This window comes from Bacillus sp. FF-1 (assembly GCF_028548245.1).
Lineage (GTDB): Bacteria > Bacillota > Bacilli > Bacillales > Bacillaceae_G > Bacillus_A > Bacillus_A paranthracis.
The window spans coordinates 1-188,050 of record NZ_JAQQGG010000010.1; the positions used below are offsets into that span (position 1 = coordinate 1).

199 protein-coding genes, 5 pseudogenes, 1 riboswitch and 1 other annotated feature are annotated in these 188,050 nt (G+C 34.6%); of the genes and pseudogenes, 141 read left to right on the forward strand and 63 right to left on the reverse strand.

Annotated features, from left to right (window positions below):
* Both PQF83_RS24425 and PQF83_RS24430 read right to left on the reverse strand, forming a co-directional pair.
* Positions 1-845: DUF3900 domain-containing protein (locus PQF83_RS24425; RefSeq protein WP_272792348.1), on the reverse strand; the 845-nt coding region annotated here is incomplete at its 3' end.
* Positions 846-962: 117 nt separating this feature from the next.
* Entirely contained in the window at positions 963-1,304 is a 342-nt protein-coding gene (locus tag PQF83_RS24430; protein WP_001997954.1) for a hypothetical protein, read from the reverse strand.
* A gap of 361 nt (positions 1,305-1,665) precedes the next feature.
* Between PQF83_RS24430 and PQF83_RS24435 the strand changes: the two genes are divergently transcribed.
* Together PQF83_RS24435 and PQF83_RS24440 are read left to right on the forward strand one after the other, a co-directional pair.
* Positions 1,666-2,577: a VanW family protein gene (locus tag PQF83_RS24435; protein WP_000488988.1), complete on the forward strand. Its 912-nt coding sequence runs from the start codon at positions 1,666-1,668 to the stop codon at positions 2,575-2,577.
* Between the two features lie 189 nt (positions 2,578-2,766).
* The gene (locus tag PQF83_RS24440) at positions 2,767-3,675 is read left to right on the forward strand and encodes a VOC family protein (protein ID WP_000249869.1); all 909 of its coding nucleotides are present in this window, start codon (positions 2,767-2,769) and stop codon (positions 3,673-3,675) included.
* Between the two features lie 21 nt (positions 3,676-3,696).
* On the opposite strand, the gene PQF83_RS24445 is transcribed toward PQF83_RS24440, so the two are convergent.
* Positions 3,697-4,614: a hypothetical protein gene (locus PQF83_RS24445; protein WP_000749785.1), complete on the reverse strand. Its 918-nt coding sequence runs from the start codon at positions 4,612-4,614 to the stop codon at positions 3,697-3,699.
* Positions 4,611-5,129: a GNAT family N-acetyltransferase gene (locus PQF83_RS24450; RefSeq protein ID WP_001103100.1), complete on the reverse strand. Its 519-nt coding sequence runs from the start codon at positions 5,127-5,129 to the stop codon at positions 4,611-4,613. Before PQF83_RS24450 ends, PQF83_RS24445 begins: the two co-directional genes overlap by 4 nt.
* 292 nt (positions 5,130-5,421) lie before the next feature.
* On the opposite strand from PQF83_RS24450, the gene PQF83_RS24455 reads away from it, so the two are divergent.
* The 4 genes and pseudogenes from PQF83_RS24455 to PQF83_RS24475 form a co-directional block, all read left to right on the forward strand.
* Positions 5,422-6,099: an MgtC/SapB family protein gene (locus PQF83_RS24455; RefSeq protein WP_000115697.1), complete on the forward strand. Its 678-nt coding sequence runs from the start codon at positions 5,422-5,424 to the stop codon at positions 6,097-6,099.
* 203 nt (positions 6,100-6,302) lie between these two features.
* A complete protein-coding gene (gene colA / locus PQF83_RS24460; RefSeq protein ID WP_000679537.1) occupies positions 6,303-9,218 on the forward strand; it encodes a collagenase ColA in 2,916 nt (971 codons plus the stop codon).
* Positions 9,219-9,758: 540 nt separating this feature from the next.
* A complete protein-coding gene (locus PQF83_RS24470; protein WP_000717602.1) occupies positions 9,759-10,061 on the forward strand; it encodes a hypothetical protein in 303 nt (100 codons plus the stop codon).
* Between the two features lie 44 nt (positions 10,062-10,105).
* A pseudogene (locus PQF83_RS24475) lies at positions 10,106-10,481 on the forward strand (Tn3 family transposase); the annotation flags it as partial.
* A 93-nt stretch (positions 10,482-10,574) separates the two neighbouring features.
* On the opposite strand, the gene PQF83_RS24480 reads toward PQF83_RS24475, so the two are convergent.
* Positions 10,575-11,078, reverse strand: a complete 504-nt coding sequence (locus PQF83_RS24480; RefSeq protein WP_000636234.1) for a GNAT family N-acetyltransferase — start codon at positions 11,076-11,078, stop codon at positions 10,575-10,577.
* Between the two features lie 257 nt (positions 11,079-11,335).
* Here PQF83_RS24480 and PQF83_RS24485 point away from each other — a divergent pair, with 257 nt between their 5' ends.
* From PQF83_RS24485 to PQF83_RS24510, 6 genes are all read left to right on the forward strand, one after another.
* Positions 11,336-11,734 carry a DUF2871 family protein gene (locus tag PQF83_RS24485; protein ID WP_000737903.1) on the forward strand — a complete coding sequence of 133 codons (399 nt, stop codon included), beginning with the start codon at positions 11,336-11,338 and terminating at the stop codon, positions 11,732-11,734.
* A 169-nt stretch (positions 11,735-11,903) separates the two neighbouring features.
* A complete protein-coding gene (locus tag PQF83_RS24490) occupies positions 11,904-13,295 on the forward strand; it encodes an FAD-binding oxidoreductase (RefSeq protein WP_000406949.1) in 1,392 nt (463 codons plus the stop codon).
* 4 nt (positions 13,296-13,299) lie between these two features.
* A complete protein-coding gene (locus tag PQF83_RS24495; RefSeq protein ID WP_000865822.1) occupies positions 13,300-14,268 on the forward strand; it encodes a bile acid:sodium symporter family protein in 969 nt (322 codons plus the stop codon).
* Between the two features lie 12 nt (positions 14,269-14,280).
* A complete protein-coding gene (locus PQF83_RS24500; RefSeq protein WP_001172036.1) occupies positions 14,281-14,628 on the forward strand; it encodes a DUF4260 domain-containing protein in 348 nt (115 codons plus the stop codon).
* Between the two features lie 23 nt (positions 14,629-14,651).
* On the forward strand, positions 14,652-15,179 hold the full coding sequence (locus tag PQF83_RS24505) for a GrpB family protein (protein ID WP_000813606.1): 528 nt from the start codon (positions 14,652-14,654) through the stop codon (positions 15,177-15,179).
* Between the two features lie 134 nt (positions 15,180-15,313).
* Positions 15,314-15,919 (forward strand): FMN-binding negative transcriptional regulator, encoded by a 606-nt coding sequence (locus tag PQF83_RS24510; protein WP_000275789.1) that lies wholly within the window; start codon positions 15,314-15,316, stop codon positions 15,917-15,919.
* A 348-nt stretch (positions 15,920-16,267) separates the two neighbouring features.
* On the opposite strand, the gene PQF83_RS24515 is transcribed toward PQF83_RS24510, so the two are convergent.
* From PQF83_RS24515 to PQF83_RS24535, 5 genes are all read right to left on the reverse strand, one after another.
* Positions 16,268-16,456: a Phr family secreted Rap phosphatase inhibitor gene (locus PQF83_RS24515; protein ID WP_000592020.1), complete on the reverse strand. Its 189-nt coding sequence runs from the start codon at positions 16,454-16,456 to the stop codon at positions 16,268-16,270.
* Positions 16,453-17,547 (reverse strand): Rap family tetratricopeptide repeat protein, encoded by a 1,095-nt coding sequence (locus tag PQF83_RS24520; protein ID WP_001102715.1) that lies wholly within the window; start codon positions 17,545-17,547, stop codon positions 16,453-16,455. Before PQF83_RS24520 ends, PQF83_RS24515 begins: the two co-directional genes overlap by 4 nt.
* A gap of 256 nt (positions 17,548-17,803) precedes the next feature.
* Positions 17,804-19,270 (reverse strand): protein adenylyltransferase SelO, encoded by a 1,467-nt coding sequence (locus tag PQF83_RS24525; protein ID WP_000164892.1) that lies wholly within the window; start codon positions 19,268-19,270, stop codon positions 17,804-17,806.
* 179 nt (positions 19,271-19,449) lie between these two features.
* Positions 19,450-20,448, reverse strand: coding sequence for an NADP-dependent oxidoreductase (locus PQF83_RS24530; protein ID WP_000646405.1), 999 nt, complete (start codon positions 20,446-20,448; stop codon positions 19,450-19,452).
* A gap of 109 nt (positions 20,449-20,557) precedes the next feature.
* Positions 20,558-20,953 (reverse strand): ArsR/SmtB family transcription factor, encoded by a 396-nt coding sequence (locus PQF83_RS24535; RefSeq protein WP_001041183.1) that lies wholly within the window; start codon positions 20,951-20,953, stop codon positions 20,558-20,560.
* Positions 20,954-21,428: 475 nt separating this feature from the next.
* Here PQF83_RS24535 and PQF83_RS24540 point away from each other — a divergent pair, with 475 nt between their 5' ends.
* The 4 genes and pseudogenes from PQF83_RS24540 to PQF83_RS24555 all read left to right on the forward strand — a co-directional run bounded on the left by PQF83_RS24540 (position 21,429) and on the right by PQF83_RS24555 (position 25,996).
* Positions 21,429-23,048 carry an FAD-dependent oxidoreductase gene (locus tag PQF83_RS24540; RefSeq protein ID WP_000422614.1) on the forward strand — a complete coding sequence of 540 codons (1,620 nt, stop codon included), beginning with the start codon at positions 21,429-21,431 and terminating at the stop codon, positions 23,046-23,048.
* 217 nt (positions 23,049-23,265) lie between these two features.
* Positions 23,266-23,742 (forward strand): annotated as a pseudogene (locus PQF83_RS24545) (type VII secretion protein); the annotation flags it as partial.
* Positions 23,730-24,521 carry a hypothetical protein gene (locus PQF83_RS24550; RefSeq protein WP_048519807.1) on the forward strand — a complete coding sequence of 264 codons (792 nt, stop codon included), beginning with the start codon at positions 23,730-23,732 and terminating at the stop codon, positions 24,519-24,521. The pseudogene PQF83_RS24545 and the gene PQF83_RS24550, both read left to right, overlap by 13 nt.
* 530 nt (positions 24,522-25,051) lie before the next feature.
* A complete protein-coding gene (locus PQF83_RS24555; RefSeq protein ID WP_001226327.1) occupies positions 25,052-25,996 on the forward strand; it encodes a glycerophosphodiester phosphodiesterase in 945 nt (314 codons plus the stop codon).
* A 43-nt stretch (positions 25,997-26,039) separates the two neighbouring features.
* Here PQF83_RS24555 and PQF83_RS24560 read toward each other — a convergent pair whose 3' ends face one another.
* From PQF83_RS24560 to PQF83_RS24570, 3 genes are all read right to left on the reverse strand, one after another.
* Positions 26,040-26,717 carry a YdcF family protein gene (locus PQF83_RS24560; RefSeq protein WP_000236536.1) on the reverse strand — a complete coding sequence of 226 codons (678 nt, stop codon included), beginning with the start codon at positions 26,715-26,717 and terminating at the stop codon, positions 26,040-26,042.
* A 93-nt stretch (positions 26,718-26,810) separates the two neighbouring features.
* Entirely contained in the window at positions 26,811-27,320 is a 510-nt protein-coding gene (locus PQF83_RS24565; RefSeq protein WP_000544601.1) for a DUF3916 domain-containing protein, read from the reverse strand.
* On the reverse strand, positions 27,313-28,164 hold the full coding sequence (locus PQF83_RS24570) for a LysR family transcriptional regulator (protein WP_000351704.1): 852 nt from the start codon (positions 28,162-28,164) through the stop codon (positions 27,313-27,315). The genes PQF83_RS24565 and PQF83_RS24570 overlap by 8 nt, the downstream gene beginning before the upstream one ends.
* Before the next feature lie 106 nt (positions 28,165-28,270).
* Between PQF83_RS24570 and PQF83_RS24575 the strand changes: the two genes are divergently transcribed.
* A complete protein-coding gene (locus PQF83_RS24575; RefSeq protein ID WP_000904352.1) occupies positions 28,271-29,491 on the forward strand; it encodes an MFS transporter in 1,221 nt (406 codons plus the stop codon).
* 99 nt (positions 29,492-29,590) lie between these two features.
* Here PQF83_RS24575 and PQF83_RS28530 read toward each other — a convergent pair.
* Positions 29,591-29,800: pseudogene (locus PQF83_RS28530) on the reverse strand (hypothetical protein).
* 258 nt (positions 29,801-30,058) lie between these two features.
* Between PQF83_RS28530 and PQF83_RS24580 the strand changes: the two are divergent.
* Positions 30,059-31,192, forward strand: a complete 1,134-nt coding sequence (locus tag PQF83_RS24580; RefSeq protein WP_000915219.1) for a serine hydrolase domain-containing protein — start codon at positions 30,059-30,061, stop codon at positions 31,190-31,192.
* Between the two features lie 35 nt (positions 31,193-31,227).
* On the opposite strand, the gene pepF is transcribed toward PQF83_RS24580, so the two are convergent.
* The gene (gene pepF, locus PQF83_RS24585; RefSeq protein ID WP_000137575.1) at positions 31,228-33,015 is read right to left on the reverse strand and encodes an oligoendopeptidase F; all 1,788 of its coding nucleotides are present in this window, start codon (positions 33,013-33,015) and stop codon (positions 31,228-31,230) included.
* Between the two features lie 116 nt (positions 33,016-33,131).
* Complete coding sequence (locus PQF83_RS24590; protein ID WP_000129177.1) at positions 33,132-33,923, reverse strand: arylamine N-acetyltransferase family protein; 792 nt, start codon at positions 33,921-33,923, stop codon at positions 33,132-33,134.
* Between the two features lie 535 nt (positions 33,924-34,458).
* Between PQF83_RS24590 and PQF83_RS24595 the strand changes: the two genes are divergently transcribed.
* From PQF83_RS24595 to PQF83_RS24610, 4 genes are all read left to right on the forward strand, one after another.
* On the forward strand, positions 34,459-36,360 hold the full coding sequence (locus PQF83_RS24595; protein WP_001095174.1) for an endonuclease MutS2: 1,902 nt from the start codon (positions 34,459-34,461) through the stop codon (positions 36,358-36,360).
* Between the two features lie 6 nt (positions 36,361-36,366).
* Positions 36,367-36,891 (forward strand): GNAT family N-acetyltransferase, encoded by a 525-nt coding sequence (locus tag PQF83_RS24600; protein ID WP_000256495.1) that lies wholly within the window; start codon positions 36,367-36,369, stop codon positions 36,889-36,891.
* Positions 36,892-37,053: 162 nt separating this feature from the next.
* The gene (locus PQF83_RS24605) at positions 37,054-37,758 is read left to right on the forward strand and encodes a histidine phosphatase family protein (protein WP_000797124.1); all 705 of its coding nucleotides are present in this window, start codon (positions 37,054-37,056) and stop codon (positions 37,756-37,758) included.
* Between the two features lie 277 nt (positions 37,759-38,035).
* The gene (locus tag PQF83_RS24610; protein WP_000369196.1) at positions 38,036-38,818 is read left to right on the forward strand and encodes a putative protein N(5)-glutamine methyltransferase; all 783 of its coding nucleotides are present in this window, start codon (positions 38,036-38,038) and stop codon (positions 38,816-38,818) included.
* A 221-nt stretch (positions 38,819-39,039) separates the two neighbouring features.
* On the opposite strand, the gene PQF83_RS24615 is transcribed toward PQF83_RS24610, so the two are convergent.
* Positions 39,040-40,005: a quinone oxidoreductase family protein gene (locus tag PQF83_RS24615; protein WP_000645256.1), complete on the reverse strand. Its 966-nt coding sequence runs from the start codon at positions 40,003-40,005 to the stop codon at positions 39,040-39,042.
* Between the two features lie 122 nt (positions 40,006-40,127).
* Here PQF83_RS24615 and PQF83_RS24620 point away from each other — a divergent pair, with 122 nt between their 5' ends.
* From PQF83_RS24620 to PQF83_RS24635, 4 genes are all read left to right on the forward strand, one after another.
* Positions 40,128-41,021, forward strand: a complete 894-nt coding sequence (locus PQF83_RS24620) for a LysR family transcriptional regulator (RefSeq protein WP_000403862.1) — start codon at positions 40,128-40,130, stop codon at positions 41,019-41,021.
* Positions 41,022-41,312: 291 nt separating this feature from the next.
* Positions 41,313-41,825 carry a YjfA family protein gene (locus PQF83_RS24625; protein WP_000473749.1) on the forward strand — a complete coding sequence of 171 codons (513 nt, stop codon included), beginning with the start codon at positions 41,313-41,315 and terminating at the stop codon, positions 41,823-41,825.
* Between the two features lie 17 nt (positions 41,826-41,842).
* Entirely contained in the window at positions 41,843-42,319 is a 477-nt protein-coding gene (locus tag PQF83_RS24630) for a DUF2690 domain-containing protein (RefSeq protein WP_000421718.1), read from the forward strand.
* Between the two features lie 264 nt (positions 42,320-42,583).
* Positions 42,584-43,345: a CPBP family intramembrane glutamic endopeptidase gene (locus PQF83_RS24635; RefSeq protein WP_000063844.1), complete on the forward strand. Its 762-nt coding sequence runs from the start codon at positions 42,584-42,586 to the stop codon at positions 43,343-43,345.
* A gap of 215 nt (positions 43,346-43,560) precedes the next feature.
* On the opposite strand, the gene PQF83_RS24640 is transcribed toward PQF83_RS24635, so the two are convergent.
* Positions 43,561-44,049: a DinB family protein gene (locus PQF83_RS24640; RefSeq protein WP_000902398.1), complete on the reverse strand. Its 489-nt coding sequence runs from the start codon at positions 44,047-44,049 to the stop codon at positions 43,561-43,563.
* A gap of 171 nt (positions 44,050-44,220) precedes the next feature.
* Here PQF83_RS24640 and PQF83_RS24645 point away from each other — a divergent pair, with 171 nt between their 5' ends.
* Both PQF83_RS24645 and PQF83_RS24650 read left to right on the forward strand, forming a co-directional pair.
* Positions 44,221-44,697, forward strand: a complete 477-nt coding sequence (locus tag PQF83_RS24645) for a DinB family protein (RefSeq protein WP_001997933.1) — start codon at positions 44,221-44,223, stop codon at positions 44,695-44,697.
* A gap of 208 nt (positions 44,698-44,905) precedes the next feature.
* Positions 44,906-45,943, forward strand: coding sequence for a DUF4003 domain-containing protein (locus PQF83_RS24650; protein WP_061184754.1), 1,038 nt, complete (start codon positions 44,906-44,908; stop codon positions 45,941-45,943).
* A gap of 114 nt (positions 45,944-46,057) precedes the next feature.
* Here the strand turns inward: PQF83_RS24650 and PQF83_RS24655 are convergent, their stop codons facing one another.
* Positions 46,058-46,822 carry a DUF817 domain-containing protein gene (locus tag PQF83_RS24655; RefSeq protein ID WP_000965757.1) on the reverse strand — a complete coding sequence of 255 codons (765 nt, stop codon included), beginning with the start codon at positions 46,820-46,822 and terminating at the stop codon, positions 46,058-46,060.
* 276 nt (positions 46,823-47,098) lie between these two features.
* On the opposite strand from PQF83_RS24655, the gene PQF83_RS24660 reads away from it, so the two are divergent.
* The 5 genes and pseudogenes from PQF83_RS24660 to PQF83_RS24680 all read left to right on the forward strand — a co-directional run bounded on the left by PQF83_RS24660 (position 47,099) and on the right by PQF83_RS24680 (position 50,758).
* Complete coding sequence (locus tag PQF83_RS24660) at positions 47,099-48,133, forward strand: FecCD family ABC transporter permease (RefSeq protein WP_000902672.1); 1,035 nt, start codon at positions 47,099-47,101, stop codon at positions 48,131-48,133.
* A complete protein-coding gene (locus tag PQF83_RS24665) occupies positions 48,134-49,150 on the forward strand; it encodes a FecCD family ABC transporter permease (RefSeq protein ID WP_000722683.1) in 1,017 nt (338 codons plus the stop codon).
* 21 nt (positions 49,151-49,171) lie between these two features.
* Entirely contained in the window at positions 49,172-50,080 is a 909-nt protein-coding gene (locus tag PQF83_RS24670) for an iron-hydroxamate ABC transporter substrate-binding protein (protein WP_000728196.1), read from the forward strand.
* Between the two features lie 261 nt (positions 50,081-50,341).
* Positions 50,342-50,431: pseudogene (locus PQF83_RS24675) on the forward strand (GNAT family N-acetyltransferase); the annotation flags it as partial.
* A gap of 99 nt (positions 50,432-50,530) precedes the next feature.
* Positions 50,531-50,758, forward strand: a complete 228-nt coding sequence (locus tag PQF83_RS24680; protein WP_001047302.1) for a hypothetical protein — start codon at positions 50,531-50,533, stop codon at positions 50,756-50,758.
* A 131-nt stretch (positions 50,759-50,889) separates the two neighbouring features.
* Here the strand turns inward: PQF83_RS24680 and PQF83_RS24685 are convergent, their stop codons facing one another.
* A complete protein-coding gene (locus tag PQF83_RS24685) occupies positions 50,890-52,215 on the reverse strand; it encodes an ArsB/NhaD family transporter (RefSeq protein WP_000438015.1) in 1,326 nt (441 codons plus the stop codon).
* Positions 52,216-52,935: 720 nt separating this feature from the next.
* On the opposite strand from PQF83_RS24685, the gene PQF83_RS24690 reads away from it, so the two are divergent.
* The 4 genes from PQF83_RS24690 to PQF83_RS24705 all read left to right on the forward strand — a co-directional run bounded on the left by PQF83_RS24690 (position 52,936) and on the right by PQF83_RS24705 (position 55,787).
* Positions 52,936-53,286, forward strand: a complete 351-nt coding sequence (locus PQF83_RS24690) for a YojF family protein (RefSeq protein WP_000407043.1) — start codon at positions 52,936-52,938, stop codon at positions 53,284-53,286.
* A 15-nt stretch (positions 53,287-53,301) separates the two neighbouring features.
* Positions 53,302-53,964 (forward strand): bacillithiol biosynthesis deacetylase BshB2, encoded by a 663-nt coding sequence (gene bshB2 / locus PQF83_RS24695; RefSeq protein ID WP_000439477.1) that lies wholly within the window; start codon positions 53,302-53,304, stop codon positions 53,962-53,964.
* Between the two features lie 999 nt (positions 53,965-54,963).
* Positions 54,964-55,242, forward strand: coding sequence for a hypothetical protein (locus PQF83_RS24700; protein WP_000865011.1), 279 nt, complete (start codon positions 54,964-54,966; stop codon positions 55,240-55,242).
* Positions 55,243-55,562: 320 nt separating this feature from the next.
* A complete protein-coding gene (locus tag PQF83_RS24705) occupies positions 55,563-55,787 on the forward strand; it encodes a hemolysin XhlA family protein (protein WP_000390460.1) in 225 nt (74 codons plus the stop codon).
* A gap of 43 nt (positions 55,788-55,830) precedes the next feature.
* Here the strand turns inward: PQF83_RS24705 and PQF83_RS24710 are convergent, their stop codons facing one another.
* Positions 55,831-56,397 (reverse strand): DUF5823 family protein, encoded by a 567-nt coding sequence (locus PQF83_RS24710; protein WP_000570016.1) that lies wholly within the window; start codon positions 56,395-56,397, stop codon positions 55,831-55,833.
* A 366-nt stretch (positions 56,398-56,763) separates the two neighbouring features.
* On the opposite strand from PQF83_RS24710, the gene PQF83_RS24715 reads away from it, so the two are divergent.
* Together PQF83_RS24715 and PQF83_RS24720 are read left to right on the forward strand one after the other, a co-directional pair.
* On the forward strand, positions 56,764-57,963 hold the full coding sequence (locus PQF83_RS24715; RefSeq protein ID WP_000757983.1) for a multidrug effflux MFS transporter: 1,200 nt from the start codon (positions 56,764-56,766) through the stop codon (positions 57,961-57,963).
* Between the two features lie 573 nt (positions 57,964-58,536).
* Positions 58,537-59,928, forward strand: coding sequence for an amino acid permease (locus PQF83_RS24720; protein ID WP_001284419.1), 1,392 nt, complete (start codon positions 58,537-58,539; stop codon positions 59,926-59,928).
* 48 nt (positions 59,929-59,976) lie between these two features.
* Here PQF83_RS24720 and PQF83_RS24725 read toward each other — a convergent pair whose 3' ends face one another.
* Positions 59,977-60,996: a zinc-binding alcohol dehydrogenase family protein gene (locus PQF83_RS24725; protein WP_000643770.1), complete on the reverse strand. Its 1,020-nt coding sequence runs from the start codon at positions 60,994-60,996 to the stop codon at positions 59,977-59,979.
* 316 nt (positions 60,997-61,312) lie between these two features.
* Between PQF83_RS24725 and PQF83_RS24730 the strand changes: the two genes are divergently transcribed.
* The 4 genes and pseudogenes from PQF83_RS24730 to PQF83_RS24745 form a co-directional block, all read left to right on the forward strand.
* Positions 61,313-61,642, forward strand: a complete 330-nt coding sequence (locus PQF83_RS24730) for a PadR family transcriptional regulator (RefSeq protein ID WP_001102641.1) — start codon at positions 61,313-61,315, stop codon at positions 61,640-61,642.
* Entirely contained in the window at positions 61,629-62,192 is a 564-nt protein-coding gene (locus PQF83_RS24735; RefSeq protein ID WP_000164536.1) for an HAAS signaling domain-containing protein, read from the forward strand. Before PQF83_RS24730 ends, PQF83_RS24735 begins: the two co-directional genes overlap by 14 nt.
* Positions 62,182-63,045, forward strand: a complete 864-nt coding sequence (locus tag PQF83_RS24740) for a DUF4097 family beta strand repeat-containing protein (protein ID WP_000608740.1) — start codon at positions 62,182-62,184, stop codon at positions 63,043-63,045. Before PQF83_RS24735 ends, PQF83_RS24740 begins: the two co-directional genes overlap by 11 nt.
* A 5-nt stretch (positions 63,046-63,050) precedes the next feature.
* Positions 63,051-63,376, forward strand: a pseudogene (locus PQF83_RS24745) (MBL fold metallo-hydrolase); the annotation flags it as partial.
* Between the two features lie 40 nt (positions 63,377-63,416).
* Here PQF83_RS24745 and PQF83_RS24750 read toward each other — a convergent pair.
* From PQF83_RS24750 to PQF83_RS24760, 3 genes are all read right to left on the reverse strand, one after another.
* Entirely contained in the window at positions 63,417-63,911 is a 495-nt protein-coding gene (locus PQF83_RS24750) for a hypothetical protein (protein ID WP_033671913.1), read from the reverse strand.
* Positions 63,912-64,000: 89 nt separating this feature from the next.
* On the reverse strand, positions 64,001-64,465 hold the full coding sequence (locus tag PQF83_RS24755; RefSeq protein WP_000967627.1) for a DMT family transporter: 465 nt from the start codon (positions 64,463-64,465) through the stop codon (positions 64,001-64,003).
* Between the two features lie 13 nt (positions 64,466-64,478).
* Positions 64,479-64,925 (reverse strand): DMT family transporter, encoded by a 447-nt coding sequence (locus tag PQF83_RS24760; RefSeq protein WP_001997926.1) that lies wholly within the window; start codon positions 64,923-64,925, stop codon positions 64,479-64,481.
* Between the two features lie 109 nt (positions 64,926-65,034).
* On the opposite strand from PQF83_RS24760, the gene yeiL reads away from it, so the two are divergent.
* The 4 genes from yeiL to PQF83_RS24780 all read left to right on the forward strand — a co-directional run bounded on the left by yeiL (position 65,035) and on the right by PQF83_RS24780 (position 68,177).
* Positions 65,035-65,727: a transcriptional regulator YeiL gene (yeiL, locus tag PQF83_RS24765; protein WP_000717649.1), complete on the forward strand. Its 693-nt coding sequence runs from the start codon at positions 65,035-65,037 to the stop codon at positions 65,725-65,727.
* Between the two features lie 21 nt (positions 65,728-65,748).
* Positions 65,749-66,480 carry a metallophosphoesterase family protein gene (locus PQF83_RS24770; RefSeq protein ID WP_000684267.1) on the forward strand — a complete coding sequence of 244 codons (732 nt, stop codon included), beginning with the start codon at positions 65,749-65,751 and terminating at the stop codon, positions 66,478-66,480.
* Positions 66,481-66,619: 139 nt separating this feature from the next.
* Positions 66,620-67,663 carry a flavin-containing monooxygenase gene (locus PQF83_RS24775; RefSeq protein WP_000653885.1) on the forward strand — a complete coding sequence of 348 codons (1,044 nt, stop codon included), beginning with the start codon at positions 66,620-66,622 and terminating at the stop codon, positions 67,661-67,663.
* 265 nt (positions 67,664-67,928) lie between these two features.
* Entirely contained in the window at positions 67,929-68,177 is a 249-nt protein-coding gene (locus PQF83_RS24780; protein ID WP_000666946.1) for a hypothetical protein, read from the forward strand.
* Positions 68,178-68,213: 36 nt separating this feature from the next.
* Here PQF83_RS24780 and PQF83_RS24785 read toward each other — a convergent pair whose 3' ends face one another.
* Together PQF83_RS24785 and PQF83_RS24790 are read right to left on the reverse strand one after the other, a co-directional pair.
* Positions 68,214-69,251, reverse strand: coding sequence for a serine hydrolase domain-containing protein (locus tag PQF83_RS24785; RefSeq protein ID WP_000769750.1), 1,038 nt, complete (start codon positions 69,249-69,251; stop codon positions 68,214-68,216).
* Positions 69,252-69,361: 110 nt separating this feature from the next.
* Positions 69,362-69,556 (reverse strand): hypothetical protein, encoded by a 195-nt coding sequence (locus tag PQF83_RS24790; protein WP_000819249.1) that lies wholly within the window; start codon positions 69,554-69,556, stop codon positions 69,362-69,364.
* 132 nt (positions 69,557-69,688) lie between these two features.
* On the opposite strand from PQF83_RS24790, the gene PQF83_RS24795 reads away from it, so the two are divergent.
* Positions 69,689-69,970 carry a hypothetical protein gene (locus PQF83_RS24795; RefSeq protein WP_000397700.1) on the forward strand — a complete coding sequence of 94 codons (282 nt, stop codon included), beginning with the start codon at positions 69,689-69,691 and terminating at the stop codon, positions 69,968-69,970.
* 28 nt (positions 69,971-69,998) lie between these two features.
* Here the strand turns inward: PQF83_RS24795 and PQF83_RS24800 are convergent, their stop codons facing one another.
* Positions 69,999-70,289, reverse strand: a complete 291-nt coding sequence (locus PQF83_RS24800) for a DUF3784 domain-containing protein (protein WP_000171761.1) — start codon at positions 70,287-70,289, stop codon at positions 69,999-70,001.
* A gap of 111 nt (positions 70,290-70,400) precedes the next feature.
* Here PQF83_RS24800 and PQF83_RS24805 point away from each other — a divergent pair, with 111 nt between their 5' ends.
* Together PQF83_RS24805 and bla2 are read left to right on the forward strand one after the other, a co-directional pair.
* Positions 70,401-70,682, forward strand: a complete 282-nt coding sequence (locus PQF83_RS24805; RefSeq protein WP_001028126.1) for a MazG nucleotide pyrophosphohydrolase domain-containing protein — start codon at positions 70,401-70,403, stop codon at positions 70,680-70,682.
* 145 nt (positions 70,683-70,827) lie between these two features.
* Complete coding sequence (gene bla2, locus PQF83_RS24810) at positions 70,828-71,598, forward strand: BcII family subclass B1 metallo-beta-lactamase (protein ID WP_000799225.1); 771 nt, start codon at positions 70,828-70,830, stop codon at positions 71,596-71,598.
* Positions 71,599-72,180: 582 nt separating this feature from the next.
* Here bla2 and PQF83_RS24815 read toward each other — a convergent pair.
* On the reverse strand, positions 72,181-73,233 hold the full coding sequence (locus PQF83_RS24815; RefSeq protein WP_025991628.1) for a hypothetical protein: 1,053 nt from the start codon (positions 73,231-73,233) through the stop codon (positions 72,181-72,183).
* 242 nt (positions 73,234-73,475) lie between these two features.
* Here PQF83_RS24815 and hcp point away from each other — a divergent pair, with 242 nt between their 5' ends.
* The 5 genes from hcp (at position 73,476) to PQF83_RS24840 (ending at position 77,590) form a co-directional block, all read left to right on the forward strand.
* Positions 73,476-74,762, forward strand: coding sequence for a hydroxylamine reductase (gene hcp, locus PQF83_RS24820; RefSeq protein WP_002163570.1), 1,287 nt, complete (start codon positions 73,476-73,478; stop codon positions 74,760-74,762).
* 423 nt (positions 74,763-75,185) lie between these two features.
* Complete coding sequence (locus PQF83_RS24825; protein WP_000429483.1) at positions 75,186-75,506, forward strand: PadR family transcriptional regulator; 321 nt, start codon at positions 75,186-75,188, stop codon at positions 75,504-75,506.
* Between the two features lie 75 nt (positions 75,507-75,581).
* On the forward strand, positions 75,582-75,923 hold the full coding sequence (locus PQF83_RS24830; RefSeq protein WP_000889650.1) for a DUF1048 domain-containing protein: 342 nt from the start codon (positions 75,582-75,584) through the stop codon (positions 75,921-75,923).
* Between the two features lie 155 nt (positions 75,924-76,078).
* Positions 76,079-76,840, forward strand: coding sequence for an ABC transporter ATP-binding protein (locus PQF83_RS24835; RefSeq protein WP_000063322.1), 762 nt, complete (start codon positions 76,079-76,081; stop codon positions 76,838-76,840).
* Positions 76,841-77,590, forward strand: a complete 750-nt coding sequence (locus tag PQF83_RS24840) for an ABC transporter permease (RefSeq protein ID WP_000837820.1) — start codon at positions 76,841-76,843, stop codon at positions 77,588-77,590. It begins immediately after the preceding gene.
* Positions 77,591-77,733: 143 nt separating this feature from the next.
* Here the strand turns inward: PQF83_RS24840 and PQF83_RS24845 are convergent, their stop codons facing one another.
* The gene (locus PQF83_RS24845; RefSeq protein ID WP_000755050.1) at positions 77,734-78,696 is read right to left on the reverse strand and encodes a helix-turn-helix transcriptional regulator; all 963 of its coding nucleotides are present in this window, start codon (positions 78,694-78,696) and stop codon (positions 77,734-77,736) included.
* A gap of 110 nt (positions 78,697-78,806) precedes the next feature.
* Here PQF83_RS24845 and PQF83_RS24850 point away from each other — a divergent pair, with 110 nt between their 5' ends.
* Together PQF83_RS24850 and PQF83_RS24855 are read left to right on the forward strand one after the other, a co-directional pair.
* A complete protein-coding gene (locus PQF83_RS24850) occupies positions 78,807-79,286 on the forward strand; it encodes a GyrI-like domain-containing protein (protein WP_000801047.1) in 480 nt (159 codons plus the stop codon).
* 16 nt (positions 79,287-79,302) lie between these two features.
* Entirely contained in the window at positions 79,303-79,782 is a 480-nt protein-coding gene (locus PQF83_RS24855) for a hypothetical protein (protein ID WP_025991629.1), read from the forward strand.
* A gap of 369 nt (positions 79,783-80,151) precedes the next feature.
* On the opposite strand, the gene PQF83_RS24860 is transcribed toward PQF83_RS24855, so the two are convergent.
* Entirely contained in the window at positions 80,152-80,742 is a 591-nt protein-coding gene (locus PQF83_RS24860; RefSeq protein WP_000169674.1) for a TetR/AcrR family transcriptional regulator, read from the reverse strand.
* 615 nt (positions 80,743-81,357) lie between these two features.
* Between PQF83_RS24860 and PQF83_RS24865 the strand changes: the two genes are divergently transcribed.
* From PQF83_RS24865 to PQF83_RS24900, 8 genes are all read left to right on the forward strand, one after another.
* Positions 81,358-82,008 carry a CPBP family glutamic-type intramembrane protease gene (locus PQF83_RS24865; protein WP_000008257.1) on the forward strand — a complete coding sequence of 217 codons (651 nt, stop codon included), beginning with the start codon at positions 81,358-81,360 and terminating at the stop codon, positions 82,006-82,008.
* 63 nt (positions 82,009-82,071) lie between these two features.
* Entirely contained in the window at positions 82,072-82,383 is a 312-nt protein-coding gene (locus PQF83_RS24870) for a YbjQ family protein (RefSeq protein WP_000637502.1), read from the forward strand.
* Positions 82,384-82,719: 336 nt separating this feature from the next.
* Positions 82,720-83,481 (forward strand): glycosyltransferase, encoded by a 762-nt coding sequence (locus tag PQF83_RS24875; RefSeq protein ID WP_000136100.1) that lies wholly within the window; start codon positions 82,720-82,722, stop codon positions 83,479-83,481.
* A gap of 554 nt (positions 83,482-84,035) precedes the next feature.
* A complete protein-coding gene (sigI, locus tag PQF83_RS24880; RefSeq protein ID WP_000950302.1) occupies positions 84,036-84,758 on the forward strand; it encodes an RNA polymerase sigma factor SigI in 723 nt (240 codons plus the stop codon).
* The gene (gene rsgI / locus PQF83_RS24885) at positions 84,748-86,118 is read left to right on the forward strand and encodes an anti-sigma-I factor RsgI (protein WP_000981257.1); all 1,371 of its coding nucleotides are present in this window, start codon (positions 84,748-84,750) and stop codon (positions 86,116-86,118) included. Before sigI ends, rsgI begins: the two co-directional genes overlap by 11 nt.
* Positions 86,119-86,295: 177 nt before the next feature.
* The gene (locus PQF83_RS24890; RefSeq protein WP_000414327.1) at positions 86,296-89,643 is read left to right on the forward strand and encodes a glycosyltransferase; all 3,348 of its coding nucleotides are present in this window, start codon (positions 86,296-86,298) and stop codon (positions 89,641-89,643) included.
* Between the two features lie 229 nt (positions 89,644-89,872).
* On the forward strand, positions 89,873-90,148 hold the full coding sequence (locus PQF83_RS24895; protein ID WP_000662957.1) for an ArsR/SmtB family transcription factor: 276 nt from the start codon (positions 89,873-89,875) through the stop codon (positions 90,146-90,148).
* A gap of 305 nt (positions 90,149-90,453) precedes the next feature.
* The gene (locus tag PQF83_RS24900) at positions 90,454-91,254 is read left to right on the forward strand and encodes a hypothetical protein (protein WP_000418469.1); all 801 of its coding nucleotides are present in this window, start codon (positions 90,454-90,456) and stop codon (positions 91,252-91,254) included.
* A 193-nt stretch (positions 91,255-91,447) separates the two neighbouring features.
* Here the strand turns inward: PQF83_RS24900 and PQF83_RS24905 are convergent, their stop codons facing one another.
* A complete protein-coding gene (locus PQF83_RS24905; protein ID WP_001072984.1) occupies positions 91,448-91,771 on the reverse strand; it encodes a winged helix-turn-helix transcriptional regulator in 324 nt (107 codons plus the stop codon).
* Between the two features lie 124 nt (positions 91,772-91,895).
* Between PQF83_RS24905 and PQF83_RS24910 the strand changes: the two genes are divergently transcribed.
* From PQF83_RS24910 to PQF83_RS24940, 7 genes are all read left to right on the forward strand, one after another.
* A complete protein-coding gene (locus PQF83_RS24910; protein ID WP_002163573.1) occupies positions 91,896-92,429 on the forward strand; it encodes an NAD(P)H-dependent oxidoreductase in 534 nt (177 codons plus the stop codon).
* A 143-nt stretch (positions 92,430-92,572) separates the two neighbouring features.
* A complete protein-coding gene (locus PQF83_RS24915) occupies positions 92,573-94,066 on the forward strand; it encodes a class I adenylate-forming enzyme family protein (RefSeq protein WP_080015036.1) in 1,494 nt (497 codons plus the stop codon).
* 166 nt (positions 94,067-94,232) lie between these two features.
* Positions 94,233-94,781 (forward strand): GNAT family N-acetyltransferase, encoded by a 549-nt coding sequence (locus PQF83_RS24920; RefSeq protein ID WP_000985516.1) that lies wholly within the window; start codon positions 94,233-94,235, stop codon positions 94,779-94,781.
* 181 nt (positions 94,782-94,962) lie between these two features.
* Positions 94,963-95,526: a GNAT family N-acetyltransferase gene (locus tag PQF83_RS24925; RefSeq protein ID WP_000775364.1), complete on the forward strand. Its 564-nt coding sequence runs from the start codon at positions 94,963-94,965 to the stop codon at positions 95,524-95,526.
* Positions 95,523-96,227, forward strand: a complete 705-nt coding sequence (locus PQF83_RS24930; protein WP_001264490.1) for an SDR family NAD(P)-dependent oxidoreductase — start codon at positions 95,523-95,525, stop codon at positions 96,225-96,227. The genes PQF83_RS24925 and PQF83_RS24930 overlap by 4 nt, the downstream gene beginning before the upstream one ends.
* Positions 96,224-97,000, forward strand: coding sequence for a GNAT family N-acetyltransferase (locus tag PQF83_RS24935; RefSeq protein WP_000638674.1), 777 nt, complete (start codon positions 96,224-96,226; stop codon positions 96,998-97,000). The genes PQF83_RS24930 and PQF83_RS24935 overlap by 4 nt, the downstream gene beginning before the upstream one ends.
* Before the next feature lie 11 nt (positions 97,001-97,011).
* On the forward strand, positions 97,012-97,911 hold the full coding sequence (locus tag PQF83_RS24940; RefSeq protein WP_000849351.1) for a PhzF family phenazine biosynthesis protein: 900 nt from the start codon (positions 97,012-97,014) through the stop codon (positions 97,909-97,911).
* Positions 97,912-98,090: 179 nt separating this feature from the next.
* Here PQF83_RS24940 and PQF83_RS24945 read toward each other — a convergent pair whose 3' ends face one another.
* Positions 98,091-98,300, reverse strand: a complete 210-nt coding sequence (locus tag PQF83_RS24945) for a hypothetical protein (protein WP_000801653.1) — start codon at positions 98,298-98,300, stop codon at positions 98,091-98,093.
* Positions 98,301-98,475: 175 nt separating this feature from the next.
* On the opposite strand from PQF83_RS24945, the gene PQF83_RS24950 reads away from it, so the two are divergent.
* Genes PQF83_RS24950 through PQF83_RS24965 form a run of 4 tightly spaced genes read left to right on the forward strand, consistent with a single transcriptional unit; the run spans position 98,476 to position 101,345 of the window.
* The gene (locus PQF83_RS24950) at positions 98,476-99,324 is read left to right on the forward strand and encodes an aminoglycoside phosphotransferase (RefSeq protein ID WP_000355401.1); all 849 of its coding nucleotides are present in this window, start codon (positions 98,476-98,478) and stop codon (positions 99,322-99,324) included.
* 27 nt (positions 99,325-99,351) lie between these two features.
* The gene (locus PQF83_RS24955) at positions 99,352-99,909 is read left to right on the forward strand and encodes a DUF7010 family protein (protein WP_001102937.1); all 558 of its coding nucleotides are present in this window, start codon (positions 99,352-99,354) and stop codon (positions 99,907-99,909) included.
* A gap of 25 nt (positions 99,910-99,934) precedes the next feature.
* Positions 99,935-100,762, forward strand: coding sequence for an MBL fold metallo-hydrolase (locus tag PQF83_RS24960; RefSeq protein WP_001992904.1), 828 nt, complete (start codon positions 99,935-99,937; stop codon positions 100,760-100,762).
* Positions 100,763-100,778: 16 nt separating this feature from the next.
* Positions 100,779-101,345 carry an SGNH/GDSL hydrolase family protein gene (locus tag PQF83_RS24965; RefSeq protein WP_000855219.1) on the forward strand — a complete coding sequence of 189 codons (567 nt, stop codon included), beginning with the start codon at positions 100,779-100,781 and terminating at the stop codon, positions 101,343-101,345.
* 44 nt (positions 101,346-101,389) lie between these two features.
* Here the strand turns inward: PQF83_RS24965 and PQF83_RS24970 are convergent, their stop codons facing one another.
* Complete coding sequence (locus PQF83_RS24970) at positions 101,390-101,806, reverse strand: SRPBCC family protein (RefSeq protein ID WP_000951517.1); 417 nt, start codon at positions 101,804-101,806, stop codon at positions 101,390-101,392.
* Positions 101,807-101,884: 78 nt separating this feature from the next.
* Positions 101,885-102,895, reverse strand: a complete 1,011-nt coding sequence (locus PQF83_RS24975; RefSeq protein WP_000040533.1) for an aldo/keto reductase — start codon at positions 102,893-102,895, stop codon at positions 101,885-101,887.
* 412 nt (positions 102,896-103,307) lie between these two features.
* On the opposite strand from PQF83_RS24975, the gene PQF83_RS24980 reads away from it, so the two are divergent.
* The 5 genes from PQF83_RS24980 (at position 103,308) to PQF83_RS25000 (ending at position 107,706) form a co-directional block, all read left to right on the forward strand.
* On the forward strand, positions 103,308-103,649 hold the full coding sequence (locus PQF83_RS24980) for a winged helix-turn-helix transcriptional regulator (RefSeq protein WP_000860840.1): 342 nt from the start codon (positions 103,308-103,310) through the stop codon (positions 103,647-103,649).
* 189 nt (positions 103,650-103,838) lie between these two features.
* The gene (locus PQF83_RS24985; protein ID WP_000816333.1) at positions 103,839-104,165 is read left to right on the forward strand and encodes a winged helix-turn-helix transcriptional regulator; all 327 of its coding nucleotides are present in this window, start codon (positions 103,839-103,841) and stop codon (positions 104,163-104,165) included.
* Positions 104,166-104,484: 319 nt separating this feature from the next.
* Positions 104,485-105,657 carry a cyclopropane-fatty-acyl-phospholipid synthase gene (locus PQF83_RS24990; protein WP_048519800.1) on the forward strand — a complete coding sequence of 391 codons (1,173 nt, stop codon included), beginning with the start codon at positions 104,485-104,487 and terminating at the stop codon, positions 105,655-105,657.
* 217 nt (positions 105,658-105,874) lie between these two features.
* Positions 105,875-106,936, forward strand: a complete 1,062-nt coding sequence (locus PQF83_RS24995) for an oxidoreductase (RefSeq protein WP_000176612.1) — start codon at positions 105,875-105,877, stop codon at positions 106,934-106,936.
* 32 nt (positions 106,937-106,968) lie between these two features.
* Positions 106,969-107,706, forward strand: a complete 738-nt coding sequence (locus PQF83_RS25000; RefSeq protein WP_000146299.1) for a GntR family transcriptional regulator — start codon at positions 106,969-106,971, stop codon at positions 107,704-107,706.
* Between the two features lie 64 nt (positions 107,707-107,770).
* On the opposite strand, the gene PQF83_RS25005 is transcribed toward PQF83_RS25000, so the two are convergent.
* Positions 107,771-108,115 carry a winged helix-turn-helix transcriptional regulator gene (locus PQF83_RS25005; protein WP_000860831.1) on the reverse strand — a complete coding sequence of 115 codons (345 nt, stop codon included), beginning with the start codon at positions 108,113-108,115 and terminating at the stop codon, positions 107,771-107,773.
* A 600-nt stretch (positions 108,116-108,715) separates the two neighbouring features.
* On the opposite strand from PQF83_RS25005, the gene spxA reads away from it, so the two are divergent.
* The 16 genes from spxA to PQF83_RS25085 all read left to right on the forward strand — a co-directional run bounded on the left by spxA (position 108,716) and on the right by PQF83_RS25085 (position 122,153).
* On the forward strand, positions 108,716-109,111 hold the full coding sequence (gene spxA, locus PQF83_RS25010; protein WP_000261180.1) for a transcriptional regulator SpxA: 396 nt from the start codon (positions 108,716-108,718) through the stop codon (positions 109,109-109,111).
* Between the two features lie 47 nt (positions 109,112-109,158).
* A complete protein-coding gene (locus PQF83_RS25015) occupies positions 109,159-109,293 on the forward strand; it encodes a BA3454 family stress response protein (protein ID WP_000573535.1) in 135 nt (44 codons plus the stop codon).
* A 109-nt stretch (positions 109,294-109,402) separates the two neighbouring features.
* Positions 109,403-109,537 (forward strand): BA3454 family stress response protein, encoded by a 135-nt coding sequence (locus PQF83_RS25020; RefSeq protein ID WP_000573531.1) that lies wholly within the window; start codon positions 109,403-109,405, stop codon positions 109,535-109,537.
* Positions 109,538-109,700: 163 nt separating this feature from the next.
* On the forward strand, positions 109,701-110,114 hold the full coding sequence (gene saiR, locus PQF83_RS25025; RefSeq protein ID WP_000093217.1) for an Rrf2-family transcriptional regulator SaiR: 414 nt from the start codon (positions 109,701-109,703) through the stop codon (positions 110,112-110,114).
* Between the two features lie 116 nt (positions 110,115-110,230).
* The gene (locus PQF83_RS25030) at positions 110,231-110,566 is read left to right on the forward strand and encodes an IDEAL domain-containing protein (RefSeq protein ID WP_000987468.1); all 336 of its coding nucleotides are present in this window, start codon (positions 110,231-110,233) and stop codon (positions 110,564-110,566) included.
* 1,149 nt (positions 110,567-111,715) lie between these two features.
* Positions 111,716-113,035, forward strand: a complete 1,320-nt coding sequence (locus PQF83_RS25035; protein ID WP_001014180.1) for an aromatic amino acid transport family protein — start codon at positions 111,716-111,718, stop codon at positions 113,033-113,035.
* Positions 113,036-113,453: 418 nt separating this feature from the next.
* Entirely contained in the window at positions 113,454-113,969 is a 516-nt protein-coding gene (locus PQF83_RS25040) for a heme-degrading domain-containing protein (RefSeq protein ID WP_139120477.1), read from the forward strand.
* Positions 113,970-114,015: 46 nt separating this feature from the next.
* Positions 114,016-114,489 carry a tautomerase family protein gene (locus PQF83_RS25045; RefSeq protein WP_001128303.1) on the forward strand — a complete coding sequence of 158 codons (474 nt, stop codon included), beginning with the start codon at positions 114,016-114,018 and terminating at the stop codon, positions 114,487-114,489.
* A 579-nt stretch (positions 114,490-115,068) separates the two neighbouring features.
* The gene (locus PQF83_RS25050; RefSeq protein WP_001089895.1) at positions 115,069-116,283 is read left to right on the forward strand and encodes an MFS transporter; all 1,215 of its coding nucleotides are present in this window, start codon (positions 115,069-115,071) and stop codon (positions 116,281-116,283) included.
* Positions 116,284-116,299: 16 nt separating this feature from the next.
* Positions 116,300-117,139 (forward strand): aldo/keto reductase, encoded by an 840-nt coding sequence (locus tag PQF83_RS25055; RefSeq protein WP_000793586.1) that lies wholly within the window; start codon positions 116,300-116,302, stop codon positions 117,137-117,139.
* A gap of 426 nt (positions 117,140-117,565) precedes the next feature.
* Entirely contained in the window at positions 117,566-118,639 is a 1,074-nt protein-coding gene (locus PQF83_RS25060; RefSeq protein WP_000410428.1) for a WD40/YVTN/BNR-like repeat-containing protein, read from the forward strand.
* A 364-nt stretch (positions 118,640-119,003) separates the two neighbouring features.
* A complete protein-coding gene (locus PQF83_RS25065) occupies positions 119,004-119,603 on the forward strand; it encodes a nitroreductase family protein (RefSeq protein ID WP_000158932.1) in 600 nt (199 codons plus the stop codon).
* Between the two features lie 241 nt (positions 119,604-119,844).
* Complete coding sequence (locus PQF83_RS25070) at positions 119,845-120,702, forward strand: RhaT/GlcU family sugar-proton symporter (RefSeq protein ID WP_000353541.1); 858 nt, start codon at positions 119,845-119,847, stop codon at positions 120,700-120,702.
* A 16-nt stretch (positions 120,703-120,718) separates the two neighbouring features.
* On the forward strand, positions 120,719-121,504 hold the full coding sequence (gdh, locus tag PQF83_RS25075; protein ID WP_000287793.1) for a glucose 1-dehydrogenase: 786 nt from the start codon (positions 120,719-120,721) through the stop codon (positions 121,502-121,504).
* A gap of 226 nt (positions 121,505-121,730) precedes the next feature.
* Complete coding sequence (locus tag PQF83_RS25080; RefSeq protein WP_000407000.1) at positions 121,731-121,952, forward strand: hypothetical protein; 222 nt, start codon at positions 121,731-121,733, stop codon at positions 121,950-121,952.
* Between the two features lie 66 nt (positions 121,953-122,018).
* A complete protein-coding gene (locus tag PQF83_RS25085) occupies positions 122,019-122,153 on the forward strand; it encodes a hypothetical protein (RefSeq protein ID WP_002163576.1) in 135 nt (44 codons plus the stop codon).
* A gap of 691 nt (positions 122,154-122,844) precedes the next feature.
* On the opposite strand, the gene gdh (PQF83_RS25090) is transcribed toward PQF83_RS25085, so the two are convergent.
* The gene (gene gdh, locus PQF83_RS25090; protein WP_000287802.1) at positions 122,845-123,630 is read right to left on the reverse strand and encodes a glucose 1-dehydrogenase; all 786 of its coding nucleotides are present in this window, start codon (positions 123,628-123,630) and stop codon (positions 122,845-122,847) included.
* A 16-nt stretch (positions 123,631-123,646) separates the two neighbouring features.
* On the reverse strand, positions 123,647-124,504 hold the full coding sequence (locus PQF83_RS25095) for a GRP family sugar transporter (protein WP_000353538.1): 858 nt from the start codon (positions 124,502-124,504) through the stop codon (positions 123,647-123,649).
* Positions 124,505-124,914: 410 nt separating this feature from the next.
* Here PQF83_RS25095 and PQF83_RS25100 point away from each other — a divergent pair, with 410 nt between their 5' ends.
* Positions 124,915-126,369, forward strand: a complete 1,455-nt coding sequence (locus PQF83_RS25100) for a GMC oxidoreductase (protein ID WP_001190592.1) — start codon at positions 124,915-124,917, stop codon at positions 126,367-126,369.
* Positions 126,370-126,715: 346 nt separating this feature from the next.
* Here PQF83_RS25100 and PQF83_RS25105 read toward each other — a convergent pair whose 3' ends face one another.
* Positions 126,716-127,351, reverse strand: coding sequence for an FMN-dependent NADH-azoreductase (locus PQF83_RS25105; protein WP_000002013.1), 636 nt, complete (start codon positions 127,349-127,351; stop codon positions 126,716-126,718).
* 175 nt (positions 127,352-127,526) lie between these two features.
* Positions 127,527-127,844, reverse strand: a complete 318-nt coding sequence (locus PQF83_RS25110) for a winged helix-turn-helix transcriptional regulator (protein ID WP_001064754.1) — start codon at positions 127,842-127,844, stop codon at positions 127,527-127,529.
* Positions 127,845-128,573: 729 nt separating this feature from the next.
* Here PQF83_RS25110 and PQF83_RS25115 point away from each other — a divergent pair.
* The gene (locus PQF83_RS25115) at positions 128,574-129,368 is read left to right on the forward strand and encodes an SDR family NAD(P)-dependent oxidoreductase (RefSeq protein WP_000551090.1); all 795 of its coding nucleotides are present in this window, start codon (positions 128,574-128,576) and stop codon (positions 129,366-129,368) included.
* Positions 129,369-129,622: 254 nt separating this feature from the next.
* Here PQF83_RS25115 and PQF83_RS25120 read toward each other — a convergent pair whose 3' ends face one another.
* Positions 129,623-130,618 (reverse strand): zinc-dependent alcohol dehydrogenase family protein, encoded by a 996-nt coding sequence (locus PQF83_RS25120; RefSeq protein WP_000647245.1) that lies wholly within the window; start codon positions 130,616-130,618, stop codon positions 129,623-129,625.
* A gap of 105 nt (positions 130,619-130,723) precedes the next feature.
* On the opposite strand from PQF83_RS25120, the gene PQF83_RS25125 reads away from it, so the two are divergent.
* The 11 genes from PQF83_RS25125 (at position 130,724) to PQF83_RS25175 (ending at position 143,683) form a co-directional block, all read left to right on the forward strand.
* A complete protein-coding gene (locus tag PQF83_RS25125; protein WP_000833784.1) occupies positions 130,724-130,903 on the forward strand; it encodes a hypothetical protein in 180 nt (59 codons plus the stop codon).
* A gap of 134 nt (positions 130,904-131,037) precedes the next feature.
* Positions 131,038-131,991 carry an LLM class oxidoreductase gene (locus tag PQF83_RS25130; RefSeq protein ID WP_000410338.1) on the forward strand — a complete coding sequence of 318 codons (954 nt, stop codon included), beginning with the start codon at positions 131,038-131,040 and terminating at the stop codon, positions 131,989-131,991.
* A 13-nt stretch (positions 131,992-132,004) separates the two neighbouring features.
* Complete coding sequence (locus PQF83_RS25135) at positions 132,005-132,958, forward strand: NADP-dependent oxidoreductase (protein WP_000643795.1); 954 nt, start codon at positions 132,005-132,007, stop codon at positions 132,956-132,958.
* 89 nt (positions 132,959-133,047) lie between these two features.
* The gene (locus tag PQF83_RS25140; protein WP_000377935.1) at positions 133,048-133,596 is read left to right on the forward strand and encodes a glucose-6-phosphate 1-dehydrogenase; all 549 of its coding nucleotides are present in this window, start codon (positions 133,048-133,050) and stop codon (positions 133,594-133,596) included.
* 350 nt (positions 133,597-133,946) lie between these two features.
* On the forward strand, positions 133,947-135,431 hold the full coding sequence (zwf, locus tag PQF83_RS25145; RefSeq protein ID WP_000445343.1) for a glucose-6-phosphate dehydrogenase: 1,485 nt from the start codon (positions 133,947-133,949) through the stop codon (positions 135,429-135,431).
* A gap of 39 nt (positions 135,432-135,470) precedes the next feature.
* Positions 135,471-137,465 (forward strand): transketolase, encoded by a 1,995-nt coding sequence (gene tkt / locus PQF83_RS25150; protein ID WP_000193022.1) that lies wholly within the window; start codon positions 135,471-135,473, stop codon positions 137,463-137,465.
* A gap of 104 nt (positions 137,466-137,569) precedes the next feature.
* Complete coding sequence (gene gnd / locus PQF83_RS25155; RefSeq protein WP_001195905.1) at positions 137,570-138,463, forward strand: phosphogluconate dehydrogenase (NAD(+)-dependent, decarboxylating); 894 nt, start codon at positions 137,570-137,572, stop codon at positions 138,461-138,463.
* A 51-nt stretch (positions 138,464-138,514) separates the two neighbouring features.
* A complete protein-coding gene (gene fsa, locus PQF83_RS25160; RefSeq protein ID WP_000667676.1) occupies positions 138,515-139,183 on the forward strand; it encodes a fructose-6-phosphate aldolase in 669 nt (222 codons plus the stop codon).
* Positions 139,184-139,572: 389 nt separating this feature from the next.
* A complete protein-coding gene (gene gntP / locus PQF83_RS25165; protein ID WP_001057620.1) occupies positions 139,573-140,898 on the forward strand; it encodes a gluconate permease GntP in 1,326 nt (441 codons plus the stop codon).
* A 55-nt stretch (positions 140,899-140,953) separates the two neighbouring features.
* Positions 140,954-142,495 carry a gluconokinase gene (gene gntK / locus PQF83_RS25170; RefSeq protein WP_000254936.1) on the forward strand — a complete coding sequence of 514 codons (1,542 nt, stop codon included), beginning with the start codon at positions 140,954-140,956 and terminating at the stop codon, positions 142,493-142,495.
* Between the two features lie 126 nt (positions 142,496-142,621).
* Positions 142,622-143,683 (forward strand): lactonase family protein, encoded by a 1,062-nt coding sequence (locus PQF83_RS25175; protein WP_002163578.1) that lies wholly within the window; start codon positions 142,622-142,624, stop codon positions 143,681-143,683.
* Positions 143,684-143,865: 182 nt separating this feature from the next.
* On the opposite strand, the gene PQF83_RS25180 is transcribed toward PQF83_RS25175, so the two are convergent.
* Positions 143,866-144,042, reverse strand: a complete 177-nt coding sequence (locus PQF83_RS25180) for a DUF1272 domain-containing protein (protein ID WP_001207874.1) — start codon at positions 144,040-144,042, stop codon at positions 143,866-143,868.
* Between the two features lie 195 nt (positions 144,043-144,237).
* On the opposite strand from PQF83_RS25180, the gene PQF83_RS25185 reads away from it, so the two are divergent.
* Both PQF83_RS25185 and PQF83_RS25190 read left to right on the forward strand, forming a co-directional pair.
* Positions 144,238-145,059 (forward strand): pentapeptide repeat-containing protein, encoded by an 822-nt coding sequence (locus tag PQF83_RS25185; RefSeq protein WP_000181440.1) that lies wholly within the window; start codon positions 144,238-144,240, stop codon positions 145,057-145,059.
* Between the two features lie 244 nt (positions 145,060-145,303).
* Complete coding sequence (locus tag PQF83_RS25190; RefSeq protein WP_001128364.1) at positions 145,304-146,107, forward strand: hypothetical protein; 804 nt, start codon at positions 145,304-145,306, stop codon at positions 146,105-146,107.
* A gap of 208 nt (positions 146,108-146,315) precedes the next feature.
* Here the strand turns inward: PQF83_RS25190 and PQF83_RS25195 are convergent, their stop codons facing one another.
* Positions 146,316-147,200 (reverse strand): DMT family transporter, encoded by an 885-nt coding sequence (locus tag PQF83_RS25195; protein ID WP_000814741.1) that lies wholly within the window; start codon positions 147,198-147,200, stop codon positions 146,316-146,318.
* A 202-nt stretch (positions 147,201-147,402) separates the two neighbouring features.
* Between PQF83_RS25195 and PQF83_RS25200 the strand changes: the two genes are divergently transcribed.
* Positions 147,403-147,753: an SH3 domain-containing protein gene (locus tag PQF83_RS25200; protein ID WP_000875286.1), complete on the forward strand. Its 351-nt coding sequence runs from the start codon at positions 147,403-147,405 to the stop codon at positions 147,751-147,753.
* A gap of 63 nt (positions 147,754-147,816) precedes the next feature.
* On the forward strand, positions 147,817-148,614 hold the full coding sequence (locus PQF83_RS25205) for a glycosyltransferase family 2 protein (protein ID WP_000797328.1): 798 nt from the start codon (positions 147,817-147,819) through the stop codon (positions 148,612-148,614).
* Here the strand turns inward: PQF83_RS25205 and PQF83_RS25210 are convergent.
* From PQF83_RS25210 to PQF83_RS25230, 5 genes are all read right to left on the reverse strand, one after another.
* Positions 148,583-149,506, reverse strand: coding sequence for an NAD-dependent epimerase/dehydratase family protein (locus PQF83_RS25210; protein WP_000723107.1), 924 nt, complete (start codon positions 149,504-149,506; stop codon positions 148,583-148,585). The two genes, PQF83_RS25205 and PQF83_RS25210, sit on opposite strands and share 32 nt — an antisense overlap.
* Positions 149,503-150,726 (reverse strand): class I SAM-dependent methyltransferase, encoded by a 1,224-nt coding sequence (locus tag PQF83_RS25215; protein WP_000435753.1) that lies wholly within the window; start codon positions 150,724-150,726, stop codon positions 149,503-149,505. Before PQF83_RS25215 ends, PQF83_RS25210 begins: the two co-directional genes overlap by 4 nt.
* 12 nt (positions 150,727-150,738) lie before the next feature.
* On the reverse strand, positions 150,739-151,794 hold the full coding sequence (gene rfbG / locus PQF83_RS25220; RefSeq protein ID WP_000168685.1) for a CDP-glucose 4,6-dehydratase: 1,056 nt from the start codon (positions 151,792-151,794) through the stop codon (positions 150,739-150,741).
* Between the two features lies 1 nt (position 151,795).
* Entirely contained in the window at positions 151,796-152,563 is a 768-nt protein-coding gene (rfbF, locus tag PQF83_RS25225) for a glucose-1-phosphate cytidylyltransferase (protein WP_000648797.1), read from the reverse strand.
* 114 nt (positions 152,564-152,677) lie between these two features.
* Entirely contained in the window at positions 152,678-153,472 is a 795-nt protein-coding gene (locus tag PQF83_RS25230; RefSeq protein ID WP_002163580.1) for a glycosyltransferase family 2 protein, read from the reverse strand.
* A gap of 276 nt (positions 153,473-153,748) precedes the next feature.
* Here PQF83_RS25230 and PQF83_RS25235 point away from each other — a divergent pair, with 276 nt between their 5' ends.
* The 4 genes from PQF83_RS25235 to PQF83_RS25250 all read left to right on the forward strand — a co-directional run bounded on the left by PQF83_RS25235 (position 153,749) and on the right by PQF83_RS25250 (position 156,817).
* Positions 153,749-154,156: a MerR family transcriptional regulator gene (locus PQF83_RS25235; RefSeq protein ID WP_000285640.1), complete on the forward strand. Its 408-nt coding sequence runs from the start codon at positions 153,749-153,751 to the stop codon at positions 154,154-154,156.
* Positions 154,157-154,275: 119 nt separating this feature from the next.
* On the forward strand, positions 154,276-155,604 hold the full coding sequence (locus PQF83_RS25240) for a hemolysin family protein (protein ID WP_000402268.1): 1,329 nt from the start codon (positions 154,276-154,278) through the stop codon (positions 155,602-155,604).
* 52 nt (positions 155,605-155,656) lie between these two features.
* Complete coding sequence (locus PQF83_RS25245) at positions 155,657-156,070, forward strand: ATP synthase subunit I (protein ID WP_000616837.1); 414 nt, start codon at positions 155,657-155,659, stop codon at positions 156,068-156,070.
* A 198-nt stretch (positions 156,071-156,268) separates the two neighbouring features.
* Entirely contained in the window at positions 156,269-156,817 is a 549-nt protein-coding gene (locus PQF83_RS25250) for a DUF2179 domain-containing protein (protein WP_000938434.1), read from the forward strand.
* Positions 156,818-156,914: 97 nt separating this feature from the next.
* Here PQF83_RS25250 and PQF83_RS25255 read toward each other — a convergent pair whose 3' ends face one another.
* The 3 genes from PQF83_RS25255 to PQF83_RS25265 form a co-directional block, all read right to left on the reverse strand.
* Positions 156,915-157,154, reverse strand: a complete 240-nt coding sequence (locus PQF83_RS25255; RefSeq protein WP_000747691.1) for a DUF3923 family protein — start codon at positions 157,152-157,154, stop codon at positions 156,915-156,917.
* Positions 157,155-157,230: 76 nt separating this feature from the next.
* Complete coding sequence (locus PQF83_RS25260; RefSeq protein WP_000823782.1) at positions 157,231-157,608, reverse strand: hypothetical protein; 378 nt, start codon at positions 157,606-157,608, stop codon at positions 157,231-157,233.
* A gap of 153 nt (positions 157,609-157,761) precedes the next feature.
* Complete coding sequence (locus PQF83_RS25265) at positions 157,762-158,961, reverse strand: MDR family MFS transporter (protein WP_000839112.1); 1,200 nt, start codon at positions 158,959-158,961, stop codon at positions 157,762-157,764.
* Positions 158,962-159,073: 112 nt separating this feature from the next.
* On the opposite strand from PQF83_RS25265, the gene PQF83_RS25270 reads away from it, so the two are divergent.
* Entirely contained in the window at positions 159,074-159,616 is a 543-nt protein-coding gene (locus PQF83_RS25270; RefSeq protein WP_000081061.1) for a CGNR zinc finger domain-containing protein, read from the forward strand.
* Positions 159,617-159,657: 41 nt separating this feature from the next.
* Positions 159,658-160,413, forward strand: a complete 756-nt coding sequence (locus PQF83_RS25275) for a class I SAM-dependent methyltransferase (protein WP_000679172.1) — start codon at positions 159,658-159,660, stop codon at positions 160,411-160,413.
* 55 nt (positions 160,414-160,468) lie between these two features.
* Here the strand turns inward: PQF83_RS25275 and PQF83_RS25280 are convergent, their stop codons facing one another.
* Positions 160,469-160,612, reverse strand: a complete 144-nt coding sequence (locus PQF83_RS25280) for a hypothetical protein (RefSeq protein WP_000945244.1) — start codon at positions 160,610-160,612, stop codon at positions 160,469-160,471.
* A 97-nt stretch (positions 160,613-160,709) separates the two neighbouring features.
* A riboswitch (cyclic di-AMP (ydaO/yuaA leader) is annotated at positions 160,710-160,851 on the reverse strand.
* Between the two features lie 38 nt (positions 160,852-160,889).
* Positions 160,890-161,351, reverse strand: coding sequence for a GNAT family N-acetyltransferase (locus PQF83_RS25285; RefSeq protein ID WP_000615109.1), 462 nt, complete (start codon positions 161,349-161,351; stop codon positions 160,890-160,892).
* A 137-nt stretch (positions 161,352-161,488) separates the two neighbouring features.
* On the opposite strand from PQF83_RS25285, the gene PQF83_RS25290 reads away from it, so the two are divergent.
* Both PQF83_RS25290 and PQF83_RS25295 read left to right on the forward strand, forming a co-directional pair.
* Positions 161,489-161,737 (forward strand): GlsB/YeaQ/YmgE family stress response membrane protein, encoded by a 249-nt coding sequence (locus PQF83_RS25290; RefSeq protein ID WP_000539718.1) that lies wholly within the window; start codon positions 161,489-161,491, stop codon positions 161,735-161,737.
* Between the two features lie 63 nt (positions 161,738-161,800).
* Positions 161,801-162,922: an AI-2E family transporter gene (locus PQF83_RS25295; protein WP_000416970.1), complete on the forward strand. Its 1,122-nt coding sequence runs from the start codon at positions 161,801-161,803 to the stop codon at positions 162,920-162,922.
* A gap of 29 nt (positions 162,923-162,951) precedes the next feature.
* Here the strand turns inward: PQF83_RS25295 and PQF83_RS25300 are convergent, their stop codons facing one another.
* Positions 162,952-164,109 (reverse strand): 1-deoxy-D-xylulose-5-phosphate reductoisomerase, encoded by a 1,158-nt coding sequence (locus PQF83_RS25300; RefSeq protein WP_000241812.1) that lies wholly within the window; start codon positions 164,107-164,109, stop codon positions 162,952-162,954.
* A gap of 137 nt (positions 164,110-164,246) precedes the next feature.
* Positions 164,247-164,452 (forward strand) — a binding site (T-box leader).
* A 5-nt stretch (positions 164,453-164,457) separates the two neighbouring features.
* Here PQF83_RS25300 and PQF83_RS25305 point away from each other — a divergent pair.
* The 4 genes from PQF83_RS25305 (at position 164,458) to PQF83_RS25320 (ending at position 168,076) form a co-directional block, all read left to right on the forward strand.
* Positions 164,458-165,495 carry a tryptophan--tRNA ligase gene (locus tag PQF83_RS25305; protein WP_130777042.1) on the forward strand — a complete coding sequence of 346 codons (1,038 nt, stop codon included), beginning with the start codon at positions 164,458-164,460 and terminating at the stop codon, positions 165,493-165,495.
* A 210-nt stretch (positions 165,496-165,705) separates the two neighbouring features.
* Positions 165,706-166,269 (forward strand): maltose acetyltransferase domain-containing protein, encoded by a 564-nt coding sequence (locus PQF83_RS25310; RefSeq protein WP_000845609.1) that lies wholly within the window; start codon positions 165,706-165,708, stop codon positions 166,267-166,269.
* Between the two features lie 336 nt (positions 166,270-166,605).
* On the forward strand, positions 166,606-167,634 hold the full coding sequence (locus PQF83_RS25315) for an ROK family transcriptional regulator (protein ID WP_000003021.1): 1,029 nt from the start codon (positions 166,606-166,608) through the stop codon (positions 167,632-167,634).
* Positions 167,635-167,695: 61 nt separating this feature from the next.
* Positions 167,696-168,076, forward strand: a complete 381-nt coding sequence (locus tag PQF83_RS25320; protein WP_000687553.1) for a VOC family protein — start codon at positions 167,696-167,698, stop codon at positions 168,074-168,076.
* 98 nt (positions 168,077-168,174) lie between these two features.
* On the opposite strand, the gene PQF83_RS25325 is transcribed toward PQF83_RS25320, so the two are convergent.
* Together PQF83_RS25325 and PQF83_RS25330 are read right to left on the reverse strand one after the other, a co-directional pair.
* Positions 168,175-168,636, reverse strand: a complete 462-nt coding sequence (locus PQF83_RS25325) for an NUDIX hydrolase (protein WP_000540476.1) — start codon at positions 168,634-168,636, stop codon at positions 168,175-168,177.
* Between the two features lie 17 nt (positions 168,637-168,653).
* Positions 168,654-169,493, reverse strand: coding sequence for a DUF2785 domain-containing protein (locus PQF83_RS25330; protein WP_000355461.1), 840 nt, complete (start codon positions 169,491-169,493; stop codon positions 168,654-168,656).
* 123 nt (positions 169,494-169,616) lie between these two features.
* Between PQF83_RS25330 and PQF83_RS25335 the strand changes: the two genes are divergently transcribed.
* The 5 genes from PQF83_RS25335 (at position 169,617) to PQF83_RS25355 (ending at position 174,465) form a co-directional block, all read left to right on the forward strand.
* On the forward strand, positions 169,617-170,339 hold the full coding sequence (locus PQF83_RS25335; RefSeq protein WP_000207381.1) for a hypothetical protein: 723 nt from the start codon (positions 169,617-169,619) through the stop codon (positions 170,337-170,339).
* Between the two features lie 179 nt (positions 170,340-170,518).
* A complete protein-coding gene (locus PQF83_RS25340; RefSeq protein WP_000531484.1) occupies positions 170,519-171,541 on the forward strand; it encodes a tyrosine-protein phosphatase in 1,023 nt (340 codons plus the stop codon).
* 89 nt (positions 171,542-171,630) lie between these two features.
* Entirely contained in the window at positions 171,631-172,575 is a 945-nt protein-coding gene (locus PQF83_RS25345; RefSeq protein WP_033670767.1) for a phosphotransferase family protein, read from the forward strand.
* A 44-nt stretch (positions 172,576-172,619) separates the two neighbouring features.
* A complete protein-coding gene (locus tag PQF83_RS25350; protein ID WP_000875920.1) occupies positions 172,620-173,330 on the forward strand; it encodes a YjjG family noncanonical pyrimidine nucleotidase in 711 nt (236 codons plus the stop codon).
* 172 nt (positions 173,331-173,502) lie between these two features.
* Positions 173,503-174,465 (forward strand): tubby C-terminal domain-like protein, encoded by a 963-nt coding sequence (locus PQF83_RS25355; protein WP_000955097.1) that lies wholly within the window; start codon positions 173,503-173,505, stop codon positions 174,463-174,465.
* A 54-nt stretch (positions 174,466-174,519) separates the two neighbouring features.
* Here the strand turns inward: PQF83_RS25355 and PQF83_RS25360 are convergent, their stop codons facing one another.
* The gene (locus PQF83_RS25360; RefSeq protein ID WP_000896297.1) at positions 174,520-174,723 is read right to left on the reverse strand and encodes a helix-turn-helix transcriptional regulator; all 204 of its coding nucleotides are present in this window, start codon (positions 174,721-174,723) and stop codon (positions 174,520-174,522) included.
* A complete protein-coding gene (locus PQF83_RS25365) occupies positions 174,711-175,070 on the reverse strand; it encodes a DUF3796 domain-containing protein (protein ID WP_000859221.1) in 360 nt (119 codons plus the stop codon). The genes PQF83_RS25360 and PQF83_RS25365 overlap by 13 nt, the downstream gene beginning before the upstream one ends.
* A gap of 179 nt (positions 175,071-175,249) precedes the next feature.
* Here PQF83_RS25365 and PQF83_RS25370 point away from each other — a divergent pair, with 179 nt between their 5' ends.
* From PQF83_RS25370 to PQF83_RS25395, 6 genes are all read left to right on the forward strand, one after another.
* Positions 175,250-175,444: a hypothetical protein gene (locus PQF83_RS25370; protein ID WP_000935861.1), complete on the forward strand. Its 195-nt coding sequence runs from the start codon at positions 175,250-175,252 to the stop codon at positions 175,442-175,444.
* An 87-nt stretch (positions 175,445-175,531) separates the two neighbouring features.
* Positions 175,532-176,257 carry an ABC transporter ATP-binding protein gene (locus tag PQF83_RS25375; protein ID WP_000570055.1) on the forward strand — a complete coding sequence of 242 codons (726 nt, stop codon included), beginning with the start codon at positions 175,532-175,534 and terminating at the stop codon, positions 176,255-176,257.
* Positions 176,250-177,908, forward strand: coding sequence for a putative ABC transporter permease subunit (locus tag PQF83_RS25380; protein WP_000036879.1), 1,659 nt, complete (start codon positions 176,250-176,252; stop codon positions 177,906-177,908). The genes PQF83_RS25375 and PQF83_RS25380 overlap by 8 nt, the downstream gene beginning before the upstream one ends.
* A 56-nt stretch (positions 177,909-177,964) precedes the next feature.
* Positions 177,965-178,723 (forward strand): SDR family oxidoreductase, encoded by a 759-nt coding sequence (locus PQF83_RS25385; RefSeq protein ID WP_000716980.1) that lies wholly within the window; start codon positions 177,965-177,967, stop codon positions 178,721-178,723.
* Between the two features lie 337 nt (positions 178,724-179,060).
* Positions 179,061-179,771, forward strand: a complete 711-nt coding sequence (locus PQF83_RS25390) for a hypothetical protein (RefSeq protein ID WP_000782554.1) — start codon at positions 179,061-179,063, stop codon at positions 179,769-179,771.
* 81 nt (positions 179,772-179,852) lie between these two features.
* Positions 179,853-180,923, forward strand: a complete 1,071-nt coding sequence (locus PQF83_RS25395; protein ID WP_080014987.1) for a pyruvate kinase — start codon at positions 179,853-179,855, stop codon at positions 180,921-180,923.
* A gap of 46 nt (positions 180,924-180,969) precedes the next feature.
* Here PQF83_RS25395 and PQF83_RS25400 read toward each other — a convergent pair whose 3' ends face one another.
* The gene (locus PQF83_RS25400) at positions 180,970-181,251 is read right to left on the reverse strand and encodes a DUF1292 domain-containing protein (RefSeq protein WP_001997837.1); all 282 of its coding nucleotides are present in this window, start codon (positions 181,249-181,251) and stop codon (positions 180,970-180,972) included.
* A gap of 147 nt (positions 181,252-181,398) precedes the next feature.
* Positions 181,399-182,082: an NAD(P)H-dependent oxidoreductase gene (locus PQF83_RS25405; RefSeq protein WP_000185729.1), complete on the reverse strand. Its 684-nt coding sequence runs from the start codon at positions 182,080-182,082 to the stop codon at positions 181,399-181,401.
* Positions 182,083-182,210: 128 nt separating this feature from the next.
* Between PQF83_RS25405 and PQF83_RS25410 the strand changes: the two genes are divergently transcribed.
* On the forward strand, positions 182,211-182,600 hold the full coding sequence (locus PQF83_RS25410; protein ID WP_000340663.1) for a winged helix-turn-helix transcriptional regulator: 390 nt from the start codon (positions 182,211-182,213) through the stop codon (positions 182,598-182,600).
* A gap of 49 nt (positions 182,601-182,649) precedes the next feature.
* Here the strand turns inward: PQF83_RS25410 and PQF83_RS25415 are convergent, their stop codons facing one another.
* A complete protein-coding gene (locus PQF83_RS25415) occupies positions 182,650-183,249 on the reverse strand; it encodes a hypothetical protein (RefSeq protein ID WP_000914260.1) in 600 nt (199 codons plus the stop codon).
* A 256-nt stretch (positions 183,250-183,505) separates the two neighbouring features.
* Positions 183,506-183,817 carry a hypothetical protein gene (locus PQF83_RS25420; protein ID WP_000860721.1) on the reverse strand — a complete coding sequence of 104 codons (312 nt, stop codon included), beginning with the start codon at positions 183,815-183,817 and terminating at the stop codon, positions 183,506-183,508.
* Positions 183,818-184,164: 347 nt separating this feature from the next.
* Between PQF83_RS25420 and PQF83_RS25425 the strand changes: the two genes are divergently transcribed.
* Positions 184,165-184,473 (forward strand): hypothetical protein, encoded by a 309-nt coding sequence (locus tag PQF83_RS25425; RefSeq protein WP_002163583.1) that lies wholly within the window; start codon positions 184,165-184,167, stop codon positions 184,471-184,473.
* Positions 184,474-184,718: 245 nt separating this feature from the next.
* On the opposite strand, the gene PQF83_RS25430 is transcribed toward PQF83_RS25425, so the two are convergent.
* A complete protein-coding gene (locus PQF83_RS25430; protein WP_002163584.1) occupies positions 184,719-186,032 on the reverse strand; it encodes a histidine--tRNA ligase in 1,314 nt (437 codons plus the stop codon).
* 337 nt (positions 186,033-186,369) lie between these two features.
* On the opposite strand from PQF83_RS25430, the gene ybaK reads away from it, so the two are divergent.
* Both ybaK and PQF83_RS25440 read left to right on the forward strand, forming a co-directional pair.
* Positions 186,370-186,846 (forward strand): Cys-tRNA(Pro) deacylase, encoded by a 477-nt coding sequence (ybaK, locus tag PQF83_RS25435; protein WP_000710876.1) that lies wholly within the window; start codon positions 186,370-186,372, stop codon positions 186,844-186,846.
* 560 nt (positions 186,847-187,406) lie between these two features.
* Positions 187,407-187,901, forward strand: coding sequence for a DUF2716 domain-containing protein (locus PQF83_RS25440; protein WP_000758862.1), 495 nt, complete (start codon positions 187,407-187,409; stop codon positions 187,899-187,901).
* The last annotated feature ends 149 nt before the right edge of the window (positions 187,902-188,050 follow it).

Sequence of the window (188,050 nt, forward strand, 5' to 3'; positions counted from 1 at the left end):
GCATGCTCGACGATTTGAGCGGTAGCTTCCATTACTTCTTCGGTTGAAAATTGTTCCATAATTTCGCGTTTCGGACTGGCAGCCCATACTTCCATTGCTTGGTCGAATTGTTCGCGTTCTTCCGTACCTTCTTCAAATACATCTTCAATTTGGTCATATACCATGTCCATTACTTGTGTTTTCATAATTTCAGGCATAGAGCGTTCGTATTCGACGAATTTTAAGAAGTCTTCAAAGTAACGGGCGTGTGATGCTTGGTGAATCTTTAGCTCGCCCACTTCGACCATACCTTCTTCGGGCATGTACGGATATTGGATAGATTTCATATTTTTTGTTGTGATGGCCATTTCAACGTTACGAATTAGTGTGGATTCATCGGAAATGGAAGCGACTTTCGGCTCGAAGTCACATTTCATAACGAAAACGAATGGATCATCAAAGTATTTGCGTAGTTTAGCTTGCGCAATTAAAAATACACCACCGCGTACAGCACTTGTGTCAAGATATGTATAAACGAGAGGTTCGCTCATATCTTTGAAGTTTTCCTTCGTTTCTGCAAAGCGGATGCGATTAAATAAGTTGTAATGAGGATTTGAATCAAGTTCGTGCCCTTCTTCTACAATAAAGCGACCGATCTTTGTCGGAGCTTGCTCTGTTTTCGCATGACGTTCTACTTTTCTCTTTGAAATTTTTAATAATTCTCCATTCAAAAATTCTTTTAAGGAGCTATCTTCATACTCTTCAGCGTCTAATGTTTGAAAATGTTTGTAGCGTTTATCAACAGCTTCACCTTTTCCTTCTACTTGTACAACATAAAAGGAAAGATAATTTATTTCAAAATCCATATTTATCACCTTGTTTCATTTCATTAACTCTTATCAGTATAGAGATGGAAAAAACTTTCGTCAATTTATATAAGGAAGGGGAAGCCCCCTTCCTTCATATATTTTTTATTTCTGAAATTAAAATCCGTCTTCTAATGCTGAAAATGGAATGTTCAGTCTGTTTTCTACTGTACGTAAACGTTGGTTTAAGCGGTTTAATCTACGTGTATGACGTTCAACCGTGTTTTCTAATTGACGTACTCTTTGTTCAAGCTCATTTACTCGTCTTTCTAATTGACGGTTTCCAGCACCAGGAAAAGAGATTGGAAGTTGGAATTGTCGAGTTTGATCATATGGATTAACTTGTTCTACTGGATCTATATATTGTTGGTATTGTGCTTGTAAATCATATTGAGGTTGATAACCAGTTTGGTTATATGGATCGTATGGATTGTAGGGGTACATAAAAACATCCTCCATTTCTTTAAAATAGGTTAATTCACCATAATGTATGTGTAAAAGCGGAGTGTGGCACGGCAAATACCTATTTATGTTCACAGGATGTTTTTTATAAATACGAATATGGAGTTTTACATTTGTATTTCGTTCGTTTTATGGTATATACTGGATAATAGGGAGAGGTTACGTAAAGGTTACAATTCTATCAAACTCAAACTTTTATGTAAATATATATAGACATTTGGAAAAGAAAAGAGTAATTTATATAGAGTAAAAAATAACTTGTAACAATTTATAAATATATTGTAAAATGATTGTAACAAAACATACATAAAAATGAAATAATACATAAAAGTAGTATTGGGGAAAAGGGGAGAGTATATTGTTCCGTAAAGTAAAGGGTATATTAGTTGGGGTTTTATGTGTAGCTGTAGTGAGTGGCTGTGGTACAAAAGTAAGTGATGTTGCATTAGTAAGTGATATTGGTGGCCACACGGTAGAGGCTAAAGCAGAAGTACAGGATTCTATTAGTTTAGTAGATGGGCGTACAGGTACGGAAGTAAAAAAGTTAGATTTGTCGAGTCTAGGTTATTTTGAAGATGAAGCGAAATTTAAAAAATCAGTTGAGAAGGTTGCTAGGGAAGTTGGGAAAAATGTTGACAAAAAGATGGTCCCTTCACGTCTAGGATCTGATGGAAGTTGGCAAGAAGGGAAACCTTCTTATGAATTAATGGAAAAAGAATTAGTAGATAAATTATTAAACGTAGGTATGTGGGATTCTTCCTATCAATTACCTATTGTTGAGAAGAAGCCTACTGCAACATTAAGTGATGCGCAAGGAAGTGGTACGGTAATTGGTAGATATGAAACGAATTTAGGTGGCTCAACAGGTGGCCGTATTGAAAATATTCGTTTGTCAGCAGCGAGCATAAATGGAGTTGTATTAGCAAAAGGAGACCGTTTCTCTTTCAATGCATTAATTGGTGATACAACGCCAGATAAAGGATATCAATTAGGAAAAGAAATTGTAGATGGTAAATTAGTAGATGGATATGGCGGTGGTGTTTGTCAAACATCATCAACATTATACAATGCGGCAGATCAAGCTGGTTTGAAAATGGTAGAGAGAACAACACATTCTAAAACGGTAGGTTACGTTCCACAAGGAAGAGATGCTACAATTGCATATCCATACTTAGACTTAGTGTTTGAAAATACGAATGATGCACCTGTGAAGCTTTATATGGGCATTCAGGGCGGAAAGTTAGTTGCTGAAGTACATAAAATGCGATAAGAATTAGAACAGACTATTTTTGTAAAGTCACCTTTTCTGAAAGTTAGAAGAGGTGACTTTTTATTATGAACATAAAAATAAGTGTAAATTCTGACTTTTCTTATTTACATAGGATGATTTTAGTTGTATCCTTCATAGTAACGGTTATATGTAATGGAAGAATATTGGGATAAGGAGATGGAGTTATTTATGGTACAGATTCATCCGAAAACACGTATTGGTCATGTTGAATTTAAGGTGATAGATTTAGAACGTCAAATTTCCTTTTATGAGAATGTTGTAGGCTTAGAAGTAATTAAGCAAGAGGGGAATAAAGCATATTTATCTGGAAAAGGTGGAAAGAATACATTACTTGTTCTTGAAAAGTTAGAGGACGGGGTACTGCAAGAGCCGCGTACGACTGGTATATATCATGTAGCCTTTTTGGTTCCGACTCGTGAGGCTTTTGCGTCGGCATTATTTGGTGTGATTCGTAATAAGAATGTAATTGATAGTCCGGCTGAGCAAGAGGGACGTTATACATATTCAAATGAAATTTTACCAATTTCAAGGTTTAATAGCGCAAGCGATCATACGTATAGCGAAGCGTTTTATTTACAAGACTTAGAGGGAAATGGTATTGAAATATATGCGGATCGTCCGCGCGATCAGTGGGGAGAAGGGCCAGGAGGAAGTACGCCGCTAGATTTAAAAGAACTAGCAACACTTGTTGATTATGAATTTGATGGATTACCTGCTAATACTGTTGTGGGGCACGTACATTTACGAATAGCTGATGTAGAGAAGTCACACGAGTTTTATGTAGAGACAGTAGGGTTTGAAGTGCAACAACGCGAAGATGACTGCTTATTCATTTCTGCAGGAGGATATCATCACCATATCGGTGCAAATACGTGGAACGGAGTAAATAATCCGCACCCACCGGCATATGCAACTGGATTAAAAGTGTATACGATAGTACTGCCGCATAAAGAAGCGTTAGATGAAGTGAAAGAAAGATTAATAGAAAAACAACATAGAATAAATGAGATTTTAAATGGATTTACTGTAGTAGACCCGAGTGGTATTACAGTACAGTTTGAAATAGAAACAGCATAAAAGAAGTCGGAAGGTGTATAATTACCTTCCGATTTCTTTTTGATACGTAATCCAGGTAGCACAAGGATTGAAAGGGAAAGATTTTAATATCTCCATTGCATATATACTTGTTGAATCGAATTCACCTTGAAAGAAAGAATAACCGTGTGTATTTGCATACATAGCTTGTTTGAAAATGAGAAGTTTCAGTAAGGATACATTTTCTGTATTGTGAGTCCCGCACCATCCTAGTTCTACTGTATTATCCTTTTCTGATGTATGGAGGAAAGAGTATGCCATAATTTGATGCTCTTCATCTATAATGAGAAAGCTCCCATTTAGTAGTACGTCATCAGCTAAAATCATCTCTTGCCAAGTTTGTAGTGGGAATGAGGTAACGGGATTTGCTAGGTGGGTTTGCTCATAATTTTCTTTTACTAAGTAGGCTAGTTTTTCTAATAAATTATTATTTGATACGATGTTCGATAAAGTTTGTATATGATAATTTGAATTAGGGACTATCTCGATAGAAACTATTTTTTGTAAGTCTAATATCGGCATATATGTTCTTCGGATTTCCGTAAAATTATGTTCTTCAAAAAATGCTTTTAAATGAGCTGATGTTTCCCATATAGAGGTTTGTAATGGGAGTTTAAAGTTTTCTCGCTTTTGAATCTCGTTTAATAAAAATTCTTCAATGTGTAGCTCTGCATAGAAAGGATTCGTATATATTCGAAAGTATGTGCAGTATGGATGGAAGTTACTGCCCCAGGTGAAAAAGATGCCTACTACATCTTTTTTATAGTAGGCAACATACGCACATTTTGTTTTATTATCTCGTAATAAGTGAAATACGTACGATTCTTCATTGTATAAATCAATAAGTTGTTTTACTTGTAGCTCATTACTTCTACTATACTTCTCTATAACAAGGTTATTTTCATTGGAGGACTTCTTCATAGCTCAATCCAAAATCTTCTTACTACATTCCCATCTTCCTCAATGAAATCATCATCACGAACCCCGCCGTTATGTAAAATTGTTTTTTCTGAAGCAGTATTTACTGCATCGCAAACGACAAGTGCTCTCGTGATGTTTAATTTCTTAGTTTTTTCTAGGGATAATTCTAATAACTTCGTAGCATAACCTTTTCTTCTTTCAGAAGGGCGAATACCATAACCGATATGACCGCCAGCGTTAAATAAATGTTCGGTTAAACTATGACGTATATTAACAGCTCCTACAATTCTATTATTATCTGTAACGAGCCAATACGTAGAGTCTGGTACCCAAGATTGGGGAATGTTTATTCCGTTATGCGCATCGTGTAGTTCTTGCACCATAGCTGGGAAGTTAGAAGGGTCCTTTGTAATAACCCACGGAATCATCGTTTCACCGCTATCTTTCCATTCGTTATAAAAATCTAAGTATTCTTCTTGTAAATCGATAGTAGGTGTAAGTAAAGAGACGTTCATTGTTAATAAGCTCCTTTATTTATGTAGTATGTATAAAAAAATTACGACACAAAATGAAAGCGTTTTCTTAATTTTCTCAACCTCATTTCATGTTATCCACCTTTGTTTTTTCAAGAAAATGATTGGATGTTTAAAATTAGAAGTTATTTATTTTATGTTAATATTTAAAATATTAACATAAAACGGCCTAGGTATTAAGTGTATTTTAGTAAAATTCCTTCATATCGATAAATGGATGTGTGTGATAATTTTTATTTTATCTATCTATAATGAATGAAAGGGGGAAGAGCTCGTGAGTGTAAATATTGATTTCATTATACGAATCGGTGTTGCTGGTTTGTTAGGAGCAATAATCGGTATTGAAAGGGAAATTCGATCAAAAGAAGCGGGCTTAAAAACACATTTCCTAGTAGCGGTAGGAAGTGCTTTAATAATGGTCGTTTCGAAATATGCTTTTTCAGATATTATGAATGAAGATCATATGGCACTAGATCCGAGTCGTATTGCAGCGCAAGTTGTTAGTGGAGTAGGTTTTTTAGGTGCAGGTACAATTATTATTCAAAAGCAGGCGGTGAAAGGATTAACGACAGCAGCTGGTTTATGGGCTACAGCAGGAATTGGATTAGCAATTGGTGCTGGTATGTATGTAGTAGGAATTGGAGCGACGATTCTTGTTTTAATTGGTTTAGAGATTGTAAGTCGTATTTTTAAGGTGCAATTTTTATTTCCGCAAAATATAATGGTGCAAATGTGTATAAATAAACGTGAAGCAGTACAACAAATATTAGAAACACTTCATATGAAAGGCATTCCAATACTTTCATATGAAGTGGAAGCTTCACAGCAAGGGATAGAAATTGTTTATAAGGTAGGGATGCAACTGAAAAACATATCGTCAGAAGAAAAGAATGAGTTTATTCAGCATATGCAAACATTACCAGAAGTTACATTCATAAAGTTAAAATCATAGTTTTGAAAACGAGGATAGATGTAGCGGGAATTTCGCTATTATCTATCTTTTTTTGATATAAAACGCACATAAAGTCAAGTGTTAATTTTGCATGGTATGGATACATGTGTGAACGTTACCTTATTTTTTCTCAATACAGTATAAAAAGTAAAAATAGTAAAATAATGGTGCTGTACACTAAAAAATGTAAGGTAGGGGAGAGCATGAAAGGCTATTCAAAAAAAGTGTTAGTAGGGGTAAGTTTTGCTAGTTTCATGTTAGGGAGTTTTCAAGGGGACGCATTGGCAGAAGGTACAAAGGGAGAGCAAGTTTCATATCGGAATGTGCTCAAAATGGAGCCGATTGGTTTACAATTACCAGTGCAAGAATTAGCTCATTCATCAAAAGTGCTGGAAAATAAGTCTTTTGAGAAAAGGCTACAATTTGCTGATTTGTCACAAAGACCGCCTGAAGTGAAAAAGGAAAGTAAGCAATTAGCTGTAGCGAAAACGTATACAATTGCTGAATTAAATCAATTGAGCAATCAGCAGTTAGTGGACTTACTTGTAACAATTGATTGGGAGCAAATTACTGGGCTATTTCAGTTTAATAAGGATAGTCTTGCATTCTATCAAAATGATAGTAGAATGCAGGTAATTATTGATAAATTGAACCAGCAAGGACAAGCTTATACGAAAGATGATTCAAAAGGGATTGAGACTTTAGTAGAGGTGTTACGATCTGGTTTTTATTTAGGATTTTATCATACAGAATTAAGTAAACTAAATGAGCGAAGCTATCATGATAAATGCTTACCTGCACTAAAAACGATTGCGAATAACCCGAATTTTAAACTCGGTACGTTAGAACAAAATAGAGTTGTCTCATCATATGGAAAATTAATTGGAAATGCTTCAAGTGATGTGGAAACGATCACATCAGCTGCAAAGATTTTTAAACAATATAATGATAATTTTTCTACATTGGTAGATAATCTTTCAGCTGGAAATGCGATTTACGATATTATGCAAGGTGTTGATTACGATATTCAATCGTATTTGTACGATACGAGAAAAGCACCGAAAGATACAATATGGTATCAAAAAATTGATAGCTATATTAATGAATTAAGTCGTTTTGCCTTAATTGGAACGGTGACAGCGAAAAATGGTTGGTTAATTAATAATGGTATTTATTATACAGGTAGACTTGGTACGTTCCATAGTACAGAAACGAAAGGATTACAAGTTGTAACAGATGCCATGAAAATCTATCCGTATTTAGGTGAGCAATATTTCGTAGCTGCTGAGCAAATTGCGACGAATTATGGCGGGAAAGATGCGAATGGTAAAGTGGTTGATCTAGATCAAATAAGAGAAGATGGTAAGAAAAAATATTTACCGAAAACGTATACGTTCGATGATGGAGCAATTGTGTTAAAAGCTGGAGATAAGGTGACTGAGGAAAAAGTAAAACGTCTATATTGGGCGGCAAAAGAAGTGAAGGCACAATTCCATCGTACGGTTGAAAGTGACCAGCCGTTAGAAAAAGGCAATCCTGATGATGTATTAACGATGGTTATTTATAATAGCCCAGCTGAATATCAATTTAACCGTCAATTATACGGGTATGAAACGAATAACGGCGGTCTTTATATAGAAGGAACAGGTACGTTCTTTACTTATGAACGTACGCCAGAAGAAAGCATTTATAGTTTGGAAGAATTGTTCCGACATGAGTTCACGCATTATTTACAAGGTAGATATGAAGTGCCAGGACTTTGGGGACAAGGGAAGATGTATGAGAATGAGAGATTATCTTGGTTTGAAGAAGGGAATGCGGAGTTTTTTGCAGGTGCAACGAGAACAGATAATGTTGTACCGAGAAAGAGTATTATAGGAGGCATATCTTCAAATCCAGCAGAACGTTATACAGCAGAGAGAACGTTAAACGCAAAATATGGAACGTGGGATTTCTATAATTATTCCTTCGCTTTACAATCGTACATGTACAATAAGAGATATGATATGTTTGACAAAATTCATGATCTTATTAGGAAAAATGATGTAACAGCATATGATGCATACCGCTCTGCTTTAAGTAAAGATGCGAATTTAAATAAAGAGTATCAAGACTATATGCAAATGTTAGTAGATAACCGTGAGAAATATAATGTTCCATTAGTATCAGATGATTATTTAGCGACGCACGCACCGAAACCAGTTTCAGATATTGCAGCAGAAATTACAGCAGAAGCAAAATTAAGTAATGTATCAGTTAAGAAAAACAAATCACAGTTCTTTCATACATTTACACTACAAGGAACATATACAGGTACGACTGCAAAAGGAGAATATGAAGACTGGAAGACAATTACACAAAACGTAAATGATACGTTAAAACGTTTAAGTGCGAAAGAATGGACAGGCTATAAAACAGTAACAGCTTATTTCGTAAATTACCGTGTGAATGCAGCAGGACAATTTGAGTATGATGTTGTATTCCATGGGATTAATACAGAAGAAGGTGCTGTGAATAAAGCGCCAGTTGCGGTTATAAACGGCCCATATAGCGGAAATGTAAATGCAGCAATTTCGTTTAAAAGCGATGGATCGAAAGATGAAGATGGAAAAATTGTTGCTTATAAATGGGAGTTTGGTGATGGTACTGTAAGTAATGAACAAAATCCGACTCATGTATACACAAAAGAAGGAACATATACGGCAAAATTAACAGTAACAGATGACAAAGGATTAAAGAATACTGCTACAACGAATGTAACGGTTCAAAAGAAAGAAGATAATAGTGTAGAAAAAGAGCCGAATAACTCATTCCAGACAGCAAATAAACTGCAATTCAATCAAGTTTTACGTGCTAGTTTAGGAAACGGTGATACGAGTGATTACTTTGAAATAAATGTGGAAACGGCGAAAAACCTGCAAATTAATGTAACGAAGGAAAATAATATTGGAGTAAACTGGGTTCTTTATTCGGAAGCAGATTTAAATAATTACGTTACGTATGCCCAGCAAGAAGGAAATAAGTTAGTAGGAAGTTACTACACGTATCCAGGGAAATATTATTTACATGTGTATCAGTATGGCGGGGGAACAGGGAATTATACGGTAGAAGTGAAATAGTAAAAAGGTCGCCGTAAGTGGCGACCTTTTTGTTGCGTGTTATACAAAAAAATTTACAAAAGCTTGATAGGCACTACCAAGAGAAAATAACGTAGCTACCATATGTGCAGTCCATTTAGGCATATTTAATTTCAATACGGTATTGTACAAGATTCCATATAAGGGGTTCTGCCGACGAAACGCGGAAATTATACGCTAAGCATAAGTTTACCAATAAAATAAAAAACAAAGTCTGTAAAATTATGTAAAATAATGATATGATTTAATTGAATATAAAGAAAAAGGAAACCGATACAGCTTGTGCGTATGCAGTGCATTTTGGTCTAGGTCGCAGTCTTTTAATGTGCTCGAACTACAGGAGGAGTAAGCATATTCCCGATGGATCCATTTCTGCACTTCCATTATTTAGGGAAACCCCTGGTATCCAAGACTAAATTTTACCCATACATCATTTTTTGATGTAGCTCTTGAAGATAAAAACTATTTAATTTTCAAGGAACAGTTATTAACTTAAAACTTATTATACTAGGAGGGTGTATCATGAAAAAAATATGCTTTGTATTAATTGTCGACGCTGGTATAAATTATGGTTCAATATTTTCTCTACCATTTTTAAGGAATCACGATGATTTGAAGGAATATTTTTCTGAGTATTATGATGTTTCGATTAATTATATTAGGGATAAAAACTCAGTTGACTATTTGGTAGTTCCCAAACCGTGTCCACCTTTTGATAATGAAAATAATCTTCCAATAATTGAAGTACCAGCAAACTTATTTATGGAAAAGGATTTTGAAAAAATAAAGACTTATATAGACAATTATTTTTCTAATAACTCATAAAGAAAATAAAAGTATAAAAAGAAGTCCGATAAAAAACGAGTGGTGAAGATTCAATGAATAAGGCACAAGCAACATTAGTAAATTACCAGCACCAACTAGATTTAGCTTCTTATTGGGGAGATGGTACCACTTCGTCTTCAGATGGGATGGGCATGCAAATGGAGGTTTCATCTTTACATGCAGACGCAAATCCACAGTACGGAACAGGTAAAGGTGCTACCATTAAAGTCCGATTAGTGAAGGCTAATAATCAGTGGGAGATGAAGAAAACCCCCACTAATTAAAGTTTCACTTTATCGCTTTATGAGTGATCAATTCTCTAGCTTTCATACAAAAGTGATTAATCCGAATGCTAGGGATGCCGTTCATGTCATTGATGGTTTACTACATCACGAAACAGATTTACATATTGAAGAGCATTCTATTGGATCATTACGCCTCTTAGAACATAAATAAAACCCTTGATTTTCTGCTTAGCGTAGATAGATCAAGGGTTTTTCTTTCAAAATCTTTTTACGCGTTATAGCCGAATAATTTTAAATCTTCCCCTGAGTTCGAAATGATCTCTTCGAACTTCAATCCTACTTTTTCTAAAAGCTTTCCTGACTGGATGTTATCAGTAGTAGTAATGGCTACAATTCGTTTCAGACCTAGTTTTTGTACTCCGTATTCGATTACAGCAGAAGCTGACTCGTAGCCATATCCTTTCGAACGGAATTTCTCTAAAAAGGCAAAGCCGATATCAACATCTTCTAATGAATCTCTTTTAATAAGGCCACACATACCGAGCGGAGTGAGATCTTCTTTTCGTTCTACTAAGTAAAGGCCGAAGCCCATTTTATTATACATATCAACGGGTCCGTTTAAGATGTATTTTTTTGCATCTTCTAAGTTTTTAATCCTTTTATCACCGATATACTGAATCCATGCAGGATCGTTTACTAACTCGAGAATAAATGGAGCATCTTTTAGATGAAACCAGCGAAGAACGAGTCGTTCCGTTTCAAGAACTATCACAATCTACTGCACCACCTTTAACATTTATAATCATTAGTATGGATTGTGTAATACAAAATCGCAACATATTTTACAAGAGTCCGGATTGTTCACATAAAGTTCGTTTGTTTTGCATAAAGGGATATTTTATAATTAGAATTGATTGTAAAGAGTGAGATGCTTATACAATGACTCCTAGGTGACTAGGAGTTTTTACTATATAACTATCATTATTACTAAATATGACACACTACACATTCTACTCAAGGAGGTACATAATGAAGAAATTATATAATGCATCGTTTACGTATTTGATTATCGGTTTATTATCAGGGATTTTCGCTAGGGAGTATGGAAAGTATAAAGGGATTGTAGGATCTACTTTGTTAAATCTTTTACATACACATACACTTGTACTCGGCTTTTTCTTCTTTTTAATTGCTTTAGGATTAGCAAAAGTATTCGCGTTTCATGAAGCGAAAAGTTTTAATAAGTGGTTTGTTGTACATAATATCGCATTAATATTAATGTTAGGTTCATTGGCAGCAAGAGGGCTTCTTCAGTTAAATGGAGCGGACTTTAAAGGGTTAACTTATATTGTTGGGTTTTCTCATTCGCTGATGGCATTTACTTTAATTTGGTTTATGTTGTTAATAAAGAAGTCATTTAAAATATAGTTTTATAGAAAAGAACTTGCAGTAATTGTTGCAAGTTCTTTTTTTATTCGAAAGTAAGAAATGAATTTCGTATATGTAAAACTTGAATTATTTAATTTTTCGGATTATTATGTATAAAATAGTTAACATATTTTGTAATTCAAATTTATAGAAAGTAGGAGAGTGTAAGATGGAAATAACGGTAGAGCGTTTAGTAAATGAATTAAAGGGTGTACTTCCCGAAGATCGAGTAGTAATCAATACAACAGTAAGAGAGTTACATAGTAAAGATGAATCTTATCATGCTAGTAGTTTACCTGATGTAGTAGTTTTTCCGAAAACGACCGAAGAGGTTAGCACGATAATGAAAATAGCGAGTGAGCACGGGACACCCGTCGTTCCGTTTGGGGTAGGTTCTAGTTTAGAAGGACATGTAATTCCTTATGAAAAAGGAATTACGGTTGATTTTTCATTAATGAACAAAATTCTTGAAATAAGAGAGAAAGATTTTCTGGTGAAAGTACAGCCAGGAGTGACTCGTTCTCAGCTCAATAAAGAATTGAAGAAATACGGATTGTTTTTTAGTGTGGATCCAGGAGCAGATGCAACGTTAGGGGGAATGGCTGCTACAAATGCAAGCGGAACGACAGCGGTTAAGTATGGAGTAATGCGTGATCAAGTTCGTGATTTAGAAGTCGTTCTTGCAGATGGAGAAGTAATACATACTGGGAATTTAGCTGCGAAGTCGTCATCAGGTTACCATTTAAATGGTGTTTTCGTAGGATCAGAAGGTACGCTTGGATGCTTTACAGAGTTAACATTAAAAGTATACGGCATACCAGAGCATGTTATGGCTGCAAGAGCATCGTTTCCAACTATAAATGATGCAGTAGAAGCTGTTATTAACATATTGCAAGCGGGTATTCCGATTGCGAGAATTGAACTCGTTGATGAACTATCTATGAAACAAGTCAATCATTATAGTGAAACAAGTTACAGAGAAGAACCTACATTGTTTTTAGAGTTTCACGGTAATGAAGCAGGGTTAAAGCAAGATGTTGAGTTTACGAAAGAAATTGTTTTTGATCATAAATGTAAAGAAGTTGTTTTTGAAACGGAAACTGCAGCGAGAAATAAATTATGGGATGCACGGCATAACCTAGCATACGCTTACGTTCATAGCTATCCTGGTAAAAAGCTTATGAGTACAGACGTATGTGTACCAATTTCAGAATTGGCTGGGGCAATTCAACATGCGAAAGATACATTAGATAAGGTTGGGCTTGTTGGTGGTATTCTTGGTCATGTAGGAGACGGGAATTTCCACGTGCTCTTAATGGTCGATCCAAACGATAAAGAAGAAGTGGAAAAAGCAGATGAAATAAATGAAAGTATCGTTCTATATGCTCTTAAACGAGGAGGAACATGTACAGGGGAACATGGCGTTGGTATTGGAAAACGGAAGTATCAGGAAGAAGAACATGGGGCGGCATTACTCGTAATGGAAAAAATAAAGAAAGCTCTTGATCCGCAAAATATTTTGAATCCGAATAAAGTTTTTCAGTTAAAGGATAGGGGATGATGGGGTGAAAGTACTAGAAGCGATAAGTAATATAGCTGGAAAGTATTTTGCATTTTGGGTTATTTGTATTGCAGCTATTGCATATTTTATTCCTGCTCCATTTCTCGGGTTAACTAGTTACATAACGATTTTACTCGGGGTTGTTATGTTTGGGATGGGATTAACATTGAAGGCTGTTGATTTTAAAATTATTGCTACAAAACCATTGCCAGTTATTATCGGTGTATGTGCTCAGTTTATTATTATGCCACTTGTCGCATACGTACTAGCCTACGTTATGAATCTGCCAGCCGAATTAGCAGCTGGATTAGTGTTGCTCGGTTCAGTACCGGGTGGCACCGCATCAAATGTTATGGTTTATTTAGCAAAAGGGAACTTAGCGTTGTCTATTGCAATGACGTCATTATCAACGTTACTAGCACCAATTGCTACACCTCTTATTTTATTATTACTTGCAGGGCAATGGATGCCGGTTAATCCTATGTCTATGTTTCTTTCTATCGTACAAGTTATTATCATACCTATTATTTTAGGATTAGTAGTGAAGAAGTTTTTCCCGAAAACTGTTACGAAAGGAATGACTGTTATTCCTTTCATATCAGTTTTAGCAATTATCATTATTGTTTCAGCGGTAGTTTCAGCAAATGTAAGTAGTATTACTTCTTCAGGCCTTCTTATCTTTATTGCCGTTATGCTCCATAATGCTTTCGGTTTTTTACTCGGATATATAACAGCATTCATACTTAGACTAGACGAAGGGACAAGAAGAGCTATTTCAATAGAAGTAGGAATGCAAAATTCAGGTTTAGGTGTTGCGCTAGCAACAGCACATTTTGGACCAGCTGCCGCCCTCCCAAGTGTGTTAGCAGCAGTATGGCATAACATTGCAGGACCGATTTTAGCAACCATCTGGTCAAAAAATGCAAAGGATACTTTCAGTGATGAAACTTTATCGGTAAATATAGAAAAATAGGAATGATAAAGAATGCAAAAACGTATTGTACATTTTGAAGGGCTAGTTGTTTTCATAGCTGCGATTTATGCGTATTCATTATATGAATTTAGTTGGATAATATTTTTTCTGTTCCTTTTAGCTCCGGATTTATCAATGTTAGCGTATGGTATAAATAATCATGTTGGGGCTAACATTTATAATTTATTTCACACATATATCATATCGATATTAATTGTTATCATAGGTGCTTATTTTAAGATAGATATAGTTATTATGATAGGCCTAATATGGACAGCACATATTGGAATGGATCGAATGTTTGGATATGGATTGAAATATGAGACGGATTTTAAGGATACTCATATTCAGAGGTTATAGTTGCTTTTGAGGAGAGGGATACTTTGAAACAGAGAATTACTATCGAAGAGTATAACATCAAATGGGAAAGTGAATTTAATAAGTTACAAACTCTCATTAACGATGTAATGGAAGACAGTATTTTATCCATTGAACATGTTGGGAGTACATCTATTAAAGGACTTGCAGCAAAACCAATATTAGATATTGATATCATAATAGAAGATTATGGGTTTTTTCCTAAAGTAGTAACAAAGCTTGAAGCGATAGGATACTATCATCAGGCAGAATGGAGCTACAAAGGGAGAGAGGCGTTTGGCAGAAAGGACGCTTTCGTTCCGTGGGACGGAGAAAGTACAGATTGGATGGAACATCATTTGTATGTGTGTGATAAAGAAAGTGAAGAGCTAAGGAGACATATAGCGTTTCGGGATTATCTTCGTGAACATGAAGGTGTTGCTGTTGAATATGGACGTTTAAAGAAAGAATTAGTAAGAGAATCGAAAAATAGAGCGGGTTATAGTGAAGGTAAGACGGCATTTATTACAAATATATTAGAAAAGATAAACTAAGGCGGCATGGAATACATGCTGCCTATTCTTTTGAAATAGAACGCTGCCATTATAAAACAAATACAAACTGGCCCTGTTGAATGCTACGATACTTAAATATAATGAGAAATAAAAGATCGGAAAAGAGGGAACTTATGTATATACCAAAATATTTCGCAATACAAGATGAAGAAATGAAGTATGAAATAATGGAACAAAATAGCTTTGCAACGTTATTTTCCCAACATAACGGGGAACCATATGCGACGCATTTACCGTTGTTATTAAATAGGGAGACCCTTATTTTACATGGTCACTTCGCACGTCCGAATGAACAGTGGAAAGATATTGGGACTCAGCAAGTACTCGCTATATTTCAAGGGCCACATAGTTACATTTCACCGTCATGGTATGAAACAAACAATGCGGTGCCAACATGGAATTACGTTGCGGTGCATGTATATGGTGAATTAGAAATTGTTGAAGATGAACAGGAATTAATAGACTCTCTTCAAGAGTTAGTACATAAGTATGAAGATCCGGAGAGCACCTACTCACTTAATGATGTAGATCCGAATTATATGGGAGGATTGAGGAAGGGAATAGTTGGGTTCAAAATAAAGATAAATAAAATAGAAGGAAAAGCGAAGTTAAGTCAAAATCATTCTGTGGAAAGAAGAAAATTAGTTGTGGAGAAACTTGAGAAAGTTGGTAGTGAGGGGAGTAAGGGGATTGCGGAATTGATGAAAGAAACAAAATGAGTTTGGTAAAATAAAGGTGATTTACTAATTTTGTAGAAATATATTTTACTTGCAAGAAAAATGCCTCCGTAGCTCTAGAAGGGAAGAGCGCCGGAAAACATGTCGCACCGGGTCGCAAGGCGAAGGTTTCAGAAGCACCGAAAAGAAAATAAGCTGAGACAGGTGGAATTCCTGTCGGTGAAATTCCGTAGGGAAGCGTGTTCCCCTTAGCCTATGCTAACGAAAGGAGTGCGGGTTCGAATCCCGTCGGAGGCATATGGAAACCTCTATATGAAGAAACATTTGATTACATTAACTCTAAATAAGCGCATTTAAAAAAGACCCTCTTAAATGAAGGTCTTTCGTTTTTTAAAGTGTTTTTTCAGCTGTTGTTGAGTTATAGTCTTTACCTACGTCAACGGATTGAACAAGGTCAGGCCTTTGTGGTGCAGGGAGATCGGCGTGACTTGCTTGATATGTAAAAGCACTATTTATCCCAATAGAAATAATACCAATAACAGACAGTCCTAGAACGACAGAACTAATTTTTTTAATCATTTTAGAGCTCCTTTCTCAAACGTTTTTTCTTTTGCTTGTAACGCTTTATGAAAATACTCACTCGCTTTCACATGATTATTTTCATCATAAAATTTAGTTGCTAATTTCTCTGAATATTCTTGAGTGTAGTTATATAAAGATTCTTTGTCGAAATACGTAATTCCTTCAAGAATAATCTTTTCTAGATCTTCAGTTGTCTCATTATTGTTAAGGGAATTTAAAATTTTAAAATGAAGTATATATTCAATATTGTTTAGTTCTGTACAAACTCCCAATCCTTTTTTTATAAATTCTTCAGCAATGTTTATTTCACCAAGTTTATAATGCTCTCTGGCTTGTAAAAAGAGTGCTTTAAAGTGTGTAGGCACTTTTGTTGTTACCTCTGATAAATGTCGAATCGCTAGAGAAGACAGGTTTTGACTTGCATAGAGCCAACCTAGATTATTGCGAACGCTTAATACTAAATCCTTTTCGTTTAGTTTTTGTAAAATTGAAAGAGCAGAATTGAATTTTTCCTCTGCTTGTTCATATTGTTTTAGAAATACACATGAGGAACCTATTATATTGTCGCAAAGTGCTAACTTTATCTCAAATCCATTTTCAGTCATGAAAATATTTCTGGCTTTTGTTGCTTGCTGAATTGCATCAATCGGTTTATAAAAATGTTGATTAAAGATAGCGAATCGGTAATTATATTCAGCTTCCTCTAGTTTATCTGAAACATTAACTAATAGCTTTTCAGCATTTTCATAATGTTCACTTGCTAAATTATAATTTGTTGTTAAAGTAGCATGAATCGCTTTAAATAAATGATAGTAGTAAGAAAGTTGGTGATTAGGTGAAATCGCGTAAGAATCTATTTTATTGAAACTGTCTTTTGTGATGCTTAAACCATCAGTTAAAACTTTGAAACGAAAATCTAGTAGAGAATAGTATAATGCTAAGTTTTCATCTTCTTCAAAGTTTAGTTCTTTTTCCTCAATTTCATGCTTTAAGTTTGTTGCCTGGGACACATCTTGTTTTAGCATAGCTAAATACCAATCATTAAATAATTTTGTAATTTGTTCATTACCTTGTAGTTGAACGTTCATGAAATCCCCTCGCTTTTTGAATATTCTTATAAAATATAGTATCAAAAATAACAATATTTAGAAATACGATTTTTATTTCTCAATATTTGTTTAACAAACTTTTCAGTAAGCCGATTGGAATAGTGTTAATTTGTTTTGGAGTAAAGAAAAGGTGTCGGGGGAGGGGGCATTTTAAATTTCTAGTTGAGAGGTGAAAATATAAAAAAGGGTGCGTTCACACAATTTGTATGAACACACCTTTTTACATATTAAACAATCAAGTCCCACAAAAAGTACGATAAGGACGATTCGTCGGCGCAGGTGGAACGCAGTATTCTTCTTGATCTGTAGAATATGCATAAGGATTTGCTAGAGCTTCAAGAAGTTTTTCCATTACGCTATAGTCGCCATTTGTGACAGCGGCTTCTAGTGCTTCTTCTACGCGATGGTTTCTTGGGATGATTGATGGGTTATTATTTTTCATCATTTCGTAGGCATTTTCTTTCGATTCATCTTGTTTTTCTAATCGAGATTGCCACAGTTTGTACCATTCTTTAAATTCAGGGCTATCGAATAGAGGGGTATTTTCTAACGTATTAAGAGTTAATGAACGGAATGTATTTGTGTAATCCGCTTTAAATTTCTCCATCATTTTTAAAAGTTGCTCAATAAGTGATTGATCTTGTTCTTCGTTGCTAAATAGTCCTAATTTCTTTTTCATTCCAAGGAACCACTGGTTTTCATACTGTACGCTAAATTTTGAAATTTCGTCTTGAGCAATCTTTAATGCTTCTTCTTCATCTTCGTGTAGGATTGGTATTAAGGATTCAGCTAGTCGCGCGAGATCCCATGCGGCCATATATGGTTGATTTCCATATGCGTAGCGACCTTGTGTATCAATAGAGCTAAATACAGTTCCTTGGTCGTAATTGTCCATAAATGCACAAGGGCCGTAATCAATCGTTTCACCGCTAATCGTTATATTGTCAGTGTTCATTACGCCGTGAATAAATCCAACAAGTTGCCATTTTGCGATAAGACTTGCTTGTCTTTTAATGACCTCTTGTAGCAATGCAGTATATCGGTTTTCATGATCTTCAATTTCTGGATAATGCCTTTTTATTGTATAGTCAGCTAGTGATTGAAGATCCTCGATAGAACCGCGAGCTGCAGCATATTGAAATGTGCCGACGCGTATATGGCTGCTTGCTACTCTAGTTAAAATAGCTCCAGGTAACTTTGTTTCACGATATGTTGGTTCGCCTGTTGTGACAACTGCTAAACTGCGGGTAGTTGGAATATCAAGTGCATACATTGCTTCGCTAATAATATATTCACGTAGCATTGGACCGAGTGCAGCACGACCATCACCGCGGCGTGAATACGGAGTAGGACCAGAACCTTTCAGTTGAATGTCAAAACGTTTACCTGAAGGAGTCATTTGTTCACCAATTAAAAGAGCACGACCGTCGCCTAACATATTAAAATGTCCGAATTGATGACCGGCATATGCTTGTGCTAATGGACGAGCTCCTTCTGGGAGTGCATTACCAGCGAAAATAGCGATTTCGGCTTCCTTCTTCAATTCTTCAGGATTAAAGCCAAGAGATATCGCAAGTGAATGGTTTAGCTTAACTAACTCCGGTGAACTTACGGGAGTAGGGGGGATTTCTGTATAAAATGATTGTGGTAAAGTCGTATAACTATGGTCTAAATTCCAACCAGCTTCATTATTTTTAGTCATTTTATCTCCTCCTTGTTTATTTTTTTTATTATGTATTTGTACGTATGTATTCTTTGTAAAATTAGCTAAAAGTATAATATGATATTTCCCCTTGCAATCTATTGTAAGGACTTCACTGCACTATGTCTATTTAACAGTAAATATAAAAACTCCATTTGAAGAAAATGGAGTCTTTATTATTATTTCATTTTTACAATTATTTTTCCTTTTGCTCTTCCGGCCTCTGAATATTCCATTGCTTTTTGCGCATCTTCAAAAGGGAAAACTCGATCGATTACAGGTTTGATTTTTCCGGCTTCAATATAGTTTGCGATAGTACGTAATTGATCTCCGCTTGGCTTCATAAATAAAAATGAATATTGAGCATTATGCTTTTTTTCAAGTGCAGTAAGTTTTTTACTTGCTAATGAAAATAAGAATGTTTTAAAAAATCCAGAACCAAATTCTTTACCGAAACGAGCGTTTGGCATTCCTGAAACGGAAACAATGTTGCCGCCGCTTTTTATAATATTGAATGATTTTTCAAGTGTTGTACCACCAATGGTATCAAATACTGCATCATAATCTTTTAGTATTTCTTCAAATTTTTCTGTTTTGTAATTAATAATTTGATCTGCTCCAAGAGACTTTACTAAATCGGAACCAGCTTCACTAGCAGTTGTTGTAACGGTAGCGCCCATTATTTTTGCTAACTGAATTGCGAAAGTACCAACACCACCAGATCCAGCGTGAATTAAAATCTTTTGATCTTTTTGTAATTGCATAATGTCATGTAATGCTTGATAGGATGTTAAGCCAACAAGTGGAATTGAAGCAGCTTCTTCAAAACTTAAATTTTTCGGTTTTAAAGCTATGTCATCTTCATGAATGGCTATATACTCCGCAAAAGTACCAATCTTATTTTTTCTTGGACGTGCATATATTTCATCGCCGACTTTAAAACGAGTTACTTTTGAGCCAACCTTTATGATGACACCAGCAAAGTCATTCCCAAGGATTAGGGGCATTTCATATTTAAGTAACACCTTTACTTTTCCATCGCGTATTTTAAAATCAATTGGGTTAATACTAGCTGCATGAATTTCTGCGAGCACTTCATGCTCATTTATTTCAGGAATAGGTACCTCGGCCATACGCATTGGGACTTTTCCGTACTTATCAATTATCATCGCTTTCATTTCTTATACCTCCAAATTTCAATAAAGTGAAACTTTAATCAGTGGGGGGTTCTTCATCCCCCACTGATTATTAGTTGAACCAATCGGACTTTTATGGGCAGTTGATCCCCTATCTAAATTCTTTGCTTTCGCTGAATTCTGAGGTGGGGGTCTTACTGCCCGTTAAAGTGGGATAAAAGTTGTGCAATAGCTTTTCGATATCTAATACAAGATTTTTTAATAAACTTAATTTTGTACGTATATCAATATAATAAAAGTTTTTTGTACCTTCTTTTCGCATTAAAATAATACCGGCTTCTCGTAAAATTCTAAGGTGATGTGATACCGCTGGTCGAGAAAGGTGTGTTTGTTTCGTAATTTCACCTACACGTAATCCTGTTTGACATTCCGTTTCCATGAGAACTAACAAAATAGCTTGACGTGTTTCATCGCCAATTGCTAATAATACTTTTTGAGAATCAATAAAATCTTTTTTTATAACATTTAATTGTTCTTGTTTATTCATTTCAATTACTTTACCTCCTGCTAATGAGTCGAAAGGTTTAAGATGATGGACCATTACTTCGATACGGTAATGCTACATGATTGTTGTATGAGCTGCAATATTGGGAAAGAAAATCGAGACGAATGAAATTTTATGAGTTGAAAATGGTAGGAGATAGAAAAGGCTTAATAATACGTTGTTTACAGATGAGGATGGTTAAGTCATTGCACAAAAAATTAAGCGGTCGTAACCCTATATAATTTATTGGGTTACGACCGCTTATCATGTTTTTATTATTTTGAAGTGAGTTGTTTCGTTTTACTCTTTCATACATGCATAATTCAAGCAGATTATAGATGTATGAAAAAGTAAAAGTAATTTGGGGCGTAATCTATCTATATGATAATTTAAAATGAAATATAAGTCTATATCTTTGTTGTTTTTTTGATTATATTTATGTCACTGAGCTCAGAACAATGATGTGGAGGATAAGTATATGGAATTGAATTATGTACCAGTTTTAATTGTTGGAGGGGGATTATCAGGATTAGCGTCTGCGTTATTCCTTGCAAAACATAATATTGAATACTTGCTTATTGAAAGGCATCCGTCTACTGCCATTCATCCGAAAGCAGGTGGAATCACTTTTCGTACGATGGAGTTATTTCGAGAATTAGGTTTAGAACAAAGAATTAGATCAGCGGGTAAAACATTAGAAAATTGCCGAGGAAGAATAGCTGTTCATACAATAGCTGAGGCGAATCAGGAAGAATTCGCACAATTGAGGGTGACTCAGTATGGAAACGATGAAAAATTACTTCGAAAAGTAAAAGAGATTAGTCCATCAAAACAAACTGCTTGTTATCAAATTGCTTTAGAAGAGATGATGTTACAAGAAGCGAGAACATTAGGCGGAGAATTATCTTTTTATCATGAATTGGTTTCTTATGAACAAAATGAGCAAGGAGTAATCGCAACGATTCGAAATCGTGAAACGGAAAAAGAGAGCGTTGTTCATTGTGACTACGTAATTGCAGCGGATGGAGCGAAAAGTAAAATACGTGAGCAGCTAGGGATTAGTACCGAGGGCCGTGGAACAATTGGTGGTTATTATATGAATATTTATTTTGAAGCGGATTTAAGTGAATTTATACAAGGAGATGCATTTGGTTTTACTATGGTACTTCATCCTGAAGTTCTTGGTGCGCTTATTCCAGTTGATAACGAAAGAAGATGGATTTACCATGTATCCTACGATCCATTAAAAGGAGAGCAACCAGAAGATTTCACTATAGAACGTTGTAAACAAATTATTCAAACCGCAATAGGAAGTACAAATGTTGAGTCAGAAATAGTAAGTGTTTTACCGTGGGAGGCGACTGAAAGTACTGCTACAAAATTTCAAGATAATCGCATTTTTTTAGTTGGTGATTCTGCACATATTATGCCGCCAACAGGAGGGTTTGGTTCCAATACAGGAATACAAGACGCACACAATCTAGCCTGGAAATTAGCGGCTGTTATAAAAGGAAAGGCAAAACCAAAATTGTTAGAAACATATCATGAAGAGAGATATCCTGTTGCAAAATTAACGACAGATTATGCGAGTAGTTTACTGTTTCGTGCTGCGAATAGAGAAGAAGGTATTTTAAATAATATGGACGGTTTAGCTGTTACAGTTGGATATCAGTATTGTTCAGAAGCGATTATAGATGACTCAGTCACTCCACATAGAATGGATAGCGTAGAGTTGAACGGGAGACCTGGAACGCGAGCGCCACACTTTTGGGGGATGTATAAAGGGAAAGAAGCTTCTATATTAGACTTATTTGGTAACAATTTTGTATTACTTACTGGAGTAGACAATAGCTCTTGGGCTGAAGCTGTATTTGATGTTTCATCTAAATTAGGAATAAATATTAAACTGTATCGAGTAGGTGGAAGTGGAGACTTTATTGCTCAAGAAAATGTTTTTCGTGAATTATATAGGATAGAGAATGGAGGAGCTGTATTAATTAGACCAGATGGCTTTATAGGATGGCGTTTGGCAAAAGCAGTGGTAAATCCAGATGTAATGCTGGAAGAGGTAATGGGTAATTTATTATGTGATTTTTAAGTAACTACGGAAGTATTGTCTTATATAGGACGATACTTCTATTTTTTTAGCTTACAAAATAAAGATTGTGTAGTGAAGAGACATTACTATTATAAAAATATATGTAAATTAATTCCCTTTATTTTTTGTTGTTAGAATTTTTTTAGTTTTTAGTTATAAGTGTTGGCAATTACTAGATTGAATCATTTTTTTATTGTATTATATTTCCTAGAGGTTACAGACTACATTACCTTTAGCCGAAGTAAAGCAAATAAATGATGTAAAAAGACATGTTTTATCACCAAAAGAATTTTTTAAAGGTTCATTGAAATTAAAAACAAATGCTTTAGGTTATGCAGCTGTAGGATGGGATGTAATTAATGATACAAAGGAAAATATTGAAAATAAAGCGTCAAAAACTAAGCTAGCTGGTGATATTATTGGTGATGCAGCAATTGGGGTTGGTTCTACTGCTGCTGCTAGTGCATTAACTGGTGCTGCAATAGGTACAGTAATTGGGGGACCAATTGGAACTGTAGTTGGGGCCGGAATTGGCTTTGGTGTTTTTATCGGGATAAGTTGGTTAACAGATGGAATCAAATTTAACAAAGGTGATTGGAATCATGATGGCAAACAGGATTCGGTAAAAGATAGAGTTAAATCAGGAATTGGAAATGTATTAGATAAAATTTTTAAATTTTTATGGGGTGTATAATGGACAAATATAATGGCAACAGCATAGATGATTGTATGCGGATATTAATACCATTTGATATAAGAAATATTGTAGGGGCCTTTGTGTGGGTTATCATGAATTTTATGCTACTCATCATTTTATTCATATTTCCACCGTACAATATATACTCTTACGTAGCTTTACCATTTTATGTGATATGTAATCTATGGGGAATTTGGGTTTCTATTCATAAGCCTCGGCAGCCTCAATTGCAACATTTATTATATTCTGGATTTGTTGCGTTAAGTATTTCATTTTGTAGTTTTATAGCTGTGCAAAAGTTAGCTTACGAATTCGTAGAAATAGAATCTCCTTTATTTTTTATTCTATCGCTTATTGCATATAGTTTAATTGTTTATAAATCTGAATTATTCTGGATTAAATATTTTACAGCTCGCTTAAGGGGGATCACTGATCAAGATGTGAAAATCTCTAAAATTGTATATTTTTCGGGTTTAGGTTATATGATTGGTCAAGTTAGTATTGGAATTTTGAGCCAAAAAGCTATGACGATTGTGCTAATCGTTATTTTTTCATTTATTTCAGTTGTTTTCCTAGCGCTAAGTACACATTTGTATTTTTACTTTGATTTCAAAAAACAAGGTATTACTTCGCGACATTTAAAAGAATTATATTTTCAAAAGAAGCCTAAACTGTCAAGGAAGGAAAGGAGACAATCCGTGGCTGCTTTGGGACATGTAAATATACCACATTCTCAAAAGAAACCTAAACTTGCAAGAAAGGATATACGAAATTAAGAATTTGTAATTAAGTAAAGCCTAGATTTACGTAAATATCATGTCAAATGACAATAGAATTTTATCTTGTATGAATTGAAATTAAAGAAGTTAGATAGGAATCGGGCTGTTCGGAAAAATTCGATGTGTTCAAATACTAATTAGTATAAGATAGATATATAACTTATACTGATTAAAGCTTTACCGTACTGAAAAAATAATATTCACAAATATTAATAGGTTTGGTATGATTAATTTCGACAAGTTAATTGAGGCCGGAGATATTTGAGATAAGCCATAAATTTATTTAAGGATACAGAAGTGTCCTCTAAATAATTTATGGCTTTTTTTATTGATGAAATGTAATCAATAGGAAGTTACATGTGAATAGGGGGATATGGAAAATAAATAGTATAGTAATAACATAGGGGAATTATATTTGTAAGATTGGAATTTTAATATAAACTTATAAAAATGATGAAAGTATATCTTCTATTTCGTGTAAATCTCATTAACTTGTTGAAATTTGTAACGTAGGAAGGGTTAGAAGGATGAGAAAAATTATTAGCGTTTTAGTTATCTTCTTTATGACGGGAAGTATCTTTGCTGGGGGAGCTGTTCATGCGAAAGCAGAAGGAAAGCATGAGTGGAATAAGAATAAGTTTTTAAATATTGCACATCGCGGAGCAAGTGGACATGCACCTGAGCATACTTTTGCTTCTTATGATTTAGTGAAAAAAATGAAAGCGGATTATTTGGAGTTAGATATTCAATTAACTAAGGACGGCCAGTTGATTGCAATGCATGATACGGCAGTTGATCGCACGACAAATGGTACAGGTGAAGTACGAGATAAAACATTAAGTGAAATAAAGAGTTTAGATGCAGGATCGTGGTTCAATAAAGCGTATCCAGAAAAGGCTAAGCAAGAGTACGTTGGTCAAAAAGTTCCGACTCTTGAAGAAATTTTCCAAAAGTACGGAAGAAGCATGAAGTATTACATTGAAACAAAATCACCAGATGTGTATCCAGGAATGGAAGAGAAATTATTAGCTTTATTAGAAAAATATAATTTAATAGGTCAAAACATGTCTTCTAGCCGTGTGATGATTCAATCATTTAGTAAAGATAGTTTAACAAAGATTCATAGTATGAATGAAAATATTCCGTTAGTTCAACTGCTTTGGTATTATCCAAATGAAAACAATGAGATTGTTGAATGGTCTGCTATTACACATGAACCGAAACGTGTAACGAATGAAGATTTTCAAGAAATTAAAAAGTATGCAGTTGGTATTGGACCAAACTTACGTAATGATAACGGAGAATTAATTATTGATGAGTCATATATGAAAATAGCTAGAAATAATGGACTGCTAATTCATCCTTATACAATTAATGAGAAACCAGATATGAGATTGTTAATAAAATGGGGTGCTACAGGAATGTTTACAAATTATCCTGATCGATTACATAGTGTGTTAAAAGAAAAATAAATAGGAGAAAAGGTATACCGACATTTTGGTATACCTTTTTTTATTATGCTAGATTATAGTAATAGGATACATATTCTTCTAAACCTTCAACCTCATTTTCAGGTGGCTCAATGCCGCCCTTTCTACCGTAGCAAATATTTCTCAAGTATTCTCCAAAAATCATAGAGCGACTTTTTTCATTTTCCATCCAATTATATCTATTAATGATAAACTCACCATCGAAACTTGTATCAAATGTATATGGGATACACGTAATAGTTTTAGGTAAATGTTTTTTTAATACTCGATATTGCCGACCAGCGCCTAAACTTTTGCAAACAAATAGTAGCTGATTAATCTTTGTAAAATCAAAAATCTTTTTCGCTTCCATTACATTAGCGATAGAATGGAGGGAGTTTTTCTCGAATAGGATAGCATCTTTTGGTACGCCATGTTCAAGTAATTTATTTACAATTACTTCTGCATCTGACAAATCCCCGTAATTCCAGCTCGGATGTTTCATGCCATGTAAACTAGTACCACCTGTAACGATAATTTTATTTCCTAAACCTTGTCGATAAGCTTCTAGAGGAGCTTGCCAATTGCCAGGGTGTGAACCGCCGAAAACGAATATTGCATCACATTTTTGTGGTGTTATTTCTTTTAGAAAAGTGATTTCTGTAATTTGATCGATTTGTTTTTTCGTAAGAGTAGGGACATCAGGATATTTAGGTATTACCATTTGAAAACCTCCTATATAATAAAATGACAAATTCATCATATAGCGATTTTAATAAGTGGAAAAAAGGAAGCTTTTCATTTGAAAGTACCCCTTTTAAGATAACTCTCCAATAAACCAAATCTCTTTTTTATCGATTGTATCTTCATCATAAATGACTTCTTGAAAGTGAAACAGTTGGGCAGTAGGGCGAATTGAAATCCCCCATGTTTCCCAAAAATTAATTTCATTTGAAAGAGGGACCCAATTTTGAAATTCACTATTTCTATTAAAGAAATTATGAAAGTACCTTTCATTTTTAAATATAATAATTTGCGAATTCCACAAACTTTCTATAGAAATGAAAACAACAACTCGATATGTATGTGTATCATTCGGTTTTATTTTTATTAAATGATTCACTCGATCTATGAAGGTTTGTATACATAATCGTTTTACTTTTCTAGGTGTTTTATGAGACTCGATAAAAGCTTGAGAAACTGGTAAAGGCATATACCAATATTCATCGTTATAGAAAGTAGAAGGGAATATTTTTGTATGTTCCTCAATGCGTTTAATCATAGTGTTTGTTTTTCGTTTCATCCCACGTATTTTCTTTTCATGCATTGTGAGTCATCTCCATAAATTTTTGTAATGCAGCTGAGCGAAATATGTCTTTTCTAGTAATGAAAGTAGTAGGAACCTTTTTGAAGCTATTTGGTAAAGGGTTGAATGATACGTCATGTTCATGTCCCTTTAAAATTGATTTCATCATAATCGCTACGCCTATATTTGATTTTACACATGCAAGTATCGCTTCGATTGTTCCGAATTCTAATACTCGTTTAGGCGAGATGTCTTCTTCTTGAAGCCAGTCTTCTAATAAACTTCTATAATAGCACCCGTGACTAAAAGCGAGTAAATTCATATCTTCTATGTCTGTAAGAGAGGATAAAGGTTTTTTACTAATGAGAACCAATTCTTCTTCATGAAATACAGTTGTATGGAGTTTATTATGCTGAGTAGAGCCAGCTATAAACGCTCCGTCTAGTTTTCGCTCTAATACAAGCTTAATTAGTTGTTCAGTCGTATTTGTTTCCAAAATCAATTCGACTTCTGGGTACCTCTCATAGTAGGCCGTTAATATAGAGGGAAGCCTTACCGCAGTTGTAGATTCTGTACACCCAATTTTTAAAGTACCTTTAGGATCAGTTCCATTACTTTGAACCGCTTTTATAGATTGATCCATTAAGTGGATAATTTGTTTGGCGTACGTTAATAAAATCTCACCGTTAGAAGTTAAAGTTACACCTTTTCCGTTTCTGTAAAATAAAGGAACACCTAATTCATTTTCTAGTTGTTTCATACGCATCGTTACGCCTGATTGCACATAGTTCAAATTTTTCGCTGCGTGAGAAATATTATTTTCCTTCGCGACTTCGTAAAATACAGTTAAATCTTTTATGTCCACGTATCATCCCTCCGAAAAGGTATCAATTTTTTTGATGGATTATATGATGAATCTTTATTTTATATGATATCAGAACTTTCATACAATGGAAGGGGGAGGGATTATTATGTTGATTGAAGAAAGGGTGAATAGTACTTATAAATGGGTTATGTTAATTGTTGCGACGATTGCTCAAACAACAGCGACACTTATAACGTATGGTGTCGGGGTTTTCGCTTTATTTTGGAAAGAAGAATATGCACTTACGAATACGGAGAGTGGATTATTAGTAAGTGTTGTAAATGTTGGACCGTTATTTTGTATGCTTTTTGTCGGTCGGCTACTTGATCAATATAATGAAAAAATATTAATTTCTATCAGTTCATTTTTGCTAGGGAGTTTGCTTTTACTGACTAATATAGTAAATGGATTTAATGGGTTATTATTTGTACTTTTATTAACAGGAATGTTTTATAGTGTTTCCCAGCCAGGAGGAAGTAAAGTGATTTTAAAATGGTTCCGAAAAGAAAATCGCGGATTAGCGATGGGAATAAGGCAAGCGGGTATACCGATTGGTGGCGCGTTAGCGGGAGTGTTAATCCCGTTTCTTACAGTACAATATAATATGACTTACGCGATCAATAGTATCGCATGCATTTGTATAATTGGAGGGCTATTATTTTTTATGTTTTACAAAGAGCCATATGTTCAGGAGGAAGCGAGGAAAGGACATAATAACATTTCCTTTTGGATGGAGCTAAAAGTAGTGATATGCAAAAAAGAGTTGTATCCAATTTATATAACGGGTATTTGCATGATTTCATTACAAATGGTGTTAGTTGGACACTTCATGAAATTTTTAGCAGGGGAACAATCGATTACATCTATTGTAGCCGGAACAGTATTTTCAGTTATGTTCTTTTCTGGAATGATTGGTCGTATTGCATTAGCAGCTATTAGTGATGTGTTGTATAAGGGGAATCGGCGTATACCTTTATTTATAGCTGTCTGCGCTTCTATCGGCTTGATTTTATTGTTAGTAATGAATATACATACAATAATGAGTGGAGTCTTGTATAGTGTAAGTGCATTGTTAGGATTCTTTTCAATTGGATGGTTTAGTCTTTTTATAGCCGAAGTTGCTGAATTGGCAAGTGAAGAATCTGTAGGAATAACAGTGAGTGTAGCACTTACATTAAATCAAATTGCTATTATTGTTGCACCTGTTTTATTTGGTTATATTGTGGATGAGAAAGGGTATGCGTATGCGTGGTTATGTATAGTAGTATTGTTAAGTATCTCGGCAGTCAGTTTATATAGAAAAAACAAGAAAATAAAAGAAAGTTAGCAATGTAAATTTTTTATGAAGAAAATATAAAGAAATGCCGAGTGAGCGACATTTCTTTTTTTATTTGTTGTATAATCAAAGTATAAATGAGATTCATTTTCAATGAAGTTCATTGCCTGTAATTTTAGCTATAATGATTTGTTTTTCTTTATCGTTATTTACATGATTTATTTTGTTTGAAAATTTTTAGTATCATTTCCTTTTAAAGTTGTAATCTATTTTACTTAATATTAAATTATAACTATATTCCATTGTAGGATAATGAAACGTCATATCATCTAAACGATTGTTTCTATCTGTGTTTTTCATCTTAACAACTCCGTTTCTTATCTTGTGTAACAAATGTTACATAAGATGTTGAAATTATAGTAGGGTGCATCCGATTGTATGGTGGAAATTTTGCGAGAAAGAAATACAATAGAGAGTAGCCGAAAACTGAATATGAGAAAAAGGAATCTAGTTCATTTAGGTGAATAATAGGTAGTATTATAAAAAATTTAAAAATTAATAGATATAGAATAGAATGGATGCGCGTTAAGTGAAACTATATAAAAGAGGGTTCCTATTATGCTAAAGAAATGGTTAATCGTTTTCTTTGTTTTTGCTATTTTTTGTGGGAGTGTCGTTGCACTAATACATGCAAATAAAGGTAAGAAATATGATATAAAGGCATTTTCTAATTTAAATAGTAAGCAAAAGGACGATATGCAAGAAGTTGATGCAACTGAGAAAAAACGCTATGAAGCTGTAGCTGGAAAACTAGATCAATATTTAAAAGATAAAGGATTTAATGGGAGCGTTCTTGTAGCTAGTAAAGATCATGTGATTTTACGAAAAGGTTATGGATATGCGAATGTGAAAGATAAAGTAGTAACAACGCCAAGAACGAAATATCGTATTGGTTCTATTACGAAAACGGTCGTTGCAATATCTATTATGCAGCTAAAAGAAAAAGGGAAATTAAATATTGAAGACAATGTAAATAAGTATATCCCATCGTTTCCAGCAGATAAAAACATTACGTTACGAAATCTATTAACACACACATCTGGCTTGCCAGATCAAGGACAAGGTAGGGTGGATGCAGGGTCACGTTTAAAGTTAGTAACGTGGATTGGAGCGCAAAAATTGCAATTTCCTGCAGGGACAGGCTGGAAATATACAGACTATAATTATATGGTGCTTGCATATATTGTAGAAAAAATTACGAATAAACCGCTCGCTGAATACGTGAAAGAAAATATTTTTACTTCTGCTGGTATGTATGAATCTGGAATGGGGGCCACTCTCCCAGAAGATATTTTTTTAGCAGAAGGTTATACGAGAAAAGATAATGAATTAATAGCTGCCCCCCGCTTAAAAATGAACTGGTTGTATGGGTGTGGTGAAATGTATACAACTGTTGAAGATATGAAAAGATTAGATGAGGCAATAATGGATGGAAAGCTGTTATCTAAACAAAGTGTATTAGATATGTTTACTGCATCACCTGCAAGAAAATATGGATTTAGTTTCTATACGTATCCAGATTATTATCATAACCACGGGGTATTAGCAGGCTGGAATACTTTTAATAATTTTAACTGGGATAAAAAAACATTCGTCATATTGTTCTCTAACGTTCAAAATGGTATGAATGATACATTTAATCAAGAGTTTAGGAAAATGGCGAATGATTTGATAGAAGGAAACGGAGCATGAAAGAGAAAGAGCCTCTAGCGAGAGGCTCTTCTTTTTTATAAAGTTGAAAACTCTTCAACAAGTTCACTAAAACGATTTAATGCACTTTCAATCGGTTCTGGCGTAGTTAAATCAACGCCAGCTTTTTTCAGTAGATTTAATGGATAATCTGAACTTCCACCTTTAAGGAATTCGAGATAGTTTTTCTGTGCATTTGGATCGCCGCTTAATAATTTATCAGCAATTTGGATTGCAGAAGCGAATCCAGTTGCGTATTTGTATACGTAAAATGGACGGTAGAAATGCGGTATTCTAGCCCATCCGTATTTTACTTCTTCGTCAAATACGAGGGAGTCGCCATTATATTCTCTAAACAAGTTTTCGTAAACCTCGCTAAAGGTTTGGGCATTTAATGGTTTACCTTGCTGTGCCATTTCATGCGTGATTTTTTCAAATTCAGCGAACATGATTTGTGTAAAGAAAGTGCCTTTAAATTTCTCAATGAAATGGTTTACTAAATGGTTACGCACGTTAGCATCTTTTGCTTCTTTTAATAAATGATGAATTAATAGCACTTCATTTACTGTAGAAGCGACTTCTGCGACGAAAATAGTATAGTGTGCAGAAATTCTTGGTTGATATCCGTGTGAGTAGTGCGTATGCATGCCATGCCCACATTCGTGAGTAAGGGTGAAAAGGCTATTTAAATCATCGTGATGATTTAAAAGAATGAATGGATGAACGCCGTATACACCAAAGTTATAAGCACCGGAACGTTTTCCTGGCGTTTCTCTTACGTCAATATAACGTTTATCTTTAAAGCTTTTTAATGTTTCAATATATTCTTCACCTAAAGGAGCTAGTGATTCAATCATGATGTCAAACGCGTTATCGTATGGAATATCTTGTTTTACACCTTTTACTAAGTCGACACTTAAGTCATATTGTCTTAGTTCATCGACATTTAATTTCTCTTTTCGAAGTTCATTATATGTATGTAAAGATTGAATGTTTTTTTTCGTCGTTTCAATTAAATTTTCATATACTTCTTTCGGAACCATGTCGCCAAATAATGATTTCTCTAACGCTGATGGATATTTTCTTAGCTTAGAAACAGTAACATTATTTTTAATAGCTGCAGATAAAGTAGAAGCGATAGAATTCTTTAATTGAACGTATGGTTTGTAATAAGCTTTATAGGCTTCTTTACGTTTTTCGCGGTTCTCATCTTCTATTAACTTTGCATACATTCCTCGTGTTAAAGTAACTTTTTCTCCATCATTAGTAGTCACTTCACCAAATAGTATATCTGCATTATTTAGCATGCCATATGTATGTTGCGGAGAGGAGAGTGCTTCGCCCATTTGTGATAAAATCTCTTCTTGGTCCTTATTCAATACGTGTTTTTTATAACGGTATAATTCAAATAAATCTTCTTTATAATATTGTAAGCCTTCAGCTTCTTCTATGTAAGTGTGTAATGTGTTTTCATCTACGCTAAGTAAGAATGGGGAAAAGAAAGATTTAGCCGCACTTACTTTCACGTGTAATTGTGATACTTTATCGACAAGAGATTGGGCGTCAGTATCGCGTGTATCAAGATCAGATTGTAATCGTGCATAAGCGAATAGTAAAGATATGATGCTAGAAATTTCTTCACTCTTTGTTAAATAGGCTAATAAACTATTGCCATCGTGAATATTTCCATTAAACTCTTGTAGTTCTTTCGTTAATACTTCAATTTTATGAAAATCACTTTCCCAATCTTCAATGGTATCGTAAATATCCGTTAAATCCCATTTTTCTTTATCATCTACTTGTAGTCGATCTTTAAGTTCTGTCATAATCATTTCCTTTCTAAATATGTAGTTATATTTCTATATAACTATGAAATACAACAAATTGCAAAAAATCCCTGCTGAAAATTAAAAAGCCTTGCTAAAAGGCAAGGCTAAACAAATTATAATGTAATTCCGAATTTTGAATGTAAAAGGTTTTTATATTGCCCATCTGTAACTTTTTCTTTCATTTTTTTACCGTTTTTCGCTATTGTTAGACTATCCTTCGTTAAAGAAGCATGCCCATCTTCAGTTAGTTTTACAATAAGAGGTACTTTGTTAAATGGTGAGCACTCATGTTCAACGATAATTTTTTGTGCTGCATTTGCTTTTTCTTCATCCACTTCTTCTATATAAAATGCATAGCCTAACGTCCAATCATCAGTAGAAGATTGATCCAAAAACTCATTGTTTTTACGCATCTCTAACATGTAGTTTCCTTTTTCGGTCATTTCTTTACGAATACGATAATCTCCTGTAACGGAGTGAATGACTTCACCTGAGAAAGGAACAGGTGCAAGTGGTAAGTATGATCCGAATCCAACTTCAATTAAATAAAGCTCATTATGATGTGTTAAAACGGTTGCGATATGGCCAGAATCAACAGCCCATATAGAATTTGCAGCGTTATACACTGTTCCTGAAACGAGATGAACATCGAATCCAGCGTCTTTAAGGAAGTGATACATAGTAGGATTGAGTTCATAACAAAGACCACCACGATTGTTTACTAAAATTTTTTCTTTTAGATTTTCTTTTGATATTTCCTTAAAATTCTTTTCGAGAACATTTAAGTTTTCAAATGGGACAGTTTGTGCCATCGCGTACATAATGTTAGGTAAATCTTCAAATGAAACTTTGTCTTTTTCTTCTATATGTAATCGTGCGAAAAATTGTTTTTGAAAGTCTGTCATAGAAACCCCTCCGTTAAACGATTTATATATATTGTATCTAATATCGCAAGAGGAAACATCTGCATATGTGCGTACGACTAAAGTATGACACCTTTACTTCTTGCTATACATATAGTATGATGATTTCAGTAAATTAGATTTCAATGACCATAATATAAAATAATGAGAGGTGCTTTTTGTGAGTGCGGTAGGTACTAAATAGGAAAAATTGAATGAAATAAATCGGATAAGAACAGGGGATTTTTATGTATACCATACCCCTAATTTTGTCATGGATTTATTTCGATACCTATGAAGATACCTACAATACTTTATAAAGCGTGTAATAAGGGGATTGCCATCCGTTTTTTATGGTTTATTTCCCCATATGTTATTACTCATGCCTTGTAAATGTAAAAGCTGCGGTATCCCCGCAGCTTTTTTGTGTATATTTTTAATGTTAAAAATGGTAATTGAATAATGTAGAACTCATTGGAATCTAATGAGTAGGTATCTTCATTTATGATAGAAATCAATCATAGTGAGGAGAAACAAAATGAATACGATGACTTTTGAAAAGTTACAATATAACGAATTAAAGGATATAGTGAAATCTTATTGTGTAAGTGGATTAGGAAAAGAATTAATAAATAAATTAGAGCCGAGTGCAAGTATAAAAGTAGTAAGGAATCGATTGAATGAAACAACCGAAGCGCGAGCTATATTAGATGCAGAAGGGCATGTTCCTTTTTTCGGTATTTCAAATATTGCTAGTACAATTCAAAAATTAGAAAAAGGAATGATTTTAGATCCAGAAGAGTTAGTAAGTGTTTCAGACTTTTTACGCGGATGTAGAAAGATTAAAAAGTTTATGTTAGATAAAGAATTTTTTGCGCCAGTATTAGCTTCTTATGCAAATTCAATGACTGAATTTAAAAGTATTGAAGAGGAAATTAATTTTTCAATAAAAGGTAATAGTATTGATTCTGCCGCTAGTAAAGAGTTAAAACGAATTCGAAATAATATGGATTCGGTAGATGGGAAAATAAAAGAACGTTTAACGAAGTTTTTAAATAGCAGTGCAAATAAGAAGTATATTCAGGAGTTCTTTATTAGTAAAAAAGATGATCGTTATACGATTCCGATTAAATCTTCTTATAAAAATCAAGTTGCCGGAAGTATTGTTGAAGCGTCGGCTAAAGGTTCTACTGTATTTATAGAACCGCATACGGTTACAAAGTTAAATGCGGAACTGGCAAGTTTGAAAGCAGAAGAAGCGATGGAAGAATATCAAATTTTAGCGACTTTATCAGGAATGGTAGTAGAAAATATATATCATATAAAAATTAATATGGAATTAATTAGTCAGTATGATATGGTGTTTGCGAAAGCGAAGTTTAGTAAATCGATTGATGGAATAGAGCCGAAGTTAAATGATCATGGCTACGTTCATTTAGTAAATTGTAAGCATCCGCTTTTAAGTGGAAAAGTAGTACCATTAAACTTTGAAATCGGTCAAAACTATCGTAGTTTAATTATTACAGGGCCGAATGCGGGCGGGAAGACAATTGTGTTAAAGACGATTGGATTGTTAACATTAGCGACAATGTCAGGTTTGCATATTGCCGGAGATAAAGAAACAGAAATTGCTATTTTCGAAAATGTATTTGTAGATATTGGTGATAATCAAAGTATCGAAAATGCACTAAGTACATTTTCATCACATATGAAAAATTTATCTGAGATTATGAGGATGTCAAATAATAATACGTTGCTATTATTTGATGAAATAGGAAGCGGGACTGAACCGAATGAAGGAGCAGCACTTGCAATTTCTATTTTAGAGGAGTTTTATCTTGCAGGATGTATTACAGTTGCGAGTACGCATTACGGTGAAATTAAACGCTTCTCAGAAATGCACGATGATTTCATGAACGCAGCCATGCAATTTAATAGTGAGACGCTAGAACCGCTTTATAAATTAGTGATCGGTAAATCAGGTGAAAGTAATGCACTTTGGATTGCAAATAAAATGAACGTAAGAGAACGTGTACTGAAAAGAGCGAAAGAGTACATGGAAAATAAAGAATATACTTTAGAAAAAGTGAATGAAAGTAAAATTAGAAAGCCGAAATTCCTGCAAGAAAAAAGAGAAAATCATTACGAGTATAAAATTGGCGACCGTGTAAATTTATTGGATCATGATGATTTTGGTATCATCTATAAGGAAAAAGATAACTTCTATAATGTCGTTGTATATTATAACGGTGAATTCATTGAAGTGAATGTAAAACGTATTACTTTAGAGGTATCAGCAAAAGAATTATATCCAGAGGGATACGATTTAAATACGCTATTTGTCGATTATAAAGAAAGAAAAATGCAACATGATATTGAGCGGGGATCGAAAAAAGCACTTCGTAAAATTCAAAAAGAAATGAGAAAGAATAGAGGGTAATCCAGAGTGGTAACGATTAGACAAGAACGACAAACCGATTATAGAAAAACGGAAGAAGTTGTACAACAAGCATTTTTAAATGAAGAATTTAGTGATAAAAAGGAACATGAACTTGTAAAACGTATTAGAGAGTGTGACGCATTTATTCCAGAGTTATCAATCGTTGCAGTAGATGAAGAAATAGTCGGTCATATTATGTTATCTAAAATTACGATAGAACAAGATGGAGCTTCTGTAGATTCATTAGCGCTTGCACCAGTATCAGTTGCTACGGGATATCAGAAAAAAGGAATTGGTGGAAAGCTTATAGTAGCTGCGTTAGAAAAAGCGAAAGAACTTGGATACGGATCAGTTGTAGTATTAGGACATCCAGAGTACTATCCGAAATTTGGTTTTAAGAAAGCCAGTGAGTGGAATATAAAAGCACCATTTGAAGTGCCTGAAGAAGTGTTTATGGTAATGGAATTAACAGAGAATGCTCTTGAAAGTGTAGAAGGAGTTGTACAGTATTCGAGTGCATTTGCTGAGTAGGAGTATCGGTTAAGAAATATAATCATAAAAGACGCTATCTTTTGGTATGGATATACAGAAAGGTAGCGTTTTTTATTAAGCGAAGCTACTTACATATATTTTGCTCAATGAATAATTGAGGTGTTAAAATTGAGATAGAAATGTAAAGGGAGAGAAAAAAGAATGAAGAATCGAGAAACAGATAGCAACGTAGTTACGTTATATGTTACAAGACATGGTAAAACAATATTAAATACGAACCATCGCGCGCAAGGTTGGGCAGACTCTCCGTTAGTAGAAAAAGGTGTGGAAGTTGCCTCTAATTTAGGAACGGGATTAAAAGATATTCATTTTACAAGTGCGTATAGTAGTGATAGCGGCCGCGCGATTGAAACTGCTAATTTAGTATTAAAATATAGTGAGCAATCAAAATTGAAACTTGAGCAAAGAAAAAAATTACGAGAATTAAATTTTGGTATTTTTGAAGGTGAAAAACTTGATAATATGTGGGATGCGGTTGGAAAAGCTGCAGGCGTTGCATCACCAGAAGAACTTATGAAGTTTTCTATTCAAGAAGTTATTGATCTTATTAGAGCAGCAGATCCTACGAAACAGGCGGAAGATTGGGAATTATTTTCTACTCGTATAAAAGCAGAGATAGATAATATTAGTGAAGAAGTAGCTAAAGATGGCGGCGGTAACGTTTTAGTTGTTGTTCATGGGCTGTTGATTACTACCTTAATAGAAATGCTAGACAGTAGTAAAACAAAACTTGGAGTGGAAAATGCTAGTGTGACGAAGATTTTATATCAAGATGGAACATATACAGTCGAGTCAGTTGGAGATATGAGCTATGTTGCAAAAGGGAAAGAAAGTGTGGAAATATAATCCTATCTCAAATAGATATAAGAAAAGGGAGTTAGTAAAATCTAGCTTCCTTTTTATTTTTTAGTGCATCATTTGAAATATTGTATCTTTATATTATGATTTTGTTTTTAATGTGTAGAATGTTTCTTTGTTCAACAATTGGGTCATTTAATTGAATAAGGGCGTATTTTTTTGAATAGGACCACTTTGTTAAAAAGGATACATACAATTTTTAGCGAATACAGGGTTATAAATAAGAAAAGTGGTGAGGTAAATAGGAAAAGAATGTAATTCCTTTTTGGACAATAAAACAGAAAAATGTATAATTAACAGGCTTCAGAGCGCGGGGTGTGTTTTCGCAGAAGAAGAGACCAGGTTACTTATTTCAGTAGCCCAAACTCCAGAGGACCTCAAGAGAATGGTGGAAATGCGAGCCGATGGTTTACCACTTGAATATGTTGTTGGATACGCAAAATTTTGTGGGTTGCGGATAGAAGTGGACCGAGGTGTTTTCGTACCTCGTCAACGTACCGAGTTTCTTGTTCACCAAGCAGAAGCGCTGTCATGTTTTGGTGATATTGTCGTTGATCTCTGTTGTGGTTCAGGTGCTGTCGGTGCAGCTCTAGCGGCAGCTTTAGGAAGAGTTGAATTATATTGTGTTGATATTGACCCTATTGCGGTACGATGTGCAAGCCGCAATGTAACGAGTTTCGGTGGCCATGTTTTTGAAGGTGATTTGTATAAATCGTTGCCTCATTCACTTAAAGGCAACGTGAAGACCATACTTGCAAACGCACCTTATGTTCCTACTGATGCAATAAAACTGCTCCCACAGGAAGCTCGCCTATATGAACCAAAGGTGGCGCTTGATGGGGGAGAGGATGGACTTGACATTCAGCGAAGAGTAGCGAAAGAAGCATTTCTCTGGCTAGCACCTGGAGGTCATCTTTTAATAGAGACGAGCGAAATGCAGGCAAATCAGACCTTTGAAATCTTTGCTGGTGCTGGGCTTACCACGAAAGTGGCTCGAGATGAGGAATTAGATGCTACTGTTGTTATAGGTTCGAAAGCTAGTTTTTAATTTAAATGGGTATGTATAGCCTTATTCATAAATAAAATGATAATTTCCTAGCGATATACAAATAAAAAACATATGCTTTTAATTGAGAAAAGAGATCGAAAATTATCCGAGCGATTTGAAGAAGAAAGGACATAACGTATTAGTTATGTCCTTTCATTTATCAACTTTTTTTACTATAGGTTTTCATAAAACTTAACCTAGATTCCTTTTCATTTTGTGAATTATGGAATCAATAAAATCTTCCCTGTACTTTTTCTGCTCTCTAATAATTTATGAGCACGGGCACCGTCTTGTAAAGAGAATGTAGTAGGACTTGCAATGTTTAATTTTCCAGTAGCGATCCAATCAAATAATTGAGTAGAGCGTTTTTTTCGTTCTTCAAAAGTAGTAAGCACGTTCCAAAGGTCTCCGCCAGTTAAAGTTTTTGAAGTATCCATAAGCATACGCGGATCAACGGGAGCAGGATTACCGCCAGCCATTCCGAAAAATACAACAGTACCACCAACTTTAGTAGCGTTAAAACTTTCCTCAAGTGTAGAGCCTACTGATTCATATACAACATTTACCCCGGTACCATTTGTTATTTCAAGTACTTTCGTAGCCCATGATTCCGTATATAAAAATATATGATTGGCACCAGCTAATGTGGCTACTTTTCCTTTTTCGTTTGATGAAGTTAGGCCGATTACTTTTCCGCCTAGCAGTTTAATCATTTGAATAAGAAGTTGCCCAACACCGCCAGCTGCAGCGTGCACTAAAGCTATATCACTTTGTTTTATTTGATAGCTATCTTTCGTTAAATAATGTGCTGTTAAGCCTTGTAATAAGACAGAAGCGGCTGTTTCAAAAGAAATTGAATCTGGAAGCGGGATTGCTTTTTCTGATGGAACGGCAACTAATTCTGCATTTGCAAATGGAACATCAGCAAATGCAATACGGTCTCCAGGATTGATATTTGTAACGTTAGCTCCTACCTCTTCAACAATACCAGCCCCTTCATAACCTAATATATAAGGTGGATTGCCAGCAAGATGATAATCACCGCGGCGTCTGTAAATATCAGCAAAGTTTAATCCAATTGCTTTTGTACGGAGAAGAATTTCATTTGGATTTATGATTGGATCATGTATTTCTTTATATTGTAGTACATCTGGACTTCCAAACTGTTCGAAACAAAGTGCTTTCATATGGAATACCTCCATTATATTGTTTGTCGATGCTCTTTATCATACAATACAAATATCAATAGACAAAGAGGATTATTTCGATGAAATCAATCGGGAATTCCGATTGAAAAGAGGGATGATAAATGGAGATAAAACAATTAATTACCTTTAAAATCGCCGCGGACACTTTGAACTTTACCCAAACTGCGAAGAAATTAAACTTTGCTCAATCAAGCGTAACGGCGCAAATTAAAACGTTAGAAACTGAGCTAGGTACGCCGTTATTTGAAAGATTAGGGAAACGTCTTTTCTTAACCGAAGCAGGAAGAAAGTTTCAACTATACGCGGACAAGATAATCGCACTTAGTAACGAAGCGAAGACGGCTGTGAAAGATGATGAAGAAATAGCTGGTACGTTAACGATTGGTGCGCAAGAAAGCCAATGTACATATAGACTTCCTTCTATATTAAAGAGATTTAAAGCACAATTTCCTCAAATAAAACTTATATTTAAACCCGCACATTCCAATAAAGATGCGAAGGAACAATTGATGGAAGGAAAAGTCGATCTTGCATTTATTTTGGATGAATGTAAAACAGAAGATGCTTTACATGTTGAGCCGCTTATGAAAGAAGAATTAAAAGTAGTAGCTGCTCCAGGGCATCATTTACTCCAGCAAACTTCTGTTTCGATAAAAGATTTAGAGACGGAAACACTTTTATTAACAGAACTAGGGTGCTCATATCGGACTTTATTTGAGGAGTTATTTCGTGCGAAAGATATATATCCAGCAAATAAGATTGAGTTTGTTAGTGTAGAGGCAATAAAACAATGTGTTATTGCAGATTTAGGTATAGCCGTTTTACCGGCGATAGTAGTAGAAAAAGATATACGAGAGGGGACGATAAAAGAGTTACATCTAGAAAATACTATCAATCCAATTTTCACACAAATTGCTTGGCATAAAGATAAATGGATGACAGTGTCACTGCAGCAATTTATTGATGTGACGAGGGAGTTTTTTATAACGGATTAAGTGGAGAAATATTTATTTTCTATAAAAGAAGAAATGGTAATTTTGTATTGAGAATCGATGCTTGCATGAAACGAGTATCGGTTCTTTATGTTTTAAATAAAGGATGTTTTCAAATGTGTATTTCTCAACTTTTTTTCTTACAAGGGTAAGTAAATTTCTTCGTATATTCCAATAATCGTAAGGGAATTTACAACTTTTATTCGTTTCTGTAAGATGCCTCTAGGCAGCATGAAAGGAGGGGCGTACATAGGGGATAGATATACGTACTTATTTTGAGGGGGGAGATTTACAATGTTTAAAAAGTTAATGAAAGTATGTGTGTTAAGTGTAGCGAGTGTAGGGGTATTATTTAGTTTTCAAGGAAGTACATTTGCAGCTACCGATCTGAGTAGTTATTATGACGGGAAAAATCCAGCAACAACGAAAGTATACGGGGGAAGTACAACGTGTGATGCAGATGGATTTAATGCAAAGTCTACAGCGGTATACGAAGGTAGTAAAAAAGTAGGGACAGTGTATTTACGTTACAGTAATAAATGTCATGCAGCTTGGGCTAAGTTTGTTTTAGATCAACCAGCACCAGCTGTTTCAGGAGGAGTGTATGCGTACGCTGTTGTGAATAAATACAAAAATGGTGTGTTTCAAAAATCAGTCACTTCCAATCAAGGAAATGGCACAATTAAAACTGGTCAAACGAGTACTTATACAGGAATGGTATTTGATTTAACTGCTGATTTCGGATACACAGCAGATGCTGAAGCAGTTACGTTTAATAACGGTTACGGGAAAACAGCACGTTATTAATAAAGGAGTGAAATTATATGGAGCTATTAAAAAAGGTGAGTGCATGTTTATTGTTATCTTTACTCGTTGTAACTAGTATGTTTAGTACGACTAATAGCGATAAAGCATACGCAGAAGACCACTCATATGATGGGAAAAGTCCTTATTATAATAGCTGTGATCAATCCGCAGTAACGAAAGAGAAGAAGTGGATTGATTCAAATTCTTATGTGGAATTAAAATTTAGCACGACGTGTAAAACAGCATGGGCAAAAGTTACTGTAACTCGCCTGGCAGTTTATAATAACGAAGCTGATGCAAGAATTGTTAGAAAAACAGATGGAAAGGCATATACTTGCGGAAGTGCTGGAGGAAATGGTGTTGTAAATAAAGGGCAAACATCATGCTATACACCAATGGTATATGATTTAGATCCAAGAAAGGCACAAGCACAAGGGAAACATGCTATACCAAATAGTGATGCTTATAATTATGCCGAGACTATTTGGTATTGATGAGGATATGGAGATTGTAAGGTAGAATATTTTAAGAGCATGTTTTGATTGGTTTTCAAAACATGCTCTTTTTGTTCGTTTATTCAGTGGTAACGAATAGCAAGACCCTAACGTCGAGCCTTGATTGGAGTGAAGCGGATAGCGGGATATTTCGTAAAGGTCTAATTCAGTATGGATATTCCTTTCGGGTATTGGGATAATTTAACATAACTTATTTTCATCCTCCGAAATTTATGCTCTAATTAAAACAAGGGAGGCAAGTAGATGAGTAATGATATTAAACGATATGTAATTTGTACTTTTATAGGTACATGGACACTTTGGGGGTTATTAATTAACTTAATAAAATTAAACATTACGACATTGGGTACACCGCTTGCAATGATATTATTTGTTTTCGGTGGGATCATGCCGGCAATCATTGCGATTAGTTTAAAGAAAAAATATGGATCACAAGAGGAGTTTAGAAGTTTCATTAAAAATATTGTAAATCCTAAACATCACTTTGCATGGTATATTCTAATCATTATTCTAGCTTTTATTAGCTGTTATCTTCCAACGATATTTGGTGGAGCAACGATGCAAAAACCATTATACGTAGCATTGATTAGTTTTCCAATAATGATTGTTGGTGGTGGTCTTGAAGAAATTGGATGGAGAGGATTCTTACAACCTGCCCTTCAGAAAAGGTTTTCGGAATTATTTAGTACGATTATTGTGAGCGTTATATGGGCTATTTGGCACTGGCCGTTATGGTTTATTCCGGGCACGAATCAAACTCAAAGGGATTTTATAGCTTTTATAATTACGACAATTGCCATATCGTTCTTATTAACTACAATTTTTAACGCAACTAAAAGTATTTTTATGTGTCTAATTTTCCATGCGCTTCTTAATTCTTTTTGGAGTGTGTACGTGCCAAATGATAAAGTGTTACCGGCATTTTCAACTTTTGTTTTCGGAATTTTCGTGTTTATTTTGTATAAAGTCGTAATGAAAAGAAAGAACCTCCTATTGATTAAGTAACTCAAATATTAGAAGGAAAAATAGTAATATATTTTTTAATGGATATTAAACTAATCAATAAGAACACGACACAAACATAATTAAAATATAATACAAGTTTGTGCCGCAAGAAAATTTGCAAAACAATTAACAACATCAAAAAAATGAAAAGCCTTTCCGTTTACATAAACAATGTTAATGACAGTTATAGTAATTCATTTGTTGGAACAATCGAATTAACTAAGATCTGTGTCAGGAGGATTGTATCCAAGGTGACGAGCCATAGATACAATTTGTCCTTTATGGTGAAACTCATGCGTCTCCGTATGAGTTAAAAGCCATAGCGGAGTTGTACTCCAAGGCTCTTTTTGCCACTTTACTTCATTTGCAATATTTTCGAGCCATCGGTCATTGTATTCATCTAAAAAGCGTTGTACGGTCGCATCTACTAACTTAAATCTAGTACGAACTTTTTCCACATCTGCATGCTCAATTTCGTAATCGCTAGCAAATGAAAAGTCTGCTCGCTTTTGTTTAAATGCGAATGATCCAAGCCAGTATCGGTAGCAATCGGCTACATGAATATGTGTCTTTATAATGCTACCGCTCCCGAAATTCGGAATAGTGCTATGTAATTTTTTTAGTGGGATTTCTTCCAAAAACGAAAATAGAGTTTCTCTTGTAGAGCTAATAAGATTATATTGTTGTTTTAAAATATGTAACATGCAAGTACACTCCTCTTTTATTTACATAGTAAGTAATTCTATATTTACGAGGAGTGAACCTTTTTATTATTTTTAATAAGCATATTAGATGTATTTCTTATTTGTTTCTGATAGATTAAACAAGGTGAAACTTTAATAAGTTGAACATTCTTAGTTCATAATAAATGGTACATGAAGAAGGGGAACGATAAAATGAATAGACTAGTTGGCTTAAAACAATTTGAAATAACGCGCGGTGCGTTACTTACATTTATGGAGACGCTAGATGATAAAACTGCAGATACGCAGCCGAAGGGTTTTAACAATACAATTCGCTGGCATATCGGTCATGTGTTAACGGCAGCAGAAGTTTTCATGTTTGGAAAAGAATTTAAACAATTACCAACGGAATATCCAGGTATGTTTGGATATGGATCAAGACCATCTAAATGGACAACAGCAGGACCATCGTTAGAAGTGTTAACGGTTCAATTAAAAGAACAAGCAAAACGTATTAAAGAAATTCCAGCAGAAGCATTTGAAAATAAACTGCCAGAGCCGTTCCTAGGACTAGAAACAGTTGGTGAGCTTTACGGTATGATGCTTTATCATGAAGCAGATCATATTGGTCAGATGAAGGCGATGGAACGTATTATTAAAGCTCTTTAGTCTTAATTGCATATAACGAGCAATACAGGTGTAATGTTAAATAATATATACAAAAAAGGTAGATAAATTATTATCTACCTTTTTTGTATAACTTCTTGAAGGATTAGGGATTATCATCGTGATGCTGATGAAGAAGGGAGAAAAACAATATATAAGGATAAAAAAATATTATTTTTATGATGGATTATTAATTATAGTATTCCTAAATATGGAATATGCGTATAATAATAGAGAGGAACTAGAAATAGGGGTGAATACTATGATTACATTAGAACAAAAGCTAGAGCAATATATACATACATATTCACAGTTAAAGGGAGAACTAAAATGGAAAACGAGTGATTCTCGAACAGGAATGATGATTGCTGCTATGTATGCAAGTAGTGATAAATTGCTTGATCTCGGACGTTTTTTAGAAATTAGTAGTTATATTAAGAATGAGGTAGGGATGTTTTCATACTTAAAGTCTTATCATCGCTTTGTAGTGGCCGCAACATTAGATATTCACTTTACAGATTATAAGAAAGCTTTTCGAGAGTTTTTAGACTTATATGAACAATTGGTCGCTGGTGGCTTTAGTCGCAGTATATTTACTTATCTTGCAGCAGCTGTGCTTTTAACAGAAGATAATGAGCATCATGGCACGCACATTCAGCGTTCAATGCAAGTATATAAACGTATGAAAGAGGATCATCTTTTCCTAACAGGTACAAATGATTATCCGCTCTCCGTTTTATTAGCAGGACAATCAGAGCATGTAGAAACACTTATGGACCGAGTGGAGCGTCTTTATCAGAAACTAGCAAAAGCTGGCTTGCGCAAAGGGAATGACCTCCAATTTCTAAGCCATATTCTTTCACTAAAGAAGGATGTCAGGGAAGAAATATTAGTTGCAACATGCACAAACATATGGAATTTGTTAAAGCAAGAAAAGGTAAAAGTGAAACAGATGCATTACCCAGCAATCGGGCTATTAGCGTTACTTGAGGATGGAGAAAAAGAGATTCATTCTATTAAAGCGTTGATTGAAAAATTGCAGGGAGAGAAATTATTCCGTTGGCATACAGATACGAATATTCTTATTGCTATTCAACTGTTCGTAAGTCAGAAAGGTGAGGAAAGTAAAGCTACCAACACAGGTTTACAAACAATGATAGAAGTCCTCATCCAAGCACAACAGGCAGCTATAATGGCAACGATTGCCGCTTCATCTGTAGCAACATCTTCAGCTAGTAGTAGTTCATAATGTGTAACTGTTTATGCTGTTGTAAATTATAACTCCTTTAATAAGGACGGTTTAAAAATAGTTAGCCCATCACCCCCTAATGAGTGATGGGCTAACTATTTTATATAATCAGTATTATCTTTTCAACTGCTTCAAATGTTTGAGTTGTGTAACAATCATAATGCTAATGACAACGAGTAAAAACCATGAGCTGATTTTACTTAAGTGAACGAGATTCCAAGCTTCCCGTTGGTTTGGATATTGCCATGCACCGAAAAATGTTGCGATGTTTTCTGCAATCCAAATAAAGAATCCGATAAGAAAAAAGGCGAGAACGAGCGGCATTTTATATGTAACGCCTCGTAATGAAAATTCCACAAATGTTCGAAAGAAAACGATGAATAGAAGTAACGTTAAGAACCATCTAAAATCGTATAGAAAATGATGTGTGAAAAAATTGAAGTAAATCATTGCTCCTAGAGGTATTACAAAAATAGCTTTCGGCCAATGATACATTTGTAAATGTAGTCTTCTCCACGCTTGGCATATGTAACTTGCAACACTTGCATACATAAAGCCGCTGTAAAGTGGAACTCCAAAAACCTTTGAATATGCCTCTTCCGGATAACTCCATGAACCGAAATGAACTTTATATATTTCTAGTAAAAGGCCGATGAGGTGGAAGACAGTAATTACTTTTAATTCGTCTTTCGTCTCAAGGCCAGTCTTGTACATAACCCACTGCATAAGAAGGCATACGATGAGTATGAAATCGTAGCGGTATAACCCTGGGATCGAAACGATTTTTGAAAGGGCTAGTGTTAAGAAAATAACGACTGGGAATAAGCAGGATAATGCTTGTTCATAGGTAAAATAGAGTAGTTGTTTTATATATAACATTGCATCACCTTAGATATTTTTATTTGAAAACTCAAAATAATGATTAAGTATACTACACTTTTAAAAATAAGCTAGTAGGTCTATTTTGCGTGTATTTGTAAGTTTTGGAAGGGAATTGTAATAAGTATTTTAATATTTAGCGAAGTGAAAAAATAGTTTGCTATTTAAAAAAAGTGGCGATATAATATCTAAATGAAAATGATAATTATTATCAATAATAATTACAAATAAAAAATAATTATAAAAAACAACTGAATATAAAGGATGAAATGAAACATGTTACATAAGCCTGCTGTATATGCTGGCAATAATCGCTGGCTACATATTAAGTTCATATGTTTCATGAGCTTAACAATTTTATTTTTAATCGGCTCTATATTTTTAGCTGTTGCATTTGGTGCAAAGGATATCCATTTACAAACCGTATGGACAGCGGTTTTTGATTATAATCCGAAATTAACACAGCACCAAATTATTTATGAATTAAGACTCCCAAGGGTAATTGGTGCAGCAGTTGTAGGAGCGGCTTTTGCAGTGGCTGGAGCTGTTATGCAAGGAGTAACACGAAATCCTTTAGCGGATGCAGGTGTGCTGGGTATAAATGCAGGTGCGATGTTTGTAGTAGCACTTAGTTTTGCCTTTTTCCCGCATATGCCGTATTCCTATTTAATGATTGTCTCCTTTATTGGAGCAGTCTTAAGTACAGTGCTCATTTTTATTATCGGATCAGCAACATCAGGCGGATTAACACCGATGAGATTAACGATCGCTGGGGCTGTTATGGCTGCGCTTTTACATTCGTTAAGTTCAGGTGTTGCGATTTATTATGACTTAAGTCAAGATTTAGCTTTTTGGTACGCTGGTGGTGTTGCAGGGGTTAAGTGGGAACACTTGAAATTTTTAGTTCCCATTATTCTCATAACAATTGTTTTTGCGACAATTTTAGGGCGGTCTATTTCACTCATATCAATGGGGGATGATGTCGCTACGAATTTAGGTGTGAAAACGAATCGAACGAGGATACTTGGAATGATTATAGTAGTTATTCTAGCAGGTGTTTCTGTTTCAGCTGTTGGCTCTATTGGATTTGTAGGACTAGTTATCCCGCATATTGCTAGAAAATTAGTTGGTGTGAATTATCGACTCATTATTCCTATGTCAGCATTTTTAGGAGCCATGTTATTAGTTGTAGCTGACTTAGGGGCAAGAACAGTAAATCCTCCTAAAGAACTTGCAATAGGAATTATGGTGGCTCTTGTTGGAGTTCCGTTCTTCCTCTATATAGCACGTAAAGTTGGGAGGGAGTTGTAAGTGAAGAAGATTTTAAACACAGATAAAACGAGAGCCGTTACTGTAACTACAATATTCGGTTGTATTAGTATCGCTGTCATTTTGCTTAGCTTAAATACGGGGACACTTAGCATTGCACCGCTCAAAGTAATTCAAACGCTTTTCGGTCATGGTGATTTTGAGAGTGCAACCGTGCTATACGATTATCGTATGCCAAGAATTATAATCACAATGTTAGCTGGTATTGGCCTTGGGATTTCCGGTGCGATTTTGCAAGGGTTATCAAGGAATGCGTTGGCCGATCCTGGTATTCTTGGACTGCATTCAGGTGCATCTTTCGGGCTAATTATATTCGTTACTTTCTTTCATTCTATTAATGAGAATGCATCGATTTTAATACCGTTATTTACATTTGGTGGAGGAGTATTAGCTGCATTTCTTATTATTTTACTTGCGAGTGATCGTTCGAAAGGTTTACTTCCCATTAGACTTATTCTCGTTGGTATTGCTGTTTCAGCTGGCTTTAGTGCAATTTCGTTATTTTTCTCTCTCAAGTTAAATGATGAGACGTATACATTCGCTTCTAGATGGCTAGTTGGTAACGTGTGGGGAAGGGATTGGATTCATGTCCTAGCATTATTACCTTGGATTTTCATACTTACCCCGTATGCATGGTTAAAATCTAAAACGTTAAATGCATTGTCACTAGGTGATAGTGTGGCAGCGGGACTTGGTGTTTCTGTTCAAAAAGAACGGTTACTACTTTTAGCTACAGCGGTTGGATTATCTTGCGGGAGTGTATCGATGGCAGGAGGGATTGGTTTTATCGGTTTAGTTGCTCCGCATATCGCCAGAAAGTTAGTAGGTACTACCTATCAACATTTCCTTCCACTGGCTGGTATTATCGGAATGATTATTTTAGTACTAGCAGATACGATAGGTCGTTCTATATTTGAGCCAAATTCTATTCCAGCTGGTGTAGTAGTGGCCGCATTAGGAGCACCGTATTTTCTTTATTTACTTACAAAAACAAAATAAATACTTCAAAGAGGAGAACATATGAAAAAGAAACTTACTATTTTATTTAGCATCATGTGTATTTTAGTATTAGCAGCATGTGGTCAAACGAAATCTAATGAAGAGGCAACGAAAAAAACGGAAAAAAGTAATGACCCAAAAATTGCTTCAATGTCTATTCATTTAACAAATAATTTACTTGCATTAGGAATTACACCAGTAGGTTCTGTAATTGGTGGAGATTTAAAAGATTTCTTACCACACGCAAAAGAACAACTGAAAGATACGAAGAAACTGGGTGTTGTAACTGATCCGAATATGGAAGCATTACTTCAATTAAAGCCTACTGACATTTATGTGGATGAAAAATACGCGGGTAAAGATGTAGCGAAATACGAAAAAATTGCAAAAACGCATACTTTCAATTTAGATGAAGGTACGTGGAGAGACCATTTAAAACAAGTTGGTAAACTTGTAAACCGTGAGAAAGAAGCGGATCAATATATTCAAGATTACGAAGAGCAATCAAAACGAGTAAAAGGTTTAATAGATAAAGAGCTAGGTAATAACGAAAAAGTAATGGCAATTCGCGTTACTGCCAAAGAATTACGTGTATTTAGTACGAAAAGACCGATGGGACCAATTTTATTCCAAGACTTAGGATTACAACCTGCAAATGGTGTAGAGAAAATCGATGGAAACCGTCCTTTCGAAGTCATTTCACAAGAAGTATTACCTGACTTTGATGCAGATGCTATTTTCGTTGTTGTAAACAGAGACGATAAAGCAAAAGCTGCATTTAAACAACTTCAAGAAACACCAATCTGGAAAGACTTAAAAGCAGTTAAAGGCAAGCACGTATACATTATCAATGACCAACCATGGCTTGACTATTCTGCTTTAGGAAACAAAATGGCAATGGATGAAGCGGAGAAAATGTTTACGAAATAATATAGTTTTGCTATTAGGGAAGGCCCTCTAAATTTGGAGGGCTTTTTATTATTGTTAGAATAAACGAAAAATTATACAATGAAGTTAATTTCGTGTAGAGGAGATGTACCAATGTCAGCGCTTATTGTAAGTATCCCGTTTATAAAGCAGTTTATGGAACAAGGGGATAAATAGGCTAAAATAAGTATCCCCGTTATTAAAAAAGGGGGAGTTTGAAATGACGATGAATTTTATCAACATAAAACGATTAAATTAACAGCTATGAGAGAAGCAGTTCAAAGAGATGGGAAGTGTTTTGACCGTATGATTATGGGGATATTGCGGGATGAATGGATAGAGCTACAAGGTTAGAAAGTATATTCGAAATTATATATGTAGTATGCAGGAGATATAATAATAATTGGCGAATTTTTACAGTGTACTGATTGCATTGATAAGGAGCTATGTGAGATGAATTTAGAAAAAGCAAAACCAGTAAATGAAGAGGTCGCTGAATTAAAGGAGTTAATTAAAGAATTGCACGGAAGTGTACATCAATTGCAAAGCGAAGTGCAGCAACTAAGGCACGAAAGACCAGTTGTTGAAGTGAGAAAAGGTGTTCAACTATCACCAGCAATCGTTGGACAAATTGGTGGTATGATTTTAGGTGGATTAGCAATTATCGGTATATTTTGGTGAACGAAAAAAGGTATGCAGTTTAGCGCTGCATACCTTTTTTCGTTGTCGTTATTTGTCGGTAAGTCGATATTCTCTGTCGAATCGTCGATATACTTAGAAAATCGTTGATATAATTTCATGCAATACAACTTTTACATTAAATAACGTAAATATATATAAGCATGTGATAATAGTAATGCAATGATTGTTAACGGCAAACCAATTTTTAAGAAGTCCATATAAGAGAAAGCATGTCCTTCACGTTTAGCGATACCAGCAACGACTACGTTTGCTGATGCTCCGATTAACGTTCCGTTTCCTCCTAAGCAAGCTCCAAGTGATAATGCCCACCATAGTACTTCGATTTGCGGAGAATCGACAGATAGTCCGAGCCCTGTAGCTAAATCTTGAATAAGTGGGATCATCGTTGCGACAAATGGGATATTGTCAATTGTCGCAGATGCGATCCCTGATACCCATAAAATAAGTATAGCGGCAAAACCGATATCACCATTCGTTACGTCGAGTACTTCTTTTGCGAGTGAAGAAATAAGTCCGATATCAATTAACCCGCCAACGAGAACAAATAGTCCAGCGAAGAAGAAAATAGTTACCCATTCAACGTGGGCAAATACATCTTCAATATCGTGTTCTTTTACTCCAATTAGCATAAGAAGTGTAGCGCCTGTCATCGCGACAACCGCAGCGTCTACATGAATAACAGAATGAAGGATAAACCCTAAAATAGTTAGTCCCAAAATCGTGATCGATTTTAAAAGGAGGCTTTGATCTTTAATATAATCTTTTTCGTTTAATACCATAAGTTTTTCGATTTGCTCAGTTGTTGTTTTTAGTTTATTGCGATACATAAAGTAAATAATGCCAAGTGTCACGATAGAAATAATAATTACGATAGGAGCTAAGTTAAGTAAAAAGGCATTAAAGTCTAAATGCTTATTTGCTGATCCAATCATAATATTAGGTGGGTCACCGATTAATGTTGCTGTTCCGCCTATATTTGAAAATAATACTTCTGAAATCAAATAAGGAACAGGATTTACTTTTAAAATACGTGTAATAGATAGTGTAACAGGTACGATTAATAAGACAGTCGTTACATTGTCCAAAAATGCAGATCCGACAGCAGTTAATAGGGATAGCAATAATAAAATGCGGATTGGTTTTCCGCCAGCTGCCTTCGCTGCTTTAATGGCCACAAATTCAAAGACGCCTGATTGACTCGTAATATGTACGAGAATCATCATCCCAATTAAAAGGGTGATTGTTTCCCATTGAATATGTGATGTGAAAGCGGTATGTAAATCTACAATTCCAAAAATAATCATAATAGCAGCACCGAATAGTGCAATTACAGCACGATTCAATTTCTCAGAAATAATAAATCCGTACGTGACTAAAAATACGGCAATTGCAAAATAATATTGCCAATTTGCTACTTCATGTGCTGATTGTTCCAATCATGTCACCTTCTTTAAAGTATGTATTTAATTGTCAAAATGTATCTCGCTGTATTCATACGGGATAAAATATATTGTAGCAAATTCAAAAAAGAAAGAAAACTATTTAACAAAGTGAAGGAAAAAATGATGATTTTACAGATTTTCCGAATAGGAAAGCCCACTACGGTGCGATAGTACCCCCTTTAGGGGTGGATGATAGTGAGGTCAAATGCGATGTACAGATACAATATCGAAAGTATGTTCTGTACATCAAGTATTTGAAATGGTATAATTTTCATAACAGACAAGTAAAAGTCTCTAAAATAATCTTGTTCTCTGAAAACAGAATACATATGAGGTTGGAATAACAAATTCTTCTACTCCGTAAAATGTATTGAGTCGTCAAGTACAAGACGCTAAAACACATTTGAGAACTCACAATCTGACTCGTTTGGTAATAGAACGAGTGCCGTATCTGCTAGATGCACTGGATACGGAGTGGTGATGGCACACCGCAATCTTGCACGTCAGCGATACTAGAAATAGACGTCGCCTTTGGTAGCAAGAATCCCATTGACGTTAGTCAGCTTGCGGCTTTAGCCGTGGGAGTGTCAAATATGATATAAAAAAATGAAGAAACACAGTGCAAATTATTAGGAAAAGTGGGCGTTGTCCTCTAATATAGAGATAGCAATTTACATTATTTTTGCGTAAAATGGTTTAAAGAGGTGAATTCCGATGGAAATAGTAAAAGATAGTTCTCTTATTCAAAATGAAATTGAACGTTTTGTAAATAAAGATGTATATATTCATTTAGAAACGACGAACGGAGCGTACGCGTCACACTTTAATGAAAAGATGATGACAGTTGGAGCATTCATTCGAAATGCAATGATTCGCTTTGAGCGCGGGAAAATAACTGGAACAAACCCATACCGAGTTGGTTTAAAGATGGATCACGGCTGGGTATATGCAGAAGGTATTACGCACTGGGAAGTAGACGATAAAGAGCGTTTATTACTTGCAGGGCACGATAACCAAGGCCGCTTAGCAGTAGCGCTTGAGTTAAGCTTAACGCCATTTAAGTAAGAAGGAGGGAAACTTATGGAGAGACATGTACTTGTTGTATTTCCGCATCCAGATGATGAAGCATTTGCGGCGGGAGGAACAATTCGCTTATTAACAGATCAAGGAGTACCTGTAACGTATGCGTGCGGTACGCTAGGACAAATGGGACGTAACATGGGTAAGAACGTATTTGCTAACCGTGAAACGATTCCAAATATCCGTAAAAAAGAATTGAAAGATGCATGTGAAGCGATGGGGATTCAAGACTTAAGAATGCTTGGTTTCCATGATAAAACGTTAGAATTTGAAGATGTTGATTTCGTAGCAGATAAAATTGAAGCGATCATTCAAGAAGTAAATCCATCTCGAATTATTACATTTTATCCAGAGCACGGCGTACATCCAGATCATGATGCATTTGGCCGCGCTGTCGTTCGCGCCGTATCACGTATGTCAAAAGAAGAACGTCCAGTTATTCATGCGGTTGCGATTACGAAAAATCGCGAAGCTGTACTAGGTGAGCCGGATGTTGTAAATAATATTAGTGAAGTATTCGAGCATAAATTAGCTGCACTAGGTGCGCACCGTTCGCAAACAGAAGCAATGCTTGAAGAAACGCATGTAAAAATCAAAAACAAAGATGCAGCAACATTAAAATGGCTGCAACTGGAACAATTTTGGACTTATAAATGGGAGTAGACTAGAAGGGTATCTTCTAGTAGCTCTTACATAGAAAAAGCACCGTCATTTGTGACGGTGCTTTTTTGTGCTATTAACAATATTAGCATCATCCCTTTCTAAAGATAGGACAGCTTTAGCTACTTTCTTACTAGAATGAGGATGTTATAAGAAAGTTTGTTGCTTTTATCATTATTTGGAATCTGTATTATTACATAAAGTTCGAGTGGAGAAGAGAGTATACTTTTTGTATGGTGTAATAAAGATATAGCCCGCCTACAGAAATAGGCAGGCTATTTTTTATAAAGAAAAGACAACTTAAGGCTAGAGCCCTTGTTAAGAAATAGGGTGAAAACAAGATTTTTTAACGAGAGATAAGGTCGTTCAACAGATAAAGATATCGTATTTGAAACACGTGATTATTCGTGGGTTAAGTTATATTTTTGATAAAAAATCTTTAAAAAGCATTACAATTCCTAGAAGAGATAAGACTTCAATCGAAAACCAAAATACACTTTTTTGAGGTTTTTTAAATTCCATTATTATGGAGAAAAATAAAAAGATAGCAATGAGAAAAAAAATTAAGAGACGAAGTATATCAAACATCAATAGCACTCCTAATAGTTAATTTGTTTCACTATATAGTTATTTCCAATATTACAGAATTTAAGAAGCGACTAATTAATATTAAAGCAAAAAGTTCTCAGAATTCATGAATTAAAAATGAAAAAATTTGAGCCACTGAAAACAGGGGGATTATATATTAATTAGTTTAGCGATTGAAAGAGTAATTTTTTAATCTTGTAAATGTCTGGTTAGTTCAACTAAACAATTAGTGGGGGATAGATACCCCTCTTAATGATTAGAATTTCACTTTTTTTGTTTTCTTTTTTATATAAAGCCTTAGAACTGGAATTTAGTAATGGTTTATAAGAAACATATATTTTGAATTGTTTAATAGAATAATATATATTTATATAGATTTAATGATTTTAGTTTGCTAAAAATGGGGAAATCGATATGAAGGTTAAATTTGCTGTAATAAAAGATGAAAACTTTGACTGTAGTTTATTAAAAACAAAATTACTGAAAACTTTTAAAGAAGTAGATTGTGAAGCAGATATTGTAAAGGTTGAGGATGGAATTTTTGAAAACAATGATATACAAACACATCTATCAGAAATAACCATTCATGTTACTGGAAAAAATATTGGGTATAGGTCTGTTTCCGCCAGTATATTTATTGTTCTAGAGAGTTTATCAATGGAACTATTTCGTATTACTATTAGTATACATTAAGCAGCTAACAAAGTAGACTCTTCATAAAATCATACTGACTATATTGAGTTAGTAAACATGAAAATGGTGATGAAAACAATAGAAATTATCTTAGGTGCTCTCGTATGCTGGAGAGCACCTTGTTTGCTGTTACATAAACAAGGGATTCCTTTTCTATATTTAATTTATCCTAACGCTAATTTTAATATAGAAGAATGGAAACATAATTAGATTGTGCAAATAATTTGGTGCGCACATATATGGAATGTATTCACCGGTAAGAGGGTTGTCTCATAATATATATAGATTTTTCTATTAAGATGAACAGAGGGTGTGAATATATGGAAGATGTTTATGCTAAAATTGACAGTCTCAAGGCCGACCAAAAAGAAATTATGAGAGACATTCGTGCTTTAGAAACGCGTACTACTATTAATGAGAAAGACATAGCAACAATTAATAAGCAATTAGAAAAAATAAGTACAAACACAACTTGGATTTTGCGAATTATTATTAGTACGATAATAATGTCAGTTTTAGGATTGATATTAAAAGGGATGATTTAAAAGAAAGAGGGGAGCTCCCTCTTTCTTTTATATAAATGAGAAACTATACATTTTCCGTTTCTTTTTCATCTGCATACTTATCCTCTAAGGAAATTAATAGAGGGATGGATACAGTTACTAGAATGATTAAAGTAGTTATAAAAGATTTAGAAAGAGAAAATGAACCTTCAATTAAAGGTGATAAAAACTTGAACGAAAGTATACTTGTTAGTAAGGAAATTACTAAGAAGCTAAAAAGAGATATATTTTTATTCTTTATAGATGTCTCTATAAAGTCTTTAACGCAGGTTATTAAGACAAATATAGTTAATATGATAAGAGAAACAAAATAATGTGTTACATTCGTCATACTAATAGTAGGGTCGTCTATTATGTAAGCAAGTAACTTAGATACTAACATGCCTCCAAACAATAAAATAATAAAAGCGAGTAATCCTTCCAATATATAAGTGCTGAAATTATCTTTCTTGTTAAAAAGCTTATAGTTCAGAGTAGATTGGGTTATTTGAATTAGGAATAGGCTAATAATCCATACATAATATACAATTGGTAATTCTCCTGAGAATAGAGAGATTAGGAAGTTTAATAGTGTCCTTAAAATTTCAATCATTACGAAAGTCCTCCTGTTTGTAAGCTTGGCGAAATTAGAAATATGCTAGTCTATCGTTTAATAATTAAATCTATTGATTCAAACTATTTCTAATTATTCCATAAAAAGGTTGTTGATTCAAGGTATCTCTTTAATAAATCTGCCAAGGCCGAATAATAGAAAAAGAAACGCAATATGTAATATAATTGAAAAAGTGTATTTAAAAAATCAATGTTAATATTACCCTCCTATAAGTATTAACATACGTAATTGAGGTGTTTTCTTTGTTGTTTTATGAGCGAATTTCTATCATGGCCCCTCCTGTTCCGTAGCTAAGGAAAGTCTTTTTATTTCTGAGATTTTCAAAGTTATAGGAGGGTATGAAAAATGAAAAAAGTCTCAGTACCATCACTTTTGTTAATGATTATTCTTGTCGCATTTCCGCAAATTAGTGAAACGATCTACACACCGTCTTTACCGGACATTTCAAAGGCGTTACATGTAAGTAATAATGAGGTACAGTTAACGCTTAGTGTGTATTTTGCTGGATTTGCTTTAGGTGTATTTTTTATTGGATGGCTATCAGATATAATTGGTCGTCGCCCAGCAATGTTATTTGGAATTGTCGTATATGGCGTTGGGAGTTTCTTATGCTTTATTGCAAATTCCATTGAAGTTTTATTAGTAAGTCGTTTTATTCAAGCGTTTGGAGCAAGTGCAGGATCAGTTGTGACACAAACGATTCTACGTGAAAGTGTAGAGGGGCATAAGCGCCACGTTATGTTTGCTCAAATTTCAGCAGTTATTGCTTTTACACCAGCGATAGGACCGTTAATTGGTGGCTTTCTTGATCAAATGTTTGGATTTAAAATCGTATTTTTAAGTTTAGTAGTTATGAGTGTCGGTATCTTTCTGTATACGTTTGTTTCTCTTCCAGAAACAAAAACGAACTCAGTGACAAATAAAATAAATGTCTTTTCAGTATTGAAAAGATTAATTACAAATCCGAAAGTAGTAACATATGGGCTATTAATTGGGGGAGCAAATGGTGTTTTATTTAGCTATTATGCAGAAGCACCGTTTATCTTTATTGAATACTTTCAATTATCGCCTAGTATGTATGGATTTTTAGGGATTGTTGTTGCTTCTGCTTCTATTATTGGAGCGAAAGTTTCAAAACGATTGCTTGCCACGTATAAACCAGAGAAAATTATATATATCGGTTGTCTCGTAATGACAGGAGGAGCTATCCTTTTATCTGTTATTACGTTTGTTGGACCAAATCCGAATGCAATATATATGGTTGTATTTTTAGTAGCGATGTTTATATTGCTATTAGGAATCGGAGTAGCGCTACCTAACTGTTTAAGTTTAGCATTAGTAGATTTTCAAGATGTTATTGGTACAGCAGGTGCATTGTTTAGCTTAGGGTACTATGTAATTGTAACGATGACAATTTGGGGAATGAGTCAGTTGCATACGGGCTCGTTACTAGTGATGCCACTTTATTTTCTAGCTATAGTCGTTATCATGACAGTGTTTACTAAAGTGTTTATTTTAGGTAAACAAACTTCAAAAACGATTTAAATATGTAATGGTAAAAGGGTCTCATTAAAAATGAGACTCTTTTATATTTTATCCCGCTGTTTTGAGGCAGTAAGATTCCTGCCTCAAAATTAGATTAAAAAAGTTAGTAGTTTATTAATATATTAAATTTCTGGTTGGTATATGAATTGGACGCGTGGGAAATTACGTTATCAACTATAACAATTGAAGTACATGAGATGTGAAACCGAGGGAAAAATGCTCTCCTCGGTTATTTATATTGTAATAATATACATACCGGAATCATATTGAATAGATGTATTTTATTGTTAATTAAGTTAAAATTTAAACGTAATCATGCATATTAATTTATTGAAAAAATAATTGAATTTTTCAGATTAATGAATTAATATAAGGTAAGTAATTTTAAGATTTATAGAATATTGGAAGATGAAAGGTTTTGAGAATTTTATTAGGAGCACAAAACGATTTTAGGATAGCTTTAAAGCTAGTGTAAAATGACGTTTGCTTCATCATTTTCAGGGCCGAAAGGAATTAGGGGAAAGCATCTTGTTTTAAAATGCGGCTATGAATCATCTAAGAGGGGGAAGTGAAGTGGCAAATAAAGAATTGAAAAGAGGTTTAGAAGCACGTCATATTCAAATGATTGCTTTAGGCGGAACAATTGGTGTTGGTTTGTTTATGGGTTCAGCCAGCACGATTAAATGGACAGGTCCGTCAGTTATGCTTGCGTATGCAATTGCAGGTATTTTTATCTTCTTCATCATGCGTGCCATGGGAGAAATGTTGTATATGGAGCCAAGTACAGGATCATTTGCAACGTTCGGTCATAAGTATATTCACCCGTTAGCTGGTTACATGACAGCGTGGAGTAACTGGTTCCAGTGGGTTATCGTTGGGATGTCAGAGATTATCGCGGTGGGGGCGTATATGCAATATTGGTTCCCGGATTTACCAGCTTGGATACCAGGTGTAATCGCAATGGTTATTCTTGGCGCAGCTAACTTAATTTCTGTTAAGTCATTTGGTGAATTTGAATTTTGGTTTGCGATGATTAAGATCGTTACGATTCTATTAATGATTATTGCGGGATTTGGACTTATTTTCTTTGGAATTGGTAACGGTGGAGAAGCGATTGGCATATCGAATCTTTGGTCAAATGGCGGTTTCTTTACAGGTGGTTTTTCTGGATTCTTCTTTGCATTATCACTTGTAGTTGGAGCGTATCAAGGTGTGGAATTAATCGGTATTACTGCTGGTGAAGCGAAGGATCCGAAGAAGACACTTACAAGAGCGATTCAAAGTACAATTTGGCGTATTTTAATTTTCTACATCGGTGCGATTTTCGTTATTGTAACTGTGTATCCGTGGGATCAATTAAGTACAATTGGAAGTCCGTTCGTAGCAACTTTTGCGAAAGTTGGTATTACGGCAGCTGCGGGACTTATTAACTTCGTTGTTATCACAGCAGCAATGTCTGGTTGTAATAGTGGTATTTATAGTGCTGGTCGTATGCTATATACGTTAGGTGTAAATGGACAAGCACCGAAATATTTCACGAAACTTTCTGGAAATGGTGTACCTTTATTCGGTACAGTTGGCGTAATTATCGGTTTAGCGGTCGGTGTAGTTCTAAGTTATATTGCACCAAAAAACTTATTCGTATATGTATATAGTGCGAGTGTACTTCCTGGTATGGTACCATGGTTTGTCATTTTAATTAGCCAAATTAATTTTAGAAAAGAAAAGGGAGCAGAGATGAAAGATCATCCGTTCAAAATGCCGTTTGCTCCTGTTACAAACTATTTAACAATTGCCTTTTTAATTATGGTATTAATCGGAATGTGGTTTAACGATGATACGCGCATTTCACTAGTTGTAGGTATTATTTTCTTAGCTATCGTTACAATTAGTTTCTATGCTTTCGGAATAGGGAAGCGAACTCCGTTAGACGTTCAAAATGATCAAGAGATTTCAAGTAAATAAAGATAGTAAAAAGTCCGATTTCTTATTTGGAAATCGGACTTTTTGTTATTAAAACTTTTCTAAAACGATCTTCCCAATTGTACTTCCGCTTTCAAGCAGGGCATGTGCTTTTTTTACATTTTGAGCGTTAATTGGTGTGAATGTTTCATTTAAAGTAGTCTTTAAAATGCCTTCATCTAGTAGTTCGCTTACTTTATTTAATAGTTCGTGTTGCGTAATCATGTCTCCAGTTTCATACATCGCTTTTGTAAACATAAATTCCCAAACGAGTGTAGCACTTTTACTTTTTAAAATGCCCATCTCAAGAGGGTGTTCATTTTCTACGATAGAGCAAATTTTTCCTTGTGGTTTAATGAGGTCACATATTGCTTGCCAATGTTGATCTGTATTGTTTAGGCAGAAAATATAATCTACATCTTTTAGCCCAAACTCTAATATTTGTTCTTGTAAAGGTTGGTGATGGTTAATGATATAATCGGCACCGAATTTTTCAACCCAGTGTATCGTTTCATTGCGGGATGCAGTTGTGATAACATTTAGTCCGGCCCATTTCGCAAGTTGAATGGCAATTGAACCTACACCACCAGCACCGCCTATAATTAAAATGTTTTTAAAGGAGTTCGTATCTTTCTTATTATAATCAATACCTAAACGTTCGAATAAACCTTCCCAAGCTGTAATAGCTGTTAACGGAAGTGCTGCAGATTCAGCATCACTTAACGTTCTTGGTTTTTTACCAACAATTCTTTCATCAACTAGGTGGTATTCACTATAGGTACCTTGTCTCGTAATACTTCCAGCGTAAAACACTTCGTCGCCTTCTTTAAATAACGTACAACTTTCGCCAGTTTGTACAACAACACCACTCGCATCCCAGCCAAGTATTTTCGCTACTTCTTCTTTTTTATCTTTCGGAGAGCGAACTTTTGTATCAACTGGATTAACGGAAATAGCGTTAATTTTAACGAGTATATCTCTTCCTGTAGCAACAGGTTTTTCAACTTCCATATCAATTAAACTGTTTTCTTCTTCAATAGGTAAGTATTCATGTAAACCAATTGCTTTCATTTGTATTCCCTCCATTAAAGTAAGAGTCATTTACTCTTTTATTTTTATTATAGTAGGTGGAGTGTCATTATGTAAAAAAGTTAAGTCCCTTCTATTTTGTAAAAGGCCTGTTTCAGCATCATGTAGTACCGTGTAACTGGAGAGGATCCGCCATCGTTTTGATTTTATAGGCGTTGGATGAAAGTTATACTTATTTTTCCAGTGTACCTTGCAATGAACAATACCAAGTGTTATATTATACTTGTGGTTACTTATTATAAAACAGTACTGAATAATAAATAGTAGTGAACATCAATTAGAATAGGGTGAATGAATATTGAATGTACAATTTAAAAAAGGAGTTTTAGAACTTTGTGTTCTTGTCTTACTTGATAAGCAAGACCGTTATGGGTATGAATTAGTTCGAAGTATTTCCAATCGAATTGAAATATCAGAAGGGTCTGTTTATCCTCTACTGCGTAGATTAACTAAAGAAGAATATTTTACAACGTATTTACAGGAGTCTTCAGAAGGTCCTTCAAGGAAGTATTATACGCTGACGGATAAAGGTAGAACGTATTTGTACCAACTTTTGAGGGAATGGAATGAGTTCTCACAAGGTGTCAATCAATTAATAAAAGAAGGTGTAAGTAATGACGAAAAATGAATTTTTACAACAATTAAATGCATCTCTAAAAAGATTATCTGAAAAAGAGCGTGCAGATATTTTAAAAGATTATGAAGAACATTTTACTTTCGGATTAGAGGAAGGGAAAAGTGAAGAAGAAATTGTAGCTTCATTAGGTTCTCCAGCTCAAATCGCCAAAGAGTTATTAGCAGATTATCATATTGAGAAAGTAACAACAAGTGCAACAACAGGAAATGTTTTTCGTGCAATTTGGGCAGTAATTGGATTAGGTTTTTTCAATTTGTTAATCGTACTTGCACCTGCAATTACATTAGCGGCATTGATTTTTTCAGGTTGGGTTCTAGGTATCTCATTTTTAGGTGCACCATTACTTGTTTTAGTTGATACGATTATACATCCAAATACATTCTTGTTATTTAATCTTTTCGTTTCTTTAGCACTTTGTGGACTTGGATATTTCATTGTTATTGCTATGTTATTTTTAACGAAGTTAGCAACGAAAGGATTTGTTCGTTATTTAAAGTTCAATATAGCACTAGTAAAAGGTGGTTTGAAGCATGATAAATAAGAAGCGTTTCTCAATCATTGCAGGTATTATTTTCATTATTGGTATTATTGGAAGTTTATTCACTTATCGTTCAATTGCTGGGGTACCAATTTCAGAAGAAAAGGTCATTAATAATAATGTGTCAAGCGTCATTATCGATACGAATAATGTTCGTGTTAACATCAACCCTACAACAGGTAGTAACGTGAAAGTAAAATTAGATGGTGAGGTTAATCCAAAAGTAAAAAGAACATTAGCTACGGATGAGAAAGATTCAACGCTTCTTATTTCTTATAAAGAAAAACAACAGAGTTGGTTCAACTTTAATATTTCTGAAGTGTTGGCGCCATTAACATTAAATGTGTATCTACCTGAAAAACAATATGAATCATTAAAAGTTTCCAATAATAATGGCTATGTTTCTGCTAAAAAACTAAACACAACAAATTTTAATATCAATACAAGCAATGGACGTGTTGAATTAAGAGAAATCAATTCGCCAAAAATTATTGCGGAAACAAACAATGGAATTATGGATTTCAAAGATGTATTGGCACAAAATATTCATGTGAAATCGAACAACGGACGAATAATGCTAGACCATGTTGAAGGTGAAATAGAGGGGCAAACTAAAAATGGAAGTCTTACTCTGAAAACGAATGAACTGGATCGAAATCTCAATTTTACGACTCACAATGGAAAAATTAATATTGAAACGGAAAAAGAACCAACTAATGTTCAATTTAATGTTGCTGTTGATAATGGTAGAGCGAATATCCTTGATAAATATAATGGAAATACCGTTATTGGAAAAGGAGAAAATGTAATTAAATTAAATACACATAACGGAAATATTACAGTGGAAAAACAATAGCATATCTGCCAAATTTAAACTGCAAAATTATTGAAGGTGATTATGAAGTGGTACCTGGTGTTCGGTTATTGTATACACCAGGACATTCTCCAGGACATCAGTCATTATTAATTGAGACGGAAAAAACGGTCCTGTACTATTAACGATTGATGCATCTTATACGAAAGAGAATTTTGAAGATGAAGTGCCGTTTGCGGGATTTGATTCGGAATTAGCTTTATCTTCAATTAAACGTTTAAAAGAAGTTGTGACAAAAGAGAAACCAATTATTTTCTTTGGACATGATATAGAACAGGAAAAGGGTTGTAAAGTGTTTCCTGAATATGTATAGTGCAAAAAGTCATGAGCTTACGTGCTCATGACTTTTTCGTTTAAATAATTTTTTTGAATAAGTTATAAACCTTTTTTGAGCTATCTTCATTTAATTGATAGTACTTGAGGTTTACATCATCAGGAGTATCTTGCTGAGCAATGATCACTTCGTTACTGTGATGATCAACTACCCATATGAAATATTTTTTATAAGTTCCATCCTCAAAGGTAATCCACATATCACAATCTATTAAATCTGATCCTTCTTCATCTAATGTTAATTTTCCTTTTTTTGCGGTATCCATACTATTAATAAACGTTTTTAATTCATCTGTTTTTGTGAGGAAGATATCCTTTTTTGTTTTAATGGATTCGACATGTATATCTTTTATTTCCTGTTTTCCTAAGAAGACAGGGGGCTCATTTGAATCCCTTTGCGTTGAAATAATAGTAGCTTTTTTCTTTGGCTTATTTTCTGTATAGAAGTCTTGAATAGATTTTCCAGAGTTTACAAACCATATAATCCCACAAATAATCAATGTGCTACAAAGCAGTAAAATAATTTTCTTAATAGAATATTCTCCTCTCTATTACTTCGTATGAAGAGCTTTTCTATTAATATATGATAGGTAAGCGTAAAGTATTATAGTTGAACGTGGCTATTCTTAACAGTTTTAAGAGGGCGATCAACGAGTAAATTGTAAGTAAGCCCAATTAATACGAAAACACCTCCGATAATCTTTCCAGTTGAGAGTTCATTTGTTAGGAAGAAATCAATGATAGTTCCTGCAAATAATTGTCCGATAAAGATAAGTAACGTTAAATAGAATGCTGATATTTTAGGGGTAATATAGTTGGATAATGAAATGACAATAACACCTACTAATCCGCCTAAATATACAGCGATAGGAATGGACTGTAACGTATGCATTGGAATGTACAATGAATCTGAACTGAACATTAAAAATAATATAGAGAAAAATAATCCAGTAATATAATTAAAAAAAGTGCCTTCCCAATTTCCAATTTCTTTTGCTAAATTCGCGTTAATAATTCTAGCAACGACGATAGAAACACCAGCTAAAATAGCGATCGTAACATATAACATTTTCTTGCCCCCATTAATAAATTGTCATGATTATAATTCCAGAAGAGATGAAACATAATCCAATTAGTTTTTTCTTTTCAAACTTTGCAACTTTCATTCCTAATAAGCCGAAATGATCAATAACGATGGAAGCAATGGATTGACCGAGTAAACTTAATGCAATCGTAATAGAGGCACCAAGGACGGAGAAGCTTATATTGTTAAAAAGAACAGTGAATACTCCAATCGCTCCAGCGCTATATAAAAAAAATGGAATGCTTTTATCAAAATGGATTTTATGTTTGTTTATGATTAAAACGAAAATAACTGCAATTAAACCGACAAGGTGAATGACGATACTTGCTGTATACTTGCCAATTAACTCAGATAAAATCCCATTCAATGGAAGCATAACGGCGATGAGCACACCAATAAAGACAGAAAGAAAGTTATACAATGTAATATCCCCTTTGTATTTCATATTTGTAATGACTGTATCATGCTAAAATTGTGTATTACTATGACATATGTCATAGTGGAAGGAGAAAATTTTGATTACAATGAGGAGTAGTTGTAAAGGCGGGGGAACTATGAAGAAAATATGTAATTCTATTAAATTAGCAGAGTATATGAAACAAAATAATATTGACTCATTTTTTAGTAATGATATGAAACCATATATGGAACTTATATTTTTTAAGAAGAATGAGTTTATTTGTAGAGAAAATGAAGAGATAGATTATTTATTTTTCTTCGTTGAAGGAAAAGCGAAAGCGTTTAATACATTAAGTAACGGGAAATCTGTATTATTATGCTTTTATGATAGCTTGCAGCTGTTAGGAGATGTAGAGTTAATTCATTCTCAAAAGACAACTTCAAACGTACAAGTGATGGCAGATTCATATTGTGTTGGTTTGCCTTTAGGGAAAGTGAGAAATCAACTATTTCATGATGCGAAATTTTTACGATGTATTTGCGGATCGTTAGCGCATAAGTTAAATCGGCTTTCAAAAAATAGTACCATTAATTTACTATATCCTCTTGAAAATAGACTTGCGAGTTACATGTTAGCAGCAGGAGAACGGGCAGTACAGCACGGAAATAGAATTGTATTTAGTGGGAATTTAACGGAAACAGCGGAATTGTTAGGAACGAGTTATCGGCATCTATTACGTACATTAAATATTTTTTGTGATAAAGAGATTATAAAGAAAAACAATGGATGCTTTGAAGTAGTGAATGTGGATGTTTTGAGAGAATTGGCGGCAGATGTTTATAAATAATATAGTAAAGTGGGGATTTAGATGAAAATAGCAATCATTTCAGATGTTCATGGAAATAGTCACGCTTTACAAGCAGTATTAAAAGATTTGGAACGTCGCAAGGTCGAAATGATAATAAATTTAGGAGATAGTGTGTATGGGCCGTTAGATCCTTTAGGGACCATTGAAATATTAATGAAGAACGAGATGGTACATATTAAGGGAAACTGTGATCGCATGCTTTGGGAACCTATACAAGAGCAGTCGGCTACACTAACTTTTGTCCAAAATCAATTAACAAAAAATCATATAGATTGGTTACAACAACATCCGTCACAATTTATTATAGAAGATATGTTATGTTGTCATGGTACGCCAATTTCAGATGAAGTGTATTTGTTAGAAGAGATGAATGAAAATGGTGCGATATTAAAGAATGAAAAAAATATAATGGATCAACTCCAAAATATTGAGCAAAAAATAATAGTATGCGGTCATACGCACATTCCTAGAGTTGTATATTTAGCAAACGAAAAAATCGTTATAAATCCGGGGAGTGTAGGACTTCCAGCATACAAAGATGAGTTACCTGTTATGCATAAAATGGAATCAGGAACTCCGCATGCAAAATATGTAGTGATAGAAGAGGTTTTGGGAGAATGGATAATTGAACAAATTTCAGTTCCTTATAATTGGGAAGAAGCTGCTGGATTAGCTGTTCAACAGGAAAGATATGACTGGGCACAAGCGCTAAAGACTGGGAAGGTAGAATGAAGGGGTAGTTTACTTGATGGTAAACTGCTCTTTTTATTTTGAGTACATATTGAATTATATAAAAATAAAATGTTATGATTATGGAAACGTATGAATATATGAACAATTATTCATATATTTAAGAAGAGGAGGGATTAGAATGAAAGATCTAATTATTATTGGAGCGGGTCAAGCTGGATTAACAATGGGATATTACTTGAAACAAGAAGGGTATAATTTTTTATTACTTGAGGCAGGAAACCGAGTTGGTGATTCATGGAGAAATCGATATGATTCTTTACAGCTTTTTACTCCGCGGCCTTACAGTAGTTTACCAGGTATGGCGTTAATAGATGAAAAAAATGAATTTCCATATAAAGATGAAATTGCAACGTATTTAGAAGAATATGCAAGACATTTTCAATTACCGATCCAATTGCAAACTAAAGTTTTTAAAATAAAGAAAGAAAGAGATATATTCGAATTACATACCCCTACAGAAATTTTACAAACGAAAAAAGTTATTATCGCAACAGGTGGTTTTCAGCAACCGTTTATTCCCTCAGTTTCAGCAAATCTATCATCACATGTTTTTCAAATACATTCATCACAATATAAATCACCATCACAAATTCCTAAGGAGAAAGTACTCGTAGTAGGTGGCGGGAATTCAGGAATACAAATTGCAGTAGAACTGGCAAAAACTCATGAAGTTACACTGTCTATTAGTCATCCTTTAACGTATTTACCGTTACATCTTTTTAGAAAAAGTATTTTCAATTGGTTAGAAAAATTGGGTTTATTGTACGCCGAAGTAAATACAAAGAGGGGGGAATGGTTTCAAAAGAGAAAGGATCCCATTTTTGGATTTGAAGGTAAGGAACTCATTCGTAATGGATCAATACAACTACAAGAAAAAGTAGTAAGTGCATCAGAAAATAACATTATGTTTCAGAACGGTGAAACATATAGTGCAGAAAGCATTATATGGTCAACAGGCTTTATTCAGAACTATAACTGGATTGAAATAGAAAAGGCAGTGGATGAGAATGGATTGCCTAATCATGTAAAAGGAATAAGTCCAGTAAGAGGATTATATTATATCGGCTTGCCATGGCAGTCTCAAAGAGGTTCTGCACTTATTTGTGGTGTAGGAAAGGATGCGGCGTATTTACTTTCTGAAATCAAAAAAATAGATCAGTAGCAGCGACTACTGATCATCCATATGTACATGAATTAGGAGAGGTCAAACATTTATTGACTTTATTATAATTGATTTTCATAAGAATAAAAACTGAAAATTCTAATTTCGTGTTGAGAAAGTTTTTTGTATCGAAATATATAAAAGAATAGGGGGTTTTTAGTAAAAAGAAATATGATATTTATATTTTAATAAATTATGATATAGTTTATAAAGAGTAGATTACATAAAATGTTATTTTATTACATATAAAGTAAGGGGGATGGCTGTGAAGTTTGATGATCAACGCCTACTAGGAGTACGATTAGGTTCTGTACTTGTAACAGAAGAAAATCAATATTTAGTAATAAAGAAAAAAGATCATTATGCACTTTTAAATATACATAATTTAGAATGCACACATGTTGAAGTGCAGCTAGAACATATTGAAGAAATGTTGCAGGAAGATTTCCAAGAAAGTATAACGGAGATTATCGCACCAGAACATATAAAAATTGTTGCGAAAAATGTTATATAAGAAAGAAGCTGAAAGGAACAGCTTCTTTCTTTTTCATTATAAGGATAACGTTTTTAAAATCTCACCAATAATCCCTTCCATTTGATGAACACCTAAGTCAGTGTTCGTCATAATAACAGCACCATTACCCCGGTATGGATAACAAACCATCATACATTGAAATCCCACGCCCCATCCGAGTGAATATATTTGTAAGTCTTCATTTGAATCATCCAGAAAAACACCTAGTCCCGTCCATTTTGAGCAACCTTGAGGAGAAATCATATCTTGTACTGTTTTTTGAGAAAGTTTTAGTTTACCCTTTCCTTGTAAGGAATGAATGATTTCAATAACTAAAGCTGATAAGTCAGTTGGTGTTGTCCAAATACCTGAAGAAGCTGCGAATGGATAAAATGGATACTTCTCATTTGTAACGGTGCCATCTTTATTATGTCCGCAAGCAAAAGCATCGGTTTTATCTATGTCTTCAGGAGAGAAGATTGTACTATTTTCCATTTGCAGTGGTTGAAATATATATTCTTCTAGTAAAAGGTTGAATGGCTTTCCAGTTATATCTTCAAGTAGTATTTCGATTATACAAAAGTTTGCATCCGAGTAGTGAAATTCGCTTTCTGGTTTATAAGTTACTTCTATAGGTACGGAGCAATATGGTGTTTTACCGGCAAGGAGTTTAGACATGCTTGGTTGCCCATGTGCAAGTGTATAATGTTCAAAACTATTAGGTGGGTCAATGATTCCAGATTGGTGACTTAACAAGTTTCGCAATGTGACTTTTTTCTGTGAAGTAAATAGATTAGTAGAGATGTTCCAAGATGTGAGTCTATCATTTACGTCTTCATCTAAATGTACGATTTTCTGATCGGATAATGTTAGTACGAGAATTGTGGTGATAAATTTGCTAATAGAACAAGAATTGAATATGGAATCTGTAGTAACAGTTCTAGTTGTTCCAGATTCAAGTGTTCCGAAAGCAGCTGTTTCATTTAGCTTGCCGTTGTGTATAACAGCAAGACTTAAACCTACAATGGAATATTGGTTCATTTTCTCGTATATATTGTTACTTTTTAATTTCATAGTGACTCCTTTCGTCGAAAAAGACAGAATGTTAGTTCTATTATACAGTAGTAAATAGAGAGAATGAGAGAAAAAGAAACACTTCATCGATCAAAGATGAAGTGTTTTAGTTAATTCGAAGTGAATGTTTTAAAAAATTTATCGCGGTACATGTACATAAGCCATGAGGCTGTAATTAATGAAATAATGATTTGTTTGTTTTGAATTGGTGCCTTGAAAACAAGCCAGCCAACGATATCAAATAATAAATGTAGTGCAATTGAAAGAACTACAAATTGTAGTAACGTCTTAAAAAATCTTTTCATAAAGTGTCCCCCTGAAATAAAAGGTTTATCAACAGTGTTGTATATTACTATTATACATTAAATGTGTTTCGTGGTAAAATTTACATAAGTTAGTGAAATAAAACAAATGAAAGCTAGTGAGGAGGGATAGTCATGGAATTTTGGATGATCATACCGATAGCGATCTTTGGGTTTATTTATATCGTTGAAAAGTTAAATAAAATTGAAAAGAAAACGGATGCGCGTTTAAAGCGAATGGAAGATAGGTTACAGCTAATTACGAAAGAAATGGGAATTGTAGATAGAGAACCGGAAATTAATAAAGAGTTGCGGCAGCTTATGGAAGAAGGAAAAACAGTTACAGCAGTTAAGAGAGTAAGAGAAGCTTTTGGTTTTTCTTTACTAGAAGCGAAGCAATATGTTGATAAATTATAAGAAGATCATCCGTGTGGGTGATCTTTTTTCACTGCACCATGCGTGTATTTACATAAGCAGCGATTATAAAGTGTCCAATTATAATGATAGGAAATAAGATTTTTACATTAGGAGTAAGGAAGACGCTACCAATTGTGGCAATAACACCAGCAGTTAAATTATAAAGACCAACTATTTTTGATAACTTATCTTTTTCTGGTACACGGCGTTCATTGAATCCTGATAAGAGCCAAGTGTATTGTTTTACTCCGATGAAATAAGCTAGTGCAAATGAAATGATTGCTAGTATGAATAATGATGGGGAAGCGAAGAGAGTCATTGAGAACACCTCCGTTAAAGGGCTATAAATCAATTATAGTATGAATGTTATAATTTAACAAAATATAAGTGTAATAGAAAATGGAGTATGTATCATGAAGGGGGATTAAGTATGAATATTGTGGAATTCCAGAGATATGTATCAAATTTCAGTGAAGAAAAAGGATTTCAAGATACAACAATTGAAGAGCGTACAATGTATACAATGGCGGAATTAGGGGAATTAGCGGAAGTTATATTAAAGCGCGATAAAATACAAGATGCAAAAAGAGAAATCGGTTTAGAAATGTTTGATGTCATTTGGAATATATGTGATTTAGCAAACAAGTTAGAAATTGATTTGGAGAAGGCATTTGAAGAAAAAATGATGATTAATAAAAAACGTGAATGGTAAAAGGGAAGTTAAAAAGCGTACAAAATTTTGTGCGCTTTTTATTAATGGTATGAAAAAAATATGTAAGAAAAGATGGAACAAACACTGAAGATGAATTGTCTATTATAGGTAATAACTATTTTGTTTGAAAGAAAGGGTGGAGAAAATGAAAAATACATTATTAAAATTAGGGGTATGTGTTAGTTTACTAGGAATAACTCCATTTGTTAGTACAATTTCTTCTGTACAAGCAGAACGAACGGTAGAGCATAAAGTAATAAAAAATGAGGCAGGAACTATTTCGATTTCTCAGTTAAACAAAAATGTATGGGTTCATACGGAGTTAGGTTATTTTAGCGGAGAAGCAGTTCCTTCGAACGGTTTAGTCCTCAATACTTCTAAAGGGTTAGTACTTGTTGATTCTTCTTGGGATGATAAGTTAACGAAGGAATTAATAGAGATGGTAGAAAAGAAATTTAAGAAGCGCGTAACAGATGTCATTATTACACATGCACACGCTGATCGAATTGGTGGAATGAAAACATTGAAAGAAAGAGGCATTAAAGCGCATAGTACAGCGTTAACTGCGGAATTAGCAAAGAAAAATGGATATGAAGAACCACTTGGAGACTTACAAAGCGTTACAAATTTGAAGTTTGGAAATATGAAAGTAGAAACATTTTATCCAGGGAAGGGACATACAGAAGATAATATTGTTGTTTGGTTGCCACAATATCAAATTTTAGCTGGAGGCTGTTTAGTTAAGTCTGCGTCCTCGAAAGATTTAGGAAATGTTGCTGATGCTTATGTAAATGAATGGTCCACATCGATTGAAAATGTGCTGAAGCGATATGGAAATATAAATTTAGTAGTGCCTGGTCATGGAGAAGTAGGGGATAGAGGATTACTTTTACATACATTGGATTTGTTGAAATAAAAAAAGCGAGGAGAAACAATTTTCTCCTCGCTTTCTTCTAACTATATTTAAATGCGAAGTCCGCATACGTTACTGAGATTTTAATTCCAAGTATACAAATACCAGTACCGTCATAATTGCGATAACAACGTAAGTAGCATCAAGCATAATAAGTGTTTTTAAAGTTTCAGTCATCCTCATTCACCCCTGGTATAAAAAATATAACATAATCTCTTATCAATTAAATCAGAGATTATAAAGATAACAATGTACATGAAATTTATTAAGTAGATTCTATATAAATATATCATATAAATAATGTAAACGATGTTAAGATAGTGTAAATGTATTGTAAAGAAAGGGGTGACTCATCAGTCTATAAATTTATTTATCCCGCTTTAATGGGCAGTAAGACCCCCACCTCAAAATTCAGCGAAAGCAAAGAAGTTAGGTGGGGGATCAACTGCCCATAAAAGTCCGATTGGTTCAACTAATAATTAGTGGGGGATGCCCCCCCACTGATTAAAGTTTCACTTTATTTGTAAATACTATGTATCTCTCGTGTGCCGGATAGAACGCAGTTATAATATGTGAAAAATAGATTCATTTTGATAAATCAATCACGATGCTAGATGTTACTACATTTTCCTCTATTACTTCTACCTGTACTTGTTCATCGTTTCTCCAATTGATATTGAAGTTGTCTGTCGTATACATTTCCTTAAGAGTGACCTCTTTATATTTTTCTAAAATGCTACCTCTTTTCCCATAATAGATTCTTACAGTTGAGCTGGGACTTGGTCCTTTTGATTTTATTGTTTCTCTAAGCTCGATAATATTTATGAGATTTGGAGATTCACTTTTTTGAAAGGTAAAGGAACTGACCACTTTTTGTACCTTCTTAAAAACAGGACCATTGGATTTATTTGATATGTTAAATTCCACAACTTCAGGTACGGATTCTTTTCCTCGTAGTGTTATCGTTGCTTCATAATCGTTTTTCCAATCTACGAAAACGTTTGAGGAATCGAGGCGTTCTCCCTCATTTGCAATACTTATGTCAAAATGTTCCCATAAGCCGTATTTAATTCTGACAGGAGAGGAACCATGAGAAGAGTCTGAATCTATTTTCACTACTTTAATCGTATTTTTATTATTTGGAGAATGACTTTTTTCTAGTGTAATGTCCTGTAAATACAAAATGTAAGACAAACAGCCTACTACTAAAATAATTGGAATTACAATACGTAAGGCAGTAATTGGACGACCTCGTGTCCTTTTTTTCTGAGTGCTTTTACTATTTTGTTCAAGGTCTTTTTCAATACTCGTTGGAGCTATTACTTTTGGTGGGCGAATAAGCCACCAAACGAAAGCTATAAGTAGTAAGAAAAGAGGTATTCCTTGAATAAAGAAAAATCCTTTCCAAAAATCAAGTGCAGTACTATATGGAGAATCCGTTGCCATCCCACCTATAAAAAGTGCCATTGGGCTTACAAGTATATTTATCCCTAAAGCGATCAATATGAATGAAAGATTTTTATTTCTAATTTTTCGTGACCCAGCCATAATAAACAGAAATACTGCAATACCGAGTATAAGAAACAGTGTTCCGTAGTAAACCATCATATTATCCCTCCATAACTTTAATTGTACCATCAGTAAGGAAAATTTTGTGAAATGTTAGGTGGATATGATATTTGTATTCCTTAAAAGTGTACCGATATATGATGCAAATAAATCATGTGCAAGTATGAATGCCAGGATATAGTAAAAATATTATGTCAACAATATGAACTGTCACAAATCTTTATATATTATTGTGATTGATATCACATCACTTTTTTTCAATGGATATTATGCTTAGGGTGTAATGAATGATTGGGAGAGGGTGGGATGATATGTTTTGTTATCAATGTGAGCAAACCCCAACAGGCGGATGTAAAGTAATGGGTGTTTGTGGCAAGAATGAAACGATTGCGAGTTTACAAGATACGATTGTTTTTGGGTTAAAAGGAATTGCGGCTTATCGTACGCATGCTGCTCAGCTAGGGTATACGGATGCTTTTGTAGATGCTACGACGCAAGAAGCACTGTACATGACATTAACAAATTCTAATTTTAATGAACAAGAACATATTGATATGGCTATGAAAGTTGGGAAATCAGCTTTACGAGTAATGGAGTTGTTAGATGAGGCACATACGAATCACTTTGGTGTGCCAGAGCCTGTTCAAATTACACAAAACCATGTAGAGGGTAAAGCTATTGTAGTTACAGGCCATAATTTATTTGCATTAGAAGAACTATTAAAGCAAACGGAAGGAAAAGGAATTAATATTTATACGCATTCTGAAATGCTACCAGCGCACGGTTATCCGCAGCTGAAAAAATATAAGCATTTAAAAGGGAACATTGGTAAGGCATGGTATGATCAAAGACGTCTTTTCGAAAAATTTACAGGCGCCATATTAGCGACAACGAATTGTGTTATGCCAATTAAAGGATCATACTCTGATCGATTCTTTTCGTATGATATTGCAGGTTTAGAGGGCGTAGAAAAAATTGAAAATGATGATTTTGCACCATTGATTCAAAAAGCGCTAGAACTTCCAGAAGTACATATGGAATCGGATGAACAGTTAGTAACAGGGTTCCATCATCATACAGTATTATCATTAGCCCCAGAAATTATTGAGGCAGTACAAGAAGGAAAGATTAAGCGTTTCTTTGTTATTGCAGGTTGTGATGCTCCAGGAAAAGGCGGAGAATATTATCGTGAATTAGCAACGTCACTTCCGCCTGAAACAGTGATTTTAACGACTTCTTGCGGAAAGTTCCGCTTCAATGATGTGGATTACGGCGTTGTACCTGGTACCGAGATTCCGCGCTACATCGACTTAGGACAATGTAATAATTCCATTTCTACAGTGAAAATAGCGGCTGCTTTAGCTGATGCTTTCCAATGCGAAGTGAATGAATTGCCAATAAGCATTGTCTTATCTTGGTTTGAACAAAAAGCGGTTGCTATTTTGCTTGGGCTATTTAGTCTTGGAATTCAAGATATTCGCATCGGTCCAAAGGCGCCTGAATTTATTTCAGCTGGCGTGCTCGATGTATTACAAGAAACATTCGGTTTGAAATTAATTACAAATGCAGCAGAAGATATGGATATGATGTTATCGTAACAAGAGGATGATTGGTCTTATTCAGAAGAAGAGCTAGCTTATAGCGCCCCAAAACAATAATATAGAATTATTGTTTTGGGGTATTTTCTTTTCTTAGCGGGGTGGGTAGTAGTTGATTTTAGAAAAATATAAAAATCGAGTTGACATTTACAACTACTCAGTCATACAATGTAGTTGTAATAGGTGATACTGAGTAGTGTTGTTTCTTAAAAAACTTTTCACTAAATAATAGGTAATAGCGGATTTTAGAAGAAATTTGAAAATCAGTTGACATGTACCGCTACTTAGTCATACAATGTAGTTGTAATAAGTAATACTGAATAGTGTAGTTTTACTCAAAAGCTATTCAGTAAAAATTCGCCTTAGTACTCTGTAATACTGAATATAAGTCAGACAGAATAGGGGGTAAAGGAGGATCAGAACATGGAAAATTTAACTGAAATGTTGAAAGGTTCACTGGAAGGGTGTGTGCTGGAAATCATTAGTCGCCGTGAAACGTATGGTTATGAGATTACTCGCCACCTGAATGATCTTGGGTTTACAGAAGTCGTGGAAGGAACAGTCTATACTATCCTCGTACGATTAGAGAAGAAAAAGCTTGTGAATATTGAAAAGAAACCATCAGATATGGGACCGCCTCGTAAGTTTTATTCATTAAATGAAGCTGGACGTCAGGAACTTGAATTGTTTTGGAAAAAATGGGATTTTGTATCGTCAAAAATTAACGTCTTGAAGTCAAACTAGCCTCATAATATAAAATGTTTCGGCTCATATTTGGAGAGTTTCTGGTTCTGCTTTATAAAAAAGGAGGAAAATAAGATGTTGGAAATATTCAAAAAATTAATTGGTGATAAAAAAGAGTATAGAATGATGATGGCACGTGTTGCAGCACTGCCAGAAGACTATCAGTTTGTGTTTAAGAAAATTCAAAACTACATGTGGAATTTTTCGACCGGAAACGGGATGGATATGCTGCACATTCAGTACGAATTAATCGATTTGTTTGAAGCTGGTGCAGCGGAAGGGAGACAAGTGCTAGATATTACTGGGGAAGATGTGGCATCTTTTGCTGACGAACTAGTGGCAAACGCTAAAACGTATGTTTCTAAGTATCGTGAAGATTTGAATGAAAGTATTATGAAGAAATTGAGAAAAAAATAAATGCAACAAGTAATACCGACTGATTAGCTGGTCATAAATGTGAATTAACGCCATCGCTATTCAGTTATATTTTTAAACCACTACTAAGTAATACAGATTATCAGTGGTACTAAATAGAGGGTGCAGGTAATTTAATTTTATAAGGGGGAAAAAGTATGAGTAATGCAGCGATTTCTGTAAAAGGGTTAAAAAAAGCTTTTAGAGATAAAGAAGTCTTAAAGGGAGTGGATTTTGAGGTGCAGCGTGGAGAAATTTTCGCGCTGCTAGGCTCAAATGGAGCGGGAAAGACGACAACGGTTAACATCCTTTCGACGCTACTGAAACAAGATAGCGGTGAAGGAAGTATTTGCGGATTTGATATTAAGCGCCAACCAGATCATGTTCGTCAAAGTATCAGTTTGACAGGACAATTTGCAGCTTTAGACGGCATGCTTACCGGGAGGGAAAACTTAATCATGATTGCCAAGTTACGTGGTGTTTCCAATCCTGCTCAAGTTGCTGACGATTTGCTTGATAGATTTAGCCTGACAGATGCGGCCAATCAAAGGGCAGATCAGTATTCAGGCGGGATGAAGCGCCGGCTTGATATCGCGATGAGTTTGATCGGGGCGCCAGCAGTTATTTTTCTTGACGAACCAACGACTGGGCTTGATCCTGAAGTGCGCATTGAAGTGTGGGATACAGTTAAAGAGCTTGCTGGTGGAGGAACAACTATCTTACTAACAACCCAGTATTTAGAGGAAGCAGAACAATTAGCTGACCGTATCGCTATTTTACATGGTGGAAAAATTATTACGACAGGTACTCTTACTGAACTGAAAGAGATGTTCCCGCCAGCAAAAGTGGAGTATATCGAGAAGCAGCCTACATTGGAAGAAATATTCCTTGCGATCATTGGCAAAAAGGAGGAGATGTAAATGAAAAGCAAAACAGGGGTATTACTTGGGCGCTTAATGCGCAATATTATGCGTAGTCCAGATACAATTATTACGGTAGCGATTACACCGATTATGATGATGCTATTGTTTGTATACGTATTTGGTGGGGCTATACAAACAGGAACAGATAACTACGTCAATTATTTATTGCCAGGAATTTTGCTAATGGCTATCGCATCTGGTGTCGCTTACACTTCTGTACGATTATTTACGGATATAAAGAGTGGGCTTATGGCACGTTTCATTACGATGCCTATTAAGCGCTCATCGATATTGTGGGCTCACGTTTTAACCTCTCTTGTTGCGAATGTACTTACTATCTTAGTTGTTATTCTTGTTGCGCTCTTAATGGGTTTCCGTTCCAGTGCGAATATTCTAGATTGGCTTGGAGTAGCTGGGATACTAGGGATGTTTACGTTAGCGCTAACATGGTTGGCTATCATTCCAGGGCTGAAAGCGAAGTCTATGGAAGGGGCGACAGCATATTCGTACCCACTCGTTTTTCTTCCATTTATTAGTTCGGCCTTCGTACCTACCGAAACGATGCCGAAAATTGTTCGTGCATTTGCTGAAAACCAGCCTGTAACTTCAATCGTGAATGCGATTCGTGCTCTTTTATATGAAGGATCTGTTGGAAGCGATATTTGGATTGCGCTCGCTTGGTGCGTAGGGATCATGATCATCTCTTACTTTTTCGCTAGTAAAGCATTTAAACGTCAGTTAGGGTAAGTGAAATAAATCGTCCGAAATAATATATATCTTTGAAAAAGCACGGAAAGATTTTCCGTGCTTTTATTATTTGTTGTGCTCTCGCTGTAGTAAATAAAATGATATTAAAAAAGGATATCTACCCAGTGACAATGGCTCACTGCTTATGGAGTGTAAAAGCACAATTGCTTTTGTAAATTCTCTAGTATTTCTTCAGGCATTTCCCTAATTGTAATATCTTTCCCTAGGAAAAGTAGCCAATTTACTATTTCCGTTACTTCATCCGAATTGTTAACATTGATAAATGTTTTTAAAATGGCTGTGGATTGGTAAGGATTTGTATAAGATATTGAAATTTTGAAAGGGTGGTATTTTTTGAATTGGGCAATTGCTTTTGGACCAAGTTCAAGTATAAGGTTAATCACTTCATCCTTCTTACTTAGTTTTTCTAAAATCTTTTTCTTATTTAGCTTTTTTTTCGTCGTGTATGGTTCGATATGGATGAGATGATCGACAGGAAACATTCTCTTCTTTTCTTCTTTTAAGTCAAAACCTTCAATGATCCATTGACTTTTTTCTTGATACAGGTGTAATAGATAAATGGAATAAGACTTGATTTCTTTCTCTTCTTTAATGGAAATCAATAAATGTCTATCCAAAAGAAGGAGTTGGATGAGTTTTTCTAACATAGGGTGAGGGAGGTCAGAAAGCTCAAGTAGATCAGGGTTATATGGGTTAGTCCCTTCAAACAGCAAGAGTTGATTTAAAAGAACGATATCATCTTGCTGGGTTTCTGAGATGAGTCCTAACAGTTTTTCGGCTAAAGATTGACGACTTTTTAAATAGGGAAGTTGTTGATTTCTTGTAGCCATAAAGGCAATAAAAAGAGCTTTCACTTCGTTATCAGTAAAGCGAACAACGGGCAGGATAGAGTTATGCATAACAAAATATCCCCCAGTCCTCCCAACTTCAGCAACAAGTGGCATGCCCATAGCTTCTATTTCTCTAATGTCCCTAATAGCTGTCGATCGAGAGATGTTAAATTCTCGTATGATTTCTGAAATTGTAAAGTGGGAGCGATTGTTGATATACCGCATAATTGTATTAATCCGTTCAACTTTTTTCATTTGGTTCTCCTAAACAGTATCATTTTTTGACATGATTTAAAGTTATTATAAACTCATCAGATGAAAAGATAAATCATTTGATTCATTTTAAAAGAAGGAAGGTTTTGAATATGAAAAATTATACGATTGAAGAAAAAGATAGCTTTATTGTGTTAGGTATTGGAACTGAAATTAAGAGTGAATATACAGATTTTGTTGGAATAAAAAAAGAAAAGGAAGACTTTTGGTCGGCTGTTAAAGAAGATGGAAGGTTGGATACTTTAAAAGCTCTAGCTACAAATGATTACATTTTTTCTGTGAGCGAAGCGGTGAATAACAAGATGATGTATTATGCGGGCGTCATGACAGAAGCACAAATAGAAGAAGAATCTAGAGTGATTCAGTTTCCTAAGGGAGAATACTTAGTAGTAAAAGGGGAAGACAAAACAGCTGAAGAGCTAAGTAATAAGCTTACTGGTATCGCCTTCGGTCAGGCTTTACGAGAAGCAACAGATTTTGCTTATGTTGGTGGACCAAATACGACGGTTGAGATGGGGAAAAGAAACGGTTTAGTGTTTGGTGAAATGTGGATTCCGGTTGTTAGGAAGTAAATAGTTAAAAGGAGAGATGAAATTGTCCTGTATCGTTGATTTTAAAAATGTAACTACAGTTGGTTTAGAGTCTTCACCTATAGTAGAAGCCCTAGCTGGTTTACGTGCTCATGAAGCCCGTTACTTTATGAATAAATACAAGCATGAATTTATAGTTGTACCAGCTAGTGCAAGCCAGAAGACTCTTGATTATGTGAACCGCATTTTGAAGGAAGAACGTGATATTGAATTTGCGGCGAAACCTTTAGAAACATCGTATTTTCAAGTGGAAAATATTAAGTTTGCATACGTCTTTTATGAAGATGGTCTTGTGATTAACGTCATGTATACATTGGATAACCCGAAGAAGAGGGCTGTTGGATTTAAGCTTTCTGATGGAATGGAGGTACCAACAGAATTGGCAGAGAAATTTAAGTTTGCTAGGCAGAAGTCTAAATTAGCTGGAACAATTCGGGGTTCGTTTTTTGTAATTAAAGGAGAATATAGTGTAAGTTGAAGAATCCAGTCGTTTGTAGTATTTTAAAATGCACGATTATGGAATATGGAGGCTAACAATCTTGAATTGTTGGCCTTTTTTACATTCTTTTAAATAGGGAAGCGGCGCATCGCTATCAAGCTAAGAACATGTGAGATTTTATAAAGTTTTTGGTTAACCAGTAACAAATAAGAACCTAAAATCCACGTCAAGATAGTGAGGAGAGGTATGTAAAAAAATAGATTGGTTGTATGCATAATATACAACGCCTAAAAAGCTACCTTTGCTAAAAACTATTCACCCCTCACATAAATAGAAAGCATTCTTTATGTGAGGGGTTTATTCAATTTAAGTCTATAAAAATTGAATGAAAGCAATGCAAGTTCTCACTTATTTAGAATAAGAGAAAAGATGATGTTTTATTTGTTCAATAAAATAATGATGGTGTATATTATCGTTAGATACACGACTTGCCATAATAGCGCCCTCCATTGAAGAGGCAAGGAAAGAAGCGAGCGAAATAATGTTTATCTCTTCTTTAAGTTCTTGTTTCTCTATTCCTTCTTTTATGAGAGAAGCCATTAACATTACTGTATCATCATAGCCTTTTGCTGCTGCTTTTTGTAATTCTGGAAATACGCCAGTACTTTCAATTGCGCTATTAAGTAATGGACAGCCTCCAGCGATAGGAGGGTTATTAGCTGCATCTTGATATACAAGGAAAATTGCAAGGATTTTATCGATTGCTGTCTTTTTATTTTCCATTGCTTTATGAAAATGACTCCACATAATCTCACCACTTTTGTCGTAGGCAGCAAGAACAATTTCTTCTTTATTTTTGAATCTACGATAAATAGATCCTTTCGGTAGTTCAGTGGCTGTCATTATATCCTGAATGGATGTGCGAGTTATCCCATTAGTATTAAATAAATATAAAGATGTTTCAATAATCTTTTCTTTTACTGTATCAACTTTAGTCATGCTTTATAGTCCTCCTAATAAAAACGAGCTTAATATTCCAGGTAATGTTTACCCTCTATTTTCTTGATTTTTTTGTAAGTAGAAATAAGTTTGGAACAAAAAATATCTTATCAATTCCTATCTGATGGAAACCTCAAACTGTATTATCCATACTATTCGAATGAATTTTCTGTCAAAAACAATATGACCAGTTGGTTAATTCAGTCATATCATGCAACTAATTTTACCGTATCGACATATGAGTATTATATATAATTTTAATTAATATGTTTAGCTAAAATGTTTGAACTACTCTCATTTTCACTTCGTTTAATTAGGAGATCTTGCGGTTAAAAGCCGTATCACTTCATACTATAAAAGATTAATTGTTAATAATGAATGAGTACTGGAATTTGATTGTAAATCAGGAGCTGAAATATAAATTTATTTGCTTTGTACCGTTTTGATTTTGTAAATAATTTATAAAGGGGGTTTAAAAAACTAGAAACTTATAGTATCATTAGTTTCCAGACCGAACCGTCCGGTCTGGAATTTATATAAGTATATTTAGAAGGAGAACGTTATGCAGAAAGAAAAATCAAAGATTCTAAGTAATTTCATTATGGAGGTAATAAAGTGAGCTTTATAAAAACGAATACAAAAGAACTTATTATGCTAATAGTTTATATACTGTTTGCACTACTTCAAATTGGCTTGTTCATATTATTTGGCATATCCCTTTTAACTAACAGCAACTTAGTTGAATCAGAATTTGCTCTTAGTGCCATCGGTGTGACTGTACCTGCTATTGTAGGAATCATTTTCTTTAGGAAAGAAATTATTGAAAGTTTTACTTATTTTAAAGAGAAAACAATTTTGAAAATAGTAAGCATTCCTATGGTAGTTTTACTTATGATAATTGTGGAAAATTCTATTATGCATTTTCTAAATACAGGTCAGCCAGAGAACCAAGAACAGATCCTTACAAATGGCGCAGAGATGCCTATTATATTCACATTACTTGTATTTGGGATTATAGGACCAATAATTGAAGAAATTATATTTCGCCATATATTAGTAAATCGTTTTTCGGAATATGTTGGTACTGCTATTGCATCCATCGTTTCGATTATAATTTTTACACTTCTTCACACGAACCAACTTTCGGATATTGCTATATATTTACCTGGCGCGGTGATGCTTACTGCAGCTTATCTTATTTCTAATAGATCCCTTGCATATGTTATAGCGATACATATGTTAAACAATTTTATTCCTTTTATTTAATTGCATATGTCATAGAGAGACACATGCAGTTGAATATTATAAAAAATTAGGAGGGTGTCAAACATGATTGTAACAACAACGTCTGGAATTCAAGGTAAAGAAATTATTGACTATATTGATATTGTAAATGGTGAAGCTATTATGGGGGCCAACATTGTACGCGATTTATTCGCTTCTGTTCGTGATGTTGTCGGTGGTCGTGCTGGTTCTTATGAAAGTAAGCTAAAAGAAGCTCGTGATATCGCAATGGATGAAATGAAAGAACTTGCAAAACAAAAAGGTGCGAACGCTATCGTTGGTATTGACGTAGATTACGAAGTTGTTCGTGATGGAATGTTAATGGTTGCTGTAAGTGGTACAGCTGTACGTATATAAGTAAATAAAAAAACGGATTCCCTCCTTGGAATTTATACTTTCAGGAGGGATCCTGGTTCTGTTGCAGATTTTAAGACTAAAAACAGAAGTTGATAAATCATTGTACGTCAAAAAACCACAGTTTGGGTGTAAACTGTGGTTTTTTATATAGAGGGCCCAACACGTCCCTATTAAGCTAAGCTTATGCAACGTCAATTTTTGTTAGCTTAATAGTAGCCCTATTACAATTAAAATAATATGTCTATATTGTTTTAAGTACTTTTTTATAATAAAACTTAATCAATTTTAATATATGTTATGTATAACATATATTTATCTAAAATAAGGGGGAATATTATGACTGAAATAAACGAATCTTCAGGGAGCGATTTACAAAAAGATGTGAAGTTTTCTATTATAATCCCTGCACATAATGAAGAAAAGTACATTAGAAAATGTTTGGATTCAATTGCAAAAGCATCAGTGGCATATAAAGAGCAAACGGAAGTTATAGTTGTTTTAAATCGTTGCACAGATAAAACAGAGGAAATAGCAAAATCTTATGATTGTATTACATTAAAAAATGAAGATAAAAACTTATCTAAAATCCGAAATGCAGGGGCAGAAATAGCTAGTGGAGAAATAATCGTTACTATAGATGCTGATACGATAATGACAGAGTCTTTGTTATCTAATGTAGATAAATATTTATCTTCAGGTAAATATATTGGTGGTGGGGTGAATGGGAAGTTCGAAAGAATGTCTTTTGGAATATTCTTTTCTGCAATTCTAATTATAATTCCCTTACTTTTTAAGTACGGGGCTATATCTGTGGGGATTTTTTGGTGTTATAGAAAAGATTTTATGGCAATTAACGGATTTAATGAAAACATGCTTATGGCAGAAGATGCAGATTTCGCGAAACGCTTAAAAGAATGGGGAAAACGAAATAATAAGAAATTTGGTACCATTAAAAATGGCATGATAACTTCATGCAGAAGATTTGATACATATGGAGACTGGGCTTTACTTAAAAATCCAAAAGTAATATTAGCTTATCTAAAAGGAAATGATCAAAAATATGCAGATAAGACATATTATGATAATCAAGAAAGATAACGATGGAGAAAAGCGGCAGGAAATAGGGAGAACAGCAGATTTTTTTATACATAATGAGAGCCTAACTTAATTTAATAGATATGATAAGAAAACCATCAATTTGATTAGCCCTTTTTCAAATCAATGGTTTTTATTTTTGAAATAAATATGTATTTTTTATAAAAAATATTTTTTGACCCCCATAAAACTTTGTATTCCTCCGAATATGTATAGTGAAGAAAATAAATAGAAGAAAATTGATTATGAAAGAATATTGATGTGTTAATAAAATTACTAGATTAAGTGGGGCATCCGAAATAAAAGGGTGAAATTACCAATGATATAGAGAAGAGTTATGCAAGGATTGCAGATAAAATAGAAACAGAGCAAGCAAAACAAGCGGAAGAAAATAAGAAAGTAGAGTGAAATGTAAGCCTAACTGTAAGAACGATAGAAAAGTTGGCTTTGAAAAATATGAACAACAAGAAGACAAGCCTAAAGAAAATGTGGTTGAATGGTCACTTGTTTAGTGACCATTCTTCTATTTCAAGCAGAAGGAGGGAGAGAGATTACCCGTGTTGAGTTTAGTAATGAAGATCTTAAGAAAACCGAAAATAGAAGATATCGTATGTAACATACAAAATAACGAAGAAGATAAAGAAGCATTTATCGTACAGTATCAGCCGTTTATTAGAAAATCAATCTCGTCTGTCTGCCGCCGATATATTACAGAACAGGATGATGAATATAGTATTGGATTGTTTGCGTTTAACGAAGCAATTGAACAGTATTCATATAAAAAAGGGAAATCTTTTCTAGCGTTTGCTGATCTTCTTATAAAAAGAGATGTAATTGACTATATACGCAAGGAGTCTAAGCATAATCGTGTCTTTTTAAAAGAAGATGAGCAAGAGGAAATGTTAGAAATGCAAGTGTCGCTTACGGAGTATATGAAAGAGATGGATAATAGTAACCGTAAGGAGGAAATTCTTCATTTTCAAAGTGTGTTAGCTGAGTTTAAAATCACATTTTCAGAGCTTGCTAAAGAATCTCCTAAGCATCGTGATACGCGTGAACACTTAATAGAAATTGTAAAGATGATTATAAAAGAAGAGGAAATGATGGAGGAGCTGTTCCGAAAGAAAAAATTACCACTTAAACATATTGAACCGCGTGTTAGGGTAAGTCGTAAAACGTTGGAGCGGCATAGAAAATATATCATTGCAATGTGTATTATCTTCGCAAACAACTATACATACATTCTTGATTATATAAGGGGAGGGAAGCATGATGAATAAAGGAATTGTGATGGATATAAAAAAACATAGCGTAGTTGTTTTAACGCCAAATGGAGAGTTTATTACGTGTAAAAGAAAAGGGGATTCTTGCATGATTGGAGAGGAAATTTCATTTGATGAGCAAGAACAAAAAGTATCGCGTTTTTCAATTCCTTATTTCTTAAAGCCGGCATCATTACTTGTTGCTTGTTTTCTATGCGCGCTGTTATTTTTCTACAACCAACCGGAAGAAAAAGTATTCGCTTACGTCTCAGTTGATATAAATCCAAGTTTAGAAGTGAGTGTAACGAAGGATCTTCGCGTTATAGATTTACAAGCTTGTAATGATGATGGAAGGCGTATTTTAAAAGAATTAAAGCAATGGGAAAATAAACAATTGCAAGAAGTAATACGTACAATTATAAAGCAGAGTCAAGAGGATAAGTATTTAACGAATGATAAGCAAGTTATGCTAACCGCTATTGCAAAGGATAAGTTGCTAGAACCGAAGTTGGAAAAGGTAATGAAAGAATTAAAGAAAGAATATGAGCTAAAACATATTACAGTCGAATATCAAAGTAGCACGATGCAAGTACGAGAGAATGCTAGAAAAGCTGGAATGGGCACAGGTGTCTATATAAAGCAAGAGAATGAGAAGAACAAATCGGTTACGCCGCCGGCCACGCCGTCTAATCCGGTGGAAAACGAAGAAGAGTTACAATCGCAGCCGGATTCATCTCCTGATGTAGCGCCAGATTTGTCTTCTGTAAAAGACAAAAAATATGAGAAGCCAGAGCATAAAGAACAAAAGAAAATAGAGGAACAGCCAACGAAGCAAATAAAAGAAAACAATGGTAGAGGATCTCAGCAAGAAAATAGAGGGACTAAGCAGGAGAATAACGGTAGGGAATCCCAACAAGGAAATAATGGGAATCAGCAAGGAAACAACGGTCGAGAATCCCAACAAGGGAATAATGGAAATCAGCAAGGAAACAACGAAAGAGGATCGCAAGGGAATAATGGGCACCAGCAAGAGAACAATGGAAGAGGATCGCAAGGGAATAATGGGAATCAGCAAGGAAATAACGGGAGAGGGTCCCAAGGAAATAATGGGAATCAGCAAGGAAACAACGGAAGAGGGTCCCAAGGAAATAATGGGCACCAGCAAGGAAACAACGGAAGAGTACCCCAAGGAAATAATGGGAATCAACAAGGTGACAATGGTAGGGGATCTCAACAAGGAAATAATGGGAATCAGCAAGGTGACAATGGAAGAGGATCCCAAAAAGAAAATGTTGGAAACGAGCAGGGGAATAATGGTAGGGGATCTCAACAAGAAAATAGAGGCCACCAGCAAGGGAATGAAAAGAAGAATCAATAGAAATATAGAAGTGGGAGATTCGTTTTAAAGTGAAAAGGAGTTATCTCACTATTGCGGGCAGTAAAACTCCCATCTCAAAATTTGGCTAGGGCAAAGAAGTTAGGTGGGAGTTGGGCTGCTTAAAGTTGTACTTTATTATTCTATCGTTCTATTAAGAAGGAGTATGTGAAAAATATAATGGAGAAAAACATTCAACAAGAGAAAGATAAAGTAAAACCTGTTTTTTATGATCCGAAAGGAAGAAGAAACATAGCTTTTATTTCGTTTCTATGTATTTCAATAGTTAGCGTAAGTATTGTATTTTATTTTTTCTTTCAAAGTATTTTTTCAACACCAGAAATTCCAAATATGAATACAGCTGTACAACAAGATAATAAACTTGTACCAATTAATCAAAAACTTAGTGATCAGCAGTTAAAGAAGGAAGAGTTTAAACCAAATACCGAAACGAAGGATAATAAAAATTTGGTGAATTCGCCGAAGGATAGTAAACAACGTAAAGAAGTGTATGGTTTTTATGTAAACTGGGATGAAAATAGTACCGCTTCTTTAAAAGAAAATATCGATTCATTAACCACGCTAGTACCAGAGTGGTATCATTTAAAAGCAGATTTAACGATTAGAAGTGAGATAAAACCTGAGATAGTAAAGTTAGCAGAAAAAAATCAAGTGAAAATTATGCCTTTACTAACTAACTATACTGAGGAAGCTTCTGGTCCGGATAGTGGGCTAATTCATAAGTTGCTGAATTCCTCAAATGATGTAAAGACAAAGTTTATAAATGATTTAGTAAAGCAAGTTGAAAAGAATCGATTTGCGGGTATTAATATTGACTTTGAGGCCGTACCTGAAAGTGATAGAGAAAACGTAACAAATTTTATGAAAGAACTTACTAGGGTCTTTCATAAACATGATTTGCTCGTTACACAAGATGTTCCAGCTAATGATAAGGCTTTTGATTATAGTGCGTTAGCAAAAATAATAGATCGAATGATTGTAATGATGTACGATGAGCACTATGGAGCAGGAGAGCCAGGACCAATTGCTTCAAATAAATGGTTTCAACATACATTAAAAGAACTGAATATTCCGTCTAATAAACTTATAGTTGCTTTCGGTAACTATGGATATGATTGGAAAGTAAATAGTAAGGAACCGGCGAAATCTTTAACTTTTTCAGAAGTTATGGTAATGGCTCATAATTCAGATATGAATATTCAATGGGATAAGATGAGTGGAAATCCTTATTTTAGATATAAAACAGGAGATAAAGAACATACTGCTTGGTTCTTAGACGGCGTTACTCTCTATAATCAAGTGAAAATCGCAATGGACAACAAAGCAAAGGGGTTTGCGTTATGGAGATTAGGAGCAGAAGATCCTACAATATGGAAAGTTTTAAAAAATCCGATTGAGGCACAAAAAAATCCTGATGTATTACATAAAATCACTAGTTTAGATGAAGTGAATTATTCTGGACAAGGTGAAATTTTACAGATTGAGAATGAAAAGCAAAATGGATTGAGAGATTTTAAAGTAGGTAAAGATGGTTATCTTACAGATGAAGTATATCAATCCTTACCATCTGCATACGAAGTGCAACGATATGGAAAACCGAAAGGGAAACAAGTAGTACTAACATTTGATGATGGACCAGACCCGAAATATACGCCGGAAATCTTAGATATATTAAAAGAGAATAAGATCAAAGCTGCTTTTTTTGTACTTGGTGAAAACGCACAACTAAATACTAGTATTGTGAAAAGAATATACGATGAAGGGCATGAAATTGGCAATCATACTTTCAAGCATCCTAACGTAGCTGATACGTCTTTACTACGAACAAAAGTAGAACTTAATACGACGCAACGTCTGATCCAGGAAATAACTGGGCATTCTACAGTTTTGTTTAGGCCACCATACGAAGCGGATGCTAACCCGGATTCCTCAAATGAAATATTGCCTATTTTACGAGCACAAAATATGAACTATACAATGGTAGCAGAAAAAGTGGATCCTGAGGACTGGGCAACACCATCAACAAATGAATTAGTAATGCGTGCTCTTAATCCCGTTTATAAGGGAGAGGGAAATATTATTCTTCTCCATGATGCGGGAGGGAATCGTACCCATACGGTAGAGGCGTTGCCGATCATTATTAAAGACTTAAAAAAGCATGGATATAGTTTTGTAACAATTTCAGATTTAATGAATAAAGAACGTGATGAAATTATGCCTCCTGTTTCTTCTGAGGGGAAGCAATATTTACTTTACAATAAAGCTGTCTTTTCAGGGGCGGGATACTTTAAACATATATTAACAACTATTTTTTATATCGCTATTGGATTAGGGATTTTTCGATTCTTATTCTTAATTTATTTTGCATGGAAGCAGAAAAGAAAAACGCTACCTCACACTATTCATTCGTCCTATCAACCTTTTGTTAGTGTTGTCATAGCAGCATATAATGAAGAAAAGGTGATAGCTAAGACGATTCGCTCAATTTTGGATAGTAAGTATGGAGAATTTGAAGTTATTGTTGTGGATGACGGATCGACAGATGGTACGTCAAAAGTAATGCAAGAAACATTTTATAAACACTCTAAAGTTCGTTTCATTCAGAAAGAAAACGGCGGGAAATCATCGGCAATGAACTTAGGGTTTCAACAATCGCGAGGAGAGATTATTGTCACTTTAGATGCGGATACTATTATTGCGCAAGACGCCATTTCTCTCATGGTTAGACACTTTGAAGATCAAAATGTAGCAGCAGTTTCAGGTAATGTTAAAGTGGGGAATAGACGAAACTTGTTAACTACTTGGCAACATGTTGAATATATAACAGGATTTAATTTAGAACGTAGAGCTTTTGATGAATTAAATTGTATTACAGTAGTTCCAGGGGCTATTGGGGCGTGGCGTAAGAAGAATGTAGTTGAATCGGGATATTTAAGCGAAGATACATTAGCAGAAGATACAGATCTTACTATTACATTTTTACGTCAAGGACATAGAATTGTATATGAAGAAAAAGCGTATGCTTTTACGGAGTCACCTGAAGATGTGAAAAGTCTCATTAAACAGCGATATCGTTGGTCATATGGTACACTCCAATGTCTTTGGAAACATCGAAAAGCGTTATGTAATTCAAAGCATAAAACGTTAGGATTTATTGCATTGCCTAACATGTGGTTATTCCAATATGTTTTGCAATTCATTGCTCCTTTTGCAGATATATTAATGATTATGGGGTTATTTAGTAGTGATCCGCTAAAAGTTTTAGGATTTTATTTTGTATTCTTTTTAATGGATCTTCTCGCATCTCTATTTGCATTTAAATTAGAGGAAGAGAATCCGAAACCATTAGTATGGTTAATTTTACAACGCTTTATTTATCGTCAATTTATGACTTATGTTGTCGTTAAATCTATATTCTCATCGATTCGAGGAGTAGCGGTAGGTTGGAATAAGCTAAAGAGAATAGGAAGTGTAAAACATTCCACGGAACATAAGGAGGCATCTTAAGAGAGCAGGTTATCTGCTCTCTTTTTTATTAATTTTAGTGAGCTGAGTGTAGAGTACATACATCTGTATCTATAAGAGTTCTAATAGTGAGACATTATGTGAAGATACTCCTTTAGTTTCGAGAAAAAGTTTTTTTATATTTTTTTAAAATGACGGACATAAAATCGTATATACCTTCGAATTATATATATGGATAACATAAATATGTATATAAAAGGGGAGCAATAAGATGAAAGAACAAAAAGAAATGTTTGAAGAAATCTCTGAAGTACTAAAGGTATTGGCGCATCCTGTTCGTTTATCATTAGTAAAAATAATGCTTGCAAAAGGTCCTACTAATGTAACAACAATGTATGGGGATTTGGAAATGCCTCAAAGTACAATTAGTCAACATTTATCTAAACTAAAGGCTGCTAAAATGGTTACAGGTACTCGGAAAGGATTAGAAATTTATTATGAAGTAACTGACAATCGCACAAAATCAATATTAGCATGTTTAGTTTAAATGCTGACTTCTATTTCAAAATAAGAAACGCTATTCTTTTCTATGATTTTACAGAGAGAATAGCGTTTTTTATTTTTAAGGAGTATCTTTTTATTAGCTTGATGGTGATATGGTATTATCTCTAAAATAAAAAAATATTGATTTCGCTTTTATTCTTTCTCAGGAGTTTGAGCTCAAAAGGCCGACTATCACTTTGTTTCCAATGCAGTGGACAGTGGAAGAACTTATATTTTTGAATAGAGGGAATTATATGTTTTTGATATATTAATAGTTAGGAACCACAAATAAGGGGTGAAGATATAGAAATGGAATTATTTGATTACTATAAACGAAAAGGAAAGTTGAAACTGTTAATTGGGACGGGTATTTTTATTCTTACTTTATGCGCTGTATATGAAGATTGGGGACATATTAATTGGGGGCAGTTTATCTTTTTTGTTATCGCTGCTTCTATCTTTTTTGGGATTGGATTTTGGCAGTTAAGAAAAGGAAAGTTGATACAAAAGAATATGATAAAAAGTAATGCAACATTTTGGGATGTTGATACTTTGGTTGTATTAGAATTACCAAAACGAAACAAGCAATTTGGTCTATATCATCCTGATGGTAAGTATATAGCAGGAACAAAGATGGTTTCATCAAATATTCTTTTTTCAGTAATACCCTTTTTACATAATAAAGATGTTTACGGATTAGAAACGAGTAGCGGGGAAATTCTAGCTTATTTTCATACTGAAGTGGACGGATATGATTGGGTAGTCTATGATTCAAATTATAATCAGATTGGTATGTTTAAAGAAAAAATGATACAAGGATTTACTATGATACGAGGTACTTTGATGACAGATAAAGCCACAAAATTGTCAGATGTAGAAGTTGAGTTTGATTTTATTCAAAGTACTCTCCGTACAATAGATGGACGTACATTAGTAATTGGTAAGCAGGGATATATGCCTATAGAATGGAGTGAAAGGTTTATGGGTTTAAATGTACCTACTATTACCTTAGGTTCTAATGCGTCTAATAACGAAAAAATTCTCGGTTTAGGTGTGCTCCTTTATAGTTTACGTACAATTGAGATTAGAAAAAGTCGGGCAAGTGTTTAATGAGGTAGAAGTAGTGTTTATATGCGAAATTGTATAGAAATCTCATTTTTTTAATTATATCTTTTTAGATCGATGGATGTGGGGTCACGTCCATCAATCTAAGAAAACAAGTTAGCCCAAAAACGATAAAAATAAAATTTATAAAAACACAAAATATAAACATTGAGGATTAAACAAAGTATATAGTGCCTTTTTAGTCATGTAATCTTTTGAGCTGATGATCTTTTCCCCATTCAAATAGTTCATTCATAATTTGCATTAAAGATTTCCCGTATTCGCTTATTGTGTACTCAACCTTTGGTGGTACTTCTTGATATACAGTACGATGGATAATCCCATCAGCTTCAAGTTGCCGAAGTTGTTGAGTCAGAACTTTTTGCGTAATGTTTGGGATTTCTCGTCGGATTTCATTTGTTCGCATTTTTCCATCCATCAAAACACATAAAATATGAACTTTCCATTTTCCACCGATTACATCGAGCGTCGTTGCAATTGGACAGTTATCATTTTGATTCATATAACACCTCCAAAGGTACCTCAAGGTTCCTATAGCACCTGAAAGTACGTACTTTTCAATTATATGTAATGCATTCATACTAATATGTAAAGGATTGATTCATTTATAAAGGGGATGGAAAATGATGAGAACACTTGTAATTGTAGCACACCCTCATATTGAAAAATCAAAAATTAATAAAAGATGGATAGAAGAACTTGAGAAACATTCAGATGAAATTACGGTGCATGAATTATATAAAGTGGCACCAAACTGGGAGTTTAATATTGAAGAAGAGCAAAAGTTATTAGTAGAACATGACAGATATATATTCCAATTTCCGCTTTACTGGTACAGCACACCGCCATTATTAAAAAAATGGTTTGATGATGTATTAATATATGGATTTGCATACGGATCAAAAGGGGATAAAGTGAAGGGAAAAGAGTTTGGTGTAGCAGTTTCTATAGGTGGATTAGAAAAAGATTATGAAAATAGCGGAATTACGATGGATGAGTTGACGAAACCATTCCAAGCTACATGCTTATATACAGACATGAAATTTATACCTTCATTTTATTTATATGGTGCCGAATATAAATTAAGTGATGAAGAGATTGATAAAAGTGCACCTGAGTATGTGCAATATGTAATGAACAAGAAGTATTCTAATATATAAGAGGAAATAGCCATTTACTTGTGAAGTAAATGGCTATTTTATATTCTTGTTATATTCACTAAGTGTAATCTTTAGTAAATTAATAGTTAATCTGGTAAAATAAAAAACCTAACATATATAAAGGGGAGTTTTACTTGAGAACGATGCAAAAATTATTACAAAAAAGAGCAATGCAATCACCAAATTTGGAAGCGCTTGTAGGCGGAGGGAAAAGATATTCGTTTCAGCAATATAATGAACGAGTAAATCAGCTTGCACATTATTTATTACATAATGGTGTGCAAAGAGGAGATCGTATAGGAATACTATGCAAAAATAATCACCCATTTCCAAGCGTTATGATGGCAAGTTTAAAAATTGGAGCGGTATGTATTCCGCTAAATCATCAGCTTACTGTATATGAATTAGAAACGATTGTAAAAGAAGCGAAATTAAAAGTGTTAGTTATTGATGAAGAATTTAGTGAAGTGTTATTAAATGTTGATGCTGTTAAAGAAATTCCTTATGTAATTCAAACGACAAAAGAAGGCTTTGGTTCATTTGAATTAGAGTTGCAAAAACAGCCAATGACAGAACCGAACGTAGAAGTTCATGAAGAAGATGATGCCATTTACTTATTTACTTCAGGAACGACTGGACAGGCAAAAGCATGCGTAATTGGACATAAAAACTTACATCATTATTTTGCAGAGATTGCAGGACAAAGAGAAATTCCAGCAGGTGAACGCTTTTTATCCGTGCATCCATTATTTCATATGAGTGGCGTGCTTTCTATTTTAAATTGTATTTATCATGGTGTTACGATGATCTTCTTAGCTGATTCGAGTCCTACTCTTATTTGGGATAAGATTGAAGAAGAGAAAATTACTACGATGCTTGCATTCCCGGCTGTTTATAGCTATATGCTTGATGAACTAAATAAAAAAGAACGTAACATTTCAACCTTTAAAGTAGCACAAAGCGGTGGAACAAAAGTGCCAGAAACACTCATCCAAAAATATATGGAAAAAGGAATCTATATGGTGCAAGGCTATGGTAGTACAGAAGGTTGGGTTGTAACATCATGGCATCCAATGATGGGAAAAGAAAAGATGTCTTCTGTTGGAAAAGCCTTGAAAAATGTAGAGGTGAAAATTGTTCATCCAGAAACAGGACATGAACTTAAAGCAAATGAAGTTGGAGAGATTCATGTAAGAAGTCCATATATGTTTAAAGGGTATTGGAATAATGAAAAGGCGACAAAGAAGGTAGTAAAAGATAATTGGTTTAACATGGGCGATGCTGGCATGATAGATGACGACGGATTCTTGCATATTATGGGAAGATATAAAGACGTTATTATACGCGGTGGTGACAATGTATATCCAGACCAAGTAGAAGATGTTATTCATGAAATACATGGTGTTTTAGAAGTTGCAGTAGTTGGAGTTCCAGATGACTTTTGGGGAGAGGTTCCAAGAGCTTACATTGTGAAGGATGGCGAAACAACAGTAACAGAAGAAAGTATTATTCAGTATTGTAAGGAGAAGTTAGCAAGTTACAAAATTCCAGAAGTGGTATTCGTAGAAGAATTACCGAAAAACGCTTTAGGGAAAGTGTTGAAGAGGGAATTAAGAGAAAATGTACTTGTAAAATAAAAAACGATTAGGTAATGAGGAATCCAGTTATGTATAAAGCATAACTGGATTTTTTGTTTATGATTCTGTTGGTTGATATTGTAAATATTTAAAACCTTTTATGTTTTTTTAGTGTAATATTGAAAATAAAGGGAGCTAACTAATTTCAGTACTAGGGGGAGAAACTATGGCTATAAAATTAGAAACTGAGCATTTATGTATAGAACCTTTTACTAATGATGACGTGTTTAGAATTAAAGAGTTAGCTAATGATAAGGAATTAGCTAATATTCTTGGCCTTCCGCACCCATATAAATTAGAGTTCGCGCAAGATTGGGTTGATATGCAACCAGAACTTATAAGGAAAGGAATTGAATACCCTTTAGGAATTGTCTCTAAAGAATCAAGAGAAATTGTAGGTACAATTACACTAAGAATTGACAAGGGTAACAATAGAGGTGAACTTGGTTATTGGATTGGTAAGAATTATTGGGGAAAGGGTTTTGCAACTGAGGCTGTAAACAGAATAATTCAATTTGGTTTTATCGAATTAGGTTTAAATAGAATTTGGGCATCTGCCATTTCTAGAAACCGATCATCAATTAAAGTGTTAGAGAAGTCGGGCTTACGTAAAGAAGGCACATTGAGAAAAAATAGACTTTTATTAAATACATATGAAGATGTTGATGTGTATGGAATATTAAAGACAGAATACAAAGGTTTAAATTACAGATAAGATTGAGAGTATGATGACAAAAGGAAACCCTTCAGAACAGGGTTTCCTTTTGTATTTCTCAAAAATCAATATTGTAGTTTAACAGGTCATTGTTTATCAAAAACATAATAATTTACTAGATTTTGTATTTTGTGTAAGATAATAAAGAATATTCAAATATTAATTAAGGGAAGAGATGTAAATGAAGCTACCGCTATTACAGGTAGAGACAGAGAGATTGATGATCCGTCCGTTCCAAAATGATGATTATGAAAATTGGTTAGATGGATTTCATAAGAGGTTACCATCGCAGTATAAATATGACGATGGTTATCAAGTTATGGCATCATCAACGAAAGAATGGTTCACGGAATGGATAAGGGGCTTTGATGAAGCAGCACATCGAGATGAGATGTACGTATTAGGTATTTTTCGTAAAGAAGACGGAGCTAATATTGGTAAGCTAGAGCTGATTAAAATTTTACGTATGGACTATCAATGGGCGATGATGGGATATTCCATACATAATCAATACTGGAAAAACGGATATGGCATGGAAAGTGTGAAAGCTGCAGTATCGTTATTTTTTAATCGTCTTCATTTTCATAGAATCGAATTACATATACGTGTTGATAATGAGCCATCCGTTCGTCTTGCGGAAAGAGCCGGTTTTTCTTTTGAATGCAAGAGAGAGGCGTTTTCATTAGAGAATGGTAAGTGGATGGATTTTCTTATTTATTTTAAAAATAAGGAGATGAATATATGAGAGTTCTAATTACAGGTGGAAATCGCGGATTAGGGTTACAATTAGTAAAAGTGTTTCATGAAAATGGACATATCGTTTATCCGTTAGTTAGAACTGAGGTTGCGTTAACACAATTGAAGAAAATGTTTAGTTGCAGATGTTTTCCTATATTAGCAGACTTATCGGCTGATGAAAGTACAGAACAAATTAAGAAACAGCTTGAGGAATATACAGAGTATATTGATCTAGTTATAAATAACGCAGGAATTACTGGAAAGGAGACTGAGGTTTTACATACGAATTCAGAAGAGTTAACGGACTTATTTAATATTCATTGCTTAGGTGTAATTCGAGCTGTAAAAGGTACATATGTGGCTTTAGCTAAATCGGATCATCCGAGAATCATAAATGTGTCCTCTCGGTTAGGTTCATTGCATAAAATGGCCAACAAAGAGTTTCCGCAAGGCCATTTCTCATATTCATATCGAATTGCTAAAGCTGCACAAAACATGTTAACGCTCTGTTTACAACAAGAGTTTGAGGATAAAGGAATTCGTGTAACTGCTATTCACCCTGGAAAATTAAAGACTGAAATTGGTGCTTTTGATGCGAATATGACCCCGGCTGAAGGAGCAAAAAATATATATGATTGGATAATAGATTCAAATGAGGATGTTTCAGGGAAGTTTATTGAGCCAGGTGTAGGTGAATTAAAGTGGTGATATACGATCTTGCAATCATTCAGAATTTGTTTGGCCCTTCTAAAAAAGTATTAAATGGCTTACCACATGCAGTAACGATTGAAGAAATAGAAGAAGATGTTTTGTATAACGTACAAACATATAAAGAAAAGATAAGTAGATTTGAAGAGGTTTGTTTTAATTGGGAGTTAAAAAGAGCGAGTATTGTATTAAACAAAAGGTTTAGTAGTTATAACTCAAGTGTGAGGGTGTTACTTGATGCAGGTTTTTCTTTGCACGCAGCAAAGGTAGAAGTATGTAGAGAATTGAACAATATAGAAGAACTTGAAAGACAATATACATATCGATCAATAGCAGAAGGAACGTTATCGGAAAAAGAATTTAAATATATTTGGGAACAATGTATGTCGGGTTCAGGGAATCAAACTTCAATTTTAACTATCGATGAACATTTTTATTCTGTACAAACAGAGTTAGGTAAGGGTTGGGAAAAGTCATGTATTGTTTTTTATGATAAAAATGAGCTGATTGGTATGTCCATACCGCATATAGAAACTGGAACAGAAAGTGAAGGACGATTATTTTATTTTGGGGTAATGCCTTGTTATCGTGGGAAAGGAATTGCTTCCCGGCTGCATCTTCAATCTTTACATATGTTAAAGGAAATAGGGGCTACTTATTACATCGGAAGCGCACATACTTCAAATGAAAAGATGCAGAGAATATTTTGGAGAAATAATTGTTCGTTGAAAACGGAGATAGAGCTTTATTATAAAATTTTTAAAGAAGGTTAGGAGAAAAGAAGATGAAGACTATAAACGTATTTCATTATGACGCATTTACGAATAAACCGAATATGGGTAATCCAGCAGGTATTGTATTAGATGCAGATGGATTAACAGAAGAGGAAATGCAGCGTATTGCTGAAAAAGTTGGATTTAACGAAACAACTTTTGTTCTTTCCTCAGAAGTAGGAGATATAAGAATGCGCTACTTTACACCTGGTTTTGAAATGGATTTATGTGGTCATGGGACAGTTGGGACAATATTTGCCTTGCGTGAAAGAGGTTTATTAGAAGAGAAAGCAAGCCTTACGATTGAAACGAAGGCCGGGATTTTACCGATACAAATAGGTGTAAATGAAAATGGAGAAACCTTTATTAAAATGAGGCAGGCAGCACCTCAGTTTAAAGAATTTACAGGTTCAAAAGAAAAATTAGCTCATAGTATCGGTTTAGAAGTAAATGATTTAGATGTAAGTTTACCGATTGTATATGGAAGTACGGGGAACTGGACCGTAATTGTACCGGTTAAAAATCTAGATGTATGTGAGAGAATGAAACCTAACAATGAGGTGTTTCCATCGGTATTAAAAGAAATACCTAACGCTTCTATTCACCCAATTTGTCTAGAAACTTATGACGAAAAGGTACATATGCATGGGCGTCATTTCTCATCAGCTTATGCTGGAACGATTGAAGATCCCGTGACAGGAACAGCTTCAGGTGTAATGGGAGCATATTATGCGACGTATGTGGAGAAAGATTTTGACCATGAAATGGAGTTAATCGTTGAACAAGGGCAAGAAATACATAAAGATGGTCGTGTAACGGTATATATAACGAAAGATGTAGAAAGTGAGAAGTTACAAATAGATATTGCTGGAACAGCGGTATATGTGAAAGAGTTTGAAGTTTTAATATAAAGTGAAACTTTAATCAGTGGGTGGGGCATCCCCACTGATTATTAGTTGAACCAATCGGGCTTTTACGGGCAGTTGATCCCCCACCTAACTTCTTTGCTTCCGTTGAATTTTGAGCTGAGGGTCTTACTGCCCGTTAATGCGGGATAAAAAAGAAAGCCCGGCATACATCCGGACTTTCACTATCTGTTCAATACTTCAATATACGAAGCATCTCCAGTTGTTCTTAAAGCAGAGCGGAAATTGTTATTTTCTAACGTTTTAGCGACTTGTTGTAACTGCTGTGCATCATCATGATGGATGAGTAAGCTGTCAGCACCGCTTTCCTCTATATGAATGTGTTCGACATTTCCGATGGCATCATGTACAGCTTTTAAAAATTCAGGTTTCATATTGTCCTCCTATATGTATGTAACGTTGTTGTTAGTATTTCCTTATTTTTGAAATGTAAAAGTGAATGAATTTTTGTTATATTATGATTTTGGAAGGTATTTACTATTTGTTTGTCAAATAATAGTAAAGTTGTCTTTTGAATTGAAGAAATCTTCGGGATTAAAGGGTGAGGGAATGGACATTTCAACAATCGCTGCACAACTAGTTAAGGAGAAAGTGATTTCACATTATCCAACTAGCGTAAAAGTGCTGAACGGGGGAACGACAAGTACTGTATATTTGTTGGATGAAAAATACGTTGTAAAACTTAATGAAGCGGAAGTAATACGTGAAGAAGCTATTTTTCTTTCTTTTTATGAAAGGAATACTTTGTTTGCAAATCTTTTGTATAAGGAACCTTTACATACATATATTGTGTATTCTTTCCTTGAAGGTAGTACTTCGTGCGGACGAGGACAAAAAAGAATTACGCTTAGTACCCTTGTAAAAGAAGTTATTAATAAGTATGAAATAGTTTCACGTATAGATGGCTGGGGATGGAAAGAAAGTCCGGTTCAATCTTGGAGTGCATTTTTAACGAAAAATGTGATGGAAGCTTATGAAAATGTAAGACGTTACATAAGTGAGGAAGAGTATAGAACAGTTCTTAAGTTAGCAAATAGCCCAAATAGAGGGACTGGAATAAATCATCCATTTTTACTGCATGGTGATCTTGGATTTCATAATTTTATATTTCAAGGAAATGAGTTGCATGGTGTAATTGATCCCCTACCAGTGTTAGGAGATCCTATATACGATTTAATTTATGCGTTCTGTTCAACCCCGGAAGATGTAACGAAAGAAACGATTGATTATGCGATGAAACAATGTGTATTTCATAAAAAAGAACGTGATTTATATGAAGAAATAGTTATAGGATTATATTTGCGTATAGATACGTGTTTAAGACATCACCCGAAAGATTTAGAAGATTATTTAGTAGCTTGGCGTTATTGGATGGACGAGGTTGAGGTGACTTTATAGTACAAATATTTTTGGGGGGATCGTGAAATGAATGTTTCAGAAGCGAAAAAGGATTTAGCAATCAAAACGAAGCGAGGATTACCGATTATATTAGCTGGTGTTTTATTTTGGATAGTTATGAGTATAATGGGCTTTGTTCTTTCTGAAAAACAAGTGGTGTGGGTATATTTAATCGGTATGGGATGTGTGTTTCCTTTTGGATTAATGATAGCTGCTATATTGAAAATTGATATGTTTGCGAAAGGAAACCCGTTAGGGGTTTTGGCAGGATTAATTGGTGGGATAAATGTATTGAATATTCCGCTTGTATTACTTGCCTATTTTCAATTTCCAGAATGGTTACCTTTTGTAGTAGCGATGTTAATAGGTGTTCATTTTATCCCGTACGTATGGATTTATGAAAGCAAAAGTTATGGTTTATTATCCGTAGGGACTGTATTCGTAACGTCAGTTTGCGGGATTCTTTTTGCAGAAAAAGGATTTACTGTCATTCCATTATCCGTTACAGGTGTTTATTTACTTACTTTTATCAGTTTATTAATTGAAAATAAAAAAGCAGATCATTATCAACAAAAATCAGCTTAATAAAAATAGAGGGATAGGGGAAATTATGATGAAAAATTTCGTTTGTACAACGTGTGGCGTGCAGTATGCAGCGGGTGTAGAAGAACCAGTGAGTTGTCATATTTGTGATGAAGAGAGACAATATGTGAATCCGAAAGGGCAGTCTTGGACGACGCTAGAAAGCTTACAAACAAGTGATACATATAAAAATGAAATAATCGAAGAGGAAAATGGGCTTTTTAGTATTACAACAAAACCAGGATTTGCGATTGGTCAAACGGCATATGTAGTGAAAACAGAATCATATCGTTTACTATGGGACTGTATTACTTATTTAGATGAAACGACAATTGCGAAAATAAAAGAGCTTGGTGGACTAGATGCAATTGCCTTGTCTCATCCTCATTATTATTCAACACAAGTAGAATGGGCAGAGACATTTGATGTACCAATTTATATACACGAAGATGATAAAGAGTGGGTGATGCGCCCGAGTAGTCGTATTATTTATTGGTCTGGTGAGTCTTTACAATTAGCGGATGGATTGGTTATTCATCGTTTAGGTGGTCATTTTAAAGGTGGATCTGTCTTACATTGGGAAGAAGGTAATGATGGGAAAGGAATTTTGTTAACAGGTGATATTATTCAAGTTGTAGCGGATGAACGATGGGTAAGCTTTATGTACAGCTATCCAAACTTAATTCCATTACCAGCGAGAAAAGTGGAAGAAATGGTGAATCGAGTGAAGCCGTTACAGTTTAATCGGTTATACAACGCTTTTCATCGAGTAGTAAAAGAACATGCAAATGAGGCAGTGGAACGTTCTGCTGAAAGATATATTAAGGCGGTAGAAGGAAAGTTGTTTCATACGTAAAAGGAGAGTTAGTTTTATGAAAACGTTAGTATGCTTTGGGGATAGTATTACAGCTGATGAAGTGTTTTTCAATGGAACGCCGAGGTTAACACCACGTTTGCGAGAGATGTTTCCGAATTGGAACGTAGTGAATGCAGGTGTTCCAGGTGATAATACGTTTGATGCGTTAAAAAGGATTAAAGAAGATGTATTATCACATAAACCAGATTTCGTAACAGTTTTTCTTGGCACGAATGATGCAGTCTCTTTTTCGCAAGGGTCATTACAAGCATACAAAGAAAATTTAGAGAAGATTGTGAACCATATTTCTTCAGGTAAAGTACTGCTTATTAGTCCTGCCCCAGTTGATGAAGAAAGACAGCATAATAGAACAAATGAAGTACTCGGTCAGTATGCAGACGTGGTAGAGGAAGTGGCGAAAGAAACAGGAAGCTATTTTCTAAATTTGTATGCTGAAATGATTCAAGAACGGAATTATAAAAGGTTTGTAGAAAATGATGAAAGAGATGGGCTACACTTTGGACCAGAAGGCTATGAGTATGTAGCGAAGTTAATTGGTGAAAAGTTAAAAGGGATTTTATAAAAAAGCAAAGCGATATCGCTTTGCTTTTCATTGTTTTTAATAGCTCAATCTAGAAATGCTTGTTGCAATGCTTTCAGTCCATCACTGTAAATACTATGAAAAAGGTTTATTGCCTCTTCATCACTAACTTCAACAGGAGTGAACGTACCAGACCACTCTACTACCGATGTGTTACTTTCAGTACCTTCTTTCACCTGGATTGTAGATAGATAATTAGTGACTGGGAATGGTGCATTCATGATTGAATACGTGTAGTATCGTTCTTTCTCATTGAATACTTCTAATCGTTCTATAATCGTGTCACCATCTGGATTAGCTAGGTGACGTACACGACCGCCTTCCGTTAATTTACTGTTAGGTATATAAGGTAACCAGTCTGGAAGGGAGTTGAAACCTCCGATTAATTGCCATACTTGTTCAGGTGAACCGAAAATTTCCATAGATGTAGTAGTATGTGCCATGTTCATTACGCTCCTTTTCATCCCGGTATTTGCGGGTAAATAATCAGTGGGGATTGCCCCACTGATTAAGGTTTCAATTTATTTTACGTTGATTGGTAGTGGTGCATTAGGTGCTACTAGTTTTTGTTCGCGCATTTCTTCCCAGAATGCTGCTGGAATTACTGTATTTAAGGCGTTTTGGTCTTCTACAATTCGTTCCGGTTTACTTGCACCAGGAACAACGGCAGCAACTGCTGGATTCGCTAGTGAAAATTGTAATGCAGCAGCTTTGATACTGATTTCGTGACGATCTGCAAGAGCTTTGATTTTCTCAACTTTTGCAATGATTTCTGGTGATGCTTTTTGATATTCGAAGTGAGCACCCCCAGCAAGAATACCTGAGCTATATGGGCCACCAACAACAATATCCATATTATGCTTAACAGCTGCAGGCATTACTCGTTGCAATGCACGCTCGTGGTCTAGTAATGAATAACGACCAGCTAGTAAGGATATATTTGGCTGCGCTTCTTCTAAATCAAGCATTAGTTCAATTGATTCTACTTTGTTTACTCCAAGTCCCCAGCCTTTAATAACGCCTTCTTCACGTAAACGTGTTAGTGCACGGAATGCTCCTGTTCGAGCTGTTTCAAATTGTGAAATCCACTCATCACCATAAAAGTCTTGAGCTAAATCATGAATGAAAACAAAGTCTAGACGATCTGTTTTTAAACGTTTCAAACTTTGCTCGATAGAACGAAGTGTTGCATCTGCACTATAGTCATTGATCATTTTATTTTTGCGGCCAAATTCGAAAAGTCCGCCTTTTTCACCTAAATCACGTGCAGATGGATCTTCTAGTTCATCTGAAATCGTTCGACCGACTTTTGTGCTTAAAAAGTAATCATCACGATTTCTTTTTGATAGTGCTTCACCAAGGCGAATTTCTGCTAAGCCAGATCCATAAAGTGGAGCTGTATCAAAGTAACGAACGCCATTCTCCCAAGCAGCATCCACTGTAGCGATTGCTTCTTCTTCTGGAATATTACGGTACATATTTCCTAGTGGTGCTGTACCAAAACCAATTTTTTCTTTTAGTAATTTACTCATTATTAATATCCTCCTAAAATGTATTTGAAAATTAATTCATCATTGTGAATGGATGTGAAAATGAAAATATGTCATTTCATCGTCGGACAAAATGTATGATAAAAATACTCACTTTAAAGTACCGGGACAAGAATGTAATTTCTAATACTGCATGACTCACTCAACTCTTACAAATGCTATTATGAAATGTATTTTACATAATGAAAAGTACGTACTTTAAAGTGATATAGATACTAAAAAGTAATACAGGTACTTTTTAGTGCCGTACTACTCATCTGCTGTTTACGTATGCTATTATGAAACATGTTTAATAGGATAAAAAGTACGTACTTTAAGGTGCTATAGATACTTAAAAGTAATATTTAAATCTTTAGCTTACTTGCCTTATCACATTATTAAAGGAGATTTTTATATGAAAACATACAATATTCCTGTTGAGGCGACTTTACAGGTTATCGGTGGGAAGTGGAAAGTAGTGATCCTTTGTCATTTAAAGAAAGATAAAAAGAGAACGTGCGAATTAAAACAATTAATGTCTGGTATTACACAAAAGATGTTAACGCAACAATTACGTGAATTAGAAGAAGACGGTGTAATCGAGAGAAAAGTGTATAACCAAGTGCCGCCAAAAGTAGAGTATTCGTTAACGGAATACGGTCATTCTTTAGATTCTATACTCGATTCTCTTTGTAACTGGGGAGAACATCATCTTGAAAAGAATGGCAACACGTCTATGCTTATTACAGCAGAATAAACAAGAAAAAAACGAACGAGAATACGTTCGTTTTTCTTTTTGTATATAGGAATATTTTTAAACGGCATAATTACTTTTTGGTAATATAGGTACTTTTTTGTGCTGTAGGAACTAAAATGTGCCGTATAGAAAATTATTTGTTTTTACGTAACAATAGAGAAGAAATTTAGAAAAAAGGAGGGAGATCGTGTGAAACAATACAATATACCGATAGAAGCAACTTTAGAAATTATCGGGGGAAAGTGGAAAGTCGTCATTTTATGTCACTTAACGAAAGGAACGAAGCGAACGAGCGAGTTGCAGCGTCTAATTCCTGAAATTTCTGTTAGAATGTTGACGCAACAATTACGTGAGCTAGAAGATGATGGTGTGATTACACGTGAAATCTATAAAGAAATTCCACCCCGAGTAGAATACTCCTTAACTGATTATGGGTGGTCTTTGCAAAATGTATTAAATCAATTGACCGTATGGGGAGAACGATGCATAGATAGAAAAAATAGTAAAGTTAAGTGAAATCTATATATGTAATATTGAAACGCCACCTATTGATGAGGTGGTGTTTTTTCAGTATAAAACTTTAGAAAGTTACTACGGTGAAAAGTAGGGATCTATACCAGAATAGCAGTTGTTTTAGCCGTGATGAATAATGGATTAAAGTTTTCATAGGTACTTAAAAGTGCCTTCATCACTTTAAAGTACGTACTATGCTTCATAATATAACCGTTTTATAATGACACTCGTAGCAAGAAGTCATAACGGTTTTAAGCTATGTTCAAAAAGACTTATTAACTAGTATAGTTTTTTGTTCAATTTTTTAGTAGGAGATGTTTATATGATTGAAGAACTTTTTTATAAAAAAATACTTAAAAATCTTTTTTCAGATCCAGTTCAAATTACACTTTGGAATGGAGAAACAATACAATATGGAGAAGGGGAACCTCAATTTCATGTAACATTCCATAAGCCGCTTTCAAAAAAAGAGATTGCTAAGGATCCTTCTATTGCATTCGGTGAAGCATATATGAATGGGGATCTTGAAATAGAAGGGAATCTTGAAAAAGCAATTCAATCTATTTATAAAAGGCAGGATAGCTTTTTAGGTGATAGTAAGTTGCAATATTTCAAAAGTAAATGGAATTTCTCAAAACAAAAAAATAAAGATGATATTGCTTATCATTATGATATTGGGAACGATTTCTATAAATTATGGCTTGATGAAACAATGACATATTCTTGTGCGTATTTCCAAAATGAGCAAGATTCTTTAACGACAGCTCAGCATAATAAAGTGAATCATATTTTGAAAAAGTTGAACCTTCAAAAAGGTGATACGCTATTAGATATTGGTTGCGGGTGGGGTGAGCTCATTACAGCTGCCGCTAAGCAGTACGGTGTGAAAGCGATGGGAGTAACGTTAAGTGAGGAACAGTATGCTAAGACTTCCGAACGAATTAAACAAGAGGGACTTACGGATTTAGTTGAAGTATCTTTACTTGATTACCGTGATATTAAGAATCGTAAATTTGATAAAATTGTTAGTGTAGGTATGATTGAACATGTAGGAAAAGACAACATTACACAATACTTTGAGACAGTGAATGCACTACTAAATGATGGTGGGATTTCGCTACTTCATTGTATTACTTCTCCGGCCAATGGTGGTGCTACGAATGGTTGGATTGAAAAATATATATTCCCTGGCGGATATGTTCCTGCTGTTAACGAATTAATCACGAACATGACAAACGAACAATTTTACATTGTTGATGTGGAAAGCTTACGTAGACATTACGGGAAAACATTACAGCATTGGGCTCGAAATTTTGAAAACGTACTGGAGGAAGTTCGCAAAACGAAAGATGAGCGATTCATTCGTATGTGGCGCTTATATTTAAATGCATGTGCAGCTTCGTTCTTTACAGGTAATATTGATTTACATCAATTTGTATTTACAAAAGGTATTAACGATACAATTCCGATGACACGTTCTTATATGTATGAATAAGAGCATGTAATGAAGCAGCTCTGTAACTACTCATCGAGTGTAAATAAAATGATGGTAGGACATAAGTCTATAACTTAAAGTCGAGATCGGAATCAGAAAATGATTTCCATCTCGACTTTTTTATATATAATTTTAAAAACAAAACTATATACTTTTAATGATAAAAATATATAATAAATATAGAATCAAAAATTTATGAGCAAGGAAGTTGAAGAATATGACATTAACAATGGGCTTTATTGGATTTGGAAAATCAGCTAACCGCTATCACTTACCGTATGTGAATATACGTAAAAATATAAAAGTAAAAACGATTTTTGCTCGCCAAATTAATGAAGAATTAGCGGCTCCATATAAGGAAAAAGGTGTTAGTTTCACTACTAATTTGAACGAATTGTTGAATGATAAAGAAATCCAAGTGGTGACGGTCTGTACGCCAGCACATACGCATTACGAATTAGCGAAAAAAGTTATACTTGCTGGAAAATCAGTTATTGTGGAAAAACCATTTTGCGATACAGTGGGACATGCGAAAGAATTATTAGCTTTAGGACGAGAAAAAGGTGTAGTAGTTATGCCTTATCAAAACCGCCGTTTTGATGGTGATTTTTTAGCGGTGAAGCAAGTTGTGGAACAAGGATTCCTTGGTGATATTGTCGAGATTGAATCACATATTGATTATTTCCGTCCTGGTTCAATCACTCACGAAGGTCCGAAAGAAGAAGGTTCATTTTACAGTTTAGGTATTCATACGATGGACCGTATGATTTCACTATTTGGCCGTCCAGATACGGTGACATACGATATTCGTAATAATGAAGTGGAAGTTGCGGTTGATAATTATTTCGATGTTGGTCTACATTACGGAAATAAGTTGAAAATTAAACTGAAAACGAACCATGTTGTAGCGAAAGATTATCCGCGCTTTATCGTTCATGGAACAAATGGATCGTTTATTAAATATGGTGAAGATCAGCAGGAAAATGATTTGAAAGCGGGTATTATGCCTGAGAGTGCAGGATTTGGTGAAGATTCGCCGATGTACTATGGAATTGCGAAATATCGCAATGCAAACGGTGATTGGATTGAAAAACAAATTAAAACGCCGCTTGGTGATTACGGTCGTTTTTATGATGCAGCGTATGAAACAATTGTAAATGGTGCACCAAAGCTTGTGAAAGACGAAGAAGCGGTAACGAATATTGAAATCTTAGAAAACGGATTTGCTGCGCCATCACCTTCCGTTTACAAACTTGAGGCTTTAAACTTAAATGAATAGAAGAGGGAATACAGCATAAAGGAGGTATGGAAATGGCAAGCGGATCCACACAAGTAAAATACCTCGGCATTTATCAAAAAATGAAACAGCAAATTTTAGACGGCGAATATAAGATTAAAGAAAAAATTCCAAGTAGCCCCGTCCTTGCTGAAGAATTTGATGTTTCTGTCCTTACTATAAAAAAGGCGCTGGATCTGTTAGTTAGAGACGGCTACATCATTCGCCGGCGCGGAAGTGGAACGGTCGTTCAAGATTGGCGTCAGCAAGAAAAGGCGCGAATGATTCAAACTTTAACAGGTACAAAAGCTGTTTATGGCAGTGAGGTAGAAAGTAAAATTATTGAGTTTACGATTGTCGGTGCCGATGAAGTCATTGCTGAAAAATTGGGTATTTCAGTAGGGGATTTTGTATATAAAATCATCCGCCTCCGCATCATTCACAGTATTCCAACGATTATGGAGCATACATGGATGCCGATTTCGGTCATTCCAGGTGTTGATGTTTCTGTTTTAGAGGAATCAATCTACTCCCACATTCAAAATAAACTAGGTCTTCAAGTGGGAACATCCGTTGTTAGGGTTAAAGGAATTCGCCCGGATGATAAAGAAAAGCAGTTTATGAACTTAACAAATCAAGATTTCCTAATGAGAGTGGAACAGGTGGCCTACTTAACGGATGGACGCACTTTTGAATACTCTTACGCCGATCATTTGCCGGAAACCTTTGAATTCGAAACAGTTATTACTGCAAAAAGTTATAAAGAGGTATAAAAAATAGGTTGGGGCACGTATTGCCTCAACCTATTTTCTGTTTTCAATATAGTAGGAACAGCTATTATTCATCTGCTGTAATCAGCATGGATGTGTTCCCGGTTTTTTCAAGATGAACTTCTCCCCAGGAACAGAGGGAATCGAGTATAGCTCCTAAAGACGAACCGTAATCCGTTAAAGAGTACTCTACTTTCGGTGGCACTTGGTCATATACCTTCCTTTGGATTACACCATCTTCTTCTAGTTCCCGTAATTGTTGTGTTAACATTTTTTGTGTAATACCAGGCATTAAACGTTTTAATTCACTCGTTCTTTTTGTTCCTTTTTTTAAATGGCAAAGGATAACAACCTTCCACTTTCCGCCAATAACTTCTAAAGTCGCTTCTACAGGAATATTGTATGTCTTCATAAAAAACCCCTTTGATGAATGTAGATTACAGTTTTGGACTTACATACGCTTTAATAATAAAATTATTTCTTTTTAGTGCCTATAACACTTTAAAGTGCGCACTATTTATTGTGCGAAATATCGTTTATAATAACCGATGTAGAACTGCACTAGAAAGTTTATATGTTACTTTTTAGTACCTATAACACTTTAAAGTACGTACTTTTTATTATGCGAAATATCGTTCATACTAACACATGTAAGTAAGAAATGAATAAAATGTACTTTGAAGTGCATTTGGAATGGGTCGGCATAACACTATGGGGACATTCACAAAAAATGATTAATTAATCCAAGACTTAACATTTGATTAATAGAACTGTAAGGTTTAAAATTACAGTATAGATTTAAGAAGTGAGTTGTCATCATCTGTAAAATGTAGTTTCAACTATTTTATAAAAGAAGCATGCAAAGAACTGAGTAGTAAAAAATAAACGAAACATTGCCGAATAACTAACATTACGTGAATTTGATTCTAAACTGTAATTTTTTTTAATACATTTCAACAAACGATATTTAAAGTGTACATTTTATAAAGAACATTAAAGGAGTGAGTGAAATATGGTGGTTTTATATACAACAGCAAGCTGCGGTTCATGCCGAAAAGCGAAAGCATGGCTGGAGGAGAATCAAATTGATTATACTGAAAAAAATATCGTATCCAATTCTATGACAGTGGATGAACTTAAATCCATTCTTCGTTTAACTGAAGAGGGTGCTACTGAAATTATTTCAACTAGATCCAAAACTTTTCAAGACTTAAATATAAATATAGATGAGCTTTCGCTGAATGAATTTTATAAATTAATAATTGAGCATCCGCTAATGTTGCGTCGCCCAATTATGCTGGACGAGAAAAGATTACAGATTGGTTTTAATGACGAAGAAATTCGTAAATTTTTACCACGTAGCGTTCGAACATTTTTAAATATTGAACTGCAAAAATTGGCTAATTAATAAGTAATAATTTTTAGGAAAAGTTTTTTGAAAGGAGAAAGCAGGAAATGATAGAAGTATGTGTTACAGTCAATTATAACGATAGAAACTATCAAACAAATGTTATTGTAAGCAAAGATACGGTGTGGACAAAAATTAAACAATTGGCAGAAGAACAAGTCAAAAAACAGTGGGATTTTTAAATATGATTATCAAAAAAATGAAGTTATAGGTTAGAGATTATAACTAAACCCAAGACTTTTCAGGACTTAAATATAGATAAGAAATTTGTTTGAAAGGAGGAAGCAGGAAATGATAGAAGTATGTGTTACAGTCAATTATAACGATAGAAATTATCAAACAAATGTTATTGTAAGCAAAGATACGATATGGACAAAAATTAAACAGTTGGCAGAAGAGCAAGTGAAGAAACAATGGAGTCTTTAAATGTATGTTTAACTTAAAAAGCTAAAGGGAGTTATGGAATCTATTTCTTTATGCTAAGAGTGGTTCTTATATATTTTAACGTTTGACTAACCTATCTGTAATATTTATGGCTACAGTATGTTAATATAGGAGAAACAATATTTTTGATCGTAGGAGGAAAACAATGAGCAGCGACTTTACTTTGGCCATACACAGTTTAACTTATTTAGCTTTACAGCCAGACCGGATGTCAACAAGTAATGCGATTTCAGAAAGTGCAGGTGTTCACCCAGTACGTATTCGCAAAGTACTAAGTTTATTAAAAAAACATAAGTTTATACAATCGAAAGAGGGGACTGGTGGCGGTTTTATTTTCGCCCGAGATTTAGATGAAGTTAATCTTTGGCATATTTATCAAATAACCTCTGAAGGTGCATTGCAGCCTAAGTGCCCAGAATCAAATGATCAGTGTATTGTAGGTTCAAACATGCGAAAAGTGCTGTTCACTATTTTCTTAGGTGCGGAAGAACATCTAGGTGAATACTTAAAGAATTACACAATGAAAGAAGTTGTTGATCTTATCAATCAAGAACGTTAAGCGGCTTACTTGTTATATAGAGCCGTAAGTTCTTACCATTGAAATGTAATGGAAAATATTACAGTTTAATTTCGTTTTTATCGTCACAAAAAATATTTATAAGAAGGTGAAAAAGTATGATGTCAAATAATAATCAAGTTTTAAAAGTAGGAGATTGGGTTCGTGGAATATCAAATGAGGGCGAATTCATAGTTGGTTACATTGTATCACTTGATGAAGCGGAAGATATAGTTACAGTTAGTATTGTGAAACGTGACGACAAGTACACAATAAACGAAGCGATTTTACTCTTTAGTAAACATGTTAACAAACTTCCTGAATCAAAGGTAATCAATAAGGAGCAAATCCTTTATCTGATAGACCTTGCATTATTAACAGGAGACGAAGAATGGTTTATCGAGCTTTCTTCAAAATTAAACTCAATAAAAGAGCTAGTTAACGAAGGATTTTAAAGATTACATGATTTGCTTTTAATAGGTTGAATCGTGCAATAATCAATAATATCATCTCTAAGGAAATGATATAAAAACGATTCATTATAAATATAGAAATATTCCTGAAGAAGAGTTGAAAAAACTCGAATTAAGATTACATTGCATTCAGTTGTTTGCACACCTCTGATAACAATTGTTATGTAAATAAGCTGCCCGATATGGGCAGCTTATTGTATTTTTGCGTTTAGCGTAGGTTTTTGTAAAATGTTAGCGGTCCTCTTATTGCCATCAAGTAAAAGGTAGCTTCCTAAAAATGTATATGAATGCAATGTCGATAATATATATCCTGAAAATTGGTTGGTATATTCAAAAAGATATTTCTTTTTAACCACATTAATTATTTATTAGAATATCTTTTTAAATTAAAATAAATTTTTTTGACAAAGAAGAATATAAGTATCTTTATAATAAGTAACTTGGATAAATAATATGTGACTGTGTTTTATGCTAATTCATTCAGTTTTAAGCGATAGGAACAAGGGTTGCATGCGAACTGTAAAATGTTATCTATGTAAAATTATATCCAATTAATATTTCTGAAAATATAAAAATATTAATTTTATAAATATACACGTTATAATGAGGGCGTCGAGAGAAATTTTATTATCTCTGGAGAAAATATAAAAAATGCGATTATTAGTAAGAAAGGTGTGTGATTAGAGGCGAAATGAATGTAATGTGCTTCAGTGGCTTGTGTAAGCAATATTATCAGTGCTACCGAAGTTATGAAAGTTAATGTATAGAATTGAGAAAGAAATGCCTCGCAAATGAAGAGAGGCCGGTTTAGCTAAAATTACTGCTAAAAGTAAAAAAGAGAAACCATGAAAGTAATACACTGTTATTAGAAATGTTGCAACGTATTTATGAAGTCTATTCTATATTGTTCTCTTAAGGGGTCTTTATATAAAGAGCGGATATTACGAGTAAACTTTTTTGTGAACGCTAACAATTATATTAGGACGCTAATTAGCGAATGTTTCAATTTGGATTCATTATGATGAAGGACATACAATGTGGGGCAACTTGTAAGGAATTCATTTTCCGGAAAGGGAATATTTGTTAGATGCAAAGAGAGATGCAGGAATAGATACAAGGGGGAGTTATTATATGAACGGGAATACTGCAAAGAAAATAGAAGTTCAAGCTGAAAATACCGCACTAAACAATGAGCAATATGCAGATCCGAAAAAGTGGCATAAGCAGGATACTACATGGGCACTCAGTCTATTTGGAACTGCAATTGGAGCAGGGGTGCTCTTTTTACCGATTAATGCAGGTTCAGGTGGTTTATTATCTTTACTGCTAATTACATTGCTTGCATATCCAGTTATGTACTACTCACATAGGGCGCTTGCTAAAATGATATACGCTTCTAATTCTGCTGATGAGGGGATCACAGGTACAATTAGAGAGTATTTTGGAAATAAAGCGAGTATCATTTTTAACATCGTATATTTCGGTTCAATTTATACAATCGTACTAATGTATTCGGTTGCGCTTACAAACACTGCAAGTAGTTTTATCGTGCATCAATTGCACATGCCAGAACCTCCAAGAGCAATTTTATCACTTGTATTAGTTCTTGGTCTTATCGCTATACTAAATTTTGGTCAAGATATTACTGTAAAGGTAATGAGTATGTTAGTGTATCCTTTCATCGTTTCTCTACTGTTTATCGCAATATCTTTAATTCCACAGTGGAATACGTCAATGCTTAGTTTTTCAGCTGTTTCAACTGCTTCAACAGGAACAGGCTATTTTGGGACGATATTGATGATTCTACCAATCATCGTATTCTCATTTAATCATTCACCTATGATTTCATCATTTGTTGTGAAACAGAGAGCTACGTATGGAATCGAAGCCACTGATGCGAAATGTGCGCAAATACAAAAGGTTTGTTATATCATGACATTCGCTGTTGTTATGTTCTTCGTTTGGAGTAGCGCATTGAGCTTGACTCCAGAGGATATAAAAATGGCAAAAGAACAAAACTTATCAATTCTTTCATATCTTGCGAATGAGCTTAATTCGCCTGTAATCACGATTGCAGCTCCAATTATTGCTTTTGTGGCTATTACAAAGTCATTCCTTGGCCATTATATCGGAGCATTTGAAGTAATGCGTGACATGATTATTAAGTTTGGTAAATCACGTGGAAAAGATATTGAAGAAAAAACAATTAAGACAATAATCCTTACTTTTGTTGTATTATCATGCTGGTTTGTTGCTTATACAAATCCAAGTATTCTTGGACTTATTGATTCTCTAAGCGGTCCATTAGTTGCTGCTATCTTATGTCTATTACCGATGTATGCGATTCAAAAAGTACCGGTATTAGCTAAGTACAAAGGGAAAATGAGTAACGTATTTGTTATTATTGTAGGTGTACTTACTGTTTTAGCAAGTATTAAGTCATTATTCTAATTCGTTTTTAACAACTCAAAAGAAATATAAGAGTGTTTTGTAGATAAGAAAAGAATCTAGTATCGGCTAGGTTCTTTTCTTTTTCGTTTGTTTTTATACAAAAATTTGATGGGCTTGCATTACAGCCATTGAGCAAAAAAGTTTGATATGAAAAATATTATTCTTTAGTACATACATTTTTAAGATGTTAAATATATTTCATAATAGTCTCTGTAAGATAGGGATAAGTAAAATAGTACTTTAAAGTACCTATAGCACTTTAAAGTGCGTACTTTTTATAATTTTGAATATCATTCATAATAGCACCAGTAAGAAGAAAACAAGCTTTTCGGTACTAGTTACTAATGAGGTTATAACAGTTTATTTAGATTCAGATTGTTTAAAAGGTTGTACGATATGGCCTAATAATTTCAAAAAAATGTCGGTGTGGCATAAAACAATTATGGAGGTTAAAAATATGAGTTCTTCAAATTTGAATGAAATAAGTAAACAAATTTTAAAAGAGGAGGAAACACTTCAATTTTCTTCTTTTACAAATGAAGATGCGTTGCAACTAGGTTTATTTATCGTGGAAACAGCAAAGCAAGAGGGTAAAGTGATTGCTGTTGATATAACGAAAAACGGTGTGCAATTATTTCATTTCAAGATGACAGGGACAAATGCGGAAAATACGAAATGGATTGAGCGTAAAAAGCGAGTCGTTTCCCTGCATGATCGTAGCTCGTATTATATGCAGATACAAAGTGAAATAACTGGAATCTCATATAATGAAAAATATCTTTTAGATACTTCGGAATATGCTGCATTTGGTGGATGTTTTCCTATCAGAATAAAAAACGTAGGGGTTATTGGAATGATAACAGTATCAGGATTACCACCAGAAGAAGATCATGAATTGGTAGTAAGGGCAGTTAAAAATCATTTAAACCAATAGTTGTAGCTAGTGAATAAATAATTAATTAACTTTAGGGGGCAATACTATGCCATTAATTGAACTAAATACTTGGCCAACGATGTCAACAGAAGAAAAGAAGGAATTCATTTATAATGTAACGGAACTTACAATAAAACGATTAAAAATTGTCCCTGACAAAATTCAAGTGTTGATAACGGAACTTGAGAAAGAAAATTGGGGGAAAGCTGGGGCTGTAGCAAGTGATGCTACCTTTGCTGAGAAAAGTAGGGTGTCCAATTGGGAGACAAAAGAGTCCTACGATACATCGTCTGGTAACGTTGATGGAATGGCTATTATTAAGATTGACATATGGAATACATTTGATCAAGAGACGAAGGATAAGTGGGTAAATGAGCTTACACAAGTAACCTCTAAATATACGCATGCACCTTTGGATAAAGTGCTAATTCTTATTCGTGAAATGATTCCAGGAAACTGGGGACAAAGTGGTGTAACGGGAGCCGATAAAGATTTCCTTTCCAAAAGTCGTACATTTTAATTGTTAAATAAAAAAGGCAAAAATGAACAAATTTCTGTTCGTTTTTGCCTTTTTATTATTTCTCTGTGGTAATGAGCATGACCTTAATATGTTTAAGTAATGTCCTCTAAAGTTCCCTCTACGGGAAAGGGTATTTCTTCATTTGAAAGTCTTTTTCATGGAATGTAGATTTCAATTTTTGAGCAAAATAAGCTAGGTTATATAAATGTTACTTTTTAGTACCTATAGTACTTTAAAGTACGTACTTTTTATTATGTTAAATATGATTCATAATAGCACATGTGAGAGGGAAACAAGCTTTATGGTACTAGTAATTAACTATGTTACTTTTTAGTACCTACAGCACTTTAAAGTGCGTACTATTCATTATGTTAAATATATTTCATAATAGTACATGTAGGAGAGAGAAAAGCTTTACGGTACTAAAAAGTATCTATCGTACTTTAAAGTGCGTTCTTTAAAAAGAGAATGAGACCATTCATAATAGCGTTTGTAGAGATTAAATATATGTTTTGAAAGATAAAAGGGCCTTTTTATCGCACTATTATGATAGGAATTATAGGGAAGAGGGGAAATCAATTGAATTCATATACAGCATCGTCTTCAGAAGTTCAGACGAATCGAAGAAGTATATTTGCGTTATTAGCGCTAGCAATTAGTGCGTTCGGGATTGGGACAACTGAATTTGTTAGTGTCGGTTTATTACCATCTATTTCGGAAGATTTACATGTGTCGGTGACAACAGCTGGTTTAACAGTTTCTTTATATGCGTTAGGCGTAGCATTTGGTGCTCCGGTATTAACGTCGTTAACAGCTAATATGTCACGAAAAACGTTATTAATGTGGATTATGATTATTTTCATTATTGGTAATGGAATTGCAGCTGTCGCAACAAGTTTCACTGTATTACTTATTGCGCGAATTGTTTCTGCACTTTCGCATGGTGTGTTTATGTCAATTGGTTCAACGATTGCTGCGGCACTTGTACCAGAAAATAAACGTGCTAGCGCCATTGCCATTATGTTTACTGGTGTAACAGTTGCAACTATTACAGGAGCACCAATTGGAACATTTATTGGTCAACAATTTGGCTGGAGAACATCATTTTTAGCAATTGTAGTAATTGGAATTATTGCCTTAATCGCAAATAGTATTCTCATTCCATCTAATATGAAAAAAGGTGCGTCTGTATCATTCCGCGATCAGTTTAAATTAATTACAAACGGAAGACTGTTACTAGTTTTCATCATTACTGCATTAGGATATGGGGGAACATTCGTAACATTTACGTATTTATCTCCGTTATTACAAGAAGTAACAGGATTTAAAGCTAATACGGTTACTATCATTTTATTAGTGTATGGAATCGCCATTGCAATAGGGAATGTGATTGGCGGGAAATTATCGAATCATAATCCGATTCGAGCGCTATTTTACATGTTCTTTATTCAAGCGATTATATTATTTGTTTTAACATTTACAGCACCATTTAAGGTAGCGGGGTTAATCACAATTATTTTTATGGGACTATTCGCATTTATGAATGTTCCAGGGTTACAAGTATATGTCGTAATGTTAGCTGAACGATTTGTACCGAGTGCTGTCGATGTTGCATCGGCAATTAATATTGCGGCGTTTAACGCCGGGATTGCTCTTGGTGCTTATTTAGGTGGTATTGTAACGAATTCGTTAGGGTTAATTCATACTGCTTGGGTAGGCGGCATTATGGTAGTAGGTGCTGTTATTTTAACAGCATGGAGCATGTCATTAGAAAAACGAGATCAAGTAAAATAAAAGGAGAGAAAATATAATGAAAAACTTACAAAGTACAACAACATTGCATAACGGTGTAGAAATGCCTTGGTTTGGTTTAGGTGTATTTAAAGTAGAAGAAGGACCAGAGCTTGTAGAAGCAATTAAATCAGCAATTAAGGCAGGATACCGTAGCATCGATACAGCTGCGATTTATGGAAATGAAGCAGCTGTAGGTGAAGGAATTCGCGCTGGTATTGAAGCGACTGGAATTTCAAGAGAAGAATTATTTATCACTTCAAAAGTATGGAACGCAGACCAAGGATACGAAGAAACAATTGCTGCATATGAAGAGAGTTTAAAAAAATTACAACTAGATTATTTAGATTTATATCTTGTTCACTGGCCTGTAGAAGGGAAATATAAAGATACGTGGAGAGCGTTAGAAACGCTTTATAAAGAAAAGCGTGTACGTGCAATTGGCGTAAGTAACTTCCAAATTCATCACCTGCAAGATGTAATAAAAGATGCAGAAATTAAGCCAATGATCAACCAAGTAGAATACCATCCTCGTTTAACACAAAAAGAATTACAAGCTTTCTGTAAAGAACAAGGTATTCAAATGGAAGCATGGTCACCACTAATGCAAGGTCAATTATTAGATAATGAAACATTACAGGCAATTGCTGAGAAATACGGTAAAACAACAGCACAAGTAATTTTACGTTGGGATCTTCAAAATGGAGTAATTACAATTCCAAAATCAACGAAAGAACACCGTATTATTGCAAACGCTGATGTATTTAACTTTGAATTAACGAAAGAAGATATGGAAAAAATCGATGCGTTAAACCAAAATCACCGCGTTGGTCCAGACCCTGATAACTTTGATTTCTAAGATTAAAGAATGAGTAAAAAGAGTGCAAAGTTGCACTCTTTTTTATTTTCTATTCAATAAAATGTTTCTGTTTATTTGATTAGCGTTTATATTATGGCTGTTGAATTGCTTTTGGCTATGTAGAGAACTTACTCTAAGACAGTATTAAAGTTTGACATGTAATCATGCATTCTATAATATGTATGCTATAGCATGTATATTGCAAGTTATTTGGAGGTGGCATATGGACTTATATGAGTGAACAGGGTATCTTGTTCATCGCACTGATGTGAAATTAACAAAATATATAATGTAAGTTTTTAATCACATATTGATTATAAATTTTAACTTTTATATGCTATAGCATATAAAATTCGCCTCTTAAATTGTAATGGCGAAAATTTAAATAATACAGTAGATATATTATGAAACGAGGAGATTTTAGTTATGGAAAAATTTATATTAGCGTTTGATAGAGAGCTTGTAATTGCAGAAAAAAAAGACTCAACATGGAGTGTCCAATCACAGTTTGTAGGTGCGAATCCAGTTGCGTTAGCTTTAGATCCATACGATTCAGAAAGAATGTATTGTGGTACTTTTGATAGGGGATTATGGAGAAGTAAAGATGGGGGAAGTTCATGGGAAGCGATTGGTACGTTACCTTCCTTCGGTGAAGTCTTCCCGGCTAATGCCATTCATATGAGAGCTATTACAGCAGTTGCTGTATCTCCAGCAAAGGGAGATGACGGTAACGGGATCGTATATGTAGGAACTGAACCGAGCGCCATGTTTGTATCTAAAAATGGAGGAGACAGCTTTGAACTGCTAACGGATTATCGACAAATGCCATCGTATTCATCATGGTTCTTTCCTCAAAGAACATATACGCACCACGTAAAACATATTGAAATTGATGCTAATAATCCAGAAACTATATATACAACGATTGAGGTTGGGGGATTAATTAAAAGTGTAGATGGAGGTAAGACGTGGACTGAGGAAAAAGAGGGGAACTACCCTCAAGATATTCACATTCTTACATCACATCGCAATGCTCCAAATCGTTTATACGGGGTGTTAGGTGATTCATTCTTGAAAGAACCAGGTCAAGAGTATGCGGAGAGTAATGATGGAGGTAAGACGTGGAACTATATGTGTAGTGGGCTAAAGCATCATTACGCATATCAAATGGCAGTTAATCCAAATGATCCAGAAAATATTATTATCGCGACATCTTCAAATCCACACGTAGCACACGATTACAATAATGGAAATTGTGAATCATTTATTTATAAGAAAGAAAAAGATCAGCCTTGGTCAGAAATGAATGCAGGTTTACCAACTCCTAAGGGCACAATCATACCAGTATTAAAGGCAACAAGTGATGGAACGTTCTATTTATTTAGTAATAAAGGGGTTTATAAGTCGGTAGATGGCGGTTCAAATTGGACGTCATTAGATATTCCATGGGAGAACAGATTTATGGAACAACATCCTTATGAGATGTTAATTATTAAATAAGTAATGAGTATAATTTTTACAACTATTCATTAAGTATGGTTATTTGAATTGAATTTGAAAATGTAAAAAGCTAGGTGATGCGTTATTCGTGTTACCTGGCTTTTTTGACTATCAATTTAAGGTTATTTTCATATTTGTGTAAATATGAAACACGTAGAATATCTGAATGGAGAATGGGTAAAATAGTACCGAATAATGTTATAAGGCTTTTTAGGGAAACTGAAGAAAGCAGTGTGTTTAGATTTAGAATGACTGGCAATGGGTGTTAAGAAGTTCAATGATTTAAAAATGAACTCTTTTAAACGCATATTATCTATGAGATGTATGATTTTGAATAATATTAAAACTCAGGAGGAATTGAATTATGACAAAAGATTTCTATACTGCACTGAAAGAAAGACGTACTTACTATGGGATTAATAAAGAGGTAAAAGTATCGGATGAAAAAATTAAAGAAATCGTGGAGTTTGCTGTAAAATATACTCCATCAGCTTTCAATTCACAAACTGCGCGAGTAGTTGTATTATTTGGTGAAGCTCATAATAAATTATGGGATATTACAACTGAAACATTAAGAAAAGTAGTTGGAGATGGAGATTTTTCAGGAACGCAACAAAAAATGGATTCTTTTAAAGCAGGTTATGGAACAGTACTATTCTTTGAAGATGAGGCAATAGTGAAATCGCTTCAAGAAAAATTTGCTGCATATGCTGAAAACTTCCCAATTTGGTCACACCAAGCATCAGGTATGCACCAACTAGTCGTGTGGACAGGTTTAGAAGCAGAGGGATTAGGGGCATCTTTACAACATTATAATCCATTAATCGACGATGAGGTAAAACAAGAATGGAATGTTCCTTCTAATTGGAAACTCATTGCACAAATGCCATTTGGTAATCCAACAGCTGCACCAGGAGAAAAAGAATTCCAACCGCTTGAAGAGCGTGTGAAATTTCATAAATAATTAACTGTTCTCTAAAGGATAATTTAAAATTCATATCCTAATTAGGATACATACAAATATTTTTGTGAAAAAAGAATCCATTTTCAAAATGGATTCTTTTTTAGGTAATAGGAAAATATTCGTATTTATAAATTAATTAGTAATTCTTTAAGATGTATATATTTTATATAGGAGAGAAACAATAATTTTTGGGGACGGGGTGTAATAGTAACTATGTAGGAGGGATAGGGGTGATGAAAAAATGGATATTTTATTAGCGATTTTACCAGCGTTATTTTGGGGGAGTATTGTACTCTTTAACGTTAAATTGGGCGGAGGACCCTATAGTCAAGTACTTGGAACAACTTTTGGTGCACTTCTTTTCTCAATAGGTATTTATATTTTTGTAAAACCAGTGTTAACGCCAATGGTAATTGGAGTAGGAATTGTATCAGGGTTATTTTGGGCATTGGGACAAGCTAATCAATTAAAAAGTATTGATTTAATTGGAGTTTCTAAAACAATGCCTATTTCAACCGGGATGCAATTAGTGTCAGCTACTTTATTTGGAGTAATCGTATTTCATGAATGGTCCACAACAACGTCTGTTATATTAGGTGTTCTGGCACTTATTTGTATCATAATCGGAATCGTTCTTACATCACTCCCAAATTCAGAAGAGAAACAACAAGCACAAGCAGGGAACTTAAAAAGAGGGATTTTAATTTTATTGGTATCTACTTTTGGCTATTTAGTTTATGTAGTCGTAATACGATTATTTAATATAGACGGATGGTCAGCATTATTGCCGCAAGCAATCGGCATGGTGTTAGGTGGAATCCTGCTAACATTTAAGCATCGACCATTCAATAAATATGCCATTCGTAATATTATTCCTGGCTTAATTTGGGCAGCCGGAAATATGTTTTTATTTATATCACAGCCGCGTGTAGGGGTAGCTACAAGCTTCTCCCTTTCCCAAATGGGGATTGTAATCTCAACTTTAGGTGGCATTTTTATTTTAGGTGAAAAGAAAACAAAACGTCAGTTTAATGCGATTATCATTGGAATTATTTTTATTGTCGCAGCTGGAGTTATGTTAGGAATTGCAAAAGGATAAAGAGGAGGAAAAAATTATGTATACAGATTTAAAAGGAAAAGTAGTTGTTATTACAGGTGCTGCAAAAGGTCTTGGAAGAGCAATGGCAGTTCGTTTTGGAGAAGAACAAGCAAAGGTTGTAGTAAATTATCGATCTGATGAATCGGAAGCGAAAGAATTAGTAGACGAGATTAAAAAAGTAGGGGGGGAAGCTATTGCGATAAAAGGAGATGTAACAGTCGAATCGGATGTTATCAATCTCGTGCAGTCAGCAGTGAAAGAATTTGGTACACTAGATGTCATGATTAATAATGCAGGTATCGAAAATCCGGTACCTTCACATGAAATGCCATTACGTGATTGGAATAGAGTAATTAATACGAATTTAACAGGCGCTTTCTTAGGAAGCCGCGAAGCAATTAAATATTTCGTAGAGAACGATATTAAAGGGTCAGTTATTAATATGTCAAGCGTTCACGAGCAAATTCCATGGCCATTATTTGTTCACTATGCAGCAAGTAAAGGTGGTATTAAGCTAATGACAGAAACATTAGCACTAGAGTATGCACCAAAAGGAATTCGTGTAAATAATATTGGACCGGGTGCTATCAATACGCCAATTAATGCTGAGAAATTTGCAGATCCAGAAAAACGTGCGGATGTTGAAAGTATGGTTCCAATGGGATATATCGGAGAACCAAAAGAAATTGCAGCTGTAGCGGTATGGCTTGCTTCTTCGCAAGCGAGTTATGTAACAGGTATTACACTGTTTGCTGATGGCGGCATGACTCTATATCCATCCTTCCAAGCTGGACGCGGATGAGTAATTGTATAACAGGATTTTTTCAGAGATTATAGAATCAGTCTTTAAAGTGATTTTTTACTTTAGGAATATCTTTCAGAGTGACGGATATAATGAATCTCATATAAAAAATCATGCAAAAAATATGGATTAATTTTTATATAAAATTCTTATATTAAAACAAAAGGGCATCCAATTAGAGGGTATCCTTTGTTTTATAGTTTTTATTTTTAACGATGGTAAGATATTGGAAATTGTTGATGCCATTGTTGCCATGTTTGATGAGGATAATGTTGATGCCATTGATTCCAATTCATATAATGTGGCCACATTGTATGATGCCATTGTTGCCATGTTTGATGAGGGTGGTGTTGATGCCATTGTCCCCAAGGTACATAATGGGAAGGGTACATTGAATTATCAGCTCCTTTATAAAGAATCTATATATTTTATGTTTTTTTACTTTTAAGGAGCTTGTTTCTGTATAATATGGGCATCTTGCATTAGAACCCGATGAGCTGGGGATTTAGTTGAAATGGTTACAGAAGATAATTTAAAAGAAATTTATTGGGAAAATAATAATTATGAGCTTGTAACAGCGGAGAATTATTATTTTCTTCTCGATAAGTTAACTAGAGATAAATGGTTTAATCGTGAAGTAAATGAATAGAGAAAACATGAATAAAAACGTTATTTTAATCTCAAAGAGAATTGAAAAAATAGAAGAGAACGGCATCAGTAATGACACCTTGCGCTAGCGTACTTACGTAGATGATTGAACAAAGGAAAAAGCAATTACTAAACATATTCCAAAAGAACAAGGTTGGAAGGTAATAACTATTGTTAAGGAATTCAGAGTTATGATTTGTAAAAGATTACATGGGGGAGGTTAAGTACTTCGACATTAGAAGCTAAAGTGTAAATACCATTAATAATTTATGTTCGTGTCAGTTTTCAGAAGTATTTGTAGTATACATGTGATTTACTGAGGCTTTGATTAAGAAGATGCATAAATCGCTAATAAATACCTAATTTCATTAGAGTATATGTTTATAAAAACGAAAATTAGGCCCTGCCTGTAATAGAGGTGGAACATAAAGCTACAGTTATAGTGTAATGAGAATGAAAATGTTATACGGAAATGAATCTAATAAAAATTCATTTATTTTTTTAAAGGAAAAGCAGTTAGTAAAAGCTAACTGCTTCGTGAATAAGAAGAACACAATGGTTATTCGTATTCGACCTTGGTGTATCTATAGTATTACCATGTATTTAAAAAATTATTCAATACAAAAGCAGTTAGCGAAGGCTAACTGCTTCATTTAAACTTATTAAAACCAAACAACTCAATTATTGATTAATCAACCACGTCCAGCTTGGAAGGATGGATATAGAGTCATGCCGCCATCAGCAAACAGTGTAATACCTGTTACATAACTCGCTTGTGAAGAAGCAAGCCATGCTGCTACCGCTGCAATTTCTTTTGGTTCTCCGATATATCCCATTGGAACCATACTTTCAACATCGGCACGTTTTTCTGGATCTGCAAATTTCTCAGCATTAATTGGCGTATTGATAGCACCTGGTCCAATATTGTTTACACGAATTCCTTTTGGTGCATATTCTAGTGCTAATGTTTCTGTCATTAGCTTAACACCACCTTTACTTGCTGCATAGTGAACAAATAATGGCCATGGAATTTGCTCGTGAACGCTTGACATGTTAATAACTGACCCTTTAATATCGTTCTCTACAAAATATTTAATTGCTTCGCGGCTTCCTAAGAAAGCGCCTGTTAAATTCGTATCAATTACTCTATTCCAATCACTTAATGGCATTTCATGTGAAGGTACCGGATTTTCGATACCTGCATTATTAATCATTACATTCAGCGTACCAAATTCTTTCACAGCAGATTGAATTAGATTAATCATATCTGATTCAACTCTGACATCTCCTTGTACAGCAATGGCCTCTCCACCAGCTTGCTTAACTGCTTGTACTACTTCATTTGCCTCTGATTCGTTTGAATAATAATTAATTACAACTTTCGCTTGTTCTTCTCCAAAACGAATTGCCATCGCTCTTCCAAGACCAGTTGCACCACCTGTAATAACAACTACTTTTCCTTTTAAATCTGTATACATAATTTTTTCCTCCTCTTTATCCTTTTGCAATTCCTAACATAACTCCAGCTGCGACAATAAAGATAATCCCAATGATAATCGCATTAAACTGACGTTTTGTTTTCTTTTCACCTAAAATAAAAATGCCACCTAAAGTTGAGATTACAATCCCCATTTGGGAAAGGGAGAAGCTTGTAGCTACCCCTACACGTGGTTGTGAAATAAATAAAAACATATTTCCGGCTGCCCAAATTAAGCCAGGAATAATATTGCGAATGGCATATTTATTAAATGGTTGATGCTTAAATGTTAGCATCAGTCCACCTAACACCATGCCGATCGCTTGCGGCAATAACGCCGACCATCCGTCTATATCGAATAAGCGGATAATTACTACATACACTAAGTAACCAAGAGTTGAGATGAATAACATCACAATCCCTTTTTTGAAATTTCCTGTTTGTTCTTCGTTTTTCTCCTCGTTGCTTTGAAGAGATGTGAGAACGATTCCAACAATGATACAAATAAGTGCCAGAACACCTAATACAACAGACGTTGTTGTGGACCATTCATGAAATACGATTACTCCAAATAAAGTAGCTGACACTAATTGCATTCCTGTTGAAATAGGCATTGTTTTAGAAACCCCTATTAAATCAACACTTTTCAATTGATTGGCTTGTCCTACTGCCCAAAATAGGCCTGAAATAATCCCGATGATTATAACCATTGGCGTCAAAACGGGCTTCATAAAAATATAAACACCGATAGAAAAAACTAGAGCGCCAAGGGTAGTTCCTAGTATTTGACTGTAGGGCCCACCACCTAGTTTAACGTTGAAGAGTACAATACTTCCCCAAAATAATGCTGGTAAAATCGCTAATAAAATATCCATTTTTTAACCTTCCTAAAACATATTTATTTAGCTGAATTCATATAAGAGACAGCAAGCTTAGTTTGTTTGGTATCTAATTACGTCCCCCTTTTATTAAAAATAAGTACCTATTTAAAAATATGTTTTAAAATTAATTTATATTAAATATATTTTTGTTAACAGGTTACTTTATGTAACCAATAATAACTACACAATAATTTTATGTCAAGAATTAATTTTCGATTTTAAAAGGGTAAATAAAAAAATTCGTAATAAGCAAGTCTAATAAAATGGACTTGCTTATTACGAATTTCAATTTTTGAATGATTTAAATATACTTCCCAGTAAAAAAAATTCTCAATTCAAGATAAATAAAAGAGAAAAGTAATACAGTTATATAAATGCGTAAAAATTCTAAAGGAAGTGAGACTGTGCAATCACATCCAAACGAATGGATTTCGGTTATACCGTTGGAGCAAATGACTAATAAAGAATATGACGTTTTGATTGTTGGCAGTGGAGCAGGAGGCGGGGCGGTTCTATGGAGATTATGTGAACAATGGAAAAATAAAAAAAAACAAATTGGTCTTCTGGAAGCAGGGGATTTGCTTTTACCAACTCATGGGCAAAATCTTCCCACAATGAATATTGATCGGCTTTTAAACAATTATTTTCCTAAAGTCGCAACACCTATTGGGAAGCGGTTGCCTCAATATTCGGAAGCAACACTGGTTTTTGCTCTTGGAGGTAGAACCTTGTTTTGGAGTACGGCATCTCCCCGAATGCCTACTTTTGAAATGGAAAAATGGCCTGTGACAGCAAACGAGATGAAATTCTATTATGTTATCGCAGAAAAAGTAATGAATGTCACTCCGTTTTTCGCCCGAGGATCATCTATGCAAAACATCATGTTAGAGCGTCTTAAGAAAAATGGATTTCCGGAAGCTATAGACTTACCAATGGCTGTTAATCTTAAAGGAACACAACAAGGACAAATTGGTTCCGATGTTTTTTTTAGCTCAATCCATTTTTTAGCCTATGCCTTGAATTGGAGGGCTTTTGATTTAGCAGTCAATTCTCGTGTCGTTCAAGTAGTAATCGATCAAGGAAGAACAGTCGGAGTTCACGTGATTTCTCCTGATAAAAAGTCCTATTTCATTAGAGCAAAAACAGTTGTATTATCAACGGGTGCTCTAGAAACACCTCGAATTTTGCTTTACTCAGGAATTCAAGGACCAGCAATTGGCCATTATTTGACGAATCATTCCCTTCTTAGAGCTATAGGGCAAATAAACCGTAGAAACTTTTCAGAGGAACTAGGAAACTTAGTAATAAATATCCCTCAAACAAAACAATCTCCTTTTCAAATTCAAATGCTCGGATCGGAAAAATACTATGCTTATCAGCCTTTTGAGGAAAAACCATTTCTTGAGGAAGTGAAAATTGCGTTAAATACCTTCGGTAAAGTAGAATCCCGATTTGAAAATAGTGTTTACTTAGACCCTACCGAACGTGATGAATATGGTATACCACAGATTCAAGTCAGTTTTTCCTACAGTGAAAGAGACAATATGATCATCCAACAAATGGCACAAGCTAAGATACAAGCTACCTCAGCAATGAAATTATCCTTGACTTCACAAGAGAATAGGCCTCCAATCTCTCTAATGTCTCCTGGAAATGATTATCATGAGTCAGGTACATGCCGTATGGGTGATGATCCTTTAACTTCTGCAACCAATCAATTTGGTCAAATTCATGGCATTCCGGGTCTTTATGTAGCTGATAATAGTGTACTTCCCTCCATTGGAGCAGCTAATCCTACTCTAACTACAATTGCATTGTCTATTCGTACGGCTGATTACATTATCCGACAACTAGGGTAATATGGGGTGATTTACTTATATAAATTTCAATACATAATGGAACGTACAAAGAAATTTTGTACACAGCATATTAACTGCCACTTTCGGATTTCACTTCAAATACCCTCTTTTGTGGGGGCTATTTTTTTGCGTATCGTGTTTTTTCTAAATGCTGAAGATATCCCAAGTTGCACGAGATAGTTAGGTTATCGGAATTAAATAAACATAAAAAAGCTATCAGGAATTGATAGCTTTTTTATGTTTATCTATAGTGCAAAATAGCGAGTACATATTATTTGAATCAGCAGCTAATTGTAGACTGCAAGGATCTGATTTTGAAATTACCTTATTCTTTAGAGTTTCGTATTTAAAAATATTTAGCAATTTCTTTCGCTTTAAGAATAGCATTTTCCTTAATTTCTAATGCTTTTTCAGGAAACTTGTTATGCCCCTCGATAAAGATACCCTCAAAAGATGAAGTTCCAAAAAACTCCATCATAACTTTTAAATAGCGGTGCCCCATTTCTTTTGATGCTTCTGGTCCGTCAATATAAATATCGCCACTCGCTTGAATGTGCAATGCTTTTTTACCTGTTAATAATCCAACTGATCCTTCTTTTGTATATTTGAATGTTTTTCCAGATACAGCTACAGCATCTAGATATGTTTTTAAAATGGCAGGGATGGAGAAATTCCACATAGGAGTAACAAATACATATTTATCAGCTAAGACAAACTGCCCACCTAATTCAGCTAGACGTCCGACTTTTGAAATTTCAATAGGTTTTAATTCGTTCAATGGGGTCCCGGATCTAAGTTTATTCCATCCGTTAAAGACATCAGCATCCAGATATGGAATATCAGCCTTATATAAATCAAGATGAACGATTTCATCATTAGGGTTTAGTTTTTTATAAGATTTAATAAATTCTTTTCCAACCGCCATACTGTATGATTGAGTATCATCAAATGGATGGGCTGTAATATAAAGAAGATTTGCCATATATTTATTCCAGCCTTTCTAAAATGAGGTCAGTTATTACTTGAATATTAAACAGTGTAAATTTTATAAGATAAATTGTCCATTTATTGAACTTATTAAGTATAATTTTTAGTGAATTATAATTTGTCTTTGTTTGAGAGTTATTTCGCTTGTGAATATGAAAGGAGATCTACATTTATTCTTTCATCCAGCTTTCTGCCCATTGACTAATTGGTCCCAGAATTTCCCCTAATGCTGCGCCTTTTTTGGTAAGTGAATATTCTATTCTTACAGGGCGTTCTGCGAGTACATGTCTTACCACTATATCGTTATCCTCAAGTTCTTTCATTCTTTCTGTGAGCATACGTTTACTTAAATCTGGAATTATTGTATGAATCTCGCTAAAACGTTTAGGACCACTCATTAGTACATAAATAATTAATCCCGTCCATCTTTTTCCTATTAATTCAAAGCTTCTTTCTATTTTAGGTTCTATGTCTCGTTGATTATTCATTTCTCACACCTCCGTGCCAATAAATTGTAATTGTGTGTTTCTATATATGTATTGTAACCATATAAATTATATCAAACAAATAGGATAATTCCGTTATTTATGTAGGGAATTATAAATAATTAGCGGGGGAAAGCAATCTGCGTGTTTCTATTTTAATAATATTTTTTTATAATGTGAAGGTTTCTCCGTATTATATCTAATTAATATACAAAATTTACAATTATTAAGAAAAGTAGTTAGAGATGGAGATTTTTCAGTGGCCTCGAATTTTTCTGCGAGGTTTTTTGAACGTTATCTTATAGATGTGTTATATAATTTGTAGTTAATTAGGATAAAAATAATCCTATAACTGTATGTAAGAATATATAATTTTACACTCTTTTCTATGATAGAAAAGGATACTACGTTAGTAAATATAAAGAGTTAGAAATTATAGTTTATAGGGCACTTTTTTGTTCCTATGGAACTTTAAAGTGCGTAATTTTCTTTATCGTTAATATATATCATAATGGTATTTATTAGTTGGTTTTAGCTTTACTCTGCTGTTGATGTGATTTTTTAATTCCGTACAGAGTGCAATAGCTACATAATTTTCGTTTATACTCTTTTGAAAAAAGGGTGGATCAGCTTATTTTCTGTTAAAGATAAGAGAAATGAACCACAATATAAACGTAATTATTTATTCCAACGTAAGTCAATCATGTAGCACATGAATTTGGAGGGATCTATATGCATATGCAATTAAAAGGGAAAACAGCACTGGTTACTGGATCTACGGCAGGCATTGGAAAAGCAATTGCCACTTCATTGGTAGCGGAAGGAGCTACTGTACTTATTAATGGACGCCGTGAAGAAAATGTTAATCAAACGATAAAAGAAATTCGAATGCAGTATCCAGATGCTATCCTTCAACCCGTAGTAGCTGATTTAGGAACAGAACAAGGGTGCCAAAATGTGATTGAAAAGTACCCTGAAGTAGACATTCTTATTAACAACTTAGGCATTTTTGAACCTGTAGAATATTTTGATATCCCTGATGAAGATTGGTTTAAATTGTTTGAAGTCAATATTATGAGTGGTGTTCGACTTACTCGCTCGTACTTGAAAAAAATGATTGAAAGAAAAGAAGGAAGAGTTATCTTTATTGCTAGCGAAGCAGCTATTATGCCATCTCAAGAAATGGCTCATTATAGTGCGACTAAAACGATGCAACTCTCACTTTCTCGTAGTTTAGCTGAGCTGACGACAGGAACGAATGTGACTGTTAATACTATCATGCCTGGTTCGACTTTAACGGAAGGAGTGGAGACTATGTTAAATAGTCTTTATCCTAATGAGCAATTGACAATAGAAGAAGCTGAGAAGCGATTTATGAAAGAAAATCGACCAACCTCTATTATTCAAAGACTTATTCGACCAGAAGAAATTGCCAATCTTGTCACTTTCTTAAGCAGCCCACTATCTTCAGCGATTAATGGTTCCGCGTTGCGAATAGACGGGGGATTAGTACGTAGTGTATTTTAATAAATTTAAAACAATATAATATGCTGTTGAAGGTAAAGATGGTAAGGCAAATGAGTTGTATTTTACTTATTAACAGAAATATATATATAGCAAATTGTGATATGAAAACAGCCGGATTTTCTACTATAAGAAAAATTCGGCTGTTATTTTTTTATTTGTTGTAAAGGATGGGAAGCTTTTAAGGTTGTGGCACGCCTCTTAAGACAAAGATAAGGCGAAGTGATCCTGCTGTTATTTGTATTATTTAGTGAAAGTTACCAAACGTTTTTCAACACTATTTTCCCTATTGCTTTATTTGATTCCAAATATTCATGTGCTTGTGCAATTTCATCAAACGTAAAAGTTTTCGAATCTAGCAATGGGCGAAGTTTTCCTTCTTCTACTATTTGCGTTAGTTTATTTAAAATTTCCCCACAAGCGTCACGTTTATCTGTATGTAATATTTTTAACGCCATAAAAGTAACGTGCAGAGAGAGTCCTTTTGCGTGTAAAGGAGAGAGGTCATGGGTTGAACGAGCTGCAATTGTTACGACAGTTCCGTTGATTGCAGCAGCTTCGAAAGAGTTATCGAGATTTTTGCCACCTACTGTATCAAATATAACTTCAAATCCGTTGCCATTCGTATGTTTTTGCACATATTCTTGAACAGATTCTTCTTTATAGTTAATAGCTACGTCAGCTCCGAGACGATGGGCTATTTCTATTTTGCTTTGCTGAGAAGCGGTTGTAAAAACTTTAGCACCAGCCCATTTAGCTAGTTGAATGGCTACGTGTCCTACGCCACCAGTAGCTCCATGAATGAGAACATTTTGACCAGGTTTAATATTTGCACGATCAAATAAAGATTCCCAAGCTGTAATTGCCACTAATGGTAGAGCAGCTGCTTCTTCCATTGTTATATTGTTAGGTTTGTGAGCAATTAATCGCGTATCAGCAAGCATAAACTCTGCAAGTGCACCACCAGTTTCTTTAAAACCTCCGGCACATCCGTATACTTCATCGCCAGCTTTGAATTTCGAAACACCTTCTCCTACTTCAATAACAATACCAGCTACATCGCCATGTAATATAGCTGGAAACTCAGGAGCGACTGCTGAAACGGCACCACTACGCATTTTCGTATCGATTGGATTTACACTTGTTGCTTTTACATCGATTAGAACATGACCTGGTAAAAGTTTTGGTTTTGAAACTTCTTCTAATTGAAATACAGATGAATCCCCAAAAGAATGGATAATTTGTGCTTTCATAGTTTATACCTCCTGTTTATGGTTATAGCATAGCAAAGTACGAAAAATAAGTATAATATTTTGAATTTGGTTAGTGAGCATTTTATATAAAGAAGAGGCAAGTACGTGAAATCATGTAACGTACTTGCAAAAGCAACAGTAAAGTTTTTTGAAGAAAGGATAGATGTTATTTTTGCAGCACGATTTATTCATTATGTTTATTACTACTTACTTAGTATAGGTACTTTTAAGTGCCTACATCACTTTAAAGTACGTACTGTTATTCATGTTATGGCCGATTTATAATAACACTCGTAGCACAAAGAAAGTTATGACGATGACAATCGGCAACAATGTGGTGCTACAGTATTGCTTATGAATTTTGAGAAGAAATATGAAAAGTATAGATTTATATAAATAAAGGAAAGTGAGTGAAACAAATGGAAAAGTTTGCGAATCATTTTGGATATAATCGTATGTTTGCGAAAGATCAGCTTACATTAGGAGTTCACATTCCGATTGAAAATTATCAGTTTCATGCTCCAACGATGGAAAAACAAGTAGAGTTAGTACAAAAAGCAGAACAATATGGTTTTACAGGTGTATGGCTTCGCGATGTTTTACTGCAAGACCCTGACTTTGGTGATCCTGCAACAGGTCAAATTTACGATATGATGATTTATTTAACGTATTTAGCAAGTAAAACAGAGAAAATCGCATTTGGAACGTCGGCAACCGTATTGTCACTTCGTCATCCATTGCGTGTAGCAAAAGAAATTGCTACATTAGATCAACTATTTCCAGAAAGAATTATGCTTGGCGTTTCATCCGGTGACAGACGTGCCGATTTCAAAGCGCTAGGTGTTAGTCATGAAACACGAGGTGAAAAGTTTAGAGAAGCGTTTGCTTACTTGGAAGAGATTTTGTATAAAAACTTCCCGTCTATCCAGTCGACACTAGGAGAAGTGAATGGAGCGAATTTGGTTCCAAAACCGTCTAAACGTGTTCCAACCTTTATTACAGGTTTTAGTCAGCAAAATATGGATTGGTTCGCTGAACATGGTGATGGATGGATGTACTACCCACGTAGTCCAGTGCATCAGGCAGCAGCAATTGGACAATGGAGAGAACTAGTAGAGGATTATCATCCAGATGTATTTAAACCATTTATCCAACCGATGCATTTAGACTTATCTGAAGATCCAAATGAACGTCCTACACCGATACGTTTAGGTTACCGTACAGGGCGTAAGGCACTAATTGAATTACTTGATATATATAAAAGTATTGGTGTGAATCATTTATTCCTTGCTCTATTTGATGGTCAACGTCCAGCTGACGAAGTATTGGATGAGCTAGGAGAAGAAGTACTACCTCATTTCCCAGCATTGTAAAGGAGTGAAAAGAATGAAAGCGATAGGACTTATGCAATATGGAGATAAAAGCGTACTACAAGAGATTGAAATGCAGACACCGCTATTGGGAGACAAAGATGTACTGATTGAAGTATATGCAGCTGGTGTAAATCCCGTGGATTGGAAAATACGTGAAGGTTTACTTCAAGACGTAATTTCTTATGACTTCCCGCTTGTTTTAGGATGGGATGTTGCAGGTGTAGTTGCTGCTATAGGGCCAAACGTAACAGCATGTAAAGTGGGGGATGAAGTATATAGTCGTCCGGATATTGAACGAAACGGTGCTTATGCAGAGTACGTGGCTGTAGATGAGAAATATGTGGCGAAAAAACCGAGGAATTTATCTTTTGAAGAGGCGGCATCAATCCCTCTTGTAGGTTTGACAAGTTGGCAAAGCTTAGTGAAGTTCGCAAATGTTCAAAAAGGTAATAAGGTTTTAATTCATGCTGGATCTGGTGGAATTGGTACGTTTGCTATTCAGCTAGCGAAAAGTTTCGGTGCACATGTTGCAACTACGACTAGTACGAAAAACATGCAGTTTGTAAAGGATCTAGGCGCTGATACTGTCGTCGATTACAAAACAGAAGACTTTTCTTCGCTTTTGCATAATTACAATATTGTTTTTGATGTGTTAGGCGGAGATGTACTAAAGGATAGTTATAAAGTGCTTGCACCAAATGGAAAGTTAGCGTCTATTTATGGTCCGAAAGGTATGGAAATTCCGCAAACCGAGATATCAAGAGAGAAAAATATTGAGAGTGACCATATATTTACTGAACCTAACGGATATGAACTTTCTTTTATTACAGAATTAATTGAGGGCGGGAAGATTAAACCCGTTGTCACGCATGTGTTGCCTTTACATGTAGAAGGTGTAAAAAAAGCACACCACATAAGTGAGTCAGAGCGTGCTCGTGGCAAAATAGTATTGAAGAAACATTGGTAAAGTATGAGGTTTTAGAGACAGTATTGTGCTAAGTAGCAAATGAGTTTATATATTCTATTCTAGCAATTGTTTTAAAAGGGAGAGAACAAATGGATTCAATGACCTTTGTTTTATTTGGAGCGACAGGGGATTTAGCGAAACGCAAAATTTACCCTGCTTTATACAAATTATTTAGTAATGGGAATATACCGCAATCTATTTCTATTATCGGTATTGGTAGAAGGGTAATGTCAGATGTGGAATTTCAAACAAAGGTAGAACAATCCCTTGCTACATTTTCTAGAAGATCTACTGATGACGAATTAGGAGTAGAAGAATTTATTAGCACATTTCGTTATTGTCAATTAAATACAGCGAATATAGAGGACTATCAAGATTTGTTGAGTCTTGTAAAGAGACGTGAAACAGAATTGAACATTCCTGAAGACCGCATGTTTTACCTATCTGTTATACCAGAAGTATTTGATGTCATTGCTTTAAATATTAAGGAAAGTGGATTGTGGGCTACAAAAGGATTGAACCGTCTTATTATAGAGAAGCCTTTTGGTCATCATGTAACGTCTGCTCACGAGTTTAACGAAAAATTAATTGAATATTTTGATGAAACTGATATTTTTTATATCGATCATTATCTTTGAAAATGAGTGGTAACTAAGGATAAACTTAGAAAAGTATTACGAAATAAGTAGTATGTAATTTAAGACATTTTTATTGACGATAATAATATATGTGGTTAATATACTAGACATAAGATTATTTAATTACTAAAAGTAATTAAATATATGTTATTTCGTAAAGTATTATAAATAAGTAAGTCGTGGTAGAAACGCTTTGAATTGCCACTATTAATATTGGGGACAATTAGAAAGCGAAAGGTATAAAAAGAATTGGAATTTGATAACTCTTTGTTTTTTATAAAAACATGAGCTTCTGTACAATTCATTTTTAATATATTGACCAGGATTATACAACAAGAGGGGGACTGAAATTGGAATCAATGACCTTTGTTTTATTTGGAGCGACAGGGGACCTAGCGAAACGCAAAATTTACCCCGCACTATATAACTTATATAGAGATCAAAAGCTTCCAAAGCAAATATCCGTTATCGGGCTTGGGAGACGTGAAGTATCTCATGTAGATTTTCAAAAAAGAATAAAAGAATCAATAGAGACGTTTTCTCGTCATAGAGAAGAAGGTACTCCAGAACTCGAAGGTTTTTTAGATAATTTTCGTTATTGTCCATTAGATGTGAGTAAGCCGGAAGACTATGAGAGATTATTACAAGTCGTTCGTGAAAGGGAAGAAGAACTACATATAAAAGGGAATAGAATGTTCTATCTTTCCGTTGCTCCTGAATTTTTTGAGACAATCGCTTTAAATATTAAGGAAAGCGGACTTGATAAAACGGATGGATGGAAACGCCTAATGATTGAGAAACCGTTCGGGCACGACCTTACATCTGCTCGTGAGCTGAATGATAAGCTTAGTCGCACGTTTGAAGAAGACGAGATATACCGTATTGATCATTATTTAGGTAAGCCGATGATTCAAAACCTTGAAGCACTAGAGTTTGCAAATCCTGTTTTACAATCGATTTGGAATAAAGAACATATAGCAAATGTACAAATTACAGCGAGTGAAACAGTTGGGGTTGAAGAAAGGGCAGGATATTATGATCAGGCAGGAGCCATTCGAGATATGGTTCAAAATCATATGTTACAAATATTAATGATGACTGCTATGAATTTGCCGGAAAAGGTTAATGCATGTGAAATTCGAGAGGAAAAGCGAAAGGTAATGGAGGCGCTTCGTAAAGTGAAAAAAGAAGACGTTCAAAACCATATCATTCGCGGACAATATGGTGCAGGTGAGATAAATGGTGGGCAAGTTGTAGCATATAAAGAGGAGCCAGGAGTAAATCCTTCTTCTAATATAGACACATTTGTCGCTGCTCGCTTGTGGATCGATAATCCATTTTGGACTGGCGTTCCCTTTTATATACGAACAGGCAAACGAATGAAAGAAAAGTCTACTCGTATTGTAATCGAATTTAAAAATACGTTAAAACAGCAATATCAAGATAGTAATCCAAATGCAGCACCTAACTTGTTAATAATTGAAATTAGCCCAGGTGAGAACGTTTCATTACAGTTAAATAGTAAAAATCCATTGAAAAATGGAGAAATTGAACCGATCCGTATTAACTTTACTTGTGAGCAAGCGGATGTGGGAGTACCTGAAGCGTATGAAAGACTCATTCACGATGCTGTGAGTGGAGACGCTACATTCTTTGCACATTGGAGAGAAGTTGAATTGTCATGGGAATGGGTACAACCAATTCTTGAAGCATTCGAGGAAAACTTATTACCACTTCATGAATATGAGTCTGGTTCATATGGTCCAGAGGCATCTAATGAATTATTGCAAGAAAGTGGATTTAAATGGTGGTTAGATCAAGAAACGAAAAAATAAGTACTTTCTTTCATGAAAGCATGTAGGGGGACGATTACTATGACACAAAACATAAATCAATTAGCAGTGAATACAATTCGTACGTTATCAATTGATGCTATTAATGCGGCAAATTCAGGTCATCCAGGTCTTCCGATGGGAGCAGCGCCAATGGCTTATGCATTATGGGCGAATCATTTAAATCATAATCCTAATCATCCAAAATGGTTTAACCGTGATCGCTTCGTTTTATCGGCGGGACATGGATCTAGCTTATTATATAGCTTACTTCATTTAGCTGGATATGACGTTTCAATTGATGACTTGAAAAACTTCAGAAAGTTAAATAGTAAAACACCAGGACATCCTGAGTTTGGTCACACTTCTGGAGTTGAAGCGACGACAGGACCGTTAGGACAAGGGATTGCGAATGCTGTCGGAATGGCAATGGCAGAAGCGCATTTAGCAGCGAAGTTTAATAAGGATGGTCACTCTATTATTGATCACAATACGTACGCTTTAGTTGGAGACGGTGATTTAATGGAAGGTGTCGCTTATGAAGCGATGTCAATGGCAGGACATATGAAACTTGGCAAGTTAATTGTGCTGTATGATTCAAATGAAATTTCACTTGATGGTGAATTAAACATTGCTTTCTCTGAAGATATGCAGAAAAGGGTAGAATCTGCACATTGGCAATATGTAAGAGTTGAAGATGGAAACGATGTTGATGCGATTACAAAAGCGATTCAATTAGCGAAAGATAATACGGACCAACCTACTCTTATAGAAATTAGAACCATTATAGGTTACGGAAGTCCAAAAGTTGCTGGAACGAACAAAGCACATGGTAATCCGCTTGGAGTAGAAGAAGCGACAGCAACAAAACAAGTGTATGGTTGGCATTATGAGGAAGACTTCTTTGTGCCTGAAGAAGTAACAGCTCATTTTAATGAACTGAAGCAAAAAGGTATTGAAAAAGAAAATGGCTGGAATGAGCAGTTTAACTTATACAAAGAGTCAAACCCTACACTAGCAGATGAATTAGAAAAAGCGATTACAGGTGAAGTTTTAATCGAAGCGAAAGACATTTTATCCTTCGATACTGAAAAAACGATTTCAACTCGTGTTGCAAGTGGGGAAGCTATTAATCATTATGTGAAATCGATTCCTTCTATTTTCGGTGGAAGTGCGGATCTTTCTCATTCTACGATGACAGATATAAAAGGTGAAGCAGTGTATGCAGTAGAATCGTATGCTGGTCGAAATATATACTTCGGTGTACGTGAACATGCAATGGGCGCAGCAGCGAATGGACTGGCTCTTCATGGAGGAGTAAAACCGTTCGTGAGTACATTCTTTGTATTTAATGACTATCTTCGTCCATCTATTCGACTGGCTGCATTGCAAAAGTTACCTGTTACGTACGTATTTACACATGATTCGATTGCTGTAGGAGAAGATGGTCCAACGCATGAACCTATTGAACATTTAGCAGCTCTTCGGGCAATTCCTGGTTTAACAGTTATCCGTCCGTCAGATGCAAATGAAACAGCAAGTGCGTGGGCGTATGCTTTACAGCAAACGGATGGTCCAGTCGTTTTAGTACTGAGCCGTCAAAATTTACCGGTGTTTCATGAAACGAAAGCAAACATAGAGAATCTTTCTAAAGGGGCTTACGTATTAACACAAACGAATGAAAATCCGGATGTAATTTTAATTGCGACAGGTTCTGAAGTATCCTTAGCTGCTAGTGCAAAAGCGAAACTAGAAGAAGACAATGTCTCTGTTCGCATCGTTGCAATGCCAAGTTGGGAGTTATTCGATCGTCAATCGAATGAATATAAAGAATCCGTTCTTCCGTCTTCTGTAACGAAACGAGTATCTCTTGAGATGGGTGTATCTCTCGGGTGGGAGCGTTATGTAGGACAAGAAGGAAAAGTACTATCAATTGAAACATTTGGAGCTTCAGGAACTGGTGCTGAAGTCATGAATCTATTTGGATTTACGACAGAAAATGTTGTTCAAATTACAAAAAATGTATTGAATTCTTAAGCTATGACTGTGAATACCTTTCCGTACATATCAGTGCTGCAAGGTATTCTAGATTGTAGTGATATGAATTTTTAATAAAAGATGATTTGAGGAGGAATTATATTATGCAAGTAGGATTAATTGGCTTAGGTAAAATGGGATTAAACTTAGGGAAAAATTTAATCGATCATAAACATGAAGTAGCAGCATTTGACTTGAATGCAAGTGCAGTGGAAGAAATGAAAGAGTACGGGGCAACAGGTGCATCTAGTTTAAATGAACTTGTTCAGTCATTACAATCACCAAGAGTTCTTTGGGTTATGGTACCACACGCTGTTGTAGATTCTGTTATCGATGAGGTTACACCACTTTTATCAAAAGGAGACATTTTAATTGAAGCGGGTAATTCACATTATAAAGAGTCTATTCGCCGATATGAGCAACTAAAGAAAGATGGTATTCACTTTATGGATGCAGGAACTTCTGGCGGAATGGAAGGCGCTCGTAATGGTGCTTGTTACATGATCGGAGGAGATCAAGAAGCTTGGGATATCGTTGAACCTATCTTCCGAGATACTGCTGTAGAAAATGGATTCTTATATGCTGGAAAAGCTGGTAGTGGTCACTTCTTAAAAATGGTTCACAACGGAATTGAATACGGTATGATGGCTGCTATTGGTGAAGGATTTGAGATTCTAGAGAAAAGTGAATTTGACTACGATTATGAAAAAGTATCAAGAGTATGGAACAACGGTTCAGTAATCCGTTCATGGTTAATGGAATTAACAGAAAATGCATTTTCTAAAGATGCAAAACTAGATGAAATTAAGGGTGTTATGCATTCTTCTGGTGAAGGAAAATGGACAGTAGAAACAGCATTAGACCTTCAAACAGCAACTCCTGTTATCGCAATGTCGTTATTAATGCGCTACCGCTCATTAGACAATGATACATTTACAGGAAAAGTAGTAGCAGCTCTGCGCAATGAATTTGGCGGACATGCAGTAGAAAAGAAATAAACATCTTAAAAATTTAACTCATTGACGTTTAAAAAATGGAGGGAATTAATCATGAAATTTTTTATTGATACTGCAAATCTTGAGGACATAAAAAAAGCATATAAACTTGGAGTTTTAGCTGGTGTTACAACGAATCCTTCTTTAGTAGCAAAAGAGGGCATTAAATTTGAAGACCGTATCGCAGAAATTTGTCAGGCAGTTCCTAAAGTTGAATCTGTTTCGGCAGAAGTAACGCCAGATGCTGTGACGGCTGAAGAAATGATTGCTCAAGCAGAAGAGTTGATTAAGATTAACGGCGGCGATGAGAAAGTTACAATAAAACTTCCAATGACGCTAGCAGGATTAGAAGCTTGTCGCTATCTTACTGAAAAAGGTGTGAAAACGAACGTTACACTTATTTTCACTGTGAACCAAGCACTTTTAGCTGCCAGAGCAGGTGCAACGTATGTTTCTCCATTTTTAGGACGTTTAGATGATATTTCTGAAGATGGCGTATTATTAGTTGCTAAAATTGCTGAATTATTCGATGTTCACCAATTAGATACACAAATTATTGCGGCTTCTGTTAGACATCCAGATCATGTAACTCGTGTAGCGATGGCAGGTGCTCACATTGCAACAATCCCTTATAAAGTAATTGAACAACTTGCTATGCACCCATTAACAGATCAAGGTATTGAGAAGTTTGCTGCGGATTGGGCGAAAGCTCCTAAATTATAATGCATAAAAGTGAAGGAGCTTTCCGAAAATTGCTTTTCATGAGAGGACAAATCCTAAGTAACTTCATCGTTTAAACGGGATCCCGAGTTTGTAGTCTTACTATGTGAAAACAGCAAGAGAAGAAAGCGTCATTCACTTTTAAAAAAGGAAAATTTGCTTACGCGAAGCGTTTATCACAATAACATTATAATGATGAAAGAGAAATCCCCTTATCAGAGAGATGAGTTAAAGTATATCTCTGATAAGGGAGATTCTTTTTATATAAATTATTATGTTGTGAAGATGAGTTGTATATCGATATATAAATTTTTACTCAAAAAAGAACTATATAGGTTCTTTTCATTGTATATCACTTTTGAAAGGGTTTACATAAAGGGGTGGAATTGCGTATGAATATGTACCTTTTAATGATTACATTATTATCAATTGTAATTGTTATTTTAGGGGTATCGTGGTGGAGATGGCATGCGTTTATTAGTTTAACGATTGCAAGTTTATTTTTAGCAATTATGTCTGGAATGCCAATGGATAAAATAGTGAGTGCTTATGAAACGGGAGTCGGAAGTGTTCTTGGGCATTTAGTAGGTATTTTAGTATTAGGTACAATTTTAGGGAAAATGATGGCAGAGTCAGGTGCTGGAATGCAGGTGGCAGAGTTCTTTATTAAATCCTTCGGAATAAAAAACTTACCATGGGCGATGTTAATTGCGGGTTTTATTATTGGAATTCCGGTGTTTTTTGAAGTAGGTATTTTAATATTATTGCCGTTAGTAATTTCTATTCATAAAACAACGAAACAAAATATTTTATTGATAGCATTACCAGCAATTGCTGGGTTATCTGTCGTACACGGCCTTGTTCCTCCGCATCCAGGGGCAATCGTTGCAATAGGTATTTATAAAGCGAACCTTGGGAAGGTACTATTGTATTCACTCATTATTACATTTTTTGCAGCGATTATTGCAGGTCCTATATTCGCTAAATGGATTCACAAACGTGTAATTCCTGAAAATGAGCCAGAATTGATTCGTGTAAATACAAAATCAACGAAATTACCAGGAATAGGAGTTTCGTTTTTAGTTATATTGTTACCTGTAATGTTAATGGTGTTAGCGGCAGCAGCTCCTTATGTTCCGCTTTCTACTACTTTGATGAAGATGGTCACCTTAATCGGTAGTCCTATCATTGCACTTTTGATTGCATGTTTTGCAGCGTTTTATTTTCTTGGATTTCGTCAAGGTATCGATAAAAAGGCTATTAAGAAGGTAACAGAAGATAGCTTATTACCAATCGGTTCAATCGTTGCGATTATTGGTGCCGGCGGGGGATTTAAGCAAATTCTTATCGATAGTGGTGTAGGGAATGCTATTGCTCAAATGTCTGAGCATTTAGCACTATCTCCAATTGTATTAGCATTTATGGTAGCTGGATTAATTCGAATTGCGACAGGGTCAGCGACAGTCGCCTTAACAACAGCAGCGGGTATCGTTTCGCCAATCGTTGAAAATACGACAGGTGTGAATTTAGAATTACTCGTCATTGCAACGGGTGCAGGAGCATTAATGTTTTCTCACGTAAACGATGCTGGGTTCTGGATGGTAAAAGAATACCTAGGTTTAACAGTGAAAGAAACATTTAAAACATGGACAGTATTAGAAACATTACTTTCATTTATCGCTTTTGGAGGAGTTTTACTACTCGATATGTTTGTTTAAAATAAGGATGTTTTTATAGTGGGATACTGTAGTAATTTTTTGTTAGGAGGAAGAAATGGTGAGTTCAAAATATATGATTGGTGTAGACATTGGGACAACTAGTACAAAATCAGTTCTATTTTCTACGGATGGATCTGTTATTGCAAGTCATGGAATTGAATATCCTTTATATTCTCCTACGCCGGAAACAGCAGAACAAGACCCAGAAGAAATTTTTCGTGCAGTAATACATACGATTAAAGAAACTGTACAGTCAAGTAGTGTACAGCCGCATGATATTCTTTGTGTTTCTTTTAGTTCGGCAATGCATAGTATCATTGCTGTAGATGAGAAGGGAAAGCCGTTAACGAGATGTATTACTTGGGCAGATAATAGAAGTGCAAGCTGGGCAGAGAAAATAAAGAATGATATGAATGGTCATGAAATTTATTTACGGACTGGGACACCAATTCATCCGATGTCACCACTTTCGAAATTAGTTTGGCTACAAAATGAGCAGGCAGAATTGTTCGCAAAAACTTATAAATTTATTTCTATTAAAGAGTATGTTTTTTATAAGTTATATAAGGAGTATGTAATTGATTATTCTATAGCATCAGCGACAGGAATGTTCAATTTGAAATCTTTAAAATGGGATGAAGAGGCTTTACGTGTAGCGGGCATTACAGATGATAAGCTTTCTAAACTTGTTCCAACGACGCACAGCTTAACAGGATTAGATGAAGAGCTTGCCAAAGAAATGAATGTACTTGTTTCTACTCCATTTGTAGTAGGAGCGAGTGATGGAGTCCTATCCAATTTAGGTGTAAATGCAATAGATCCTGGCGTTGTTGCTGTGACAATTGGTACAAGCGGTGCGATACGTGCTGTAACAAATCGTCCTGTAACAGATCCAAAAGGTAGAATTTTTTGTTACGCCTTAACTGAAGACCATTGGGTAATTGGTGGACCGGTTAATAACGGTGGTATGATTTTCAGATGGGCTCGTGATCAATTAGGTACTTCAGAGATTGAGCTTGCGAAGCGTTTAGGAAAAGATCCATATGAAGTGCTTACTGAAATAGCAGCAAAAGTGAGTCCGGGGTCCGACGGTTTATTATTTCACCCGTATTTAGCAGGAGAAAGAGCGCCTTTATGGAATGCAAATGCGCGAGGATCTTTCTTTGGACTTGGATTGCATCATAAGAAAGAACATCTTATCCGTGCTGTTTTAGAAGGAGTAATTTATAATTTATACACCGTTCTTCTCGCTTTAAAAGAACTCATTGGTGAACCGAAAAAAATTCAAGCGACAGGTGGTTTTGCAAGATCGGAACTTTGGAGACAGATGATGGCAGATATTTTCCATCAAGACGTATATGTTCCGGAAAGTTTTGAAAGCTCTTGCTTAGGAGCAGCAATCCTCGGTTTATATAGTTTAGGTGAAGTAGATACGTTGCATGTAGTTTCTGAAATGGTAGGGGCGAATTTCCACCATGAACCAAACATGGAAAGTGTAGAAAAGTATAAAGATTTAACACCAATCTATATTCGTCTGTCTCGTCAATTGGAAGAAGAATATGAAAGTATAGCAGCGTACCAAAAAAAGTGGGTTTAAAAGCTATTTAACAAGAAAATATGGTAACGTATAAAGAGGTACTCTAATTTTTTAGGATACTCTTTCAACATAAAATATTATAGGAAGTAAGATGAATGAAAAATATAGGGAGAGAGGGTTATGAAAATGAAGGATAATAAAGAGTTTATTGGATATGTTGGAACTTACACGAAAGAAAAAAGTGAAGGAATATATAAGTTTATTTTAGACACGGAAGCAAAGAAAATTAGTAATGTAACACTTGCGGCCAAGTTGGATAATCCTACATATGTAACGATTAACCGAAAGAATGAATATCTCTATTCCGTTGTTAAGGAAGGAGAATCTGGTGGTGTAGCTGCTCATTCGATTGATAGTAAAACTGGAGAGCTAAAGGAGAAAAATAGACAAGTGGTAGAAGGGGCTTCTCCTTGTCATGTGAGTGTTGATAGTGGGACTCACACGGTAGTTACAGCAAATTATCATAAAGGAACGATTGAGTCTTTCGCAGTAAATGAAGAAGATGGATCTGTAAATCCTGCGACCTCTATTATAACGCATAAAGGTTCAGGTCTGAATAAAGAAAACCAAGAGAAACCACATGCGCATTACGCAGGATATACGCCTGATGAAAAATATGTGGTAGGTGTTGATTTAGGGATAGATAAAATAATTACGTATGAAATAAAAGATAGTGTATTAAAAGAAGTGAATAGCTTGGCTGTAAATCCAGGAAGTGGTCCGAGACATATTACTTTTCATCCGAATGGAAAGTATGCGTATGTGATGACGGAGCTTAGTTCAGAGGTTATTGTGTTAACATATAATCAGGCAGAAGGGTCATTTACAGAAGTACAGTATATTTCTACTATTCCTGCCGCGTTTGATGAAAATAATCAAGGAAGTGCGATTCATATTTCTTCTGACGGCCAGTTTGTATATGCAGGCAATCGTGGTCATAATAGTATCGCTGTTTTCAGTGTGGATCAAAACTCAGGTGAGCTTACATTTGTGGAACACACATCTACAGAAGGAAATTGGCCAAGAGACTTTGTATTAGATCCTACTGAAAAGTTCCTTATTGCTTCAAATGAAAAGTCGCATAATCTTGTATTATTTTCAAGAAATGAAACGACAGGGAAGTTAACACTTTTACAATCTGATGTTGTTGTGCCGGAGCCTGTTTGTGTGAAGTTTTTAAATGCTTAAGTTGTGTTGAAGTTGAATGCATGCAGAGGTGTCGTTATTTGTCGGTAAGTCGATATCCTTTGTCGAAACGTCGATATATTAAAAAAATCGTTGATATATTTGAATTTGTGTTCGATATATTTGAAAAATCGTTGATATAATTTCATATGCCTAAAAAAAGCAAAGCGATATCGCTTTGCTTTTTACTGTTTCTTTTTCGGTCTACGTACTAACTCGCCGCCGCAGTTTGGGCAAACGTTATGTCTTTCTTCTGTACATGGTGCGCAAAATGTACATTCATATACGCAAATGTATGCTTCAGAATCTTGCTCCAGCGATTGATCGCAAATTTGACAGTTTGTTTTCATTTGTAGTGCCATAGTAACTCTCCTTTTAGTTTGAATATTTATAATTTAATTATAATTCAATGAGCAGAGTTAGTCCTTTTCAATTGAAAGGAAATAGAATGATAAAGTTGTGATTTGAAATGAAAGGCGCTCGTTTATTTTTAAATTGATTATTTCATGCAGTTAGAATATTATGAAATAGTCAAAAGACAACAGGGGGTATACATTTTGACTAATCATAACGATCATTTAAAAGCAAACTGCGAAAAATGCTTCGGTTTATGTTGTGTGGCGTTACCGTTTGCAGCATCGGTAGATTTTGCAGTGAATAAAGATGGTGGTAAACCATGTTCCAATTTACAATCAGATTTTAAATGCAGCATACATAAAAATCTTAGAGGAAAAGGTTATAAAGGCTGTACAGTATTTGAATGTTTTGGCGCTGGACAGAAAATTTCTCAAGTTACTTTTAACGGGATGGATTGGCGGAAAGATGCTAAGCATGCGAGGAAAATGTATGATGCTTTTCCAGTTATGCATCAGCTCCATGAAATGCTTTGGTATTTAAATGAGGCTATTTTATTAAAGGCGACACAATCGATCCATAAAGAATTAAGGAAAGCAATTGAAGAGACGGAGCGACTTTCGAATTTAAATGCGGACGAGTTAATGAAAGTAAATATCCCATTACATCGTGCAGAAGTGAATATTTTACTTTTAGAAACGAGCGAACTAGTATGGAAAGAAATGAATACTGCGCGTAGGAAACGAATCATACACCGCGGCGCAGATCTTATGGGAGCAAACCTGAAAAAGAAAAATTTACAAGGGGCGAATTTAAGAGGAGCATATTTAATTGCGGCAAACTTAAATGGTGCAGACTTACGAGGGGCGGATCTCATTGGAGCAGATTTACGAGATGCAGATATTCGTGGGGCTGATTTTACAAATAGTATTTTTCTGACGCAAGTTCAAGTTAATGCGGCAAGAGGGGACAAACATACGAAATTACCGAAATTGTTGTCTCGTCCATCGCATTGGAGTGTGTAAAATGATTAGAATGAAATTTTTTTGGGATTTTTCTGAATGGATAATAGGCATATTTTGGTAATGTAAAGAAAATGTATGATGTTTTCTGGTTATGTGTCAGCTTAACATAGTGGATGTAATCTTGAGTAACTAAAAGAAATCCTGATATATATCAATATTTAAAATTATATATTATAATATACAATGAAGGGTGTGAAAATATATATATCCTTTAATATATAGTATTTAAAGGTGAGATGTAGAGGTGCCATTGATTAAAGAGAAGTATGAATTAAAGTATCGAGATAATTTTGGAAAGGAACAAAAGGCAAAATTAGTGTCTAAGGATTTTCTAAATGCTGAGATAGAAGCATTGAAAATTTTAGAGGATAATCAAAAGAACGTAGTATTTAATAAAAAAAGGAATATTAAGTTAATTAAGTATAAAGGTAAAAAGATTTATATTTATGACTCAGTTTGGAAGAAATTTAGTCCACTTTCTAATGCTACTGCTGCTGGAGGCTATATAGAAGGTTTTTCTAAACATTATTCTAAGAAGGCTAGGAAGAAAGCAGAGGAATATATTGAAAATAGTTCAAAAAAACAGTATAAAGGTTTAAAAATATATACAATAGTTTATTGGGCATTGTCACTATTGATAGTTGCAGATATGTTTTCTGATTTTTTCATGAGTTGGGAGAATAAAAAAGAAATCCTAGATTATTTTGGGATAGGGAAAATTAGTATTAGTATTACTTTACAATCACTTTTTTTATTTATGCTTATAATCTCTGCAATCTTCCAACCTATAGCATACGAGAATTTTAGAGAAAATTCTCGTAAATGGTCCGATGTAAAAAAACGGTTATATTTATATGAAATTCCTTCATTAGTTAGTACGGTATCAACTGCACTATCTTTAATATTTATTAAGGATAGTGTAATAATTTTTGGAGACCTTACTCTTTTCACTATTATTTTGCTACTTATTTTAAAGATTTTTATTACAATTGAATACGAAAGGAATGCTTTTTATCAGCAAATAAAAGATCAATTTCATAATAAATAACATAAGGTATGATGCTGATATTTTTAGTTAAATGAAACTAAAAGACAAGGTATAAAAGAGATCATTTAGATAAAATACTGGAGTATACATAAAATTAAAAAAAGTTTAGTTCGTTAAAAAACACGAATCTGGTACAATACCAGATTCGTGTTTTTTAGTTTTATTGATATAGTGTTTAAATTTCTTTTTATTTGTTTCTAATAATATGTTATTTCCTTTCAAAAGTAGTAATAAAAACACTACATATAATAAGAATACCACCAATAAAAAAGTTACTACTCAATGTTTCGTTTAAGAGTAACCAACCAAGCAACGATCCGACGATAGGTTGGAAGAAGAAAAATAACGAACCGATGCTAGCGTCCATTAATTCTAATCCTTTATTCCAAAGGAAAAAGGCACCTGCCGTTGAGACGATTCCTAAATAAAGTACGCCTAATACTACGTATAGGTTCATATGTTCAATAGGGTTTGATTGAAATTCCCATATCATAAAAGGTGTAATAAAAAAGAGTGAAAAGAATATAGCGTACGTTGTAATCACTAAAGATGAAAATCGAGCTGAAGCAATTTTTACATAAATAGATAGTAAAGCCCACGTAATAGCTGCCCCGACTAATATGATTGTACCGATAAAATAGGAGCCAATTTCAATATCCCATCCGATTACGATAATGACACCGATTGTCGCTATGATGGTAGATAGTAATCTACGAGCGGTTAGTTTTTCTTTTAAAATGATCGCTGCAAATATAACGATAAATGCAGGTGTAGCTGATGTTACTAAAGATCCTGTATGAGCGTCGGATAATTTTGTTCCGATAAATTGACAAGTGATCGAAATGAAATATCCGATAAATCCAATCCAAGCGAATAATAGCCAATCTTTTTTACGAATGGTTACTGTTTTCTTTTGCTTTTTCTCAGCTATTTTTAAAATCATATACAAAACAACAAAAGCAATGATAAAGCGTAGCCAAACGAGTGTGAGTGGTGGGATAAAGTCGAGTACATATTTGCTAACAACATACATACCGCCCCATATACTAGCTGCTAGTGATAAACATATAGCTCCTAAAATGGTTTGTTTCATGTAAAGTACCTCCGTCTATTTTTAGGGTATGATGAGTTCCCTAAGACGAGGCATAGTGCACGTGCTATATGAATGCCCGTCTTAGTTTATAGACGGCCTACTGGTTGATCGTTTTCGAATGAAGTGTTGTAGTACATGTGTATTCCCCCTTCTTAAGTTATAATGATATTATAACTTAATTTTCTGATTATTGGAGGCTGTTATGAAATATATCGTGATAAAATCACATGTTAGCAATTATCCTAATCCAATTCGTTTAGAAGAGGGGGATGTAGTGAAAATGATAGAGAGTTACGCTGGTCCTGAAAATTGGGAAAACTGGATGTTTTGTCACGAAGAGAAATATGACCGGAAAGGATGGGTTCCGGAGCAAATTATAAGAAAAGATATGAATGGAACAGGAATTATTATAAAACAATATACTGCGAAAGAATTAAATGTGAGTATTGGAGAAAGAGTGATTGCATTAGAAGAATTAAATGGATGGATTTGGTGTGAAAAAACAGGTGGTAAGGATGGCTGGGTACCAAAGGAAAACTTACAAAAATATTAGTAATACGATTTGGTTATTAATATAGGAAACATATTTTTAGTTTATGAGTATATTGGTTGTAGGATGAAAAATAGATTAATAGAGAAAGAGGAGATTATTATAACTACAACCGTTATTTCTCATTTTTATAATGAAGAGTATTTATTACCGTGGTGGCTTGCTCATCATACGAAACTGTTTGATCATGGTATTTTAATTAATAAAGGCTCAACAGATCGTTCGGTGGAGATTTGTAAGAAATTCGCACCGCATTGGGAAGTGCGAGATTCTGTAAATCCAGAGTTTGATGCATATGCGACGGATCATGAAGTGATGAGGGTAGAACAAGAAATACAAGGATGGAAAATGATTTTAAATACGACTGAGTTTCTTTGTGTGCAAGATAAAAATCAGTTTTGGAAATCACTAAATGAATTGGGAGGGAGGATGTATTGGCTAGAAGGGCTTATTATGGTTGATGATCCTAACTACAGTTATCCGGACCTTAACTTTGGACTCCCTTTAATGAAACAGCGATTTCATGGTTATTTACCAGAAGATTGGCCGTTGTGGAGAAGAGGTAGATTTATTCATAATCATGAACACGGAAGTTATACAGTTGGAAGACATTTATCCGCGCATGAATCTATGATTTATCCGCCTCTTGCTTGTATATTATGGTTTGGATTTAGTCCGTGGAACGATGCGATGAGAAAGAGAAAGTTACAAATTGGTCCGACTCTTTCTGAAGCTAGTAAGCATGGGGGAATGGGGACGCATCATATTATTACGCCGGAAAGATTAGAAGAATGGTATAAGGAATTAGCGAGAGGAACGAAGGATTTACGTTTTAGTGATGCGTACCGTTATGTTTTTGTATAAATGATTCCCACCATGAAATTGTTTCTTCGATTCCTGTATTTAGATCGTATGTCGGTTTCCAGTTTACTTCAGTTTTTAAACGTTCTACATTAACGCCGACAAATAAAGGTTCATCTTTAGAGAAAGGTATTGCACCCAGTTTAATTAGATGTTCTTTTCCTATCTTTTTAGCGATGATAGAAGCTAACTCTTTAATTTGTACAGATTGACCAGAAGCGATATTGATTGTGTCTGTAACGCCATGTTCTAATACTGTTATGAGAGCATCAGCGACGTCGCTCACATGGAGGAAATCTCTTGATTGTTTTCCATGTGTACATAGTGCTTCCTCATTTTTTAATAAAGAAGTGATGATGTTAGAAACGAGTCGATTCCCTTGTTCGTGAGGGCCATACATATGAAAAATGCGGCCCCAACACATGCTGAGACCGGTTTGCTTGGCGTACGTTTGGAGCCAGGAGTGTAGTGCATTTTTACATAATGAATACGGGGTTTTATAAGAAAGAAGCGGTGAATCTTCAAATAATACACCGTTAAACCATTCATACTCTGCGCCAGTCCCGGCAACGACGACTCGCTTTCCGCCGCATGTTGTGAAGTGTTGAATCAATGAGATACTAGACGTAAGCCAATAGTAATTATTGATAGATACATAACACGCTGGCGGCACTGCTTCCCAAGCTAAATGAATGAGATGACTAGGCTTCATGTCGTAAATGAGTTTTTTTACTTCTTCATCGCAAAGTAAGTTGACTTTATGCCAATGGCAAGAAAGATGGGAAGGCTTATTTGTATTGTAAGTGGCGTGCACTTCATAGCCCTTTTGAATAAGAGAATGTACAACATATTTACCAATCCATCCGCTACCGCCTGTTACAAGGATTTTTTTCATGGCTCAATTACCTCAACTTCTGGTATTGTTACTAAAAATTTGCCGCCCCACTCACGAATGAAAGAGCATTCTTTCATAATCTCGTCTTTTAAATTCCAAGGAAGTATAAGAATGTAATCAGGTTTTGTACGTTTTATTTCTTCTGGAGATTTTATTGGAATGCGGGTTCCTGGTAGAAGGAGATTTTGTTTATGAGGGTTTTTATCTACTGTATAAGCTAGAAATTCTTTTCCTATCCCGCAATAATTTAAAAGGGTGTTTCCTTTAGCTGGCGCACCGTAACCGATAATTTGTTTGTTTAAAGCTTTCGCTTCGATAAAAAACTGTAAAATATTTATTTTCAATTGTTCGATGCGTTTAGAAAAAAGGAGATAACAATCTAACGTATTTAGCCCGTGATCCACTTCTTTTTGAATTAATTTTGTAACACTAGAATGGATAGTTGATTCGTCACTATGATGTTTTACAAAAATACGTAAGGAACCACCGTGCGTTGCAAGTTCTTCTACATCGACAATTTGTAAATGATGGTGAGATAAAACTTTTTGCAGGCTTATAAGTGAGAAATAGGAGAAGTGCTCATGGTATATCGTATCAAACTGTTTAAAGGATATGAGATTTAATAAGTGCGGGAATTCAATTGTTATTGTTCCGTCTTGTTTTAATAACGTTTTTAAACCTGCCACAAAATCATGTAAGTTCGGAACGTGTGCTAATACGTTATTAGCAATGATTAAATCTGCTTGCGGTAATTTTTTTGCTAAGTCGTTGCTGAAAAAATTCACTTCAGTAGGAATTCCTTTTTGGATAGCGATTTCTGCTACATTTTTTGCTGGTTCAATTCCTAACGTTTCAATATGTTCTTTTTGAAAGTATTGTAATAAGTACCCATCGTTACTCGCGATTTCAACCACCTTTGAATGTTTCTTTAAGCGGAAGCGCTTAATCGCCATTTCTACATATTGTTTAGCATGCAGTAGCCAGCTTGATGAGTAAGAGCTAAAGTATAAATAGTCATGAAAAATATTGTGCGGAGATTCAAATTCATCTAATTGTACGAGTAAACAAGAGTGACAAACAAATGTGTGCAATGGATAAAATGGTTCCATTTTATATGAGTTTTCTGGAGAAACAAATGAGTTAGCGAGAGGAGAAACACCTAAATCTAAAAAAGTGTTGCTGAGTAATGAGTGGCAAAAACGGCATTTTTTCTGTTCCATTTTATAGCCCCCTTATAAATTTTTGAATGCATCGATTTGTTGCCGCGTGAAAGATTCGATATTTTCACCAGATGCATATTTTTTGTACCAATCAACAGTCCAAGTGATAGCCTTATCTGTTGATAACTTAGGAGTCCAGCCGAGTTTAGTTACTGCTTTTGTACTATCGAGTGTTAAAACAGGCGATTCATAAGGAGTGTTTGTAGAGGGGGAAGTGATTGTTAGTTGTTTATTCCATAATTTTATTACAGATTGAATGACATCATGAACGGTTCTGTTAGGTTCGTTCAACGGGCCGAAATTCCATGCTTCTGCATATGCAGCGTCTGTCCAAAGTTTTTCAGCTAAAAGGATATAGCCGTGTAAAGGATCTAATACGTGTTGCCACGGGCGAATAGCCTTTTTGTTTCTAATCGTTAATGTACCATCTTGTAAATATGCACGAATGACATCTGGGAATAATCGGTCTTCTGCCCAATCCCCACCACCGATGACGTTACCTGCTCTTACTGAGGCGAGTTTCTGAGTATTAGTGTGGAAGAATGATTTTTGATAGGATGTTGCCACTATTTCAGCGCAAGCTTTACTAGCACTATAAGGGTCGATACCTCCTAGCCGGTCAATTTCCACGAATGCCCGGTTACCGCTCCCGTCATTTTCATAACATTTATCACTTGTAACATTAATGATGCCACGTATACTTTCTGTATGTTTTGCAGCTTCCAATACGTGAACAGTGCCTAAAACATTCGTTTTAAATGTTTCGATAGGATCTTTGTATGAAGTGGTGACGATTGGCTGGGCAGCTAAATGAAATAGTATGTCAGGGTTATGATGTTTTAGGGCGTGTAATAAAGAATCGTAATCTGTAATGTCGCCTTTAATTGTTATGCATTCTTTTGCTACGTTACATTGTTTAAAAAGATTAGGAATCGATGGGGGATGAGAAGAAAAGCCAACTACTTCTGCACCTAAAGAAGTTAAGAAAAGGGTGAGCCAAGAGCCTTTAAATCCAGTATGTCCCGTAATAAATACTTTTTTCTTATTCCAAAAAGATGAAGAAGCCATATTACCAAACCTTCCACGGAGCGTTATTACTTTCCCATAGCTCGACTAATTTATTTTTATCGCGCAATGTATCCATCGGATGCCAAAAACCAGTATGTTGATATGCTGATAGTTCGTTTTTGTTTACTAACTGAACTAAAGTGTCTGTTTCAAAAACAGACTTATCTCCACTAATGTAATTGAAAACTTCAGGGTTTAAAACGAAAAATCCACCGTTAACCCATCCGCCATCCCCGAGTGGCTTCTCTTGAAAAGATGTTACAGACTGTTTATTTAATATGAGAGAACCGAATCTACCAGGAGGTTGTACGGCGGTAACAGTTGCCATTTTTCCATGTTTTTTATGAAATGCAATAAGTTCTTTTATATTTACGTTGCTTAATCCATCGCCATAAGTGAGGCAGAAAGGTTCGTCGCCAACAAAATTTTGAATCTTTTTCACTCGTCCTCCCGTTTCGGTATTTACACCAGTATCGATTAGTGTAACTTTCCACGGTTCTACACGTTGAGAATGGCTAGTAATTGTATTATCGCTTAAATGTATCGTGAAATCTGACATGTGTAAGTTGTAATTTAGAAAGAACTCTTTAATTGCATATCCTTTATACCCTAAGCAAATAATAAACTCTGTAATGCCGTAATGGCTATACAAACTCATAATGTGCCATAGAATAGGTTTTGTTCCAATTTCAATCATAGGTTTCGGTTTTAAATGTGTTTCTTCCCCAATCCTTGTCCCGTATCCACCAGCAAGAATAACAGCTTTCATTTTTTCCTCCTAAAATAAAAATTTATAATATATACAGTATTCATATTGTATGCAAATGGTTTTGTTTTTGACTAAGTGCGTAAAAATGTGTGGAAAATGATGGTGTGAGAAATATTAAGGTTTAAATTTAGGGAATAATTGTTGATATTCAGGGTGGTTACGAAGATCTTGGGTTATGCTACTAAGCTCTAAAAATCGAGTTTCGAGTTGATCAGAGGACTGACCATAATGTGTTTGAAGTCCCATTCGAACGCCCTTTTTTGAAAGGGTGGGTGTAATTTGTAATTTTCTTGCCTTTGTATGTTCGTTCCAAGGACTAAAGTAAAATTTAACAATGAATGAAGGGGAGTTATAAACGACATGTTGATGCCGGGTAAAATGTCTACCAGGTAAATATGCGCCATCAAGATGGTTGTGTATAAATCTCCAGGCACAGCCGATTTCTGGGTTATAAGGAAAAAGCCCGTGATATCGTTGTTCTACTAAAGGAGTGGAATATCTTAGTTTTGAATAATTGTAATCATGCTTATCAATCATGACAATCATTCTAATCGCATACATATTTTGACCTAACGTATGAAGTGATGAGAAAAATTCTTCTACATTGTTACAGCAAAGAAATTCTGTAGTATTTAATACCATCTTCCAACCTGAAACTTCTCTTTCAATTTCCATTACCTCAATATCAGTATTAGTGGGATCGAATTCAAGGAATCTTGAATCTCGTACTTCCCAGTGGGGAGCAAATAATTTACAAATTTCAACGGAACGATCTGTAGAACCTCTATTAATTAATATACCGTGATCAAATATTTTTGTATGATGCATAAGCCACCATGGTAATAAATACTCCTCGTTATAAAAGTGAGAGATAATAGTTTTAGTAATTTTAATCTCCTCCAATAGCATGAATAATAATTTTAATTAAATATTATTATCATATGTTTTGTATTAAAAAAGGTTGAAAGGAATATGCGATTCTATGATGATATTTTCATAGTAATGTAGTATGGGAAATATAATTCGATTATAAGAATTAAGTAATGTATTGTTAATTTACAAAATGATAAAATGGTAAGTGGAATTGTGTATAAATTATGAATAATAAACCGTCACGTTTGACTGTACAGTTTATGTATTGTATGATGTTAGTAATATAAACAAGGGGGGAAGATCGTTGGGAAGGTGTATCGAATCGGACAGTTGGCTCTCATGGCTCACGTGTCGAAACGAACGATTGATTATTATACGAATCTAGGTATCTTAAAAGCGGAGCGATCTCAATCTAATTATCGCTATTACGACGAAACAGCATTTGAGACATTACAATTTATTGAGAAGTGCAAAGAAATGCATATGCCGCTTTGTGAGATTAAAGAGAAAATCGAGGAGAAGAAGAAGCTGCTCGGTATCAATGAACACGTTTCGAAACAAGTGAATGAAGTGACAGACCATATTCATCGATTAGAAGTAGAGCTAACGGAATTAAAGCCGCTTTTAGATGGATTGACTGATTCACAACGTGAAAAAATATCGAAATCTTTATCTGGTCAAACGACAGCTTTAATACAGACACTTGCTCTATTATTATAGAACAAGTGAAATCCGACCTCTTTAATTTTTGTATCGGGCTATGTTTTCTAAGAAAGAAATAAGAAAACATTATAGTATACAGGAGGTGGACACCTTAGTTTTTTAACTAAGGGGATTCATTGGAAATATTTAATTTAGTCATGGTTGCGATTTTAATCGCATTTACTGGATTTTTCGTAGCAGCTGAGTTTGCGATTGTAAAAGTACGTTCAAGTCGTATTGATCAGCTTGTTGCAGAAGGAAAACGCGGTGCTTTAGCAGCGAAAAAAGTAACAACAAATTTAGATGAATATTTATCTGCTTGTCAATTAGGTATTACAGTTACAGCTATGGGATTAGGTTGGTTAGGTGAACCGACAATTGAAAAGTTATTACACCCGTTATTTGAGAAATGGAACTTAAACCCTTCTATTTCATCAGTATTAACATTTGGTCTTGCTTTTATGATTATGACGTATTTACACGTTGTAGTAGGAGAATTAGCTCCGAAAACGATGGCAATTCAAAAGGCTGAAAAGGTAACGTTATTATTGGCAGGTCCATTAATGATGTTCTACAAAGTAATGTATCCATTTATTTGGGTATTGAACGGTTCAGCGCGTGTTGTAACTGGCTTATTCGGTTTAAAACCAGCTTCAGAACATGAAGTAGCTCATACAGAGGAAGAATTACGCCTTATCCTTTCAGATAGCTATGAAAGTGGCGAAATTAATCAAGCTGAATACAAGTATGTAAATAACATTTTTGAATTTGATAATCGTATTGCAAAAGAAATTATGGTACCGCGAACAGAAATCGTTGGTTTCTACCTGGAAGATTCAGTAGAAGAACACATGAAAGTAATCCAAAATGAGCGATACACACGTTATCCGATTTTTGGAGAAGATAAAGATGATATTATCGGTATGGTCAACGTAAAAGATTTCTTTATTCGATATATGACCGAGGATCAAAAAGATTTATCATCCATTCGCTCGTATATGCGTCCGATTATTGAAGTGATGGAAACGACTCCAATTCACGATTTATTACTTCAAATGCAGAAGAAGCGAATTCCGATGGCTGTTTTATATGATGAGTACGGAGGAACAGCTGGAATTGTAACGCTTGAGGACATCTTGGAGGAAATCGTCGGCGAAATTCGTGACGAATATGATGAAGATGAAGCACCACCAATTCAACATGTGAACGAGCAACATATCATTGTTGATGGAAAAGTGCTTATCTCAGAAGTGAAAGATTTATTTGGATTACACATTGAAGAAGATGATGTGGATACAATCGGTGGATGGATTATGATGCAAAATCATGAAATCGAAGAAGGACAACACGTTGAGGCGGAAGGTTATGAATTTAAAGTGTTAGAAAAAGACGCTTACCAAATTAAACGTGTTGAAATTCGTAAGATGGAACAAGAACAAGAAGAAGAGAAAGCAGCAACTGTGTAAGTTGCTGCTTTTCTTCTAAAGTATAAAAAATGAGAAATTAGGAGCGGATATTTTGATTCAAGTAGCCTTACGTGTATATCGATTACAATTGTATGTGATCTTTAGTGGTTTACTACTTATGTGGACGATTACTCCGTTTGGAAAACAAGTAACAGGGTTTGGGATCGGATTAGCTGTAAGTGCATATTGCCTTTGGTTATTAGCTCGCAGAGTGGAGAAACTTGGGAAAAGTATTGTAATGAAGGAAAAGGCTCCGGGATTAGGAGTTCTAAACCGATTTGCAGCGGCCATTTTAGGAGCTATTATCATGTATGAAATTGAGCATGAAATGGAAATGTGGGCATTTGGTACAGGCATTTTAGGTGGTCACTTTTTAATGATTGCGAATTTAGCTTATGCAAATATGCAGGTAGTGAAAGAAGAAGAGAAGAAAAGGGAACATGCTTCGAAAAACATAGAGCTATGATGAGAGGGACCTAATGGGGTTCCTTTTTTAGTTTAGCGATATGATACAAGTAATTAAATTAACGACAAATATAATACGCTTCTTTTTTGCGTTTTTCAATAGTATGAAAAATAATAAAAAAAAATTTAAAAACCCATCGATTTCTAAAGGTTATGTATGTTATCATGACAAAAGACTTTTTGAAAGAGGTGGATACCAATGTTACAAGCGCTACTTATTTTTGTGCTTCAAATTATTTACGTTCCCATTTTAACAATCCGTACGATTTTGCTTGTAAAGAATCAAACAAGATCCGCTGCTGCTGTTGGATTGTTAGAAGGAGCTATTTACATTGTCAGTTTAGGTATTGTGTTTCAAGATTTATCAAATTGGATGAACATCGTTGCCTATGTCATTGGCTTTAGTGCGGGACTGTTATTAGGCGGTTATATAGAGAATAAATTAGCAATTGGTTATATTACGTATCAAGTTAGTTTACTAGACCGTTGTAATGAATTAGTAGATGAATTACGTCACTCTGGATTTGGCGTTACTGTATTTGAAGGCGAAGGTATTAATTCGATACGTTATCGCTTAGATATCGTTGCAAAACGTTCTAGAGAAAAAGAACTATTAGAAATCATTAATGAAATTGCACCGAAAGCGTTTATGTCTTCTTATGAAATTCGTTCATTTAAAGGCGGATATTTAACGAAGGCGATGAAGAAAAGAGCGTTAATGAAGAAGAAAGATCATCATGCATCGTAAAGAAAAGGGAGTAGTGCCGTTTTAAAAGTTCCCATATGTAAAAGAGAGGAATCTACATTAAAATAGATTCCTCTCTTTTTTATTGTTAATTGAAAAACTAAATCGTATAATTATTTTTTTTACTCATCCTCAAATTAATGATTAGCCATATAACTTGAAAAAATACAGGTATGATAAACGCGATTAATATAACGATAAGTGATATGGATTTAATTTCGGGTGTTTGAATGACACCAGCACCATCAACATCTCGTAGCCAAATAATAGCTGCCCATATTCCAAAAACGATAATCCAAAATAGGTTACCAATCCACCAAGAAATCCATCGTTTTTTCATGTTAGCACCCCTTACATGTATCTACTGTTAAAAGTATATTTTCGTTCATTACATTTATAATGAAACAACTTTAAAATTAGTTTTTAACTGTATATCTAACTTGTTTGAAGGTGACTATTTCTCCATCATCATTATTATCTTTCGTTTGCAAAAGTTGAACTTTTGGTTTGTAGTCTGTCCGATGAGCGTGTTCGATATCTTTAATGTTAAGCTTGTAGGATTCACCATTCTTTAGCTTTTGTTCCAACACTTTTTTATTAGCAACATAAATAAAAGTCACTTTATTTTCATCAATACCTTCAGTCTTAATTTCTAATTCATTATCTTTTGTTGTAATCGTTGGTGTTAATAATTCCATACTGGCGTTTCCGGTTTCTAAAGAATTTTCTGCTATAGTTGAACATCCTGATAGTATGATTCCAGTGAATAGAAGAACAAGTAATTTCCTTTTCATAACATTCCCCCGATTCTATGTGATTTCTGATTTTGGCATTGTTAGATTGCTAGTGTTTTATGTAAACGTTTAGTGAGCATTCTTTTTGATTGTACCATAATATGTAAAATGATGCAGGCTGTATATCCAATTTAAAGGAGATTGAAAGTTTACTTATTGCTGTAAATTAGTATTTTTACAGTAGGCATATATCTTCTTTAGGAAACCCTTTTTCGTATTTAAAATATGTAATGAAATAAAACCAATAAGTCCTATTCCGCCAAAAATAAGCCATGGTGTATACACTCCGCTTAAGTTGGATGTAAAAGATGTACCAGTATAATTACCGATGATAAAACCAAATGCGAGTGATAGTTGATAAAATCCAAAGAAAGTGGCTGTATATGATTCATTACTGTAATTTGCAATAGCGATATCAGCGTTAGGTAATACGAGTGTTTCACCGATTGTAAAGAAAATTACACAAATAAATAGCCAATATGGGTGTTGAAATAAAGGAATGAGTAAAAAGGAAATACTCATTAATAAAACACCGTATTTAATAAAGGAAAGGGTGTTGTATTTAAGAAAGGGTTTTCGAAATAGCACCATAAATATGACGCCTGTTATTGCATTTATCGTAATGACTAATGTAGCAAGTTGATTGCTATTACTAATGTTTTTCATATGAAGTGGAAGTGCGACAGTAAGCTGAGTAAACATAATATAGAAGAAAATCATGATAAAGGAAAACAGAAGAAAAGACTTGTTTTGTAAGATGGCCTGTATTCCTAATGTAATAGACGTGTTTTCAGTAGTGACTTGGAAGTGATTTTTAAGTAAGTAAAAGATTAAAGCAAATATCAGCATAAGAGATCCTGTTAGAGAGAAAGCATAGATTGGATCGAGTAAGAGTAAAAAACCTCCTGCAATTGGTCCGATTATTGCACCGCAATTAAAGCTAAGGTTTAAATATGTAAATAAATTTTTTCTCAAATGAGCTGGCTGTGAGCCAAATATAGCGCGAGCGGCAGGTTCGTAAAATGCAGTTCCGAAGCCAATAAGTGCAGAAGAAATAGAAATTGTATAGAAATCAGAGCATATTCCTAAAGCGATGAATCCGATTCCTCTCAAAAATAAACCGGCTATCATCATAATGATATAGCCTATTTTGTCAGCAATTAATCCTGAGAATAAAGGGATAACTCGTGATGTAATTATTATAACGGTCAACACTGTTCCTACTTGAAAAGCTGAAAAATGGAGAAAGGTTAATAGATAAATAGCTAAAAATGCGTATACTGCAAAATAACCAAAAGACATAAAAAATGAAGAAATAAGCATGAAACGTATCGGTGTTGAGAGACTTTTCATAGAACTCCTCCTAATATTGTAACCAGTAAATTTTTTTAGTGGTTAACTATTTTATATTATAATTATACATAAAGTCAGAAAAAAGTAAATTTTAAGAAGAAGGTGAATAGAGTTGAGTCAAAACGCACCAAACGAATTAGAGTATATTCGAGAATTTTTAAATACATGGAGAATACCAAACGATACGAGAGAGCCAATTGATTTGCTGCAAACAGAAGAGGATATAAAGAAATTTATGAAAGAATCTTTTCATGAAGAGCTTCTATTTCATACGATAGAGGAATTAAAAAGTTTTCGAGAAGATATTCGGGCGGCAATTGAAGGTGAAGGATCATTGCAAAAATGGTTAGAGGAATACCCATTTCATGTACATATAAAGGAAGATATGAAAGGTATTACATATGAACCAGTATACGAAGAGAATGTGTATACAAAAATATTAAGCATTGTGTTTATCTCGATTCAAGAAAATTTGTGGGGAAGGTTAAAAGCATGTCCAGATTGCCGTTGGGTATTTTACGATCATTCGCGAAATGGAAGCAAAAGATGGTGCGGTATGTATGCTGGTGAAGAAGGAGGCAGAGCATGCGGTACAATTGCAAAAGTGAAAAATTACCGCGCGAAGAGAAAAGGAAGAACGGGTTATAATGTGTAATTACTATTAGGGGAAGAAAAATGGATGGGGGAATGTAGCATATGAAAGGTACACAAATGATAGCATTAAATAAAAAGTGTTGGGATACAGTTGCACCTTATTTCTTTCAAGTGGATTGTTTACCGAAATATGGCCCATATACAGCGTCTGAAGATGAAATTCATTTGTTTGATTCAATTAAAGGTAAAAAGGTTCTTGATATTGGATGTGGAAGTGGGCATTCGTTGCAATATATGGCGGAACATGGCGCAGAAGAATTGTGGGGACTTGATCTTTCGAGCACACAAATTGAAACGGCACATAAAACGTTACAGTCGTGGAATCCGAAGTTAATATGTGGAGCAATGGAAGAGGAAGTGGATATTCCGAAAGGGTATTTTGATATTGTATATTCCATTTATGCATTAGGTTGGACTTCAGATTTAAGAAAAACGTTGGAACTAATATATTCATATGTAAAGCCAGGAGGAAGCTTTATTTTTAGCTGGGAGCATCCCGTATATTCAAACTTAATGTATGGAACAGAGGAGATTGCTTTCAGCTCGTCTTATCATGAAGAAACTCCTATTACGTTTGAAACATTTAAAGGGGAAGATGTACAAGCGACATTATATAAACGAAAAATGAGTACATACATAAATGAGTTAAATAGAGCAGGATTTACAATTGAGAGAATAGAAGAGCCTGAACCATCGAGCTTGTTTGATGAAGAACTAGCTGAGCCGTCTACGAAATATTATTCTTTATATAAAGCTAGGATGGTGCCAACTACTTTTATTATTAAGGCAAGAAAATGAAAAATACAGCGTACACTGAAAAAAGCGTACGCTGTATTTTATTAAAGGTTAGTACTTATCTCTTCGGTTGAAAAATATGTTGAAAGAAGTATTTGTGATGTAAGTTATCTACAATTTTATTTGCTTGATATGTGCGATGTTGCTCGAGTCGAAGTCTTTGCTCCATCATTTTGATTGCGTGATCAGATAAACGTAACATAGTGCATTTCTCCTTTTCTATAAATATAGGTGACTATTTGGTATCGATCCCATATTTATAACTAAGGAGGCAAAATGTGTAACATAGGCAAAAAGCACCTTCCTCTCCCATTACGCTTACGAGGTTAGCTGTCGGACTCGGGAAGTGAGAGTTCCCTACTTAAAAAAGATTCGCCCCAAGTAGCATAGCTACAAAAGTGGTTCCCCCGCTCCAAAATTTGGACTCAGCAAAAGGTTTTATAAAGTAAAAGATAACATAAATAAATTAACGAGTCAAACTATTTGTTGTTTTCTGATTTTTCGAGTGAAGTTAAAACCACTCCATCGGGTAATATAATCTCCTTTACTTCAATAAAGCCATGTTTTTTATATAAAGACAAAGCAGGTGTATTTTCTTTCCCTGTTTGTACAATATATGTTTTGGAAGGGGAGAACATGTCAAATACATAAAGTAGTAGTTTTGTTGCAATCCCTTTATGAAAATGATCAGGGGATACTACTAAACGATGAATATCCACTTCTTCTTCATCTATTTTAAAAGAAATAAAACCAGCAAGTGTATCTTCAAAAAAATAGCCGTAAAAAATTTCATCACAAGATTGAATATCGGCTACAGTATCATAAAGTCGAGGGATAGCTGTACTATTTATATATTTCGCCTCAATTTCATAAGCGGGTATTTGAATGCTTAAAATAGAAGTTGCAGTTTTGTGAGAAGTTGTTATTAATTTTTGAATCATAGAATAGAAACCTCCTTGTTGGCTGTATTTTCATAGATTTGACAAGATTTTTCTTTTTTGGATATAATAATTACATAGTTACACAATAAGTTAGTAGCTAAATTGAATTACACTATAATAGAAATGGAGGACTAAAGATGGGGTGGATTATCACATTAATAGTTGGTGCTATTATAGGTGCAATTGCAGGTTCTATTACAGGTAAAGACTTTCCTGCTGGCATGTTTGGAAATATAATTGCTGGTTTATTAGGAGCTTGGTTAGGCGGTAAATTATTTGGAGATTGGGGTCCATCACTAGGTGGTATTCATATTGTACCAGCTTTATTAGGATCAATTGTTCTCGTTCTTATTGTATCATTTGTAGTGAAATCTGCAAGGAAATAAAGAGTTATATTATGATAAAAAGCCCTATATAAGGGCTTTTCATCATTCGAAGAGGTGGTTTTATTGGAGAAAGTAAGTTTAAGAAAACGAGATAAGTTGAAAAAATTTTTTAGAGAACACAATTATTTAGCAGTGTTACTTGGGTTTGCACTATTGTTCATTAATATTTTATTACTAACAAAAATATCATTTGTTTTTACGCCGTTTATCGTCTTTTTAAAAACAATTTTCTTCCCAGTATTATTAGCGGGCGTACTATTTTACATTTTGCATCCATTCGTTTCGCTTTTAGAAAAGAAAGGTGTTTCAAGAATCGTATCAATAGCCTCGATATACTTAATCGTAATTGGATTATTTGTGTTTTTAGTTTTAACGGTTATTCCAATTATTAAAGATCAAATTGATGCATTAATAGATAACTTACCGTATTTCGGTCATGAAATTGAACGAGCAGCACGTAGATTTGGGGAAAGCAATTTACTCGGTAAAATTCAGGAGAATTTAAATATTAATGTTGCGAATATGGTAAAAGACTATACAGTTGATTTTACGAAATCTTTATCATCAGTAACAGGAAATGTAACTGGATTTTTAAGTACTATTACAGAGGTCGTTTTAACGTTTGTAATGGTTCCGTTTATATTGTTCTATCTTTTAAAAGATGGTGAGCAATTACCAAATCACTTTTTAAAGTTTATTTCAGAACAAAGACGACCAGCAGCGATGAGAATACTAGACGATATGCATTATGCGATTAGCTCGTATATTAGAGGACAAATTATTGTTAGCTTATTTATCGGTATTATGCTATTAATTGGTTACCTTATTATCGGTATTAAATATGCAGTACTACTCGCTATTTTAGCGATGATTGTAAATATCGTTCCGTACGTAGGACCAATTATCGCAATTACACCAGCGTTAATTATTGCGTTTATTGATTCGCCGGGGATGGTTTTAAAGGTAATTATTGTAATGATGGTTGTACAATTAGCAGAAGGTAAATTTATTTCTCCGCAAGTCATGGGGAAAAAGCTAGATATTCACCCGATTACTATCATTTTTATTATTTTAACTGCCGGAAATTTATTTGGAATTATGGGGATTATTTTAGCAATTCCAGGGTATGCGATATTAAAGGTGTTAGTAACGCATGGTTATCGATTTGTTAAGTTGAATACGTAGGAAAAAGAGCTAAAACAGTATTATCTGTTTTAGCTCTTTTTTATTAACAATTGATGTGCATATTGGCGTGCCCATTGATCCGCTTCTAATATAGCATCTAGTGAAGGATTTTTTACGTTATGATGGGCTTCAACTGTTTTGTAAATTGTTTTTTCAATATCGAAAAAGGCAATTTCATTTTTTAAGAATAGTGCATTCGCAATTTCATTTGCTGCGTTTAATACAGCAGGAGTAGTACCACCAATTTTGCCACATTCATATGCGTATTGTAGACAAGGAAACTTCTCTAAATCTGGTTTTTCAAAATGTAAACTACCGATTTCTAATAAATTTAATTTTTCATAGGAAGAAGGTAGCCGAGTAGGGTAGTGAAACGCATATTGAATCGGCATCCTCATATCAGGAGCACCGAGCTGCGCTATAACTGATCCATCAATAAACTCTACTAAAGAATGAATAATACTTTCTTTATGAATCATTACATCAATTTTTTCATAAGGAATATCAAATAGCCATCTTGCTTCCATTACTTCGAATCCTTTATTCATTAATGTGGCAGAATCAATCGTTAATTTTGCCCCCATTAACCAGTTTGGGTGCTTTAAAGCATCTTTTGCTTGTAGAGTGTTCATTTCTTCACGTGTTTTATCACGGAATGCACCGCCAGAAGCTGTAACGATTAATTTGTCAATTTCTTTATTATTTTCTCCGTTTAAACATTGGAAAATAGCTGAATGTTCGCTATCGACTGGAATTAAACGACATCCGTTTTGTTTGGCCAGTTCAGTTACAATATGACCAGCTGCAACTAACGTTTCTTTATTAGCGATAGCAATATCTTTCTTCGCTTTTAATGCTTCAATTGTTGGGAGTAATCCTGAAACACCAACGACGGAACTTAATACAAGATTTGAATCAGGGTGAGTAGCTACCGCAATTAAGCCATCTGTTCCGTATGTAATTTTTACGTTGGTTGAAATACGCGTACGAAGCGTGTCTGCTAATTCTTTTGTCGCGACGCTTACAATGCGAGGTTGAAACGTTTTGATTTGTTGCTCAAGAAGCTCGATATTATAATTTGCGGTTAAACCGACGATTTTAAAATGTTCGGGATGAGCTGAAACGACATCTAATGCAGACGTGCCGATAGATCCTGTTGAACCTAAAATGGATATATATTTTACCATGAAAAAACCTCCAAAGTTGTTTCGAGTATTTCTGCAAACCTATATAATATTAGACAATTGAAGTGGAAATTCCTGCTAAATAAAATAGAAAATTTTGGTTTGTTTAGAAGTGAAATGTGATAAACTGTAAAAAATAACGAAAAGCGATGAAAGAGAAGAGTACATATTCGAAACTTTTCAGAGAGCTGATATGTGGTGGAAATCAGTAAGGGATGAATATGGAATGGGCTCTGGAGCTTCTAACTGAAATGAGTAGGTAAAGACGGTTGCTTCACGTTAAGAAGTTGAAGTGAGCTAACAATAGCTAATTAAGGTGGTACCGCGGGAGTCTCTCGTCCTTTTTTAAGGATGAGGGGCTCTTTTTGTTTTGAGAAAGGAGGAGTTAGGATGAGTGAGAAAATAATGTTAACAGGAATTAAGCCGACAGGTTATCCGCATTTAGGAAATTATATTGGTGCAATTAAACCTGCGTTGCAAATGTCAAAGAAGAATGAAGGGAAAGCATTGTATTTTATAGCTGATTATCACGCGTTAAATGCTGTGCATGATCCGAGCCAGTTTAGTAGTTATACGAAAGAGGTAGCAGCTACTTGGTTATCGCTTGGACTTGGAGAAGATGTTATTTTTTATAGGCAAACAGAAGTGCCGGAGATTCTAGAATTAGCTTGGATATTAGCTTGCCTAACTCCGAAAGGGCTTATGAACCGTGCTCATGCGTATAAAGCGAAAGTAGAGCAAAATAAAGAAGCGGGTTTAGAGGTCGATGCAGGAGTGAATATGGGATTATATACGTATCCGATCTTAATGGCAGCCGACATATTACTATTCCAGGCTACGCATGTACCCGTTGGAAAAGATCAAATTCAGCATATCGAAATTGCGCGTGATATCGCGACGTATTTTAATCATACATTCGGCATGACATTTACGCTTCCGGAGTATGTCATACAAGAAGAGGGTGCAATATTACCAGGGCTTGATGGAAGAAAGATGAGTAAAAGCTACGGGAATGTGATCCCGTTATTCGCGGAGCAAGAAAAACTACGCAAGTTAATATTTAAAATCAAAACAGATTCTTCACTTCCAAATGAACCGAAAGAACTAGAAACGTTATTTACAATTTATAAAGAATTTGCAACGGAAGATGAAATGCAGTCAATGCGTGAAAAATATGAAACTGGCATTGGATGGGGCGATGTGAAAAAAGAGTTGTTTCGCGTTGTAGACCGTGAATTAGCTGGGCCACGTGAGAAATATGCTATGTATATGAATGAACCGAATTTATTATATGAAGCGTTGGAAAAAGGTGCTGAGCGGGCGCGGACTATTGCGAAGGTAAATTTAACAGAAATTAAGAAACGGATTGGATTTGAGAGGGAGCACTGAGCGTTCCCTCTTTTTTCTCTATAACTTATTCGTCATATCGATGAGTAAAGCAAGGAGTTCGCATATTCTTTTGAAACTTATTAGTTGCATATATTAAAAAGTATGCTACTATAGGGTTACTTATTAAACATGTTTAATAAGTATAATGAAAGTCACTTAATAAAGATGTTTAATAAGTAGGGTTCATTTGATTACGAAGGAGATGATTGTATGAAAACAGAAAAAGAAAAGATGTTAGCGGGAGAAATGTATATTGCGGATGACGAAGAATTAGTAGCTGATAGGGTGGAGGCAAAACGTTTAACACGTCTTTATAACGAGGCTATGGAGACAGGAGATGAGAGGCGTTTTACATTATTAAATCAGCTTTTAGGTTCTTCAGCTGACGGGGCATCACATATTAAACCTACTTTTCGTTGTGATTATGGTTACAATATCCATATTGGAAAGAATTTTTTCTCCAATTTCAATTGTGTGATTTTAGACGTTTGTGAAGTGCGAATTGGGGATAATTGTATGTTTGCACCTGGTGTTCACATTTATACTGCTACTCATCCTTTACACCCGGTAGAGCGGAATTCTGGTAAAGAATATGGAAAGCCTGTAAAGATTGGTAACAATGTTTGGGTAGGCGGGGGAGCTATTATTAACCCTGGTATTTCAATTGGAGATAACGCTGTAATTGCTTCAGGGGCAGTTGTGACAAAAGATGTACCCAATAATGTAGTAGTTGGTGGTAACCCAGCTAAAGTTATTAAAACGATAGACTTATAGAAATCGTTTTTTATGAGTGCATGAATAAACGGATGTTGTATCGTATAGAAAATGTGAAAGGTGTTTCATATAAAGAAAAATAGTGCGGAAAATCGTACGAAGACATTACTTACTTCTTGAAACGCTCTTTTTCTTATTTGTTTTGCTGGTTTTCTCGTTTGCTGTAATTTTCTCTCATAGGTTATACACAATTTTTAAGTATACTAGGGGAAGCATTCGGAATACTGCTAGTAGAAATATATCATCTTTATTGCTTTAGAAAATGATGTATGATATATTGTCAACGCAACTTATTAAAAGTGTTTAATAAGTATGTTGATTAAGGTGGTGAGCGATTTGAGTGAACAATTTGTTACTCAAAAATCGATTAAAGAGACAATCCTTCGCGGCATTCGTAAAGTTCTTTTAGAGCGAGGTAGTGCAACGAAAGTTGAGCTTAGTAATACATTAGAAATTAGTTTTCCAACGATAAGTAAATTTATAGAAAAAATGAAACAAGACGGTGAAGTCACTTTAGCTGGTTTAGATGATTCAAGTGGTGGAAGAAGAGCGAAACGATATGAATATAATCCAGAATATATGTTAGGTTTAGCGATATTTTTAGAAAAAAATGAAACAAACTATACAATTTTCAACTGTTTAGGGGAAGTAAAAGAACAAGGAAGTACTTCAAGTATGTTAATTGATACGGGCGTAAATCTATTATCTAAACATATTGAAGGTCTTATCGCTACCTTCCCGAAAATAAGCTCTATATCAATTGGTGTGCCTGGTTCGGTTGATAATGGTCGTATTTTTTATATTCCTGGATATGAAAAGTTCCAAAATTTTAATTTGAAAAGTCATTTGGAGGAAAAGTTTTCTATACCAGTAGTAATAGAAAACGATATGAATGCCGCAGTGCTTGGTTATTATAAAAACACTGGAAACTATGATAATTCCTCTCTTGTATATTTGTATTCAGGTCAAAATGGTCCGGGTGCAGGTATTATGATTAATGGAGATGTCGTAAGAGGAAGTACTTTTTTCTCAGGAGAGATATCTTTCGTTCCGCAATATGATAATAAAAATTTCTTACAAGCTTCGAGAAGTGAAGATTCGAATAATCCAGAGGAATATAATATAGATGCTATTACTCGTTTAATAGCTACATGTATAGCTATTATTAACCCTCATGGATTCATCTTCTGTGATGATGAAGTGAACCAATTCGTTATAGATCAAATTGTAAAAAGTTGTCCGCAGTACATTCCGGCAGAACATATCCCGAAAATAACAGTGAGCAATTGGAAAGAAGATTATTTATATGGATTAAAAAGTCTTGGACTTGATCTTATGATTACGAGAACAAATAAAGAAAATTAAATGTGCGGGCAATGAAGCATCCGATTGTCAGTTGAATAACATAAAAGAAAAGGTGTCGATTATGAAAATTGAACATGTAGCAATTTGGGTGAATGATTTAGAAGGAATGCGTGATTTCTATAAACTGTACTTCGGTGGTGAAGAAAATAGCTTATATCACAATCCGAAAAAGCAGTTTGAATCTTATTTTATAACTTTTGAAGGTGGTGCGCGTCTAGAACTTATGAAGCAGGTAGGGATAGATGATGCATTACAAACACAAACAATAGGATATGCGCATATTGCTTTTTCTGTAGGTAGTGAAGAAAAAGTGAACGAATTAACTAGTACATTAAGAGAAGCAGGATACGCTGTGTTAAACGGTCCCCGTACTACAGGGGATGGTTACTACGAAAGTGTAGTAAGTGATCCTGAAGGAAATCAGATTGAGATAACGATCTAACATTTTATTTACGGCAAACGATAAAAACCTCATTTCGCGTTACCATGACGAGAAATGAGGTTTTTATATTGCTATATAAAATGAAAGGAAGAGCCATTCTATTTCACGTATAAATTGGATTGTTGAAACTCCTTAATAATCCTCTCAATAACAGGAGGAAGATTACTCGGTAACTCATTCAGTGAAAAGAAGCGTAGTTCTTTCGATTCCGTATGGTCGCATACAAGCTCACCGTGGAATTCGCGGCAAATATAAACAACGAGTACACCGTGTACTTGATCGCCGTTTGGATAGATTTGAAAGTAATCTGGTCCAGAGTATGTACGGAATAGTTCTGGATTTTTAATAATCAGTCCAGTTTCTTCATATACTTCTCGCTTTAAAGCGTCTTCTAATGTTTCGTTATATTCTAAAGCGCCGCCAATAATGCCCCAGCGGTTAAAGTCTGTGCGGAGCTGCAGTAATACTTCACCTTTTTCATTTACTATAATGGCGTGCGAACCTATTAAAATAAGTGGATGATTTCCTACTAAATTTCTCATGTCTTCAATATAACCCATATTTTGACTCCTTGTTTTTAATAGTAATTAGGAAGTTCTTTTAACATTCTTTCTGTTTTACGTGCTGTAAAGGCTAAGTTATGATCATCTTTCGTTCTGAAAAATAATGTGCGTAAAAAGGTTTTAATGTTGGCACATAAAATACAATACTCATTAAGTGAAAGGCGTTTTCTAATTTGAGGAAGCCTTTTTATTTTTTTATGAATAATAGAAATTAACTCGTCTTGCGGAAAGTCATGATACAACATCGCTAGTAAAGGAGTAACGATGCGTTCATCTTCGTTATTATGAAAAAGGTCAGATGGAATGAAGATTTTATTTAATAAACAATGAATTAACTCTTCGTACCATTCAAAAGTTGTATACGTATTATGAACAATTTCCGTAAAGGCATCAGATACGTGAGCAAGACAATGAGCCCATCCTTTATTTTCAATATAGCCTCGGAAATCTGTTTCTAAGTTTGTGTATGTAATGAGTTTGTTTTTTATTTCTTCAATATCCTCCTCTGTACAAAAGTAGTGCGAATTAGCGAATTGGAGTATTAACGCAATTAACGAAACAGTGTAAGAACGTGTGAAAACCCCATCTGTATGTGGGGAGTAAATGTCACAATATAAATACTCATCACTTAAACAAGTTTGCAACAGTAATTTTAGTTGATCATCCATAAGGAATTCATGATGAATAAAATGCACAAAACATTTATATATAAGCTGGTAACGAACGTAACTATCAGTTGTTCCGATATACTGAAGCATATGGAGCGTTAATTCATTTATATCTATATGTCGCAGTTGCGTATAGTCATTTTGTTGTATAAGCTCTAACTGTTGTTGCAGCGCTGTAATATCCAATGGAGAACCTCCTCCGCACTTTAAAGATGCGATGTTTTCTAGTATTCTATATATTCAAGGACAATCCTGCTCATGCAAGGAGAACAAGTAGAAATTCAAGTATGACATAGATGAGGGAAGAATATGACGACGATAGAACAGTTAGAAAAACATTTTAAAATAAGAAGAAATGCTTCTTCTATCATGATAAAAGAAAATAATGCAGAGATTTTTACAGAAGAGCAATTAAAGGGAATCATGCAATATTGTGTTGTTGAGGCTGAAAAAGAGGGAATTGAAAACTTACTTTTTGAAGTTTCTTCAAAAAGCCCAAATTATGATGTGTATAAGAAATGTTTCGAAGCGTATTCTTTTGAATATGTTACTGAAAACATCATTGTATGTAAGGATATATATGAAGTGGAAGATGTAGAAAGTGAAATTGATTTTAAGTTGATTGAAGAAGTAGGAGAAGATGCTTTTTATTCACTTTGGAACGAGATGACGGAAGAACAAGTCACTTATGATCAATTTGTAAATATGATGCTACAAGAAATTGGAGAGCAATGGAAAGAACATTGTTTAACTGCGAGTATTAATGAAGAGCAGATCGGAATTGTAATCCCATATATTGAAAAGGGGACGTTAGAAGAAGGAAAACTTATGTATTTCGCAGTCGCTCCAAATATGCGAAATAAAGGATACGAAGCAGCATTCTTTACAGGAGCGATGTTTGTATTAAAAGAAATAGGAGCATCTTATTATATCGGTGAGACAAATGTACAAAATGAGTGGATGAAGGATATTTTTGAAAATAACGGATGTCAGCTGCTTAGTTCTACTGAGCGGTATGTGTGGAAGTTTTAGGAGGATGAACGATGTACTCTCTTGAACTCATTTCGAGGGAATCCATGTACAACTTATGAACAAGTAAAAGAACTTTTTGCCTGTTTGTAAGATAAAAAGAAAAATGAGAACGACAAAGTAGATATTTGTATAATACAATAGAGTAAGATTCGATTATAAGAGAAAGCGTTGGTGAAAGAATGGGGCAGCAAAGACATTGGTTACAAGCAACTGTAGAAAGAAATGAAGATAATACGTTACAAATAAAGTGGGAAAATAATATAGAGGAAGTTCGCATTTACTGGAGTACTTCGCCAGATCATATTGAAGAAAATGGAGAATTACTTGCAACGGTAAATGGAGAATCATCATATACAATTGAAAACCCGAGAGAAAATGAGCGTCCATATTTTAGACTAGTAGGTAGTAATGGACAAGCAGTAACAGTAGCTGAGCGTAGACTGCCATTACAAGGCGCGTTTAACTTCCGTGATATGGGAGGATATGAAACGACAGAAGGCCGTAAAGTAAAATGGGGTAAATTATACCGTTCTGAAGAATTAGCAGGACTAACAGAGTGGGATATTGCGTATTTACAAAAGTCTGGCTTAAAGTTAATTTGCGATTACCGTACAGACTTTGAAGTGAAGCATAAGCCAAACCCTGAGATTACAGGAGCTCGTCAAGTGTGTTTACCAGTTATGCAAGACTTAGCAAAAGACTTGAACATAAATGAGTTTTTCCAAGTTGGTGACCTTTCTATGTTAGGCAAACCAGGCGAATACCTTGTGAAAATGAATCAAGATTTCGTAAGTGGTAACGAGGCGTTCGTAAGCTTCTTAAACTTAGCGCAAAACCCGGAAAACTTACCGTTAGTAAACCATTGTACAGCTGGGAAAGACCGTACTGGATTTGGATCAGCATTATTATTACTTTTACTAGGTGTACCAGAGAAAACAGTAATGGAAGATTATTTACTAAGTAACGGTTTCCGTGAAAAGTTAAACGAGAAAATGATGGCCTTTTTAGGTGCAAAACTACAAAACGATGAGAGTAGAGCGATATTAGGTGCGATGTTCGAAGCACGTGCTGAGTATTTACAAGCTGCGATTGATGAAGTGAAAAAGCAATATGGTTCAGTTGAAGCGTATGCTGAAAAAGCACTTGGCTTTACGAAAGAGTCGTTAGAACAAATGAAAGTTTTATTGTTAGAAGATAAATAAAGCGGAGGGAGGCTGATTGGATTAGCCTCCTTTTCTTATTGTTGTTATAATTTTGCTAATGAGAATGTTGTGCAACGAAGAGAGAATGAATGAAAAGAACTTACGAATCGGGGGATAAAATGATTCATACACGTGGAAAAGCAGAGGGGTTAAGAGAAAAGCTAGCAACAATACTAAGTCAAGATTATAAGGAATTAGCTGTTCAGGATTTAAAGGTGATTGGAACGGGAGTGCAAAATATTGTTTTTCGAGGAGATTCAGAAAAGGGGTCTTTGGCATTTCGAGTGCCGTGGGAAAGAGAAGTAGAAAATATAAATGAAGATTTATTTAATAGTCGGATTTCATTGAAAAAGGAAGCAGAGCTTTCTAAGTATTGTCATTCAAAAGGTATTTCGGTGCCAAAGATACACGGATTGCATCTTTCTGTCGAACTTGATTTTTTAATTTCGGATTGTGTGTATACTGATCATATGCCAATTTCTGCGCACAAAATAGGAGAGTTAGTGAGCAAGCTTCATAGCATGCCAATTGATGGTTTGCATTACGAGAAAAATATTAAAGAGCCGATTAGTAAGTATATAGCAGAAAGAATTGTGAAACGGATAGAAGGGTTTAATACAATTACGAACTGTGGAATTAAACTTCCAGATACAAAAACAATTGAACATATTCTTAGTACAGCAGATCATGTAAAATGCTTATTACATATGGACATTCGACCAGCCAATTTAATCGGGTATAATGGAGAAGTTAAAGCAATAGTTGATTGGGATAACGCTTTAATTGGTCATCCATTGCTGGAGTTAATGAGAATAGCTGAAACTAATGAGATTAGTTGGGATGAATTTAAAGATGGATATAAGAATGATAGTATCTTTAATGTTACCCCTCATATCGTTAGTTTATTTTATAGACTAGATACAGCTGTCATGCTAGCAAACTTATTTATAGCACATTTGAAAATAAAAGATAAAGGTGTATTCTATAAAGAGCGGGTTAAAGCGCTTCATCAAGAAATATATAAAAACTTATAAGCAATGAGAACGAAGTTTTTAAAATAGGAACTAAGGAGAACATCATGAAATACAAAGTTATATTATTCGACGTAGATGATACATTATTAGATTTCCCTGAAACGGAAAGACACGCATTACATAATGCGTTTGTACAGTTTGGTATGCCTACAGGGTATACTGATTATCTTGCAAGTTATAAAGAGATTAGTAATGGGTTATGGAGAGATTTAGAAAATAAAATGATTACGTTAAGTGAATTAGCGGTAGATCGATTTAGACAATTATTTGCACTTCATAATATAGAAGTAGATGCACAGCAATTTAGTGACGTATATCTTGAAAACTTAGGGAAAGAAGTACATCTTATAGAAGGTGCAGTGCAATTATGTGAGAATCTACAAGATTGCAAGTTAGGTATTATTACGAATGGATATACAAAAGTACAACAATCTAGAATCGGAAATTCGCCTTTATGTAATTTATTTGATCATATTATTATTTCAGAAGAGGTTGGTCATCAAAAACCAGCACGTGAGATTTTTGATTATGCATTTGAAAAGTTTGGGATTACGGATAAATCAAGTGTACTAATGGTTGGAGATTCGCTCACTTCTGATATGAAAGGCGGAGAAGATTACGGCATTGATACGTGTTGGTATAATCCGAGTTTGAAAGAGAATAAGGCAAGTGTTAAGCCGACTTATGAAGTGAAGAGTCTGCTGCAAATTTTAGAACTTGTAGAAGTGGCGGAAGAAAAGGTAGTTTCATTTTAATCGTGTCGATATTTGTTGATAAGTCGATATTCTTTGTCGAATCGTCGATATATCGAAAAAATCGTTGATATATTTTAAGTTACGGTAGATATATTGGCAAAATCGTCGATATAATTTGAGTTGCGTTCATTTTATAGGTACGATCGGTGTAATAACTAGAGGTGAGTGAAAGATGTTAACATTTTTATTTGAGTTAGACAAGAATATCCCACAGAAAGATGAACGGCGGTATGATGCTTATTCAAAGGGCTTTATCGAAGGGGATGTAACGATTCGCGTGAGTGACAGCGTGCTTTTTCAAAAGTCATGCATGAAGGTCGCAGAGCTTGGCATTTATTTAGGGCAGTGGATGGAGCAAGTGCAGCACGGGCAGAATGTACATATGAATTATGAAACGCCTGACCGTGATGAGACAATTCTTAGTTTCTTCTATGAAGAGGACAATCAATGGAGAGTTTCTTCCAGTTGGCAACAATTTGAGGTTCAGGAATGTATTTCTACTACAGCATTAGTGGAGAGTGTTCAGCGTTATTTATATGAGTTAAATAAAGAACTGCGCGCGTTAGAATATCCAGTGACGTTTGATCAGTACTTAAGAGGAGAGCGGGTGATGCAGCTTTCTTACAAACGACTGTGTGATAGTAAAGCGGATACGGTGCCTATTGAGGTTTACAATGAAAGCGACAGAGTAGGCACAGTACGGGGATATTATAAAAATACGTTGATGAGAGTGCTAGATTTCATTCCGAAAGTCGGTAGTAATATTATTTATGAAATAAAGGATAGTAAGGACAATATTCGCGTCATTGCAAAGGATGTAAGTAGGCAGCGTCAAAGAAGAATTTTAGTAACATATAAAGATAATCATGATGCAGAGCATGAAATACTTGTATGTGACGGAAAGTTATTGGATGCAAATTTCTTATTTACCTTTACATATAAGAGAGAAGAATTTGTTGTTCATAAAACTACTTTTGGGATGGGAAAATTATTACGAAAAGGCTATGTAATTGCAGATTGGAATATTCGTCTTGAGGAAGATATGTATCACATCGAGATGAATGTATACGATGAAGATTATATAGAAGACCAATATTTACTGTTGGGCGTATTTCATGCGGTTTTGTATGGGTGATCGTTGTATAAATGAAAAATACCGGTATTCTTTGTGAAAAGAATGCCGGTATTTTTATTTATCCTCAAAAATAAAAACTTCATCAATCGTACTATGAAGTGCCCTCGCAATATCGTGAGCAAGCTGCAAGGAAGGATTATATTTTCCTTTTTCGAGATGGTTAATTGTTTCACGACGTACACTAACTTGTTTCGCTAAATCTTCTTGCGTCATATTCAATTTGGCGCGGTATTCTTTTATTTTCGTTACGAACGCCATGGTGCATCTTCCATTTCGTCAACAGGTTTATCGTAAAAGAACATAGAAAAACCAAACGTAAGAATGAGTGTGCCGAAAATAAGAGCGATATCAATCTCTTGTAGCACCGGGTTTGGAAATAACATTTCAATGAACATAATGATAGCGGTAGTTAGTAACGTAACGATAAAGGCATTGCGGCACGATTTATTGACGATTTGTTCAAACAGTTCATCGTGTTGAACCGTTCTATATGAGGTGAAAAAGGAGAAGAAACAAAACATAGTAAACAATCCTTTTTCATAAAAAAAGCCAAGAAAACCGAAGAAACCGAGAAATCCTAAATATTTTATCCAAGTTGTTTTCATGATAGTTCCTCCTTATCATGTTAGAAATAAATCACGTTATGTTATAAATATATCACATATGGATAGGAATGGTAATAATAGTTTTTTAGTTTGCTTCATAATAATAGTAAAAAGAGGAAATATACTGCGAAATAAAGAGGATAATATTGTAAAATGGTTGTAAGGAGGGGGAGGAAGGTATGCTAAATTGGATCATGATCGTTGTATTACTTGTAGTCATTACTGTAGTCGCGACGGTGTTAATTGGGCGAAAGGGTGATGCAAATTATAGTAAAGCGACAAAGGGGAATATTAGAAGGCTTACGATGATTTATATTATACTAGCTGTCGTTTTAATCGTTGGGTTAGGTCTGTATATTTATTTTAAAGGTTAAAAACTGAAAAATACAAAAATATAAAAATTATAAGTATGCTATAATGTTAATATAGTTATTTGGTAATTAAGGAAAGGATTGGATGGAATGATTGAAATTATGAATGTGTCAAAAAGTTATAATGGTTCTACCTATGCAGTAAAAGATTTAAGTTTATCTGTGCCTAGCGGAGAAATCTTTGGATTTTTAGGGCCAAATGGTGCCGGTAAATCAACGACAATTAAGATGATTACTGGTATCCATGGGGTGGACAAAGGGACGATTACGATTAACGGTATAGATATTATGAAAAATCCGATGGAAGCGAAAAAGACGTTTGGTTATGTCCCAGATAGTCCAGATATGTTTTTACGATTAAAGGGAATTGAATATTTAAACTTTATGGCAGATATGTATGAAGTGCCGAAAGAAGTACGCCAAGAACGAATTGAGTCCTTAGCGAAGAAATTTGATCTTTATAATGCTTTATCAGATCAAATTCAAAGTTACTCGCACGGTATGAGACAAAAGATTGTTATTATTGGTGTGCTCGTGCATGAGCCAGATGTATGGATTTTAGATGAACCGTTAACGGGGCTTGATCCGAAATCTGCATATATTTTAAAAGAAATGATGAGAGAACATGCGGATAAAGGAAAGATTGTATTCTTCTCTACACACGTATTAGAAGTGGCAGAAAAATTATGTGACCGCGTCGCGATTATTAATAAGGGGAATTTGCAGTTTAAAGGGAATTTAGATGAAATGAGAGATCATTTTAAATCCAACGAATCACTTGAAAAAATGTTCTTGGAGATGACGGGCAATGAGTAAAATTTGGACGTTAACGAAAGTATTATTGAAATTAAATTATGCAGATTTTATAACAGATAAGAAGAAGCGATGGGCGTATGTATTTTCATTTGCGGCTATTTTATTTGTCGGATTTTTACTGTTTGGTTCTATCACGCATGCAATGTATGAGGGAATGATACATTTAGGGCAAGATCCAGGAATGATTATCGCAATGGGACTTGCGATTGCGAGTATATGGGTATTTTTAATGAGTATTACGAACATTTTAACTGTATTTTACTACAGCAATGACATTGAAATGTTATTACCATTACCATTAAAACCAGCGCAAATTATTTCAGCCAAATTTTTAACGGTATTAATTACACAATACGTAATGAGTTCATTTATTTTACTACCAATCTTCATTACTTACGGATTAAAAAGTGGAGCGTTTATTACATATTACATATATATGATTTTCATTTACTTACTCTTCCCGATTGTGCCGTTAGTACTAGCTTCGTTACTCATGACAGTTATTATGAGGTATACAAATATAGCGAAAAATAAAGACCGAGGAAATATATTTATCGGAATCGTAAGTATACTATTTATTGTAGGAATTAACGTGTTTTTGCAGTGGAAAAATAAAAGTTCGTTTTCTGAAGATGCAATTGCGGATTACCTTGCAAACAACCAGTCTTCTCTTTTAGTACAAATGACAAACTATTTTCCAACTACATATTTTGGAGCAGTAGCATTAGTAGAAAATGCAAATTGGAAGGGTCCTTTATACGTAATAATCTTTGCAGTTATTTCATTTGTATTTTTTGTGTTGTTTTATTACATTGCAGAGCGTACATATTTAAAAGGGGTTATTGGACTTTCAACGAGTACAGCAAAAAAAGAAGTCATTTCAGCAGAAGGTTTACAAAAATCAACGGTACAAAGTTCACATTTGAAAGCGTATGTGAAAAAAGAATTTAAAACGTTATTCCGTACACCACAATTTTTCTTAAATTGTATCGTACAAACTTTCGTTATGCCGATTATGTTGTTCTTCGTTTTATTTGTACAAGATGGAAATTTAAAATGGGTTACGAGTTATATTAATAATCCAAAATCAGCAGGGCTTGCGATTGGCGTTGGCCTTTGTGCCTCTCTATTTTTAATGGGAAGTAACGTCATCGCAACAACTTCATTCTCACGTGATGGAAGCTCTTGGTTTGTGAATCGATATTTACCTGTAAAAGCTTCGGATATCTTTTTTGCAAAAGCAATCACGGCTTGGTTAATTAATGTAATTATTTTAGCAGTGTTCGGTATTACGATGGCAGTTGTAGCGGGAATTTCTCCTGTTTTCATGTTACTGTGGTTTTTACTAAGTGCGAACGGCTTACTGTTAATTAATTTAATTGGTACACGCTGGGATGCACAAACTGCAGATATACATTGGGATACAGAGCAGAAATTATTTAAGAGCCGCTATACAACTTTGTGGAATTTTTTAGCTAATATTTTAATAGCTTTAGTTATTGTAGCGGGAGTAAGTTTATTATACTTCTTCCTTCATGTCGGACTGTGGGTTATGTTTATCGTTTTATTTGTAATGTTTACGATTGTAAATTATATCTTTATTAAAATTTTAAAATTAGGTGCAGAACGTATATTGTCAAATATTGAATAAAAAGATAGATCCTCTGTATTCGTGCAGAGGATTTATCCATAGGTGGAGGAGAAAAGGTGAAGAAAATAGCAATTGTAACAGGGGCCACTCGTCTGAATGGAATTGGTGCAGTTGTATGCAAGGCGCTTGCTCAAAAAGGAATAGACATTTTTTTCACGTACTGGTCTCAGTATGATAAAGCGATGCCGTGGGGAATGCATGACAAAGAGCCCTTTTTGTTGAAAGAGGAGATTGAAAGTTACGGTGTTCGATGTGAAATGGCAGAAATCAACTTATCGCAGTCGTATTCGCCCAATCGTTTGTTTTATATGGTATCAGAACGGTTAGGTGATCCATCTATTTTAATTAATAATGCAGCGTATGCTACTCATACGAGAATTGAGGAATTAAATGTAGAACAGTTAGATAAACATTATACGGTTAATGTTCGGGCTACTATGTTATTAAGTTCATTATTTATAAAACAGTATGCAAGCAAGGCGAGTGGCAGTATTATTAACCTTACTTCAGGACAGTCACTAGGGCCGATGCCTGATGAATTAGCATACGCAGCAACGAAAGGGGCAATTGAAGCATTTACAAAATCAGTAGCACCAGTTGCGATGGAGAAGGGGATTACAGTAAATGCTGTTGATCCAGGACCGACGAATACAGGATGGATTACAGAGGAGCTGAAGCATCATTTAGTATGGAAGTTCCCGCAAGGTAAAGTAGGAGAGCCGGTGGATGCTGCGCGCTTAATATCTTTTTTAGTAAGTGAAGAAGCGAAATGGATTACTGGGCAAGTTATTCATTCGAATGGTGGGTACTCATAAATATATTATGTTAACAATTGTTGAGAAACAAAAAAACGAAAGAAAATTTTATTTTTTTGTATAAATAAAATGTCAAGAAAGATAAAAATTTGATAGAAGAGTATATCGTCATATGAAGATCGTAATTCTTCATGTGACAATATACTCTTTTTCTTTTACTACAGAGAAGAAAAATGAAGTAGAAGAAACTCGAATATTCAAATTGATCTATCAGTTTTTGTACGTATTATTATGAAGATTACTGTCGGAAAGATGGTAATTCGTATGAAAAGGGATTTTTTAAGGGGAAATCGAATCGTAAAGGGGAGGATAAAAACGTAAACATAGGGGGATTTATATGAAAATGAAAAAGGTCGCTATCGCATCGATAACAATTGGTACAATGCTTACTATGGCAGCTTGTAGTCCGTCAGCAGATAAAGAAACAGAAAAGAAAGAGCAAGTAACTGCGCAAAATGAAGGAGAAGTAAAAACGACAAGTACAGATGAAACGTCAAAAACAACGAAAGATACTGACAAAGAAACAAATACTTCTTCCAACGAAAAAACAGATAAAGATGCAAAAAACACGAAAGAATCATCAGGAACAGAAAGTAACGGTAAAACGTCAGCTCAAAACGAGAATGTAAAAACAAAAGAAAAAGAGACGACAGGAAAAACGAATGATCAAACGACTAGCGGGAAAACAACAGATCAAAGTACAAGTACAAATTCTGACGGAAAAACAACGAAAGATCCTAAGAAAAGTGTAGCTGTGAAAACGAGTGTGAAAGAAGTTGCTGCATTAGTTGATAGCTTAGATAAGCAATTAGCTGCTAATCCGAAATTAGAAACAGTAAATAAACTTGGAAAACAAATTAATGCAAAGTGGGATGTAATTGAGAAAGAGTTAGAAACATCACACCCAGCTGAATATAAAACAATTGGACAAAGTATGTATCCGTTAATTGTAGGGGCGGAGAAAGAAAAGATAGATATTACTAAAATGAAGTCCTTAACGACGAAAACGAAAAAAGATTTAAATCAATTATTAACAAAACTTTCGTAGTTTTAAAAGCCTACTTGTGGGAGTAGGCTTTTTTTATGTTGAGAGTGTAATGAAAGTTTATGGGAATCATAATGAAAAAGGATGGTGATAAAAATGACAATCGATCGAATTTGTACAATTGGGCCAGCAAGTAATAATAAAGAAACGTTAGCGCAGTTAATAAGCAATGGTATGAAAATTGTTCGGCTAAATTTATCACATGGGACGCATGAAAGTCATAAAGATATCATTCGTTTAGTGAAATCGTTAGATGATTCTATTAAAATTTTAGGCGATGTACAAGGTCCTAAAATAAGGTTAGGTGAAATGAAAGGAGAACAAATTACACTTCAGGCGGGAGATTCTTTTATTTTGCATACGCAACCAGTTACAGGGAGTAGTACAGAAGCAAGTGTTGATTATGAAGGAATCGCGAATGATGTGAAAGTCGGAAGTAGAATTTTAATGAATGATGGTGAAGTTGAGTTAATCGTTGAGAAAGTAAGTACGGATAAAATAGAAACGAAGGTGAAAACAGGTGGTAATATCTCCTCTCATAAAGGGGTGAACTTACCAGGCGCAATCGTTCGTTTACCCGCTATTACAGAGAAAGATAAAAAAGATATTCAGTTTCTTTTAGAAGAAGGTGTTGATTTTATCGCATGTTCTTTCGTAAGAAAACCTAGTCATATAAAAGAAATACGAGATTTCATACAACAGTATAAAGAAACGTCACCTAATTTAATTGCAAAAATAGAAACGATGGAAGCGATCGAGAATTTTCAAGATATATGTAAAGAAGTAGATGGAATCATGATTGCAAGGGGAGATTTAGGAGTTGAGTTACCGTTTCAATTTATTCCGCTCTTGCAAAAAATGATGATTCAGGAATGCAATCGAACGAATACATATGTTATTACAGCGACACAAATGCTTCAATCTATGGTAGATCATTCTATTCCAACAAGGGCTGAGGTAACGGATGTGTTTCAAGCTGTACTGGACGGAACGAATGCCGTTATGCTTTCTGCTGAAAGTGCATCAGGCGAGCATCCGGTTGAGAGTGTAAAAACATTACGTCTCGTTTCTGAATTTGCTGAGCATGTGAAAAAAGACGGTTCTTTTGTGATGAAAGATGTACTGGAATTACTACATAAGTCTTTGGATGCGTGATAAATAAAAAGAGGGCGGATATGCATCCGTCCTCGTGTGTTTCATTCTATTCTTGCTCTTGCTCATCCAAAATCTTTTCAAACGCAGCAGATACTTTTTCAAATTCCTCGTCATTCTCAATATATGAGAATTCACTATCTTCTTCTACTTTTAAAAAGAAAATATCAATGTCTTCCTCGGTTTCTGTTTGAATGTCTTCAACAAAGGCAACTGCAATATATTCAGCGCCTTCGACATCCATCGCTCCAAGCACTTCTACTTCTTGCTCTTCGTTATTCTCATCACTAAGAGTAAACACTTCGCCAACTTCAATATCAGACATATTCATTCTCCTCCTGTCCAACTCTAATAAATAGAGTGTTTAAACTGCATACATACTAATATATCTTTCCATGAAAAACCAATTTCATACATAAGAGAAATGAAATTCTACTTTTTTCGTATGAGTATACAGCTATAAGGAGCGCATGTTATCTTATTCAATCCATTCAACAATTGCATCCATAGTCTGTCTTGTTTTATCACGTTTTGGCTCTTCTTTACGGTAACCAAAGGCAACCATAACAGATACTTCAAAGTTATCTCCATTGATAATGCCTTCTTGACGAAGTAAAGAATCTACTTTCTCTTTATCAAATCCTTCTATTGGACAAGAATCAATCCCGATTTGAGCTGCGCTCGTCATCATATTCCCTAAAGCAATATAAGTTTGCTTAGATGCCCAATCAAATACAGCACGATCAGATTGTAATAAGTTAAAATCTGTTTCCTGGAACTTTTTGAAGAATTCATATCTAATTTTTTGCGCGTCTTCAGGTAATTCAATAATATCATTCATCATATGTTTAATATAATCTGCATTATAATGCATATCTTTAATATTTCTTGAAAGAACAATGACAAAGTGGCTAGCTGTTGCAAGTTGCCCACCAGCGCCCCATGAATATGGTTGTAGTTTTTCTCTTAATTCTTTATTTTGTACGACAACAAATTTCCAAGGTTCATATCCGAAAGAAGAAGGGGATAATCTGCCTGTTTCTAAAATGAATTTAAAATCTTCTTCTGAAATTTTGTGCATAGGATCGAACGCTTTACATGCATGTCTGAAATGAAAAGCTTCCATAATTTTTTCTTTTGTAATTTGATTTGTATTTGTCATAAAAGTTCCTCTTTTCATTAATTTATTTTGTAACCAAATTATATTTTTAAAGTAACATAGAAACAAGTACGCACATTTATGTAGTATAGTATCAAAAAAGATACTAATGTTAAGGGAAGGGATTTATTATGGATTGTTCAAACGAAAATAATGTAAATTACCCATTTTTAAATAAATATTCTTGTCCAGTGGAAGCGATGGTTGAGGTCATTGGAGGGAAATGGAAAGGGGTAATTTTGTATCATCTATTAGATGGGACGAAGAGGTTTAATGAATTAAAAAGATTAAAACCTAATATCACACAAAGAATGTTAACATTACAGCTGAGAGAACTTGAAGCAGATGGTATCATACATCGTGAAGTGTACCGTGAAGTACCTCCAAAAGTAGAATATTCGTTAACGGAGCTTGGTGAATCGCTTCGTCCAATGATTCTATTAATGATGGAGTGGGCGACTCATAATATGGAGAAAGTTTTGGAGAGTAGGAATACGAAAAATAATAGGAAAGAGTTGTAGAAATAAAAGGTGTTTTCCATATGTGAAGACACCTTTTATTTCTGTATTTTTACTTTTTAACTTCAACTGCTGAAGTTGGAATGGCAGCCAAGTTTGCAGTTTTACCATACCAATCAGCATGTTTAAAAACAACACCTTTTCCATATCCTTCAGTTGAAGTACGTTCCCATAGCGTTGTTGAATAGCTAGCAGTAGGGGATGCTGTACTTACGGAAGAAATTTGATTTTGCCAACTAGGAGACAAGTTTTTATAACCGCTACTTAGAGAAAAATACTCGCTACCTTGATTTGTACGTTTATAGAAGTCTGTACTACCAGGGCCGCTTCCTTCAACCCCAAGGGGAGTGATTGTATGATTCAATCTTTGTTTATCTTTTTCAATAAAAGACTCTAAACTTTCTTTGCTCGAAAAACCATAAGATAACCAGTCTCCATTTTGGTTTTGTTTCGGTAGAACTAAAGTTATTTTTATGTCTTCCTTAGATGGAGCACCCAATTTGTTAAACGAATCTACTGTCTTTTCATCTACAGTTACATATTCAAAAGAGGTAATCGAATAATCCTTTTCGGTACTAGCTGATACTGATCCTAACCCTACAGTTAATGATGAAATGGCTACCACTGCACCTACTATCAATTTTTTTAGCATGAATTCATCTCCTTTACACTTAGTTTTTTTACATAACTAAAATGTATGATAATTAAGTTATATTGTAAATTTTTAGAATTTTATAAAAATAAAACAGAATATTCTTTTATTAGTCTGGGGTAAGGAGAGTAATTTGAAAAAGGATTTACTTAAAAAGTAAATCCTTTTTGGGTGTTAACAATAACGTTATTATGTAAGTTTTGCAATTTGCTAACCGACTTCAAAACTCTACTGATTAAAGTTTCATTTTATCCTGTTATGAATCATACACTTCTTTTGCATTCATAGAAGCCGCATCTAATAAAAGGAAAATGGCTGCTATAATATGTAGAACGATGTCTATATAAGGGAAAAAGGCAACTAGAGTAACGATAATACCTATATAATGGGGATACGTATTCACGCCTTCTTTTTTAGCTAATAAAATAGTAGTGATATGTAAAACAATCAATAGTAGTAAAGGTATCCCATATAGGTTAACAAGACTTGGAAATACATAATAACAAGGAAGTAATAAAAGATGATAGATCCCTGTAGTCCACTTTAGTGCTTGGATGTAGGTTTTCAAAGTGAATCCTCCTAAAATAATTCTTATCTATATATTACCAAAAATAATAGGTAACTGGATATTGTTTATTTGTAGCTTTTAATAGATTATAATAATTTTATGTAAACTAATTGTTGGGTATCTATAAAATAGAAAAACCACCTCAATAAGGGGGAATGGACGTTATCCACATCGATCAAACAGTAAGTAATAAATATTTGACTAGATTATTGAGTTAATCTCAGTTATTTAAAAACTTGTATACGAGATTCTATAAATGTATGAAGACGCTTTTCGTTTAAGGGATAATATATCCATTGTTTTTAGGGAACAGTAATTCAAAACTTAAAACAATGGAGGTTATACTAATGCAAAAAGTACTTTTTTCTTTCTTTTGTATATTTTGTTTTGTAATTGGAAGTTCTTTCACTGTTCATGCTTTTTCTCCAAAGCAGTTGCCGGTTTCTCAAACATCAGATCGATGGAAAATAGAAATTAAGAAACCTGATAAAAAAACTAGTTTAGTTACATCTAAAAAGGATATTTTTGATACGTATGGTTTCGAGGTTCAAGATATTGGGAAGGACGCTTATCATGTAACCGTTGAAGTATTTCGAAATGAACCACATTCTCAAACGAAGTATGAACTTTTCACTTCTAAAAAGATCATGTGTTAAGTAAAGAAATTGCTTTTAATCATGCGAATTTTCCTATATCCGTTCAGTCTAATAAACTTGAAGTTATTATAACTTGGCAAGAGAGGCCTTCGAGAACATTAGAAAATGGACAAAAAGATTGTGAAGCGGCGAGAAAATATAAACAAACATTTACATTTAAACAAAATTAAATTGTGCGTAAAAACTCCATTATTTGTTAATGGAGTTTTTTATTCTATCATTTACATTTTGAGAATACTTCACAGTCATAACGTAGTAGGCGTAGTAAAGTACTTATTTAGTGTATTGTCTTTCAAAGAAGAAAGCGGAACCTTCACTTCACTACCTTCTTTCATATTCCGCAGCACAACAGTTTCTGTACTAAGTTCTTCTTCCCCAATAATAAGCACATAAGGGATATTCTCTTTATTGGCATAATTAAGGGCGCGTTTTAATTTGCGTCCCGCTAGTTCAAGTTCGATTTTTAAGGAAGTGGTAGAACGTAATTGCTGGGCGATTTGTAAGCATTGTAATTCTGTTCCGAGCGGGATGATAAATACATCCGCTGTAGATGATACTGTTTCTTTCTGTGATAGTGCTGTATAAATAACGTCTAAACCGAATGAAATACCGACTGTTGGATAGTTCATATCATCACCACGGAATGCTCCAATAATATTATCGTAACGACCACCGCTACCGATGCTAGATGTAATCGAGCCATCTTTTAAAAAAATTTCATATACAGTACCTGTGTACATTGTCAGTCCTCGTGCTAAAAATGGATTAAATATCGTATTCTCATTTATTCCAAGAGCGATTAAATATTGCTGTAATTGTTGTAATTCGTTTACCCCATCTGCAACGAGTGGATTATTGAAAGCTTCTTTAAAGTCAGCAATTGAAAGCTGTAGACAAGATAATACGGTATTACATATTGTATCAGCCATTTCTTCAGAAATTCCGCGCTCAAGTACATCTTTTCGTACACCATCAATCCCAATCTTTTCGATTTTGTCTAATGATAAAATGACGTCACTCGTTCGTTCAGTAGGGATGTTAATAGACTGGAGAATACCGTTCAACAATTTTCGGTTATTATATTGGATCGTTACTTCTAAGTTTAACGTTCGGAACAGTTCAAACGCCATGCTCATAAGTTCCGCTTCTGCCATGACAGATTCAACACCGACAATATCAACGTCACATTGTATAAACTCACGAAATCTCCCTTGTTTAATAGGGCCATCTCGAAATACTTTCCCAATTTCATACCGTTTAAAAGGAAGGCGTATGTTTGGATTCATTGCCACAACTTTTGCGAATGGAATTGTCAAATCGTAACGTAAGGCAAGTGCGCGTTTTCCTTGATCCTGAAGTGTATATATTTCTTTTAATATTTCATCACCACCGCCGTACTTGTAAGACATAAGCTCATACATATTTAATGTCGGCGTTTCTAACGGTTTACATCCGTATCGTTCAAACGTGTCTTCGCACGCTCTTTTAATTTTATTTCGTAGTACTTGTTCCTCTGGTAAATAGTCTTTCGTTCCTTTTACATTTCTCATTTCCACCATAATCACTCCTTTTTAAATTAAAAAAAGCTATGCAGGTATAAAAATACCCACATAGCTTTATAAACGCTTCGTGGGTCAACAGGAAAAGCCCTGTACCCACGAAGAAAAATTTTTCTTCGGATACACGGCGTTACGTATGATGATGAAGTTGGAAAGAAATATTAAAATTTTGCATTACAAATCTCTCCTTAACAATAAGTTTTTCCAAATTATATCAAATGATTTTTGAATTATCAATATTTTTAGTTTTGAAATATACGTGAAGTTATGTAGGAGAAATGGAAAAGGGTGTATAATAAAACTTAATAATATGAAATAACCGTTTAAGGAGATCACTATGAAAAAAGATAAAACAAATGCGATGCGAATATTAGATAAAGAGAAAATTGAATATTCGATGATGTCATATAATCCAGACGATGGGAAAATTGATGGCGTATCAGTAGCCGAGAAAATTGGACGAGAAGTGAGAGAAGTATATAAAACGTTAATCGCTCAAGGGAATAGTAAAAATTATCATGTGTTTATCATCCCGGTAGATGAGGAACTAAATTTAAAAGCTGCCGCAAAAGCAGTAAGTGAAAAGAAAATTGAAATGATTCCTGTTAAAGATATTACGAAAGTTTCAGGATATATTCGCGGCGGCTGTTCACCAGTCGGAATGAAGAAGTTATTTTCTACATGTATTGATGCGAGTGCCCAATTACTTGAAACGATGATAGTAAGCGGCGGAAAAATAGGTATACAAATTGAGCTGAAAGTGGATGACTTGGCGAAAGTGACGAGAGCGCAGTTTGGTGAGGTAACGAAGTAAATATACATAGGGAAAGAAGTTCTAGTTTTATTAACTTTAGATAAAGATTTATAGGATAGTTAGTCCATTATGGGGCTGATTATCCCTTTTATTTACATACCTATATTAAAATGAATAAAGATTAAATATTCAGTTTGAAATAGACTGTAATATGAATCATTTGTTTGGATTTGGGAGGAGGACAAAGGCTCGGTGCGTTACCCTTAAAGATAGACAAGTGACAGAAGATTGTTTAATGGGGGCAAGAAATACCCATAAGAAAGCACGTATTGGGGTCCAATATTTTGGGGGAATCTTACGCTAAGAGTTTGCAAGATGTTATACAGTTTTTTTTGCTAATCCAGTAACATACACGAACACTAAAACCGCGTTAGGATAGGAATGTATAAAAAATGTATAGATTTATAGAACTAAAAAAGAAGATTCTCTTGTGAGAGCAGGGTTATCCTTTTTTCATTGCTACTGATAATAATGTGTTATGTAAATTAGCAATGAATAGAATATACAATTTCATCGTGTTATTTTAATTATATAATAATATTAGAAAGTAGGTACGGAGTTTGAAAAAATGGATTTTGTTAAATGAACAAGAATATGAGAATGTTTGGGATAGATTTTATGATGAATTTGCTTTTAATCCTAATATTGATGGTGACCAATCATTTAAATTTTCTTGTCCATATATTACTTACGATTTACCTAATTATTTTGAAGGAAAATGGACTGATGACGATGATTATATCTTTGATCATATATTATTGGAAGCTCTTATTTTATGTACCGAGAAACATGAATATATATATGCGTTAGATTGGCAGCATGCTGGCTACTGGATGAATCCTAGTTTAAATTTAAATCTAAACGAAGATGATCATCAATGGAAAATCCCATTTTTTCCGGATGGAGATTATTATTTCTTTTTGCAAAAAGACTTTAAGTGGGGGTATTTAGGACATCCATGGGAAAAAGTTATTTATATTTTCGGAGAAGAATTAATCAAGAATTTCAAAGAATTAAGAGCTAGTAGATTAAAAAAGACCAATGATAAAGTATAAATTTCACTTCCCATATCGAAAGTTATGGTGCGACAAGAAGTCGCATTCCCACAGGGTAGCTTCTGCTACTAGATTAGATGCAAAGTCTATCTCCATCCGAAACTGCGGACTTGGTAACGGGCTCGTGGGTTGCATGAGGAAATGTGGAA

Excerpts from the sequence above, each read along its gene's own strand:
- PQF83_RS24430 (WP_001997954.1), bottom strand. The coding sequence starts at position 1,304 with ATGGAGGATGTTTTTATGTACCCCTACAATCCATACGATCCATATAAC.
- PQF83_RS24440 (WP_000249869.1), top strand. The coding sequence starts at position 2,767 with ATGGTACAGATTCATCCGAAAACACGTATTGGTCATGTTGAATTTAAG.
- PQF83_RS24445 (WP_000749785.1), bottom strand. The coding sequence starts at position 4,614 with ATGAAGAAGTCCTCCAATGAAAATAACCTTGTTATAGAGAAGTATAGT.
- PQF83_RS24450 (WP_001103100.1), bottom strand. The coding sequence starts at position 5,129 with ATGAACGTCTCTTTACTTACACCTACTATCGATTTACAAGAAGAATAC.
- colA (WP_000679537.1), top strand. The coding sequence starts at position 6,303 with ATGAAAGGCTATTCAAAAAAAGTGTTAGTAGGGGTAAGTTTTGCTAGT.
- PQF83_RS24470 (WP_000717602.1), top strand. The coding sequence starts at position 9,759 with ATGAAAAAAATATGCTTTGTATTAATTGTCGACGCTGGTATAAATTAT.
- PQF83_RS24485 (WP_000737903.1), top strand. The coding sequence starts at position 11,336 with ATGAAGAAATTATATAATGCATCGTTTACGTATTTGATTATCGGTTTA.
- PQF83_RS24490 (WP_000406949.1), top strand. The coding sequence starts at position 11,904 with ATGGAAATAACGGTAGAGCGTTTAGTAAATGAATTAAAGGGTGTACTT.
- PQF83_RS24500 (WP_001172036.1), top strand. The coding sequence starts at position 14,281 with ATGCAAAAACGTATTGTACATTTTGAAGGGCTAGTTGTTTTCATAGCT.
- PQF83_RS24510 (WP_000275789.1), top strand. The coding sequence starts at position 15,314 with ATGTATATACCAAAATATTTCGCAATACAAGATGAAGAAATGAAGTAT.
- PQF83_RS24515 (WP_000592020.1), bottom strand. The coding sequence starts at position 16,456 with ATGATTAAAAAAATTAGTTCTGTCGTTCTAGGACTGTCTGTTATTGGT.
- PQF83_RS24520 (WP_001102715.1), bottom strand. The coding sequence starts at position 17,547 with ATGAACGTTCAACTACAAGGTAATGAACAAATTACAAAATTATTTAAT.
- PQF83_RS24525 (WP_000164892.1), bottom strand. The coding sequence starts at position 19,270 with ATGACTAAAAATAATGAAGCTGGTTGGAATTTAGACCATAGTTATACG.
- PQF83_RS24530 (WP_000646405.1), bottom strand. The coding sequence starts at position 20,448 with ATGAAAGCGATGATAATTGATAAGTACGGAAAAGTCCCAATGCGTATG.
- PQF83_RS24535 (WP_001041183.1), bottom strand. The coding sequence starts at position 20,953 with ATGAATAAACAAGAACAATTAAATGTTATAAAAAAAGATTTTATTGAT.
- PQF83_RS24540 (WP_000422614.1), top strand. The coding sequence starts at position 21,429 with ATGGAATTGAATTATGTACCAGTTTTAATTGTTGGAGGGGGATTATCA.
- PQF83_RS24550 (WP_048519807.1), top strand. The coding sequence starts at position 23,730 with ATGGGGTGTATAATGGACAAATATAATGGCAACAGCATAGATGATTGT.
- PQF83_RS24555 (WP_001226327.1), top strand. The coding sequence starts at position 25,052 with ATGAGAAAAATTATTAGCGTTTTAGTTATCTTCTTTATGACGGGAAGT.
- PQF83_RS24560 (WP_000236536.1), bottom strand. The coding sequence starts at position 26,717 with ATGGTAATACCTAAATATCCTGATGTCCCTACTCTTACGAAAAAACAA.
- PQF83_RS24565 (WP_000544601.1), bottom strand. The coding sequence starts at position 27,320 with ATGCATGAAAAGAAAATACGTGGGATGAAACGAAAAACAAACACTATG.
- PQF83_RS24575 (WP_000904352.1), top strand. The coding sequence starts at position 28,271 with ATGTTGATTGAAGAAAGGGTGAATAGTACTTATAAATGGGTTATGTTA.
- PQF83_RS24580 (WP_000915219.1), top strand. The coding sequence starts at position 30,059 with ATGCTAAAGAAATGGTTAATCGTTTTCTTTGTTTTTGCTATTTTTTGT.
- pepF (WP_000137575.1), bottom strand. The coding sequence starts at position 33,015 with ATGACAGAACTTAAAGATCGACTACAAGTAGATGATAAAGAAAAATGG.
- PQF83_RS24590 (WP_000129177.1), bottom strand. The coding sequence starts at position 33,923 with ATGACAGACTTTCAAAAACAATTTTTCGCACGATTACATATAGAAGAA.
- PQF83_RS24595 (WP_001095174.1), top strand. The coding sequence starts at position 34,459 with ATGAATACGATGACTTTTGAAAAGTTACAATATAACGAATTAAAGGAT.
- PQF83_RS24605 (WP_000797124.1), top strand. The coding sequence starts at position 37,054 with ATGAAGAATCGAGAAACAGATAGCAACGTAGTTACGTTATATGTTACA.
- PQF83_RS24615 (WP_000645256.1), bottom strand. The coding sequence starts at position 40,005 with ATGAAAGCACTTTGTTTCGAACAGTTTGGAAGTCCAGATGTACTACAA.
- PQF83_RS24620 (WP_000403862.1), top strand. The coding sequence starts at position 40,128 with ATGGAGATAAAACAATTAATTACCTTTAAAATCGCCGCGGACACTTTG.
- PQF83_RS24625 (WP_000473749.1), top strand. The coding sequence starts at position 41,313 with ATGTTTAAAAAGTTAATGAAAGTATGTGTGTTAAGTGTAGCGAGTGTA.
- PQF83_RS24630 (WP_000421718.1), top strand. The coding sequence starts at position 41,843 with ATGGAGCTATTAAAAAAGGTGAGTGCATGTTTATTGTTATCTTTACTC.
- PQF83_RS24635 (WP_000063844.1), top strand. The coding sequence starts at position 42,584 with ATGAGTAATGATATTAAACGATATGTAATTTGTACTTTTATAGGTACA.
- PQF83_RS24640 (WP_000902398.1), bottom strand. The coding sequence starts at position 44,049 with ATGTTACATATTTTAAAACAACAATATAATCTTATTAGCTCTACAAGA.
- PQF83_RS24645 (WP_001997933.1), top strand. The coding sequence starts at position 44,221 with ATGAAGAAGGGGAACGATAAAATGAATAGACTAGTTGGCTTAAAACAA.
- PQF83_RS24650 (WP_061184754.1), top strand. The coding sequence starts at position 44,906 with ATGGAATATGCGTATAATAATAGAGAGGAACTAGAAATAGGGGTGAAT.
- PQF83_RS24655 (WP_000965757.1), bottom strand. The coding sequence starts at position 46,822 with ATGTTATATATAAAACAACTACTCTATTTTACCTATGAACAAGCATTA.
- PQF83_RS24660 (WP_000902672.1), top strand. The coding sequence starts at position 47,099 with ATGTTACATAAGCCTGCTGTATATGCTGGCAATAATCGCTGGCTACAT.
- PQF83_RS24670 (WP_000728196.1), top strand. The coding sequence starts at position 49,172 with ATGAAAAAGAAACTTACTATTTTATTTAGCATCATGTGTATTTTAGTA.
- PQF83_RS24680 (WP_001047302.1), top strand. The coding sequence starts at position 50,531 with ATGAATTTAGAAAAAGCAAAACCAGTAAATGAAGAGGTCGCTGAATTA.
- PQF83_RS24690 (WP_000407043.1), top strand. The coding sequence starts at position 52,936 with ATGGAAATAGTAAAAGATAGTTCTCTTATTCAAAATGAAATTGAACGT.
- bshB2 (WP_000439477.1), top strand. The coding sequence starts at position 53,302 with ATGGAGAGACATGTACTTGTTGTATTTCCGCATCCAGATGATGAAGCA.
- PQF83_RS24700 (WP_000865011.1), top strand. The coding sequence starts at position 54,964 with ATGAAGGTTAAATTTGCTGTAATAAAAGATGAAAACTTTGACTGTAGT.
- PQF83_RS24705 (WP_000390460.1), top strand. The coding sequence starts at position 55,563 with ATGGAAGATGTTTATGCTAAAATTGACAGTCTCAAGGCCGACCAAAAA.
- PQF83_RS24710 (WP_000570016.1), bottom strand. The coding sequence starts at position 56,397 with ATGATTGAAATTTTAAGGACACTATTAAACTTCCTAATCTCTCTATTC.
- PQF83_RS24715 (WP_000757983.1), top strand. The coding sequence starts at position 56,764 with ATGAAAAAAGTCTCAGTACCATCACTTTTGTTAATGATTATTCTTGTC.
- PQF83_RS24725 (WP_000643770.1), bottom strand. The coding sequence starts at position 60,996 with ATGAAAGCAATTGGTTTACATGAATACTTACCTATTGAAGAAGAAAAC.
- PQF83_RS24735 (WP_000164536.1), top strand. The coding sequence starts at position 61,629 with ATGACGAAAAATGAATTTTTACAACAATTAAATGCATCTCTAAAAAGA.
- PQF83_RS24740 (WP_000608740.1), top strand. The coding sequence starts at position 62,182 with ATGATAAATAAGAAGCGTTTCTCAATCATTGCAGGTATTATTTTCATT.
- PQF83_RS24755 (WP_000967627.1), bottom strand. The coding sequence starts at position 64,465 with ATGTTATATGTTACGATCGCTATTTTAGCTGGTGTTTCTATCGTCGTT.
- PQF83_RS24760 (WP_001997926.1), bottom strand. The coding sequence starts at position 64,925 with ATGAAATACAAAGGGGATATTACATTGTATAACTTTCTTTCTGTCTTT.
- yeiL (WP_000717649.1), top strand. The coding sequence starts at position 65,035 with ATGAAGAAAATATGTAATTCTATTAAATTAGCAGAGTATATGAAACAA.
- PQF83_RS24770 (WP_000684267.1), top strand. The coding sequence starts at position 65,749 with ATGAAAATAGCAATCATTTCAGATGTTCATGGAAATAGTCACGCTTTA.
- PQF83_RS24775 (WP_000653885.1), top strand. The coding sequence starts at position 66,620 with ATGAAAGATCTAATTATTATTGGAGCGGGTCAAGCTGGATTAACAATG.
- PQF83_RS24785 (WP_000769750.1), bottom strand. The coding sequence starts at position 69,251 with ATGAAATTAAAAAGTAACAATATATACGAGAAAATGAACCAATATTCC.
- PQF83_RS24790 (WP_000819249.1), bottom strand. The coding sequence starts at position 69,556 with ATGAAAAGATTTTTTAAGACGTTACTACAATTTGTAGTTCTTTCAATT.
- PQF83_RS24795 (WP_000397700.1), top strand. The coding sequence starts at position 69,689 with ATGGAATTTTGGATGATCATACCGATAGCGATCTTTGGGTTTATTTAT.
- PQF83_RS24800 (WP_000171761.1), bottom strand. The coding sequence starts at position 70,289 with ATGACTCTCTTCGCTTCCCCATCATTATTCATACTAGCAATCATTTCA.
- PQF83_RS24805 (WP_001028126.1), top strand. The coding sequence starts at position 70,401 with ATGAATATTGTGGAATTCCAGAGATATGTATCAAATTTCAGTGAAGAA.
- bla2 (WP_000799225.1), top strand. The coding sequence starts at position 70,828 with ATGAAAAATACATTATTAAAATTAGGGGTATGTGTTAGTTTACTAGGA.
- PQF83_RS24815 (WP_025991628.1), bottom strand. The coding sequence starts at position 73,233 with ATGGTACAATTAAAGTTATGGAGGGATAATATGATGGTTTACTACGGA.
- hcp (WP_002163570.1), top strand. The coding sequence starts at position 73,476 with ATGTTTTGTTATCAATGTGAGCAAACCCCAACAGGCGGATGTAAAGTA.
- PQF83_RS24825 (WP_000429483.1), top strand. The coding sequence starts at position 75,186 with ATGGAAAATTTAACTGAAATGTTGAAAGGTTCACTGGAAGGGTGTGTG.
- PQF83_RS24830 (WP_000889650.1), top strand. The coding sequence starts at position 75,582 with ATGTTGGAAATATTCAAAAAATTAATTGGTGATAAAAAAGAGTATAGA.
- PQF83_RS24835 (WP_000063322.1), top strand. The coding sequence starts at position 76,079 with ATGAGTAATGCAGCGATTTCTGTAAAAGGGTTAAAAAAAGCTTTTAGA.
- PQF83_RS24840 (WP_000837820.1), top strand. The coding sequence starts at position 76,841 with ATGAAAAGCAAAACAGGGGTATTACTTGGGCGCTTAATGCGCAATATT.
- PQF83_RS24845 (WP_000755050.1), bottom strand. The coding sequence starts at position 78,696 with ATGAAAAAAGTTGAACGGATTAATACAATTATGCGGTATATCAACAAT.
- PQF83_RS24850 (WP_000801047.1), top strand. The coding sequence starts at position 78,807 with ATGAAAAATTATACGATTGAAGAAAAAGATAGCTTTATTGTGTTAGGT.
- PQF83_RS24855 (WP_025991629.1), top strand. The coding sequence starts at position 79,303 with ATGAAATTGTCCTGTATCGTTGATTTTAAAAATGTAACTACAGTTGGT.
- PQF83_RS24860 (WP_000169674.1), bottom strand. The coding sequence starts at position 80,742 with ATGACTAAAGTTGATACAGTAAAAGAAAAGATTATTGAAACATCTTTA.
- PQF83_RS24870 (WP_000637502.1), top strand. The coding sequence starts at position 82,072 with ATGATTGTAACAACAACGTCTGGAATTCAAGGTAAAGAAATTATTGAC.
- PQF83_RS24875 (WP_000136100.1), top strand. The coding sequence starts at position 82,720 with ATGACTGAAATAAACGAATCTTCAGGGAGCGATTTACAAAAAGATGTG.
- rsgI (WP_000981257.1), top strand. The coding sequence starts at position 84,748 with ATGATGAATAAAGGAATTGTGATGGATATAAAAAAACATAGCGTAGTT.
- PQF83_RS24890 (WP_000414327.1), top strand. The coding sequence starts at position 86,296 with ATGGAGAAAAACATTCAACAAGAGAAAGATAAAGTAAAACCTGTTTTT.
- PQF83_RS24895 (WP_000662957.1), top strand. The coding sequence starts at position 89,873 with ATGAAAGAACAAAAAGAAATGTTTGAAGAAATCTCTGAAGTACTAAAG.
- PQF83_RS24900 (WP_000418469.1), top strand. The coding sequence starts at position 90,454 with ATGGAATTATTTGATTACTATAAACGAAAAGGAAAGTTGAAACTGTTA.
- PQF83_RS24905 (WP_001072984.1), bottom strand. The coding sequence starts at position 91,771 with ATGAATCAAAATGATAACTGTCCAATTGCAACGACGCTCGATGTAATC.
- PQF83_RS24910 (WP_002163573.1), top strand. The coding sequence starts at position 91,896 with ATGAGAACACTTGTAATTGTAGCACACCCTCATATTGAAAAATCAAAA.
- PQF83_RS24915 (WP_080015036.1), top strand. The coding sequence starts at position 92,573 with ATGCAAAAATTATTACAAAAAAGAGCAATGCAATCACCAAATTTGGAA.
- PQF83_RS24920 (WP_000985516.1), top strand. The coding sequence starts at position 94,233 with ATGGCTATAAAATTAGAAACTGAGCATTTATGTATAGAACCTTTTACT.
- PQF83_RS24925 (WP_000775364.1), top strand. The coding sequence starts at position 94,963 with ATGAAGCTACCGCTATTACAGGTAGAGACAGAGAGATTGATGATCCGT.
- PQF83_RS24930 (WP_001264490.1), top strand. The coding sequence starts at position 95,523 with ATGAGAGTTCTAATTACAGGTGGAAATCGCGGATTAGGGTTACAATTA.
- PQF83_RS24940 (WP_000849351.1), top strand. The coding sequence starts at position 97,012 with ATGAAGACTATAAACGTATTTCATTATGACGCATTTACGAATAAACCG.
- PQF83_RS24945 (WP_000801653.1), bottom strand. The coding sequence starts at position 98,300 with ATGAAACCTGAATTTTTAAAAGCTGTACATGATGCCATCGGAAATGTC.
- PQF83_RS24950 (WP_000355401.1), top strand. The coding sequence starts at position 98,476 with ATGGACATTTCAACAATCGCTGCACAACTAGTTAAGGAGAAAGTGATT.
- PQF83_RS24955 (WP_001102937.1), top strand. The coding sequence starts at position 99,352 with ATGAATGTTTCAGAAGCGAAAAAGGATTTAGCAATCAAAACGAAGCGA.
- PQF83_RS24960 (WP_001992904.1), top strand. The coding sequence starts at position 99,935 with ATGATGAAAAATTTCGTTTGTACAACGTGTGGCGTGCAGTATGCAGCG.
- PQF83_RS24965 (WP_000855219.1), top strand. The coding sequence starts at position 100,779 with ATGAAAACGTTAGTATGCTTTGGGGATAGTATTACAGCTGATGAAGTG.
- PQF83_RS24970 (WP_000951517.1), bottom strand. The coding sequence starts at position 101,806 with ATGGCACATACTACTACATCTATGGAAATTTTCGGTTCACCTGAACAA.
- PQF83_RS24975 (WP_000040533.1), bottom strand. The coding sequence starts at position 102,895 with ATGAGTAAATTACTAAAAGAAAAAATTGGTTTTGGTACAGCACCACTA.
- PQF83_RS24980 (WP_000860840.1), top strand. The coding sequence starts at position 103,308 with ATGAAAACATACAATATTCCTGTTGAGGCGACTTTACAGGTTATCGGT.
- PQF83_RS24990 (WP_048519800.1), top strand. The coding sequence starts at position 104,485 with ATGATTGAAGAACTTTTTTATAAAAAAATACTTAAAAATCTTTTTTCA.
- PQF83_RS24995 (WP_000176612.1), top strand. The coding sequence starts at position 105,875 with ATGACATTAACAATGGGCTTTATTGGATTTGGAAAATCAGCTAACCGC.
- PQF83_RS25000 (WP_000146299.1), top strand. The coding sequence starts at position 106,969 with ATGGCAAGCGGATCCACACAAGTAAAATACCTCGGCATTTATCAAAAA.
- PQF83_RS25005 (WP_000860831.1), bottom strand. The coding sequence starts at position 108,115 with ATGAAGACATACAATATTCCTGTAGAAGCGACTTTAGAAGTTATTGGC.
- spxA (WP_000261180.1), top strand. The coding sequence starts at position 108,716 with ATGGTGGTTTTATATACAACAGCAAGCTGCGGTTCATGCCGAAAAGCG.
- PQF83_RS25015 (WP_000573535.1), top strand. The coding sequence starts at position 109,159 with ATGATAGAAGTATGTGTTACAGTCAATTATAACGATAGAAACTATCAA.
- PQF83_RS25020 (WP_000573531.1), top strand. The coding sequence starts at position 109,403 with ATGATAGAAGTATGTGTTACAGTCAATTATAACGATAGAAATTATCAA.
- saiR (WP_000093217.1), top strand. The coding sequence starts at position 109,701 with ATGAGCAGCGACTTTACTTTGGCCATACACAGTTTAACTTATTTAGCT.
- PQF83_RS25030 (WP_000987468.1), top strand. The coding sequence starts at position 110,231 with ATGATGTCAAATAATAATCAAGTTTTAAAAGTAGGAGATTGGGTTCGT.
- PQF83_RS25035 (WP_001014180.1), top strand. The coding sequence starts at position 111,716 with ATGAACGGGAATACTGCAAAGAAAATAGAAGTTCAAGCTGAAAATACC.
- PQF83_RS25040 (WP_139120477.1), top strand. The coding sequence starts at position 113,454 with ATGTCGGTGTGGCATAAAACAATTATGGAGGTTAAAAATATGAGTTCT.
- PQF83_RS25045 (WP_001128303.1), top strand. The coding sequence starts at position 114,016 with ATGCCATTAATTGAACTAAATACTTGGCCAACGATGTCAACAGAAGAA.
- PQF83_RS25055 (WP_000793586.1), top strand. The coding sequence starts at position 116,300 with ATGAAAAACTTACAAAGTACAACAACATTGCATAACGGTGTAGAAATG.
- PQF83_RS25060 (WP_000410428.1), top strand. The coding sequence starts at position 117,566 with ATGGAAAAATTTATATTAGCGTTTGATAGAGAGCTTGTAATTGCAGAA.
- PQF83_RS25065 (WP_000158932.1), top strand. The coding sequence starts at position 119,004 with ATGACAAAAGATTTCTATACTGCACTGAAAGAAAGACGTACTTACTAT.
- PQF83_RS25070 (WP_000353541.1), top strand. The coding sequence starts at position 119,845 with ATGGATATTTTATTAGCGATTTTACCAGCGTTATTTTGGGGGAGTATT.
- gdh (WP_000287793.1), top strand. The coding sequence starts at position 120,719 with ATGTATACAGATTTAAAAGGAAAAGTAGTTGTTATTACAGGTGCTGCA.
- PQF83_RS25085 (WP_002163576.1), top strand. The coding sequence starts at position 122,019 with ATGGTTACAGAAGATAATTTAAAAGAAATTTATTGGGAAAATAATAAT.
- gdh (WP_000287802.1), bottom strand. The coding sequence starts at position 123,630 with ATGTATACAGATTTAAAAGGAAAAGTAGTTGTTATTACAGGTGGTGCA.
- PQF83_RS25095 (WP_000353538.1), bottom strand. The coding sequence starts at position 124,504 with ATGGATATTTTATTAGCGATTTTACCAGCATTATTTTGGGGAAGTATT.
- PQF83_RS25105 (WP_000002013.1), bottom strand. The coding sequence starts at position 127,351 with ATGGCAAATCTTCTTTATATTACAGCCCATCCATTTGATGATACTCAA.
- PQF83_RS25110 (WP_001064754.1), bottom strand. The coding sequence starts at position 127,844 with ATGAATAATCAACGAGACATAGAACCTAAAATAGAAAGAAGCTTTGAA.
- PQF83_RS25115 (WP_000551090.1), top strand. The coding sequence starts at position 128,574 with ATGCATATGCAATTAAAAGGGAAAACAGCACTGGTTACTGGATCTACG.
- PQF83_RS25120 (WP_000647245.1), bottom strand. The coding sequence starts at position 130,618 with ATGAAAGCACAAATTATCCATTCTTTTGGGGATTCATCTGTATTTCAA.
- PQF83_RS25130 (WP_000410338.1), top strand. The coding sequence starts at position 131,038 with ATGGAAAAGTTTGCGAATCATTTTGGATATAATCGTATGTTTGCGAAA.
- PQF83_RS25135 (WP_000643795.1), top strand. The coding sequence starts at position 132,005 with ATGAAAGCGATAGGACTTATGCAATATGGAGATAAAAGCGTACTACAA.
- PQF83_RS25140 (WP_000377935.1), top strand. The coding sequence starts at position 133,048 with ATGGATTCAATGACCTTTGTTTTATTTGGAGCGACAGGGGATTTAGCG.
- tkt (WP_000193022.1), top strand. The coding sequence starts at position 135,471 with ATGACACAAAACATAAATCAATTAGCAGTGAATACAATTCGTACGTTA.
- gnd (WP_001195905.1), top strand. The coding sequence starts at position 137,570 with ATGCAAGTAGGATTAATTGGCTTAGGTAAAATGGGATTAAACTTAGGG.
- fsa (WP_000667676.1), top strand. The coding sequence starts at position 138,515 with ATGAAATTTTTTATTGATACTGCAAATCTTGAGGACATAAAAAAAGCA.
- gntP (WP_001057620.1), top strand. The coding sequence starts at position 139,573 with ATGAATATGTACCTTTTAATGATTACATTATTATCAATTGTAATTGTT.
- gntK (WP_000254936.1), top strand. The coding sequence starts at position 140,954 with ATGGTGAGTTCAAAATATATGATTGGTGTAGACATTGGGACAACTAGT.
- PQF83_RS25175 (WP_002163578.1), top strand. The coding sequence starts at position 142,622 with ATGAAGGATAATAAAGAGTTTATTGGATATGTTGGAACTTACACGAAA.
- PQF83_RS25180 (WP_001207874.1), bottom strand. The coding sequence starts at position 144,042 with ATGGCACTACAAATGAAAACAAACTGTCAAATTTGCGATCAATCGCTG.
- PQF83_RS25195 (WP_000814741.1), bottom strand. The coding sequence starts at position 147,200 with ATGAAACAAACCATTTTAGGAGCTATATGTTTATCACTAGCAGCTAGT.
- PQF83_RS25200 (WP_000875286.1), top strand. The coding sequence starts at position 147,403 with ATGAAATATATCGTGATAAAATCACATGTTAGCAATTATCCTAATCCA.
- PQF83_RS25205 (WP_000797328.1), top strand. The coding sequence starts at position 147,817 with ATGAAAAATAGATTAATAGAGAAAGAGGAGATTATTATAACTACAACC.
- PQF83_RS25210 (WP_000723107.1), bottom strand. The coding sequence starts at position 149,506 with ATGAAAAAAATCCTTGTAACAGGCGGTAGCGGATGGATTGGTAAATAT.
- PQF83_RS25215 (WP_000435753.1), bottom strand. The coding sequence starts at position 150,726 with ATGGAACAGAAAAAATGCCGTTTTTGCCACTCATTACTCAGCAACACT.
- rfbG (WP_000168685.1), bottom strand. The coding sequence starts at position 151,794 with ATGGCTTCTTCATCTTTTTGGAATAAGAAAAAAGTATTTATTACGGGA.
- rfbF (WP_000648797.1), bottom strand. The coding sequence starts at position 152,563 with ATGAAAGCTGTTATTCTTGCTGGTGGATACGGGACAAGGATTGGGGAA.
- PQF83_RS25230 (WP_002163580.1), bottom strand. The coding sequence starts at position 153,472 with ATGCTATTGGAGGAGATTAAAATTACTAAAACTATTATCTCTCACTTT.
- PQF83_RS25250 (WP_000938434.1), top strand. The coding sequence starts at position 156,269 with ATGTTACAAGCGCTACTTATTTTTGTGCTTCAAATTATTTACGTTCCC.
- PQF83_RS25255 (WP_000747691.1), bottom strand. The coding sequence starts at position 157,154 with ATGAAAAAACGATGGATTTCTTGGTGGATTGGTAACCTATTTTGGATT.
- PQF83_RS25260 (WP_000823782.1), bottom strand. The coding sequence starts at position 157,608 with ATGAAAAGGAAATTACTTGTTCTTCTATTCACTGGAATCATACTATCA.
- PQF83_RS25265 (WP_000839112.1), bottom strand. The coding sequence starts at position 158,961 with ATGAAAAGTCTCTCAACACCGATACGTTTCATGCTTATTTCTTCATTT.
- PQF83_RS25275 (WP_000679172.1), top strand. The coding sequence starts at position 159,658 with ATGAAAGGTACACAAATGATAGCATTAAATAAAAAGTGTTGGGATACA.
- PQF83_RS25280 (WP_000945244.1), bottom strand. The coding sequence starts at position 160,612 with ATGTTACGTTTATCTGATCACGCAATCAAAATGATGGAGCAAAGACTT.
- PQF83_RS25285 (WP_000615109.1), bottom strand. The coding sequence starts at position 161,351 with ATGATTCAAAAATTAATAACAACTTCTCACAAAACTGCAACTTCTATT.
- PQF83_RS25290 (WP_000539718.1), top strand. The coding sequence starts at position 161,489 with ATGGGGTGGATTATCACATTAATAGTTGGTGCTATTATAGGTGCAATT.
- PQF83_RS25300 (WP_000241812.1), bottom strand. The coding sequence starts at position 164,109 with ATGGTAAAATATATATCCATTTTAGGTTCAACAGGATCTATCGGCACG.
- PQF83_RS25305 (WP_130777042.1), top strand. The coding sequence starts at position 164,458 with ATGAGGGGCTCTTTTTGTTTTGAGAAAGGAGGAGTTAGGATGAGTGAG.
- PQF83_RS25310 (WP_000845609.1), top strand. The coding sequence starts at position 165,706 with ATGAAAACAGAAAAAGAAAAGATGTTAGCGGGAGAAATGTATATTGCG.
- PQF83_RS25320 (WP_000687553.1), top strand. The coding sequence starts at position 167,696 with ATGAAAATTGAACATGTAGCAATTTGGGTGAATGATTTAGAAGGAATG.
- PQF83_RS25325 (WP_000540476.1), bottom strand. The coding sequence starts at position 168,636 with ATGGGTTATATTGAAGACATGAGAAATTTAGTAGGAAATCATCCACTT.
- PQF83_RS25335 (WP_000207381.1), top strand. The coding sequence starts at position 169,617 with ATGACGACGATAGAACAGTTAGAAAAACATTTTAAAATAAGAAGAAAT.
- PQF83_RS25340 (WP_000531484.1), top strand. The coding sequence starts at position 170,519 with ATGGGGCAGCAAAGACATTGGTTACAAGCAACTGTAGAAAGAAATGAA.
- PQF83_RS25345 (WP_033670767.1), top strand. The coding sequence starts at position 171,631 with ATGAAAAGAACTTACGAATCGGGGGATAAAATGATTCATACACGTGGA.
- PQF83_RS25350 (WP_000875920.1), top strand. The coding sequence starts at position 172,620 with ATGAAATACAAAGTTATATTATTCGACGTAGATGATACATTATTAGAT.
- PQF83_RS25355 (WP_000955097.1), top strand. The coding sequence starts at position 173,503 with ATGTTAACATTTTTATTTGAGTTAGACAAGAATATCCCACAGAAAGAT.
- PQF83_RS25360 (WP_000896297.1), bottom strand. The coding sequence starts at position 174,723 with ATGGCGTTCGTAACGAAAATAAAAGAATACCGCGCCAAATTGAATATG.
- PQF83_RS25365 (WP_000859221.1), bottom strand. The coding sequence starts at position 175,070 with ATGAAAACAACTTGGATAAAATATTTAGGATTTCTCGGTTTCTTCGGT.
- PQF83_RS25370 (WP_000935861.1), top strand. The coding sequence starts at position 175,250 with ATGCTAAATTGGATCATGATCGTTGTATTACTTGTAGTCATTACTGTA.
- PQF83_RS25375 (WP_000570055.1), top strand. The coding sequence starts at position 175,532 with ATGATTGAAATTATGAATGTGTCAAAAAGTTATAATGGTTCTACCTAT.
- PQF83_RS25380 (WP_000036879.1), top strand. The coding sequence starts at position 176,250 with ATGAGTAAAATTTGGACGTTAACGAAAGTATTATTGAAATTAAATTAT.
- PQF83_RS25390 (WP_000782554.1), top strand. The coding sequence starts at position 179,061 with ATGAAAATGAAAAAGGTCGCTATCGCATCGATAACAATTGGTACAATG.
- PQF83_RS25395 (WP_080014987.1), top strand. The coding sequence starts at position 179,853 with ATGGTGATAAAAATGACAATCGATCGAATTTGTACAATTGGGCCAGCA.
- PQF83_RS25400 (WP_001997837.1), bottom strand. The coding sequence starts at position 181,251 with ATGAATATGTCTGATATTGAAGTTGGCGAAGTGTTTACTCTTAGTGAT.
- PQF83_RS25405 (WP_000185729.1), bottom strand. The coding sequence starts at position 182,082 with ATGACAAATACAAATCAAATTACAAAAGAAAAAATTATGGAAGCTTTT.
- PQF83_RS25410 (WP_000340663.1), top strand. The coding sequence starts at position 182,211 with ATGGATTGTTCAAACGAAAATAATGTAAATTACCCATTTTTAAATAAA.
- PQF83_RS25415 (WP_000914260.1), bottom strand. The coding sequence starts at position 183,249 with ATGCTAAAAAAATTGATAGTAGGTGCAGTGGTAGCCATTTCATCATTA.
- PQF83_RS25425 (WP_002163583.1), top strand. The coding sequence starts at position 184,165 with ATGCAAAAAGTACTTTTTTCTTTCTTTTGTATATTTTGTTTTGTAATT.
- PQF83_RS25430 (WP_002163584.1), bottom strand. The coding sequence starts at position 186,032 with ATGGTGGAAATGAGAAATGTAAAAGGAACGAAAGACTATTTACCAGAG.
- ybaK (WP_000710876.1), top strand. The coding sequence starts at position 186,370 with ATGAAAAAAGATAAAACAAATGCGATGCGAATATTAGATAAAGAGAAA.